The sequence below is a fragment of the Hymenobacter lutimineralis genome (assembly GCF_008271285.1).
Lineage (GTDB): Bacteria > Bacteroidota > Bacteroidia > Cytophagales > Hymenobacteraceae > Hymenobacter > Hymenobacter lutimineralis.
This window is the reverse complement of record NZ_VTHL01000007.1, coordinates 1-188951: the sequence shown is the minus strand read 5'-3', so window position 1 is coordinate 188951 and position 188951 is coordinate 1. Positions and strand designations below refer to the sequence as shown.

Genomic DNA, 188951 nt, shown 5'->3' with positions numbered 1-188951 from the left:
TGTTGCAGAATGGCCACAATCTGGGCCTCGCTGAATCGTCCCTTTTTCATTTATCAGTCGTCAGGTAGTGAAAGTTACGGCTTTCTCTACTCACTACTGGCTCACTTTCTAGGGAAGCGTACAAGCGTACACTTGAATGCGTACTATTCTACTAAGTACATCAGCGAATTTCGAGTTGGTTGTCGTATGCATTGGCCCTAGTAGATGCTTTTTTTATTTGTTCTACGTTGGCATATTCCACCGTATCGGTTTGGGTTATCACCCTCTTTTTGCGGTAAAGCACCGGTTCATCCCTATCACCCCAGCCACTAATAGAAAAGGTTGATCTGGCCGGGATAAAATACCGTTGCATTAAGTTTATCGTGTCGACATACACCAGCCTAGTTGTAGGCCCAGGGTGAGAAAACCCGAAATTATCTGTTAGAAATAACCGAAAATCGTGCTTATTCCAATGGCTCTTGTAGGCCGTTGTGTCAAAGTATAACTCCAGCGTTGCCGTTTGATCAGAGTAGTTGTGTAACTGGACGGATGATTTAGGAGGGTCGTATACGCAGGCAGTCAGCACCAAACTCATGGCCACAACAAGTAACTTGAACATCATAGAAGCTTATAGCACACGCTCAGAGTGTGAAAGGAAACAAAGGAACCTTCTCAAAGAAACGCAAGCAAATGCTGCTCAATGATAAGCCTCTCGGGTAACACGAGGTACGCTGGTGTCAACCAGTGAGCTATACCACTATGATTGCAGGTAAGGCTCTACAAAATGTAGGGCCTTTTCTTTGGCCTAAATAGTAGCGTAATAACCGGCTGGGTTGGGGTAAACGGCTATATTTGTTCTAAACGCCTTTCCTCCGCCTTACCAACTCCTATGGAATATCCTCTGCTGAAACTGGCTGCCATCGATATTGGATCTAATGCGGTGCGCTGCCAGATTTCGGCGGTACTCCACTACGGCGAGCGGTACCGGCTGAAGCGGGTGGAGTACGTGCGCTACCCCCTGCGCCTGGGCGAGGATGTGTTTGCCACCGGCCGGATTTCGGAGAAAAAGCAGGACAAGTTCATCAAGTTCCTGCACGCCCTGCGCCTGCTCATGGAGGTACACGACGTGGCCCCCAACCACTACTTGGTGTGCGCTACCTCGGCCATGCGCACCGCCGAAAACGGCCAGGAGGTAGCGGCCCGCATTCAGCAGGAGCTAGACATGACGGTGCAGGTAATTGACGGGCAGGCCGAAGCGGCCTACATCAACCGCGTAATTGAGCACCTGCTCGAAGACAAAAAACACTACCTCCACATTGATGTGGGCGGGGGCAGCACCGAGTTCAATATCTACCACGACCGGCGCAAAGTGGCCTCGCAGTCGTTTGAGGTGGGCTCCATCCGGCGCATGCAGCAGGAAGAAGCCGGCCTCAGCACCGAAGCCATGCGCGAAACCTGGCAGCGCATGGAAGACTGGGTGACGGAAAATGGCCGCCGTTACCACGTCACCCGCGCCATCGGCACCGGCGGCAACATCAACAAGCTCTACAGCTTGGCCCAGCCCCAGTTGGACAAGCCCGTTACCCGGGCCCGGATTGCCACCATCCTCGACCACCTCACCAGCCTGAGCATGGATGAGCGCGTGAACGTGGCCATGCTCAACCCCGACCGCGCCGACGTCATTGTGCCAGCCGGCCACATCTACCTCTCGGCCATGCAGTGGGCCAACATCCATTCCATGATTGTGCCCGACATTGGCTTGAAGGACGGCATGCTCCAGGCGCTGTTTGAGGACCACTTCGAGGAATTTCGGCCTAAGGACAAACACAAGCCCGGCAGCCCCCAACTCACCGTGCAAAGCCGCCCCACGGACGTAGAGTAAAGCCTTACAGCTCATGGCTGCACGGCCGGCTGCTACCTAACGAAAAAGCCTCAGCTTGTCAGCCGAGGCTTTTTCGTACCAAGCCAATCTGGTTTTAGCAACGGCTTCCTTACCCTTCCTGCACTATCGAAATGGGAACCTCCGTTTCGTCTTCACCGGTATCTACGGGGGTGCAGAAGTCGGAGGGCTGCTCCTCCGCTTCTTCTTCGGCGGCCAGCACCACAGCAGATACTTCTTCCAGCACCGGCTGGGAGGCCGCCAGGGTAGCCAGGTACTCCTGATAGAGCACATTCTCGGCGACGACAGCGTAGTTTTTCTGGTAGAACTCCTTGTGCACATTAAAAGCCGTTTCCTCGGGCCCGGGCTGGCGGCGCACATAGGCGCCATCCTCGCGCATCACGTAGGTATTCTGGTTGTCCTTCAGGTTGAAGTACAAAATGTTGATAGCCTCACGCGTAAGCTGGGGGTTCACGATGCGGAACAGGGCTTCAATGCGCCGGTCGAAGGAGCGCACCATCACGTCGGCGGAGCCGGCGTATACTTCCGGCTGCCCGGCCTGATGGAAGTAGAACAAGCGCGCGTGCTCCAGGTACTCGCCCACAATGCTGCGCACCTCGATATTGTCGCTGAGGCCGGGGCGGCCAGGCCGCAGGCAGCAGATGCCGCGCACAATCAGCCGCACGGGCACGCCGGCCTTCGAGGCTTTGTAAAACTCGTCAATGACCTCCTTGTCTTCCAGGGAGTTCATCTTCATGATGATGCCGCTGGGCAAACCCTTCTTGGCGTTCTTAGCTTCCTCCCGGATGAGGTGAATCAGCTGCTGGCGCATGTCTTTGGGCGCCGTAATCAGGTACTCGTAACCGTCGGGCTGGGAGTGACCGGTGATGACGTTGAAAAACTCCGACACGTCGTGCCCATACACGTCATTGGTAGTGAGCAGGCTCACGTCGGTGTAGAGGCGGGAGGTCTGCTCGTTGTAGTTGCCCGAGCCGATGTGCACGTAGCGCGTCACCTTCTCCCCTTCCTTGCGGATGATCATCAGCATCTTGGTGTGGGTCTTGTACTTGCCCACGCCGTAGATGACAAAGCAGCCCGCCTTTTCCAGCCGCGAACCTTCCCGGATGTTACGCTCCTCGTCGAAGCGGGCCTTCACCTCGAATAGTACCGATACGTGCTTGCCGTTTTCGGCGGCTTTCAGCAGGGCGGCCGTCACGCGGGAGTCATCGGCCAGGCGGTAAATGGTTTGCTTGATGCCCAGCACGTGGGGGTCTTCGGCTGCCTGCTCCAGCAGCCGCACCACCGGCTCGATGGAGTTGTACGGGTGATGCAGGAGCACGTCGTGGTGCTTGAGGTACTCGAAGAGGTGGTCTTCGGCCCCGTCGGGCAACGAAGGCGGGGTAACGGGGGAGGGCATTTTGGAGCCCTTGCCGCGAAAATTGGGATGGCGCAAAATCTGCGTCAGCCCGCGCATATCCAGCAGGGAGTTGATGACGAACACGTTGCCGTTATCAATCTTCCACCGGTCCTTCAGCACGTTCATCAGCACCACGGAGGCGTCCTGCTCTACTTCCAGGCGCACCACGCGGCCTTTTTTGCGCGTTTTCAGCCCCACCTGGATTTCCTTGATGAAGTCCACGTCAATGTCCTCCGATTCTTCCAGCGTGAAGTCGCCGTTGCGGGTGATGCGGAACAGGTTGGCCGAGACAATTTCAATGTTGCGGAAAAGCTTGGGCAGATTAGCCCGCACGATTTCCTCAATCGGAATGAAGATGACCTTATCCTTGCGGGTAAGCTCGAAAAACCGCGACAGGTTCTGCGGAATCTGCACGAAGGTGAGACGCTCCTGCCCTTTTTCCGCCTCGGTATCCACGCCAGTGCGCGTCACTACCCCGAAGATGAGCATCTGGTTCATCATCAGGGGGAAGCCGTGGTAGGAGTCGTAGACCATGGGCGTGAGCAGCGGAAACACCGTGTGCTTGAAGTAGCCCTCCGCTTTTTTCAGCTCCAGCTCCGTGAGTTCCTCCATGCGCAGGATGTTGAAGCCATTGCGCTCAAACAGCGGCTTCAGCTCGTAGTGGTACGTCAGCGACTGATCGTTGATGAAGCGGTGCGCAAAATCGAGGAGCTTGCGCCGAAAAGGCAGCTCCCGCAGGCCCGAGTAATCTACCCGCTCCTTGCCGTAGTCGATGTAGTTATAGAGGGAGCCCACCCGAATCATGAAAAACTCATCGAGGTTGGAGCTGGTGATGCTCAGAAAGCGCAGCCGGTCGAACAAGGATTTGCTGGCGTCCTTGGCCTGGTCGAGCACGCGGTAGTTGAAGCGCAGCCAACTCAGGTCGCGGCTGATGTATTTGCTTTTCCGAATGAGGTCGGCGGATTTGAAAAGTTTCATAGCGGAGGTAAAATCCAGGGTAAGATACGCAGGACGCAGGCCGGGAAGCTAGCCTTTTGCCGAAGATATGATGGCCGTGGCTTCGATTTCGACCAGCAGCCGGTCATCAATCAGGGCCCGCACTTCCACCATGGAGGTAACCGGACGAATGTGGCCAAATACTTCCCCATGGGCTTTTCCCACGGCTTCCCACTGCGAAATATCCGTGACGTAGATGCGGGTACGCACCACATCCGCGAATGTAGCCCCAGCCTGCGCCAGTGCGGCTCCTATTTTTTCCAGAATGCGCACCGTTTGTCGGTAGGCGTCGCCCCCGGCCACGGTGTCACCGTCCTGGGCAGTGGTGCCGGCTACTTCTACAACGTTGCCCACGCGCACAGCCCGCGAATAGCCTACAATGGCTTCCCAGGGGGCCCCGGAAGAAATGTTCTGTCTCATCTGCTTTGCTCTTGTCTGGCTGCCAGGCTGACCGCATCCGTAAGATAATGCCCAGCCAGCGCAGGTAGCTACGCTGAAAAGGCATTCAGGGCAAGTATTCGGCATGCCCAATAAAAAGGCCCGCTTGCGGCGGGCCTTTTTGGGTACAACGCTTACACGTCGACTTTCGCGTATTTGGCGTTTTTCTCGATAAAGTCCCGGCGGGGAGCTACTTCGTCGCCCATGAGCATGGAGAACAGGTGGTCGGCTTCTACGCCCGAGTCCACATCTACGCGCTTGAGCGAGCGGGTGGCCGGCTGCATGGTCGTCGTCCAGAGCTGCTCGGCGTTCATCTCTCCCAGGCCCTTGTAGCGTTGCACCCCTACCGTTTCGGGGCGGCCGCGGCCAAGCTCTTCCTGGGCACGCATCCGGTCGTCCTCGGTCCAGCAGTACCGCTCCTCTTTGCCGCGCTTCACCAAGTACAAAGGCGGCAGCGCAATGTAGATGTAGCCTTTTTCAATCAGCTCCGGCATGTAGCGGAAGAAGAACGTCAGGATCAGGGTGCGGATGTGGGAGCCGTCGATGTCGGCATCGGTCATGATGACGATTTTGTGGTAGCGCAGCTTGTCCAGGTTCAGGGAGCGGGAAGTGCTGCCATCATCCTCGTCGGTCTTCTTCTCGAAGCTCACGCCGAGGGCCGTAATCATATTGCGGATTTCCTCGTTTTCATAGATGCGGTGTTCCTGCGCCTTCTCCACGTTCAGGATTTTACCCCGCAGCGGCAGAATAGCCTGGAACGCACGGTTGCGGCCCTGCTTGGCCGTGCCACCGGCCGAGTCCCCTTCCACCAGGTACAGCTCGCAGATAGCCGGGTCCGATTCCGAGCAGTCGGCCAGCTTGCCGGGCAGGGAATTAGAGCCCAGCACGGTTTTGCGCTGCACCATTTCGCGGGCCTTCTTGGCGGCCACCCGGGCCTTGGCGGCCAGAATCACCTTTTCCACGATAACGCGGGCCTCCTTGGGGTTTTCTTCGAGGTACTGGTTCAGGATTTCTCCTACCACCTGGTTCACGGCCCCGCTTACTTCGGAGTTGCCGAGCTTGCCTTTGGTCTGGCCTTCAAACTTGGGCTCCGCTACTTTCACCGAAATAACCGCTGTGAGGCCTTCGCGGAAGTCGTCGCCCTGAATCTCAATCTTAGCCTTGGCTACCTCCCCCGATTTCTCGGCATAGGCCTTCAGCACCCGGGTAATGGCCGAGCGGAAGCCCGCCACGTGCGTACCACCTTCCTGGGTGTTAATGTTGTTGACGTAGGAGTAAATGTGCTCCTGGTACGAATCGTTGTACTGGAAAGCCACTTCCACCGGAATACCGCGCTCGGTAGCCACGTACACGGGCTTGGTCATGAGCACGGTGCGGCTGTTGTCGAGGTACTGCACGTACTCGGCTACCCCACCCTGGGAATAGAACTCGTCGCGCTGCTCCTCGCCGCCGTCGGCGGGCGTGCGCAGGTCCTGAAGTACGATGCGGATGCCCCGGTTGAGGTAAGCCAGCTCCCGCAGACGGGTAGCAATCCGCTCGTAGGAGTAAACGATGGTTTCGTCGAAGATGGTGGGGTCGGGCTGGAACCACACCAGTGTGCCCCGCTCGGTGGTGTCGCCAATCTCGCGCACGTCGTATTGCGGAACGCCGATGGTATACTCCTGCTCGTACACGTGGCCGTCGCGCTTTACCGTGACGTGGGTGTGGGTACTCAGCGCATTCACGCAGCTCACGCCCACCCCGTGCAGGCCACCGGAAGTCTTGTAGCTGTTTTTATCGAATTTGCCGCCGGCGTGGAGCACGGTCAGGGCTATTTCGAGGGCCGATTTGCCAAACTTTTGGTTGATGCCGACGGGAATTCCGCGGCCGTTATCCTGCACCGAAATGGCGTTGCCGGGGTGAATGGTCACCTCAATCCGGTCGCACTGTCCGGCCAGGGCTTCATCAATGGAGTTATCGACTACCTCCCACACCAGATGGTGTAGACCTTTCACGCCCGTGTCGCCGATGTACATGGAGGGACGCTTGCGCACGGCTTCGAGGCCTTCGAGCACCTGAATGCTATCCGCGGAGTAGTCCGAGGTACCGATTATCTCTTGTGTTTCACTCATGTGACGCAGTTAATTCAGCCTGATTTAGGTATCTACAAAGATACCTATTTTATCTGGTTTTGGCCAGTTTCCGCGCGGTTTTGGCCGCTTTCAGCCAGGTATTTTTTCCTTCCAAAGCCCCACTATTTGCTTGACGCCGTGCGCCTTTTTTTACCAGCTTCCGGCTGGCTATCCAAGCAAATATTCGGGCCTTTTTAGTAGCTTGTCTACCTTGCTGCCCGGAACGCGTAGAATCAGCGCGGATAGCTGCCCGAACCAATTTTGAAAACTTCTGTTTTGTAGTTCTATGCCTGAAGTTGCCAACCTTACGCTAAGCGAGGCTACGCGCACGGAGCCCGTGCTGCACTACGCCTATTGCATCGACGCCTCCAACCGTCCCGCCAACCACCTGGGCGACTGGCCGGAAGAAGGCAAAATTTACCCCGTCCGGCTGGTTCCCAGCAAGGTAGAGGGTTTAGAATTGGTGCATGTACTGGGTTTTGAAGGAAATGCCCCGTATTTCAATGCCTTTAGCCCCCACCGCTTTGAAATTGCGGCGGAAGTGTACCTGAATTAAGCTTTTCACCTTCTTTTCCCGGGCCGCGTGGTGGTTTTCAGCTTTTGGGCTGCGGACTGTCACGCGGTCTGCTTTTCGTTGATGCGCTACTTTTTTCTGCTTGCCCTAATCGGCCCCGCATTCCTGAGCAACTGCCAGCAGCCCACCGCCGACACCCCAACGGCAACTGCTACCGCAACCGTTGCGGCCTCCGCCCAAACCGAGGCCGACGCCCGGGCGGCCGTGGCCCGCTTTGTAACCGGCCAGCCAAACGCCGCTCTTTACCAGCTTGATTCGGCCAGCGTGGTAGATGCAGGCACGCAGTGGCAGGTGCTGGTGCCCCGCACCGACTGGGCTGGCCGAATGCCTGATAAGGCGGCCTTTGAGGTGACGAAGCAAAACGGTCAGGTTAAGAGCCTGATGGTGAAGTAACCTTCTCGAACGCAAGCGGTGCGGTATCTTTGCAGCATGACATACCGTGCGCAAACTGTTGCGAGCTGCTGGCTGGCCGCGTCCCTCCTGCTTACCGGCTGCATTAAGGAACCCTACGACCCAGCCCCCACGCCTCCTGGTGGCACAGCCATTGACGACGACAACCTGCTGACGATGGGCAACCCCAGCGGGGCTACGGCCGACGTCGGCCAGCCCACCAATTACCTGCTGGTAAAGCCCCAGTATGCACTGAGTTACCACCGCGACCGGGGCATTCCCAACTGGGTGAGCTGGCGCATCGCCGCTTCCTGGCTGGGCTCAGCCGACCGCCAGGACGACTTCCGCGCCGATAATACGCTACCGGCCGGCTGGTATCAGGTGCAAGGCTCCAGCTACTCGGGCTCGGGCTTCGACCGGGGCCACAACTGCCCCTCGGCCGACCGTACCAGCTCCGTGGCCGATAACTCGGCCACGTTTCTGATGACCAACATGATTCCGCAGGCGCCCAACAACAACCAGCAAACCTGGGCCGACCTGGAGAACTACTGCCGCACACTGGTGCGCGCCGGGAATGAGCTCTACGTCATCATGGGCAGCTACGGCAAGGGCGGAACCGGGTCGAACGGTTTGGTAACGACCCTGGATAATGGTCGCGTGACGGTGCCCAAGCGCGTATGGAAGGTGATTGTGGTGCTGCCTGTGGGCAACAACGACGCCGCCCGCGTCAGCGCATCTACCCGCCTTATTGCCGTGGATACACCCAACGACAACGGCCTGAGCCGAGCCTGGGGACAGTACCGCACCAGCGTGGATGCCATTGAAGCCGCCACGGGCCTCGATCTGCTTTCGGCTGTACCCCCTGCTGCGCAGGCGGCAGTGGAAGCAAAAGTTGACGCTGGGCCAGTGAATTAGTATTAGCTACATTCTGCAACTGTGGCTTGCAAAGCAACTATCCTTCTGGGAATATTTTCCTGTTCCACGCATTGCTAGAGTACAGCCTTCTGCACGCACAAAGTGCAACGGAATCTGTGGTCGGGGCCTCGTTTGGATCCAAATCAAAGACCGGCCACGGCCAGGTATGGTTGACCCGTTCCAAGTTTTGCCGATAGGTAAATGTGCTGGACTTAACACAGCAGGTACAGGCCGCCATAGAGGGTCGTAGTCCCATCTGGTACCTGAGCTAAATCATCCTGTGAGGAATGAACCCGGCCGGCATACGACAATCCGGGCGGGCTCTATGTGGGCGACAGGGAATTGCGGCGTCTGCGCACGATTTGAATTACCTAAAACCGGCGAAGCACCCTTGAGGATGTACAGCATTTTCCAACGACTCCCCGCCGACAAGGGAAACCTCGTTCACATCACAAAGGCCATAATTCCTTGGGGGTCCCTCAGCTTCAAGTAGTGGAGATATGGCGGAGGATTGACTATAGCCGTTCCCAGACCATCCCACCGCGCTCCTCGAACCGGATCAGCCCATCGGCCTTAGTCAAGTAGAGCATGACCACCACCTGGGACCCAGAAGAGAGGGTACTGGATGTGCCTCCCCACACCGCCGGGTAGGTGTGACCTGCGAAGGTGGCGGGTGAAAGTATCTGGGTTTCGTCTTCAATTTCCTGTAGGGGCACTTCCACCGTCGTCGATCCAATTGCGAAGGTCGCCTGAACCCGGGTGGGACCAGCAGTGGATACCCAGAATTTCAGCTCCTTGTTCTCACTGTTGCCCGTAGAATCACTGCGTTCGAGTAGGTGCCAGCTATACTCCCGGTAGTACTGTGGGCAAACCTGATACCTCGAACTTACCCCATCCATCTTGTTTTCGGCAGTAGTGACGCGGTAGCTGCGCACGTAGCCCGTACTGGCATTGCGGAACCGGAGCACGGCATCTTTGGAATACGGGACAGACCAGGCACGTTGGCCGTCCGTCAAGGGGTACTGGGGTACGGCATCAGTGTCACACCCCTTCTTACAACCCGAAATGACTACAACCAAGCTAACCCACAGCGAAGAACCAAGATGAAAGCGCATACAAACCAACTTTAATGAACGAGAAGAGGCGAAAAACTACTGATTTCGCGCCACGAGCGTACCTCCACTCACCATGCTTGAAACTTGATGGGTTGAATTTGCACCACCTGGAAAATCACCCATCACCAGCAAGTTCACGCCTACGTCCGCAAAAAAACAACCAGTAAATCGTTTCCCTATCAGGGTCAGTCGTTTGACTAGCTTCAGCCACCGGTGCGCTTTCCAACGGTTTGCAGCCGAAACGAAAAACCTATTTCATATCTTTAAACAGCCGACAAAGGATTTTCTTGTGTACCCGCCAACAAAAAAGCCACTCAGCTATTAAGCTAAGTGACTGATAACGAACGTGGCCCCGATTGGATTCGAACCAATGACCGGCTGCTTAGAAGGCATGGTTACAACCATACCAACCACTCACCTTTCTTTTGGTTGCGTAGCTGAAAACGCGGTTTGCAAGCCATAGACTATATGTTTGTTTGTATCCGTTATCTGCCTTTTTGGTATACTTGTTAGCCCCGCTGTTAGCCCCGGCCAGCGGGGCTAACACTTTCGGGCCTCTACCATGAGTAAAACTACTGAGCACAAAGAAGGCCAGGCCACCGTTATCATTCACTACAAGACGGGCAAGACGCTGGCTGACGGTTCCCACCCCTTCGTTATCCGTATTACCAAAAACCGCAAGCACCTTACCCGCTACACTGGCATCAGCCTGCATCCCAAATACTGGAACGCCGAAAAGAAAGAAATTCGGCGCAGCTACCCAGGGGACGCAAAAGCGCTGTGGCGAAAGCTGGAGAAGAAGGCCAAGGACTATGAGGAAGCCGCCGGCGCCCTGGCGGAGGCAGATGAGGAGCACGAGGCCGCCGCGGTACTGGCCAAGGTCAGTGAGCAGCGCAAGGCCACCCGGCGGGTAAAGCTGCTGGCCTACGTTGCCGAGCTGGTAGCAGCCCAGGAAGCCGCTGGACAGCTGGGCAACGCGCGGGTGTACCGGCAGACCGGTACCGACCTGGGCCGCTTCATTCTCGACGAGTACGGCACTGATGATATTTCCTTCAACCAGGTAACCGTGTCCTTCTGCCACGAGTGGGAGCAGACGATGCGCGCCGCCGGCGCCGAGGATACCACGTTATCCGTACGGTTCCGGACCCTACGAGCTGTGCTCAACAAGGCCATAGCCGTAGGCGTGGCCAAGCCTGAGCACTACCCCTTTGCCCGCAACCGCGCCGAGCAGCACAAATACAGCGTTAGCAAATTTGATCTGAGCACCCGCAAGCGGGCCCTTCCGCGCGAAGAGCTGCGCAAGCTGGAGCAGCTGCAGCCTACCATCAGCCGCCAACGCCTGGCCAAGGATGCCTTTCTGTTTTCCTTCTATTGCGGTGGTATCAATTTCGTAGACCTGGCCCAGCTGCGCTGGAGGGACGTAAGCGGGACGGCCGCCGGAACTGGCTACCCAGAGCGGCTGGAGTACGTCCGGCAAAAGACCGGCGGCAAATTCTCGCTGAAGCTATTGGCTCCGGCTGCGGCTATCCTGGCCAGCTACGCGCCCACCACGCGGGCGACGTCGGAAAGCTACGTATTTCCCTTCCTCGACCTGGCGAGGCACACCACGGCCGCTAAGCGCCTGGTGCGCCTGCAGAACGTGCTGGGCTGGGTAAATAAGTCTCTGAAGCTGCTGGGTGAGCAGGCCGGCATCAGCACGCCCCTCACTACCTACGTGGCCCGGCACTCCTTCGCCACTACCCTGAAGCTGGCCGGCACTAACACGGCCGTTATCAGCCAAGCCATGGGGCATAAGTCAGAAGCCGTTACCGGCGTGTACCTCGACAGCTTTGGCTCTGAATTGGTAGATGAAGCGTTTGAAGGACTGTTATAGGCAAGTAGGCAACAATGAGTTGTTGCCTACTTGCCTATAACTATAGCCAAAATGACTATAGCCATTTTGGCTATAGTTAAAACTGAAGGTACCCTTCCTGCAGGTAGAATATTCACCTTTGTAGTGTAAAAGCCTTATTTTCAGAATTTGACCTTTTGGCAGAAATAGTTATTGCCTAAACGCGTTTTCCTTGTAGGCAAGAATTCCCTCCTGCTTTTTGCCAAGTGCTTTTGCGGCAAGGACCAGAAAGCAGCATACCGGCCCCCTTGGCTAGTTTTTGAAGGCAATAGCAGTTGGCAATAATCATTCTTGCCAACTGCTTACAATTGTTGCCAATACCCATTTGGCATTAGGCAATAACTCCCCTTGTAGGGGGGAGTTATTGCCTAATGCCAAATGGTACGGTAGCCACTAGGCCCAACACACCAGCGCCCGCCCCTCACGATGAAGGGCGGGCGCTGGTGTGTTATAGCCACAAAGCGAGTTACTTATTCTTTGGCACGAAAGATTGCCCCTCAGCCCGGCTTTCAGGGATGCCAGTAGGCTTATAGGGGGCATCGGCTTCTATTTCTTGAATGAGAAGCATACGAACCAAACCAGCTAAGCTGATACCTCTTCTGTCCGCTAGGTCGTGAGCTTTTGCCAACAGGTCGGCATCGAGTCTCATGTTTAGAGCTGCTTTATCTGTCTTAGCCATATAGTAAATTTTGCTACGAAGATATATCACATACACTTATGCTACAATTTTTGTAGCATTTCTTTTCAACACTATTGTTTGTGTAGTTTTTGTGTAGCACATTTGTAGCACAAACAAAAAGAGGCCAGCCCCGGCAAGGGCTGACCTCCGATTCAGAAACAGGGCCGGCAAGCCCTATCACTTATCTAACACCCCAAAGGTATGCAACTGCAAACCAATCCCGCAAGCCTGTCAGTAGGACAGCTTGCCGCGCTATCCAGCGCCCCGATTCAGTACGGCCCCGCTGCCGCCGCCCGAAAAGCCCAGCAACAAGCCCTGGCCGATGCCAGCGTCTACGCTGCCTTCCGATTAGAGCAGGCCCGCCGCGCTATCATGTTCCATATGGCAAAAGCGGTGTTCACCGACGCCGAGCGCCAGCGCGCTACTGATAGCGCCTACCAGTGCGAAAGCCTGGGCAAGCTGGCCTTATGGCTCCAGAACGTGCGCCGTGTGGCCTCGGAGCGTACTGCCGCTGCAGCTACTGTGCACTACCGCCTGCTGCGAGGCCGCACCTCGGACTATGCTGGGGGCATGTCCGCCGCCGCCGCCCGCTACAGCTTCACCTCGGAAACCGGCCTCACGGCTTGGGATTTAGCCAACCTCTAATACGCTGCTGTCATGATGAACGAAGCAGAAAAAGAGCTCCGCGAAGCCATTGCGTACCTCGACACGGCCCGGGCCAACTACAACAACATCCGCTCGATTCAACGGGCGCTGGAGCTGGGCCAACCCGTAGAAATTACACTTCGCGCCGCCGGCGCCGAGGTGACCACCCTTTGCCCTGGCAAGGCTAGCGAGAAGCTGATGGAAAAGCTCACCAGCCAGGCGTATCACCGGGTAAGCAAGCTGGAAGAACAGGAAGCGTATTGGTGCCAGGAAGTAACGGCGCTGAACCGTTCGCGCCAAATCAACAACACCCTACGTGACAACCCCGACTTGAGCCGAACGGCGCTGGAGCATGCTGCGCGGGAGAATACCCGGGCCGCGTGGGAAGCCAATGATGAGTGCATGGCTAAACGCAGAGCCACTGAGCAGCCCGCCGGTTGAGTTTGAGCCCCCAGCAAAATAGCCCGGCGGGAATTCGCCCGCTGGGCTATCTTTAGCATTGAACCTAGTAAGCTGGCAAGCTGATGAATAACCCTTATGATGATCCGAGTGGATCACTCCCTCAACTTCCTGATTATATCACTAAGTCACATGCATTTCTTCATGCCCTCATGGAGCAGTGCGCGGCCTTGCCCTTTAGCGCAGATGTTGGCCACTTATTACGAGCGGCTCTAAGTCAAAAGATGGCAGAAGGTTATGCAGAGTCTGATGGGTTTCTCCGCCGTTTACCGGAGTATATTGAGCAATATTTGAAGCCTAAAGTCAGCCAGCATCTCTTAGCTACGGCTGGCCCTGTCTCTAGAATGTGGGCTCTTCAAAGACTCTACTCACTCAAACCTGAGACATGGCCCTACTGGGATGAATTGTGTGGGAAAGATGAACTAATCGAACGTCGCAGAGACGTTGAGGAACGTTTAGGACTGGCCGAACAAGAAAACCGTACACAACATGCCGAGTCCCACCGCGCCAATATTAAGCGCATCGATACCATTCTGGCCACTTATGAGTTGGCCACCGCAGAGGGCCGGACAGTACTTTGGGCAAGCGAAGTACAAGGATTGCCCGAATACGAGACGCCAACGGCAGCGCTTCTCCCTAAGGTTGTGGAGAAGTCGACCACCGAGCTGGTCGATCTTTGGGCGGGGCTACTGCTCAACGGGTTCAGAGTCGATGAGGTTGATGCCTGTTTTATGCGGGCAGGCCTCATAGACGGTCCCGAATCCAAGATGCCAGGCCCCGACTCGGCAAAACAGGCATGGGTAGCCGCTTGGGCTGGCATTGAGTTCTTAGGCATGGTAGCTAGATCATCATCCGCTCGGCTTATAGAAGCAGCGCTCAAAGCCAGGTACCCTGAATGCCGGCACACTATGCCAAAGATTCGAGCGCTACAGAACGGAATGCTAATGCATAACGCTACTGCCCGGACAGCATACTACCGTGTTACTGGCCAATATCCTACCTGAAAACCCCGTGCGCTTATGCGTATTTCGTGCGCCGCGCACAAACGCACACGCTGCCCCAATTAGTAGCATTCTTTTGTGATGCTCAGCTGCTAACCTTCCGGCTGACACGAGCATCATATGGCTACTGTAATTACATCGGGTATCGATTACGCCCGATTTTTTGATGACCTGCGCGCCGTCATTCGGCAAGAGGTAAGCCACGCCCTCGCTAATTCTGATAACCCCACTGTTGCCGAGGTGGGCGGGCTGGAGCTGGCCCAGCAGGTTACCGGCCTGAGCAAAAACACGCTCTACGCCCTGGTTTCCAAGCGCGGCATTCCGCATTCCAAGCGGGGCAACAAATTGTACTTCAACCGGGCCGAGCTGCTGGCCTGGGTGGCCGAGGGCGACCGGGAGGTGGCCCAGGGGGAAGGCGTGCGCCGTGCCTAGTCTACTCCCCCAGCCCGCCTACGCGGTAAGGCCTTTCTACTGGCCCACGATTCAGGCCGGCCAGTGGCTGATTCTAAAAGTACGCGGCTCTCAGGTACCCTACGTGGTGTGTGTCGTCGAGAACTACCTGGGCTGCGCTGGGCGCCCCTACCTCATCGTGCACATGGGCCAGCCGAGCCGCCCCATTACCCTGCAGGGAACGGATATCCAGGTCCTGAAACACTACAGCGGCCTACTTCCGGTCCGCTGCAGCCATTGATCTGATTCCCAACCTGGCCACCATGCTTCCATCTACTGCCGTCCCGGCGGCTCCCACCCCTACGGCCCTGACGCTGCTCAACCTGCAACAGCGCCTGGCCGCCGAGGCGCAGGCCGCCGCCGGCCCCGCGCCACCCAGCTCCCGCCTGGCCGATATCCTGGCCCTTGGCCAGCAGGTGCGCCAGGCGACGGAGCAGCCCGTTACCTTCCGGCCGGCCCTGCTCTGGCAGGATGGAGAACCCGTTTTCTGGCCGAGTACCGTCAATCTGATTCAGGGGCCCACCGGGGCGCACAAAAGCCGCATTGCCGAGCTCATTGGCAGCGCCATTATTGCGCGCGGCGGCCAGCTGCAGGGCGACGCGCTGGGATTGGAGTTCCGCCCCGCGCCAGGAGAGCAGTACCGGCTACTCTACATCGATACCGAGCGCAACCTGTCGGACCAACTGCCCTTCGCTATCCAGAGCCTGAAGGGCCGCGCCGGCTACGGCTTTACCGAGCACCCGCCTGAGCTGGACTACACATCGTTGGTTATGCTCCCCCGAGCGGAGCGTTTCCCTACGCTGGTGGAATACCTGGCTCACCACCGCGCCGGCTTCGAAGGGCATCTAATTGTCGTACTCGACGTGCTGAGCGACTGCGTAGCCGATTTCAACGACGTGGTGGCCTCGCTGGCTCTGATGGACATGCTCAACGTGGCGGTGAATGAGCAGAACGCGACTATCATCGGCGTCATTCACGAGAACCCCGGCACCACCACCAGCAAGGCCCGCGGGCACCTGGGCACCGAGGCCACCAACAAGGCCAGCACGGTCCTGCAGATTGGCTACGTGAAGGAAGGCGGCCGGCCCACACCCCTGATTCAGCTCTCCTACCTGAAGCGCCGCTACGGTGCCCCGGGCCTGGCCTTCTTTGCCACCTACGACGAAGAGACCAAGGGCCTGGTGCGTGCTGACCAAGACCTAGCAGCTGGCTACACTGCGAACCGATCGGCTGGAGCGCCGCGCAAGGTCTCTGTAGCCAACGTGCTATCTGCGCTGCCCGAGCTGTTGGTTTTCGGACCTATGCGAGCCGGCGAATTGGCTGATGCCTTGGTGCAACATCTAGGTATTGGTATCCGGACGGCGAAAGCATATCTGACAGAACTAGTCCAGCCAGGCGCCGGATATGTGCAGGATTCGCAAGGGCGAACGTGCCAATTATCCAAATCTAAGGCAGCCTATGGCCCATCTGTATTATACAGCCTAGAGCCGATTTCCCCTCCAAAACAATGCTTAGTGCAATAATGCAATAACAGGTTTTTGCACACTAAATATTCTTGCACAAACGGGGAATTGTGCAGTGTGCAACCCCCCTACAGGGGTTGTTGCACACTGCACAATTCATACATGCTTCAGCGCCCCCGCCTGCTTACATACCCGCACTTCCAACTACCCCCGATGTCTTCCTACACGCCCTACCGTTACCAGCTCAAACCCTACTCCGGTCCGGCCAGCCGCGGCCAGTGCCCCTCGTGTGGGCCGCATGGCCACCGCCGCACTTTCGTTCCTTACGTCGACACCCGCACCGGCGAACTGCTGCCGGCTGAGTACGGCCGCTGCAATCGGGAAGAGGCCTGCGGTTATCATCAGAGCCCTTACCAGGTTGAAGCCGGCGGGCTCAACTACAAAGACCGGCTGTATCAACAAAGCCGTAGCATTCAGCTAGTAGATATGCCCCGCAAGGTCTACGCCCGGGGCCCAGGCCAGTCACCTCAGCTTGCCTCCAGCTACACCTTGCCCGCCGAGCTGCTGGAGCAGTCAATGCGGGGCTACAAGCGTAATCGGCTGGCCAGTCTGCTGCAGCAGCATTTCGGGGCTAGCGTGGCCACCGACCTGCTGAAGCGCTTTCAGATCGGCACGTCGGACTACTGGCCGGGGGCCTGCGTTTTTTGGCAGGTTGATACCTATCAACGGGTGCGCGGGGGGCAAGTGGTACAGTTTGATGCTGAGGGCCACACGGTGAAGACTACCACAGGCGGCGAAACCAAGCGCCGCACTAGTTGGGTCCACACTGCCCTGATTGCCCATTATACCCGGCGGGGCCAGCAGCCGCCGGCCTGGCTGTCGGAGTATCAGGAAAAGGCCCCGAAAAGCCCGTGCCTATTTGGGCTTTCCCAACTCGTTAACACGCCGGCCACTCACCCGCTGGCCATTGTGGAGTCGCCTAAAACGGCGGTACTGTGCACGCCCTACTTTCCTTCTTTCACATGGTTGGCGGTGGGCTCTTTATCCTACCTGAATGCTGGCCGTCTTGGTCCACTTCTGGGCCGGAGCATCGTGTTGTTTCCCGATGCGTCGGAATCGGGTCGGGCATTTACTGAATGGAGCCGCAGGGCAGAAGAATTACGCAGGCAGGGCTTTCGGGTGGAAGTGTCAGATCTGCTGGAGCAGCACGCCACCGCCGAGCAGAAGCTGGCCGGCATTGACCTAGCCGATTTACTGCTGGAGCAGTGGCCTGGCTACCCGCCAAGTTGGGACGAAGCCCAGGCTACCGCGCTCCTATTCTCCAACGCGTAACGCCTGCCCCTACGATGTGCTCTGCTATCCGACCGCCGCCCGCAACCTAGACACCAACCTAGACACCAACCTAGACAAAATGGCGAGGTTCAGCCCGTCTTACCCAGTTCCCTTTTTCTCATGATGACCTCCAAAAATATTTCTCAGGCGAAAATCAGTTTTCGTTCTTTCATCAACAGTTGCCTGGCCTATAAGGCCCTACTCATCGAGCACGAGCTTCCGTTGTCCATCGACATGGAGGAACTGACTGGAGCGCTCCGTGCGCAGTTGTTTGCCAAGCTGCTGGCGGTGGATGCAGGCCTGAAAATGCGCTTCGATATGCTGCGTACTGAGGACGCTCAGCAGCAACTTATCAATAACACCATTGACCTGGCTGGTTATAGTATCGTGCCTCAGCTAAAGCAATTCATTGCCCAGTTGAATAAGGAGTTCGACCTTCTTGGGTGGTATGAGGGGCCTCACTGGATGAGCATGAAAATGCGCAACTCTACCCTGGGCTGGCTTCTTCACGGCTATGACTTGGATATTGAGCAGTGGCTGGAAACCGAGCGGATTGACTGGACTGGCCGCGTTGCCGTGTTGGCCTATTTCACCGACATGGCTATCAGGCTAACCCAGCTGCGCAAGCTTCACCAAGTCACGCGCAATGACTCAGCTGGTTTACACGAAATAGTGAGGCCTAGCTTGGCTGGCTACTTTATCGAGGAAGGCTGCAGCGGTTCGATAGAACCCAATGAATACACCCTAATGTCGGAATTGATACCCCGGTTGGAAGAAGCCGGGAAGTTGGCGGATTTCCCTAATAGCTTGGCTTAGCCTGTTAACAATTGTTGACATCAATTCTGTTTTAACGGTGCATCAGTCTCCGTCCCTGTCCATCGTAAGCCCGCCGAGCGCACCTGCCATTCGGCGGGCTTATGTGCACCACAAGCAGCAGCATGTTGTCTACCTGCGGGCGCATTATGCCGTGTACACATTGAAGGAGTTGGAGCAACAACTGGGCATTCCTTCCCGCAAGATTCAGCGGTTGTGCCGGCGCCATGGTATCCGCAAGCGGGCACCGAACAAACTTCCTCATCCCCGAAAAAGACAGCCCATGACAGTGGCTGGCTAGGGATATTGTCTCCCTTAGGGTAAGGTAGCTTACCCATCAACCCGACACAACCCGACAGTTCCGCGCGCGTGCGTGTAGCTGGAGACTAAGCCCCAACCTTCATCATGGCCCGATCTATTACCCTCACCGACCCAGACGACGGCACCGTGTACCATGGCCAGCTCCCCACGGGCTGGCACGAGGTGCGGGTGTCCATGTTTCAGGAATTCGCCCGCCTGCAGGCCGGCCGCCGGCCAGAGCTGGCTCGGCTCAGTGCCCTGCAGGCCCTCACCAACCTACCGGCCGACGTGCTGGAGGCCGACGCCAGCCTGGCCCCGGCCCTGGCTGCGCTCTACCTGCCGTGGTTCTTTGCTGAGCTGCCCACTGGTGAGCCGGCGCCCACGCTCCAGCATCGGGGCGTCACGTACGAGTACGTAGGCGACTGGAGCCGGCTCACGGCTGGCCAGTTCGAGGCGCTGCTGACGTTCCTCGACGAAGCCAACGGAAACCCCGGCCTGGCTGCTCCTCACCTGCTGGCCGTGCTGCTCGTGGCCAAGGGCCGCACCCAGGACGCCAAAGCGGTGGAGGAGGCATCGGCGGTCTTTACCCGGCTGAGCATGGAGCAGGCTTGGCCGTACGTGGCAAATTTTCTGAAGCATTCGTCGCCTGCCGCGCTGGCAGAACGATACCCGGCGCTATTCAAGGAAGCAGCGGCCGATACCACGGAGCCCGGTTTCTCCGCCTCCTCCTCTTTCTCCTTCACGCACGCACTGCTTTGGCATAGTAGGCACATACAACAGCCTGTTCGTCTGCTACGCAAATGGCAAGCCGACGAGTTGCTGGAGGATATGGCTTTTGAATATCAGCGAACCAAGAAAGACGCTAAACAACCCTAGTAGCATCATGCGCACACTTACTATAACCGACGAGACCACCGGCCAACCCTACCACGGCCACTTGCCCACCGGCTGGCACGAGGTTCCCCTTTCTGCCTTCCTGTATTTCCACCAGCTCCAGCAACAGGAACCCAGCACCCCAGCCTTCTACCACCTGTTGGCGGCCGTGACCGGCTTGCCCCCGCACGTCCTGGCTGAAGACCTCAGTATTGCCGCCGTACTAGCCCCGCACTTGGCTTTTCTACACGCGGGGTTGCCTACCGACGAGCCGTTACCCCACTTCACCCACGAGGGCCGTACCTACACGCACACCGCTGACTTCGGCCGCCTTTCCGTGGCCGATTACACGGCCCTGCTCACGCAACTCGACACGGTGAAAGACCGGCAACCCGTGCCCGCTGCGGCCCGCTTGCTAGCCGTGCTCTACCAGCCCGAAGGCCAGCCCCGCACCCCCGACACGCTGGCCGCCACGGCCGATGCGTTTCAGCGCCTACCACTCTCTTTGGCCTGGCCCGCCTACCGCCACCTGCTGCTCACCTGGCAGGAGACAGTCCTTCAGAAAAGCCGCCTGCACCTGGCCCATACGCAGGCTGAGGTAGCCCTTGACTTGACGGAACAGGCTCTGCTCACTCCGGTTACCGGCCCTCGTCACCTGGCAGCCCGCGCCGGTCGGGCCCTGCTGCGCGCCTACCTGCGCGCCGTACGCGCCCATCTCACCACCGTAGCCCGCTGACCCGATGGCCTTAACCAAAGCTTACCGCATTACCATTGACGGCAGCGAAGCCCAGGCCACCGTCGGCCAGCTCAAACAGGAAATTGAGCGCTTAGAGGGCCAGCTCGACAACGTGCAGCTCGGCAGCCCCGACGCCGACAAGCTCGTGGCTCAACTGGGCCGCGCCAAAGCCGCGCTTAACGATTTAGACGAGCAGGTGGAGGCGCTCCGCCCCGCTAACATGGCTGGCGCTTTCATGGACGCGGCCACGGGCGTAGCTGGTGCATTTGAGCTTATGACTGTAGCGGCCCAAAACTTTGGTCTGTCGAAAGAATCGGCAGAAGCCTACCAGCAAAAGCTCACGGAAATGATTGCCGTAGTGCAGGGCGTGGAAGCCGTACATAAAGCTTTGTCAGCGGAAGCGCGCAGCGCTTACAGAGCAGGCTTTGAAGGGGCTAAAAACCTGGCTTCCGGCTGGTTCAAAGCAGGACAGGCAGCCGACGCTAGTAGCAAGGTAACGCGGGGCGCAATGGCTGCTACGGGTATTGGTCTGCTGCTCGTGCTGCTGGGGCTGGTGTACGCCAACTGGGACAAAATTACGGGGGCCGTGGAGCGCAACCGGACCAAAATCGTGGAGGCAATGAAGTTCATCAGTCCCCCTATTTATGGCCTCCTGTCTCTGCTTGATAAAGTGAACGAGCGCTTCGGCGGGCTGTCACAGCTGGCTAGTGGGCTGGGGAGTGCCTTGGTAGAGAGTTTCAGCGTGGCCGGTGACGTGTTGGGGAAGCTCTTGCAGGGCGACGTAACGGGGGCCTTAGAGCAGGCGCGTACGCTAGGCCAGCGCACGTCCGCGGCCTTCGATACGGGGGTGCGGGAAAAGAACACGGAGCTAGCGCAGGAGCGCGAAAAAGAGGCTGCCAAGCTGCGGGCCGAGAGCCTGAAACGGCAGATTGCCGAGGCGCAGGCGGCGGGGCGGGATACCTACCTGCTGCAAAAGCAGCTGTTACGGGACGAGCTTTTGCTGCTCGACAAGTCAGCCGCGGACTACCGTACGCTGCTGGCCAACAAGCAATCCGAGATTCGGGTATTAGTCAACGCGCACAACAAGCAGCTAGCTGAGGACAACGAGAAAGCCCGAAAGGAAGAAGCCGAGAAGCGTAAGAAGGACGCCGAGCAGGCCCGCAAGGATGAAGAGGACAAGCAACGGAAGGTGCGGGAGGAACAGGCCAAAGCCCGGCGCAAGCTGGAGGAAGATCAGCAGTTTGAGGTAAATCTGCTTACAGCCCAGGGAAAGGATACGCTGGAGACGCAGATTCGGCAGGTAGAGGAACGCCTGGCCGTCAACAAGGAGGGCTCAGCTGAAGAGCGGGAGCAACTGCAAAAGGACCTGCAGGCCCTCAACATTCTGCAGGAGCAGTACAACACAAGAACCCGGGAGCTCGACCAACTGGCCGCCGATAATCGCCGGGATATTTGGCAGATGGAACAAACTGATCAGGTAGATGCTAAAAACAAGTTCATCAAAGGCATTGAGGAAGGCACAGGAGAGGTCAAGCAGGTAGCAGCCAAACTTTCACTAGGGGATACAATTCTCACCCGCTTGTTTGGCGTAGCGCCCGAGCAGTTGGAGGAGACCAAAAATCAGTTGGCCGCTGCCGGGCAACTGATTATGGACGCGGCCTTTCAGCTCAACGACTTGTTCTTTGCCTCCCAACAGGAGCGGGTAGATGCTCAGCTTGCCAGCTATGAGGAAAGGATTACTGCCATTCAGGACCGGGGGCAGGTATTAGAGCAGCAGCTCAACGACACACGCAGCCGCCGTGAAAAAGCGGAGCAGCAAATCGACCAGGCCACTGGAGCCAGGCGTGAGGCGCTAATAGCCCGACTGGCCAAGGAACGGGCCGAGGAAAACCGCTTGGCCCGCGAAAAAGCCCAGAATGCCAAGGAGGAACTCGCCGCCCTCAAGCAGAAAGAGCAGGCCGAAAAGCGCAAGCAGGAGTTGGAGAATAAGAGCCGCATTTTGCAGGAGGCCACCACGCTCGCCACGCAGGCGGCCACCGCGGCCAGTGCCATTCAGGCGGGTGTGGAAAGCATCAAACAGGGCTCGAAGGTTGCCTTCCCGGCAAATATAGCGGCCGTGATTGCGAGCTTAGCCGCCGTAGCAGCAACCATAGCCAGCGCCAAAAAACTCGGTCAAACGATCAAGGGTGAGCAGGGCGGCTTGCTTCAGGGTCGTTCTCATGCCCTCGGCGGCATTCCCGTAGGCGAAACCGGTGTCGAGTTGGAAGGGTTAGAATTTGTGACCAAGCGCCGGGCCACGCTCAACAACCTAGACACGCTACGCACCATTAACCAGCACGGAGACCGGGTGCGCTTTGCGGCTGTGCCTATTACAACCTCACCCACACTGTCCGCCTTGAACATACCTCGCGTACAGTTTGTGCCCCCTCCCCGGCTGATGCGCGGAGCCAGTGGTGGGCAGCTTACCGCCGCCGGGGGCGTGGAGCCGGGGGCCGCAGGGGCGGGTATGGTGACGGTACCGGCCGCGCAGTTTGACCGCATGGTAGGCTTTCTGGAGAAAATCGCTGGTCACACGGAGGCAATGGAGGGCTTTGGCCCACCAAGTCTGGAGCCAGATAACCAGACAGCCAAACGGTGGGCTGATAAAGCCCAACAGGAAAGGCGGGATACCGAGTCAGGCAAGCTATTCTAAATAAAGAGGCCTAGTCAGTGACTGGGCCTCTTTTTATTCTTCATCAAACACACGAAATTCTTTGCGTAAGGCAGCTCGTATCTTTTCTAGGTGCCGGTGTATACTGCTTTTGGTCATACTCAGCAGAAAGGCTGATTCCTCTATAGTCACTCCCTGAAGGTGGTATTCCCAAATCTGAACATCGTTGGGCGCGAAGTGCCGGTGTAGAAAGGCATGCACTGCATCGGGGTCGGGGCCGGCCGCAATCTGCATAGATTCTATTTGGTCAGGTAACTCACCCGGTAAGTCGGCACTAGGATGCCGGCGGCTTGTGCGTATTTGACATTGAAACTCATGTTTTATTTGCTGAAACATGTACCCCACCATGTCTTCGCTATTGCCTGCAAAGCCACGTTGCTCAATACGGCGGTGACACGTCAAGATTGCATCATGAAGCAGTTCTTCTGCATCGGCGCCTTGCCAGCCAACTACCTGCCGTGCATAGCTGACCAAGCGCCGCATATGAGGTAAAATAGCGGTAAGAAATTCTTGTGCCTGAGCGGCGTAGTGGGCGGGTTGAGTGCCGTGAAGAGGTGTTTCCATACTGGATGAAAACTACCTACTGAAAATGCTACATTCCTGATTATGTCCCTTTCTTAATTAGCTGAAAGCTTAATAATAAAACGGCCCGCCTTCATCGATTGATGAAGGCGGGCCGTTGGCTTTCCTAGACAAGCTGGCAACTCTTCCGGGTTGGCCTGACGAAGATACGAAACCAGTCGATAAGTTGAGCAACCGGTAAGTAGTTAGCCCCGCTGTTAGCCCCGTCAATAAAAAAGCCACTCAGCAATAAAGCTAAGTGACTGATAAAGAGTGTGGCCCCGATTGGATTCGAACCAATGACCGGCTGCTTAGAAGGCAGCTGCTCTATCCAGCTGAGCTACGGGGTCAGAACACAAAAGCCGCCCACCCATATGGAGGGCAAACGGCTTTTACATCGAACGTCGGGGTGGCAGGATTCGAACCTGCGGCCTCCTGCTCCCAAAGCAGGCGCGATACCGGGCTACGCTACACCCCGAAAAACAATGAAGAATGAAGAACTGGGAACTTGAAAGCAACGCTTCTCCCATAATTCTTCATTCCTCATTTTGAAAACAGCGGAGAGAGGGGGATTCGAACCCCCGGTAGCCTTTAGAGCTACGGCAGTTTAGCAAACTACTGGTTTCAGCCACTCACCCATCTCTCCTGATGACGAGTACTCTTCCGGCCGAAGAGTGCGCAAATATACAACCAGCACGCAGAAATCAACGCTTTCCTAAAAAATTCTTTCCTCGCCGCGGTGCGCAGGCGGTGTTATATTTGCCTGCATGGCACACGAACGGCACGCATGAAAATCAGCTGGGCATACCCGTGGAACTGGGCAGAGGTGGTGGCTGTCAGCCTGTTCGTGCTGCTGTACGTGGGCTATATTCTGCGGACTCGGCGGCTGGCTGGCCCCTTCGGACAGCGGGGTTGGCGCCTGGCGTGGAAGCTGCCGCTGCGCCTGATTTATTTTTCGCTGCTGCTTGTTGCTTTCCTGGGTCCGGCCTACGGGGTGCGGCAGCAAGCGGTGCGCACTGCCGGCAAGGACGTGTGGCTGCTGGTAGACGTTTCCCGTTCTATGGATGCCCCCGACGTGGCGCCGACCCGCCTGCAAAAAGTGCGGGGGGAGCTGATTCGCTTGGCCAGCCGCTTTCAGGCCGACCGCATCGGGCTCATCGTCTTTGGAGCAGAAGCCTACGTGCAGTGCCCGCTCACTTACGACCAGGGTGCGCTGCAGCTGTTCCTGAACTCCCTGCAGACCTCACTGGTCCCCCAGGGCACTACCGACCTGGCTCCCCCGCTGGAGCTGGCTCTGAAGCGGCTCACGGCCGTTCCAGCCGGCGACGCTTCGCCCCGGGCGCTGGCCATGGTGCTGATCAGCGACGGGGAAGATTTTGGCGAGAACCTCGAACCCGTTCTGCGCGAAGTCTCCAGAGCCGGCGTTCAACTCTTCACCGTAGGCGTGGGCACGAGCGAAGGTAGCCGCATTCCGCTGGCAACAGGAGGCTACCTGCGCGATGCCAAAGGCCGGGACGCCCTGACCCGGCTGGAACCCAGCGTGCTTCGTCGGCTGGCCAGCCAATCGAGCGGGCAGTATTTTGAGCTGACGGCTCAGCGGAACGAATTTCCGCAGCTTGTGCAGGCCCTTAACCGCGTAGAAGGAAGAACCGAGCAGGTGCGCACCGTAGCCGTAGCAGATAACCGCTACCGTTACCCGTTGCTGGCGGCCCTGGGGCTGCTGCTGCTTGATATCCTGCTCACTGTACGCGTAATCCGACCATGAAAAGCGGACTGTTCATCCTTCTTTTCCTGGTTTCCCTGTGGGGCGGATTAACGGGCATCCACACCCGCAACGAGGCCGTACAGGCTGGCGCCCAGGCCTACCAGAAACGCCAGTATGGAGCAGCCCTGCGCTGGTACCGGGAGGCGTTGGCAACTATGAAACGGCCAGAGGAGCCGGTTTTGCTTAATGCCGCCCACGCCGCCTGGCAGGCCCAGCAGCCCGGGCTGGCCCGTACCTACTACAGCCGACTGCTCACCAGCCGCAACCTACCCATGCGCAGTGTGGCGCAGCAACAGTTGGGCCTGCTCGCCGGCCAACGCCGGGACTACGTCCTGGCGGCCCGTTTTCTGCGTCAGGCCCTGGTGGACAACCCCAAAAATGCGGCGGCACGCTACAACTATGAGGCGGTTCTGCGCTATTTAAACCGGCGCCCCGAGCCCGAAGATGCTTTGCCGGACGAACCCAGGGAACAGACGGGCCCGCAGGAAACCACTCCGCAGCCCAAAACCCAGCAAGGCAATCAGCAAAGTGGTGCGCTGAATGACCCGACCCGGCAAAACCAGCGCCAGCCGCCGCAAGCCCGCCACGATGCGCGGGGCCAGCAAAGCCCCAACCAAACCGGCGGCCCCGGCGGGCAGGACCAGACGGCCTTTACGCCGGGCCAGGGCCAGGAACAGCAGGTAGCTCAGGGCCGCCAGCCCGGCTCGGTGCGCGGCCTGGGTGACCCTACCGCTGACAGTGGATCCGACGCGCCGGCGGGCAGCCGCCAAGCCGGCTCGGAGAATGCCGCTCCCGACGCGGCTGCCTTGCAAACGCAACGCGCCCGACTCCAGCAAATGCAGCTTACCCCAGCCCAGGCCCAGCAGCTGCTAGAGGCCTTGCGGGCGGCGGAGCAGCAGTACCTGCAGCAGCTTCCTCGCAAAGCGCCGCGCCGGTCAGCGTCCTCCAAACCCGCCTGGTAATCTTTTACTCGCGGGCGTTGTTCATCAGGCGCCCGTTGCGGGTACGACGCAGGTGCGTACTTTTATCCCGGAAAGTCAACTGCTTTCCTTCTTTCCCCAACCCCACCCAATCAACATCATGCAAATCAAAGAAGTGGTAATTGTGGCCGCCGTGCGCACGCCCATCGGCTCATTTGGCGGTAGCCTGGCCTCGTTGTCGGCCACCGAATTGGGGGCCATTGCCCTGAAAGGAGCCCTCGAAAAAGCCGGCGTCGACGGTCAGCACGTGCAGCAGGTTATTATGGGCAACGTTATTTCGGCCAACCTGGGTCAGGCCCCGGCGCGGCAGGCTTCCAAGAAAGCCGGTTTGCCCGATACCGTAGAATGCACCACCGTGAATAAAGTGTGTGCCTCCGGTACCAAAGCCATTATGATGGGCGCCCAGGCCATTATGCTGGGCCAGGCCGACGTAGTGTTGGCCGGCGGCATGGAAAGCATGTCGAACGTGCCTTACTACTTGGATAAAGCGCGTTTCGGAGCTAAATACGGGCACGGTCAGATGATTGACGGTCTGGTGCGGGACGGCCTCTGGGACCCGTACCACGATTACGCCATGGGCAACGCAGCTGATGCTACGGCAGCGCACTACGGCATCAGCCGCGAAGAGCAGGACGCTTTTGCCCGCCAGAGCTACGAGCGGAGCGCTGAGGCAGCCAAGGCCGGCAAGAAAAAGGATGAGATTGTGCCCGTGACCATTACGGTGCGCGGCAAGGAAACCATCATCAGCGACGACGAGGAATACACCAAGGTAGACTTTGCCAAGTTTGCGGGCCTGAAGCCAGCCTTCACCAAAGAAGGCACGGTGACGGCCGCCAACGCCTCTACCCTTAATGATGGCGCTGCGGCCGTACTGCTGATGAGCCGCGAAAAGGCCGAAGAGCTGGGCGTAAAGCCCCTGGCACGCATCCGGGGTTTTGCCGATGCGGAGCAGGCGCCCGAATGGTTCACCACTACTCCGTCGCTGGCTATTCCCAAAGCGCTGAAAAACGCGGGGGTAGAGGCTTCAGAAGTTGATTTTTACGAAATCAACGAGGCCTTTTCAGTGGTTTCGCTGGCCAACAACAAGCTGCTGAACCTGGAAGGAACCAAGGTGAACGTGTACGGCGGAGCCGTAAGCCTGGGCCACCCGCTGGGGGCTTCGGGAGCACGCATTGTGACGACCCTCGTGAACGTGCTGCAGAACGAAGGCGGTAAAATCGGCGTGACGGGTATTTGCAACGGTGGCGGCGGCGCCAGCAGCATTGTGGTAGAAAAGCTCTAACAGCAAAACCACGGATTCGGACGGATTTCGCGGATCTTGTGGACGATTTGCTTGGTTAAAGCCCTGCTGCGCATTGCGGCAGGGCTTTTGTTTTATGGCCCGGCAACCCAACTGCCAAAAATACTTTGGTATTTCCCGCGTTCTTGCAGCTATGAAATCCTTTGTCTTTGCCTCTGCCCTGCTCGTGCTTGCTACGGTTACTTCGGCCCAGGGCCAGAAGCTGCGGCGGCTCACCACCTATTTCGATTCAACCAATACCCAGAAACGGGAGGTTTTTTCGGCCCTCGTCGGGCGCGACACCGTGATGGAGGGCCCCTATAAGCGGTTCTACCGCTCCGGCAAGCTGGAAGCCCAGACGCGCTACGCCGCCGGCAAGCGCGACTCGGCCTACGTGGAGTTTCACCCCGACGGCGCACGGCGGCTCGAAGTCACCTACCGGCAAGGCGTGCGCCAAGGCACTTTCAAGACCTATTACCCTAATGGCAAGCCAGCCCAGGAAGGCAGCTACGAAAACGACCAGCCCACGGGGACGCTCCGCTATTTCCACCAGAACGGGGAAGTAAAGCTGGAAACCACGCTTACCAACGGCCAGCCGGCCGGCGCCGTGCGGGAGTTGTACCCTTCCGGTAAAACCAAGGTGGAAATTACCTACCTGAATGGGCAGGCCAATGGCCCCATGAAAACCTATTACGAAAACGGCCAGCTCCAAAGTGAGGCAACGATGAGCAAAGGCCTGCTGGCTGGCCCCTACAAGACTTACTACGACAACGGCCAGCTGGAAACCGCCGTGCAGGCCGACCGCACCGGGCACGGCACGTACCGTAGCTACTACCGCTCGGGCAAGCTGCGCACCGAGGGCAACTACGCCCCCGCCACGCTGGTAGGTCGTGCCATCAAGAACCCGCTGGCCGACGACCTGACCGCCCAGGCCAAAAAGCTGGCCGGCGGCACCAGCAACCTCGATGGGCCGGTGAAAACCTACTACGAAAGCGGCGCCCTCAAAAGCACCCAGCAGTACCGCCAGGGCACACTCCAGGGTACGCAGGAAGATTTCTACGAGTCGGGGAAAGTAGAGCGCAAAACGGAATACAGCAACCAGGCCCGTGACCGGAAAATAACGCTCTTCACCCCGGCCGGCGCCGTGCAGGCCGAGCAGCTCTACAAAAATGGCCAGCCCAACGGCCTTTGGCGCACCTACTTTCCCGATACCAAGCAAGTGCAGCTGCAGGAAACCTACCTGAATGGCCGCCTCGCCGGCGAGCAGCTCACGTACTTTCCCTCGGGCACCGTGCAGCGCAAAAAAGTTTTTGAGAACGGCAAAGCCACCGGCCTGAGCCCCGAGTACTACCCCTCGGGCAAGCTGAAGGCTGAAACGACGTACGTGAAGGGCTTACGCACCGGGGCCTACCGCCAGCTGCGGGAAGATGGTACCTTGGAAGTAACCGGCAGCTTCCGCAACGACCGGGAAACCGGCACCTGGACCACCTTCGCCGCCGACGGCAAAACCATTCAGTCGACGAAAACCTACCGCAATGGGCAGGTGGTACCCGAAGGCAGCCCCGCCCCTACCAAGCCCAAGGCACCCGTAAAACGGCGGTAACCGAGGCCTCTAGAACCGGATGGTAAACGCCGTGCGGCCGGTAGCATTCGTTTGCAACGAAAAGGCAAACCCGTGCTGGAGCAGAATGTCGCGGATAAGGGTGAGGCCAATGCCCTGACCGTCGCGCTTGGTGCTGTAGAAGGGCGTAAACAGGTTGCGCTGCACTTCCGGGGGAATAGCCGGGCCGTCGTTTTCGATGATGACGGTGGGCGGCGAAGCGGTGGTACGCACCCACACGTTGCCATCTTCCCCAATGGCCTCCAGAGCGTTTTTGCCGATATTGAGCAGGGCCTGCTCCAGTTGCTGGGTGTCGAGGGAAACATACAGCGGGCCTTCCGTGAGCTGCCAGTGCCAGCGGATGCGCCGTTTCTCACTCTGCACCTGCAGCAGCCGGCAGGTTGACTTCAGCAGTTCGTGTACATCTACCGTGCGCGGTACCGGGGGCGGCAGGCGCACTAGGTGGGCAAAGTTGGCAATGAAGTTGGCCAGGTGCGTGCTGCGCGTGACGGAAACGTCCAAGGCCTCGGTGAAGTCGGCGCGGTCTTCCTGGGCTAGTTGGGGAGCGTAGTAGTGGAAGCTCTGCAGAATAGAGTTTACGGCCCCGATGGAGTTGTTTACCTCGTGCGACATCATCCGGATCAGCTTTTCGTAGGCCTGCTTTTCCTGGCGGATGATGTCCTGGGTTAGCTCTTCCAGCACGATAAAGTAGCGCGTGAAGCCCCGATCAAGAAAATGGGAGGCATGGGCCCGGTAGCTCTGCATACCCGAGAGCTGCACGGCCTGAGGCTGGTCTGGCTGCAGGCTACCCAGGGCCACGCCCCAGTCGCCAGGCAGGGCAGCCGGCACTTGGCCTACCAGCGTGGCGGCCGGCAGCTGCAGGAGCCGCGCTGCCGCCGGGTTTACCGACTCAATCCGGCCTTCAAAGTCGAGGAGCAGAATACCGGCCGGCGAGGCCTGAATCAGGTGTTCCAGCAGAAAGCTTTTTTCGTGCTGGGTGATGCGTTCCTGACGCAGCGCATCAATCATGTGGTTGTACACGTCAATCAGTTGGTCCATCTCGCGCTGCTGCACGGGCACAAACTTGGTAGAGAAATCCTTGGCCCGAATGGCCTCCGTACCGGCCGCAATCAGCTGAAATGGCCGCACAAAATCCCGGTATAGCTGCACGGTAAGGATGATGGACACCACCAGCAGCACCTCCGCCCCAATAAACCAGACCGTATGCTGGCGCAACACCTGCCAGGTCAGCACCAGCAGCAGGCTATGAATCAGTACCGCAAACAGCAGGAATTTTAGGCGCAGCGTCATTCGGGAATACGTTAGTAGAGGCCATGCCGAGCAGAGTCGGGGCATGACGGGCAAAGTCGCCAGCGTAGGTTACTGCGCCAAATCGAACGGAATGGCGTATTTCTCCAGGCGGCGGTAGAGGGCACCCCGGCTAAGCCCCAGCGCTTTGGCCACTTTTGATACGTTGCCGGCGTAGTGCTCCATCGACTTGCGAATCATCTGCGACTCCAGCTCATCCAGGGTCATGGAGCCCACCGGGGGCAGCTCTCCGGGCTGAGTAGCAACGGGCACCGCCGTAGGCCGGAATTGCGCCTGGAAATCCTCGGGCCCCAGCTCATCCTTGCCGCTGACGAGTACCGCGCGCTCCACCAGGTTTTTCAGCTCCCGGATGTTGCCGGGCAGGGGCTGCTCGCGCAGCCAGTGGAGGGCGCGCGTGTTCACCTTCAGCGAAGGCCGGTTGTAGGTCGCACGCAGGTAATCCACGAAGTGCTGCACCAGCAGTGGAATGCCGGTGGGCCGCTCGCGTAGGGAGGGCAGGCGCACGGTTATCAGGTTGATGCGGTAAAATAAGTCCTCCCGAAAGCGGCCTTCGCGCACTTCTTGGGCCAGGTCGCGGTTGGTAGCGCAGATAACGCGAATATCGAGCCGGCGCGGCTTGCTGTCACCCAGCACCTCGTAGGTGCGGTCCTGGAGGACACGCAGCAGCTTCACCTGCGAGGTCATATCCAATTCCCCTATCTCATCGAGGAAAATGGTACCGCCGTTGGCCAGCTCAAAGCGCCCTACCCGGTCGGTTTTGGCATCGGTGAAGGCCCCGCGCCGGTGCCCAAACATTTCACTTTCAAACAGCGAGGCCGAAATACCACCAAGGTTCACTTTCACGAAGGGTTGACGGCGGCGGTGCGAGTTCTGGTGCACAGCTTCAGCAATCAGTTCCTTGCCCGTCCCCGACTCGCCCTCAATCAGCACCGAGGCATCGGTGGCGGCCACCTGGCCCACGCTGCGCAGCACGTGCAGGAGCCGCGCATCCTGCCCAATGATGTTCTGGAAAGCAAACTGCTTGTCCAGCTGGCGACGGGTAGGTGCCTGGGCATCGTCGGAGGCCGGGGTAGCCTCGGCGCTGGCGGCCAGGTCCAGGCACGTGCGGATGGTTTGCAGCAGGGCGTCGTTATTCCAGGGCTTGGTCACGAACTCGGCGGCCCCGGCCTTCATACCTTCTACGGCCAGCGTGATGGAGCCCCAGCCGGTAATTAGTATCACGGGCAGGTTTGGGCGGATGGCCTTTACCTGGCCGAGCAGGGCCAGCCCATCGTGCCCGCTGGTGTCGAGGGAGTAGTTCATATCCATCAGCACCAGCTGCACGCTGGGGTCGGGCACCACGGCCAGGGCAGCTTCGGGGGTGCCCACCGCCTTGGCTGCGTAGCCGGCCTGCTTGAGCAGCAGGCTCAGGGAGGTGCGCACCGCCACGTCGTCGTCAACAATCAGAATCATGCCTACAAAAGAAAGAGAAGCGAAGGACGGTATTTGGGGGGGAAGCCGCAACCCTGCGGGAGCCGCCCGGTTAAAACCGGCGTGGCTCCGCAAGCCAGAAGGCGGAGTCGGGTATCGGCAAGACAGGTTGCAATGCGGGCCAATCCTATCCTCACCCCTAGCGGGAAAACAAAGCAAAAGTGCCCCGGGAAGGGAGTATCCCATTCCGGGGCACTAAGGTTACTCTTCGCGCAAGGCTACGGCTGGCTGAATGCGGGCCGCCAGGCGGCTGGGCTGCCAGGCACACACGGCCGTGAGCAGAAAGATCAGGCCAGTAGCAATGAGCATGCCCAGCAGGTACACGTTGGTGGGCACGTCGAAGGCCTGGAGCAGCGGGAACTGCGCGGCCAGCAGCAGGCCCAGGGCCACACCCAGGGTGGTGAGCACCAGCATCTCGCTCAGAAACTGGGCGCTGATGCGGGACCCGGTAGCGCCCAGGGCCCGGCGCAGGCCAACTTCGGCGCGGCGCTGGTTGATGTTGTACCAGAGTACCCCAAACAGCCCCAGGGCCACGTTCACAATCAGGAACAAGCCTACCACGGCCAGGGCAGCCAGCGGGGCCACCGTGATTTTCAGCTTGTCGAGGCGGTCGGCTTCCAGGGCGTAGACCTGGGTGCTCCACTTGCGGGTGACGCCGGCCACCGTGTGCACAATTTTCTGCTGCAGCTCGGCACCCTGGCCCGGGGCCACGCGCACCAGCACGGCCGCGCCCTCCCAGCTGGTCGTATCGTGGGGCTGCAGGCGCATCCACATGGAAGGCGCCCGGCCATCGAAGTCGCCGTGGGGGCGCACATCCTCTACCACGCCTACTACCTGAAACGCCTCCTGGGGGCCCTGCTCAAACCGCGGATCCTGGCGGACCAGCTGGCCGATGGCCGGCTGGGTGCCAAACAGCGTTTCGCGCATGTTGCGGGTGATGACGGCGGCGCGGTGGGTGGCGGCATCGTCGCTGGGTTGAAACCAGCGGCCTTCTTTCAGCTGCAGCCCCATGGTGGCGGCGTAGTGGTCGTCGGCATCGTAGCGGTCCACATCCACGGCCTTGTTTTTGCCGGCCACGAAGTCGCTGTTCATGGTGATGAAGCGGAACGGCGTGTTCTGGCTGGTGAGGGTCAGGTCCTGCACCCCGGGCAGGGCGCGCACCTGGCGCAGCACATCATCGAGCTGGGGGCGGGGCATTTTCTCCCCCTGGCCGGCGGCAATGTTCAGGCGCCATACCTGCTCGTGGGCAAAGCCCCGGGGCAGCACGTAGTTGGTACCAATACCGATAAAAATGGTGGCTACCCCAAAGAGCACCACGAAGGAGAAGAAGATTTCGGACAGCAGCAGCACATTCGTGCGCTTGCGGTTCCAGATCAGGCGAAATAAGTGACGAAACATGGCGAAGACGAAGGAAAAGTGAGGAAGAAATCCGGGCGGCAGTTAGCGCGGCCCGGCTCCGCTGCCGCGCAGCGCCGTTACGGGGTTGAGGCGGGCCATCTTCCAGGCTGGGTATACCCCACTCATCAGGCCAAAGACCAGCGTGAGGCCTAGCCCCGCCGCGAAGGCGCTCCAGCTCAGACCAAAGTGCGAATAGGCAATAAACTGCGACTCGTTGAGCAGGTATAGCACCACGGCAGCCAGGCCCAGGCCCAGCAAACCACCCAGCAGAGCCAGCACAATATTCTCAACCAGAAACTGGCCGACCAGCACCCGGCGCGAGGCCCCAAAAGCCTTGCGCACCCCAATTTCGCTGCTCCGCTCCAGAATGCGCGTCACGTTCAGGTTCACCAGGTTGAGGGCGGGCAGCAGCATAAACAGCAGGGCCAGGCCCGCACAAACACTCAGAAACAGCTCCATCCCATCCGAATCCTTTTCCTGGCTGTTCGTCAGCTGGCGCACTATGCTGGCCAGGGCCGGGTCGGCGTGGATGGACAGCTTATCGAAGCGCTTCGGGTCGGGTAAAGGTATACGTTTGGCTACCTGCTCAAACTCCTGGCGCATGGCTGGCACCTGACTGGCCGAGGGTGCCAGCAGAATGGCAATGAAGGCGCCCTCCAGGCGCTGGTCGCCGAACATTTCGTTGCTGAGCGTGTAGGGCACCCACACGTCGGAGCTGGAGTAGAGGCGCATCACGGGCACATCGGGCACCACGCCGGTGATGCGGTAGGTGTAGGGGCCGATTTCCAGGGTGCGGCCAGCCACGCCCTTCTCGGTGCCAAAGTAGGTGCGGGCCGTGTGCTGGTTAATCACGCACACGCGGCTGCGCTGGTTGGTTTCGGCCGCCGAAAAGGGCCGCCCATCCAGAAACTCAAAGTCCATGGCGCGCCAGAAGTTGGCATCGGTGTAGCGCACATCCAGGGTCAGGGTCTGGCCGTTGGCGAAGGAAGTGGCGGCGTTGGTCATGGAGGTCATGGCCACCAGCTCGGGCGTTTTCAGGGTGCGCACGTACTTATCGATAAAGTAGGCACTCACGGGCATGTTGTTGGAGCCCCCATCCTTGAACCGCTCCCGGAGGCTGTTGACGAAGGCCATCTGGTCGATGCGCTTCTCGGGGGCATGGGCGCCGTTAAAGTGGTCGACCACGGCCACCAGCACCAGCAGAATCATGAGGGTGAAGGAAATGCCAAACAAGCTGATGGCGGTGAAGAACTTGCGGCGCAGCAGCACCTTCCAGGCAATTTTCAGATAGCTAAGCAGCATAGCGAGAGTAGGTTTCGGGAGTGGAGGAAAGGGAAAGCGCCGCCACGCGGCGCTGGAGCAGGGTGCGGGCCTTGCTGAGCTGCGACTTGCTGGTGCCTTCCGAAATACCCAGCAGCGCGGCAATTTCGGGGTGGTTGTAGCCTTCCAGGGCAAACAGGTTGAACACGGTGCGGTAGCCGGCGGGCAGGGCCTGCACCAGGGCCAGCAGGTCGGCCGTGTGCAGGTCGGTTTCGGCCGCGGCGGGCAGGGCGGGCGCCAGACCGGGGCAGTCGTCGAAGGCCAGCAGCAGGGGCTCGTGGCGACCCAGCACGTTCAGGCACTCGCGCACCATGATGCGGCGCACCCAGCCTTCAAACGAGCCTTCGTGGCGGAAGCTGCCCAGGCCCCGGAACACCTTCACGAAGCCTGACATCATGGCCTCCTCGGCGTCGTCGGGGTTGCGCAGGTAGCGGCGGCAGGTGGTCAGCATCTTGGGGGCCAGTCGGTCGTAGAGCAGGCGCTGGGCGCGGGCCTCGCCCTGGCGGCAGGCCTCCAGCAGCGCGGTTTCGGAAGTCGTTTTCATAGCTGGGTTGTAGGTTGGAGTCGTTCGGGTGTTTTTAGCCCGCAGAGGGCACGGAAGCTGCCGCAGAAGGCGCAGAGGGCGGGTAAGTCACGGGAGTTGGCAGAACGTCAACCAAGACCCTAAGTCCCTAAGACCCTAAGACCCTTAATTCACCTGGCTGCCGTCGAAGAAGCGGATGATTCGCTCGGTTTTGAGGGCCTGCTGCTCGTCGTGGGTTACCATCACGATGGTGGTGTTGTCGCGGCGGTTCAGGGTGAGCAGCAAATCCATAATCTCCTCCCCCATCACCGAGTCGAGGTTGCCGGTGGGTTCGTCGGCCAGGATGATGTCGGGCTGGCCTACCAGGGCGCGGGCAATGGCTACGCGCTGGCGCTGCCCGCCCGAAAGCTGGCTGGGGAAGTGACTGGTGCGGGCATTGAGGCCTACCTTGTCGAGGGCGGCCAGGGCGCGCTGGCGCCGCTCCTTGCCCGATATGCCCTTGCGGTAGAGCAGCGGCAGCTCCACGTTGTCGAGCACCGAGAGGTCGTTGATGAGGTGGTAGCTCTGGAACACGAAGCCCAGGCGCTGATTGCGCAGGTCGGCCAGCTCCCGGTCGGAGTACGACGTTACGGCCCGCCCCGAGAGCGTCACGGTGCCGTGGGTGGGCTCGTCGAGCAGGCCCATGATGCTGAGCAGCGTGGACTTGCCGCAGCCCGAAGGACCCATGATGCTCACGAACTCGCCCCGGTTGATGGTCAGGTTCACGCGGTTCAAAGCCAGGGTTTCCACGGTGCTGGTCTGGTACACCTTTTCAATGTCGGTAAGCTGGATGATGGGTTGGGCGGTGGCGGGGGCGGCCTGGGCCGTCGTCAGCAGGTCGGGTTGGGCAGTTAGCGTGGGCATGGGGCTGGCAGTTTGTTTGGCGGAGAAAGAAGGTTGCTTGCGGTGGGCAGAAGGAGTGTCCGGTTTTGCGCTACCAGAGCCCTTCCTGCCTGGTAAGTAGCCAAGCCGCGTGCCATTTCGCTAACGCGCTGATTGTAAGATTATTCGTTCCCGAAACACAAAAGCAGGCACTCAAAATATTGTCCGAAACCGGACAGGGTGTTCGGAAACAGCCGGGCTGCTGCCCGGAAATAGCAAAGCCGGCTCCGCGTGGGGCCGGCTTCGGTTGCAACAGGTGGGGCAGGCGGAAGTGGGTGGCCGGTTAAGCCGAGAGGGTAGCGCGGTGGGCCGTTACGGCCGCAATGGCCGCGTCGAGGGTAGAAAGCTGGGCGTCTACCTGGTCGGCATCCACATCGGCCAGGTAGGCTTCAGCCCCGCTCACGGCCTCCATGCTCAGGGCCAGGCTGTCGCGGCGGGCAGTGGCGGCAATCAGGTTGCGGCGGGCCGTGGTCAGCTCCTGCTTGGTCAGGTCGGTGCGGGCTACGTCGGTGGTGTAGCGGGTCACGTCGTCGAGGGCCTTGGCGTGCTGGGCCGCCAGGGTGGTGGCCCGGTCGGAGGCCTGCGTTTCGGCGTACGACTGATTGTAGTCGCGGTGGGCATAGGTGGCTTTTTCCTTGCGCAGACTAGCCAGGGCGGCGTCGCAGTCGGCGTAGGTTTTGAGCACGGTTACATCAGCCATAAGCAATAAAGAAGTTAGAAGTGAAAAAATAAGCTAGACCTAAACATAGAAGTCCCACCATACAATAGCAACAGGCAGCGCCCCCGGCAGCCGCTATTTTTCTCAGCCGGTGGCCCCGGCCAGCAGGCCCCCCAGGGCGGCCGCCTCGGCCTCCAGGGCCAGGGCCCGCTGGTGGCGCAGGTGCCAGTGGGCCAGCACCTCCGGCTCCAGGGCCAGGGGCACCGTTTCCAGCCAGCTGTGCACGTAGCGCAGGCGCACTTCCTCCGGGGTGCGCGGGGCCGCACCCGCGGGCGGCGGGGGCGGCAGAGTGGCCCGCAGCCGGGGCAGGGCCGCCGCCCAGCGGGCGGCCACCGCTGCCTGTTCGGGCAAGTGGCGCAGCTGCCAGCGCATGTTGTGGGCCTCGTAGAGGCAGGTGCGGCGGCGGCGCTCCAGGGGGCCGGGCGCAAAGGGACCGGGCGGCGGGGTAGTGAGGGCGGCCGGCGCTTCGGGGACGGTTTCGGGGTCGGGGGCGGCCGGCGCGGGGGCTGCGGGGGCAGCTTCGGCGGCTTCCAGTATGGCCAGAAAGGGGGCCAGCCGCTCGTACACCTCGCGGGTAAGGGCGCGGGTGCCGCGTTCGAGCTGGTTGGTAGTAGAGGGGGCCAGGCCCAGCAGGGCGGCCAGCTCCTGCTGGCTCAGACCAAAATAGCGGCGGACCCGCGCCAAGCGCGAGTCGGAAAAAGCGGCGGGACGGGCCATAAGCAGCAGGCTTGCGAAGAATTCGGGGAAGGTAACCGGAATTCTTCGCAGGCCGCCGGGGCCGCCTGGCCTAGCGGCCTTCCACCAGGGCTATTTCCTCGGGCGTGAGCTGGTAGAGCTGGTACACCAGCTGGTCCAACTCGCGGTCCAGCGCGTGCAGGTGCTGGCGCTGCTGCGCCTGCTGCCGCTGGTGCGCCTCGAAGTGCCGCAGCCACTCGGCTTTTTCCTTCAGGGCCAGGGGGCGGCCCAGGCTTTTTTGCAGGGCCGTGCTCCAGGCTTTCCACTCTTGGGTGAGGGCCAGCTTGCCGGTGAGCGGGGCCGCGAGGCCCAGCTCGGCCCGCAGCAGGGTGCCGAAGTCGGCATCGGCCGCGTGCAGGGCGCGGTGGCCGCTCAGCAGCTGGTCGGCCAGGGTGATGAAGGGTTGTTGGTCCTCTGCCATTTTGATAGGCAGGGAAGCCAGCTCGTAGATTCTTATTTCCGGAAATGTCTTGTCTTGACGGTTGTACTTCTTGCGGAAGTAGTATGCCATTAGCGACGAGTTGAGGACGGTTAATAGAAACTTAGCATTTGCAGGTACATGAGCCTTAACAATATGCAAAAGCTGGCTGGTTACAAAATCCTCATCCGTATAACCTGATATTAATCGAGAACCAACAATTCTTCTGACTAATACCCGCTCACCTTCAAATAATGAAGCATCTCTCGGAGCAGCAAGGTTAGCACCATACTTCACCCACTTACCATCCCACTCCACTGAGAATTGATTCACATCCTTACCTGCCAAATATTTACGATATGTATCATCTACTTTTACATCAGACTCATAAATAGCATTCTTAGCATCTTCCGCACTCTGAGGTGGCGTACCCTTACCTGTCTCATAAAGCATAACGCCACGCTTAACAAGTGCCAAATCACCGACTAGAATAGCTGAAGACTCTATCTTTCTTCTTATTGACTCATCCCCTTCACGCAAATCAATATTGATAATACCTAACGAGTCAGCTCGCCACAAATCCTGTCGAATCGAATGCAAGAATACAATTTCCGAATTACGCAATCCACTCGGCACATAAATACCCGTCATCTGAGCATCAGCCGGAACACCCTTTTTAAGTGTAGCAATTATTGTTAACACAACCGCATCTTGAAACACATTATGTTTTGAATAATCAGTAATAGCCACCACTGCGGTATTAGCCAAAATATACCGCCGTAACTGAGCTGTCTTCTGATTATTCAGCCACGTATTCGGCGTAATGAAGGAAACATACCCTTCGCTGTTTGCCAGTTTGATTGCCCGCTCCCAGAAGGCCACATACATATCGAACTGGTATTCGATGGTTTCGTAGTTCCGCACGAAGTATTCCCCGTACAGCTTGGTGCCATCTTTCCAGTCACGGCCACCCAGATACGGCGGATTGCCCACCACCACGTCAAAGCCGCCGTCGGCGAAGACTTCGGGGAAGGCGGCGTGCCAGTCGAAGGCCCGGTCGCCGGCCACGGCGGGGTCGTGGATGAGGGAGTTGCCGCAGCGGATGCCGTGGTCGAGGGAGGTGAGGGGGCGGCCGGGGTTGGCGGTTTGCAGCCAGAGGCTGAGGCGGGTAATCTGAACGGACTCGGGGTTGAGGTCCACGCCGTAGAGGTTGTGCTGGAGGATGTGGCGGTCGAGGTCGAACACCTCAAACTGCCCGGCGCGCAGCTCGGCCAGGGCCTGGTTCACGGCCTCGCCCTCGCGCAGCAGGTACGTGAAGGCTTCGTTGAGGAAGGCCCCGGAGCCGCAGGCCGGGTCGAGCACCCGGATGCCGCGCAGGCGCTGCCCGTAGGCTTCCCAGGCATCGATATGTTTTTGGACGCGGGGCTCCGGTTTCAGCAGGCCCTTGCCGCCCTGCCGCACCCGGATGCTGGCCCGGTCGGCCTCGGTCAGGTCGGGCAGCGCCTCCAGGCCGGCCTCCTGGCGCCGCTCGCGCAGCCAGCCGCCCACGGCCTGCTCCACGATGTAGCGGGTGATGTAGTCGGGGGTGTAAAAGATGCCGTCCTGCTTGCGCTTGCCCTCTTTGGCGGCGGGCGGGGCCTGGCCCAGCAGGCGGGCGCGCTCGGCCTCCAGGTCGGCCAGGCTCTGCTCGAAGATGTGGCCCAGGATGTTCACGTTCAGCTCGGAGGCGAAGTCGTACTGCTCCAGGCTGATGACCGGGCCGAGGGTGCGGTCCTTGATGACGAGGGCATCCAGGGCCGCGTCGGGGGCGAAGAGGCCGCCGTTGAAGCGGTTGATGTTGGCCTGGGGGTTGCCCTCGTCGATGCTGCGGAACAGGCCGCGCACGGTGCGGTAAATCTTGTCGTCGGCGGGGTCGAACACGTTGGCCCGCACCGCGTCGAGCAGGCGCCGGAAGGTGAGGCGCGGAATGATGCCCTTGTCCTCGCAGAAGCACACGAAGATGACGCGGTCGAGCAGCTTCTGGGTGTGGCGCAGCAGGTCGAGCGGGTCCACGGCGGGGTTCTGCTCGATGAGGTGGTCGAGCAAATCGCGCCGGGCCTTGCGGTAGTCCTTGTAGAACTCCTTGCTGATGCGGGCCTCCTGCTCCTGGCGCTGGCGCAGGGCCTCATCGAGCGGGGCCTCGGGCTGGCCGGCGGCGGGCAGCAGCTGCGGGGCGCCCAGCAGGGCAAAGAAGCGGCGGAGGGCGGCCGGGTCGTCGGGCAGGGTGCGGAAGTCGAAGAGCTCGGCGCGGGTCTGGTCGTTGGCCGCGTACAGGCGCAGCTCCACGAAATTGCTCACGAGTACCCAGCGGCAGCTCGGCCCCATCTTGGAGGGGTAGCTGAAGGCCTGCTCCACCGGGGTTTCGGCGCGGCCTTTGGCCCCAAGCTTCTGCTTGGCGTCGAGGCGGGTGCGGGCGTCCTTCAGTTCGATGACGGCGCGGGTGGGGCCGCCCAGGGCGCCCTTGCCATCGGCCGCGAAGTGCCCCAGGGAGCCGTCGGGCTTGGTGCCGTCCACGGCGGTTTTCTGTTCGAGCAGCAGCTGACGGAAGTCGGTGCGCTCGTGCTCGTAGCCCAGCGCCTGCCCGAATATCAGGGTCAGGAACTCGGCCTGGAGGGCTTCCTCCTTCTGGCTGGTAACGTAGCCGGAGGCAATGCGCTGCTGCCAGCTGCGCAGCTTTTCGAGGCGGGTGGCAAAGTCGGGCAGCGCCTGGGCAGGCTGGTAGGTGGCGAGTGGGGCGGGCAGCGCGGCCGGCGCCGGGGCAAATAAGGATAGCATAGAGGGTAAATGTAGGGTAAATACCTTACCCCCGGCCCCCTCTCCTGGGGGAGAGGGAAGCCAGCCGCCCAAGGTTTGCTTGTGCAGGGGAAGCTAACTCGTGAAGGCTGTTGGCGAGGGTGAAATTCACGAGGCCAACCCTGCCCCGCCGTGGCTCCCCCTCCCCCTTTGCCCGGCTACCAGAAACCAGTGCCCCTACCCTTCCACCACCAGCGGCTGCTGCCGTTCGAAATCGTACAAGGTGAGGATGCGCAGCTGATAATAGGCCACCCAGCAGGCGCGCAGGGCAGCAATGTAGGCGCGCTTGGCACGGTCTTTCTCGCTCTGGGCAATGTTGAGGTCAGTAAGGGAAATGCGGCCGACCTGGTAGGTAGCCCGGCTGATAGCGTAGCGGCGCTGAGCCAGGGAATCGGCGCGGGAAGCCAGGGCGAGCTGCTGGTTGAGGGCCCCCAGCTGGGCGGCCTGGGCGCGCACCGTCTGCTCGAAGGTGAGCTGCTCCTGCTGCACTTGCTGCTGCACCTGCTGGCGGCTGAGCTCGGCGGTTTTCACGGCCGCGCGCGTCTTGCCCCAATCCACAATTGGCATGGAGAAGCCCAGGCGCACCTGCTGCTGGTCGTTGGGGTTCACGTAGCTGCGGCCCAGCTGATCGGCGCTGCTGGCCAATCCAAACCCGGCCGACAGGCTGGCCTGAAAGCCGGTGGTGCCTTTGGCCTGGGCCACGCCCCGGTCGGCTTCGAGCAGGCGCCGCTGAAACAGCAGGGTTTCGCGGCGGTAGCGGCGGGCCTGGGTGAGGGCGTCATCGGCCGAAACCTGCAGGGCGGGCAGCAGCGCTGGCACGGCCAGCGGCACAGCGGGGTCGAGGGTGAGGCCGGCGTAGCTGGTGAGCTGCACGGCAGCCTGGCGGGCCTCCACCCCGGCCTGAATTTCGGCCTGCTCGGCGCCGAGTAAGTTCAGCTCCAGCAATAGCAGGTCGTTTTCGGAAAGTCGGCCCAGCTTATACCGTTCCCGGCCCATGCGCAGCATGTCGGCGCTGGCCTGGCGGTTCTGGCGGGCCACATCGGCATTCACTTGCTGCAGCAGCACGTCGAAGTAAAGCTCCGTCACGCGCTGGGCAATGGTTTCCCGGTCCTGGGCATACTGGCGGCCCGATTCCTGGTAGCGCAGCGGCTCAATGCGCTTGTTCCAGCTCAGGGCGTTGAAGGCCCCAATGGGCTGCGAAAAGCCCAGGGCCACGGGGCTGCTGTTGTAGAGCCGCTGCTTGCCTTCAAGGTTATCGAAGCGCTGGAGCGTGGAGCCTACCGTGATTTTGCCGCCCGTGAAGCCAATGGCCTGGGTGGCGGTAGTAGCCAGGTACGACGTGTTGATGCGCACAGCCCGAAAATTCGTGGTACCATCGGGCTGGGTTACGGCCAGAATGGAGCGGCTGTAGTCGGGCAGTACGCCTTCCAGGGCCAGCTGGGGCTTGTAGTCGGCGCGGAAGGTACGGTACTGCCAGTAGCTGGTTTCGCGGGCCGTCACCGCCTGCTTGGCCACGGCCGACTGCGCCAGGGTGAGCTCAATGGCCTGGGGTAGTGTGAGGGCCGGGGCCTGGGCTGAGGCGCTGATGGCCGCGCCCAGCATCAAGCCCACAATAGCCAACAGCAGGCCCCAGAGACGTAGTACTTCCAGATAAAAGGCAGAGGTTTTCATAACTCAGAAAGGCAGAAGCAGCTTGGTTAGTTGTCAGTCGTTTGTTGTCCGCGGCCAGTAGTTACTTGACAGACAGCTCGTTTACTTGCTCGTAGTCCTTCATATCGGTCATAATCATTTCCTCGCCGGGGCGCAGGCCCTGCACCACCTGCACGTAGTCGAAGTTGGCGTCGCCGAAGCGCACGGTGCGGCGCACGGCGTTGCCATCCTGCAGCACAAACACCGACTGCTCCCGCCCACCCTGATAGAAGGGCCCGTTTTTCACGCGCGTCACCCGGGGGTGGGCCCGCGTGACCACGTACACCTCGGCACGCTGGTTGGCCCGCAGCACGGGGTGGTGGTTGTCGCGCAGCCGGGCGTAGAACGTCACCACGCCCTTTTCCACGGCCGGGCTGATGGAGGCAATGGAACCGGCCAGGTCGGTGCCGCCGAGGCGCACGCGCACGGCGTCGCCCACGTGCAGGGAGTCGGCGTAGGTATCGGCCACGGTGGCCCGCACCCGGAACGAGCTTAGGTCGGCCACGCGGGCCAGCACCTGGCCTTTGCTCACGGCCCCGCCTACATCCTCGCTCACCCAGGTGAGCACCCCGGCCTGGTCGGCGCTGATGGTGGCCTGCTGCAGCTCGCGGGCCAGCTCGGCAATGCTGCGCGCCTGGATCTGGCGGGTATAGCCCAGGCCCCGCTCATCGGCCTGGTTGGAGCGGCGCTGGTTGGCCATCTGGCGGCGCACTTTCTGCAACTCTAATTGGGCAATTTTCAGGTTGAGCTCGGCCTGGCGCACGTTTTCCTGGGTGCCCGAGCCAATGCCCAGCAGGTGCTGCTCGTCGCGCAGGGCCGACTGCAGGCTGCGGACCTTCTCCTGCTGCACCTGTTCCTGGGCTTCCAGGTCGTTGAGGGTGCGCTCCAGGGAAAGTTGCAGCACAGAGCTCTTGTTCTGGTTTTGCAACTGCTCATCCTGGAGCTTAGCCAGGTTGGAAGACGTCATTTCCTTGTCCAGCTCCACGATGGGCTGGCCGGGCTTCACCTCGTCGCCGGCCGTGAGCAGCACCCGCCGGATGGTCGACTGAATGGGGCTGGTCACCACTGCTTCCCGCGCCGGAATTACCACCCCCGAGGCCGTGATGGTAGCTTCCACGTCGCCGGTTTCGACGGTCGTGGTCAGCAGGTCGGCTTGGCTGATGCTGGGGCGCAGCACGTGGCGGAAAGCCCACAGCCCGCCGGCTACCAGCAGCAGCCCGGCCAGGGCCAGCAGCCAGCGCTGCCGCACGCGGCGGTGTTGGATAGCGGAGGAAATAGCTCTGTCCATTTTCGTTGGGTCGTGTAGTGGTTGTGCCCTACCCTAGCCAAGCGCAGTGCCAGGTTTACAACCCGCAATCCATCAATTATTTACCTCGATTTACTGCCCCGGCGCGGTTGAAAAAACTGTCCGGAACCGGACAGGGTGTTCGGATTTGCGGGGCCCGCCCGGCCCGGCCCGGGTGCCGGCGCGGGCCGGGGGCAAACATTTTTTCGGCCCCGGGCAACGGCTGCGCGGCTTCGGGCATCTGGGCCGGTATACCCTCCCCCACCGGGCCGTCCGGGGCGGGGCGCCGGGGCTGGTTGCGTGGGCCGGGCGCGTGGCAGCGCCGCCCCGGGCCGGCAGTTAGTGGGAGAATGTAAGGGCCCGCAAAAATATTTTCCGCAAGTACCTTGCGTTGCATAGTACCTTCTGTTACCTTTGGCTTATTGATTCGCTTACCACCCGGGGGTGCGGCCTTACCCGCCCCCCCGGCAGCCCCTCCCACCCTGCGCCAACCGGGCCAGGCAGTGCGGCGCCCCTGCCGGCAACCACCTGGTTGCGGCGGCGCCCCCGGGAAGCGGGCTCCCTGGCCCTCCTGCCCTGAGCCGGTAGGGCCCTGCCACCCACGCCTATCTTCCGGGCAACCCCCCTTTCCAACGGAGCCGCGGCCGTTGGGCTGGCCTTGCATTGCCTGTTTCGCTCTTCCAACCTCCCTTTTCCGATGAAAACTCAGCTACCACTCTACCGGACCCTGCGGGGCCTGGGCCTCCTCTTTATGTTCTTTCCCCTGGCCGCCGCCGCCCAGCAGGAGCCCACTGGCTCCGTCGGCGGCACCCTGCTCGACCAGAGCAACAAGCAGCCCGTGCCCTTCGCCAACGTGGTGGTGCTGCGCGCCCAGGATTCTACGTTTGTGGCGGGGGCCGAAACCGGCGAGAACGGCACTTTCCGGCTGGCGTCCCTGGGCCTGGGCAAGTATCTGGTGAAAACCTCGGCTATCGGCTACCAGCCCCTGCGCCGCAGCCTCACGCTCACCACGGCCGCGCCCGATGTGCAGCTGGGTTCTTTCTCGCTGACGCCCATTGCCACCCAGCTAAAAGGCGTGACGGTGACGGGCCAGAAAGAAACCGTGCAGAACGACCTGGGCAAGCGCGTCATCAACGTGGAGAAGGACCTGAGCAGCGTGGGCGGCACGGCCGTGAACGTGCTGCAGAACGTGCCCTCCGTGGCCGTAGACGCCAACGGCACCGTGAGCTTGCGCGGCTCCTCCAACCTCACCATTCTCATTGACGGCAAGCCCGCCGGCACCAGCAACGGGGGCCCGGGCCCCCGCCTCGACCAGCTGCCCGCCTCGCGCATTTCGCAGGTAGAGGTGATGACCAACCCCTCGGCCAAGTACGATGCCTCGGGCGCGGGCGTCATCAACATCATCACCAAAAAAGATAAGAAGGAAGGCACCAACGGCCAGATTGGGCTGGTAGCCGGCAACGGCCGCAAGTACGCGCCCACCCTGAGCCTGAGCCGCCGCCGGGGCAAGGCCACCTGGAACTTTGGCTACAACGGCCGCGACCAGCGCTTCACCGACAAGTCAAAAGGCGCCCAGACAGCTTACCTGGAGAATGGCGACGTTATCCAGACCACTCAGCAGGGCACGGGCATTGAGCGACGCATCAACCACTCCCTCAACCTGGGGATAGACTACGAACTTAGCGAGGAACAAAGCCTGAGCTTCAGCGTGTCGCCGTCGAAAGAGGGCGAGAAGAACTTCAACACCCAGACGCTGACTACCAAGCTTAACGGCGAAGCCAAGCCCGACCAGCTGGGCCAGCAAAAAGTAGACGTGGACGTGCGGGTGTGGAACGCCGATGCTTCTTACCGCCGCACCTGGGCCCAGCAGAAAGGCCGGGAGCTGACATCCAACGCCGGCTACGTAGTTATCGATGCCGACGTGCCCTTCACCCAGCAGCTGAGCAATGCCCCTACGCAACGGCAGCAGTTTGCAGTAGCAGCGCGCATTCTCTACGGCACCCTCGACTACACCCATCCACTGGCCGGTGACAAAGGCAAAATTGAAACCGGCCTGAAGCTGCAGATGACCGACAACGACGGCACCGCCGACTTATCCTCGGCCCCCGTCGACCGGCCTACCGACTTCCAGCCTGACGCGGCCCGGTCCGTGGCCTACGACATCCGGGAAGTGCTGCCGGCGGCCTACGTAACCTACCAGCGCACCCTGGGCCATAACTATAGCCTGCAGAGTGGCCTCCGGGCCGAATACACAAACCTGAGCGGCACCGTAAAAGGCGGCAGCGGCCGCGTGGGCCTCGATTACCTGAGCTTGTTTCCCTCGGCTACCCTGGCCAAGGAGTTGGGCAAGGAGCCGGGCCAGCAGCGCCTGCAGCTGAGCTATGCCCGCCGCATCGACCGGCCCAACTTTATGGAGCAGCTGCCCTTCCAGCTTTACCAGGATGCCCGTACCTACCGCCAAGGCAACCCAGGCCTCCGCGCCGAGTTCAGCCACAACGTGGAGCTGGGTCACCAGCTTAACCTGAGCGGGGGCGCTTCTATCACGGGTACGTTGTTTGGCCGCTTTTCGCAGAATGTGGTGCAGCGGGTACGGGAAATTGATACGGCGGCCACCCGCATCAACCAGGCCGGCATTGTGACGGCCGAAACCTACCGCAACTTCGGCAACACCACCAACCTGGGGGCCGAGGCTACCTGGAACCAGTCCCTCACCAAGTGGTGGCGAGTATCGGCTTCGGGATCCTTATACCGCAGCGAAGTGGCTTCCAACGGGCAGCAGGGCAACAACCGCCGCACTGTGGCGGGCACCATGCGCTTTAGCACCAACTTCACGCCCCGGCCTACCCTCGATGTGCAGCTCACCGGCTCCTGGCGCTCGGCTACGCTCACGGCGCAGGGCCGGCAGCTGGCCTACGGTGGCCTGGAAGTAGCCCTGCGTCAGCGCATGTTCCAGGACCGCGCAGCCCTCACGCTGCGGGTATCCGACATCTTCGATACGCAGGTGAGCCGCTCCGAAATCAACACCGAGGATCTGACGGTGCGCAACCGTTACAAAAATGAGACCCGCGTGGGGTGGCTGGGCTTCACCTGGTACATCGGCGCTACCAAGCCACCCAAGAAAATTGAAAGCCAGCCCCAGGGAGGTGGCGGCGGATTCGGGGGCTAGCACAGCTCCCGCCAGGCACAACGAAAAAGGCGTACTGAGTTGCTGCGTTGCGCTATTTCTTCTTGTGCTGTTATACTGCCGGTTTCCTTTGGAGGCCGGCAGTATTTTTTTCCGGGTTAAGGCAGCCAGCCGCTCGGAGGCCCGACTGGCTGAATGGAACTTCCTCCCCTTCTTGCTCGCAGTGCTTGCCTTCTCCCTGCTAGCTTTCGGAACACTGGAGCTATGCTTCAAGAAGGCTTGCCGGTTTGACGGCAAATGGGGCAGTGAAAAGGTACCCGTGGGCTTCTTTACCGGCTCCGTAGGCGGCTGCCTGGGGCTGCTACAAAGGGCACGCTGCCCGCCTGCTGGCAAAGTCTGTCGTGGGCGTTTCCGGTGCTGTATACCCGGCCCGGATAATGTTAGGCCTGTAGCTCTCTGGCTCACATCATCGTGCGGTTGACGCCGCTGGCACCACCCGGTACCTTTGTGCCACTATTTCAAGCTGAGTGCAACCCCTTCAGGAATCCTGAATTTTATATTGCCTGATGTGTTAGAAAAAAATGATAAGCTCTAGGCAACCCTCGGGTAAGAACGCCCATCTAATGGAGTAACAAAGCACTTCGTAGTAGGCACTTATCCGTATTACCCCGCTTCGTTTCCCTTCCGCTTCTTCTTGATTCCAGCGCTTTTTTGACTGCAACGGGTAGACAACAGAGCGAGAAAAACACAAACAAAAAATATTTTTCAAAGGTACCTTGCAAAGCATAGTAGTAAGTATTACCTTTGTTCTGTTCCTTCTACTCTATCACGCGAAAGTCCTTTTCAAATGGGTAGAGTAACCGGCCTCCGGTTTTCGTTCGGCACCCAGCATCAGCCCTGCCGACTTGCCTTTTACTTTCTCTTCGGGCTCAGGAAGCCACTGCTGCAGAACCGCGGCTGCCCAGTTCCTTCCTCGCCCACTCCGCCTTCTCTTTTGTCTTTCTGAGCTATGAAAACTTTCGCCTTCAACCGCATCCTCCTGGGTTTCACCTTCGTTTTGGCCGGCCTGCAACTCTCCGCCAGCACTTTTTACAACGGCACCGTTACGGGCACCCTGCGCGACGGGGAAACCAATGAGCCCATCCCCAGCGCTACCGTAGCCATTCTGCGCGCCACCGACAATGCCGTTATCCGCACGGTCACCACCCGCGCCGATGGTTCCTTCCAAGTGGGCAAAGTACCTTTCGGTAAGTACAAGCTCGCAACCACGGTGCTGGGCTTCCGCCCTCAGCAGCCCCGTATCACGGTCAATGGCGTCCAGACCCGCATTGCCGTGGGCACCGTCTCGCTGCAGCCTATTAAGGCCGCTAGCATAAAAGCTACTGCGGCGGCTTGCACTGCTCAGCCCCAAGGCTAGTAAACAAATACCGCCGCACAACACCCTGCCTCTTTTCGCTTACGATTCTGGTGGTAGCTATGCACCAGAAAGAAACCGCTCGACGAACTGCTCTCCCCGGAGGCAGCCAGTCGGGCGGTGCGCGTTTTATCCCCAGACTATTATCATACCCCAATACCTGTTATTGAATTATTTCATTATAAACTATTGTCAACCAATAAAATTTTGTTCTAATAATTAAGGAAGTATATTTTTATTTATTATTTGTAAATCACATATTTACACCTAATTACTGCTCAGCTAAGAGCAAATTATTCGATTTAAGCACCTTTTAGCGGGTGTTACTTTTCCTGAGTGCTTGGCGTTAAAGGCTCATGATGGATGTGTACCGTGAGCAATTACCGGATAGTTATCTGCTGATTGTGGCCCCGGAGTTCGACCCCAACGACCAGCACAAGCTTGCCAGGGGCCTGCACCGGGCCAGCCGCAGCGAAAAGCGCCTGATTTGCGTGGACTGCAGCTTGCTGACCGAGCTGCCCGAGGATGCTATTGACTTGCTCCTAGCGTACGATTTCACCCTGCGCTGCCAGCACCGCCAGCTTGTGCTCTGTCACTTACCCCAGTCAGCCACGGCCCGGTTTGCACAATTGCCCGCAGACGAAGCACCTTTAGTACTGCCTTCCTTGCTGGATGCTCACCGCCTGCTGCAGCGGGAAGGCTAGGTCCCAGCAACCACATCCTATTTAGGAGCAAGGCTATCCGAGTGCCGGGAAGTGTGAGTACCTTCGCGCCCATATTTTTGGCATTCGATGAGCGTTCAGAAACCCAGCATCCCGCAAGGTACCCGCGACTTTGGCCCGGCCGTAGTGGCCCGCCGCAACTACATTTTTGGCGTAATTCGCCGCGTGTTCGAGAAGTTTGGCTACGCCCCGCTCGAAACGCCGACCATGGAAAACCTGTCGGTGCTGACCGGCAAATATGGCGAAGAGGGTGACCAGCTCCTGTTCAAAGTCCTGAACTCGGGTGATTTCCTGACCAAGAAGAACGCCGCCGTTACGGCCGAAGACCTGGAGGCCGGCTCCAGAAAAGTGTTGCCTAAGATTGCCGAAAAAGGCCTGCGTTACGACCTCACGGTGCCTTTCGCCCGCTACGTGGTGATGAACCGCGGCACGCTCACGTTCCCCTTCAAGCGCTACCAGATTCAGCCCGTGTGGCGCGCCGACCGCCCGCAGCGGGGCCGCTACCGCGAGTTTTACCAGTGCGACGCCGACGTGGTAGGTACCGATTCCTTGCTCTGCGAAGCCGAAATTGTGCTGATGATGTCGGAAGTACTGAACACGCTGGGACTTACGGAGCACACGATTAAAATCAATCACCGCCGTGTATTGGGCACTTTCTACCAGGCCCTGGGCGGCGAAGGCACGGAAGTAGACCTGTTCACGGCCATCGACAAGCTCGACAAGATTGGGCAGGACGGCGTAACGCGGGAGCTGCTTGAGCGTGGCTTTTCGGAGGCTTCCGTAGCGCGGCTTTTCGAGTTGCTGAGCGTGCAAGGCTCCTTTGCCGAGAAGCTTCAGCAGCTGCAAAGCGCCTTTGCGGCCGCGCAGGTGCCTACCGAAGCCGATGGCAGCTACAAAGGCCTGCAGGAGTTAGGCCAGGTGCAGCAACTGCTCCAGGACTTCGGCTTCACCCACTTCGACCACCTCGAGTTTGACCCCACACTGGCCCGCGGCCTCTCCTACTATACAGGCTGCATTTTCGAAATCAAGATCAACAACGTAAACATGGGCAGCGTGAGCGGGGGCGGCCGCTACGACAACCTCACGGGGGCTTTCGGGCTGCCGGGCGTGTCGGGCGTGGGCTTCTCTTTCGGGGTAGACCGCCTCTACGACTGCCTAGAAGAGCTCAACCTGTTCCCCGAGGCCGTGGCCACCACCACGCGCTGCCTGCTGGCCTCCTTCGACCTGGAAAACAGCCGCCAGCTACTACCCATTCTGCGCCAACTGCGGGAGGCGGGAGTGGCCGCCGAGCTTTACCCCGACGAAGCCAAGCTAGGCAAGCAGTTTAAGTATGCCGACGCCAAAGGTATTCCTTATGTGCTGCTGCAGGGCCCCGAGGAACAAGCAGCCGGCCAATTCAAGCTCAAGGAGCTAAGTACCGGGCAAGAGCAGTTACTGGGGTGGAATGCGGTGTTGGACGCCCTGACGAAATAGCTACACCAGCTACAATTCAACTGAGGCGCTAACGCTCGGGGGCAACACTCTTTCTCCGAGAAACGGCTGCCCTACTTCCTGAACCCGGACTTGCCAGGATGGTGCGAGTCCGGGTTTGTTTTGGCAATTTTGGGCCCTTCCCGCTTTCCCACCCACCCATGTCCGCCAATCACGCTCTTAGCCCCAGCACGCACCTCACCCTTGCGGCGCTGCAGCAGCTGCTCACCGAAAACAACCGTGTCGCCCTGGCTCCTGAGGCCGAGGAGCGCATCCTCGCCTGCCACCGCTACCTCCACGACCGACTGGAGCAGTCCGACGCCCCGATTTACGGCATCAACACGGGCTTCGGAGCCCTCTGCAATACCAGTATTGCGCCGGCCGAGCGGGCCCAACTGCAGGTGAACCTGATGATGTCGCACGCCTGCGGGACCGGCGAGACGGTGCCCGCGGAGCTGGTGAAACTGATGTTGCTGCTGAAAGCGCGCAGCCTTAGCTACGGCCACAGCGGGGTGCAGCTCAGCACGGTCCAGCGCCTGCTCGACTTCTACAACCGCGACATTCTGCCCGTTGTCTACCAGCAAGGCTCTTTGGGAGCCAGCGGCGACCTGGCGCCGCTGGCTCACCTGTGTTTGCCCCTGCTGGGCCTGGGCAACGTGCAGTACCAGGGCTACGACCTGAAGGCCACCGACGTCCTCCACCTGTTCAGCTGGCAGCCCCTACAGCTCGAAGCCAAGGAAGGCCTAGCCTTACTGAATGGCACGCAGTTCATGTTGGCCTACGGCGTGCACTGCACCTTGCGCGCCCAGCGCCTCACGCTGGCCGCCGATGTCATCGGCGCGTTATCGTTGGAAGCCTTTGATGGCCGCCCGGAGCCCTTTGACGAGCGGCTGCACCAGATCCGGCCGCACGCCGGGCAGCTGGCCGTAGCCGCCCACTTGCGGGAGCTGCTGGCCGGGAGCGAGCTGCAGGCCCAGCCCAAAACGGCCGTGCAGGACCCCTACTCCTTCCGCTGCCAGCCCCAGGTACACGGTGCTTCCCGCGATGCGCTGACTTACGTGGCGCAGGTATTGGAAACGGAAGTAAATGCCGTGACCGACAACCCGAATATTTTCCCGGAGGACGACGCCATCTTATCGGGCGGCAATTTCCACGGGCAGCCGCTGGCCCTGGCGCTGGACTTCCTGGCCATTGCGGTGGCCGAGCTAGGATCTATATCGGAGCGCCGCACCTACCAGCTGGTTTCGGGGCAGCGGGGCTTGCCGCCATTCCTGGTAGCCGAGCCCGGGCTCAACTCGGGTTTTATGATTCCGCAGTACACCGCCGCCGGCATCGTGAGCCAGAGCAAGCAGCTCTGCACGCCGGCTTCGGTGGATAGCATTGTGAGCAGCAACGGGCAGGAAGACCACGTGAGCATGGGCGCCAACGCCGCCACTAAGGCGCTGCGGGTGGTGCAGAACACGGAGCAGGTGCTGGGTATTGAGCTGATGAACGCCGTGCAGGCCCTGGATTTCCGCCGCCCGGCCCGCACCTCCGCCCGCCTCGAACAGGTAATAGCGGATTTTCGCCAGCGCGTGGGTTTCGTCAGCCAGGACCGGATGCTTTACCCCGACCTGCACGCCGCCGCCGAGTTCGTGCGTACCTACCACTGGCAATAACTCCCCGCCCCGGTCCCCGCGGAGCGTCCAGTCCGGGAAAGGGCTGGACGTTCTGATTTTCCATCAGCCCGATTATTTTACTTGCGCCAAAAGCTTTTGCCGGCATTTGCCGTTTAGTAAGCATGGTTTTCCTCTTTTAACGGCTTTTCTACTTGCGGCTGCGGGCATTTTTTCTTCTGGTTCTACTGCTTTCCCTGGTAAGCACGCGTGGGGTGGCCCAGTGCCAGAACACGCCCAACTCCGGGGCTTGCTTTAAAGTATATGATGCCGCAACCCGCCAGGAAGTGACGGCACTCTGCGCGGGCCAGCGTTTCCGGCTGCGCGATTGTAGCGGCCGCCCCCTCGACCCCGAGAAAGTTTATTACCAGCTCGGCACGGCCACGCTCTGCACGGGGTTTCAGCCGGGGGATACGCTTACCACCCGCACGGCCCCCGCTACGGCAGGGCAGCTCGTCATTACCCAGAACACCAACTCCAGTGCCGGCACCGGCATCATCTTTTCCCGCACATTTACCGTCTACGCCACGCCGGCCCCAACCTTCACGGTACAAGCCTGCGCCCCGGGTACCGTGCAGGTTGCGCTGACTGACCGCACCTACGACCGATTTACGGTGCAAATAGGCGCTGACCCGGCCCAGAACGTTGCGGCCGGCACTACGGCCAACTACCCCGTGCCGGCCGGGTCCAGCAGCGTAACGGTGCGGGGCAGCTACGCCGTGACGGGGCTTTGCATGGGCACCGCTACCCAGCCTCTGCCCACATTACCGGCACCGGTAGCTCCTCAACTCACCAGTCTCACGGGATTGAACGCGGGCGTGCAGTTCACTTTTGCCGGCCTGCAAAACCAGTATCAGTACGTTTTGGAAGTGGCCGATGCTGCACAGCCGGGAGGTTTTCGGCAGGTGGCCAAAGTACCGGCCAGTACCACCACGTACGTGGCACCATCGGCCCCGGCCAGCGGCTGTTTCCGGCTTCGGCTGACGGATGCCTGTGCGTCGGTAGGCGCGAAATACGTATCGGCCACGGGTTGTGCCGTGCAGCTGGCAGCCAGTGCAGCAGCCGGCCGCAACGAGCTGCGCTGGACTACTGGCGGCGCCCCTGCCAGCTTCCAGATCAGCCGAAACGGCCAACTCATTACCCAACTCAACGGCTCGGCCACTAATTATGTCGATGCTGACGTCTTGTGCGGTTCCGACTACACGTACCGGGTGGTAGCCATTACGGGGGCTGTCACTGCCACTTCTAATGAAGTGAGCGTGCGGGCCGTAACTGGGTCGCCACCGCCCAAACCCACGCTTACGGCCAGCTTCGATCTGCGCAACCGGGTTGTGCTCACGGCCTCACCTTCACCCGCTGGAAGCCAGGCCACCTTCCGCCGGGAGCAGAATACGACCACCGTAGAGCTGGGAACTGCCCCGGCCACGCTCCGCGACTCCACACTTGCTCTCTCCACGGAGCAGCCTGCGTGCTACACCGCGCTGCTACGCGACGCCTGCGGGCAGACCTCGGCCCCCAGTGCCGCTGCCTGTCCCGTTATCCTAACTGCTCTGGAGCAGGAAGCAGCCGGCCAGTATGCCGTGGCGCTGCGCTGGACCGCCTTGGACGGTGGCCGCACGGGTGCCCGCTATCAGCTGCTGCTGCTGGCTTCTGATGGACAAGTATTGCGTAGTCAGCCCGTCAATGGGCTGGAAGTGCTGGACCTAGCACCCCCGGCCGACCGGCAGGTGTTGCGTTACCGCGTGGAAGCTACCACCAGCGCGGGCGTGGTCAGCTACTCCAACGTGGTGCAGATAGTGCGGCGCGTGCGCGTGACCGTGCCCACTGCCTTCACCCCGAACGGGGACGGCCTGAACGACGTGCTGGAAGTGAAAGGGCAGTTCCTGACCAAGTACCTGTTCATTCTGCGGGACCGAAACGGCCAGGAAGTATTTCGGGGCACCAGCCGCCAGGATAAGTGGGACGGCCGCATCCGGGGGGCTGCTCCGGTGCCGGGCGTGTACGTGTACCGGTTTGAGACTACCGATGAAACCGGCCAGCCAGTTGTGCAGAACGGCTCCGTGACGCTGTTGCGTTAAAAAAGTCCCGCCTATGCCGCGTTGCGTACCTTTGCCCGCCCTCTAACGGCAAGCCCTAGTTTACTTGCTTCAAGCAACTCTGGGCAGCCTGCAGGCATCTACCTTTTTACCACTTACTTAACCAGACGAGACTATGTTTGACATGATGGGCATGATGGGCAAGGTGAAAGAGCTTCAGGAAAAAATGAAGCAAGCCCAGGACGAACTACAATACCTGACCGCCACGGCCGAAGCCGGCGGGGGCTTGGTGAAAGCCACGGCCAACGGGCAGCGCCGTCTGCTCAAGCTGGATATTGACGAAAGCCTGCTCACGGGCCAGGACCGCGAAATGCTGGCCGACCTGGTAGTAGCGGCAGTAAACAAAGTGTTGCAGGACGTGGGCGAGCAGGCAAAGGAAGAACTCAAGCGCAAGACCTCCGGCCTACTGCCCAACGTGCCGGGCCTCGATTTCGGTAGCCTTGGCATCTAGTCCGTTGCCGCCCGGCGGCTCCTGCGCCGATGTGGCCGTGGTAATTCTGAACTGGAATGGCCAGCATTGGCTGGAACAGTTCTTACCTGACGTGCTAGCCCACGCCGACGGGGCCCGCATCGTAGTGGCCGACAACGCCTCCTCCGATACCTCGGTGGCGTGGCTGCACCAGCATTTTCCATCGGTGCAGGTGCTGGTGCATGCCCAAAACCTCGGGTTTTGCGAGGGGTACAACCACGCCCTGCGTCAGCTGGATTTCCGCTATTACGTGCTACTCAACTCCGACGTGCAGGTAACGCCCGGCTGGTTGCGCCCCCTCCGGGAGTTACTGGAAAGCAACGCTACCATAGCGGCCTGCCAGCCCAAAATCCGCTCGTATCACCAGCCAGCGGAGTTTGAGTATGCCGGAGCCGGGGGCGGCTACCTCGACAAGTTTGGATACCCGTTTTGCCGGGGCCGCCTCTTCGATACCCTGGAAACCGACCACGGGCAGTACGATGACAGTCGGCCCGTGGCTTGGGCCACCGGGGCGTGCTTATTGGTGCGGGCCAATGCCTGGCAGGCGCTGGGCGGGCTGGAACCGGAGTTCTTTGCCCACATGGAGGAAATTGACTTGTGCTGGCGTCTCCAGAACGCGGGGCACAGCATCTGGTACTGCGGGCAAAGCACCGTGTATCATGTGGGGGGCGGCACACTGGCAAAGTCGAACCCGCGCAAAACCTACCTCAACTTCCGAAATGGCCTAGCCCTGGTGTACAAAAACTCGGCGCCGCGCGACGTTTTTAGTGTTGTGGCCACCCGCTTGGTGCTGGACTGGGTGGCCGCGCTGCGCTTTCTGCTGCAGGGCGCTACCCCCGATGCCAAGGCCATTATGCGCGCCCACCGCCACGTGTGGCAGCAACGAGCTTACTGGAAACAGCAACGCAAGCTAAGCCGCCCGCACCTGACGGTAGCGCAGCGCGCCGGCACATATGCGGGAAGCTTGGTTTGGGCCTATTTTGCCCGTGGGCGCCGCACGTTTCCGGAACTACAAATCCCAGACGGTGCTGCGCTGCCGGCGCATGGCCCGGCGCACGTTCAGCCAGAAGGCCAGCGCAAAGTATAGCACGATGGGCGACCCAAAGGTGAAGAAGGAAGCATACACGAACGACAGGCGCACGCTGCTCGTTGAGAAGCCCAGCCGTTGCCCCAGCGTGTTGCACACCCCAAAGCTCTGTTTCTCAATAAAGTCGGTTAGTCGTTTCATAGCTCTTTTCTGTTCCTACCGCCACTGCCGGCCCACCTTGTGTAAATTATGTTACTTCCCCCTAACACACAAGACTTTCTTCACTTATTCGGCTCAAGTTACGTCTCTCTACGGCAGTTTTTCGTTTGAGGTCCGAAATTCTGCCCGCCGATCCGCCCTGTTGCATATGCCCAAAGTTGCGCGTTTAGTCTCTGTTGTGCTGTTAGTCAGCTTTTTGCTTTCTGGTTGTACGCTTTCCCGTATGCTGAAGGTTGCGGGCGAAGGCCAGCAAGTAGCCGTGCAGCCGGCCGTGCTGGAAACCAACGGCGAGAATGTACTCTTCGAGGTGAAGGCGCGGGTGCCTGCCAAGCACCTGAAAAAAGGCTACGCCTATGGCCTCAACCTGCGTTACCACTACGACAACGGCCTGCGCGAAGACACCGTGGGCCGCATCGGCTTTGCCTCCGGCGACTATGTGTACGATGAGGACCGCAAAGACCAGCTCGTCGCCACTAAGCAGTTCAACATCACATTTGTGCCGCGTAAAAACCCGGGGCAGCTCATGGCCACGCCCGAAGCACGCCAGCTCAAGCCGAATGGCAAGCGCCGGCAAGGCAAGCCCTTCCTCATTGCGCGGGGCATCGTGACGACCAGCCGCCTAGTGGTGCGCCAGGATTCGCTGATTCCCTATTTGCCCGAGCCGCCCGCTAACCTGGCCGGTGGGGGCATCCGGGTATTGCCTTTTTTCTTTGATACTGGAGAAAGCAAGATCCGCAACTACCTGGGCACCAACGTGGCCGCGCTGGAAGAATTTATTGAGGCCAATCAGAAGACCGAACTGGTAATGGTCGTGGCTGCCAACTCGCCCGAGCCCCAGGAAACCAAAAACCCGCGCCTGGCCGAGCAGCGGACCCAGGCCCTGGTGAAGTACTTCAAGAACCGCCTCGACGTCAGCTCCTACCTGAACTCGGTGAGTGCCGTGCGCTTCGAGACCAAGGCCTACCGCAACCGCTGGGACCTGTTCATGCAGAAAGTCCAGGAATCGGCGCTGCAGCCCGCCCAGGTCGATTCCATCATCACCATCCTGAATGAGTCGAAGGGCACCTTTGCGGAGCGAGAACAGCAACTGCACCGCCTTTCCTACTTCGATTACCTGGAGCAGTACATTTACCCGGTGATGCGCTTTGGCACGGTGGCCGTGAAATACTCGGCGCCCCAGCGCTACGAGTCGGAAATCTATCTGCTGTCCAAGAAGATTGTGGAAAAGCAGATGGAAGCCGATGCCCTCACCCCCGAGGAGTTGCGCTACTCCGCCACGCTCACGCCTTTGCTGGCCGAAAAGCAGCGCATCTACGAAACGGCCATTGCCACCACCGGCCGCTGGGAGGCCTACCACAACCTAGGCGTGGTGCTGGCCGCCCGCGCCGAAAAGGAAGTAAACCTGCGCGTGAAACGTGCTTACCAGCGCCGGGCCGCCACCAACTTCACGCTGGCCGCACACCGCAACCCCACCGCGCTTACTTTCTACCGGGCTGCCACGGCCTACCACCGCGCCGGCGACAAGCTGGAAGCGCTGCAGAGCTACGACTACGCCATTAAGCTTGGCGGCCCGCGGGCTATTCTCAACCAGGTATTTGCCGATAAGGCCGCGCTGGAAATTGAAATCGGCCAGCCCGAGGATGCCCTGCGCAGCATCAGCTTCAGCGACAGATCCTACCAGAATACCATGAACCGGGCGCTGGTGTACCTGCTCAAAAACAACCCCGACGGAGCCGCTGCCATCTACCAGGAGGCCCTCACCCTCAAGCCCAACGACGCGCTGGCGTACTACTGCCTGGCTATTATTGCCGCCCGCCAGCAGGACCCCGCCACCGTGGGGCTGCACCTGCGCCGCGCCGTGCAGCTCGACCGCAGTTTTGCCCAGCGCGCCGTAGAGGACCTGGAGTTCCGGGATTTGGCTGCGAACAAGGCGTTTGTGGAGGCATTGAAGTAGCAGGTTAACTGCTACTAGATGTAAAGAGGCCAAATACACAAGCCGTTTAACCCTTGCAAAAGCCAGCTTTGGAATTCCTGAATTTCTCTCTCGACGACCAGTACATCGGGTTGGAATGGCCAAAAAACGGCTATGCTGATTTGCACAACAATTTCAACTTCACTCAGCTTCAGTATGTGCCTAGTGAAGCAAAACTGATTCTTTGCTGGACTAAATCTTCTGGTGACTGGGCAAAAAAAGTGCCATGGCAGAAGCTAGAGTTGCTGTTCTCCGGAGTCAGTTATTTCCACGTTAAAGAGCGTGATGCAGAATATCCCATCAGTGAGGACGACTGCCTGCGCGACATTTGCCGCGCACCAATGGAAGCGCGTGGAGACTTCGATAACATTTGGTTAGACCGCAATCCACCGCTGGATTATGACTTGCAGTTAGTATTTCAAAGTGAGTGGGGCATCAAAGTCAATGCGGCTACGGTGATGCTCAAACTTGAACAATAATCGAGTTTGCCCGGCCGCCTTCCTCGTTGTAGCTTTACGGGCCGGAAGTTTTCCGGCCTTTTCTTTTTGATTTTCGACTTTCTGTCACTGACCGACTGACTATGCGGACCATCCAATTCCGGGAAGCCCTGCGTGAAGCCATGTCCGAGGAAATGCGCCGCGACCCGCGCGTGTTTCTGATGGGCGAAGAAGTAGCCGAGTACAACGGCGCCTACAAAGTAAGCCAGGGGATGCTCGACGAGTTTGGGCCGGAGCGCGTGATTGACACGCCCATTGCCGAGCTGGGCTTTGCCGGTATTGGCGTGGGTGCGGCGGCCAACGGCCTGCTGCCCATCATCGAGTTCATGACCTTCAACTTCTCCCTGGTAGCCATTGACCAGGTGATTAACTCGGCCGCTAAGATCTACTCGATGTCGGGCGGGCAGTACTCCTGCCCCATTGTGTTCCGCGGCCCTACCGGCAACGCGGGTATGCTCTCCTCGCAGCACTCCCAGAACTTCGAGAACTGGTTTGCCAACACGCCCGGCCTGAAGGTGGTAGTTCCTTCGAACCCCTATGACGCCAAGGGCCTGCTGAAATCAGCCATCCGCGACCCAGACCCCGTGATTTTCATGGAATCGGAGCTGATGTACGGCGATAAAGGAGAAGTGCCCGAGGAAGAGTACCTGCTGCCCATCGGCAAAGCCAACGTCGTGCGCCCCGGCGACAGCGTGACGCTGGTGAGCTTCGGCAAAATGATGAAAATTGTCCTGGCTGCCGCCGACGAGTTGGCTAAGGAAGGCATCAATGCTGAGGTAATCGACCTGCGCTCCGTGCGCCCCATCGACTACGACACCCTCATCGAATCGGTAAAGAAAACCAACCGGATGGTGGTGGTAGAAGAAGCCTGGCCGCTGGCCAGCATCAGCTCGGAGCTAGCCTACATTGTGCAGCGCCGCGCCTTCGACTACCTCGATGCCCCCGTTATCCGCATCACCTGCGGCGACGTACCTCTGCCCTACGCGCCTACGCTTATTGAGGCTTCTTTGCCCAACGTAGCCCGCACGGTGAAAGCCGTGAAGGACGTGCTGTACGTAAGCAAGTAACTCGGTTTCATCCCAGCAAAAACGGCCCGCTACCTTTCGGTGGCGGGCCGTTTTTGGTTTCGAGCCGAGCTTTGTCCGATGCGGTTGATTCCCCGTATAGGCAGGCGAAATATCCGTACCTTTTGCCCTTACCACCCCACCCTTTCCCCATGAACCACCGTCTTCACCTTCGCCTCGAGCAGCTTGAACGCGCTACTGAGCAACTGCTAAAAGCCACCGCCGCCTTGGGCGAAACCCGAAGTCATCAGGCGCCGGGGCCCAATCAGTGGTCGGCAGCCCAGGTGGTGCAGCACTTGCTGGTAGCCGAGCAGGGCATCGGGCAGTACATCGAGAAGAAGGTGCAACAGGAAGACGGCCTGGCAAAATCCGGCATGGGCGCGCGGCTCCGGTCGGGGCTGCTGCGGGTGCTGCTGCGGGTGCCGTTTCTGAAGTTTAAGGCCCCGGCCCGCCTCACGGCGCTTATGCCAGAGGGAGCCAGCGCACCACCCATTGCCGAGCTGACGGAACAGTGGACTGCTTCCCGCCGCCATTTGGAACGCCTGCTCAACGAATTTCCGGCAAAGCTGCTCGACAAGGCCATTTTCAAGCATCCCCGCTCGGGCATGCTCAACATCTACCAAACGCTGGATTTCATGGTTGACCACGTACTGCATCACCAACGGCAGGTACAGCGCATCAGCAAGCAGCTGGCCTGATAACGCCACCCCGGCTATAGCAGCCCGAGCTTCAGCGTGACACCCGCCGACATCCCGTTCAACGCTTTCGACGACGTATCCGGCAGGTTCAGGCCGGTCGTCATGCGGTACGAAGCCCCGGCGCCGAGGGCCACGTACTTGAGCAGGTTTACCTCCAGCTGCACCCCGGGCTCCACAATCAGAAACTCATCGGCCTGGTAGCGGTAGTAAGGACCATTCAGGTCTCTTTCCTTGGTAGCAGCACCGGCCCCCAGCAGCACAGGAAACGTTAGGTGAATGGCTTTCCCGGCCGGAAACATGGGTTCCAGGTAGATGCCGCCGTAGGCTGCCGCTAAGTAATCGGGGGAGGATGTATCGATGGGGTCATCCCAACGGTTGGGAATGCGCCCATTGGTGAGGGCAGTGCCGCCCAGCCCTAAAGCGAAGGAGCGGTTGAAGCTGACTCCGATGCGGCCCGTAGCCGCCAGCGCATCCTGCCCATCCAGGCGGGCGTACTGCGCGGAGGCGGCCACGAAAAAGCCGCAGTGGGTTCCGGGCCGGAGCAGGGTTTGAAGAGGGGGCTGTTCTGCTTGCTGAGCAAAGACTGTGGTGCTGGCCAACAGGCCCAGGCTAGTAAGGAGCGTTTTCATAGGTGTCTGAGCAGTTTGTGTTAGTAAGAGCCACTACCAGCTGTTTACCCCTACGCCCCTACCTATTTTTTTTCTCTACCTCCCACTGCGCCTATTTCCAGGTTGCACTGGAAACAGTGTCCAATGCCTTAACGCACGCAGAGTAGCCTTCCGGCGTGCCTACTCAGTACACACGCTTGTATCTACTCCCAGATCAGCTCTAGCAACTGGGTTTGCTTACCCTGCTGCACGCGCACACGGCATACGCCCATTGCTAGATCTTTGACCGGCAGTACGTCAGCGAGCTGGTGCCTACAGGTAGCGCCGCAGATTTAGACCTGTGCTTTCCTTATCGACAACTACCTCCGCCTACGCTTCGCGGGGCGTCCGCACAATATCCTGGTAGGAAGCGTGCCGGCTAATGCTGTTCATGACGGCGGAAATTTCAGCTGGTGGCACCGCCAGCTTGCGGGCGCGCAGGTCCAGCCAGGCCCCTTCCACCGTGACGGTAGCTGCCAAGCGACCATCTTCCTTGTAAATGGCATGCACAATATTCCAGCGGGAGCCATCCTCATTCAACCCCGATAGCTCCGCCGTCACGCGAATGGTTTCGCCCAGGCCTACCTCCTTTAAAAAGCGGGTGTCTTCGCGAAACAGAATGGGACCGATGCCCAGCTGGGCAAACCGGGCCATGGTGAAACCCTGCTCAGCCAGGAATTGCACGCGAGTATGCGCCGCATAATCGGTATAGGCCGAGTGGCGCATGTGGATGTTAGGGTCGAGGTCAGCCCAGCGGACGGTATAGGTTTTAGCGTATTCCATTTTTGAGGATTTAGGAGAGGAAGCCGGAAGGAGAAGGCAGATATACAGACTAATAATCCAACTCCTATCTCCTAATTTCTGACCGTGAGGCGCACCAAGTACTGCTGCTGCTCATCTTCGGCCAGGAATTCTACGTCGTACCCAGCGGCTTCGGCATAGTCCTGCAGAATGCTGGCATCGGCAAATAGCCAGGAGAAGGCGGCCCCGGTTTCCTGCTCGTAACTCATCGTGTATTCTACTTCCCCATAATAGGGTCCGTTCAGGTCGAATACCAAGGCACCTTCTTCGTCCTCGTAGAGGTAGGATATATCCGACGAGGTAGCCAGAATCTGGCCACCGGGCGCCAGCAGGGTGTGGGCGTATTTCAGAAACCGCTCCAGCCCGTCGAGGGTGCCTACCAGGCCCAGGCCATTCATGAGCATGAGCAGCGTATCGTAGCCTCCGGCCTCGGCGGGCACCGCAAACAACTCGTGGCGGGCTACTTCCTGCACGCCGCGCGCCTGCATCACATGCACCGCCCCCTCCGATACATCCACGGCTTTCACGGCAAACCCGCGCTGCTGCAGCTCCAGGGTGTGGCAGCCAGCCCCGGCGCCCAGGTCGAGCACGCGGCCGCGGCACTCCTCCAGCGCCAAGCGCTCCAACTCGGGCATCTCCCAGAGCGAGCGAAAAAAGTAGCTGGCCGGCAGCGGCTCGTCCTCGGCCACGTTGGAATGCACAGTAAGCGTAGCAGCAGAATCGGTACCCCGGTGGAAAGCCAGCAGCGCATGGCCCAGCGGATCGGGCGAAGAAACAGAGTGAGGCATGCGGCAAAGATAGGCAAGCCCTGAGTTGCCGGGTGCAATCAAGTCCACTAAGCATTGCCTGCATCCTTTCGGCTGAGGTTGCGTTAAGAAAACCGGTTTAATTTCTACCCCAATGTCCAGCAACCTCGATTACCTTGACCCTGCCCTGCTCCCACTTGAAGATAAAGTGCAGGCGTATCTGAAAACTGAAAAGCTGCTGCGGCAAGCTGAAATTGCCCGCACCGCACACGAGCACCAACCTGAAGCGGCGGCCGATGGCTTCGACCAACGGCCACCCACGGGCAGCTACGATCAGCAGGCCGAAGAAAACCAGCTTGAAACCAGCCAGCTGCAGGAAGACCTACAGCTGCTGCAGAACGAAATTCTGGCTATGCTGCCCGTGCGCGACGAGTGGGTGAAGGTGAACCTGGGCTACGGCCCTAGCCGGGTGGGTGCCTTCCGCAATGAGCGGTTTGGCAGTAGCCCCACCGAGCCAGAGTACCTGCTCCGGGTAGTGCAATAAAGTTGCTTGCTGTTGCGGGCCAGGAAAACAAAAAAAGGCGACTCAATGAGCCGCCCCTTTTCCACAACCAAAACACCTAAAAACTATTCTTTCAAATCTGATTAAATCAATCATCATGCCATTGCGCTCCGAACCCGTTTCATTATTCGGATATTTTTCATGGTTTGAGGAATAAGTTGCGCTGAGGCTGCGCTATTCCCACGGGGAGCGTAACTTGCACGCCCTTTTTACATGATCTATATGCAGGACCCTAACCCTGAGTTTATGCGGGAAGCCATTCGGCTTTCCATTGAAAAGATGCAGGCCGGCCACGGCGGGCCCTTCGGCGCGGTAATCGTAAAGGACGGGCAGGTTATTGCGCGCGGCTTCAACCAGGTTACGAGCACCAACGACCCCACCTGCCATGCCGAGGTAGACGCCATCCGCAAAGCCTGCGCCGTGCTCGGCACGTTTCAGCTCGACGGTTGCGACTTGTACACCAGCTGCGAGCCGTGCCCAATGTGCCTAGGAGCCATTTACTGGGCCCGCCCGCGCCGCGTGTTTTACGGCAATACCAAGCAGGATGCCGCCGCCATTGGCTTCGACGACCAGTTCATCTACGAAGAGTTGGACAAGCCCCTTGACCAGCGCCGCCTGCCCATGACCGAGTTTTTGCGCTCCGAAGCCCAAGCGGGTTTCCAAGCCTGGCAACAGCACGAAGGCAAAACGGAATACTAAACCACGGACTCAACCACGGATTCGCGCGGATTTATCGGATTGCACGGATTTTGTGGACGGCGCACTTGACGCTTTTCAATTATTGACCAACAAAAAAGCCTCGCACACTGCGAGGCTTTTTTGTTTTTGAAAGTGGGCATTGCTAAAGACCGCACCGACTACAAAATCCGTGCAATCCGATAAATCCGCGCGAATCCGTGGTTTATCTTAATGGGCCTTTCATGCCCATCATGCGGGCCATTTGCTGCATACCGCCTTTGGTGGTGCTCATTTTGTTCATGGTGCGCATCACCTTGCGCATGTCCTCAAACTGCTTCATCAGGTTGTTTACCTGCTGAATATCGGTACCGGAGCCTTTGGCTAGGCGGCGGCGGCGGGAACCGTTCAGCAGCTCGGGCTGAGCGCGCTCCTGCTTGGTCATGCTCTTGATGATGGCCTCAATAGGTTTGAAGGCGTCATCGTCGATGTCTACGTCCTTGATGGCCTTGCTCATGCCGGGAATCATGCCCACCAGGTCCTTCAGGTTGCCCATCTTCTTGATCTGCTCCAGCTGGGAGAGGAAGTCGTCGAAGTTGAACTGGTTTTTGCGGATCTTCTGGTTGATGCGCTTGGCCTCTTCCTCATCGAACTGCTGCTGGGCCCGCTCTACCAGCGAAATCACGTCGCCCATGCCCAGGATGCGCTGGGCCATGCGGTCGGGGTAGAACATGTCCAGGGCCTCCATCTTCTCACCGGTGGAGATGAACTTGATGGGTTTCTCCACCACGGCCCGAATAGACAGAGCCGCACCACCGCGGGAGTCGCCGTCGAGCTTGGTGAGTACCACGCCGTCGAAGTTCAGCCGGTCGTTGAAGGTTTTGGCCGTGTTCACCGCGTCTTGGCCCGTCATGGAGTCCACCACGAACAAGGTTTCGCTCGGGTTGATGGCCTTTTTCACGGCCTCAATCTCGCGCATCATCTGCTCGTCCACAGCCAGGCGGCCAGCGGTGTCGATGATGACTACCTTCTTGTTGTTTTTGCGGGCATACTCAATGGCATGCTGTGAAATCTCCACCGGATTCTTGTTTTCCGGCTCCGAGAATACTTCCACGCCAATCTGCTCGCCCAGCACTTTCAGCTGGTCGATAGCGGCTGGGCGGTACACGTCGCAGGCTACCAGCAGCACCGTGCGGTTTTGCTTTTTGATGAAGGACGCCAGCTTGCCCGCAAACGTGGTTTTGCCCGAGCCCTGCAGGCCCGAGAGCAGCACCACGGCCGGCTCGCCCTTGATAACGATGTCCTGCTTTTCGCCGCCCATGAGCTGGGTGAGCTCATCGTAGACGATTTTGGTGAGCAGCTGGCCCGGCGACACGCTAATGAGCACGTCGCGGCCCATGGCCTCTTCTTTGATTTTGTCGGTGACTTCCTTGGCCACCTTGTAGTTCACGTCGGCATCTACCAGCGCGCGGCGAATTTCCTTTACCGTGGTGGCTACGTTGATTTCGGTGATGCTGCCTTGGCCTTTCAGCGTTTTGAAGGCCTTATCGAGCTTGGTACTAAGGTTATCGAACATGGAGTCGCAGCGTTTGCGCTTTATTTAACGGGATATGCTGGGCCGAGGCTACCGGCCGCACTGCGCCCGGTTCTCAAGAATTCAGCCTCCAAAAGTAACCAGAAAACCCCGAAAGGTCACGGCTGTGTACCTTCGCTGCTTTCTTGCTACTCCCCTTCGTGCCCGTGCCTGCTGCCCGCTCCCTTCGTTTGCTCGTAATTACGTACTACTGGCCCCCTTCCGGCGGGGCCGGCGTGCAGCGCAGCCTTAAGTTTGTGAAGCACCTGCCCCAATTTGGCGTGGAGCCTACTGTCATTACCGTAGACCCCGCCCAGGCCGCGTATCCGGTTCTGGATGATTCGCTGGCGGCCGACATTCCGGCTGGGGTGCGCGTCATCCGCACCAGCACCTTCGAGCCCTTCGACAGCTACAAGAAGCTGACGGGCCGCAAACAGGTACCCTACGGCGGCTTCGTGGGCGAAAGCAAGACCAGTCTCACCCAGCGCCTGTTCAAGTTCGTGCGCGGCAACGTGTTCATCCCCGATGCCCGTCGGGGCTGGAACCGCTATGTCCTGCAGGCCGTGGAACAGCTGCTGGCCGCGGGCGAGCAGTTCGATGCCGTGCTGACTTCCTCGCCCCCCCACTCTACCCAGCTCATTGGCCTGGAGCTGAAGCGGCGCTACGGGCTGCGCTGGCTGGCCGACATGCGCGACCCATGGACGGACATCTATTATTATAAAGAGCTCAACCACCTGCCGCCAGCCCGCTGGCTGGATGCGCGCTACGAGCGGCAGGTGCTGGAAGAGGCCGACGCCGTGCTGGTAACCAGTCCCAATACCAAGCGCCTGTTTCTGAGCAAGTCGCCGGGGCTGCGGGCCGAGAAGTTTCGGGTGCTGCCCAATGGCTACGATGAAGACGACTTCCAGCTGCCCAGCTCCCCCCCCTCAGATGCGCTGCTGATTACGCACACGGGCACCATCTCCGAAACCTACCACATCGAGCAGCTGCTGGCGGCCTGCGCGGCCTGCAGCCGCCAGTACCCTCAGGTGCCCCTGCGGCTACGCTTTGTGGGAAAAGTATCGCCCAGGCTGCAGCAGCAAGTAGCCGAAGCTGGCCTGCAGGAGCAAACCGAGTTTGTGCCCTTCGTGCCGCACGATGAGTCGGTAGGCTACCTGCTGCGCAGCACGGTGCTGCTGATGGCCATTCCGGACGTGGCCAACAACCTGGCTATTTTGCCGGGCAAAGTGTTTGAGTATCTGGCGGCCAAAAAGCCCATCCTGTGCGTGGGGCCGCTGGGCTCGGACGCGGACACGCTGCTGACGGAATGTGGAGCCGGCCGCGCCCTACCCTACGACGACTATGCGGGCATGCTGACCCGGCTCGAGGAGTTGGCCACCCAGTGGCAGGAGCACCCCAACCTGGACTTGCCGACGCAGCAGTACGCTAACTACTCGCGCCGCGCCCTCACCGCCCAGTTAGCCGCATTGCTCTCGGCTTAGCCCTTGCTGAGCTTTTGCCAAACGCCGCGCAGCTTGCTGGGTACGAGGCTACTTGCCCGCGCCTTCAAATCCGTCCAGGAAGAATGCGCCAGTTGCTGCCCTTGCCACTGGCCAATAGCGGCAGCCAGGCGCTGGGCCAGGGTACGGTACTGCTGGCGCTGGTAATGCCGCAGGTTGTTGGTTACGTGGTCGGAGCTGTGCACAAACTCCCGTACGTCGATGATAAAGCAGTTCGGGGCAGAATCCACAAATGCAGCTAATGCTTGGTTCATCACGGCATGACGCTGGGCGGCTCCGGCTTCTCCAGAGCCCGGTACTTCTACTTCGGCCCCGTTCAAAAAGAAAATGGGAATGTGCCCCGGTACCTGACTGCGGAGCCAGCGCAGGTTTTCGGTAAACTGCTCCGGGCTGCTTTGCCCCTGCCAGGTAAACTCCCGCTGAAACCAGCGCAGAAACGCCTCGTCCATGCCCAGAAACCGGCGTTGGGCGAACTTGGCAGCCTGAGCAGCGGGGTCAACCTGCTGTAGGTTTTGGTAGCCGCCAAAAGGCACCAGCCGGCTTGTAGCATTTTCCTGGTAGAGCTCCTGGGTGTAGTCCATCAGCGGGCTGTACACCAGTACGTCGTAGTCGCAGGTCCAGAGCTGGGTACTGAATGCTTCCTGGCCCAGGAAAGGCAGCGCCGTGGCGAGGCGCTGCTGCTCCGTGGCGGGCCACTCCCGGCTAGCGCGCAGCAGGGCCGTATGCTCTAGATGGACGGGAATCTGATGCTCGTTGTTGTAGTTGAACTCCTCCCGCACTTCCAAGGAAAAGGCTTGCAGGAACGGCGTGAGCTGGCCTAGGTCGCAGCCCCCTTTCAGCAAAACGCGCAGGCGGCTGCCGGACGTAGGCGCCGCGGGTGACGCCGTCGGGCCAGTATCTACGGTAATCCAATCGGGCCTGTCCTGCTGGTTCAGCGCCGTGGCTACCTCGCCCCGAACGTCCAGCGCCGGGAAGCCCAGGTAAGCTAACGTGAACTGTTCGATGCCCAGGTGCAGAATGCGGCAGGAAAAAACGAACTGCTCCAGGCGGTTATCGGCCACGTTCAGGCAGTACACGCCCACCAGGCCGTAGTCGCCAAACCGGTCCTGCACCCGCACGCTGCCCCACCGCCGGGCGGGGTCCCGCAGGCTGACTTGAAGCTCCTCGGCGGTTACGCGCTGCTTGGTGAAGTTGAGCTGGTTGGAGCGGTTGATGAGTTCTTCTATCCGGTCGAAGTCGGGCAGCACCTGCTCTCCTTCCGCAAATCGAATCCGCACCTCGGCATCGCGCAGAAAGGCCAGGTTGTCGTTGTACTGGGTGCGGGCCTGCTGCTGCCGCTCCAGCAGCTTGTATTGCTCTAGGCGGGAAAACGTGGGGTCGGCCTTGCCGCTGGCCCGCAGCAAAGGAGCCAGGGCGCGGAGGTCGGCAGGGTCGGCCACCTGCAGCTCGGGGTTGTAGTACTGCGCCTCCGCCCGGTTTATGGGGTTATCGTCGAGGAACAGGGCATTGGGCGCCCGCAGCTGCATTTGCTCCAGCAATTGCCGGATGATGGGGCCTTTCGGCTGCCAGCTGATCTGCGGAAACACGAACAGGTCGCGGATGCCCAGTTCCTGGAGTTTGGCCTCGGCTGGCGCGAAATCGTTCTTGGAAACGATGGTATGCACCAGGCCGCGAGCCGCCGTTTCCCGGACGAGCCGCAGGTTTTCTTCCAGTCCTTCTACGGCTCCTTCGGAGAGTGTGCCCCGCCAGAAGGTGTCATCCAAATCCCAGATAATGAGTTTGATGGGCTGGGGGAAAACGAAAGCAGAAGTGGAAATATCGGGCGTCATGCGGAGCGAAGTCGAAGCATCTTTACCGCTTCGTTGGAGTAAGGCTGCCACGAAGCGGCAGAGATGCTTCGGCTTCGCTCAGCATGACAGGAAGCGGGCTTTCTGTCCTTGGTACAAAACTACGCAAGCTCGCGGCGGAATGCCTACTTTTGCAACCCTTCCTCCCGCCAGCACGCTGCCTGGCCTTGTTTTCTAAGTATGTCCCTCGACCTCAATCATAAATCTATTCTGGTAACCGGCGGCACCGGCTCGTTCGGCAAGCAGTTTGTGCAAACGGTATTCGAGAAGTATCCGCAGGTAAAGCGCCTGGTGGTGTACTCACGCGACGAGCTCAAGCAGTTCGAAATGTCGCAGACTTTCCCAAACAGTAAGTACCCCGCCATCCGGTATTTCATTGGCGACGTGCGCGACCCGGAGCGGATGAAGCGTGCCTGCGAAGGCATCGATATTATCGTACACGCCGCCGCCCTCAAGCAAGTGCCCGCGGCCGAGTACAACCCGATGGAATGCATCAAAACCAACATCTTCGGGGCCGAAAACGTGATAAACGCGGCCCTGGACTGCGGCGTGCAGGAAGTGGTGGCCTTGAGCACCGACAAGGCCGCCGCGCCCATCAACCTCTACGGCGCTACCAAGCTGTGCTCCGACAAGCTGTTTGTGGCCGCCAACAACATGAAAGGCTCCCGCAACCTGCGCTTTTCGGTGGTGCGCTACGGCAACGTTATCGGCTCCCGGGGGTCCGTAGTGCCCTTTTTCCTGCAGCGGCGGGCCTCCGGGGTGTTGCCCATCACCCACCCCGACATGACGCGCTTCAACATTTCCCTGGAAGAGGGTGTGGACCTAGTGCTGTATGCCCTGGAACACGCCTGGGGCGGTGAAATCTTCGTCCCAAAGATTCCGAGCTACAAAATCACGGAGGTAGCCAAAGCCATTGGCCCCAACTGCCACCAGGAAATTGTAGGCATCCGGCCCGGTGAGAAGCTGCACGAGGAGATGATAACGGAAACGGATGCCCTGAGCACCGTGGAGTTGGATAAGTACTACGTTATCCTGCCCTTCACGCCGCGCTGGGACGTGGAGGAGTTTATTCAGCGCTTCAACGGCCGCCGCGTGGAGCCCGGCTTTCACTACGATTCCAGCAACAACACCGAATGGCTGACCGTGGATCAGATCCGCGAGGAAATCCGCCTGCACGTGGACCCCGATTTTGAGGCTTAGGCCTGATTTGTATCGTTTACTGCTGGCCGCCAAAAAGCCCCGCTACCGACTCAGCTGAGTTGGCAGCGGGGCTTTTTAACGGCCTTTTGCCATTGATAACATTCCCGTAATATTCCGGACACAGTGAAGTAATATCTAATGCCGCACTTTACGGCCAGATTATTATTTCATGAACAAATCATTACTCCTGGTCTTGTTGCTGCTCAGCAACGCGGCATTCTGCCAGGCGCCCGACTCCGCCAAATCAGTGCCTCCGCCGCCGAAACAGTGGTTTCAGGCGGTATCCATTCGGGGCTACGTACAGGTGCGCTACAACCGCCTGCTGGAAACCAACCCCGACCTGCAGTGCGAGCAGTGCGACCGGTCGTGGGGCCGCAACGGGGGCTTTTCGCTGCGGCGGATGCGCATCATCTTTTTCGGGCAGCTCCACGAGCGGGTCTACTTCTACCTCCAGCCCGACTTTGCCAGCACCGTCAGTGGCAGCTCTACGCTGAATACGGCCCTGCTGCGGGATGCCTACCTGGACCTGGGCCTCGATAAGGCCAACCGCTTCCGGGTACGCCTGGGCCAAAGCAAGATTCCCTACGGCTTCGAGAATATGCAGTCCAGCCAGAACCGCCTGCCCCTGGACCGCAGTGACGGAATCAACAGTGCGTTTTCCAACGAGCGGGATTTGGGCGCTTTCGTGTACTGGGCCCCCAAAGCCACGCGCCGGCTTTTCAGTCAGCTGGTAAAAGACGGGTTGAAGGGCTCGGGCGACTATGGCGTGGTGGGCGTGGGCGTTTTCAACGGGCAGACGGCCAACCGCCCCGAGCTCAACAACCAGCGCCACGTGGTCGCCCGGGCTTCTTACCCACTGCAGCTGGGCCGGCAGCTGGTAGAGCCGGGGCTGCAGGCTTACTCCGGGGAATACGTGGTAAACCGGGACCAGCTATCCAGCGGCGTGAAGCACCGCCCCGACCTGCGCTACCCCGACCAGCGCGTGGCTGGCACGCTGGTGCTGTATCCGCAGCCGTTCGGCTTCCAGGCCGAATACAACGTGGGCCGTGGCCCCGAGTTTAATTCCCGCACCGACAGCATCGAAACCCAGCGCCTGCACGGGGGCTACTTGCTGCTCAACTACCGCCTGCGCTACCAGCAGCAGCAGTTTTACCCCTTTCTGCGCGTGCAGTACTACGATGGGGGCAAGAAGCACGAGCGAGATGCCCGCAGCTACACCGTGCGCGAAGCCGAGCTGGGCGTGGAGTGGCAGCCCGTACCCAGCTTCGAGCTGGTGACGATGTACACGCTGTCGGCGCGCCGCTTTGAGGATCATCAGAAACCCGACAACCGCCAACGGGGCGGTCTGCTACGCCTCCAGGCCCAACTCAACTTCTAGGCCGCCGAGGACCGGCCAATTATTGCCTGCCTGCGGGCCATCCGGCGCCGAAGCGTACATTTGGGGCTGTATGTCCGACTCTGCTTTTCAGCCTACCCGCCCCATCGCCTACGGCCGCCAGCACATCACCCCCGCCGACGTGCAGGCCGTGACGGAAACCCTGTACTCCGACTACCTGACCCAGGGCCCGAAGGTAGCCGAGTTTGAGGAACGCTTTGCCGCCTACGTAGGAGCCAGCTACGCCGTAGCGGTGGCCAACGGTACGGCGGCTTTGCACCTGTGCGCCCTGGCCCTGGGCGTGCAGCCGGGGCAGCGCGTCATTACCACGCCCATCACCTTCTCGGCCTCGGCCAACTGCGTGCGCTACTGCGGCGGCGAGGTCCATTTTGCCGACATCGACCCCGCAACCGCGCTGATTGACCTAAAAGCCGTGCGCCGGTTGCTGGAAAGTCACCCCCAAGGCTATTTCCACGGTCTGATTCCGGTGGACTTTGCGGGGCTGCCCGTGGATCTGGAAGAGGCCCGGAAACTTTGCACGGAGTTTAACCTGTGGATGATAGAGGACAGCTGCCATGCCCCCGGCGGCTTCTTCACGGACTCCGAGGGCCAGGAGCAGTGGTGCGGCAACGGGCAGTTTGCCGATCTGGCCATTTTCAGCTTTCACCCCGTCAAGCACATTGCTACGGGAGAAGGTGGCATGATTACCACCAACCGCCGCGACCTGTACGAGCACCTGTTGCGCCTGCGCACCCACGGCATCACCAAAGACCCCGCGCACATGAGCCGCAACGACGGGGGCTGGTACATGGAAATGCAGGAGCTGGGCTACAACTACCGTATGCCCGATATGCTCTGCGCCCTGGGCATCAGTCAGCTGGAGCGGGCCGCGGCGGGGCTGGCCCGACGGCGGCAACTGGCGGCGTACTATGATGCCGCCTTTGCCGCTACGCCGGGCGTCCGCCCGCTGGCGGGAGCCGCGGGCCATGCCTATCACCTGTACGTGATTCAGGTTGCCGACCGCAAAGGGCTGTACGACTTCCTGCGTACCCGGCAGATCTATGCGCAGGTGCACTACATCCCGGTGCATACCATGCCCTACTACCAAAGCTTAGGCTGGCAGCCCGGCGACTTTCCCCGCGCGGAAGCCTACTACGCGCACTGCCTGAGCATTCCGCTGTTCCCCAGCCTCACGGACGAGGAACAGCAGTACGTGGTGGCGTGCATCCGGGAGTTTGTGGGGCAGTGATGCAGGACTTTGCCAAGCGAATAGCGCTGGGGACGGCTCAGTTAGGGTTATCCTACGGCATCAACAACACAGCCGGCCAGCCGAGCCTGGAGCAGGCGGCTGACTTGCTGCGCACGGCCCAGGCGCTGGGCATTACCTTGCTTGATACGGCCGCTGCCTACGGCGACAGTGAAGCCCGCCTCGGGAAACTCCTGCCCGCTATTCCCCCCCCACGTTTTGCCATTGTCACCAAAATTGGGGCGGGCCCGGCTGCCGAGGTAGCCACCGCGCTGGCAGCCTCCCTGGCAAGGTTGGAACAGGACAAGGTATATGGCATTCTTTTTCACGACTTTGCCGGTCAGCAACAATGGCCCGAGGCGTGGCAGGTACTGCAGGAGGCCCAAATGCTCGGCCGGGTGCAGCGCATTGGAGTTTCCCTGTACCATCCGTGGCAGGCCGAGTGGCTGCTGGATAAGCAACTGCCCGTCAGTTTAGTACAGTTACCGCTGAATGTGCTGGACCAACGCTTCGTGCCCCTGCTGCCAAGGCTGGTAGCAGCCGGAATTGAGGTGCACGCCCGCTCCGCCTTTCTGCAGGGACTCTTGCTGCGTGACCCGCAACAGCTACCTACCTTCTTCTCTCCGCTGCGGGGCAAGCTTCTGCGCCTGCGCGCGGTGGCTGCGCAACACCAGCTTCCGGTAGAGGTCCTGCTGCTGCTGTTTGCGGCTTCTTTCCCGCAGGTAAGCCGGGTGGTTATTGGGGTTGACTCGGTGGAGAACCTGCAGCAGAACGTGCGGGCAGGCCAGTTTCATTCGCAGTTTCTGCAAGCCCAGCCAGTCTTGTCTACTTTCGCAGAACCCCACGACACATTTATCCTTCCGTATACATGGCCCCGTTAGACCCGGTTTCGCTGTTTTCCTTGCGCCACCAAGTGGTACTTATCACCGGGGGCTATGGGCACCTGGGCCGGGCCGTGGTGTTGGGGCTGCTGGCCCATGAGGCTACGGTGGTAGTGATAGGCCGACGGGAAGAGCAGTTTGCAGCCGCTTTCCAGGGAGCAGACACCAGCAACCTGTACTTCCAACCAGGTGACGTAGCCGATACGGTCTCTGTGCAAACGGCTTTTGCGGCCTGCCAGGCCCGGTTTGGCGCCATTGATGTGCTCATCAACAATGCTTTCTACAGCAAGGGTAACCAGCCGGATCAGCTGACGGATGAGGAGTTTGCCTTTGGCCTAGATGGCTCGGTGGGCTCGGCCTACCGTTGCCTGCGTGAAGTGCTGCCCTATATGCGCCAGCAGGGCCGGGGTAAAGTCATCAACGTGGCTTCTATGTACGGGGTAGTAGCCCCTGATTTCGGGGCTTATCACGCTACGCCGCAGTTCATCAACCCGCCGCACTATGGCGCGGCCAAGGCAGGCGTTATTCAGCTTACCAAATATTTCGCTTCTTACCTGGGGCCGGAAAACATTCAAGTGAACTGCGTGACGCCGGGAGCTTTCCCCGGCAGCGGTGCCCAGGCTCACCCGGCGTTTATCCGCGAGTTGGAGCAGCGGATTCCGCTGGGGCGCATCGGCCAGCCCGAGGATCTGGCGGGAGCCTTTGTGTTTCTGAGCTCCCGGGCCGCCGACTTTGTGACGGGTCACAACTTAGTGGTAGATGGGGGATGGACCATTCGCTAACTCAACGCCAAGCGCCGCGGGTCGGCGCCATTATTCAGGCTCGGATGGGTTCTTCACGCCTGCCCGGCAAAGCCTTGCTGCCTCTGCCCCTAGCCAGTGAAGTAAGCTTGCTGGCCCGGGTAATTGAGCGGGCGCTGCGCGCCGATATAACCACCGTAATTGTGGCTACAACTACTCTGGGAACCGATGACGAAGTAGCCGCGGTAGCCGCTGCCGCCGGAGCCAAGGTATTCCGCGGAAGTGAGCAAGACGTACTGGCCCGTTTCTACGAAGCCGCTACGGCGTCCCAGCTTGATACCGTTGTCCGGCTTACGGCCGACAACCCGGCCATAGATCCTTGCTACATCAACCTTGCGCTGGCGCATCACCACCAGGCGGCGGCCGACTATACCATGTCAACTGGCTTGCCCCTGGGCACCAATCTTGAAATTATTCGCTACGAAGCCTTACAGCAAGCGCATAACCAAGCTCTTTTGACAGAAGAAAGGGAGCATGTGACCCCATATATCCGGCGGCACCAGGAACGGTTTAATGTCCAGGAAATTGACCTGGCACCCGAGAACAAAGCCTGGGCCAGCTACCGGCTCACAGTTGATTACCCCAGTGACTACGCCCTGCTACAACTGCTTTATTCCTCGTTGCCGCCTGACTTTTCGCTGGCCGATGTAGACGCCCTTTACTTACGCTACCCGTGGCTTCCCCAAATCAACGCAGCCAATCAACAAATCAGGGTAGTATGACGGGAAATGTATCTTCAACTCCCCGTCTGATCCTCCGGGCCGATGGCAACGCCCGCATTGGGCTGGGCCACGTGATGCGGCTGCTGGCCCTGGCCGAAATTCTGCGGCCCGATTTCCCGGAAATTAGGTTTCTGCTTCGGGAGCCTGATCCCGCGTTACAGGAATTGCTGGAATCTGCAGGGCTAGCTGTGGTTTCCCTCCCGCTGCAGCCCTTAGTGGAAGAAGCTACCTACTTGGTGCGCCAGGAACTGCGGCCCACCGATGTAGTCGTGCTGGATGGGTACGAGTTTCGCTACGACTACCAGAATACGCTCCGGGGTGCCATCAACCGGCTGGTCTGCCTGGACGATCTGCACGCCTACCCTTCCGCCGCCGACATAGTATTGAACCCGGCGGGCGGCCTTACCAGACAACAATACGAATTGCGTCAGCCGGGAGCCCGCCTCCTCAGTGGCCCCGCGTATGCCCCCCTCCGCGCCCCTTTTCGGGCCCCGGCTACCGAAGAAGCCGCTGCTCCGCAAACGGTGCTCGTGTGCCTGGGCGGAGCCGACCCTACCCACCAAACCCAACGGGTGGCTGCGGCTTTGCTGTTGCTACCCACCGTTCAGCAAGTGCATGCAGTCGTGGGCAGCGCCTACCAAGGCTGGGAAAGCCTACTTGGCTGGGCGCAGGAGCAGCCGCGGCTTACCCTGCACCGCAGCCTTTCAGGGGCCGACCTAGCCAATCTGATGCAGCAGTGTGGGGCGGCCGTCTGCTCCGCCAGCACGGTGAGCTACGAGTATGCCAGCCGAGGCGGGTTGCTTTTTTTGCTGCCTACCGCCGATAATCAGTACGATATTGACCACTATCTGCGCGAAGCCGGCCTCGCTCTGCCGTATACCGCGGCTGCTAACGTGCTGACATCCCCGGAGGCGCATCGGGTAGCGGCGCGCTTACGCACTGCTCAGCAACGGGTCTTCGATGGCCTGGCTCCTACCCGCCTGCGGCAGGAGTTCAAGGCCCTGCTGTTGCCCCCACCTCCTTTTTATCTTCGTCCGGTAACAACTGCCGACGCAGCGCTACTGCTTGCCTGGGCCAATGACCCACTGGTAAGGCAGTTCTCCTTTAACCCCACGCCCATTACGCCCGCTCAGCACGCGCAATGGCTGGCGGCCAAGCTGCAGGATAGGCATTCCCTGCTTTTGCTGGCTCAGGAAGCGGCTACCGACCAGCCCGTAGGCCTTATCCGGTTTGCCATCGAAGGCGACGAAGCCACGCTGAGCTATCAGCTGGATGCCGGGTTTCGGGGACGGGGACTAGCGCCGTTGCTGCTGCTGGCCGGGGTGCGCCGTCTGGCCGAGCATTTTCCGGCGGTTCGGCGGGTGCTGGGCCACGTGCAGGCCGCTAACGTTGCCTCGGTGAAGGCCTTTGAGCGGGCTGGGTTTATGCTAGCACAGGATGCACCCGCTCATATGGCTTCCCTGACTTTTGAATGGTTACATTCTTGATTTTCAGTCTATATCTCGCGGATGAATACCCTTCCTGAAGTACGTGATAACTCCCAACGGGCCCAATTAACTATTGCCTTATTCTGGTCGATTATTCTCACCAATATTGTCTCGATACTGCTGACTAAGCAAGCAGCAGCATTTCCTAACGCTTTTTCAGAAACTGCAACCGGATTTGGCACGGAGGAAATATGGGGAATCGTAGCAACCCTTCTTGGGCTTAGTCAAGTGGCTGCTACTTTTCTGGGCTCGGTGTTTTTCCTGCAGTGGTTTCGGCGGGCATACTTCAACATCCGGGAGGCTGGAATCCGGACCCAGCACACTGATGGTTGGGCAGTAGGAGCTTGGTTTATACCTTTTCTAAATTTTGTGCGCCCATACACCATTATGAAAGAAGTGTGGTATGGCACCCTGCAGATGGCTGGCCGTTACCGCGGCCACACCTTACTACGGTGGTGGTGGATAGCGTATCTAGTGCACAGTGTTACCATTAACTATGAGTCAAGCAGTGCAGCGAATGCCACGGACGACAACTCGGCCTGGGCACTAATCTCAACGTTTTTTGATATAGCCTCCGCTATTCTTACGCTAATAGTGGTCCGCTACGTGCATGAAGCAGAACAAGAAGCTTCCTACCGCCTCCAAGTTGGAACGTTAGGTCAGGAGGAGGCCAAGGCACAAGAACTACTGCCCACGCAGGAAGAATACTGAGCCTAGCTGCTGGCTTCGTATTTTTGTCTTATGACTTTCTCCATTGGCTCCCGCCTGGTTGGCCCCGACCAGCCGCCCTTTATCATTGCCGAGCTGAGCGGCAACCATAATCAGGATTTGCAGCGTGGGCTGGCCATTGTGGATGCCATGGCCGCTGCGGGGGCTCATGCCATTAAGCTTCAGACCTATACGGCCGATACGATGACGCTGCCGGGGGCCTACCGCATCGACGACCCCACGTCTTTGTGGTATGGTCGCGAGCTGCATGAGCTCTACCAGGAAGCCCACACGCCCTGGGAATGGCACCGGCCCCTTTTCGACCGGGCCCGGGAACATGGCATGCTGGCCTTCAGTTCCCCTTTTGATGAAACGGCGGTTGATTTCCTGGAAACCCTGGAGGTGCCGGCTTACAAAATAGCTTCCTTCGAAAACACCGACTGGCCTTTGCTGCGCCGCGTAGCCGCCACGGGCAAGCCCATCATTATGAGCACCGGGGCCAGCACGCTCGCCGAAGTAGCCGAAGCCGTGCAGGTGCTGCGGGACGCAGGCTGCCAGGAGCTGATCCTGTTGAAGTGTACCAGCACATATCCGGCCACGCCCCAAAACACGAATCTGCGCACCCTACCCCACTTTCAGCAGCTTTTCCCCAATACACTGGTGGGCCTTTCCGACCATACCATGGGCGTGGGAGCGGCCGTGGCCGCCGTGGCCCTGGGGGCCTGCGTAGTGGAAAAGCACGTAACCCTGCGCCGGGCCGACGGCGGCGTAGACTCCGCCTTTTCTCTGGAGCCCGAAGAAGTGGCGCAGCTAGTTACGGAAACGGAACGGGCCTGGCAGGCACTTGGGCAGGTGCAATACGGCATTCAGCGGGCCGAGGAAAAAAGCCGCCTCTACAAACGCTCTTTGTATGTGGCCCAGGACATTGCAGCGGGTGAGGTATTCACCAAAGAAAACCTGCGCGTAGTTCGGCCCGGTGACGGTCTGCCTCCCCGGTATTTCGACCAAGTACTCGGCAAGCCCGCCCGCCAGTCCCTGCGGGCCGGTACCGCCCTTACCTGGGACGCACTGTAAATGGCGACGGTCCTAGCCGCTGCTACGGCCCGCCTGCGCAACATCCTGCAGCTTCGCTTCACGGACTTATTTGCCCAGCTGCCTACACATACCCTGGAAGGAATTTCCCCAGCCAACCCGCTGCGCCGCCTCGTCAAAATGGCTGGCTACGCGGGGCTGCGGCTGGTGGGCAACGTATTCAAGCCCATTCATAACCCCGAGCAGCTGCGCGGGGCCTTGTGGCTCTACGTGGTCAGCCAGAACAACTACGACGCCCTGCATTTCATCCGGGAGGCCCGGCCCGATAGTGTACTGGTAGCTGGCCAAAGCAAACAGATCGGGCGCTACAACCAGAAAGTCAACCGACTATCCTTGCGGCAAAAGCTGCTGTACTACTGGCAGTTCCCGCTGGTTTTGCTGGGCCTTCTGCGGACAGTTGGTGGGCGAGCCTGGCGGTTTTGCGACCTGATATTCAGCGCCATCGGCTATTACGAGGTGTATCGACGGGCCTTACGTCACTATCGGCCCAAAGCCGTGGTTTTTGCCAACGACCATAACGACGATGCCCGGGCCCTGCTGCTGGCTTGCCGCGTCGAAGGCATTCCGACCGTTTACCTGCAGCACGCCAGCGTGAGCACCAACTTCCCGTCCCTGGAGTTTGATTTAAGCTTGCTCGAAGGCCAGGATGCCTTAGATAAATACCGGCAGTGTGGACCAGTCCGTGGAGCCGTGGAGCTGGTGGGCATGCCCAAAGCCGATGCCTTTCTGGCCCACCGTAACAGAAAATCCAACATCCAGCAGGTGGGCTTAGCCTGCAACTTGCTCGATGATCTGGCTGCCATAGCGCAGGTAGTAGCCTACTTGCAGCAGGAGCTACCCGACCTGTCCGTCACCTTACGCCCCCACCCGAGCGACAATCGTGACTTTACTCAGCTCAAACGCCAGCACCCGCAACTCCGCATTTCCGATGCGCGCGGGCAAACCGTTTTTGAGTTCTTAGCCCAGCACGACGCGCTGATTGCGGCCGACACTAGCACCCACCTGGAAGCTACTTTGCTGAATCTGGCCAGCATTTACTTCCGCATGGGTAGCCCAGCCTCCTTCGATGATTACTATGGGTATGTAGCGCATGGCCTCATTGACCGCGCCGATACCTTACCCGAATTGGGGAACACCTTGCGAGCTTATCAAAAGCATAAACCAGCTGATTTGTACTTGCGGGCTACTTACTACAACGCTACCCTGGGTACCCCCGATGAAGGCCGTAGCAAAGTGAAAGCCTTGCGGATTTTGGCAAACTGGCTTAAACACTGTTAATTGCATAATTTTTACTTTCACCCCCTATTTAATGCCCCAATATTTACTGCATATCACTCATTTACGACTTCCACGTTTTATTGCCTTTACCTGGTTAATCTTTAGCTTGCTAAGTGCTTCTTCTAGTCAAGCGCAAGCACTTCCAGGCCCTGGCAACACATTGGATTTCAACGGTTACTCTACCAGCATCCATACGGAGACCAGTAACAGGGGTATTCTAGATAAGGTTACCGTGGAGGCTTGGATCCGGACTAACAGCAGTTCCTATCAGTGGATTCTTGGCAAGTATTCTAATTCGCTGGTTGAAGAAAAAGGCTACCATCTAATTACCCAAAATGGTACTGCTTCTTTTAATGGACGCGCTAACGTCGGGGTTTATATGTCGTCTGGCCCTTCAACAACGCGAATTGATGATGGGCGCTGGCACCACGTCGTAGGAGTATGTGATATCGACGTGTGGAAGATCTACGTGGATGGCGTTCTGGAAAACAGTCGTGCTTACGGTTACTCAAAAGCTGACCTGACTACTTCCTCCACCTTGGCCATTGGTAAGTATTTCGTTCAATCGGAAAATTTCTTCTCCGGCGAAATCGACGAGATAAAGCTGTGGCGGACGGCCCTTACGGCCGAGCAGATTCAGGCCAACATGTGCCGCAAGCTGACGACGGCTCCAGCGGAGCTGGTTGGTTACTACACGTTTGACCAAAGCAGCGGCACCACCGTTATCGATAAAGGAAGTGTGCCGGTGAATGGCACCCTGCAGAATTTTGGCAATGCCCCCTGGAAGCTCTCCGGTGCGCCTATCGGCGACTTGTCAGCATCGATTTACGGCAGTAACCTTAGCAAAGCCAAGCTGGGTTTAAAAGCGGCTAATGGAGACTCGGCCATTGTCAGCAGCCTAGCACTTACGGATGGGGTGCAGTTGTATGCCGTGAATCAGGCCCCGTCAATAAAGCCCGTCGGCAGCGCTACGGATACTTACTTTGGTGTGTTTAGCCGGGGCAGCACGGGCACTTACCAGCTGCGCCTACACCCTGAAGCAGGTGCCAGCAGCTGCACGGACCTTTACACCCGCTCGACCAACACCAACACCTGGACGGAAGCGGCGCCCGTGTTAAGCAATGAGAGCCTGGTACTAGCGGCTCAGTCGTACCGGAGCGAGTACATTCCGGTATCCTCCGCCGGGGATGGAGGAAAAGTTGACATAACGGGTGGAACGCTGCTTTGCCCGGGCAGCGCGCTGCAGCTGGGTGTTTCCGTGCCCGGCGCGTCGGCGTACAAGTGGAGCACCGGGGCCACTACCTCCACAATTTCCGTTACCCAGGCAGGTACTTACTCCGTTACGGTGACGCTGGCCGGGGGCTGTACCATCACGGGTAGTCAAACCGTGGTAGCCCCCACATTGGCCCTGGAAGGCGAAACCCTGCTGTGCAGCGGGAGCAGTGTACAGCTGCGGGCCGTGACGCCAACCGCCGGGGTTTCCTTTAAATGGAACACCGGCGCGACTACCGCCACCTTGGCGGTAACCAAAGCCGGTACCTATACCGTAACGGCCACCTTCCCCAACGGCTGCACGCTGACCAGCAGCCGCACCATCAGTATTCCCACATTACAGCTTACTGGTCCCTCGCTTGTATGCCCTGGCACCACCGTGCAGCTGAAAGCGCAGGCCGCGCCTACGGCTACCTACAAATGGAGCACCGGGGCCACCACCGCTACGCTACCCGTAACGCAGGCAGGAACCTATACCGTGACGGCCACTTTTGCCAATGGCTGCACGCTCACCTCATCTACTACCCTCAGCGCGCCGACGGTACGCGTTACGGGGGCAACCCTGTTGTGCGCCAACAGCACTACTACCCTACAGGCCACGGCTACTCCAGCTACGGGTGCTACCTTCCAGTGGAGCACCGGCGCCACTACGGCGGCCATTCAGGTAACCAAGCCGGGCACCTACCGCGTCACCACTCAGTTCCCCAGCGGCTGTACCGTCACCAGCCAGCACACGGTGGTACAACCCGCCTTGAAGCTAAGTGCTGATACGCTCCTGTGCCCCAATGGCACGTTGCAGCTCCGCGTTCAGTCTATTACGGCGGGGGCTACGGGAGTGCGCTGGAATACCGGGGCCACCACCGAAGCCCTCATCGTAGCTCAGCCTGGCACGTACACCCTGGTAGCCACGTATCCGAATGGCTGCCAGGTAGAGGCGCGCCGCACCGTAGTTCAGCCCAAGCTCACGCTGTCGGCGGATACGGTGTTATGCGCTGGCAGGGCGCTTTCTCTCACCCCAACGCTAACCGTGGCAGGAGCTACTTACCGCTGGAGCACCGGGGCCACCACGGCCAGCATCAGTCCAGCGCAAGCCGGTACGTATACCCTCACCGTCACCTACCCCAATGGCTGTACCCTGACGGCGAAGCGCACGGTTATTCAGCCAGCCGTGGCTATTGCCGGAGCTACCCAGATTTGTGCGGGCGGCTCGGTACAGCTCCAGGCGACGGAGGGCAAGGGCGTTGTTTACAAATGGAATACCGGGGCCACCACGGCCGCTATTTCGGTAACCAAACCCGGCACGTACTCCGTCTCGGCTACTTACCCGGGCGGGTGCACGGTCACGGATGAGCACACCGTCATGCTGTTCCAACCCACGCTCACGATTACCGGCGACTCGCTACTATGCCCGGGCGCGGCCGAGCCCTTCAGGCCGTTGGGCAGGGTGCTACCTCCTACCGTTGGAGCAATGGCACCGCCACCGCCAATGTTTCCCTTGCAGCCACTGGCACGTACACCGTCACGGCTACCTATCCATCGGGTTGCTCCATCAGCAAGCGCGTAACGGTTCGGGCGGCGGCAGCTATTCCCAACTTCAGCCTCGGGGCCGACACAACCGCCTGCGAGGGAGAAGCCATTACGCTCCGGGCACCGCAGGGCGAATTTCTGACCTACCGCTGGAACGATGGTACTGCGGGCCGCACCCTCACGGTGCGGCAGCCGGGCACCTACTCGGTGCAGGTCAGCAATGCTTGTGGTACCCAAACGGCCTCCCGGTCTATCCAGCTTGAGCTGTGTGTACCCAACATCATCACGCCCAACGGCGACCGTAAAAACGACACCTTCCAGCTGCTGGCCACGGCTACTGGTACCTGGTCTTTAACGGTCTTCAACCGTTGGGGCAAGCAGGTGTATACCACCAGCCGGTATGCCAATGACTGGGGCGCTACGGCCGCCGCGGGAGCTTACTACTTTGTGCTGCAGCGGGCCGATACGCGGAGCACCTACAAAGGCTGGCTGGAAGTGGTGCGGTAAGGCGCTGTATTCCCGTATTTTCGGCGCATGGAAATCGACACCCTGTACGGCCGTGCCATTCCGGAAGCGGCGGCTTCCGGTGTTTCGCGTGCCAGCCAAACGCGGTACGTGCTACAGCACTTCTGGCAGTGCTACCCAGGCCCCGAAGCCTTGCGCACTTCCGTGGAAGGGCAAATGGGCAAGCAACTGCAGATAGAGGATCATGCCCAAGGCTTTTTCGATGACGTAGCGCCTTTTCCACCCGAGCCCACCTGGCACGAGTGGCTCGGTCAGCGGATACCGTTCTTCTTCACGTCGGAAGGTCCGCTACTGGAACTGCTGCCGGAACAAAAGGTCCTCGTTCGGGCCGACCTCATTTCGGCGGCTTTCTATCTGCTCAGCGGCTGGCAGGAGTATTTCTCCGCGGAGCGTGATCAGCACGGGCGGTTTCCATACATGGCCAGCGTGCAGCAGCGCTATGGCTTTGTAGCCGTGCCCGTCGTCAACTACTATTTCGACGTGCTCAGAAAGGCCATAGAGCACGTGACCGGCCAGCTACTGCACCCGCGCTGCTGGGCTGGCAATGCCCAATGGGCCGCCTTCATCACCCACGACATCGACAGCCTGCACAGTGCCTGGAAGGCTCCGGCCAAAGCAGCCCTGCGCCAGGGGCGGCTACTCAGCTTTGGCCGGCAGTTCTGGCGGCACTTTAAGGAGAAAGACACCTGGGATAATCTGGCGGAGGTGCAGCAAACCGTGGCAGGCTACGGAGCTAAAAGCACTTTTTTCATTCTGCCTGAAAATGAAAAAGCCGCTAACGGCACTCCCAATGCAGATTATCAGCTGACTACTATCCAGGCCCAGTGGCCTGCGCTGCAGGCAGCCGGTGCCGAGGCGGCGGTGCACGCCAGCATCGGCACTGCTCGCAACCTGAGCCAGCTACAAACCGAGGCCGCCGCGGTAGGCAAAGCTACGGTGCCGCCTCTGGGCTTGCGGTTTCATTACCTGTGCTGGGAACCGCGCTCCACCCCGCAGCTGGTGCAGCAGGCGGGGTTTTCCTATGACTCCACCTTGGGGTTTGCCGAGCATTTTGGCTTTCGGAATTCCTTTTGCCAGCCATTCTACCCGTTCAACTTTCAGACCGGCGCTGCCTGTGACTTCCTGGAAATTCCGCTGAACGTGATGGACGCCACACTCTACCACCCGCGCTACCTGCAGCTGAAACCAGCGGAAGTGCTGCCGGCCCTGCTGCCCATGCTGACGGAAATAGTGCGGTTCGGGGGCGTGTGCACGGTACTTTGGCACAACGAGAACTTCGACCCGGTCAACCACCACAACGGCCCCCGCGAGTTCCACGCCCTCATGAAGTACCTTCGCAGCCGCAACGCGTCCTTTGTCAACGGCCGGGATATTTGTGAGTGGATGTGACAGGACCCATACATCGAATGGCTCCTTACTTATTCACTTATTCACTCATTCACTCATTCACTTTTGGGCATCGTTCAGCGGCAGGGGCTGCGCAATACCATTATTTCCTACCTCGGGCTGGCGCTGGGTTTTCTCAACACGGCCTTCATCGTGCCGCGCTTTCTGGCCGCCAACCAGTTGGGCCTCACGAGCACCTTGCTGTCTATTGCCACCATTTACGCCCAGCTCTCCGCCCTGGGCTTTGCCAGCGTGGGCATCCGGTTTTTCCCGTATTTCCGCAATCGGGAGGCCGGGCACCAAGGCTTCTTGCCCTTGCTGCTGGGTATTCCGTTGCTGGGGTTTGGCTTGGTCACGCTGCTCTACCTGAGCGGAAAGCCGCTGGTACTGGGCTTCTACGAGCACGCCCAGGACCGCGCCCTTATTAGTTCTTACTATGGCTGGGCCGCGGGGCTGGCGCTGTTTGTGATGCTCTATTCCCTGCAGGATGCCTACCTGAAAGGGTTGTACCACACGGCGTTTTCGTCGTTTGTGCAGGAAATCCTGCTGCGGGTGCTACAGGCCGGCGCGGCAGTACTCTACGGGCTGGGCTACTTGTCATTTCACGGCTACGTGCTGGCGTACATCGGCACTATGAGCGGCATTGCGCTGCTACTCACGGTTTATCTGGCGTACATCGGTGAGCTGCACGTGCGGCCAACCACGGCGGCTCTGCGGGTGCAACCGATAAGGGGTATTCTGAGCTTCGGGGCGTTTGCGCTGCTGGCTAATATCTCGGGCACCATCATCATGAATATTGACACGCTGATGGTGAGTTCCCAGCTGAACCTGGCGGCGGCGGGTGTGTACAGCATTGCCTTTTTCATCAGCACGGCCCTCACGCTGCCGGCCCGCTCGCTCAACAAAATTGCCTTTCCGCTGCTGGCCGACTACTGGAAGGAAAATGCCCTGCCGCGCATGGCTGCCTTCTACCGCGACACTACCCGCCTGAACGCCGTGCTGGGCTGCTACCTGGCCCTGGGCATCGGCCTGAACCTGGATTTCATTTACGGCCTGATGAACAACCCGGCCCTGCAGGCCGGCACCACGGCCGTGCTGGTGCTGCTGGCCGCCCGCCTCTTTGATGGCATCACGGGGCTCAACGGGCTCATCCTCGTCACGTCCCCGCGCTACCGCTACGACCTGCTCTTCAACGTGTCCTTGGCCCTGGTTACCGTTGGGCTGAATGCGGTGCTGATTCCGCGCCTGGGGCTCACGGGCGCGGCCGTGGCGTTTCTGCTGGCTATTGTCAGCATCAACCTGGCACGCACCTGGTTTGTATGGCACAGCTACCGCATGCAGCCCTTCACGGTCCGTATACCGCTGATTTTGCTCAGCGCGGCCGTTGCCGGCGGCGCGGCTTGGCTAATGCCGGCTTTCAATTCGGCGCTGGCCACCATGCTCTTGCGCTCTACAGTACTGACAATAGTGTACGCCGCGCTGATATTGCTCACCAAATCAGCCCCGGAAGCCACGGCGCTGCTGCAAAAATTTCGCCGCCAAAACCCGCCAGCCTGATTGCACTCTCGCCGGTTAGTGCAGGCCCGCAGTCAAGGGCCTCTCCGCTGAACTTCGGGAAGCCCAAGCTAGTTGATGACGCTCATTGGAAATCATTAGGGTGAAATGGCATAACCAGTCAATAAAGTTTTTTTAGGATGGTAGATGGGCCCTATCTATTGGCTGGCCCCAAGCAAAGCAGCAGTCGTAGAAATTGTATTCTTACCACACTACCCAGCTGGCAGCCAGATTGAAAAACACTATTTCCTAAGTAGTCGATTAGAGCCCCCTGAGTTAGATATTTCCGATAAATCAGCGGCTCCCTTCCCTGGTAGGCAGCGGCTCGCGAGAAAAGAAAATTTGGAACTATAAAATTTCGGCTCGTACATTTGTCTTACCAATTCTTTACCCCCCAAAGGATTGTTTTTATACAGAGGCGTGGAGAGACAGGCTCTAGGAAACGCCGGCAACCAGCGGACCATCCGAAACGGTGCCAAGTCCTGAACATATAAAAACAACAAGCCGTGAACTACTTGTCCAACCTCGCCACTGCCTCCGCCACCTCCATTGCTGTACAGCATGGGTGTTGTGCTATGATGGGCATGGCGTGTTGTTGCTAGTTCACACCCCTCCCTTTCCCGGCGCCTAGGCTAAGCTCAGCCTTGTAAGGAGCTGCCATGCGTGGCAGCTCCTATCCCTGCCCACGCCCATTCACGCCCTGCCGTACTTGCCCAGCTGCCTTTGCTGCAAGCTGGCCTCTACTTCGGGGCTCCATCTGGCCGAACCCCTGCCCTCTTACGGCGGGTTCTTCTCCCCACTTCCTGTTCGTATGCCCGCAGCCTCAGCCGCGTTGGCCGTTCCGCAGCTGGACGACCTACGCCTTCAGCTCACGCAAGCAACTGCCCTGGAGCGGTTACGCCTGGTAGCTTCCCTGCACCTTACTTCGGCGGTTTTCTCTACCTCGTTTGGCTTGGAAGACCAGATTATCACCCACTTGATTTTTGAGTTTGACTTGCCCATCCGGGTGTTCACCCTCGATACTGGCCGCAACTTCCAGGAAACCTACGCGACGTGGAACAAGACCCTACTCCGGTACCAGAAGCCGATTGAAGTGTTTGCCCCGCGTCAGGACAGCGTGCAGACCCTGCTCCTGGAGAAAGGCCCTAATTCCTTCTACGAAAGCGTGGAAAACCGCAAGGAGTGCTGCTACATCCGCAAAGTGGAGCCCCTGAACCGGGCGCTGGCCGGACAGCACGCCTGGGTAACGGGCATCCGGGCCGAGCAGTCCCAGAACCGCCAAACCATGGAGCCCGTGGAGTGGGATGCAGCGCATAACCTGATTAAAGTACACCCGCTCTTCGACTGGACCTGGGACGAGGCCGTGGCCTTCACCCAGGAGCACGGCATCCCGGTGAACACGCTCCACAAACAAGGCTTCGTGAGCATCGGGTGCGCGCCCTGCACCCGCGCCATCAAACCGGGCGAGGACTTCCGTGCCGGCCGCTGGTGGTGGGAAGACCTTTCGGCCAAGGAGTGCGGCCTGCACGCCACCGCCGTGCACAACGGCCCCGACCCGGTGGTAGAGCCGGTGCCCACCCACTAAGTAACAAGCAATACCCGTTTCGTATGAGTACCCCTTCCTTCGATTACCTCGACCGGCTGGAAGCCGAAGCCATCCACATCCTGCGGGAAGTAGCCGGCCAGTTTGAGCGGCCCGCCCTGCTGTTCTCGGGTGGCAAAGACTCCATTGTGCTCACGCGCCTGGCCGAGAAGGCGTTCCGCCCGGGCCGCTTTCCGTTTCCTTTGGTGCACGTGGACACCGGCCACAACTTTCCCGAGGTACTGGCCTACCGCGACGCCCTGGCCGAGCAGCTGGGCGAGAAGCTGATTGTGCGCAGCGTGGAAGACACCATCCGGCGCCAGCGCCTGCGCGAGCCGGTGGGCAAGTACCCCAGCCGCAACCCCTTGCAAACCTACACCCTGCTGGAAACCATCGAGGAGTTTGAGTTTGATGCCTGCATTGGGGGAGCCCGCCGCGACGAGGAAAAGGCCCGCGCCAAGGAACGCATCTTCTCGGTGCGCGACGAGTTTGGCCAGTGGGACCCCAAGCGCCAGCGCCCCGAGCTGTGGAACATCTACAACGGCCGCATTCAGAAGGGGGAAAATGTGCGCGTGTTCCCGATTTCCAACTGGACAGAGCTGGACGTGTGGCGCTACATCCAGCGCGAAAACATTGCCTTGCCCGACATCTACTTCGGCCACGAGCGCACCTGCGTGGTGCTGCCCTCGGGCCAGCTGCTAGGACTTACCGAGCACATTCGCCTGGAAAAAGACGATGAGATTGTCACCCGGCAGGTGCGCTTCCGCACGGTGGGCGACTCCACCTGCACGGCCGCCGTGGAAAGCGACGCGGCCACGGTGGAAGACATCATCCAGGACCTGCTCCTGGCCAAGGTAAGCGAACGGGGCGCTACCCGCCTCGACGACAATATCTCCGAAGCCGGCATGGAAGACCGCAAGCGCAACGGGTATTTCTGATTAATAGAGGTGAGAAGTTAGAGCGTAGAACATAGATAGTTCCGTCTCCCTCTTCTCAGTTCTAAGCTCTAACTTCTAAGATCTAACGACTTTGGACCTTCTCCGATTTATTACTTGCGGCAGCGTAGACGACGGCAAAAGCACCCTGATTGGGCGCCTGCTCTACGATTCCGAATCCGTGTCGCTGGATGTGCTGGCGGCCCTGGAAAAGCGCCAGGCCTCGGGCGGCGTGGTGGACCTGGCTTTGCTCACCGACGGCCTGCGCGCCGAGCGGGAACAGGGCATCACCATTGATGTAGCCTATAAATATTTTACCACGCCCCGCCGCAAGTTCATCATCACGGATGCCCCCGGCCACGTGCAGTACACCCGCAACATGGTGACCGGCGCCTCCAACGCCGACCTGGCCATTGTGCTGGTAGATGCGCGCCAGGGCGTGATTGAGCAGACGCGCCGCCATACCCTCATTGCTGCCCTGCTGGGCATCCGCCACTTCGTGCTGGCCGTGAACAAGATGGATTTGGTGAACTTCGATGAAACCGTTTTCGACCAGATTGCGGCCGATTACGCCGCCCTCACCGACCACTTCCAGCTTCCCACGGCCACGGCCATTCCCCTCAGCGCCCTGAATGGCGACAACGTGGTAAGCCGCTCCAAGCACCTGCCCTGGTATACGGGCCCCAGCCTGTTGGAGCACCTGGAAAGCGTGCCTGGCGCCGTAGAAACCGCAGCTGCTCCTCGCTTTCAGGTGCAATATGTCATCCGCCCTCAAACGCCTGAGCTACCCGACTACCGCGGCTACGCGGGCCAGGTGCTGAGCGGACAGTACCGTCGCGGCGACCGGGTACGCGTGCTGCCCTCCGGCTCGGAGACGACCATTGAAGCTATTGAAGTTAATCAGCAGGAGGTGGAAGCGGCCTCGGCCCCGCAGGCAGTGGTCATCCGGCTGCGCGATGATGTGGACGTAAGCCGCGGTGACTCCATTGTGCCGGCCAGCGACGAGCCCACCCTTACCCGGGAGTTGGAAGCTACCTTGTGCTGGATGAGCGAGCAGCCCCTGTGGCCGGGTCGAAAGTTGCTGCTTCAGCATCACTCAGCGCTGGTAAAGGCGGCTATACCCACCATTCTGCACAAAGTAAACGTGCACACCTTCGGCCGTGCTGCCGCCGACTCGGCTCAGCTCAACGACATTGTGCGGGTACGCCTGAAAACGGCCGTGCCAGTCGCCGTGGATAACTACCACCAGAACCGCGCTACCGGCTCCTTTATTCTGGTAGACGAGCTCAGCGGCGACACATTGGCCGCCGGCCTCATTGGCGCCGCCAACGCTAACTACTTCACCGCCCCCGAGCCTTCGCCGGTAGCCTTTTCCATCTAGCCCTCCGGCCCTCATGCCTTGGCTGCGCTCAGCATAACGGGTTACTTCTCTCACCTACGCATTCCTCTTTCAATACATGAAAACGCCCCGTCTGACTGTCCTTGGAGCCGGCCCCGGCGACCCGGAGCTGCTCACGCTCAAAGGGGCGCGGGTGCTGGGTGAAGCCGACGTCATCCTCTACGATGCCCTGGCAAACCGGGAGCTACTGCAACACGCTAGGCCGGACGCCGTGCTGGTATCGGTGGGCAAGCGGCGCGGCATGCGCAGCTTTTCCCAGGACGAAATCAATGCCCTGATCGTAGAGCACGCCCACCGCTCCGGCCACGTGGTGCGCCTGAAAGGTGGGGACCCATTCGTGTTTGGGCGGGGCCGGGAGGAAATGCTGTATGCCGAAGCCCATGGCTTGCGCACCGACTACGTGCCCGGCATCAGCAGCGCGGTAGCGGCGGCGGGCAGCGTGGGCATTCCGGTCACGCACCGGGGCGCCAGTGAAGGTTTCCGGGTGATTACGGCCACCACGGCTACCGGCGAGCTGGCTTCCAGCGTGGCCGAAGCCGCCCGCTCCCGCGCTACCACCGTGATACTGATGGGCTTGGGTGAGCTGCCCAATATCGTGCAACTCTACTGCGCGCAGGGCCAAGCCGAGACGCCCGCCGCCATTATTCAGAACGGCACCCTGCCCACCGCCCGGCTGGTAACTGGCACCGTAGCCGAACTACCGGCCCGGGCGCTGGAAGCCGGCATCGGGGCCCCGGCCATCATCATCATTGGGGAAGTGACGCGGCTGGCCACGCCCGAAGTGCTGACGCAGGCCCTACCCACCGTTTTTGCCGACGCCTCTTACGCCGAGGTGGCCTGATTTACCTACTCGGACGGGTTTCCGGCCGTTTTCTACTGACTTCCCTCTACGCCGTCATCCTGTTTTTGCCATGTCCATCACCTCAACTTTCACGCTGCCCCTGGGTCTGGATGACGCCAGCCTTCAGCAGTTCGCGGGCGGCCTCACCGAGCAGCAGCTGCTGTGGCTGAGTGGGTACTTCTACGGCCGCTCGGCCGGTGCCGCGGCAGGCGCTGTGGCCCTGCCCGCTACTGCGGTGGCCGCCGCGCCCGCCGCTGATACGGCCCGCCTGACCATCCTGTTTGGCTCCCAGACCGGCAATAGCAAGAAGGCGGCGGGCTTAGTAGCCGAAGCGGCCCGGCAGCGCGGCCTAGCCGTAGCCGTGCGCGACATGAACGACTACCCGACCAAGGAGCTGAAAAACGAGCAGCAGCTGTTGGTGGTGGTAAGCACCCAGGGCGAGGGCGACCCGCCCATTGCCGCCGAGGAGCTGCATCAGTTCTTACTGAGCAACCGCGCCCCCAAGCTGCCCAACCTGCGCTACGCCGTGCTGGCCCTCGGCGACAAAAGCTACCTGCAGTTTTGCCAGACGGGCTTCGAGTTCGACCAGCGCCTGGCCGAGCTGGGTGGCAAGCGCCTGCTGGAGCGGGTAGACTGCGACGTGGAGTTTGAGGCCGAAACCCGCCGCTGGGCCGGGCAGGTGCTGGCCCTGGTAGCCCAGCCGGCCCCGGCTACCGCCCCAGTTGCCACTGCGCAGCCATTCGTGCAGGTAAACCAGCTGGTGGCCGCGGGTGAGGCTGAAGTGGAAGAAAAGGTGGAATACACCAGCCACAACCCTTTCGCCGCGGAGCTGCTGGAGAAAATCCAGCTGAACGGCCGCGGCTCTACCAAGGAAACCTACCACCTGGAATTCTCCCTGGCGGGCTCCGGCATTGCCTACGAAGCCGGCGACGCGCTGATGGTGCAGCCCGTGAACCAGGAGGCCTTGGTGCAGGAGGTAATCCAAGCCGCGCGCCTGAACGCCACGGCCCCGGTAAAGCTCAACGACACGGAATTTGACTTGCACACGGCCCTGGCCGAGAAGCTGGAGCTGTCGGTGCTTACGCGTGACGTGCTGGAACGCTACGCCGCCGTGGCCCCGCAGCACCCCAAGCTGCGCGACATTCTCACCAACAAAGCCCAGCTGCCCGACTACCTCTACGGCCGCGACGTGGCTGACCTGCTCACGGAGTTTCCGGTAGAACTATCGGGCCAGCAGCTGGCGGCGGTGCTGCGGCCTCTGCCGGCCCGGGCCTACTCCATTGCCAGCTCTCTGCTGGCTCACCCCGAGGAAGTACACCTCACCGTAGGCGCCGTGCGCTACGAAACCAATGGCCGCCGCAAGCACGGCGCCTGCTCGGCCTACCAGGCCGATGCGCTGACCATCGGCGACACGGCCCGCGTGTGGATTGACCGCAACGAGTACTTCAAGCTGCCTCAGGATGCGGCTACCGACATTATCCTGGTGGGCGCGGGCACCGGCGTGGCCCCGTTCCGGGCCTTCGTGGAGGAGCGGGCCGAAACCGGCGCGGCCGGCCGAAACTGGCTGGTGTTTGGCAACCCCCACTTCACCACCGACTTCCTGTACCAGACCGAGTGGCAGCAGCACCTGAAAAAAGGCACGCTGGACCGCCTCGACGTGGCCTTCTCCCGCGACCAGCAGCAGAAAGTGTACATCCAGCACCGTCTGCTTGAGCAAAGCGCCCGCCTCTACCACCAGCTCGAAAACGGGGCCTACTTCTACGTGTGCGGCGATAAAAACCGCATGGCCGCCGACGTGCGCCAGGCGCTGCTCACCATCATTCAGCAGGAAAGCGGGAAAGACGCCGACTACGCCGCCGACTACATCAAACAGCTGCGCAAACAGCGCCGCTACCTGGAAGACGTGTACTAGTCAGCCCAGCAACCAATCAAGCTCCCTTAGCCCAAACACTACTTACTCAGTCCAACCAGATGCGCGTTTCGCAAAGACGATGTTGTAGTAGCCGGTAAAAGCCGCCGTGTGCCTGACCCGAGCCGCTTACCGCTACGCCCCTAAGGCACCCTGGAAGCCCAGGCTTCCCTCCTTTTCTGCTGGCTCCCCCAGCCCAGTCTACTCCCTTCTCTTTCTCCTCCAAACGCCTTTTCTGTGATGAAGAAGTACTACGCTTCTTTCTGGATTCTCCTGATCTTACTGTTTGCCAGTCTGATGGCCGCCCAGGCCCAGGACCAATTGATTTCCATCAGCGGCACCGTCCGCGAAAAAGACACCCAACAGCCCCTGCCCGGCGTGAGCGTGAACGTGAAGGGCGGCCTGATGAGCGCCCAGAGCGACGCCAGCGGCAAGTTTGTGCTCCAGGCCCGCCTGCGGTTTCCGTTCACCATCGTCTTCAACATCATTGGCTACGAGCCCCGGGAGCTGGAAATTGCCAGCGGCAGCCAGCCCATTGCCGTGCAGCTGGAATCCAAGCCCGTACTGGTGAATGAGGTGGTGGTGTCGGCCTCCCGGGTGGAGGAAAGCCGGCTTCGCTCCCCGGTGGCCATTGAGAAGCTCGACATCCGCGCCATCAAGGAAACGCCCGCGCCCAGCTTCTACGACGCCCTGGAAAACGTGAAGGGCGTGCAGATGACGACTAGCTCGCTCACCTTCAAAGTGCCCAACACCCGCGGCTTCAACATCCCCAATAACTTCCGCTTTATGCAGCTGGTGGACGGCGTGGACATGCAGGCGGCCACCCTGGGCGTGCCCCTAGGCAACGCCATCGGGCCCACGGAGCTGGACATTGCCTCCGTGGAAATTACGCCCGGCGCGGCCTCGGCCCTCTACGGTATGAACGCCATCAACGGCATGGCCAACCTCACCACCAAAAGCGCCTTCACCTACCAGGGCCTGAGCGTGTACCAGAAAGTGGGCGTCAACCACGTGGATGGCCGCGACCGGGACCCCAGCGCCCTCACCGAAACGGCCGTGCGCTACGCCCGGGCCATTGGCAGCCGCTTTGCCTTCAAGCTGAATGGCTCCTACCTGCGCGGCACCGACTGGCTGGCCGACACCCAGATTGACCAGAACCCCCAGAGCCTGAACTCGGCCAACCCGCGCTTCCCGGAGCTGAGTGGGGCCAACAACCCCGCCGCCGACCTCTGGAACCGCTACGGCGACGACCGCAGCGGCAACGTGGCCATTCCCATCACCTACCAGGGCAAGACGGAAACCTTCAACGTACGCCGCACGGGCTACTACGAGAAGGACCTGATTTCGCCCACCGTGCGCAACCTCAAGTTCGACGGCGGCCTGTTTTACAAGTTCACCGACAAGCTGGAGCTGAGCTACGGCTACCGCTACGGCCTGATGGACGGCATTTTCCAGCGCGGCAACAAGATTCAGCTCAAGGACGTGGCGGTGCAGAACCACAAGCTGGAGCTGCGCGGGGCCGACTACTACGTACGCAGCTACGTGCTGGTAGAAAATACGGGGGACTCCTATAACCTGAACCCGCTGGCTTTGAACCTGGATTTGCAGAACGGCGCCACGGCCCTCACTACCGGCTCCGGCCCCAAAACCAGCTGGGCCGATAAGTTTCAGGCCGAGCTGCAGAAGCAGGTAGACGCCGGCACCGACCTGGCCGCTGCCATGCAGGCGGCCCGCGCCGCCGCCGATGCTGGTCGGGCCCAGCCCGGCACGGCCGCCTTCGAGCAGCTGAAAAACACCATCACCGGCATCAACAACTGGGACAGCGGCGTGAACGTGCCGGGCGCCCCGGCCACCGGCGGGGCCGCCCTCTGGCAGCGCAGCCGCACCTACCACAACGAGGCGCAGTGGAATCTGGGCCAGCGCATCAGGTTTGCCGATGTGGTGATGGGCGCCGACGCCCGCATCTACGAGGTGGTGCCCGACGGCAACAACTTCGTGGACTTCTCCAAGCCCCTGGCCGACCGCAACACGCCCGGCGGCCAGAACCTGTACTACAAGAAGTACGGCGCATTCGCCCAGGCCACCAAGCTGCTGTTCCAGGACCGCCTCAAGCTGAATGCCTCCCTGCGCGTGGACTACAACCCCGAGTTCAACCCCAAGCTGAACCCGCGGGTGGCGGCCGTGTACACCATTGCCCAGCGCCACAACCTGCGCGCTTCCTTCCAGAACGGCTGGCGCTTCCCGGCCTTGTTTGAGGCCCTGTCGTTTGTGAACAACGGCAACGTGCGCCGTGTGGGCGGCCTGGCCCGCGTAAACGAAGGCCTGGGCTTCCTCGAAAACTCCTACACGCTGACTTCGCTCGACAACTTCACGGCCGCCGTGAACAAGGATGTGGCCGCCGGCCTGCCCCGCAACGAGGCCGCCCTCAAAAACCGGGACGTGCTGCGGGTAGCCAACCTGCCCACCGAGCAGCCCGAGCACATCAACGCCTTTGAGGTAGGCTACAAGAGCGTGCTGCTCGACAACAGCCTGGCCCTGGACGTGGACGCCTACTACAACGAGTACTCCGGCTTCCTGGGGCAGGTGGAAGTGGCCGTGCCGAAAACCGGACCAGTGCTGACGGACGCCTCCGTGCTGGACATGCTTTCCCGCGCCAAGCAGGACCGCTACCGCGTGTACACCAACGCCCGCAACACCTACCGCAGCTACGGCTCGGCCCTAGGAATCACCTACAACTTCTACCAGAAGTACACGGTGGCCGGCAACGTGAACTACAACAACCTGGCCGCCAACGAGGAAAAGGACGTGTTCATCACCGGCTTCAACACGCCGAAGTGGACCACGAACCTGAGCTTCGGCAACCGGGAGATTGTGCGCAACGTGGGCTTTAATGTGGTGTGGCGCTTCCAGAATGCCTTCTACTGGGAAAGCCAGCTGGCCAACGGCCAGATTCCGGCCTACTCTACCGTAGACGCCCAGGTAAACGTGCGCCTGCCGGCCCTGAAGTCGACCATTAAGCTGGGGGGCACCAACCTGCTCAACAACCGCTACATCCAGTACGCGGCCGGTCCCACCATCGGCGGCCTCTACTACGTGGCCCTCACCTTCGACAACAACGTCATCCGCTAGCCCCGGCCCCTATGTCACGCGCCTTCTTTTCTCTGCTCTTTCTCTTGCTGGCCGCCGCCCCGCTGCGGGCCCAGAAGCAGTACGTGCGGGAGCAGCAGACCTGGGTGGGAGTGTTCAACCAAACGCGGTACTCGCCGCGCTGGGGCTCCTGGACCGACCTGCAGCTGCGCCTGCACGACCACTTCGTGCAAAAGAAATTTCAGGCCCTGGCCCGCGTGGGCCTTACCTACTACCTCACCGACGACGTGCGCCTGACCGCCGGCTACGCCTACGTGCACCACTACCCCGACGGGGCCCGCACCGTGGCCCAGCCCGAGCACCGGCCCTGGCAGCAGGTGCAGTGGTTCACCAAGTTCCCCAAGGCCCGCCTGATGCAGTGGGTGCGGCTGGAAGAGCGGTTCCGGCGCACCATTGCCGAGAATGAGCCCACCGACGACTTCGACTTCAACTACCGCACCCGCTACAACGCGGCCCTGTTTGTGCCCCTCACCAAGCGCGGCTTCGAGCCGGGCGGGGTGCAGCTGCTGATCAACAACGAGGTGATGATGAACTTCGGCCGGGAAATCCGCTACAACTACTTCGACCAGAACCGGCTGTTTGCGGGCCTGGTGTACCAGGTAAACAAGCACGGGCAGCTGCAGGGCGGCTACATGCATTTGTTTCAGCAGCTGCCGGCGGGCAGCACCTACCGCAATCAGCACACCATCCGGCTGTTCTACTTCCACAATTTCGACCTGCGGCCTACGCCCCCGCCCGTCCCCACGCCTAGCCCTTCCCAACCCTAATGGCCGACACCCTTAAGCTCTCCGAAGTTGAACACGTGAAGGATGCCAGCAACTTTTTGCGCGGCACCCTGGCCGGAAGCATGCAGAACCCGATTACCGGCGCCCTCTACCCCGACGATACCCACCTCATCAAGTTCCACGGCTCCTACCAGCAAACGGACCGCGACCTGGACTCGGAGCGCAAGCGCCAGAAGCTGGAGCCGCTCTACTCCTTCATGATTCGGGTGCGGGTGCCGGGCGGGGTGGCTACGGCCGACCAGTGGCTGCGCATGGACGAGCTGGCCGACGCCTACGGCAACCACACGCTCAAGCTCACCACCCGCCAGGCCTTCCAACTGCACGGCGTGCTCAAGCGCGACCTGAAAGCCACCATTCAGGGCTTCAACGATGTGCTGCTGGACAGTATTGCCGGCTGCGGCGACGTGAACCGCAACGTGATGTTCAACCCCAACCCCCACCTCTCGCGGGTGCACGAGCAGGTGTACGAAGTCACCAAGGCCATCAGCGCCCACCTCACCCCGCGCACCTCGGCCTACTGGGAGCTGTGGCTCGATGGGGAATCGAAGTACAGCAGCGTGCTGAACGACGCGGAGGGTGACGTTGAGCCCATTTACGGCAAAACCTACCTGCCCCGCAAGTTCAAGATTGCGCTGGCCGTGCCGCCCTACAACGATACCGACATCTTCGCCAACGACCTGGGGCTGATTGCCATTGAGGAAAACGGGGAGCTGCTGGGCTTCAACGTGGCCGTGGGCGGGGGCATGGGCATGACGTTTGGCATGCCCGACACCTACCCGCGCCTGGCCGACATCATCGGCTTCGTGCCCGCCGACAAGGCAGTGGACGCCTGCGAGCAGGTAGTCACCATTCAGCGCGACTGGGGCAACCGCGAAAACCGCAAGTTCTCCCGCCTCAAGTACACCCTGGACCGCGTGGGCCTCGACGTGTTCCGGGACGAGCTGAACCGCCGCCTGGGCTTTGAGCTGGAGCCCGCCCGCCCCTACACCTTCCGCTCCTCCGGCGACGCCTTCGGGTGGAGCACCGGCCCCGCTGGCGCCCGCCACCTCACGCTCTTCGTGGAAGGCGGCCGCGTGCTGGACACCGAATCCAGCCAGCTGAAAACCGCCCTGCGCGAAATTGCCCGCTTCCACACCGGCGACTTCCGCCTCACCGGCAACCAGAACCTGATCCTAGCCAACGTGGCGCCCGAGCACGAGCTGGCGGTGCAGGCCATACTGACGGAGCACGGCGTAGCGGTGGAAGCCAACGACGTGCACACCGGCCTGCGGCGCGGGGCCTTGGCCTGCGTAGCCCTGAACACCTGCACGTTGGCTTTTGCCGAGGCGGAGCGCTATCTTCCCCAACTTTTAGCTAGATTGGAAGAAGTAATCCGCGCCCTGGGCCTGGCACAGGACGATATTCTGCTGCGGATGACGGGGTGCCCCAACGGCTGCGCCCGCCCCTACCTGGGCGAAATCGGGTTGGTGGGCCGGGCCGTGGGGCGCTACAACCTGTACCTCGGGGCCGCTTTCAACGGGGAGCGGATGAACAAGCTGTACCGGGAAATGGTGGACGAAGACGGCATTGTGCGGGAGCTTACGCCCCTGCTCACTGACTACGCCCAAAACCGCCAGCCCCAGGAGCGGTTCGGGGATTTTGTGGTCCGCCAGGGCTACGTAAAGCCCACCCTCAGCGGCCTCACCTTCCACGATTAACTTTTACCCCGTTGTCATCCTGAGCCTGCGAAGGACCTTATCACGTCAGCACGATGAGCCTAACGTGACGAGGTACTTCGCCAGCTCAGGATGACAGCCGTTTTTCGATTTTGACCACAACCGCCATGCCTCTAACTTCTAACAACGTCCTGCCGCAGCCCGAGCCGCCGCCCCAGCCGGATGTAAACCGGCTGTTTCCGGTGTTTCTGAAGCTGGAGCAGCTGCACGTGCTGCTGGTGGGCGGCGGGGCCGTGGGCTTCGAGAAGCTGTCGGCCATGCTGGCCAACAGCCCCGCCGCGGCCATTACGGTGGTGGCTACCTGGTTTTCGGCGGAGCTGCAACTGCTGGCCGAGCGCCACCCCGCCGTGCAGCTGCGCGAGCAGCCCTACCACCCCACCGACCTGGTGGGCCACGACCTGGTGATTGTGGCCACCAACGACAAGGAGCTGAACCTGCGCATCAAGGCCGACGCCACGCGCCAGCGCCTGCTCTGCAACGTGGCCGACACGCCCGCCGCCTGCGACTTTTACCTGGGCTCCATCGTGCAGAAGGGCGACCTGAAAATTGCCATCAGCACCAACGGCAAGTCGCCCACCATTGCCAAGCGCCTGCGCGAAATGCTCACCCACACCCTGCCCGACGAGCTCCACGACGTGCTCCAGCGCATGGCCCAGATTCGGGAGAAAGTAGGCGGCGACTTTGCCCACAAGGTGAAGTCCCTGAACGCCGTGACGGCCGAGCTGACGGGCGGGCCGGCGTACGAGTCGCCGGCGGCGGCGCGGTGGCGCAAGATTGCCACGGCCTCCCTGCTGGCGTTTGCGGCCATGCTGGTGTTCAATATTCTGTCCTACTACTTCACCTGGCAGCAGGTGTGGGCCGTGGCCAGCTCTTCCCAGACGTTCTACCTCTTCGTGGCCATCGGCTTCGGGGCCCAGCTCATTGACGGGCTGCTGGGCATGGGCTACGGCGTGGTCACGGCCATTAGTTTGATGACGCTGAACATTTCGCCGGCGGCCGTCAGCTCCAGCATTCACACCGCCGAAATGTTTGCCAGCGGGGCCTCGGGCTACCACCACTACCGCTTCGGCAACGTGAACAAGAAGCTGTTCAAAGTGCTGCTGATTCCGGGGGTATTGGGCGCTATTCTGGGCGCATTTCTGCTGTCTAAATTCGGAGAAACCTACGGCAGCTACGTACGGCCCTTCCTGGCCGTGTACTTATTGCTGCTGGGAATTCGCATTATTTCAAAAGCCTTTTCCAAACCCGGGCCGCGCAAAAAGCACAAGAAGCTGGGCTTTCTGGCGGCCGCCGGGGGCTTCCTGGATTCGTTTGGCGGCGGTGGCTGGGGCCCGTTGGTCACCAGCACCCTCATTGCCGGGGGCCGTACGCCGCAGTACGTTATCGGCTCGGTGAGCGTCACGGAGTTCTTCGTCACGTTTGCCAGCGCCCTCACGTTTTTCGCCACCATTGGCATTTCACACTGGCAGATTATCCTCGGGCTGATTGTGGGTGGCATTGCCGCCGCGCCCTTTGCTGCCCGTCTCGCCGGCCGTATTCCCACGCGCTGGATGTTCGTGGGCGTGGGCTTGATGGTCATTGTGTGGAGCCTGTGGTCGTTGCGCAAGCTGTTTCTATAAAAGCAGAGCGCATCGTGACGTACCTAACACGCAGCAGAAAGCCTCACCAAATTCTTGGTGAGGCTTTTTAACTATAATCGGGTATCGTATCAACCAGCTTCCGGCAATGTGACTTCACCCGCAGATTCTCCTGGATTGGAAGCCGAATTCGCAGGCACTGTGGTACGCTGAATCCGCCGCAGCAACCAGTACAGCACCAACGCACTTAGTGCTACCGCTCCGAGGTATGCTCCCCAGGAGCTAAAGGCTTCCACGGCCGACTTTTCCTCCAGCTCCTTGCCACTCATCATGCCCGCGAAAGCCAGCAGATTATTCAGGGCATGCCCGGCCATACACAGCCACAGGGACTGCGTGCGGTAGTAGAGCCACCCCAGCACGAGGCCGATTAATGCTGTAGCCACTACCTGCGCCGGGTTGATGTGGATAAGGCCGAAAACCACTGCTGATAAGCCAATAGCCAGCCACGGCCGCCCGGGGTAGTTGCGCAGGAGCCCCCGCAGCAGAACCCCTCTTAGCAGCAGCTCTTCCAGGATGGGCGCCATCAGACACAGGCTCACAAAAGCCAAGATCGGGCTTTTCGCCAGGTCTTTAAACGTTTTATCTGCCCTGTTAGGCAGGTGCAGCAAATCCACGAGAGAAATCACCAGAAGCATGGCCAGCACCAGCACAGGCAGCGCCACGTACAGCCACATTTGCTCCTGCCCGCGCAGCCTGATGGGCAGCCAGCGCCGGCCGGCCTGCCAGCGCATAATACCCAGCAAGGCCAGATTACCAACTACCGTCATGATAACCAGACCGGAGGCCAGGGAAAGGTGCAGGACTTTTTCGCAGAGCAGTAATAGGGGAATACCGCCCCCCAGCATCACGAGCAGATACCACCCCAGAAACGCCCAGCTTTCTTTGATGGTGGGGTAAGCTGGTGGCCTACGGGCTTTGGTCGGCGACTCAAGTACAGTTGTTGCCATTCAATAAACTGATAAGTGAAACTAAATCGGGAGTAAAGCTAAGTAGCGCCCCGGCATAAAACAGAACGGGCCGAGGTTTTCACCCCAGCCCGTAGCTGTCAATTCACTTCAGCTGCTTGCTTAGCCCGCTCGTTGCGCCGCTTGCTGCCCCAGCTTGCTGTGCTTGCGGCCGTAGCCGAAGTAGATAGCCAGTCCGATGGCCAGCCACACAGCCAGGCGCAGCCACGTTTCCCAGGGTAAGGATAACATCATAACCAAGCAGGTGACGATGCCGAGAATGGGCACTAGTGGCACCAGCGGGGTGCGGAAGCCGCGGGGCGCGTCGGGCTCTTTTTTGCGCATGATGAGCACGCCCGCGCACACCATCACGAAAGCCAGCAGCGTGCCGATGCTCGTCATCTCACCTACCACCGAAATGGGCACAAAGCCCGCGAACAAAGCAATGAACAGCCCGAGCAGCAGGTTCGACTGCAGGGGCGTGCGGAACCGCTCGTGAATGCGGGCGAAAACCGGGGGCAGCAGCCCGTCCTTGGCCATGGAGAAAAACACCCGGCTCTGACCTAGTAAGTCCACCAGAATGACGGAGGTGTAGCCGATGATGATGGCCAGAATAACCGCCGAGGAAAGCCAGGCGTAGGGCGTTTTCTCGATGGCAATGGCCACGGGCGCGGCGCTGTTCTTGAACTCGGTGTAGTTGGCCAGGCCCGTCATCACGTGGCCAAAGAGCACGAACAGCACGGTGCAAATGAGCAAAGAACCGATGATGCCGATGGGCATATTGCGCTGGGGGTTCTTGGTTTCCTGGGCCATGGTGGCCACAATATCAAAGCCGATGAACACGAAGAACACCACGCCCGCCCCGCGCAGAATGCCGCTCCAGCCAAACTCCCCAAATACACCGGTATTCTGCGGGATGTAGGGTTGGTAGTTGGCCGGATCGATGTACTGCCAGCCCAGGGCAATGAACACCAGCACCACAGCCACCTTCAGCGTCACCACCAGCGCGTTGAACCAGGCCGAGCCCGAGGTACCGCGGATGATGATGAGCGTAATGGCCAGCACGATGAGCATAGCGGGCACGTTCACGAAGCCGTGCACGGTGCTGCCATCGGCCAGCGCGGCCGTTTCAAACGGCGACATCACCAGCTGCGGGGGCAGATGAATGCCATACTTGCTCAGAAACTTGAGTAGGTACTGCGACCAGCTGATGGCCACCGTAGCAGCACCCACCGAGTATTCCAGGACCAAATCCCAGCCGATAATCCAGGCGAACAACTCGCCCATAGTGGCGTAAGCGTAGGTATAGGCCGAGCCAGCTACCGGCACCATGGCGGCAAACTCGGCGTAGCACAGGGCGGAAAAGGCGCAGCCCACGGCCGCTACCACGAAGGAAAGCGTAACGGCCGGACCAGCGTTGTTGGCCGCCGCAATACCCGTTAGCGAAAACAAACCCGCACCGATGATAACCCCGATGCCGATGGCAATCAGGTTGAAGCCGTTGAGGGTACGTTTGAGCGTGCCCGCGCCGGTTTCGGCGGCTTCCAGCCGCAGGAGTTCCAGGGACTTTTTAAGCATAAACAGGGGTGGCGAGAAGCCTGAGCTTCCCGGGTAAGTGAAGAAAATGGCGCAACCTGGTTTCTGGCAGCTGCAAAACAGACCAGCCCAGCCAGTCTAATCCGACCGGGGCATTTGCGCAACAGGAAAAACAGAGAAAGGAGCCGGCAACGGCTAGCTCAGGCCCGCAGGCAGGTTAGCTCAGCAACAACACCGCGCGCTACAACAAGCCTCAGCAGCACCAGTCAGGCACACGAAGGCAGCAGAAACGATAGGCAGAGCAGTACGGCGAGGCAAAAAGTCCACGGCAACTTGTTTTTATATGGTCAGGAGTTGGCACCGTTCCGCGGAGTGCGGGTGGTTGCCGGCGCGTCGTCGAGCCTGTCTCTCGGCGCCTCTGTATAAAAACAATCCTTCGGGCTAGAAAGAATTGATACCGCAAAGGTAGCCCCGGAATTTCCGGCCTGCAAACCGCCACCTCAGTCGCAATTTCAAGCCTTGGCCGGACGTAATGCCCTGCTAAACAAGATCCTGCTCTACCCGATGATAATTCAGGGTGAAAGTTTAACCCGAAAATTTAAATTTTTTCAGAAGGAGTTTTAGCCTGATTTCGCCGAAACTGGCACCGGAGTTGCAAACCACCCCATCGAAGCCGGTTTTGCTGTTTCAGCTGGACGCGGGCTTCTTCTCCTCAGTTGTACAATTCACTTCTTCTCTCGTCATGAAAAAAAAGCTTCTTGTCCTCCTTCTTGCCTTCTCGTTTTCCGCTGGCGTAGCGTCGGCCCAAACCACCTCGGCTCCAACTGGACCGGCTAAAATGCACCGCGGCCATAAAGGCCAGAAAGCCAACCTCACGCCCGAGCAGCGCGCCGACAAAGCCGCCAAGAAAATGGCCGAGAAGCTGAACCTTTCGGCCGCTCAAACTACGCAGGTTCGCCAGCTGCACCTGGCCCGTTTCCAGGAAATGCAGGCCCACAAGGCCCAGGCCGGCACCACCCCCGCTCCTGCCGACAAAAAGCAGCACCACGCGGCCATGAAAGCCAGCAAGCAGCGCTACGAAGCGCAGCTTAAGCAAATCCTGAGTGCCGAGCAGTATGCCAAATACACCCAGCTGCAGGCCGAGCGGATGCAGAAGCGCAAAGCTCACCGCCAGCACATGGCGGCTCCTCAGCAAGGCAAAAGCTAAGCTGCTGGTTCACGCATAAAAAAGGCCCCGACGGAAACACCGGGGCCTTTTTATGACCTAATAGACCGTCATGCTGAGCTTGGCGAAGCATCTCTACCTCTTACTAATCAATTGCCATTGCAACGAAGCGGTCGAGATGCTTCGGCTACGCTCAGCATGACGCGTATTTATGGTAGTCGTTCTTGTTCCTTCTCGGCCGCAAACCAGCGCAGGCGGTAGCAATTGATGGCAGTTTCGCCGAGCTGCTCGACCAGCTTGTAGTTGGCCACCGCTCCCACGGCCGCCCCGATGACGGGAATGAGCTGGGCCAGCTTGGCTAGGTCGATGTAGTCGCGGTACTCCTGCTGGAAGGTGCGCCAGTCGAACTCGTTGACATCGGTGGGCAGGGTGTGGCGGTAGGTTTCCCAGGTAGCTACGCGCTGGTAGATTTCGTTGCGGGTGTGCTGGGAGCTAAAGGCCAGCTGAAAGATGTGCAGCAGGAACAGCCGCTCGGAAAAGTCGCGTACATCGTGCCCGTAGAGGGCGGCTACGTCGAAAAGGAGCTTGAGCTTGAGACCGAGCAGCAGCGGAAAATCGGCGAGGCCGAGCAGGAAGCCGCCCGCGCCGGTGGCGGCACCTTCGGCGGCGGCTGTGTTGCGGTAGTAGCGGATGCGGGTGCGCACCAGGGCTTCGCGCTCGGCCAGAGCGGTATCGGGCAGGGGCTTGCGGGTGGTGTGCATAGAACCGAACAGCACGCCCTGCACCATTTTCTGGATGGCGACGGTGAGGGCCTTGTGCAGCTTTTCGGGCAGCAGGGCGTTGAGTCGCGCTTGCACCCGGCGGGTAAGGCGGCCCAGCAGCGTGGGCTTCCGCTGCATCCGTTGCTGCCAAGCTTCAAAGTCAGGTAGGGCTTGATGGTCGTAGGGGCTAGGCATTCTATCGTATCGTAAGTTGCAGGTACTTGTATTTGCTTGCCGGCAACCTTGCTAACTGCCCCGCTTCCTTTTCGGCAACTGCTGCCGGGACTACTTTTAAAAGCACTACTTGGCTACCGCTCCAACATAAATCTATTGGTATCCAATCCTGCTGATCAATGGTTATTAATGGCTTTACCCTTCCATTTACCATCTTATATATCTGCACTCCGTTAATTTCCTCCATACCCCAACCAGCGTATAAGGAAGCCATTCTGGTAAGATCAGACGAAAGCGCAGGAGTGCCCCATAAGGTATCGACCCGACCACTCTGCTGATCGACAATGTATGTTCTGGAAGATTCCCAGTATTGGCAGCGGACCAGGCACTTATGAATAGCGGCTATGCTGCCTGCATAACTGAACTCTTCCTGATCAACCTCATATTTCTCCGCCGGCTTTCCTACAAAGCTTACGGCTTTACCATTACTTAATTTTATTCTTACTGATTTCTTGGAAACTGTGACGTTGTGCCAATTCATCACAATGCTGGGTTTTGCCAGATAATGTGCTTTATCAAATGCAGCTTTCGTACTGATTTGTAAAGTATATCCTGGCTTCGCACGCAACGTAGATGGTTGCAGTACTGTAGTACTGGGATTATAGCCTGCCAAGAAACCCAGCCATAAGCTCAAAATGACCTGCATTGAATAAGTGTTTCTGGATAAGAGTTATTTCAAGCTATACACCCGCTCAATCATTTCTACCACCTTCAGGCCTTCCAGCGCATTCGTGGTAGCCAAACCGCCTTTTTGCAGGGTTTCCAGCACGTTTTCGATGACGTGGACGTGGTTGGCAGCGGAGCCCTGGTAGGCGCCGTAGTGGTTGGCGGGGTTGGTGGGGGGCAGCGCGGGTAACTGGTAGTCGCGGAGGTGGCAGTGCTCTACTTTGTCCATGTACTGGCCGCCGAGGCGCAGGCTGCCATGCTCGGCTACCACCGTGAGGGAGCTTTCAAGATTCTGGTCCCACACGGCGGTGCTGTACTGCAGCGTGCCACTGCCCCCGCGCACGAGGTCGAAGGTGACGAGGCCGGAGTCTTCGAACTCGGTGAGGTGCTGGTGGTTGAAGTCACGGAAGCGGGCCGAGATGTTGGTGATGTCGCCGAACACCCAGTAGAGCAAGTCTACAAAGTGGCTGAACTGGGTGAACAGCGTGCCCCCGTCGTGCTGGCGGGAGCCGTGCCAGGAGTCGGGCGTGTAGTACCGCTCGTCGCGGTTCCAGAAGCAGGTGAGCTGCACGAGGTAAATCTGCCCAAGGCGACCTTCGTCGTAGATGCGCTTAAGCCAGGCGGCGGGCGGGGAATAGCGGTTTTGCATCACCCCAAACACGCGGCGGCCGGTGGCCTGGGCGGTGTCCACAATAGCCTGAGCATCCTGCGTGCGTAGGGCCATCGGCTTCTCGACTACCACGTGCAGGCCGGCCCGCAAGCCCTGAATTGCCTGGGGCGCGTGCAGGTAGTTGGGCGTGGCTACCGTGAGTACGTCGGCTGCGGGGCCAGCCTGCAGGTACCCCTCCAGCGACGAGAAGAAGGGTACGCCGGGAAACTCGGCGGCCAGGGCAGCCTGCAGCTCCATGCGGATATCAATAAGGGCGACGAGCTGGGCACCGGGCTGGCGGGCCACCAGGGAGGCATGACGGCGGCCAATGTGGCCCACGCCGCAGATAGCGAATCGAATGTCAGGTAAAGAATCGGCCACGGACTCGGTTGGCAGGGTACATAAACAGCCCGCAAGCTGCGAAAAAACCGGCGGTTGTGGGCGTATGTTCTGTAAGGAGTTTTATAGACCATCATTCCGAATAGAACGTCAGGCTGAGCGGAGTCGAAGCATCTCTACCGCTTCGTTGCACTGCTATCATAACAAAGCGGTAGAGATGCTTCGACTCCGCTCAGCCTGACGGATTATTTGGCAACATCAGCACGCAAGATTCCTCGGACACTGGCTTGATACGCCACATGCTCGGAATGACGTTCTGATTTATTTGGAACGGCGGGGACGAGGCTCACCCCTACCTTTGCCAAAACATCATCTTGTATGGCCCTGACGCAGCTGGCTGGTATTGAAGTGGACTTGGTGCGCAAGCGAATGCGCAGTCTGCGGCTGACGGTGTACGCCGCCGGGCGCGTGCGCGTGTCGGCGCCGCTGCACACGCCCCTGGCGGCGGTGGAGGAGTTTGTGCGGACGCGCCGGGCCTGGATTGAAAAACATCAGCAGCAGTTTGCGGCCCGCACCCCTGCCCCGCAGCTACAGTTTGAAGCGGGCGAAACGCATTTCTACCAGGGCCAAGCCTACACGCTGGCTGTACACCCCGCCGACCGTCCCCGGGTGGAGCTACACCCCGAAACCCGGGAGCTGCACCTCTACGTGCCGACCGAGGCCACCCCTGATCAGCGCGCGGCCTTACTCACGGCTTGGTACCGCCAGCAGCTGCGGGCGCTAATGCCGCAGCTGCTGGCCAAGTGGGAACCGGTGGTGGGGCGGCAGGCGGCTAGTTGGGGCATCCGGCAGATGCGCACCCGCTGGGGTACCTGCAACATTGGCGCCCGGCGCATCTGGCTGAACCTGGAGCTGATGAAGCGGCCGCTGCTCTGCCTGGAGTACGTGGTGGTGCATGAGCTGAACCACTTGCACGAGCGGCTGCACAATGCCCGTTTCTGGGGGCTGATGGATCAGTTTATGCCCGATTGGCGGACGCACAAGGCCGAGCTGAACCGCATCCACCTCACGCCCGGTGCCCCGCCCGACGCAGACTGAGCGCTGCCTGAAAAGACGTTTCCCTCAGCCTGACCTTTTAAAGTATTCGGCATAGCCTGGTTTGCGTTGAAATCTGGCTGGCTAGACAATGCGCGAAAAACTATTCTTCTGCGCGAAACCCGTGACTGAACCCGCAACGACCGCGGCGAGGCCCGCGACGATTGAATCCAAGGCCGCATCGAGTGAATCTTGGCCCGCAACGACTGCGTCCGGACCCGCGACGAGTGAATCTATACCCGCATCGATTGAATCTTGACCCGCGACGATTGGGACCAGGCCCGCGACGACTGCGCCCACACATTGGACTTTTGCTATCCGGTCGGCGGATTTTTGGAATCCTCAGGTCGGACTTTTTGCGAAAAACAGTACAAGTTGACTGGCTGCTTTTTGGCTGCCAACTGTCACACTCGCTAGGGAGTGAGGCTTGCCTTCGCCCCCTAGCGCGTTTTCGCACGTTGCTGCGGTGGCAATACGACCGGGCAGCGCCACCTAGAATGCCTGCAGCACCGCGCTGATATACACCTGCTCCTGCTCCGAGAGTGTGGGATGGATGGGCAACGACAGTACCGTGCGGCACAACTGCTCGGCCACGGGGAATTGCCCGGCTCGGTAACCTAGGTATTGGTAAGCGGGCTGCTCGTGCACGGGCAGTGGATAGTAGACGGCGCTGGGTACGCCGTGCCGGTGCAGGTGCTGCTGCAGGGCGTCGCGGCGGCCGGGCTCGTCGGCCACGCAGATGGTGTATTGATGAAACACGTGGGTGCTGCGCGGGTCGCGGCCCGGGATAGTGAGGCCGGCTATTGGGCTAAGTAGGGCGTCGTAGCGGGCGGCCACGCGCTGGCGGGCGGCGGTCCAGGCCGGCAGGTGGGGCAGCTTCACGCGCAGCAGGGCCGCCTGCAGGGTATCGAGGCGGGAGTTGAGGCCCACGTGCTGGTGGTGGTACTTGCGCGTCTGGCCGTGGTTGGCAAGCTGGCGCAAGTAGGCGGCTCGGGCTTCATCCCGGGTAAACAGGGCGCCCCCATCGCCGAAGCCCCCGAGGTTTTTGCTGGGGAAGAACGAGGTGGTGCCCACCTCGCCTACCGTGCCGGCCATCCAGGTTTTGCCGGAATCAGGCTGAAACGTGGCCCCAATGGCCTGGGCGTTGTCTTCAATGAGGGCCACGCCGTGCGCGTCGGCTAGCGCCCGTAAGGCCTGCAAATCGGCACACTGGCCGAACAAATGCACCGCCACAATGGCGCCAGTGCGGGGCGTGAGAGCGGCCTGCACGGCAGCGGGGTCGAGGTTGAACGTATCAGGGAGTACATCGGCGAGGACGGGACGCAAACCCAGCACGGCGGCAGCTTCCAGGGTGGCTACATAGGTGAAGGCGGGCACAATGACTTCGGCCCCGGCGGGCAGGTTCAGGCTCATCAGGGCCAGCTGCAGGGCATCGGTGCCGTTGGCGCAGGGAATGACGTGGGCACCGCCGAGGTAGTGGCTTAGTTCCTGCGCAAACAGCCCCACGGCCGGCCCCTGGATGAAAGCAGCTTCGGCCAAAGTCTGGCGCACCGCCGCTTCCAGCTCGGCCTGAATGGGCGCGTGCTGGGCCGGCAAATCGAGCAACTGAATGGGCGAGGAAGGACGAATAAGCGCAGGCAAGGAAGGCAGGGCATCGAGGGTGGACGCCAAAGATAGAAGTCCGGGGCTATCCGCCGCGTGCGTAACCCCGGGCGGCATGGCGTCGTTATGGCAGCAGTTCAGCTCCAGAATGAGCCGACTATTTCCCGTTCAACTTTCTCCTCCCTACTGCCATGTTGAAAAAATTCATCACCCTACCCGCGCTGGCTGCATTGCTGCTGACCGGCGCCATGACGCAAACAAGCTGCTCCCGAACCGAAAAAGCCGAAGTTGCTCAGGATAGCGAACAGGCTTATTCCGATTTCCGCACCTTTGTAACCAACGCCGAAACCAACGCCGAAATGGTGGGCGACAAAACCGAAGAGCAGTGGAACCAGGAAACTACCCAGCTGAAGGCCGATTATGATGCCCGCGTAGCCGCTGCCGAAGCCGGTATGTCGAGCTGGGATGAGGCCCGCCGCACCGAGTACGACCAGTTGAAAACCCGCTACACTACGGCGTACGACAAGCGCGCCGCCGCCTGGAGCAGCCGCGCCGGGGCTTCGGCGTCTTCGGGCACGCCTACCAAGCTGGGCAAATACTACAAGCCCTCCTCCCCTGCTGCCCAGATTACGGCCGCCAATGCCCGCGCTACCTATGAGGCCTTCGTGAACAACATCAAAGCCAACGAAAACCAGTACGACATCGACGACTGGCGCAACATCAATGCTGAGTGGCGTGCCCTGGATGAGGCCTACGATAAAATCAAAGGCGACATTTCAGCCAAAGATTTGGCCGAAATTCAGAAGGAAAAGCTGAAGTACGCGGCCTTCAAGTCGTACGACAAAGCTGAGGCCCGCACGGCCCAGGGCGCCGACGCCGTGAGTGGTGAGGCGAAGGAATTAAGCGCTGAAACGGCCGATGAGCGCAGCAAAGTAGGCCAAGCCGCCAGCAACACCGCTTCTGACGTGAAAGATGCCGGTAAAACTGTAGGCCAGAAAATCGGTAATGCCGCCAAAAAAGTAGGCGAGAAAACCAAGGAAGGCTACAAGGAAGTGAAGTCGGAAGTGAAGAATACCGACAACGACTAGCTTTCTGTTAGCCCCTAGCCAATGGCGCTTCGCCGTTCGCCTATTGTATATCGTGTTTCAACCGCCAGCCTCTACGGGGCTGGCGGTTTGTTTTTAGGCGTAGGCTGTCGTGGCTAACAGGAAAGCGCCATCAGCTAACTACTTTCCTGGTGCGGCCGAGGGCCAGGAGCAGCCAGTAGAGCTTCAGCGCGTCGAACTGCCGTAAGCTTCCCGGTACGCCTTGCAGCAGCTGTCGGCGCACCCGGCGCTGCACCAGCGCAAACCCCCGGCAGAACGCCTGGTCGAGGCCCATCTTACGAAGGCGCAAAGCCGAGCGCAGGAGCTTAGTATCGGTGCCCAGTCCTTCGGCCCGATACAGTTGCGCGAGGTTGAGCACCGCCTGCCGCGACTTGCGCAGGAACTCCGCCGCTGGCTCCAGGGCATCGTGGAGGACGGGGTTATCGAGGTGGTGTACGTGTACCTGCTGTTCCTGCAGCGCCCAGCCCAGCTTGGTGTCCTCGTGGCCATAGCGCGTGAGGTGCTCATCCAGCCCGATGCCGCGAAACACATCGGCGCGCATCAGCACATTTTTCAGGTTGAACTGCGCATAGGGCTGCCGTTGGCGGCTCTTCGCGGCGCGGGCTTCGCGCAGGCGGCCGTAATGCCAGCGCAACAGTTGGGGCCCGGTTGGGGCTTCGGCAGCATAGGTTGTGCCGCCTACCAGCACCGGTGCCGTGGCGAGGGCCGTGGCGTAGCGGGCCAGAAACTGGTCGTCCGGCAGGGAAATATTATTATCCAGCAGCAACAGCCAGGGGTGCTGAGCCGCCGCCGCCAGCCGGTTCCGGATAGCTGAGCGGCCAATATTTGCCGGTAGTTCGTGGTAGACAACCCCCGCCCACGCGACCATGGGTCGGTTCAGAGCCCGCACCGCGTCCTCAGAACCGTCGTCGAAGCACAGAATTTCCACGGGGCCGGGCCACTGACGAGCTTGTTGTGCCAGCATCTCTACCAGCCGGGTCACATCCCGGTTATAGATAGGTAGCAGAACCGACAGGCCAGACATGAACGAAAAGCTAGGGTAACTGATACAACCTGGAGCTTAACGGCCGCTCAGCTCCAGGTTGGCCGTAGCGGAGTCCAGCAGGTGGCCGTCTTTGCATTGCAGAATGCGTTGCGGGTATTGGCGGAGCAGCGGGTAGTTGTGCGTAGCCATTAGTACGGCCGTGCCCGCGTGGTTGATTTCCACAAACAGCCGCATGATGCTGTCGGCTACATCAGGGTCGAGGTTGCCAGTGGGCTCATCGGCCAGCAGCAGCAGGGGCTCGTTGAGCAGAGCGCGGGCAATTACCACCCGCTGCTGCTCGCCGCCGGAAAGCTGGTGGGGCATTTTGCCGGCTACGTTGGCCAGGCCCACGCGCATCAGCACTTCCGAAATGCGTTGTTTTTTGCGGGCCTTCCCGGTCCAGCCGGTAGCGTTCAGCACAAACAGCAGGTTGTCGGCAACGGAGCGGTCAAAGAGTAGTTGGAAGTCCTGAAAGATGATACCCAGCTTGCGCCGTAGCTGCGGCACTTGGCTGCGGCTGAGCCGTTGCAGGGGCACGTCCGCTACGGTGCCGGTGCCTCCGCCCAGGGGCAGATCGGCGTAGAGTGTTTTCAGCAAGGAGCTTTTGCCGGAACCCGTACGGCCCACCAGGTACGCAAACTCGCCCTTTTCCAGCCGAAACGACACCTTTTGCAGCACGGTATTCACCTCCTGCATGATATACGCGTCGTGGAGCTCTATTACGGCCATGCGGTTACGGCTGAGGGACTTAGGAATTAGGAACGAGAGTCTTGGTAGTTCGGATCCTGGATAAGGTTCAAAGGTGCAGCAAGCCGGTGGCTAACAGAACGCCATTCAGGCCCTTGCCACCTAAGCCCTAAGACCCTAAGGTCAGTTTCTGCAGCTTGCCAAACTCAAGTTGCTCGATGACGGAGGCCAGGGGTACTTCCTTGCCTTCCAGCCCGTACCGATGCAGATCTTTCAGGGGACGGTCGGCGCGGAAGTACGCAATGAGCACGAAGTTTTCGTCGCGCAGCTGGATGTAGTCCGGAATCTTGGCCTTGCCTTTTACTTTGATGATGTACATCTAGGTCAATGTGCTAATGTGCTGATGTGATTGAATGTGCTAATGCTCTCGATTGTAAATTAACACCTTAGCACATTCAACCACATCAGCACATTAAGAATTTACTTTCTTATGATCGGCCAGGAAGGTAGCCAGTCCTTTGTCCGTGAGGGGGTGGTTGAGCAGCCCGGTAATGACGTTGAGCGGGCAGGTTACCACGTCGGCACCCAACTCAGCGCACTGAATGAGGTGGGGTACGTGGCGCACCGAGGCCGCCAGCACCTGCGTGGGGTAGCCGTAATTGGAGAAGATGTCTACAATCTGCTGCACCAGCTGCAGGCCGTCGTGGCCGATGTCATCGAGCCGGCCCACAAAGGGCGAAACGTAGGTGGCTCCGGCTTTGGCGGCCAGCAGCGCCTGCCCGGCCGAGAAGATGAGCGTGCAGTTGGTTTTAATGCCTTTATCGGAGAAGTAGCGGATGGCCTTCACGCCGTCCCGAATCATGGGCACCTTCACCACAATGTTGGGGTGCAGCTCAGCCAGCGCCTCTCCTTCCCGGATGATGCCTTCAAAATCCGTCGCAATTACCTCGGCCGATACGTCGCCTTCCACCAGCTCGCAGATCTGGCGGTAGTGGCTCATCACGGCATCCGTGCCTTTGATGCCTTCCTTAGCCATTAAGGACGGGTTGGTCGTTACGCCGTCGAGGACGCCTAGCTCTACTGCTTCCTGGATTTCGCGCAGGTTGGCCGTATCAATGAAAAACTTCATGCGAACAGTTTGAAAAAAACAATGCCCCAAAGCTAACCGATTGCGGGCAAACGCCGCGCGCGGTTTCGTTGGGGCATGGACAAAAAAAAGCGAACCAATATCGCACCGCTCAACCGCCTACCCTTGCTACCTTCCGGTCCTGGGGGAGTTCAGCAGGAGCTGGTCGTACTGATTCGCCGTTGCAAATATACGCACGGATTCCGGGCCGGTGCAAGGTTTTTTCTGTTTTAACTCCAAACCCAGGCCATGTAGCTGAGGCAGAAGCCAAAAAAGGAGCACCTGCGTGCTCCTTTTGGTTTGTTTTCGTAGCATCAGATTGAAGGCCGGCCCGAAAAAGGCCAGGCCGGTTATTTCTTTTTATCAGCCTGCGGCGCCAGACTCACATTTACGGGCAGGTAGTTGCTGGCATCAATTTCCTTGTCGACGTAGCCCCCGTAGCTGAAGAGGAGCTTGTTTACGCCGGCCGGCACCTGCAGGGTGTAGAAGCCTTTGGCATCGGTGCTGGCAGCCACACCGGCCCCCCGCACGTACACAGTAGCGCCAATCAGGGGCTGGCTATCCTCGTCCATCACCCGCCCGGTGAGGGTAACTTTTTCGGGGGCTGGGGCAGCCAGCACCGCATCCGCCGTAATTTCTTCTTCACTGCTCAGTACCGGGTCCCGGATTTCATCGGGCGGCGTAGTGGGCTTCAGTACCGCCGCCATGGTGGCCGTAGTGGGCTCCGGAGCTGGCGTGGCAGTCTGGGCCTGGGCTGCTCCGATTGGCAGCGCAAACCCTAGTAAACCGAGAACGAGAGTAGCGTAACGCATGGCGGACAAAAGGGTTAGTGAGACAGGGAACGGAACAAAGGTGCACGTACCGGATGCCTGCATCAAGGCAGATTGTGACCTTCCCGTGACAAGTACCCTGGATGCAAAAAATTGCACATTTCCTATAACCATCGTGCAAAAGCCATGCACTGGGGCTGGGCAGCAGGAAAATCCCGGTATTTGTCGGTACGTTGTGACAACTCCACTGTAACGGTAGCATCAGCCGGCGGCTAAATATTCTTCCCGCGGAATGCCCGCAGGCAGTGTCAGGTCTGCAATCTGCGTTTTACCTTTGCCCATGCCTCAACAGATTCTCATTCTCGATTTTGGGTCGCAGTACACCCAGCTCATTGCCCGACGCATCCGGGAACTGAACGTTTACTGCGAAATCCATCCGTATAATCACGCCCCGAACCTCACTGAGGATATTCGGGGCGTGGTGCTTTCGGGCTCTCCCTGTTCCGTGCGCGACGCCGACTCGCCCAACCCCGACCTGAGCCGCTACCTGGGCCAGGTGCCGGTGCTGGGCGTGTGCTACGGGGCTCAGCTGCTGGCCCACCAGCAGGGCGGCGAAGTGCTGCCCGCGACCATTCGCGAGTACGGCCGCGCCCGCCTGGCCCGCGTAAACCACGAGTCGCCGCTACTCCACGGCGTGCCCACCGAGTCGCAGGTCTGGATGTCGCACGGCGACACCATTAAGAGCCTGCCTGCCGGGTTCGACATCATTGCCAGCACCCCAGAAGTGGCCGTGGCTGCCTTCAAAATTGCGGAGCAGGAAACTTATGGCATCCAGTTCCACCCCGAAGTAACGCACTCTACCGACGGCAAAACGCTCCTGCAGAACTTCGTAGTTAACATCTGCGGGCTCGACCAGAGCTGGACGCCGGAGCACTTCGTGGACTCGATGGTGGCTACCCTGCAGCGCACTATTGGGGAGGAAGACCAGGTGATTCTGGGCCTTTCCGGCGGCGTCGATTCTTCGGTGGCCGCGCTGCTGCTGCACAAGGCCATTGGCAAGCGGCTGCACGGTATTTTCGTAAACAACGGCCTGTTGCGCAAGGACGAGTACGAAGATGTGCTCCACTCCTACAAAGACCTCGGGCTGAACGTACGCGGCGTGGATGCCTCCCAGGAGTTCTACGCGGCCCTTACCGGCCTCACCGACCCCGAGCTGAAGCGCAAAGCCATTGGCCGCACCTTTATTGAGGTGTTCGACCGCGAAGCCCAGAAGGTGGACGGCGCCCGCTGGCTGGCCCAGGGCACCATCTACCCCGATGTAATTGAGTCGGTGTCGGTGAAGGGCCCAGCCGTGACCATCAAAAGCCACCACAACGTGGGCGGGCTGCCCGAGAAGATGAACCTGCGCATTGTGGAGCCGCTGCGGGCCTTGTTCAAGGACGAGGTGCGCGAAGTAGGCCATACCCTGGAGCTGCCGGTAAATATTCTGCACCGCCACCCCTTCCCCGGCCCCGGCCTGGGCATCCGCATCCTTGGCGATATTACGCCCGAGAAAGTAGACCTGCTCCAGCGCGCCGACGCCATCTTCATCAACGGCCTGAAAGAGCACGGCCTCTACGAGAAAGTATGGCAGGCCGGCGTGATGCTGCTGCCGGTGCAAAGCGTGGGCGTGATGGGCGACGAGCGAACCTACGAGCGGGTGGTAGCCCTACGCGCCGTAACCAGCGTAGACGGCATGACGGCCGACTGGGCCCACCTCCCCTACGAGTTCCTGGCCGAAGTGAGCAACAAAATCATCAACCAGGTGCGCGGCATCAACCGCGTGGTGTACGACATCAGCTCCAAGCCCCCAGCGACGATTGAGTGGGAATAGAAACCACGGATTTGGGCGGATTTCGCGGATTTTGGGGACGGTTCGCGGGCAGTAGCGGGGCGCCGCCCCGCGCCATTCGGCTGGCTTTACTGGCCTAATGCGCGAGTTGCGCTGCCTAGCCAACCTGAAGCATACTTGTAGACATTACCAACCGCTCGGCCATTGGTCGGGCGGTTGACGTTTTAGGGCTGAGCTATTTCCAGCAAGGCTTGGCCTTCGAAGTCATACCCTACGGTGTTCTGCTGCTGATGGCGGGTGAGTTCCCTCATAAACAGCTGGAAGCGGATGTTACCGGCCGTGGCTCGTAGCGTGAGGTTCGTAGCTGGCAGTTGCAAGTATGTGCGCTGATTATGGCTATGCTGGCGAGCCAGCGAGTCGGCTACGCGGCCGGGAAACACCGAGAGGCGCGGTTGCCAGCGCTGATTGGCTCCCAGCTGCTCCAGCAGCAATGTACGGCCACGTTCCTGGGTGCGTAGCCGGAACGAGCCTTCCCGCACGGAAGCCGTGGCCACAACCTTGTCGGTTGAATCATGAGGATACTGGGTAAAGCGCACGTTGGCCCACCAATAGCGTCCGTCTCCCAGCTTTAAGTATTCCGTCGCATCGGCGGCAAAGGAGGCTGAAATTTCCTGGGCTTGGTCAGTAGCCTCTGGGTCGGCCCGGACTAACAGGCTAACAGCAAATAACTGATTGGACTGCCATTGTACTTGCTCCCATTTCGTGCCGGCCAGCAAGGCATCCGGGAGCTGCAGCGAAGCGGTAAATAAAGGCTGTAATTGCTCGGCAGCATTACGCTCAGCGAAGAAGTGGAAAATGGAGGAAATGCGCTGGCGCACCGCCAAAGGCAGATACGGTACCCGCTTCCCCGCCCCATCCAGCTTGCCATCTTTTAGCAGCTTGTACCGGAGGCTGATTTCGCGCAGCTGCCCACGCTGACTGCGCTGGGCAACGGCAAAGGCACTAAGAGGGCCTACGGCCGCCAGAAAGGCCACCAGCGCCAACGAGGCCGGAATCCAGATGATGCCCTGCCCCCGGCGCACCAGAAAGTAGATGGCCATGCAGAAAAGCCAGGCGGCCAGCACCAGCACAATGTACCGCTCTTCCGTCACGCCATATTCCCCAACGCGGGTGCCAATAGCCACGGCTAGTAGTCCCAGAAGCGGAAACAGCGCCAGGTAAAACCAGCGGGCAAAGGTCCGGATCCAGGTATTTTCGGCAGCTTGCCGAATGGGGTGAATCAGCAGCAGCGCGAAAATGCCCGCTACGGCCAGTGCCAGGATAAGCGTGGAAACCCAGCCTTTGGGCAGCGTCCAGAGCCCCACGATGCGCGCCAGATAGGCATACAGAATCACCAGGTACAGCACCACCAGGGGCAGTAGCACAAACTGCGTGAACAGCTTGAGGCCCTTGGGATAAACGGCCTCCTGTTCCAGCTCGTCAAAATTCCGGGGAACACCGGCCAGGAAAAACCACGTGTTGAATACCGTTGCCAGCACCACGAACAGGTAAGCGTAAAGCCGCTCGTTCACCTTTACATCGAACAGGTTATCAATGGCCACCAGAGCCAGGGAACAACCCACAAACAGGACGCCGGAATACAAGCCGGCCGTGAGAATGCGCAGAAACAGGGTTTCGTTGTAGCGCCAGAAGCCCGGTGTATCGGCCCGCCCGCGCAACTCCGAGACGTAGGGTCCGGCCGCTACGGCCAAGTGTAACGCCAGCAGCAGCAGCGCCAGCCGTATTCCCCAAGTGGTATCCAGCTGAGCGGGCGCCAAGCCATACCACAAGCCCAACAGCCCCAATGCCCCAGCTAGGCTGCCCCAGCGCAGCCCTGGTCGCCAGTGGTACCGCTCGGCCGTGAGAGCCAGGGCCAGCGTGAGCGAAAGACCCAGCCCGGCAGCCGACAGGGCCGGAAAAAGCCATTGCACGTTTTGCTCGGCCTCATTGTCGAGGTCAATGACGTAGAAGCCAACTCCGCACAGCACGAAGGCACACAGCAGCGTGAGGGGAAAGCGCCGCGCCACCCGGGCTGCTTCGGCAGTGAGGCGCTGGAGGGAGGGTAGTTTGATAGCCATAGCAGAGAATATGCCCGGCAAGAACGACCCTTTTATTGAGTTCCTTCACGGGCAGGCGCTCCTCACACTAGCGGAGTAGCTCCTCTACTTCCAACAGCAGCGCCGTATTTTCGAGGATTTCCTGGAGCTGGGTAAGTTCAACCAGCGAAAAGACCAGCGCCATGCGGCAAACCGGGGTACGCAGGGCAATACAGCGCACTTCGGGGTCTTGGGTGTGCAGGCAGTGGTGCTGCCAGGTACGCGCTACGTATGCCCGAAACTCCGCAAACTCTGCGGCGGTGGTAGCCAGGGCAACATTGCCAAAACACACGTGCAGGTGCTGCGTCCGTGGGCACCGCGCACAGTAGCCAAATTCGTTGTGGTGAAAGAACTGCGCCATAAACGCGAGGAATTGAGGAATGATCCGACAAGTATAACTATTTAGAATTTTTCTAAATAATAAAGCCCAATTGTTTTCTACCCCGCAGGCTTTTTGCTGAAAGTAGCCTCACAACTTCTACCTTGAACGCCCTACGCCGCGCCCCGGCCGCTTGTCTTTGGCTTAGCTGTCCGATTCACTTGCTGCGTAAGAAGCTTCTCCCAGGTGCGGCCTTTTTCTTTACGCTTTACATGAAACGCTCTACTATTCCGCGGTTGCTGGCTGTGCTTGTGCTGGTCGTGCTGCTGGTGGTAGTGGGCACCGCCTGGCTGCTGGGCACCCGCTGGGGGCAGCGCCGGGTAGAAGCACTGGTGCGCGAGCGGGTAAGCCAGCACTCGGAACTGGTACTGGCGCCGTTTGACGTGCGCTTTTCCCTGTTGCGCGAGTTCCCGCACCTTACAGCCTCCCTGCACCACCTCAGCCTCACCGACACCTCCTACGGGCGCCGGGTGGAAGTACTGCGCGTGCGCCGGGCCGATGCCCGCCTGGAAGTCAGCAAGCTGTGGCGCGGGGAGTTCCGGGTGAGTCGGCTAACGGTGCGCGACGCGGCCTTCCGCCAGTACACCGATTCGGTAGGGCACGACTGGGGCCTGCGCGGCAAGGGCCCCCGCAAAGCCACCCCCGCCACCCCGCCCAGCTTCCAACTCGACTCCCTGATCCTGGTTAACGCGCATTTCCAGGACCGCAATGAGCTTCACCGCAGTGGCTTTGCCGCCTTGGTGCGCCGGGGCAGCCTTGCCGCTACGGTCTGGCACGGTGTGGCTCATACCAAAGGACGCTTGCAGGGGGAACTGCAATACTTGCGCAGTGGGCGCGGCAACCTGTTTGCGCAGGAGCCCATGGTAGCGTTAGTGCACTACAAGTATGCCTTCCGACAGCGCACCGGAACTTTTTTGAGCACCCGCGCCACGCTCAACGGCGACACCATCCGCTTGAGCGGCACCCACCAGGGGGCAGCCCCCGGCCAGCCCCGGGGCACCCAGCTAAACCTGCGCTTTGCCGGGCGCCAGCCCCTGCTGGAAGTGCTGCGCGTGGCCTTCCCTCCCGGCCTCGACCGGTTTCTGGAAAAAGCCCGCAGCCCCAGCCACGCCCAGATCTGGTACTCCATTCGGGGCCTGAGCGGCCCCACGGCCCGGCCGCGCACGGTTCTACGGTTCGCCCTCCACAACGCGCAAGTGCAGTGGGCCGACTCGGCGCGGCGCATCCGGCGCTGGGATGCCCGCGGAGTATTCGACAATGGTGTCAGTCACTCGCCCCGCACTACGTCCCTCACCTTCGAGAAATGCCGCTTGTATTCGCACGCCGGGGAGCTGTCGGCCCGCCTGACGGTGTACGACTTCACTCAGCCTCACTTGTACGGGCGGGTGCAGGGGCGCACAGAGTTGCAGACCCTGGCCAGCGTTTTGGTGCCCAGCCTATGGCGGGCCCGCCGGGGCGAGGCGGCACTGGATCTGTACCTGAACGGCACTTTCCCGACAATTCCTAGCCGCGCTGCCCGCCAGGTCCGGCAGGTCGACGAAGAGCTGGCACCTATTGCCGCGCGTGGTACGGTGCGCCTGGAAGATGCTTCGTTTCTCATTCCGGGTCGGGGGGCCGATATCCGGCGCTTGAATGTACTGGTCCGGCTCCAGGACAGCCTCTGGCGCCTGGAAAACCTGACGGGCCAACTCAATGGCATGCAGGTGCAGGCCAATGCCACCACCCAGTATTTACTGGCGTATTTCAGCGGGCAGCACCCCACCACCAATATAACCGGCACGTTTCGGGTCGATGAATTGCGCTTGGCGGAGCTACGCCGCTTAGTGGCGCCCCCGGCTGCACGGCAGGGCATCCGGCCCCAAACGCGGGCCTTACGGCGTAAGCATCCGCAAGGGGTGGTTACGCGTGCCCTCAACTTTCTACCGCCGGGCTTGCGCCTGAACATCCAGCTCCAGTGTGGACGTCTGGTCCTGGCCACCGATACCCTGCAAGACCTGGCCGCCACCGTACGCCACAATGGCTACCGCGTGCAACTGGCCGATTTACGGGCCAAGGCCTGGGGCGGTGACTTGCAGGGCGCCGTGAGCTGGCCCACGGATATTACGCGCCCCCAGCCGGTGGCAGCACGGCTCACGGTACACTTCCGCCAGATGCAGTACACGCGGCTGTTGAGCCGTATCACGCAGCCGCCCCGGCGGGCAGTTAAAGCGCCCACCGACCCAACCCTCCGCGAGCTGCTTCTGGCTGCCAACGGTCAGGCCACGGCTACCATTGGGGCGCTGCTGCTGCCGGGTGGTGACCAGCTCACCAATTTGCAGCTACGTATCGACAAGAACGGGCCGGTATTTAGGGTACCCCGGCTAACGTTTCAGACGTCGACCGGGGGCACTGGCTTGCTGGCGGGTACGGCGCAGCTTCAGGGCAGCCGCCTGCTCTCGGCCAACGCCGACCTGGAGCTCCGCTACGCCACGCTTGATGTGCAGCACCTGCTGCAACTGCTGGCTGCCCTAAGCACGGTGCCCGAGCCCGCCCCCGATTCCCTGCGCCGCCGGGGGCCGCGCCCGGCTTCCCGGCCTAAGCCATTCCTCGATGGTACGGTCACGGGTACGGTACGCGTGCTGGCCGACGATATCCGCTACGGGGCGCTGCGTGGCCGACAACTTTCCTTGCGCAGCAGCCTGGAAGCAGGGCGGGTAGTTGTACACGAGTGTGGCCTGCAAGCCCTGGGCGGCGCCCTGCATTTGCGGGGCCAGCTGCAAACCCTGGTAACTGAACAAGGCCAGCTCCCGCTGCACACCCAGGTAAGGCTGCAGGACATTCAGCTGCCCGAGCTGTTTGGCCTGGCTTCTGAATTGGGACTTGATGTACTAAAGCCGGCCAACATCCGGGGCACCATGCGCAGCGAGGCTGATGTCCACACCCTGCTGGACGCGACGTTTCTGCCGCGCCTGGCTTCTACCCAGGCCTTTCTGCGCACGGACTTGCAGGGCCTGGAGCTGCTGAATGTGGAAGCCCTGATGCAAACCCTGAAAATGCTCCGCAAGCGCCGCACCAGTCACGTGTACTTTGAGCCCGTCCGCTCCCGTTTTATCCTGGATGGCAACCGCTTGCTCATTCCAAGCCTTAGCCTGAGCAGCAACCTCACAGATATGGCCGTGACTGGGGAATACACCCTCGACGGCCGGGCAGACTTGTTTGTGGGTTTGAGCCCGATGCAGACCCTGTTCGGCGACAACCGCCAGCGCGTCAGCCGGGTGCAAACCGGGGAAGCCGCTAAACGTCCCAGCCGCGGCCTCATCTACGTGCACCTCCGCCGCGCGCCCGGCAGCCGCTACCAGGTGCAGCCATTTCAGAAAAAAGCCCAGCGTCGCCAGCAGGCCGCCATCCTGGAGCAGTACCAGCAGCTGCTTCGGCAGCAACCTTTGGATACCACGCTGCAGCTCCTGCAGTAAGAAATAAACCCAAAAACAGGCCTCAGTACATCTTGGGCAGGTCGATGCCGCGAATCGTGCGGAACAGGCTGAGGGCGTTTTGATCGGTGAGGCCACCGATGTAGTCCGTCAGCAGGACAATTTGCTCGTAGGCCGTAGCGGACTGCTGAGGACCCACGGCGCGAAACTGCTCGGGCAGCAGCTGCAACAGCTTGCGCGACCGGGCACTGCTCTGCGGATCGAAGGTGGCATGCAAAAAGGCGTCGAGCAGCCCGGCCAGCACCTCAAAGCCGGCTGCCTCAATTTCCAGCACCGGCCGGCTCTGGTACAGATGCTCAACGGTGAGCCGGTGCATGAGCTGCAGCTGCTCCCAGCAGTCGAGCTCCTGAACCAGGGGCTCATCGGCGCGGCCGCGCAGCAGCTCCGGGGCCTGATCGGCGAAGCGCCGGGCTGTTTGCAGCACGAGGTGGTTGATGAGCCGGGCCCGCAGGTAGCCCAGTTCCTCCCGCCAGTCGCGCCACTCCAGGGAGCCCCGCCGGTCGGGCGCGTCGCCGAGCATTTCGCGCAGGAGGCGCAGGCCCGCTTTTCGCGGAATAAGACCCAGCTTCAGGCCGTCTTCAAAGTCGATGATGCGGTAGCAAAGATCATCGGCGGCTTCTACCAGGAAGGCCAGCGGATGTCGGTGAAAGAACCCCTCGGCGCCCTCAGCCGACTTGGCGAGCAACCCCAGCTCCCCGGCCATTTCCCGGAAGCGAGGAGCCTCGGTTTGAAAATAGCCGTGCTTTTTCTCGCTGGTGCCTTGGGGCCGGTTGGTCTCAGGTACCAGCGAGGGACGCGGGTATTTGGTGAAGGCGCCAAGCGTAGCGTAGGTAAGCCCCAGCCCGGAGGAGCCGCTGCTGTGGGCTGGATACGTGTGCGTCAGCACCCGAAATCCGGCGGCATTGCCCTCAAACTGCTGTAAGTCGGCGCGCTGGGCAGCGTTGAGCACCCGCACAAAGGGCTCCGCCGCCCCGCTCCGGAAGTAAGCCGAAATGGCCGCCTCGCCACTGTGCCCAAAGGGCGGATTGCCGATGTCGTGGGCCAGGCAGGCGGCGGCCACAATGTCCCCAAAGTCACTGTCCAGATACGGCAGGCTTTGCCGGAGGCTTTCCGACTCTTCCAGCAGCAGGCGCCCACCCAGCCGCCCCAGGGAGCGGCCCACGCAGGCCGTTTCGAGCGAGTGGGTAAGGCGCGTGTGCACGAAGTCGGTTTCGGGCAAAGGCATTACCTGGGTTTTGCGCTGCAGCCGCCGAAAGGACGAGCTGAACACCACCCGGTCGTAGTCGGCCACGAAGGCCCCGCGCACGGGCAGAGCATCCGTTACGACGTGCAGCTGCGGCTGCTCGGGGTAGCGGCGGCGGCTCAGCAGCTTCTCCCACGACATGGCGGGGGCAGCAGAGGAATCGGTCTGGAGGTGCATCATAACCCGCTCAAGGTACACTGCAACGAACAATTTGCCTTCCTGCGGCAGTTGGCGGCGAACCGGCTACGCGGCGCGCATCGGCTCATCATTTACCCGGCCCAGCAGGCGCACGGTGATGTAGCCCAACAGCAGGAAGGCCCCAAACAGCAGCGTAACGCCCCAGGTGCTGGGGTGCTGCCAGGGGTGCAGCAAGCGGTTCAGAATGTCGAAAAACAGGGTGAGCGGGTTGGTGATGATGTCCCAGCTATTAAAACGCAGGTAGCGCCCCAGGTACACGCCGAATGCGCTGAGCAGCAAGGCCACCGCCGCAAAGCTCCACCCGGCCCACCAGCCGAGGCGGCGCGTGACCAGCATTTGCATGTCCGTCAGGGAGGCATACGCCAGCATGAGCCCATTCCAGGCGCAGGTCAGAATCAGCGCCAGATCATACCAGTAAGGCACGCCGGCGCGGGGCTCCAGGTGAAAAAGGTCGGTGAGAATATAGGGCGCATTGGGAAAAAACAGCAGCCATACCGCTCCTACCGGCAGCAGCACCCGCGCTTTAAGCCGGCCATGCGTGAGACGTAGCAGCGTGCTCAGCCCAAAGGGAATCAGGGCTAGAAACAGGTTCCAGAGGAGAAAGACGAACGTGATTTTTTGGGTAATGAACACCCGAAACGTAATGAGTACCACGCTCAGCGCCAGGGAGGCGCCCAGCACTAGCAGCAGGTTAAGGCGCTGCCGCAGCTGGGGCTGAGCCATGGACAGGAAAGTAAGGGAGGCCGTCATGCCCCTAAGTAGCGTAATCTTTTGGAGCTACGCCAACGGCTGCCAGCTTTCTACCCGGGCAGCCCGGCAAAATACCCGGTGGCGGCAGCGTTTACCGGGTAGCTCAATGGTTCTGCCGACGTAGCCCTTCCCCGTCACAACTACGTACCTTTGCGCGAGGAGGCGCGCTGGTTGCGGCTCCGTGGTACTCCCGCCTAATCTTCTGGCTCCTCGATTTTATGAGGTCTTCCTATGCTTTACTGATTGCGCTGCTGTGCGCGGCCTTGGGACCAACACCCCGTGCCCAAGCTCAGCAGACGCCCGTGAAAAAGCCGGCACCCGCAGGCAGCACGTCGCCGGCAAAACCGGTTACGACGGCTCCTACACCCGTCGCGAAACCCACCCCGGCCCCAACGTCGCCCAAGCCCAGTGGCCCGCCCCTGCCCGCTAACCTGGGCTCGGTAGACTTTGGCACGCGCTACAAGAATGGCAAGCTGCTCATCGACCAGACGCGCTATGAGCTGGCTATGCAGGAGCTGCAGCCCCTTACCGTGCCCACTACCAGGTTCGACCGCGCCCCCGAAGCCGCCTACCTCTACGCGGTAGCCGCCAGCCGGCTGAAAAAGTGGGCGGAAGCCGAACAGATGCTGAACCTGCTGCGCAACCGGTTTTCGCAGTGGCCGTCCCTAGCCGACGCCCTTTTCCTGCAAGGGCAGCTTTCCTTCGAGCAGGGGGATTTTGACAATGCCCTGCGCGTACTGGCCCAGCTTCCTCCGGACCGCCTCGTGGCCGAGCGGGAATACATGAAAGCCCAGTACCTGCCCCGCGTCAAGGACAAGGCCACCTTTCAGAAGCTAATTCAGGATTTTCCGCAGGATGCCGCCCTGGCCCGCGCCTACGCCGACAAGCTGGCCAACGGCGGCTGGTACACCGATGCCGACCGCGCTCAGCTCGACCAGCTCATCACCCAGTTTTCGCTCGACCGCACCCGCTACACGCCTCGCCGGGCAATCAAGAAAAGCTCCTACAACATTGCCATACTGCTGCCCTTCGAGCTGAATGACACCAGCTGGGAAACCCGCCGCAAAAACCAGTTTGTCACCGATTTATACGCGGGCCTGCGCCTGGCCCAGGACTCCCTGCAGCGCGAAGGCCGGCCCGTGCAGCTGTTTGCCTACGATACCGGCGCCGATACGCTTCAGCTCAAGCAGGTGCTGGCCCAGCCGGAACTGGCCGGCATGGATATGATTATTGGGCCGGTGTATAAATCGGGCAGTAAAATCCTGGCCCGCTACGCCCAGCAAAAGCAGATTGTCACGGTAAATCCGCTTTCCCAGGATGGGGACCTGGTTCTGGACAACGCCTGGCACTACCTGTACGAGCCCAGCACGGCCACCCAGGCTCGCCAAGCCGCCCAGTTTGCCTACAACCGCCTGGGCGGGCCCCGCACGGCCGTGGTGCTCTACGAAGACACTAAAGACGAGGCGACCTTTGGGCTGGCCTACAAACAGGCCTACGAAGCCCTGGGCGGCAAAGTGCTGCAACTGCGGCGCATCAACTCCGACTTGGAAGAGTCGCTGGCTGCAGGCTTTGCGGGCGTTGACCTCAAAACGCTGGGCCACCTGGTTGTGGCCTCCGATGGCAAGCAGGCGGGCGCCTATACTTTCACCGCCATGAAAGCCCAGGATGCCCGCACGCCGCTGCTCACTTACGCATCCTGGATAGAAAACAACCGCGTAGCGCTAAGTCAGCTCGATGCGCGCGACGTGTACTTTGTGCAGCCCAAGTACCTGGACAAAGCCAACCCGGGCGTGCGACGCTTCCGCCAGCTGTATACGCAGCGCCAGAATTTACCGCCTTCGGTTTTCGCCTTTTCCGGCTTTGAGCTGTTGTATTACTTCGGTACCCAACTGCACCAATATGGGCCTGCTTTCCAGCAGCAGCTGGCCAACGGCGGGCCGGTTTCGGGCACGTTGTTCCAAGGCATCGGCTACCCCGGCGGCGCCCACGATAATCAGTACGTTCCCATCACCAAGCTTGAGCGACTGGAAGTGGAAGTGCTGAACCCCGTTGATGGCCGCTAGCGGCTGTAAATCCGTGCCCGTTGCCTGCACTTGTTGCAGGGTTTCTTGTTAGTTGATTGGCTTATTCCCATCCGTGGGTAGCCGTTCGTCGTTTTGCCCAACCTTTTTGTATGTCACAGTCTCTGCCTTCTGCTCCCACCCTCACGCTTTCTACCAGCGACGCCCTTTTCACCCGCGCTAAAAATCACATACCTGGCGGTGTAAACTCTCCGGTGCGGGCCTTCCGGGCCGTGGGCGGGCACCCCGTGTTCATGCAATCGGCTAAAGGGGCCTGGCTGACGGATGTTGATGGCAACCAGTACCTCGACTTCATCAACTCCTGGGGGCCTATGATTCTGGGCCACGCGCCCGCGTTGGTGCTGGACGCGGTGCAAGCCGCTGTGCACGGCTCCTTGTCGTTTGGCGCGCCTACCCGCCGCGAGGTCGAAATGGCCGAGTTGATCAAGCAGATGGTGCCCAGCATTGAGAAAGTACGGCTCGTAAACTCGGGTACGGAAGCCACGATGTCCGCCATCCGGGTGGCCCGCGGCTATACCGGCCGGGACAAGATCATCAAGTTTGAAGGCTGCTACCACGGCCACGGCGACTCCTTCCTGATTGCCGCCGGCTCCGGGGCCCTCACCCTGGGTGCCCCCGATTCGCCGGGCGTCACCCAGGGTGTGGCCCAGGACACACTCACCGTGCCTTACAACGATGTGGCGGCCGTAGAGCAAATTATTGCCGCTAATCCCGGCCAGATAGCCGCCCTTATTCTGGAGCCCGTAGTGGGCAACATGGGCCTGGTGGCGCCCCAGGAAGGCTACTTACAGGCACTGCGCGCGCTGTGCACCCAGCACGGCATTGTGCTTATTTTCGATGAGGTAATGACGGGCTTCCGCTTGGCTCGCGGCGGTGCCCAGGAGTTGTATGGCATCACCCCGGACATGACGACGCTCGGCAAAATCATTGGGGGCGGCATGCCCGTGGGTGCCTACGGGGGTCGGCAGGACATTATGGATAATGTGGCCCCGGCCGGTAAAGTGTATCAGGCCGGAACCCTGTCTGGTAATCCCATTGCCACGGCCGCCGGCATTGCCCAGCTTACGTACCTCAACGAACACCCCGAACTCTACACCGAGCTCAACCGCATTACCACGCGCATTGCCGACGGGACCCGCCAGATTTGCGCTGACCTGGGCCTGAACTACACCGTAAACCAAGTGGGCTCCATGTTCAGCGTGTTCTTTACCAGCCAGCCCGTCACCGACCTGGAGTCGGCGAAAACTTCCGATACGGAAGCCTTTGGCCGGTATTTCCGGGCCATGCTGCACCGGGGCATCTACCTGGCACCCGCCCAATACGAGGCGCTGTTTGTGAGCACGGCCATCACCGACGAGTACGTAGACCTTTACCTGACGGCCTGCCGCGAATCCATGCGCGAGGCCCACGGGCTTTAATGCGCGAATGTGGTGGAATGAACAGAGGTACTCATCGAGGAATTCCAGTACGGCAAGCAAGCGGCCCATCAGGTTGACGTCGTAGCAAGTTTTCAGATTTAAGAATACCTCTGCTTTTCAACAGGCCCCTGCCGTACACTACGGCAGGGGCCTGTCATTTTCATAGGATTGGCTCATTGCCTTATCCTCCTTGCCATGCTGCATCCTCCTACCAACTCATTTCTTCATATTTATAGCATCGGCGAAGCAGAGCACATTCAACCCACATTAGCACATCAGCACATTATAACCGACCTTTGCGGCGAAACTCCTTTGCCACTATGCCCCGACTTCGCCAGCTGCTCCTGCTTTTTGTGCTGCTGTGGCTCGCCGGGCCGGCCACCCTGCTGGCCCAAACCGAGACACCGGCCGCCGCCAACAAGCGCCTGTTCGACCGCACCGTGGACGAGCTGAATTTCCGTACCATGGAAACGGTGTACGACCGGTCGTTTACGCGGCGTAAGTTTCCGGTTACGCTGCGCACGGCCAAAGCGCGGCGCGAATTCGACGATTTTGCCGACCGCAGTGACCTAAAAACCCTGTTTCAGAACTACAACGGCGTATCGGAACGCTACAAAGGCCGCTTTGGCAAAGGCCGCACAGATTTGGTGGAGTTCGAAAAGCAGCTGAACTCTATTCTCATCGACCGCAACTTTGAGTTTTTCATCCGCGTGCTGCCGCGCGATGAGCGGGTAGCCCTGATTCGTGCCTTGCAGCGCGCTATCAAGCAGGGTACCGCCCAGTTCAATGCCTCCGAAGACCCCGAGCCCGCGGCCCTGGCCGCCGATGGAGCTGCTGTACCCCCAGCCGACGTGGATGCAGAGGCTCCGCTGGCTTCGCCGGTAGAAGATCCGGCCCCCGAGCCAGAAACCGTAGCCCCCACCACGGCGAGCCGGTCCGGGGCCCTCACCAGCAATGCAGACCCCGAAGCCAGTGTACTCTCGCGCTACGGCCTCCTCGATTATCTTTCCTTCCTGATGGCGGCCGCCGCCTTAGGCCTGACGCTGCGCCTGACGCTGGTGACGGTGCCCGAACTGCAGCGCCGCCTCGATGGAGCGTACGAGCCGCAAGCAGATGATGATTTGGAGGATGAAGCCCCCGAAACCGCCGCTTTTACGCCGGTAAAACGCCGGGCGGGCCTGCCCGAAGACCGTTACGAAGACGGGGACGACTCCTAGACTGCACTTTCCGACTAAACCGCATGATTCTTACCGACCAGCAAATCCTCGCTGAAATTGAGCAGGGCAACATCGTCATTGAGCCCTACGACCGAGCTTGCCTCGGCACCAATTCCTACGACGTGCACCTGGGCCGCTACCTGGCTACCTACCGCGACGCCGTGCTGGACGCGCGTAAGCACAACGAAATCGACGTATTCGAAATTCCGGCTGAAGGCTTCGTGCTCCAGCCGGGCACGCTTTACCTGGGCGTGACGGAGGAATACACCGAAAGCCATGCCCACGTGCCCTTCCTGGAAGGCAAGAGCAGCGTCGGGCGCCTGGGTATCGACATTCATGCCACCGCCGGCAAGGGAGATATCGGCTTCTGCAATACCTGGACGCTGGAAATCAGCGTGTCGATGCCAGTACGGGTGTACCACCTGATGCCCGTAGGCCAGCTGATTTACTTTACCGTGCAGGGCAACGTGGAGAACTTCTACAACCGTAAGCCCAACGCCAAGTACAACGAGCGGACGGTAAAGCCGGTGGAATCGATGATGTGGAAAAACCAGTTTTAACTTTTTGTCTGCTTCCCCCTCACAAGTGCTGCCTGACTACTAAGGGCAGCACTTTTTGCTTTCGGATAAACTCCCTGGCATAGTTTTTCGTTAGGGAGTGGTATAGCCTGCGGGCAGAGGCGGTGTCTCTCATGCTCGTAGCCGCTGTTTATTTACCCGTTAACGAATCCAGACCATGCGACATACACTTGCTTTTACGGCCCTGTTGCTGGCTTCGGTAGCTACCGCAGCGCAGGCTCAACAAACCAACCAGCTTGCCGTTAGCCGGGACAAAACCCAGGCTTCGCCCCGCCTGAACCCGGTAGTAGCCCAACGGGCCGACCGCCTTTCCGACCAAATGGTGCGGCAGCTCCGGCTTAATGGTTACCAGGCTTCGCGCCTGCGGGCCATCAACGAAGATAAAGTAGCCAAGATGGCGGCCATTGAGCAAAAGCACGCCGGCAACTCCCAACTGATTGATCAGCAGTGCCAGGGCGTGTGCAAAGAGCGGGACAAGGAACTGCAGACCATCCTCAGCACCGATCAGTACAGCTCGTACTACGGTTCCCGCGCCTCGTTCTACAAGTACGACAAGGACTACGCCGCTACCGCAGCCAATACGCGCTTCGTGAACTCCGTGCAGAATCCAGCTCCGGCTGGCAGCAAAGGAGCCGTGTTGGCTCCGGCGAGCGAAGCGCCCCGTACTACGCCAGCCAGCACCCGCGCCCGTGGCCGGTAGGCTTCACATAGCTTTCGTATAAACCAAAAAGCCCCTCCTGACTACGTCGGAGGGGCTTTTTGTATGCTGACTTTATTTCTGCTTTTTCTGTTCTTCTTCCAGATGGTTCATTAGCTCGCGGCATAAGTCGCGCATTTTGGTAGCCATAACCGAATCGTTGGTAGCCGTTACGATGCTTTCAGCCATGGCTCCGATGGTGTCCACGTAGAAATGCTTCATTTCGTCAACGGGCATTTCTTTAGTCCACAGATCAATTTTCATGGTGCCCCGCTCGTCCCGGTCCCACAAGGCAATATTGATGGCCTTGGCAAAGTGAATATCGGGGCCGGCGTCGGTAGCCTGCCAGCTGATGGCCTCGGGCACTTTCTGGTCGTCGAGGGCAATGCTGAAGCGAATTTCAGACTTCTTCATTCGAATGTGCTATTGTGGGAAATGTGCTGATGTGCTAAACGAAAAAATGTACTAACGCGCTAATGAAGCCAGTTGGTCATTAGCACATCAGCACATTTCTCCCATTAGCACATTAGTATTACACGTAATTGTTCAACATCACCGGCATCACCAGCATCAGAATGCTTTCGTTGTCGTCGGCAATGGTGGGCATCAGCAGGCCGGCCCGGTTGGGGGTGCTCAGCTCCAGGGTAATTTCTTCGGAGTCGATGTTCGACAGCATCTCAATCAGGAACTTGGCGTTAAAACCAATCTCCATGTCTTCGCCGTCGTACTGGCAAGCCAGCTTCTCGTTGGCTTCGTTGGAGAAATCCAGATCTTCCGCCGAAACCGTCAGCTCGGAGCCCGCCAGGCGGAACCGCACTTGGTGCGTGGTTTTGTTGGAGTAGATGGCAATCCGCTTAACCGAGTTCAGCAGCGCCGCGCGGTCGATGATGAGCTTGTTGGGGTTGCTCACCGGAATTACGTTTTCGTAGTCGGGGTACCGCTCATCAATCAGGCGGCACACCAGGCGCATCTGGTTGAAGGAGAAGAAGGCGTTGGAGTGGTTGAACTCTACGCGCACCGTGGTAGCCTCGGAGGGCAAGGCGTTTTTGAGTAGGTTAAAGGCTTTGCGCGGCACAATGAGGTTAGCCGTTTGGCCAGCACCCACATCCTGGCGGCGGTAGCGCAGCAGGCGGTGTCCGTCCGTCGCTACAAAGGTCACCTGACTGTCGGCCAACTGAATAAGCACCCCGGTCATGGCCGGGCGCAGCTCGTCGGTGCTAACAGCAAAGATGGTTTTGTTGATAGCGCGCGACAGCGAAGAGGACGGAATTTCGATGGGGGCCGAGCCTTTCACTACGGGTACCCGGGGAAAGTCGGCAGCATTTTCGCCAGCCAGCTTGTAGCGTCCGTTGGCCGAGCTGATTTCGATGGTATACGTTTCCTCGTCCAGCGTGAAGGTCACGGGCTGGTCAGGCAGATTTTTGAGCGTATCGAGCAGGATGCGGGCGGGGGCTGCAATCCGTCCGCTTTCGCGCGCTTCTACGGGCAGCTCGGTTATCATACTGGTTTCCAGATCCGAGGCCGTAATGGTCAGCTTGCTGTCTTCAATCTCGAAGAGGAAGTTCTCCAGAATGGGTACTACGGGGTTGTTCGTAACCACGCCATTGATGCTCTGTAGCTGCTTGAGCAAGGCGGAAGACGAGACGATGAACTTCATATGGCGGGTAATAAGTAGGATGAGAGAAATGAAACGTATCTGGACTGATATTTACGAATATGTCACGATGTAAAGTCATAAAATATCAATCAATTTGCGTATCAAAATTATCATAAAAAAGCGAGAATTATTTAACACTATTTTGCGCTATGGTGCACAGCAATACTCTTTTCCTGTTCAAGCCTTGCAATGAGCTTTTTTCCTATATCTTGACCAGGCTTCTCAATTAAATGATAGGTAATTGTTGCTACAATTACGGTCAACAAAAAAATCACCGAGACAAAAAAAGCATAATTCAATACTCCGTATCCAAATATATGAGCTGGAATAATTTTATCAATTGCAAAAATCAAAGCCGCATGGGTTAAGTAAAGACTATAGCTAATCTTTCCAAGATACAAAGTCATACGATTCACAAGGATTTTTGGTGAAGTTAAATACATTGCAAAAATAAATGGAATATAAAGAATAGCATAATCTGTCACAAATTTAGGCACAAGTCCGTCCGTTGTAAAAGTCTGCAAAGCGCTGTTTACAAGAAGAATAACGAAGAGCACTAGAATAGGCCTTGCTAAGGCTAATCTTTCACCTTCACCAAAACTTTTATCTTGTCCAATACTTTCATATGATTTAAAAAGAAAATATATCAATATACCAAGTGCAAATATTGGAAGTTGATTAAAAACCGATTGATAGTAAAAAGCACTCCATAACTTAGTGGCAATTGGACCTGGCGAAGTAGCAGGTGCAATTACGTGGGCCAATATATACGTAAATATTTTTGCTATAAAAAGTGCCACAATAAAAAACCACAATGATTTTTTAAGTGTAGTTATGGTTTTAAATAGTAGTGGAACGCACATGTAAAATAGCATTTCAGTTCCAATAGACCAGCCACTATGTACTATAGAATTAATCCAATAGGGATTTAATCCAAAAACAAAAGTAATGTTAGCCAAGACTGTCCAAAAATCAATAGAAATTTCTAATTCATTTGGTGATTTCAAAATAGAATTATCATACCACAAAAAATACAAAACCAAGACATAAAATAACGGAGCTATACGAAAAAAACGGCGAATAAAAAAATTAAGCACGGGTCTTTTTTCGTTATCTACCTGCCTATTCCTAAATGAAATGAACAATGTTAACGCACTCAGCATAAAGAATATAGGCACTCCTCCTGCACCTAATGTAAGAAACGCGTTAATAGGCTTACTTAAATAGTAACGAGGAACATGATGAAAGATAATACCAGAGGCTGCTATACCGCGTAAAGCATCTATATATGCAAATTTCTTTGGTTTATTATATGTTTCTGACATTGTCTGAATGCGGCAAAAATTTAACTACACAAACTTATTAAAAAAAAATCACCACTCAAAGCAATAAAATTTGCACTATTCAGATAGTGGTATAATAGCAAGTGATGTGTATCTTAGTGAATGCTTCCGCCGACTGTCACCTATAAGAAGTGCGGCAGTGCGGCTCTATGCAAGAACGGCAGCCTTAAATGCCAGCTCAAGTACCAGTGCACAGCTTGCCACTACCAAGCTGTTTTCACGCACGCCGTGGCGCGCAAAGCCGCCCAACACGCGCAATTGGGCAAGCTGCTGGTCGAGCGCGCCTCGCAACGGGCAATTGTGCGCTTGACCGGCGTCGCGCGCCCAACCATTGTCAAACTGGCAAAAAAAACGCCGATTACCCCGCACCCGCTGCCCAAACCCAGCCGGCCCCAGGAGTTGGAACTGGACGAGATGTGAACGTTTGTGGGGCGTAAACAGCGCAAAGCTTGGCTCTGGCTGGCCGCAGAGCGCTACACCTAGCACATCGTCACCTAGGTGCTAGGCACGCGGGGCACAGCCACGGCCAGCCGCCTATGGCTGGGCTTGCCAACTGATTATCGCACCGGCACCTGGTACTACACCGACGAGTGGGAAGCGTATTGAAATGTTTTACCACCCGCTGCCTATCTGCCGAGCCCCAAAGGCAGTGGCCGCACGAGCATCGTGGAAGCAGTGAACTGTTCGCTGCGGCAGCACTATGCTGTGCTCGTACGCAAAATCTGTTCCTTCAGTCGCTCACTTCTATGCACTGGGTCCGCATTCTAACTCGTCATCGACGAACATAATCGGCGATTAGAAGCACTACGGAAATCACCTACTATTGTACCACCTTTACTATTCATATAAAAATGTCAACTTTTAAGTATTTTCATTCCGTAAACGACGCGTAACGCCGTTTGCGCAGCCAAGCTCGCACAAGCCCGAACAACGCCAGCATGAGCAGCGGAATGCCAAGATTCAGTAACTGCCAGCGGCGTTTTTCCTCGTTTACTTTTACCTTATCCAGGGGCCGCAGGGTTATTTCCTTGCTACGTACTCCTATAAGGCCCGTTTCATCCAATAGAAAATCGGCCGCATTTTGCACCAGTTCCCGGTTGGCAAACTCGGTGGTGGCGAGCCGGTCGTAGCCTAGGCGCAGGGGGCGGTTGGTCTTCATATCCACTTCATTGCGCACAAAGTCCCCATCGGATACGACCAGCACCTTGCCCGGCTTTGCCTGCCCTGACTGCGGGGGCTGAAACTGTGCGGTGCCGGGCTTGGCGCGGTTGGCGTATAGCGAGCTGAACTGCCCTTCCAGCAGGTAGCCCATTGGCTTCGCCCCCGCCGTGTACAATTTCGGGTCGGGGGGCAGGCGGGCGTCGTTGAGGTTGATGGGCACCGGCGCCGGCAGCACCCGGGAGTAGCGCGAAGTGAAAAACAGCGGCGTCTTACGAATCCCGCGGGCTTTTACGGTATCAATGGTACCCGCAAACTTAAGGTACACCGCGTCGAGGTTGCGGGTGATGGGGTGCGGGCTAAAGGCGTTGACGATGGGGTAAAACTGCCAGGGCATGGGCTCTACCTGGGGCTTGTTGCCCGTCATGCCCGTCACCAGCGGGATAAGGCCGGAGTTCAGGTCAAGCACCAGGTCCCCGTTCAGCCGCACGCCGTACTTGAAGAGCAGGTCCGTGAGGTTGAGCTCCTGGGGGAAAGACAGCATACCGCCCCGGTTGGCACTGTCGAGGTTCACCCGCATCTGATCCACGAAAAACATGGCCCTACCACCTTGGGTGATGTACTCATCGAGTTTGAACTTCTCCGCCTCCGTGTACGGCCGCTGGGGCTTGGCCACAATAACGGCCGCCAGAGGCTTTAGGCTGGGCACCTTGCTCAGGTCCACCCGGTACACGTTATAGTCGCGCTGCAAGGAGCCAATCAGGTCGGCCATCTGCAGGTTATCCAGTTCCCCGTGGCCTTCTACTATGCCGATGATGCGGCGCTTGTTGGGCTGCAACCGCCTAATGGCGCTGGCCAGCTCGTACTCCAACCCTTCAATGCTCTGGTTCAGGCGCACATCGGGGGCGGCCGCTTGGTTGCCGCGTAGCAGCAGCACGTTCTGCTCACGGCTGCCTACCGTGACGGTAGCCCAGGGGAAGATAATCTTCTCTACCCGCTTTCCGTTTTCATTGGCCCCCAAGTTGGTGGGCTGCAGACCTTTCTGCATCAGGCGCTGAAACTCCTTGTTGCGCGCTTCCTCGGAGGACGCGGCTGAGGGGTCCACAAACACGTAGCGCAGCTTGGAGCCCGACTGCAGCTGCATTTCGTCCAGGGTTTCGCGGGTAGCTTGGGCCAGCCGGCGGAAGGCAGGCGGAAAGTCACCGGCTAGGTACACGGTCACCGTCACAGGCTCGGGCATCTGGCCCAGCAGCTGCTTGGTCGCCGCCGACATGCTGTAGCGCTTGTCCTCCGTCAGATCGAGGCGGAAGAAAAATTGCTGAGCCAGAAAGTTGAGGACGAGCAGTGCTAGGGCAAACAAGCCGAAGCGCAAAAGGTCGCGCTGTTTGCGAGGAGTAGGCGTAATCGGAGCGGGTTGTTCCATGCGGGGTTGTCAGTTGACGGTAGCCAGTTGACAGAAGAATTAAGACTACCAGGTGCGGCTGCGGAGCACGAGGCGCGTGGCAGCCAGCATCAGGGCAACGATGGAAAAGAAATACAGCAGGTCGCGGGAGTCCACCAAGCCCTTGCTCATGTCGCGGTAGTGGGCCGCAATGCCAAACTGCCCGATGTAGTAAGCCGGGGCTCCATCAAACAGCGAAGCCAATGAATCGAACCCCGAATACACCAGGAAGCATCCTACCACGGCCACCAAAAAGGCAATAATCTGGTCCCGGGTGAGGGCCGAAGCCAGCACCCCAATGGCCGCGAAAACGGCCGCCAGCAGTGCCAGCCCCAAAAAGGAACCAGCAAAGGCGGCGGAGTCAATGTTGCCGACGGGGTTGCCGAGCTGGTAGACCGAGTAGTAGTACAGCAGCGTAGGCACCAGCGCCAGCAGCGCCAGCAGCAGGCAAGCCAAGTACTTCCCTCCTACCAGCTGCCCATCGGTGAGCGGCCGGGTGAGCAGCAACTCAATGGTGCCGGCCTTCTTTTCCTCGGCAAACGTGCGCATGCAGATGGCCGGAATCAGGAACAGGAAAATCCACGGAGCCAGGTTGAACAGCGTCTGCAGGTCGGCAAAGCCATAGTCGAGGACAGAGGAGTCGGGGAACACCCAAACGAACAGGCCCGTAGCCACCAGAAACACCCCAATCACTACGTAGGCCACGGGGGAATTGAGGAAGGCGTTAAATTCTTTGCGAAGAATGGCGAACATCGAAGTTGATGTGCTGATGAGAGAAAAAAGGCCACTTGTCATCCTGAGCGGAGCGAAGAACCTTATCATACTGCACGCATTGCTGCTAGCTTGATAAGGTTCTTCGCTCCGTTCAGGATGACACGGTCGTTTGTGTTGTTAGTTGCTGGAAAACTTGTTCCAATGACTGTTCTTCCTGCCGCAGACCCAGGAGAATCCAGCCTTGCTCGGCGGCCAGGCGGGAAATAGCGCCCCGCTGGTCGGCTGTGCCCGCCACGCGGATGCGCCAGGTGTTGCCCGGGCCTGGCTCTACGGATTTCACTCCCGACAGTAATTGCAGCTTGGCCGCATCAATCGGTCCTTCAAACTCGGCCCGAATAATGGTTTCCCCCTGAGCCAAAGCGCCCAGCTCGCGCACGGGCGAGTCGGCCACCAACTGACCCCGGCTGATGATAACTACCCGGTCGCAGAGGGCCTGCACTTCGGGCAGAATATGGGTGCTGAAGATGACCGTCTTGTCCTGACCCAGCTCCCGAATCAGCTGGCGGATTTCCCCAATCTGATTGGGGTCAAGGCCCGTAGTGGGTTCATCCAGAATCAGGACCTGCGGGTCGTGCACCAAGGACTGCGCCAAGCCGACCCGCTGCCGATACCCTTTGGAAAGGGCCCCAATCTGCTTGTTCTGCTCGCGCGTGAGGCCTACTCGACTAATCAGTTCTTTTACCCGCTCCCGCAGGCTTTTCCCCGAAAGCCCATGCACCCGGCCAATAAATTCCAGGTACTCGTGCACGTACATGTCCAGATATAGCGGGTTGTGCTCGGGCAGGTAGCCCACGCGCCGCCGCACTTCCAGCGGGCTTTCTACCACGTCGAACCCGGCTACGCGCACCGAGCCGCTGCTGGGTGGCAGGTAGCCGGTGGCAATTTTCATGGTGGTGCTTTTGCCGGCCCCGTTTGGCCCCAGAAAGCCCAGAATTTCGCCTTTACCCGCCGTAAAGCTGATATTATCGACGGCGGCCTGCGTACCAAAAAGCTTGGTCAGCTGTTGTATTTCTACCATGTCTGTTCAGAGCAGCTCGGAGTCTGTTCGGGGCAGCTTTGTCCAGCTGGATTCCGCTGCTTCTTTAAAAGTCTGGAAAAGAGGACCCATATCAGTTATCAAATCCTGCTAGGATATTCCACGCGCTTAATCGGTAAACGAAAAGCCCGCCTGTGCTGTCATCCTTATTTCCCTGGCTGTAGGGGGCGCAGGTCTATTTCTGAGACCAGAACGCGCAACGGCGTCTCCAGCGTATGCACAATGGCCCCGGCTACGTCCTCGGCCTGCACCTTATAAGGGTTGAAGCCCGGTCCTTCCACCGTCTTGCCGCCGAAGCTGGTTTCCACGGAGCCAGGATTCAGGCAGGTGACTTTGATACCGAACTGGCGTACCTCCTTGAACAAAGCCTCCGAAAAGCCACGCACCGCAAACTTGGAAGCGCAGTAACCGGCCATATTTTCGCTGCCCACCGTGCCGGCCAACGAGGCTACGTTGATGATGTGCCCCAGCTGCTGGCGCTTCATGGCGGGCAGTACGGCTTTGGTGCAGTAGAAGGTGCCGTGCACGTTGGTATCGAACATAGCCAGCCAGTCTTCGGAGGAAAACCCATCCGTGGCTCCCATGACGCCTAAACCGGCATTGTTTATCAGCACGTGGCAGTCCTCCCCCACGGCCAGCTTGGTAGCTGCGGCCGCCAGGGCTACTGATTCCTCCCGGCGCACATCACAGCTAATAAAATGGAACCGCTCGTGCTGCAGACTCTTGGGGGCGCTACGGCTCCAGCCTACCACAATGGCTCCGCGGGCCAGCAGCAACTCGGCCGTGGCCTGCCCAATGCCTTTGCTGACGCCCGTAACAATGGCTACCTTGCCGTTCAGGTCCATAGAAATAGCTTGTTTGGATGGCGTTTGATGTTCATTTGGGGCCGCAAGATAGAGCCTTACAACTGCTTTGGCGGTGGTGGCTCCTGCTGGTCGCGGCGGGCACCCTCACTACCTGCGGCCCCGACCACGAGCTGGACTGCCTGAAAAGCACTGGCCCCGTAGAAACTACGCACCGGGAGCTACCGGCGTTCCACACCTTCACGGTGTATGACAACGTGGACGTAATCATTGTCCCCGACACCCGCTTTTTCGCCGAAGTGCGCACGGGCCGCAACCTGCAGGAAGACCTGGAACTGCGCGTACAAGACAGCGCCCTGGTGATTGAGAATACCAGCCGCTGCAACTGGGTGCGCCGCTACGACGTGCCCCGGGAAGTACGGCTGCACCTGCCTTCCGTGGTTAATATTTACCAGCGCGGGGAAAACAGCATCCGCACGGCAAGCCCGCTGCGCACCGATGCCCTGTTTTGCCACCTGATAGGCGCCGGCGACGTGGACCTAGAAGTAGACTGCCGCTATCTGGCGCTCAGCCAGTACGAGCTGGGCGACATCCGCCTGCGCGGGCGCACCGATGAGCTGCATTTCACCTTGGGCGGCCTGGGCCGGCTTTTCGCGCAGGAGCTAACTACTACCGACTGCTATTTTCAAACCAACCACGACAGCGGCGGCGACGCCCATGTGCGGGCGTCGCGCCTGATTGGTGGCCGGCACGCGGGCGCGGGCACGCTATTTTATGCCGGTCAGCCCGCCGCCGTTGACATTTCCGTTACGGGTAAAGGAAAGGCTATACCCGAGTAGAAACCTGACGCTTCTTAAATGTCGCCTAGCTGCGGGCGCATCAGCAGCTCTTCGACTACCGCCTGGGGCGAAAGGGAATAAGCAGCAAATATCGACTCGGCTACGTCCTGGGGGCGCATAAACCGCTCAGCGGGCAGGTCGGCGCCTTCCCAGCTGGCCGTGAGGGTGGCCCCGGGCAATATGGCCGTTACCCGGATGTTGTGCTCCTGCAGCTCAGCACGTAGCACCTTCGTCATGCCGTAGAGCGCAAACTTCGCCACGCAGTAGGAGCCGCCATTGGTGTAGGCCGTGATGCTGGCCGTAGAGCAAAGCATAAAAATATGGCCGTGGCGCCGCGCTATCATCTCCGGGAGCAACCCCTGCGTCACGTCGTAGGCGCTGTATAGGTTTACGTCAATCATGCGGCGGAGCTGGGAGCCGTCGGCGGGCTCGTCCTGCAGGCGGCCGGGCTCGAAACCACCCGTATTGTTTACCAACACCTCTACCTCCCCTTCCAGCTCACGCACAAACTCCACGAAGCGCCGGGCATCGTCGGCCTGGCTCAGGTCGGCGGCCAGAGTATACACCGGCGTTTCGGGGTAGCGCTGCCCCAGCTCACTGCTGAGGGCCAGCAGGTCGGTAGCCGACCGGGCACAGGTGACGACCCGCATCCCGGCTTGCAGAAAACGCTCCACTACGGCGCGGCCAATTCCTTTGGTGCCACCGGTCACCACGATTAATTTTTGCATTCCTTTGCTTGTTGAATCTGGTTTTACGTATGCCTGCCCAAACCGCCTTACTCCTGTTGGGGTTGCGCCCGGGCGGGCTCCGCAAGTTTTCGTATTTCTGCTACACTTTCGCTCTGTATGGTCAAAACCTTTGGCGAATTCATTCTCTTCCTGCAAAGCATGCTCACGCGCACCGAGCGCCTGAAAGTGCTGTGGCAGCGCACCCTCGATGAGGCCATCCTCATCGGTATCGACTCCATCTTCATCGTGATGATTGTGTCGGCGTTTATCGGGGCTGTTACCTGCGTGCAGATTGCCTATAACCTGACCAACCCGCTTATTCCGAAAAGCACCATTGGCTACATGGTACGGGAAATGACCATTCTGGAGCTGGCGCCCACCATCACCAGCATCGTGCTGGCCGGCAAAGTAGGCTCCAGCATTGCGGGCGGGCTGGGCACCATGCGCATCACGGAGCAAGTGGATGCCCTGGAGGTAATGGGCATTAACTCGGCTTCCTACCTGGTGCTGCCCAAGATTATTGCCGCCCTGCTAATGTTTCCGCTGCTGGTTATTCTGGCTATGGGCTTGTCTATCCTGGGCGGCTATTTGGCCGGTACACTTTCCGGCGCCATGTCGGCCCCGGAGTACGTAGAAGGCATCCGCACCGACTTTATTCCCTACAACATTGCCTTCGCCCTGATCAAATCGGTGGTATTCGCGTTTCTGGTATCCGCTATTTCGGCGTATAAGGGCTACTTTACCAAAGGCGGTGCCTTGGAAGTTGGGGCTGCCAGCACGGGGGCTGTTACCAACTCCATCATTGCCATCCTGCTGGCCGACTACGTGCTGGCTGCTGTCCTGCTCTAATTAAGCGTAATGATTGAGGTTCATAACATTCAGAAAGCTTTTGACGGCAACCAGGTGCTCAAGGGCATCACGTGCACTTTTGCCAGTGGCCAGTGTAACTTGGTGTTGGGCGGCTCGGGTACTGGCAAAAGCGTGTTGCTGCAGTGTATTGTGGGATTGATGAAGCCCGATATTGGCAGCATCACCTTTGATGGCACCACCTTCACCAACAACAAGGTTCAGATCCGGCAGGAAATCCGCCGCAAGATCGGGATGCTCTTTCAGGGCTCGGCCTTGTTTGACTCCATGACGGTGTTCGAAAACACGGAATTCCCCCTGAAGATGCTCACGCCTAGCATGAGCCGGGAAGAACGGCGCGACCGGGTGGAGTTTTGCCTGAAGCGCGTAGGCCTCGAAAACGCCGGCAGCAAAATGCCTTCCGAAATATCCGGGGGCATGAAAAAGCGTGTGGGCATTGCCCGCGCCATTGCGCCCAACTGTACTTACCTGTTCTGCGACGAGCCCAACTCCGGCCTGGACCCGGCCACCAGCATCAAGATTGACGAGCTGATTTACGAAATCACTCACGAATACAACATCACCACCGTCGTCATTACCCACGACATGAACTCGGTGGTAGAAATTGGCGACCATATCATCTTTATGCACAAGGGCCTCAAGCTTTGGGATGGCACCAAAGATGAGATCTTGGGGGCTAAGGTTCCTGAGCTGCGGGAGTTCATCTTCAGCAGCAGCTTGGTGCGGGCCGCCAAGAAAGTAGATGATGCCACCGAGGGAGGATTAGAAGCCTTGGCTAGTGAGCCGTTATCGGAGGTATGATAAGTAATAGGCTAATGAATAAGGTGCTGAGGTGCTAATAACCTTTTCCTATTAGCACCTCAGCACCTTATTCATTAGCCCATCCTCCTACTACCAGTTCTGCCGCTGCCGCAGGCTGGTGATGTGGGCCAGGTGGTGCCGCCCATGCCAGGCATAAGTTGCCAATGCCTGATCCAGGGAAATCTCCTGCTTGGATCCGGGGTGATAAAACCGACGGGACCACTGCTCATGGGAAAGCTGCCGCATCAGGTTCACCCACCGAATGTGAAGCGCCTCCAACAAAGCCAAAGATACCGCCACGGGTGTTGCTGCTACATCGGGCAGTTCGGCCCAGGCCGCCTCGTCGTAGGGCCGGACGGTGGGCAATTCTTCGGTAAGCGCCAGCCGCATCCGGGTGTAGGCATTCATATGCGAATCGGGCAGATGGTGTAGTACCTGGCGTACCGTCCAGCCCCCGGGGCGGTAAGGCGTGTCTAGGTGTTCAGCCTGCAGGCCCGCTACGGCCGCGCGCACTTGGTCGGGCAGTACGGCAATCTGGGCCAGCAGGGCCAGGCGGCGCCCTTCCGTGAGTGGTTCCGGGGAGATTTCAGCGTGCCCAATGGGATAACGCAAATCGGCTTCGGGTATGGTAAGCATAAAGGGCGGAATGTGAAGGGGAGGTTGGGAGAGCAAGCAAAGCCTAAACGGCTGGCATTTACCGTTCAGCTTTACCCGGGTAAAAGTAGAAAACGGTTTCTTCGCAGGAAGAAACCGTTTTCTGGGTACTTATGGATTTCGCTTGTTGAGCTCGTCTCTGATTTTAGCGGCCTTTTCGTAGTCTTCACGCTCCAGAGCCTGGGAAAGCATTTTGGTGAGCTCTTCTAAGGGCACCTGCCCGCTGGGCTCCCGGGGCGCAGTGGGCTCCGGACGAGCCGGCCCGCCGGTGTCTTCATCGTCCTCGTCCTCGTCTTCATCGTCCGTATCCTCGGCATTTTCATCCAGATCCGACAAGATGATACCGGCCTCGCTCAGCACGCTTTCGACTGTGTAGATGGGCACGCCAAACCGCAGGCCAATGGCAATAGCGTCGGAAGGACGGGCATCCAGCTCAAACGTGGTTGCGCCGTCCGAGCACACGATTTTAGAGTAGAATACGCCTTCCTTCAGATCGGAAATCATGACTTCCAGGATGGCGACGTGTACCTGCTCGGCAAACGACTTGAATAGGTCGTGGGTAAGGGGCCGGTTAGGGTTGATTTTCTCAATCTGGATGGCGATGCTCTGGGCCTCAAACATGCCAATGATGATGGGCAGGCGCCGGTTACCGGTTTTCTCTCCCAGAATCAGGGCAAACGAGCCAGATTGCGACTGGCTGGAGGAAAGGCCCAGAATTTCGAGCTGGATTTTTTTCAAGGGAATAAGGACTTGGAGCTTGGAGGCTTACGAATTCAAGGCTTGCCGCCGCAAAGAAACGAAGACTTTGCACACCTGATGTACGGAGCAAAAAACGGTTAGGGTCTTGGGGACACGGCTTTTCCAAACCCTGTTCCCAAGACCCTACGCTTTTCCTTTTGCTTAGTTCAGCTCTTTTACGGCTTGCGTCAGCTTCGGCAGTACGTCGAATACGTCGCCTACAATGCCGTAGTCGGCTGCTTTGAAGAACGGAGCCTCCGGATCTTTGTTGATGACCACGATGACCTTGCTGGAGTTTACCCCGGCCAGGTGCTGGATAGCGCCGGAAATACCGCAGGCAATGTACAGGTTCGGCGACACGGTGATGCCCGTCTGACCCACGTGCTCGTGGTGAGGGCGCCAGTCTACGTCCGATACGGGCTTGGAGCAGGCCGTAGCCGCCCCCAGCGCCTTGGCCAGATCCTCAATGAGGTTCCAGTTTTCGGGGCCCTTCATGCCACGGCCACCCGATACCACGCGGTCGGCCTCCGGCAGCAGAATGCCGCCGGCCTGGTCCTGCATAACCACCTGCTTGGGCGCATCAGCAAAGTCGGTATCGGCAAGCTGAGCCGAGAAAGCCTCCACCGTGGCTGTTTTGCCGGCTTCATGCTGGGCCTCAATCGAGTTTTTCTTGACGGCAATGATTTTCCGGTCACCGCCGAGCACCACTTCTGCAAAGGCTTTGCCCGAGAAAGCACCGCGCTTCACGGTGAACTGGCCACCGTCGTTTTTGGGAAGCTCCACCACGTTGGTGGCCAGGCTGGCCTGCAGGCGCACCGCCAGGCGCGAGCCTACCGCGGCGCCGATGTTGGAGTTAGCCAGCACAATAACGGTCGACTCCTCTTTCTGAGCAGCCGTAGCGATGAGCTTGGTGTAAGCACCGTTCACGAAATCCTTCAGGCGGGGCTCGGCGTCGTACAGCACCTTGCTGATACCTTGCTCGCCGAGCTGGGCCAGGCTGGCCTCCGAAGCTTCGCCTACGGCTACGGCCGTAGCGGTGGTGCCCAATAGCTGCGCTACCTGGCTACCATACGAAGCCACTTCCAGCGAAGACTTTTTCACTTCGCCTTTATCACATTCAACGACTACTAGAACTGACATGTCTTTGATTTTTTGTTTTGGGTTCTTGGTTTTGGGTATTGCTCAGAGCAAGCTTCCCGCTCCTAGTATTAACCGGTAGCGCGAAGTCAGTTACCAAAAACCAATTAAATCACCTTGGCCTCGTTGCGCAGCAGCTTGATCAGGTCACCAGCACTTTCGGCCGGAATCAGCTTCACTCCCTGCTTTTTTGGCGGCAGCTGGTATTCCGTTACCTGGGTACGGGGAGCATCTCCCGTTGGCTCTACTACTTTCAGCGGCTTGGTACGGGCCGTCATGATGCCCCGCATGTTAGGAATGCGCGGCTCGCACATGGGCTGCTGGCACGAGGCCACAAAGGGCGTGGCTACTTCCACAATTTCTTTACCGCCCTCAATTTCGCGCTCCAGCGTAGCGGTGTTGCCGCTCATGTCGAGCTTCATAGCGGGGGCTACCGTAGGAATGCCCAACAGTTCCCCTACCATGCCGTGCACCTGGAACCCGTTATAATCGATGCTTTCTTTGCCCATCAGGATAACATCGTAGCCGCCGTCTTTGGCTATGCTGGCAATCTGCTGCGCCACGAAGAAGGCATCCTTGGGGTGCGCATTAACGCGAATGGCGTCATCGGCGCCAATAGCCAGAGCCTTACGGATGTTGGGCTCCGTGTCGGCTTCCCCTACGTTCAGGACCGTTACCGTGCCCCCACCCTGCGCTTCCTTCAGCTCAATGGCGCGGGTGAGTGCGTACTCATCCCAGGGGTTGATAACGAATTGTACCCCCGCCTTATTGAATTCCTTGTTATCGGGCGTGAAGGTAATCTTAGTGGTCGTGTCGGGCACGTTGCTGATGCAAACGAGAAACTTCATCTATGACGACTTGAGTGAACGATATACTACGGGAAAGCCCCAAATTTGCGGGCAAAGATACTGAAAACTCCTGCCCTATGGAAACCCCTCCGACCCGCTTGCAGCAACTTCTGGCCTTCTACCAGGATGACCCCAATGATGCCTTCACCATTTACGCGCTGGCAACCGAATATCGGTCCACTGACCCTCCCAAAGCCTGGGAATTTTATCATAAACTTTTAACCGAGCACCCGGAGTATGTGGGTACTTACTATCACGCCGGCAAGCTCCTGGAACAGCTCGGGCAGCCAGCCGAAGCGGAGCAGGTTTACCGCACCGGCCTGACCGTAGCCCGCCGGGCGGGGCAACTGCACGCGGCCAGCGAAATTCAGGGTGTATTGAACAGCCTACTTGGCCTCGATTACGAAGATGACTAGCCCACTAACCTGACGGAAACCGAAGCGAAAGCTGCTTGCGTAATGCGGGCGGCAACTCATCACCGTATCAAACTAGCTGAGTGAACGGCCTAAGCTCCGCCGCACATAGCAGTATAGGTATGAACAAATAACTTATTCGTGTAACTATTCGAACAAAATGGCGTAAAGCCAAAGTTTTGCTAACCCTTTGCTGAACTATCACGTAGCGCGGGGTGTCCAGCCCACATGCAAAAGACCATTCTGCTGGGCATGGCCGCGTTGCTAAGCGCTGCTTCCCACTCCTTGGCCCAAACAAGCTCGGGCAATGAACTAACCGATTCGCCATTCGTGCGTAACATTCGCCCCGATCGACCGGGTGTTACCATCACCACCAACATGCTGTACCCAGGTCAGGTGCAAGTAGACGCGGGCATTCAGCAACTGCCGGAATCTGCGGCCCTGGGCCGCCACCGTACCCTTTCTGCCGCCACGCTCCGCATTGGCTTTTTTAATCATATCGAGCTACGGGCTACTCAGGGCTATTTGCACCAATTGCCCCGACCGGCAACGGGCGAGACATCCGGCCTCCGTTCACCTAGCGGCTTTGCTCCGCTCACCGTGGGGGCTAAGTTTTTGGCTTCTACCGTTCAGAACGCCCGTTCCCAGGTAGTTGTGCTGGCTGAGATGACGCTACCCAACGGAGACGCGTCCTACCTCAACAAAACGTATGAGCCCAGCGCCCGACTGCTGATATCGCAGCTACTCGGGCAGCGGTACGGGTTAGAAGGTAACTTTGGGTTTAAGCAGCGCGGCTTTCGGGCAGCTGATACCAAAGTGGGAGAATACACGGCCAGTGTTGCCCTGAATGGCCCTTTGGGCGGCAACTTTGGCTTTTTCACCGAAGCTTACGCGCTGGGCCGCTTTACCTGGCGGAAGGGAGTAACCACCGGCGTGTATTGGCGCCCAAGCCCGGGCATCCGCTTCGATGTCACGGCTGGTCATCAGCTCAATAACCCAGGTCTGCTGGTGGGTACTGGCTTAAGCATGCGCCTGCCCAAGTAGATTTTTTCATCAGCAGTCGAAAGCCGTGACAGGCTTCCTGGAGGTGCTTTTACAGCAAAGCACCTCCAGGAAGCTTGTCACGGCTTTCGGCTTTTCCGGCTGCCAGTCAGCCTAGCTCCTGCACCGAGCAATAGCGCGCCGGCTCTACGAACCTTCGTGCTTACGTAGTCATCACATCATTGTGTGATTGATGAATATATAGATATTAGATAATTTTGTTGCACTCTTCCTTTACACCCTACGTCTATGAAAACACTTTACCGCTTCCTTCTGCTACTGGCCCTTTTGCTTATCAGCCACTTCTCTACCCGCGCCCAGGGTTTACAAGCGGCTACACACGTAACCATAACCGGGTTCGGCGACCCAGAGCCCGATTCACCCTCGGAACGGGCCATGGCTCGTTTGCACGAAGAGCCAGTAGCGCCAGCCAGCCAAGTGCCCGCCACACCTGACTCCGTAGTGCTACTGCCACCCAAAACCGAAAAAACCCGTCCCTAACGTTAGAAAACAAAAGCCCCGGTATTCTTAACATACCGGGGCTTTTTGTTTTCTAACGAGACCAAGCGGTTAGCGCGCGGCTTGGCTGGGCTCCGCTACGAGGCGAGTAGGTGTATCCTGGCCACTGATAATGCTCTTGGCACTGCGGGCAATAGCGCTGATTACCGCCGTCATGTTCGTCAGATTGAGGGTCTCTACTTCGTCGTCTACGGTATGATAGAACTTATCGGTCGGAATCTGGTCGGTGCTGATGCTATGGGCTGGTACACCTAGTCGCGCCAGCGAGGCATTATCGGAGCGGTAGAACAGGTTCTGCTCAGGGTATGGGTCAGGCTCGAAACGAAATGCCGAGCCCTGCAGGTTACGCTGCAGAATGGAGCCGAAGTCCGATTTATCGAAGCCGGTGATGAAAGCGGTGTTCGGGCCGAATTTTGCCACTTTGCCAATCATCTCAATGTTGAACATGGCAACTACCTGCTGCGGGTTCAGCTTGCTGGCAAAGTAACGGGAGCCCAGCCCACCGATTTCCTCCGCCGTGAAGGCCGAGAAAATCAGGGTGCGGGCATTATCGTTGCGCTTTTTAAAGTGCTCAGCCAATGCCACCACGGCCGTGGTGCCGCTGGCATCATCATCAGCTCCATTAGCAATAGAGTCGCCGGCTACTTTGGTCACCAAGCCCAGGTGGTCGTAGTGGGCCGAAAATATTACTTGCTCGTTTGCGCGGGCTGGTTCGCGCCCCGGTAGCGTTCCAACAATGTTGCGTAGCTCCACTGGGCGTACGGATGTATTCGCAGCTACTCTGAATTTTACGGCGCCGTTGCCCACAGATGCCAGCGCCATTACCACCGAATACGGGCCGGGTTTTTCGGCGTGCACGTTGCTGTGCGCCACGTAGTCGGCCACCTTCTGGAAAGCAGCGGCATGCGCCGGGTCGATGAAAACCACGACGTTTTCGGTGGGCTGCAGCAAGGGGCGTATCACCTTCATCAGGTTGGCTTCCGCCCCAATCACCATTACCCGCGCACTCTGGTCGTCGTCGGCCCAGTTCAAGTGAGGCTCACCCGAAATCAGCAGCGTTTTGTCCCGCGCAATCGGTTGGTTGTTTAATTGCACAAACAACGCCGTGGTCCGGGTTTCAAAAGCAGTAAACTTCTGCTCGAAGGAAGCCTGCCCCGGCAAGGGCTGCAGCCCGATACGCTCAAACTCGGCTATCAGCAGCTGGGCAGCTTTGTTCGCGCCGCCCTGCACGCCGCGCCCCTGCATTTCATCGGCAGCCAGGGCGCGTTCCAGCCGCTCAACCGTGGCCGCAGGAATGCCTTCTGATATAGCGGGCGGGCTGGCCTTTTTTTGCCCGTAACCCAGCAACACAGCGTGTAAAAACAGGGCAGTTACAAAAACCGATTTCATGGAGAGAGGGGGTGGTGCGTAGGCGCGAGGGCAGAACGAGTGCTGGCACGAAGCAACAACAGTGCCGCTTCGCTATCAGTTGGGGAGGAAAAGAAACCTACAGACGCTTTTCGGCGAGGTTTGTTGCTTGCAGCCGGCCGGAATGCCGCCTTGATCAAGACACGTCGTCCGAAAAGTGCTGTCGCATGAGCAAGTTACGCTATTTCAACACGTAGGCCAGGCTTTAGTTGTCGGGCACGCCCGCCCGCCTTCGCCCCTGCCCACCTCACACGTAGTGAGCAGGAAGCCAGGACCACCGACACAAAATCGAGCAAGGCTGAAAGCCGGGATAGGCACGGCAGGCATAACGAAAAAACGCCCCGGCAACAGACGTTGCCGGGGCGTAAACTGGCCGCACGGACGGCTTTACTTTTTGGCACTGGCCAGTAGGTTCAACTCCGAGACGGCGTTAAACAAGTCCGACTCAGTGCGTAATGGTGCCTTCTTCAGCTTGGCTCGAAGCGGTTCCTGAAACTCGCCCGGCACGGCTGACAGTAAAGCTTTTGCAGCGGGCTTAACCGGGGAAAGCGTACCCTGCGGGCTTAGCAGGTAATAGTCCGTATTGTCTACCAGTTCATCATAGGGCTTATCGGCACTGTACGCCTGCTGATAGTTGGCTTTTACCAGCTGCTTGCCCGGGCGTTTAAGTAGTTGATACGGGCCCGAATCGTGCAGGACTTCCAGAAAATCGGTGCGGGGAGGCAGGCCCGGTGCTCCGCTGAAGCGGCGGAAGTGGCGCTGGTTGGCCTGCCCGGGCAGCGCCCGCGGGTCGGTCAGCGTGAATTCCCGAATGTTGCGCAGTTCCACCCACAGCGAGTCGCCGGCCGGGCGTTTGGCCATTAGCTGCTGGTTATAGACATCGTACTTGAGGGGTACACCCGCTACTTGCTTTTGCGAGGCAAGCAACAGATTACCGGAAGCCCATACAGGCAGTAAAAATGGCGTGCCCCGTACGCCCTCGTACCGTTTATCAACGGTAATAATGGCGGCATTGACATCTCCCCCCGACAGCAGCCGCAGGTTTTCCTGGTCGCCCAGGGCGCTGCCCGTGGCTTGCTGAGCCGCTGCTGGCAGCGCCAACGCCAGGGCCGCCAAGGCGGCCAGTGTACAACGAACAAAAAATACGTTTGATTTCTTCATGCTGACTAAGCGTAAATGCGTTGCCCAATTTACGCACTTCGGCGCTTAGGCAAGCGTGAGTACCAGATCATCGGCGTTAACCAGCGCACCTTCCGTTAGGTTCACGGCTTGCACGGTGCTATCCTGGGTGGCCGTAATAGTAGTTTCCATCTTCATGGCCTCGATGATGAAGAGCGGGGTGTTTTTGCGCACCGCCTGCCCTTTCTCCACCAGCACCCTCGACAGCATGCCCTGCAGCGGAGCGCCCACCTGGCGGGGATTGGCTTTGTCGGCTTTCGGGTTTTGAATGCGCTTTACCTCTACGCTGGTATCCCGGATTTCGAGGTTGCGGGTCTGGCCGTTGAGGGTAAAGAAAATCGTGCGGCAGCCGTCTTCGTTGACCGGGCCAATGCTTTGCAGGCCCACAATAATGCTTTTGCCCCGGGCAATGTCGATAATGGTTTCATCGCCGGGCTGCAGGCCATAGTAAAACACCGGTGTAGGCACGACCGACACCTCACCGTACTGCTGCACGTGGGCCCAGTATTGCTCAAATACCTTTGGGTACAGCAGCCAGGACAATACATCCGTAAACTTACCGCGCTGCCCAAACTTCTTCTCGAAACGCTGCCACTCAGCGTCAAAGTCGATGGGCGCCAGGTGCTCATTGGGACGGTCGGTAAAGGGTGTTTCCTCCTTGAGAATCACCTGCTGCACATCCCGTGGCCACCCGCCTTCGGGTTGGCCAATGTCGCCGCGGAACAGCTCCCGCACCGACTCCGGGAAGTTGAGCGTAGCGCCTTTCTCCAGTACATCCTGGGTAGTGAGGTTGTTCGACACCAGGAACAGGGCCATATCCCCCACTACTTTCGACGAGGGCGTTACCTTCACGATGTCGCCGAAAAGCTGGTTTACGTCGGCAAAGGTGGTTTTCACCGTTTCAAACTTATCCAGCAAGCCTAGGGCCGAAGCCTGGGGTCGAAGGTTGGAGTACTGCCCGCCCGGAATTTCGTGCTGGAATACCTCCGAGGTGCCGGCCTTCAGACCCGACTCAAACGGGTAATAGTACTCGCGCACAGTTTCCCAGTAGTTGGAGAATTCGTTGAGCGACTGTTGGTCGAACTCCCGGTGGCGCTCCTGCCCGCGCAGCATTTCCACCACGGAGTTGAAGTTGGGTTGCGAGGTCAGCCCCGAGAGGGAGCCCATAGCCACATCGATTACATCTACCCCGGCTTCTACGGCCTTTAAGTAAGTGGCCGGCTGCAGGGAGGACGTATCGTGGGTGTGCAGGTGAATAGGCAGCTGTACGGTGTCGCGCAGAGCTGTAATCAGCTCGGTAGCCGCATACGGCTTCAGCAGACCGGCCATGTCCTTGATGCACAGAATGTGCGCGCCGGCGTCCTCAATCTGCCGGGCCAGGCGCAGGTAGTATTCCAGGTTGTACTTCTTGTTGCGCCGCGGGTCGAGAATGTCGCCGGTGTAGCAGATGCTGGCCTCAGCCAACCGGTCGGTTTTGTTGCGCACAAACCCGATGCAGGCTTCCATGCCCGGCATCCAGTTCAGGGAGTCGAAGATGCGGAAGACGTCGATGCCGGTTTCGGCGGCCTGCTGCACAAACCGCTCCGTAAGGTTGTCCGGATACGCCTTGTAACCTACGCCGTTGGCGCCACGGATCAGCATCTGCAGCAGGATATTGGGCACGGCTTTGCGCAGCTTGGCCAGCCGCTCCCAGGGGTCCTCGTGCAAAAAGCGCAGGGCTACGTCGAAAGTAGCGCCGCCCCAGCACTCCAGGGAGAAGGTTTGGGGGTGCTGAATGGCGTAACGCTCCGCCACTTTCAGCATATCGTAGGTGCGCATGCGCGTGGCCAGCAGGCTCTGGTGGGCGTCGCGCAGGGTCGTATCGGTGTAGTGAATCTGCTTTTCGGCCCGCAGCCACTGGGCAAATTTCTCAGGGCCCAGCTCCGTGAGCTTGTCTTTAGTGCCCGGCTGCGCGGGGCCCGGGCCACACTCGGGCAGGTGCGGCTTGCGTAGCTCCCGTTTGGGGTCCACCAGGCCCTTCACATCGGGGTTGCCGTTCACAATCACGTTGCCGAGAAAGCTCAGCACCTTGGTAGCGCGGTCCTGCCGGGTCTTGAACTTGAACAGCTCCTGGTGGTCTTTGATGAAGTCCACGTTGGCCTCGCCGGCCATGAACACCGGGTGGGCAATGATATTTTGCAGAAACTGGATGTTGGTACTCACCCCGCGTACCCGGAACTCATCCAGGGTACGCGCCATTTTCTGGGCCGCGCTGGCCAGCGTGGGCGCGTGGGCTGACACCTTCACCAGCAGCGAATCGAAGAAGGGTGACACCTTCACGCCGGTGTACACGGAACCCTGATCGAGGCGGATGCCGAAGCCCCCGGCCGAGCGGTAAGCGGTAATGGTGCCGTAGTCGGGCTTGAAATCCTGCTCAGGGTCCTCAGTAGTGATGCGGCACTGGATGGCGTAGCCCGTTTTCAGGGGCTTGGCATCCGTTCCCAGGCCAATTTCGGGGTCCGAAAGTCGGTAGCCGGCCGCAATGTAGAGCTGGGTTTTGATCAGGTCGACGCCCGTAATCATCTCCGTGACGGTGTGCTCCACCTGAATGCGCGGGTTCACCTCGATAAAGTAAATCCGGTCCTGCTCGGGGTTTACCAGGAATTCCACCGTGCCCACGTTGTTGTAGTTCACGGCCCGGCCCAGGCGCAGCGCGTACTCATACAGCAGGTGACGCATGTGGTCGGGCAGGTTCAGGGAAGGCGCTACCTCTACCACCTTCTGGTACCGCCGCTGCACCGAGCAGTCGCGCTCGTAGAGGTGCATCAGCCCGCCGTAGTTGTCGGCTACCAGCTGCACCTCAATGTGCTTGGGCTGTTCCACAAACTTTTCAAGGAACACCGTATCGTCGCCGAAGGCTTTGAGGGCCTCGTTGCGGGCCTCAAAAAACCCTTTTTCCAGCTGGTCGTCGTCGCGGATGACACGCATCCCCCGGCCGCCGCCGCCGGAAGCAGCCTTCAGCATCACGGGGTAGCCAATGCGGTGCGCCTCTTCCAGGGCCACGTCGAAGCTGGTGAGGTCCTGCTGGCTGCTTTCGATAATAGGCACCTGGCACTCAACGGCCACGCGCTTGGCGGCTACTTTGTCGCCGAGGGCTTCCATTACTTCGGGGCGGGGCCCGATAAAGATGATTCCTTCCTCGCGGCAGCGCCGGGCCAAAGTGGCATTTTCGCTTAGAAAGCCGTAGCCCGGGTGAATGGCATTAACACCATTTTCCTTGGCCGTGCGGATAAGACCCTCGATGTCCAGATACGGTTTCAACGGCTCATCATCGCGCCCGACTTGGTACGCCTCATCGGCTTTGTAGCGGTGCAGGGAGTACCGGTCCTCGTAGGTGTAGATGGCGACCGTAGGAATGCCAAGCTCCGTTGCTGCACGTAGGACCCGAATGGCAATTTCGCCCCGATTGGCGACCAGCAGTTTGCGGATATTCATCTTGGAAAGCGGTGTTTAGGTAAGGGTGAAAGCGGACTGCAAGCTACTGAATGAAGCGGTAAGCAGCAGCGAATTTTTGCTAAAGAGCAGAATTTCGCAATCAACTGCTTCCTGTTTGATCTTGAATAAGTAAAATCTGCGAAACCAAACGTACCTGTTCAGGTTAGCAAAACACGCTTTCCTGCTTCCTACAATTTCTACCATGCAATTCACTGACAAGAACATTCTCATCGTGGGCGCTTCCTCAGGCATCGGGTTGGCTACGGCCCGGCTGCTGCACGGCCTGGGTGCCAGCCTGTACACCGCCTCCCGCCACCAGTCGGCCGAGCTGGCCGAGCTTAATACTACCTTCTTTTCTCTCGACGTGACCCAGCCCCTGGGTTCGGCCCTCGATGCCTTGCCTGAGGCCCTGCACGGCGTGGTGTACTGCCCCGGCAACATCAAGCTCCGGCCCTTCGAGCGGATTCCGCTGGATGATTTCCGCGGTGATTTTGAGCTGAACGTGTTGGGCGCCGTGCAAGTGCTGCAGGCCAGCATGAAGCGGCTGAAGAAGGCGGGCGGCGCGTCGGTGGTGCTGTTTAGCACGGTAGCCGCCGATACAGGCATGGCTTTCCACGCCAGCATTGCTACTTCCAAAGCCGCCGTGGAGGGCCTCACCCGTGCTCTGGCCGCCGAGTATGCCGCCAGCGGCGTGCGGGTGAATGCCGTGGCCCCGTCGCTCACCAATACTCCCCTAGCCGCTGCCCTGCTCAACACGCCCGAAAAAGCCGAAGCCAGCGCCAAGCGCCACCCCCTGCAGCGCATTGGGGAGCCCGAAGACCTGGCCTACATGGCCTCCTTCCTGCTCTCTGACCACGGCTCCTTCATCACCGGCCAGGTACTGCCGGTGGACGGTGGTATGGGCCGGTTGAAGTAGCTTTTTTAGACCTGAGAGGATGAGAACTGAGAAGCGAGACAATGGTTAACCTCGACAAAGAGGAATTGAACATCGTCTCACTTCTCAGTTCTTACTATCTCACTTTTCCATCATATGAAAGTATTCCTGTTCTGGCACCGGCGCGACCTTCGCTTTGAGGATAACGCCGGCCTGGCAGCTGCGCTGCAGGGCGGGCAGCCGGTAGTGCCGCTGTTCATCTTCGACCCCGAAATCCTGGAGAAACTGGAAAACCGTCAGGATGCCCGCGTTGGGTTCATATACGATGAGGTACAACGGCTTACCGAAGAAGCGCAGGCCGCTAGCGGCACGCTGCTGGTGCGATATGGTAGGCCGGAAGAGGTGTTTACTGAGTTGCTCAGGGAGCTGGACGTAGCCGCCGTGTATACCAACCACGACTACGAGCCCTACGCCGCTACCCGCGACCAGGCCGTGACCAAGCTGCTGGCCCAACACAATGTGCCGCTGCACACCTATAAGGACCAGGTAATCTTCGAGAAAGATGAGGTGCAGACCAAAACCGGCCAACCCTACAAGATTTACGGTCCTTATAAGCGCGCGTGGCTGGCCCGCCTCACTGAAGCCGACTACCGCCCCCACCCTTCCGCCGATTACCTGCGCAAGCTCGCCTGCGTACCAGCCGGCTCCCGACCTACTCTGGCCGACATGGGCTTTGAGCAAAGTAAGGAGCCCATTCCGGGCCGGCAGCTGGCCTTCCGCACCCTGGAGCAGTACGCCGATACCCGCGACCTGCCCGCCCGCGACTCCACCAGCCGCCTGGGTTTGCACCTGCGCTTCGGCACCATCAGCATCCGCCAGCTGGTACAGCGGGCACTTGAAGCCAAGGCCGAAATCTGGCTGAGTGAGTTGATCTGGCGCGACTTCTTCATGCAGCTGCTCTGGCACTTCCCCTACACCGCCCACGAAAGCTACGACCCCAAGCTGCGTAACATTCAGTGGCGCAACAACGAAGCCGAGTTTCAGGCATGGTGCGAAGGGCGCACCGGCTACCCGCTCATCGATGCGGGCATGCGCCAGCTGAATGCCACCGGCTTTATGCACAACCGCGTGCGCATGGCCACGGCTAGCTTTCTGGTCAAAAACCTGCTCATCGATTGGAAATGGGGCGAGGCCTACTTCGCCGCCAAGCTGCTCGACTACGAAATGGCGTCCAACGTGGGCAACTGGCAGTGGGTGGCCGGCACCGGCGCCGACTCGCAGCCTTGGTTTCGCATCTTCAGCCCTGATTCGCAGCTAACCAAGTTCGATAAGCAGCATGCCTACGTGCAGCAGTGGGTACCTGAGTTTGGCACCTCGCGCTACCCCAGGCCCATTGTAGAGCACCCCAGCACCCGCGACCGGGCCCTGGCGGCTTTTCGCGCCTCCCGCGACGGGCATCAATAGCACAACTTTACGGCCCTTGCCGTGGTTATCAACCTATGGAACAGCAACCCACTCCGGCCGCCGCAACGGCCGCTTTGCCCAAAGCCCGCATCAAGCAGGCTTACCTCGACTACGTGCTGCGCAAAGGCCAGCCGCCGCTTTCCGTGTTTAAACTGACGCAGAAACTAGGCCTGCCCGAGCAGGAATTCTACGCCAGCTACGCCAACTTCGACGCCATCGACCGGGAAATCTGGGCTGACTTCGGCCGCGAGGCCCGCGCCACGGCTGCCCACGAGCCCGTGTGGGAACAGTACGGGGCCCGCGAAAAGCTCCTGGCTTTCTACTATACTCTGATTGAGATTCTCAAGCGCAACCGCAGCTATGCTCTGCAAAGCCTGCGCCGCTCCCTCTCCAAAATGCCCGGCATCACGCCCCGCGTGCTGGACGATTTCCGACAGGATTTTGAGGCCTTTGTAGAGGATCTGCTGCGCGAAGGCCGCCGCAATGAAGAAGTAGCCAACCGCCAACTAGTGCAGCAAAGTTACCCGCGCTTCTTCTGGCAGCAGCAGTTGTTTGTGCTCGGCTTCTTTGCCAAAGACGACACCGTGAACTTTGAGCGCACCGATGCAGCCATCGAAAAAGCCGTGACGCTGAGCTTCGACCTAGTAGGCCGCAACACCCTGGATTCGGCCGCCGACTTCGTGCGGTTCCTGGTGCGTCGGTAAGGTTCTTAATTTCTTTAAACGGTCATGCTGAGCGGAGCCGAAGCATCTCTACCGCTTCGTTGTTGTAGTAAATCAACAGTGCGGTAGGAATGCTTCGGCTCCGCTCAGCATGACCGTTTTCGATTTCTTAGCTATTCCCATGGACGATACCCCCAAGCCACTTACTTCTCTGCCCACCACCAAAGTGGCCCGGGCGGCGCGCTTCGCCAAAACCGGCCTCAACGTAGGTGCCAACTACGTGAAGCATTACGCCAAGCGGGCCGTAGGAGCCGAGAGTCCTACCGCCGACCTGCACGCCGCCAACGCGGCCGAGCTCTACGGCACGCTCAGCGAAATGAAGGGCTCCGTACTGAAAGTGGCCCAGATGCTGGCCATGGAAAAGAACCTGCTGCCCACTGCTTACGCCGACCAGTTTGCCCAAGCCCAATACCAAACCCCGCCCCTTTCCGGGCCGCTGGTAGTGAAAACCTTCCGGGAGGCGTTTGGCAAGTCGCCGTTTGAGGTATTCGACGAGTTCGACATTGAAGCCCGGCAAGCCGCCAGCATCGGGCAGGTGCATTTCGCCCGTAAAGACGGCCGCGAGCTAGCCGTGAAAGTGCAGTACCCCGGCGTAGCCGACAGCATCCGCTCCGATATCCGGCTGGTAAAGCCTATTGCTTTGCGCGTGCTGGGCCTCGACGAAGCCACCGTGCGGCCGTATATGCAGGAGGTCGAAACCCGCCTGCTCGAAGAAACCGACTACGCCCTGGAATTGCGGCGCGGCCAGTACATTGCCCAGGCCTGCGCCGGCCTCGCCCACCTGCAGTTTGCCCACTACTACCCCGAGCTGTCGGCGGCCCGTATCCTGACGATGGATTGGCTGCCGGGTCAGCACCTCAAGGAGTTTCTGGCTACCAATCCCAGCCAGGATGTACGTAACCAGTTGGGGCAAGCCTTGTGGGACTTCTACATGTTCCAGCTCAATGAGCTGCGTCAGGTACACGCCGACCCGCACCCGGGCAACTTCCTGCTCACTGCTACCAACGGCGGTACGGTGGGGGTGCTGGATTTTGGCTGCGTCAAGGAAATTCCAGCCGAAGTGCACCGCCTGTTCACCGCCCTGCTGACGCCCCAAACGCTGGCCAACCCTACCCAACTGGCGGCGTTGTTGGAAGAAGCCGGCGTGCTGCGCGTCGAAGATGCCCCTGCCCGCCGGGAGTTTTACGTGCGCACCATGCAGGCCTCGCTGGCACTCGTGGGCCGCCCGTTTCGCCAGCCCGCCTTCGACTTTGGCGACCCGGCCTACATGCAAAGCCTCTACGCCCTCGGCGACGACCTCATGCAGCAGCCCGAGTTGCGCCAGCAGCGTGAGCCCCGCGGCTCCGAGCATTTTATCTACCTTAACCGTACCTACGTGGGGCTCTATGCCCTGCTCACGGAGCTGCGCGCTTCTATCCAGACAGGTGCGCCAAGCAAGGCCGCATTCTAGCCGGAGGAGGGTTGATTCGCGGCTTTTTCGTTTGTTTGCCTCCTCAACGCTCTATAACCCTCCCTACCGTCATGAAAAAGCTTGTTATCCTGTGCGTGGCGCTGTTTGCCACTTTCTCCCTGGCCCGTGCCCAGAGCCCGGCCAGTTGCTGTGCCAAGCCGGGCAAGGCTACGGAAGTATTTGCAATGCTGGCTACCAACGAAGAATTTGTACGGGGCCACGAAGACCCCACCCCCTACCAGTATGAAGGGCCGGGTGAGATGATTGAATTCAGTACGGCCGATGGCAAAAGCGCCCGTGGTTTTGAAATCAAGAGCAACGTACGCTCCGACAAGTACCTGTTTGTGCTGCACGAGTGGTGGGGCCTGAACGATTACATCAAAAAGGAGTCGTTCCGCTACGCCAATGAGTTGAAAGGCGTGAACGTTATTGCCCTGGACTTATACGATGGGCAGGTGGCCACTTCCGCCGAAGAAGCAGCCAAGCTCATGCAGGGCGTAACTACTGAGCGTGCCGAAGCAATTATTAAGGGGGCTATGCTGCATGTAGGCAACAATGCGCAGATTGCCACTTTGGGTTGGTGCTTTGGTGGCGGCTGGAGTCTGCAGACGGCGCTGTTGGCCGGGCCCAAAGCTGTGGGTACCATTATGTATTATGGCATGCCGGAGAAAGACGTTGCCCGCCTGAAGACCCTCAACACCGACGTACTCGGCATTTTTGCCCAGCAGGATAAATCCATTACGCCAGAGGTGGTTGCCCAATTCACCAAGGATATGGCCGCTGCCAAGAAGAAGCTTACGGTGAAGTTTTACGATGCCGAGCACGCGTTTGCCAATCCATCGAACCCGAAGTACAACCGTCAGTTTGCGGAAGATGCCCATGCGCTTTCCCTGGCCTACCTGCGCAAGGCCTTAAAGCTGAAAGGGTAAAGCCCCATTCGCTTCTGCGCCCACAAAAAAGCCCTCCCTTAAGCAGGAAGGGCTTTTTTGTGGGCTTTATCATTTGGATACAGCCAGCAAACCCCGTAGCTTTCTTCTCTCCCACTCCTACGCTCTGCTTATGTCTGCCTTACCTGCCCTTCTTGCCGAATACGGCGAAAGTCACCAAAACCCCACCAACAAGCTGGTGCACTGGGTGTGCGTTCCACTCATTATGTTTTCCATTCTTGGCCTGCTGTGGTCGGTGCCAGTGCCGGAGGGGGTGCGCGCCATTAGCCCCTGGCTGAACTGGGCTACGGTAGTAATGGTGCTGGCTGTGGGTTACTACCTGCGCCTATCGGTGCCTCTGGCAGTAGGCATGGTGCTGGTGTGGGTGGTTATGGCGCTAATCCTGCGAGTGGTAGAAGCCGGTGTACCTCTCCCCCTTTGGGCCGTGTGCCTGCTTATCTTCGTGTTGGCCTGGGTAGGCCAATTTTGGGGGCACAAGGTGGAAGGTAAGAAACCCAGCTTTCTGAAAGACCTGCAGTTTCTGCTTATCGGTCCGCTGTGGCTACTACATTTCGTGTACCGCCGCCTGGGCTGGTCGTATTAGCCAGAACAGCCCATAACCAAATTAGTAGCTTCTGCCAGGCAGCTAATCTTTCAACTTTCCCAGCCTACTACTCCACCGGCTGCAGTTCCCAGCCACTCGAGAGCAAGGCAGCCAATTCGGCTACGCTTTCGGTGAGTTGGTCCCAGCTATTGAGCACGAAGTACTGGTCTTGGAGGTGCGCTTCGCTGTAGGGCGTGTGCAGCACGGTGGCCAGATCGAAGGGGAAGCGGCGCGTTACGTCGCCGAGGCAATGGTGAATTTCGCCCGAGGAAGACAGCAGACCCGCCCCGTACATACGGGTCTGGCCGTATTCCTCCACCAGCCCAAACTGCACCGTGAAGCCATAGAGCCGCTCCAGGCGCGCCAGGGCCACGGCATCGTTCAGGTGCTGGGCAGCCACCTGGCCCAGGAAGTGCAGGAAATCGGCAAAGGCCTGATCCATAAGCAGGGGCACGTGCCCGAACACGCCGTGGAACAGATCGGGCTCCTCAATGAAGTCGAACTGCTGCATGCTGCGGATCCAGACGGTGGCCGGAAACTTACGCTGGGCCAGCAACCCAAAAAAGTCCGCATCGTTGAGCATGCCCTTTGCCGGCTCCAGCTGCCAGCCAGTGGCTTTGTACAGCCGCTGGCTTACTTCCTCGAACCTTGGAATAGCATTTCGGTGAAAGCCTACGCCTGCCAAACCCTGGCCAAACGCCGAGCAGGCCCGCTTGTGCAACAATGCGGTCTGACGGTCAAACAACACTTTCCATACCAGCTGATCTTGCGTGGTGTACTGGTCGTAACGCTGCTCAAGCATAACACGTGGCATTAAAAAAGCCCGGCTCCTTGCGGGAGGCGGGCTCTTAAGTGGATTTCAGAGTAGAAGAAGCATGCTGTGTTCTACCATTCATACCCGCAAAAGCGCCCGACCTCGCCCTGGACAGGACGATTAATGGCCACATTGCATTTCGCGGTTAGGATTAGCATGATGATGCAAATATAGAAGACTTCCGGAATAAACTATTCAGCACCCTAGTTTATTTTTCATGGCCAAAATCCTAGTCCGTACCATCATTACCCAAATCCCCCCTCTAGCCCAAGGTAAAACACAAAGAAAAGACAATAATTTTCTCAACACCCCCCCTTTATTTTCATAGCCTATTTACAAAATTGCCTCCACTTATATTGACGATTCGGTGCAAGGAATGCGTAAGCATAGCTTATTGCTTACCATTGGCCTCATAGGTCATGCTCAATCGAGTGTCGCCTGTGATTTTAAGGTCGAGACGAGCCTGCTGAGCAGATGGATTTAGCAGCAGCGCTGTGGAGCCGGCCATAAACCGCAGTGTGCCCCGGGCCCCAGGAGCCAAAGTAGTTTTACCGAAGTTACCACCGCCCCGGGGGCGCTCCTTGATTTCAACCGGCACCTTCCCCACATTATGAGCTACTACTCTGAAGGCACCCAACTGCCCGCCGCCCAGCGCAAACTGCTTACCCGGCTCAATAAGCAGATTGGAGGTAATCCCCGCCCAGCAAGCCGTAACGAGGAGAAACACGGCTGCGCAAGTGGCAATGACGACCGGACGGAAAGGCAGGAAAATACGCATGGCAGTTAGTTGGAGGTTGAAGTGAAACGATGCTCCAAAGGAAACGCCCAGTCAGCGCCCATACGCTCCATTTTACAGTCTGGGACACCTCAACTTATAGATTGGCACCAGGCCGCTGCAGAGAGGAAACCCATCGGGCCGCATCGTTGCTGCGGTTGCTTGCCATGCATGATGCCGAATCGTTCAATGCAGAGCCCGGTAGCTGTTCAGGATGACAAAGAAATTTCGTTAGGCCTACTTCTTGAACAGCTTCGCGAAATGCCGCGTCTCTACATCGTTCCTGTTGATGCAGGCCCAGTCGTTCAACGACGAGACGCAAGGATGCCTTTCTACAGCTGCCGGGCGGCTTCGCTGGGCGTCTGGCCGCGGAGCTTTTTGAAGACGCGGTTGAACGTGGACTTGGAGTTGAAACCGGCCGCCAACGCCAGAGCCAGCAAGGTATACTGCCGGAACTGCGGGTCGCGGAGGCGGCGCTCGGCTTCCCGCACCCGGTACTCGTTCACGAAGTCGTTGAAGTTCTGGCCGCAACCGGTGTTGATGACCCGAGAAAGCCAGGATGTGTTGGTGCGCAGCTGGGTGGCCAGCTCACCCAGCGTCAGCTCAGGCTCCAGATAGGGCCGGGCTGTCTGCATATGGTTCAGCAGCCGGGTAGTCCAGCGGGCCAGCTCCGCATCGGGTGCGGTGGCGGCTGTTGTTTGGGTTTTCAATGGCGCAGTGGCCACCACCGCTGCATTGGCCGGATCGGTAGTTTCAGCCAGACCTGATACCGGACCCAAGGCGCCCGTGGCAGCAGATCCGGCAGCGTAAGCTACTTCCGTTGTAGTAATTGATAGCAACTCAGCCGGCCCCGGAGTATCAGTGGCCGTTGGCAGCTGGAAGCGCAGGGCACCCAGGCGGTAGCCTGTCAGGAGCCCCGAGATGCTGAGGTAATAGATCAGCAGGCCGGTGAACAGGTAGTCGTACCAGCTTTGCACGTAATTGAGGGGCGTAATGAAAAGGTTAACTAGGCCGAAGACCAGCGTGACGCCGGTACCCACTACCACGGCTACCAACACGTTGCGCAGCCACCGAAACCGAAGCTGCTCGGTATCGGAGAAGTTGTCGTTGAGGTAGTGGGCGTAGGCGCGGTAGGCCCGCAGGGTGTGCACCGCGTAAGTCAGCACCGAGAGGTAGCCCAACGCATCCAGCACATAGTACAGCGGTTGCCAGTCAGCCCAAGCAGCCAAAGGGCCTTTGGTGCCAAAGTGCTCCGGCAGCAGTTCTCCCCGCAGACTATGCCACCAGCCGATATCGTAGCCGAACACCAGTAGCCGCCACGCCAGCACCGCCAGCGCGGGCGCGAAGTGCCACCAGTGCCGCCGCTGCAGCCGGAACTCCTGGTTGGTGAGGTTGCGGAAGTAGAAGTACAGCGCCGGCCCCACCGCCAGCCAGTTGCTGAACGGCCAGTAGAACATAAACGTCGTGCGTCCGTCGTGCGAGTCGTACCAGCCGGCAAAGCCCAGCATCCACTGGGCCAGCCGCAGGGCAAACAGCAGCAGCAGCAAAGCCAGCCAGCCGTCGGCCGCCATATCCTCGCGCCGGCGCCGGGCCCATAGCACCACCGCCACAATGATGCCTTGCAGGAAAAACGGCAGCAGCAAGCCGCTGTACAGGTTGAAGCCGAAGAACATACCGGCAAGGTAACAGTAGATCGGACTTCCGCTATATAAAAACCCGCCCTGGCTTCCATGGGCCGGGGCGGGTTGTGTGATGCAGAGACACAATAGTTGGAGTCTCGTCGTTGCTGATGTTGTTTTGATTGGAGTGGTGCCGGGTCGTTCAACGACGAGACGCGAAGTGTCGCGTCTCTACATCGTTCTGAATTGCATCCGAAACCGAATAGAACGTCACGCTCCTACTCCAGCTCCTGGCGCAGGGCGTACACTTTGCGCAGGTTGCGGATCAGGCGCTCCGACTCGGCAAAATTCAGGGTCTGGGCACCATCGGAGGCGGCTTCTTCGGGTTTCTCGTGGGCTTCGTAGATGATGCCGTCGGCACCGGCCATGACGCCGGCCAGGGCCATGGTGGGCACGTACTCGCGGATGCCGATGCCGTGCGAGGGGTCCACGATAACGGGCAGGTGGGTTTTCTCCTTCAGGATGGGCACCGCGTTCAAATCCAGCGTATTGCGCGAGGCGGTTTCGAAGGTGCGGATGCCTCGCTCGCAGAGAATCAGCTTCTCGTTGCCGCCCGAAAACACGTACTCGGCCGACGACAGCAGCTCCTCGATGGTGCCGGAAATGCCGCGCTTAATCATCACGGGCTTATCCACACCGCCCAGGGCGTCGAGCAGGTTGAAGTTCTGGGTGTTGCGGGCGCCTACCTGGAACACGTCCACGTAGTCGTGCATCTCCTCTACCTGCGACACCTGCATGACCTCCGTCACAATCTTGATGCCCCGCTCCCGGGCCATGCGGTGGAAATCCTTCAGGCCTTCCATGCCCAGCCCGCGGAACGCGTACGGCGACGAGCGGGGCTTGAATACGCCCCCGCGCATGATGCGCACGTCGTTGTCCACGAGGTGCTGCATGATCAGCTCCATCTGCTTCTCGCTCTCGATGCTGCACGGGCCGGCGGCCAGCGTGAGCGAGCCTTCCCCGATGCGCACCCCGTCGCCGAGGTCGAGCACCGTGGGGCGCACGCGCCACTTGCGGCTCACCAGCTTGTAATCGTCCGACACGCGGTGGATGTCCAAGATGCCGGGCAATTGACCAATGGTGCGCAAATCCACATCGGCCTTGCCGATGGCCACCAGGTAGTGGGCGCGCTGGGTTTTCACCTCCGTGGCCTTGTATTTCAGCTCCTGAATGCGGGCTTCAATGGCAGCTTTATCGGCGGCGGTGATATGGGGGTCGAGTTGGATGATCATGTTCTGGTAGGGGGAGAATCCTCTGTCATCCTGAGCGGAGCGAAGAACCTTATCACGTTTGGCTTTCTACCGAACTATGTCGTTCACGCGTGATAAGGTCCTTCGCTCCGCTCAGGATGACAATTTTTCGGAAGCTACTTAGTTGATTACAGAAGAAACAAACCGCTTGGCCGCAGCCGGGGCGTCGTCCACGCCATCCAGGGCGCGAATCAGCGCGGAGCCGATGATGGCGCCCTCGGCGTACTGGCAGGCATTCTGGAACGAGGCTTTGTCGCCGATGCCGAAGCCGATGAGGCGGGGGTTGTGCAGGTTCATGGCCTCGATGCGCTGGAAATAGGCTTCCTGCACGCCCTCGGCCTGGGTGTTGGCCCCGCCCGTGGTGCCGGGGCCCGATACGAGGTACAGGAACGAATCGGTTAGTTCGTCGATGCGGCGGATGCGCTCCGGGGCGGTTTGTGGGGTGATGAGGAACACTGGCCGCAGGTTGTGGCGGCGGAAGATGTCCTGATACTCAGCCACGTAATCGTCGAGGGGCAGGTCGGGCAGGATGATGCCATCGGCCCCGGCGGCTGCGGCTTCGCGGCAGAAGTTGTCCACTCCGAACTGCATCACCGGGTTGAGGTAGCCCATGAGCAGAATCGGCGTTTCGGGCACGCTCTCCCGGATGCCTTGCAGCTGCTCGAACAGCACCCGCAGGTTCATGCCGTTGGCCAGAGCCACCGTGCTGCTGGCCTGAATTACCGGCCCATCGGCCAGCGGATCCGAAAACGGCATTCCGATTTCGATGAGGTCGGCCCCGGCCTCACTCAGGGCTTTAATCAGCGGTACGGTGTCGTGCAGGCGCGGGTAGCCGGCCGTGAAGTACATGTTCAGCAGGTTTTTCTGCTTTTTGGCGAAGGCGTCTTTGATTCGGTTCATATCAGCGGCCCTGTCATCCTGAGCATGTCGCGCATCAAGCGAGGACGAAGGACCTTATCACGCCTAGATTACTTGTAAACGACTTGTTCACGCGTGGTAAGGTCCTTCGCTTCGCTCAGGATGACAGATGGTTTGGCATTACATAATAGCGTCAGCGTACTTGATGTAGGTTTCCAGGTCCTTGTCGCCGCGGCCGGAGAGGTTGATGACCACCACATCGTCGGGGCCGGCGCCGAGCTGGCCGAGGGCGGCAATGGCGTGGGCGGTTTCCAGGGCGGGGATGATGCCTTCGAGGCGGCTGCATTCGGCCACGGCTTTCAGGGCGTCTTCATCCTCGATGCTGATGAAGCGGGCGCGCTTAGAATCGGCCAGGAAGGCGTGCAGCGGCCCGATACCGGGGTAATCGAGGCCCGCCGAAATGGAGTACGGCTCGGTAATCTGGCCGTCCTCGTCCTGCATCAGCAGCGTACGACTGCCGTGGATGATGCCTGGCGTACCCAGCACCGAGGTGGCGGCCGAGTGGCCCGAGTGCACGCCGTGCCCGGCGGCTTCCACGGCCACCAGCTGTACCGAGGGCTCTTCTAGGAAGTGGTAGAATGCGCCGGCCGCGTTGGAGCCGCCGCCCACGCAGGCTACCACGTACTGGGGCAGCTCGGAGCCGGTTTTCTCCAGCAGCTGCTTGCGCATTTCCTCGCTGATAACGGCCTGCAAGCGCGCCACCAAGTCGGGGTACGGGTGCGGACCCACCACCGAGCCGATGATGTAATGCGTATCCACGGGGTTGCTGATCCAGTCGCGGATGGCCTCGTTGGTGGCATCTTTGAGGGTGCGGCTGCCACTCATGGCCGCCCGCACCTCGGCCCCCAGCAGGCGCATGCGGTACACGTTGGGCTTCTGCCGCTCCATGTCCACTTCGCCCATATACACAATGCACTCCATACCCATTAGGGCGCACACCGTAGCCGTAGCCACGCCGTGCTGACCGGCGCCGGTTTCGGCAATGATGCGCGTTTTGCCCAAGCGCTTAGCCAGCAGAATCTGCCCCACGGTGTTGTTCACCTTGTGGGCGCCGGTGTGGCAGAGGTCCTCGCGCTTGAGGTAGATGCGGGTGTTGTACTTGGCCGACAGCCGCTTGGCCTCGAACAGCGGCGTGGGCCGACCCACATAGTCGCGCAGGAGCTGCTGGTATTCCTGCTGGAACTCCGGCTCGGCCATGATGCTCAGGTATTGTTGGCGCAGCTCCTCCACGTTGGGGTAGAGCATTTCGGGAATGAACGCGCCCCCAAACTGGCCGTAGTAGCCGCGCTCCGTGGGTTGTTGGTAGGTTGGTTTCATGATGGTTTTTCGCAGGGTCTCGGGGTGGATGGCGCAGGGTCTCGCAGTGGATTATCCCGCGAAATCAGACGCAAAAAAGGGTTCTTATAACAGGTCGTTGGTCATGACTTCCGGCAGCGGCAGCTTCTGGGTTTCCAGGCCATGCTCGGCCAGCCAGTCCAGGTAGCGCTGCACCTTGGCGGGGCTCATGTGGCCCCAGCTGGAGCCGCTGCCGTAGTATTCGGCCGTATACTGCTGGCTTTCGAGCAGGAAACCGGGGTTGCGGTCGGCGGCGGGCACTACCTTTTCCAGCAGCGCCACCGCCTCCTCCGGGTGGTCTTTGGCATGCAGGAAGCCCTGCCCAGATACCCGCAGAAACGTCCGGTAGGCCTCCCCGTTTTCCTGCACTCGCTTTTCCGACGCCATGATGACGGGGGAGTAACCGTACGGAATGCCATAATCGGCCAGGCGGAAGCTGGTCAGCTCCACGCCCTGCTGCCGGGCCTGCACGCCTTCCCAGTTATCGAAAATCCAAGTGGCATCGGCCTGCTGCTGCAGCAACGTGTTCCAGATGCCCAGCTTCTCGGGGTAGGTGATGGTCAGCGGGCCGGTAGCACCGTCGTTTTCCAGCAGCTTCGCCACTATCTGATCCTCGTAGCGAGCCTGATACGAGGCGTAGATCTTGCCGGCCAAGTCTTTGGGCGACTGAATATCTGGTCGCTTCAGCGTCACGATGCTGCTCAGGTCTTCCGTCAGCAGGGCGGCCACGGCTATGGCATCGAACGGCCGGCCCTTGGTGCGGTAGCTGATGATGCTTTCCAGCGGGCAAAGCGCAAAGTCGGCCTGACCCAGCTCTACCTTCTTGGCCGGAGTCAGGGCGTAGTTGTCGGCCTCCGGGGTCAGCAGTTCCACCTGCAGCCCGTGCTGCGCGTACCAGCCCAACTCCTGGGCCACCACAAAGCCCGTGTGGTTGGTATTCACCGTCCAGTCCAGCGCAATTTTTATTTCGCTCATAGCTTTCTTGTATCCGTCGTTAGCGGAATCTGCCTGTGTATGATGCTGGCTTGTTATGCTTTCAGCTCCTGAAAAAAGGCGTCCAGCCGGTCGGCATCCTTGGTGCCCGGTGTGGTTTCGAAGCGGCTGTTCAGGTCCAGAGCAAACAGGCCGGGCAGCCGAAGGTTGCGCAGCGCCACTGCATGCTCCGGCCCGATGCCGCCGGCCAGGAAATAGAGCACCGGCAGGTTGTAGTCTTGCAGCAGCGTCCAGTCGAAGGCAGTGCCGTTGCCGCCGGGCTGGGGACCGGCCGTGTCGAAGAGGAAATAGTCCACGCAGCCCATGTAGGGCTGGAGCTTCGCAAAGTCGAACCCCTCACCCACTGCAAAGGCCTTCACCACCGGTACGCCGCCAGTCCGCACCGCGGCGCAGGTTTCGGGCGTTTCGTGGCCGTGGAGCTGGGCCAGTTGCAAATCAAACTCCCGCACCCGCGCCAGCATCGTGGCCGCGTCGTCGTCCACGAACACGCCTACCTTGCGGATGGCGGCCGGCAACGCCCGCACCGCTGCCGCCGGCAGCCGCTCCCCCACGTACCGCTTCGACGCAGGGTAGAAGATGAACCCCAGAAAATCGGGCTGCAGCGCCGCTACCGCCCGCAGGCTGTCGGCATCGGCCATCCCGCAGACTTTAAGGTGAGGCATGTGGTGGGGGTTGGTGGGCATGAGGGAGTGTAATTCGTTACGCTGAATGAAACGTCATGCTGAATGAAACGTCATGCTGAGCGAAGGCGCAGCCGCAGTCGAAGCATCTCGCGTGCTGATGTTGTAGTACTATTGATTACCCTCTGGCGAGATTCCTCGGCTTCGGCTGCGCCTTCGCTCGGAATGACGTTCTATTTCTTCGTTCTGGCCTTACAGCAACGTTACCGCCTCGGTGACGCGGAGCTGCTGCACTAGGGCGGCGCAGGCTTTTTCGGGGCGGGAGTGGCGCATGAAGGTTTCGCCCATCAGGAAGCCGCGGTAGCCCACGGCGCGCAGGGCTTCAATGTCGGCGGCGGTACTCAGGCCGCTTTCCGTCACCTTCACGTACTCATCGGGGATGCGCTGGGCCAGTTCACCGGACGTGTCGAGGCTCACGGAGAAGTCGTGCAGGTTGCGGTTGTTCACGCCTACCAGACTCACGGCGTCGGGGTGCAGGGTTTTGTCCAACTCCTCGGCGTTGTGGATTTCGAGCAGCACTTCCATACCCAGGCTTTTGGCCAGCCGGCCCAGGCGCAGCACTTCCTCGCCGCTGAGCACGGCCGCAATCAGCAGCACGGCGTCGGCCCCGAGGCTCTTGGCTTCGATGATCTGGTACTCATCCACCACGAAATCCTTGCGCAGGATGGGGCAGAAATTAAAGCGCCGGGCCGTAGTCAGGTCCTCGTTCTTGCCGCCGAAAAACTCCGTATCCGTCAGCACCGAAAGTGCCGAGGCCCCGGCCTGCATGTAGCCCAGCGTGGTGCGCTCCACCGGAGCGTGGGCGTTGATGATGCCCTTACTGGGCGATTTGCGCTTGAACTCGGCAATGATGCCGCTCAAATCGTCGCGCAGCAGGTAGCGGCGCAAACTAAGCGGCTGGGCCGGCATGTAGAAGCTTTGCTCCAACAGTTTCACCGGCACCAAGCTCTGGCGGGTGGCAACTTCCTGGCGCTTATGGGCAATGATGGTATCGAGAATGGTCATGGTGTTGGGTACTCTTGGTTACGTGTGTCATCCTGAGCGGAGCGAAGGACCTTATACAGTCAGCACGAAGCATAACAACAAGGGTCGTTCTGGTTTGATAAGGTCCTTCGCTCCGCTCAGGATGACAGGACCTGTTTACTGGGGTCAGATAGCCGCCACCAGCTCCCGCAGCGCCTGGCGGGCGCGGCCGGAGTCCAGCGACTCGCGGGCGGCGGCCAAGCTGTCGGAGAAGCTGAAGGTAGGTTCCAGGCAGCCGATGGCCAGGGCCGCATTGGCCGTTACCACGTCGCGCTGGGCGCGGGTGGCGCGGCCTTCCAACACATCAACAAAGATGGCGGCCGATTCGGCGGCGGTGCGGCCGCCGGCCAGCTCCTCGGGCTGGTTCAGGGTCAGGCCCAGGTCGGCGGCCGATACTACCCGCTCGCCCTCGGGCGTGGCCAGCTTGGCGGCGGCCGTCAGCGAGAGTTCGTCGTAGCCATCCAGGGCGTGCACCACGGCGTAGCGGGTGTCGGTTTGCTGGAGCAGGTAGTGGTAGAGGCGCAGCAGCTCCAGGCTGAAGGTGCCCGCCACCTGAAATTTCGGCCGCGCGGGGTTCACCAGGGGGCCCAGAATGTTGAAGAACGTGCGCACGCCCAGCTCCCGGCGCACCGGCCCGGCGTGGCGCATGGCCGGGTGGAAGGCCGGGGCGTGCAGGAAGCAGATGCCAGCCCGCTCCAGCTGCCGCTGCAGCACGTCATTGCCGACGCCAAACTCCACGCCCAGCTGCTGCAGCACATCCGACGATCCGCACACCGACGACACGCCAATGTTGCCGTGCTTGGTAACCTTGTAACCGGCCCCGGCCACCACAAAGCAGGCCAGCGTACTGATGTTGAGCGTGTCTTTGCCGTCGCCGCCGGTGCCCACAATGTCCACCGTGTCGCGGGTGCCCAGCTCCGGGTCGCGACTGAGGCTCAGCAGGGCCTCGCGGAAGCCCGCCAGCTCCGGCACCGAAATGGGGCGCATCCGGTACACGCTCATGAAGGCCGCCATTTCCGCCGCGTTGGCCTCGCCCTGCCCAATGCGCAGCATGGCTTCCAGCGCCTCGGGGTGAGTCAGCAGCTGCTGGTCGAATAGTTTATTCAGAATCTGTTTCACAATTGAATCGCAGAGTATGCGGATTAAAAGGATTTCGCTGATGGATGTTTGCCCGTCATGCTGAGCGGAGCCGGAGGCGGAGTCGAAGCATCTCTACCGCTTCGTTATAATGCCAGTTTATTAGTCAGAGGTAGAGATGCTTCGACTCCGCTCAGCATGACGTTCTACTTTAACTCAGCCAGTTGCGCAGCATCTGGTGGCCGTGCTCGGTGAGGATGGACTCGGGGTGGAACTGCACGCCGCGCACATCATACTGTCGGTGGCGGAAGGCCAGCACCTGACCGTCGGCGTCGAGGGCGGTGACTTCCAGCTCGGCGGGTACGCTCTCGGGGCGCACGCTCCAGCTGTGGTAGCGGCCTACTTTAAAGGTATCGGGCAGGCCCTCGAACAGCTTGTCGGGGGCAGTGAGGTGGGCGTCGGTAGCCAGGCCGTGCAGCACCTGGGGCAAGTTGTATAGCTCCCCACCAAAACTCTCGGCCAAGCCCTGGTGGCCCAGGCACACGCCCAGGATGCGCTTGGAAGGTGCGTAGCGGCGGATGATTTCGGGCATCAGGCCCGCTTCCGACGGCACGCCGGGACCGGGCGACAGCAGCACCGCGTCGTAGGCGGCCACGTCGTCCACGGCCAGCTTGTCGTTGCGAATCACGGTTACGTTGCTGGTATGCCCCAGCTCCCGCAGCACCTGCACGAGGTTGTAGGTAAAGGAGTCGTAGTTGTCGAGAACGAGAATGTTCATGGTTTAGTAGAGAGTACTAGGTAGTGAGTAGATAGATTAGTAAGAGTGTAGTGAGGGAGGCCGAGCAGAGCACTGGCGAGCAAGCCAGATTCTGCGCATCTGTATCACTACTTAAATAGCTTCCGCGGCCTGCAGCGCCTTGCGCAGGGCGGCTAGCTTGTGATGCACTTCGTTGAGTTCGGAGTTGATGTCGGAAGCCGCTACCACCCCGGCCCCGGCCTGGAAGTAGAGCTGGTCGGCGGTGCTCAGAAACGAGCGAATCATGATGGCATGGTTGAAGTCGCCGTTGAAGCCCAAGTGGCCGATGGCACCGCCGTAGTAGCCGCGGGCGGTTGGTTCCAGGCCATCAATGAGCTGCATGGCGCGGTGCTTGGGGGCGCCCGAGAGCGTGCCGGCCGGGAAAGTATCGGCCACCACCTGCAGGGAGTTGGTGCCGGCGGCCAGGGTAGCATTCACCTCGCTCACCAAGTGAATCACGTGCGAGTAAAACTGGATTTCGCGGAAGGTTTTCACCCGCACGTTGTCGCCGTGGCGGGCCAGGTCGTTGCGGGCCAGGTCCACCAGCATCACGTGCTCGGCGTTTTCCTTGGGGTCGTCGGCCAGCTTCTGGGCCAGGGCGGCATCCTCGGCATCGTGGCCGGTGCGGCGGAAGGTGCCCGCAATCGGGAACAGGCTGGCCTCGCGGCCCTGGATGCGCACCTGCGCCTCCGGCGACGACCCGAAAATCTTGAAGGAACCGTAATCGAAGTAGAACAGGTAAGGCGAGGGATTGATGGAACGCAGCGCCCGGTACACGTTAAACTCGTCGCCCGAAAAGCCCTGCTGAAACCGGCGCGACAGCACAATCTGAAACACGTCGCCCCGCAGGCAGTGCTGCTGGCCCTGGGCCAGCACCTTGAGGAACTCCTCGTCGGTCTGGTTGGTGCGCTCCTCCCCTTCCGTCCGGAACTTGAAATCGGGCAACGAAGGGTTGCGGATCAGGTTCACCAGCTTGGTCAGCCCGTCCTCGTCCACCTCCTGGCCCTGCAGCGTGTGCTCGAACACGTACAGCTCGTTGCGGAAGTGGTTGATGGCAATGACGTAGCGGTAGGTGCCGTACAGGATGTCCGGAATCTGGCCGGCAGGCTGCTTGTCGGGGTTGAGCGTGAGGTCCTCGAAGGCCTGCACTGCCTCGTAGCCCAGGTACCCGAATAGCCCGCCCGTGATGAAGTCGTGGCCGGTATCCTCGGTCTGGAAGCTGGCCGCAAAGGCCTGCAGGCGGGCCAGAGCCGCGCGGGGCGAGTCGAGCAGCTCGGTTTCGGTGGTATCGTCGGGCAGCGTGAGGGTTAGCTCCCGGCCGCGCAGCTCAAAGCGGGCCAGCGGGTCGAAGGCCAGGTAGCTGAACGCGTTCTGCTGGCCGTGGTAGTCGGAGCTTTCCAGCAGCAGGCAATTGTCGTACCGGTCACGCAGGCGCAGGTAGAGGCCCACGGGCGTTACGGTATCGGCCAGCACCCGGAGGTAGCGCGTGTGAAGCTGAAAAGTGTGCATACAGGAACGAGGTGATGGAAGAGGGAGAAGGGAGGCGGCAGGGCACAAAAAAAGCCCGGCGGACGGCCGGGCTTTCTGTTGAGTCGATACGTTGAAGGTTGCTCTAACGCACGCACAGGGAGTCCCGTCCGGAATTTCCGTAGGGCCACCACCAAGCTTGCTGCGCTGAGAAAGAAGTCATTGTTGAGAAACGATGTGCTGCAAAGGTAATAAGCGGATTGAATTGTGCAAGGCAATTTAGAGCCGGGGCAAAAAACAGTTTAAGTAGTATTGCTGACCCTACTCTTTGAAAAAGGCTTGGCGGCCACTGGTATTTCCGGCCTTAACCCGCAAGATATAATATCCTCGCGCTATGCTACTTACATCAAGCGGTGTACTTCCGCGCACTTTCGCTTTCAGTACCGAACGGCCCGCAGTATCGATAATTTCTATTTTGGCTTCCTTCACCTCTGCGGGTAATTGCAGGCTAAGCCGTTCGCGGGCCGGGCTGGGATAAGCACTAAACGCCAGGGCCACGTGGGACTTGCGGGTACTAGTTACAGCAGACGAAAACAGCCATTGAAAGGCCGATGGAAACTCCCGCTGCCAGAACCACTCGGCGTGCTGGCCATCTTCCATTGCGTGGTAGCTCATATCGGCAGCCGGAAAGCCCTGCGCTTGCAGAGCATCCCGCATTTCCGCCATGTATGGCACCATGGTTTCACTCTCTTTGGTGCCGGCTACAAAGTAAAACCGAATGGGCTGGTGATGACCGGCCGTTTTTACGTAGTCAAACAGCGGTTCTTTGGCAAACCAGAAAGCCGGAGAAAACACGCCTACCTTGCTGAACACCTCCTGGTACTTTAAGGCCGCGTACACGGAAATCAGCCCACCCATGCTGCTGCCGGCAATACCCGTATACTCCCGCCCCGTCAGCGTCCGGTACTGGCCATCGATATAGGGCTTCAGGGTTTGTACGAGAAAGTCCACGTACTTTTCCCCCTCTCCGCCGCCATACTGCTGGTTACGCCAAGGCGAGTACTCATCCAGGCGGGAACTGCCGCCATTATCCACGGCCACCACAATGGTACCGATCGGGTCCTGGCCGCTTTGCTGCAGCTGGCGCAGGGCCTCATCTACGCCCCACTCGCCCGAAAAGCTGGTGCATTTATCGAACACGTTCTGACCATCGTGCAAGTACAGCACCGGGTAGCGACGCGCGGAAGTGGCGTAATCTGTGGGCAGGTAAATCCAGACGCGGCGGGAACGGCCTAACTGGGGGATGGCAAAACTGGCACTCATCACCTGCACGTTGGGCTTAAGGGCCGTGCTCACACAGCCGCTGGACCCGCCACCTAAGTCTTTCCAGTTGGCTACGGTTAGTGCCACCGTTACCGGGCTACCTGTGACCGTGTAGGTTCGGTTGCTAATATCTCCATTTTGGGCATTGGTTTCGGTTTTATCCCAGGAGCCACGCGTAAACTTGAACGCCAGCGCCCCGGTTACGGTGGCGGGCAGGGTCAGTTCATACGTTCCATCTAAGTTTTTAGCTAGCTGGTACACTGCATCGCCAGGGTTCCAGTTGTTGAAGGTACCAGCCACGTAAATAGCATCGGTAGCGGGCGTAGATGCAGGTACGCTGGTGATTTTAAGCGTAGTCTGCGCCTGTGCAGTCAGCACCATCAACCAAGCTGCTGTGGAAAGGAATAGTCGCATTGAAGGAAAAGGCTGTGCGCTCAAGACATTAGCGGATGGCCGCACCCTGCTGGGATGGGGGCACGGCGCGCAATACGTACAACGCCCGTACTGAGTCTACCGCGGGCAGCACATCGGCCTGAAAATCAACTTTGGTGGTGAAACCCATACCGGCCGTCAGGGTCCGAAACTGGTTGGCATTGTCCCAGCACACGTAGAATTTGCGCTGCTTAGGTTGCCGCAACGGCACGTAGCGGCTCCGGCCGTCGGGGGCCAGTAAAGGCTTTCCCGTGGCCAGCGCATACGTTCCCACTAACCGCAGTCGGGTTGCCTCCTTATTTTTACCGGGCAGTTCCCGGTTACCGATACCATCGAAGTAGATATTGGGACGCTGTACCAGTTCCAGGAAGGAAAGTTTTGCCAGCAGTGGCAGCTCAGAGCTGTTCATGATCAACTGCTGCGCAGCGGTGCCCGGCGGCTTTTCCCGGTAAAATACCAGCACTGGGTCGGGTATTTCAATGGCTTTTAACCGGGGTGCGGGTCGGCCGCCGGCCCGCACCGCCCCCAGCAACAATTCCATTACGATAACAGAAGCAAGCAATAGGCGTTTCATAGAAGGTAAAGCTAGATAAAGTAAAGCGGAACACATAGTATAGGCGGGCTCACACTATCATTCCAGCAATATTTGCCTCTTGAAGCTTCCAGGCGCGGAAAAAAATATCGGTGCTTAACCAGGTGTTATGTAAGCGTATCGGCCATTTGAGGCTGCAAATGGAAAACCTTTCGCTGGGCCGCCTAACCGGATAAAGTGGCCGTGGGTAAGTAGTTACTAACTATAATGACCGGAGTGAACGAATTCTGCTACCGCTGCTCGAAAAAGAGCGAAAATTCGCGCTCGAAATAGACTTATTACAATACTAGATTCTGGGCTTGAATTCATTGTTTTTCTTGTTTTCAAACGTTTATCTTGCGGAGAATATCTGCAATCTGCCTTTCATCCGGGCTGTTATTTTCTACCGCGGAGGAGCAGACTTGCACTCGAACTGTACTTTTCTTATGGTCTAACTCTGCTGCCTTGGCTTAATGCAACTTTCACAATTTTTTCCCCTTACCTTCAACCAACCTACTTAATGAAACACCCTTATTTGCCGAAACTGCTGTTTCTGCTTCTGTTTGTGTGTGCTGGGTTCACTAGCGCTCTGGCCCAAACTGGCTCGGTAAGCGGCCGGATTGTGGACGAAAAGAATCAGGGACTCCCCGGTGTGACCGTGCTGATTTCCGGCACGACGCTGGGCACCTCAACCAACTCCGATGGCCAGTACTCTATCCAGAATGTGCCGGCCGGGCCGCAAACGATTGTTGCATCGTTTGTGGGTTTTACGACCATGCGCCGCCCTGTTACAGTAGCGGCCGGTCAGAATTCTACGGTGGACGTGAACCTCGTGGAAAACACTACGCTTCTGAATGAAGCCGTGGTTGTGGCCTACGGTACCCAGCGTCGGCAAGACGTAACTGGTGCCGTATCCCAGATTTCGGAAAAGGAATTTGTAAAAGGCCAAGTAACCAACCCCGAGCAGCTTGTTCAGGGCAAAGTAGCTGGTTTACAAGTTACTACCGGCGGCGCCCCTGGTGCCGGCTCGGAAATCCGGATCCGGGGCGGTTCGTCACTGAACGCTTCCAATGATCCGCTCATCGTAATCGATGGCGTGCCTGTCGACAACATTGGCGTGAAAGGCGCCAGCAACCCGCTGGCCCTGATCAACCCCAACGACATCGAAAGCATTTCCGTCCTGAAGGATGCCTCCTCCACGGCTATCTACGGTTCGCGCGGCTCCAACGGCGTTATCATCGTAACCACCAAGCGCGGCTTGCAAGGCGAGAAACTGCGGGTTTCGGCCAGCACTAACTACTCTATCTCGGAAGCTGCCGACTACGTCGATGTGCTCAATGGCCCCGAGTTCCGGGCACTGGTAAATGCTCGCGGTACGGCTTCGCAGAAAGCCGCCCTGGGCACCAGCAACACCGACTGGCAGAAAGCCATCTACCGCACGGCTAACACCTCGGATAACAACGTGAGCCTGATGGGCTCCATTGCCAATGTACCCGTGCGCGTATCGGGTGGCTACCTGTACCAGGAAGGCTTGCTGAAGCGCAACGACCTGAAGCGTTACTCCGGCTCGGTAGGCGTTTCGCCCCGCCTGTTGAACGACAACCTCAAAGTAGATCTGAACCTGCGCGCCAGCCAGATTGAAAACAACTTCAGCAACCAGGGTGCGGTGAACTCGGCCGTGTTCTTCGACCCGACCCAGCCCATCACCAGCACCAGCTCTGAGTATGCTCCGTTCGGTGGCTACTTCGAAGTTTTGGATGCCAGCGGCAACCTGAACACCATTGCCCCCCGCAACCCGGTAAGCGCCATCAACCAGCGCAACGACCGCAGCACCGTAAACCGCAGCATTGGCAACGCCCAGCTCGATTATAAGCTGCCCTTCCTCTCGGGCCTGAGCGCCAACCTGAACCTGGGTTTTGACGTGCAGCGCGGCAAAGGCACGATTGACGTGCCCAAAACGGCTGGTACCGACTTCAACCGCGGCGGCGTGAAGCAGCAGTACCGTCAGGACCTGAACAACAAGCTGCTGGAAACCCTGCTCAAGTACAACCGCGAGATTGGCGGCGCTAAGTTTGACGTACTGGGCGGTTACTCCTGGCAGGAATTCCAGAACAAGAACTACAACTTCGACGACCTGCGCGCCGACGGTAGCCTGTTCCAGCCCGCCAACAAGACCTACGACAACAAAACTGAATTCCAGGACCAGTATAACCTGGTTTCGTTCTTCGGCCGTGCCAACGTAAACATCAAAGACCGTTACCTGTTCACCGGTACTTTCCGGGCCGACGGCACCTCGCGCTTTGCCAACAACAAGTGGGGTTACTTCCCCTCGGCTTCGGTGGCCTGGCGCTTGAAAGGCGAAGACTTCCTGAAAGACTCCAAGCTGATTTCCGACTTCAAGCTGCGCTTGGGCTACGGCCAGACCGGTCAGCAGGACATCGGTATCAACTACTACCCTTCGCTGCCCTTCTACACCCAGGGTGTACGCGCTTCTTCCTACGTGATTGGCGGCAAGCCCGTAACCACTCTGCGGCCTGACTTCTACAGCGCTGACCTGAAGTGGGAAACCACCACTACCTACAACGCAGGTCTGGACTACGGTTTCTTTGATGGCCGCGTGTACGGCTCGGTTGACGTGTACAAGCGCGACACCGATGACCTCATCAACGAGGTATTCGTAGCGGCTGGCTCTTACCCCAGCAACGGTGGTCTGCTCAACGTAGGTTCGCTCACCAACAAAGGCGTGGAAGTAATCACCACGGTTGACGCCATCAAAGGCGACAAGTTCAACCTGTCGGTAAGCGGTAACGCGACGTTCAACCGCAACAAACTCACCAAGCTGACGACCAGCGACGAGATTGAGCGCATCGACTTCCTGACCGGTGGCATCAACAACTTCGACGGTGTGGGCAACGGCGACATCCAGGTGAACTCGGTTGATTATCAGGCACAGTCTTTCTTCCCTTACCAGCAGGTGTACGGCACCGATGGCAAGCCCCTGGAAGGTGTATTTGTAGACCGCGACGGGGATGGCGCCATCACGGTAGCTGACCGTTACCGCTATAAGTCGCCCCGCCCGACGGCCATCCTGGGCTTCAGCTCCAACATGAGCTACGGCAAAGCCAGCCTGGCCTTCACGCTGCGCTCCAACATCGGCAACTACGTGTACAACAACATCCGTTCCCGTTCGCTGTACGTGCCCACCAGCGGCTACAACCGCAACTCTACCCCGGAAGTACTGAAGACGGGCTTCACCACGACTTCGCCCGAGCAGATTCAGTCCGATTACTACATCGAGAATGGCTCGTTCCTGCGCATGCAGAACATCACGCTGGGCTACGATTTCGGCAGCCTCGTGAAAGAAAATTCGAACTTAAGCCTCTCATTTGCTGTTCAGAACGCGTTCCTGATTACGAAATATTCCGGGCTTGATCCGGAAATTGCCAACGGCATCGATAACACGGTTTATCCCCGCCCCCGCACGTACACGCTCGGCCTGAACTTCGGCTTCTAACCCTTACTTCCTTCTCTTAGTATGCATAGTTCTTTTACCCGTGGTCTGGGCCTGCTGGCCCTCACCGCAACGCTGATGACCGTAAGCTCATCCTGCGTTAAAGATTTGGATCAACAGCCCACGTACCGGGCCAGCGCGGAAGTGATTTACAGCGACCCAGCCCAGATTGAGCAGGTAGTAGCCCGTCTCTATGGCGGCTTGGCCATAACGGGTCAGGGACAGGCTGGTAGCGCCGCCGAAATCAACGATCTGGTAAAGATCAACGGCGACTTTTCCAACTACGTGCGGAACTACTTCAACCTGCAGGAAGTAACCACCGACGAGGCCACGCTGGCGTGGGGTGACCCAGGTATTCCTGACTTCAACCGGGTGCAGTGGACGGCGGATAACCAGTTCATCCGCGGTATGTACGAGCGTTTCTACTTCCAGATTTCGGCCTGTAACGAGTTCCTGCGTCAGACCACCGACGGCAAACTGTCGGAGCGCGGCATCTCCGGGGCGAATGCGGAAAAAGTTCGTCAGTACCGGGCCGAAGCCCGTTTCCTGCGGGCTCTTACTTACACTCACCTGCTGGACTTGTTCGGCCGCGTACCCTTCGTAACGGAAGAGGACAAAGTGGGCACGCTGCCCAAGCAGAAGTCCAGCGCCGAAATCTTCGCTTACATCGACTCGGAGCTGAAAGCCATTGAAGGCTCTTTGCTGGAACCTGGCAGCGTATACGGCCGCGCCGACAAAGGTGCCTGCTGGGCCCTGCAAACGATGCTGTACCTGAACGCCGAGGTATTCGCTAAAACGAACCGGTACACCGACGCCATTACCTACGCTAAGAAGGTTATCGACTCGGGTTACTCCTTGGCTCCTGAGTACCGTTCGCTCTTCCTGGCTGACAACGGCTCGACGGCCGCCAAAAACGAAATCGTCTTCCCGGTTGTTTTCGACGGCGTTTACACCCAGAACTTCGGTGGCACCACGTTCCTGACCCACGCTTCGGTAGGTGGTTCCATGAATGCTGCCGAGTTTGGCATCAACACTGGCTGGGCTGGCCTGCGCACTAAAAAGAACTTGGTGGATCTGTTCGCAGAAGGCGACAACCGGGCCATGTTCTACACCAGCGGCCAGAGCAAGGAAATTTCCAACTTCGGTAACTTCAACGACGGCTACGCGGTGACCAAGTGGCGCAACGTGAACCTGGATGGAACGCCCGGCTCCTGGTATCCGAAGCCTGATGGCACGGGTGGCAACGGCGACTTTGTCGACACCGATTTCCCCGTGTTCCGTCTGGCCGATGTGATGCTGATGTACGCCGAAGCCGTGTTGCGCGGTGGACAAGGCGGTAGCGAGGCGCAGGCCCTGACGTACGTCAACCAAATCAGAAGCCGGGCTGGTGCCAGCGCGCTGGGTTCCCTTTCGCTGGATGAGATTCTCAACGAGCGGGGCCGGGAGCTGTACTGGGAAGGTCACCGCCGTACCGACCTGATCCGCTTCGGCAAATACACCACCGGCGCCTATGTGTGGCCTTTCAAAGGTGGCGTACCCGAAGGAACGGCAGTAGAAGACTCGCGGGTGGTATTCCCCATCCCCTCTTCCGACCTGATTGCTAACCCCAACGTGAAGCAGAATAACGGTCGTCAGTAACCGGTCAGGAAATTTTACAGAGGCTGAACAATTCGTAGTCTTCTACCTGTTCAGCTTCTGTAATTCCTCACACTCATTTTTTCGTCTTAACAGCCCCAAGTTTATGAAAAACTGGATTACCCAACTCGTTGGGCTTTGCGCTGCCATCCTCGTTTTCTCCTCCTGCGAGAAAGACGAAATTAAGGCAACGCTACAGCCTGGCAACGCTCCTGCTCTCACGGTTTCCCAAAAAACGCTGACCCTGTCTGCCGACAAGGGTGCCGATGAAGCCACTACGTTCAAATGGACGCCGGGCGAGTTCGGCTACCAAGCTGCCCAGCAATACACGCTGCAGTTTGACAAGCGCGGAGGCAACTTCTCGGCTCCCAAAACTATCAACCTGCCCACGGGGGCTACCTCGTACACGGCCACGGTTAAAGACCTGAACAACATCTTCAACGGTCTGGGCCTGCCCGCCGGCTCGGAGTCTTCTATCGATGTGCGCCTCGTTTCTGTGGTGAATGCCAAGGTTAAAACGCTGGCTTCTACCGTTACCACGCTGACGGGTACGCCTTATGCCGCAATCGTTGTATATCCTACGGTATGGGTTCCGGGCTCCCACCAGGGTTGGTCGCCGGCTACGGCTCCCACGCTGGCCGCTTTCACCAGCGCTGCGCAGAAGTACGAAGGCTACATCTACTTCCCCGACGCTACGACGATGTTCAAAATCACGGGTGCGCCGGAGTGGAGCGATGCTAAAGGCATCTACGGTGATGCCGGCGACGGCACGACCGGTAAGGTTACTTCCCCTGGCGAGAACTTTAAGGTTACGGGTGCTGGCTACTACCAGCTGCGCATCGACCTGAAGGAGCAGACCTTCCTGGCTACCAAAACCACCTGGGGCGTAATTGGCTCGGCCACGGCTGGCGCCTGGACTAAGGATACGCCGATGACCTACGACCCTGCTACCAACCTGTGGTCGGTAACAACCACACTGGGTGTTGGCGAAATCAAATTCCGCGCGAACAACGACTGGCCCATCAACTTTGGTGATGGCAAGAAAGACGACGGCATTGCCCCCGATGGTTTGCTCGACTACAGTGGAGACAACATTGCTATTGCAGAGCCGGGCAACTACACCATCACCATGGACCTGTCGAATGCTGGTAATTTCCAGTACAAGCTGACCAAAAACTAAATTGCCGTAAGAAGAGCTAACCCTCTGGTGTTGGCATTCTCTACTCAGATTGCAAAAAGCGCTGGCCCATTGGTCAGCGCTTTTTTTTGCGCTGACTAGCCTTCACGTCTGGCTAATGGCCCATACGCCTGACAGATGCGCAACGTGTTCTTCACGCAGCGCTATCATGCAGAGAATGTAAACCTGGCATCGGGTGTGTAGCCTATCCAAAACATGCAGCTCAACGCTACGGGCATTGGTGCGCGCATGCACATCCCCTCCACTGGCAAGCTGCCGATCCAAAGGGCGCACAGGTACGTGGCTTTTGCGGTGCAGCGGCTCCCCTACCCCGGCCAGTATCTGCAGCCTTGCGGCCGTGGTGTCAACCCCACTTTTCAGTTGGGGCCAATAAACAAAAAGGGAGGACCAATTGGTCCTCCCTTTTTAAGGGTAGTTGTTTGAGCGGTAGGCTACAGAATCACCACTTTCTGGCTGGTCATCTGGTCTCCTACGCGCAGCTTAACGAGGTAGGTGCCGGCTTTCAGTTCGGACAGGGGAACAGACTGGCTACCCGACTGCTTACCCGCTACCAGCGTCCGAACCCGCTGGCCCATGAGGTTGAATACTTCCAGCGCCACGTCCTTCTGGCCAGCCACAACATAGTTAACCTTGGTCTGGCGAGCGGGGTTGGGATACACTTGGAAGCCCAGGGTTTTGGAGGCGGCAGAGCGCGAAGCGAGAATACCGGTGCCGATTACGTAAGCAAACGACTGTTTTCCATCAATGGCGGTAAAATCAGGATCAGCCCCGATGGCCGTGGTCTGCCCAGCAATCTGCGGCAGCAAATCCGAAGTATACACGCCGTCGCCGTTGGTGTAACCAACGACCATATCCACCCGCTCACCTGCATTGAGACCAAGGGCAGCCATATCTAATTCGATTTCTACACCGGTATTCGTCAGGTTGGTAGACAGCGTAGCGGAGCTGGTATACGCCAAACGTGCGCCAGCCAAGGGCGAAGGAGCCGCCGCATTAGCCGTAATAGCTACACCTGCTTTCGTAGAGTTGCCCTGGTACGCATCGGGAACGGCGGCGGTGTTGCCATTGGTATAATCGGTGTAGCTGTAGTACACGTTGTTGTCGGCCAGCGGGGCTGTGGTAGCCCGGATGCCATAGTCTACTTCCATATCGAATGTAGGCTTGTGCTTGAGGGGGCTGTCGCCAGCGGCACCGCCGATGAGCTTTGTGCCCGCTGCCACCCCGGCTTTATCCGGCACGTTCAGGTACAGCACCAAGGCATCGTAGCCAGTAGTTTCGGGGGAGGCAACTGTCATGATATACAGCTTGGTTGCCGAACTGCCCACGTAAAGCGCCTTCAGGCCCTTATCGGCCGAGGAGTGCGTACCCGTGTATTCGCCCACCAGCTGGTACTTGCCTTCGCCGGTCCCTACTTCGGCGGCGTCCAGTTTGCCATCAACTGTAATCTGAGCAAAGGCCGGGCTGGCGGCCAAAGAAAGTAAACCAAGCGTTGCGAGGGTAAGAATTTTTTTCATGTGAAATGGTAAGGGGTTGAGAAAAGAAATGATATAGTGAAAATTCGCTTTGAAAAGGTCAGAATGGCCTGTTTCGTGGTTTTAATATACGCCTTACGTAGGTTTTTCAAACCTGTTTATCGGAAAGAACTAAATAATATTCGCCCGTAGGTGGTGGCTTACTTACTACCACGAAGTAATGCGCGCCATTTTAGATTAGGCTACTATCTTTACCCCCCCTGACTATCTGACCATTTACCAACTCTTCTCCTATGATCATCATTGCCGACGGCGGCTCGACGAAAACCAACTGGTGCCTGCTGGACAACGAGGGTAACAAAATCTACTTCAACACGGAAGGCTACAACCCGTATTTCATCGATACGCCCGGCATTGTCGCGTCGTTGGAAAAAAGCCTGCCCGATAACCTGGCGCGGCAGGAAGTAAGCGAGCTGTACTACTACGGCGCTGGCTGCTCGGTACCGGAGAAGGTAGAAACCGTGGCCAAAGCCATGCGTCAGGTGTTTACGGGGGCCCGCGTGTACGTTGGCCACGACTTGCTGGCGGCCGCCCGCGCCCTGCTGGGCCGCGACATCGGGTTTGCTGCCATCCTGGGAACCGGCACCAACTCCTGCATCTACAACGGGCAGGATGTAGAAATGAACATCGACTCGCTGGGCTACTTCCTTGGCGACGAAGGCAGCGGCTCCTACATTGGCAAGCGCCTGTTGCGCGACTTTATGCGCGGCTACCTGCCCGATGGCCTGCAGGAAGCCTTCCGTGACCAGTATGAGCTAACCAATGAGGAAATCTTCGACCGCCTCTATAACCAGCCCCTGCCCAACCGCTTTCTGGCCTCGTTCAGCAAGTTTGCCTACGACCACAACAACATCAGCTACTGCCGCGAGATTGTGCTGGACGGCTTTGAAGCCTTCTTCCGCAACCTGGTAGCGCATTACCCCAGCTACCAGAACTACTCGTTCAACTGCGTGGGCTCCGTAGGCTACAACTTCCGCGATGCGCTGGAGCAGGTGGCCAAAAGCTACGGTATGGAAGTTGGGAAGATCATCCGATCCCCTATCGACGACCTGGTGCACTACCACACCGTGCTCACGAAATAGTCTGCCAATGCTACGCGGGATACGTCCTGGTGCTGGCTGCTAGCCTAACTAAAAAGGCCTCTTCACGCGAGTGAAGAGGCCTTTTTAGTTAGGTGAAGACTGCTGCTTAGTGTTGCACCAGCAGACGCGTGGTGGCTACTTTGCCAGCGGCCTGGAGCCGCACAATATAGATACCGTTGGCCAAGTCCTGTACCGGCACCAACAACTCGTGCGTACCAGTAGCCTGCTTGGCAGCTACGGGAATGGTACGTACCGTAGCACCTAGCGCATTTACCACGCTCACCGAGACCTGCGTGGTTTGCGGCAGCGTGTACTGCAGGCGTACGGCCGAGGCGGCGGGGTTGGGAACGGCGGTGAAGCTCAACGCCAGGGCGGCGCGTTCAGCCTTGGTAGGCAGTACGGTATTGGCGGGCACGGCTACTTTCTTGGACAGGTACACGCGGTACTCGCCGGGCTGCAGCGTGATTTGCTTATTGACGTCGGCGGCGGCTACGGTAAGGGTGGTGCCATCGAGGTAGTTGTACCAGGTACCGGCGGCCTGAAACTCGGGGCTCACGGCTTTGGCTACTACGTCGAAGTTGCCCAGCACCGTCATGCTCAGGCTGGCGTCGCTCAAGTGCAGGGTTTTCACGGCCCCGGTTACATTCTGGGCAAACGTTGCGCTGGTATTTTCGAACACGGGCTGCGAGGTTTTCAGCGCAATCAGGCTGCGGTACACATCGTAGAGGTGGCGGCGGTTTGGAGTATCGTAGTAGTCATCGAGAACGGGCTTGTTGCTGAGCTTGCAGCCGTCATCTTTGCCGTACTTGGTATTGTCCGTGCCGTTGTCGCCGGGGTACGTGCCATCTGGGCACATGAAGATGCCTTTATCGTAACCTACTTCGCCAAACTGCCAGATCATGCGCGGGCCGGGCACGAGGAAGAAGAACGCGCCGGCGGTTTCCATGCGGCTCAGGGCCGTGTTCAGGTTTTTGGTGGAGTAGCTACCCGAGGCGTTACCGAAGCGCAGGTTCTTGTACATCAGCCGGTCCTCGTCGTGGCTTTCCATATACGTTACGAGGTTGGGCTCGGTGAAGCCGCGCTGCTTGTAGTAGCCCCAGCTCAGGTCCGACTTATTGCCGTCGTTGTACCCCATGGTGGCCTCGTTGTAGTTGTTCGTCATCTTGCCCCACAGCATCAGGCCGGCGGCCGACAGTGCTTTAGCTTCCTCGTTGGCCACGAAGGTTTCCAGGATGGCGTAGGAACCCGGGCTGGCAGCCTGCTGGGCCGCGTAGTAGTCCTTCCAGATGTTCACGCGCGACTGGTCGAATACTGACTCATAGGTGGCTTCCGTTTTCTGAACCTGGCTGAAACCACCGGCCAGATCGTAGCGGTAGCCATCCACGTGGTACTCATCCAGCCAATGCTTGATGACCTGCTTGCTGAAGTAGCGGGTATAGTCGCTTTCGTGGTTGAAGTCGGTGCCTACGTTGTAGGGGTGCGTAGCTACGGCGTTGAACCAGGGGCTGTTGCTGCTGTACATCTGCACCATAGGGCTCTGGCCGAAGGAGTGGTTCAGCACCATATCCAACACCACGGCAATGCCGCGCTTGTGAGCTTCGTCGATGAGCTTCTTCAGGTCGTTTTTTGTGCCGTAGTACTTGTCGGGGGCGAAGTAGAACGAGGGGTTATAGCCCCAGCTTTCGTTGCCTTCAAACTCATTCACGGGCATCAGCTCCAGCACGTTAATGCCGAGGCGCTTGAGGTAGTCCAGGGAGTCGGTTACCGTTTTGTAGTCGTGCTTCACCACGAAGTCGCGGACCAGTAGTTCGTATACTACCATATCCAGCTTGCTCGGGCGCTGGAAGTTGGTAACCTGCCAGGTATAGGCCGGCTCATTCGATTGCAGTACCGATACGATGCCGGTGGCTTTACCGGTAGGATACGCCTTCAGGTTGGGGTAGGTAGCCGCCGTGATAAACCGGTCGTTGTTGGGGTCGAGTACTTTTTCGGTGTAGGGGTCAGCAATGCGCAGGCCGTCTACCTGGAACTGGTAGGCATACTCCTGGCCGGGCGTGAGACCATCAATCTGCACCCACCAGCGGGTATTCACGTCGTCGGTGGCGCTGGTTTTCTTGAGTTGGTACTGCAGGCCGGGCTGCCAGTCGTTGAACTCGCCAATGGCGTAAACCGCCGTTTTGCCGGGAGCCGTGAGGGCCAGAATGGCCGACTTTCCATCGTTCAGGTAGGTTACGCCATCCTTCTTGGCCCCGGCGGGCAGGGCCGCTACCGTGGCGGCCGGACTGGCGAAGATGTTGATTTCATCGGTGGCCGTGGTGGAGCCGCTAGTCGCCGTGAGCTTGAGCACGTTGTTGCCGCTCTGCGTCAGGGTTACTTCCTTGCTGAGCGACGTAGCATTCGTTTGCTGGTCTACCTGCGTACCATTGAGCGTGAGCGTAAGCGTGGCGGCGGCCGAAGCCGTGCCCGTCACCGTCACCTTAGCATTCTGGTTGACGAACTGCGTGTTGCCGGCCGTGGTGGGCCCGGTGATGCGCACTGACAGCGCCGACGTTTGCGCTACGTCTACCAAAATATCCTTACCGCCCGTGTCGCGGCCCGATTTAGAGCCGTCGGCGCTGCGGAACAGCATGGCCAGCTTGAGGATTTTGTCACCGGCGGGCAGCTTATCGTAGTACGTGCGCGGGGTGAAGGAAATGGTGTAGAGGTTAGGGTTAGAGGCGCTGCGCGTCATCTTCTCCTTGGCAATCGGGGGCGTCCAGGCGGTGCCTACCACGGCCTTCCAGTCGGTGTTGCTGGTGCTCTTGTCGGAAATAACGCCGGTCCAGATGTACACGTCGCCGGCAAAGTCTTTCAGACCGGCGTCGCCCTTGGTGGCATCGAAGGTGAGGGTTACGGGCGTGGTTTCGGTAAAAAATACCGGGTCGGCGGTTACTACTTGCGCGTAGGCAGCCGGCAAACCGGTCAGCGCTACCGCCCAGAGCAGTAGAAGTCGAAGTGCTTTCATGGGATTCAGTAAGGGTGAACAAATAACTTCGTGAGAAAACCGCGCAAAAGCCAAAAACAGCGAAAATTCGTTGATTCTGCGGGGTAAATTCTCTTAAAGTTACACCCGTACGGCTAGCATAACCAAGCCGCGGGATGGTTTTATCGTAGTTTTGTTGAGGCATTCCGCTATGTTTCCGGCTGCCTGTCTGCTATGGCCTGGGTTGTCCGCGTTTTCTGGTTGGGGGTGTTGCTGGCAGGGGCGCAGGCCGCGGGGGCGCAGGTGCTCCGGACCCAGCCCGACAGTCTTGCCAGCAGCACGGCCAACGTTGTTCCAATGGCCGATTCCAGCCGCCTCAGCCGCCGCTTACCCGTGCTGGCGGGCGGACTGGCAGCTTCCTACACCGGCACGCTCTATCTGCTAAGCAAAAGCTGGTACACCGGCGAGCGGGTGCCGCTGCACTGGTTTGATGACGCGCGGGAGTGGAAGCAGATGGATAAAGCCGGCCACTTCTGGGGAGCTTTCCACGAAAGCCGGGGCGCGGTGGACATGCTGCGCTGGGCTGGCGTGCCCGAGCGGCGGGCGTTGTGGTACGGGGGTTTCGTGGGGTTTCTGCTGCAAAGCCCCATTGAGCTCCTCGACGGGCGCGACCCGGCCTACGGTGCCTCGGCTACGGACTTGGCAGCTAACTTCCTGGGCTCGGCGGGCCTTATCGGGCAGCAGCTGGCCTGGGGCGAGGTGCGCATCATGCCCAAGTATTCGTTTCATACTACCCGCTACGCGGCACTGCGCCCCAACGTGCTGGGCAAAAGCCTGGGCGAGCAGCATCTGAAGGACTACAATGGCCAGACCTACTGGTTGTGCGTGGATGTGGGGGCCTGGCTGCCGGCTACCTCCCGTTGGCCCCGCTGGCTCCAGCCCGCCCTGGGCTACGGGGCTCAGCAAATGGTGTATAACGATGCAAAGGCCAACGCCGCCATCGGCCTGCACCCCTACCGGCAGTACTACCTCAGCCTCGACGTGGACTTACGGCGCATTCCTACGCGCAGCAAGCTGCTCAAACGCGTGTTTTACGTGGCCAGCATTTTCCACCTGCCGGCTCCGGCTCTGGAGTTCAACCGTCAGCGCGGGCTGGTCATGCGGGGGCTGTATTATTAAGTTGTTAGGTGTAAGTCTGATGCTCCTTCTACCAACTAATAACTAACACCTAAAACCTTTACGAGCACACCAGCACTATTTCGTGGGGCTTGAAGCCGAAACGGTTGTCGGTGGCTTCTCGAAACTCCCGAACCTGCACTTGAAAGCCGCTGGCTTGCAGCCGCTCGGTTAGGCCCGCCACCGAGTATACCCGCACGTGGTCGGCCTGGCCGAAGTGCGCCAAGCGTTCCGCAGCTGTTTGCACGGCTTCGTTTTCGTAGATGCTGCCTTCCCGAAAGGGCGTTTGTATAAGGCACGTTCCGCCGGGTTTCAGCACCCGGCGCAGCTCGCGCATAGCCTGCCGGTCATCAGGAATGTGCTCCAGGATGTGGTAGCACAGAATCAGGTCATAAGTAGCAGACGAGGCATCTATGCGGGTGATATCGTACTGCTGATCGGCCATGAAGTCGCCGGAGAGGTCGGTGCTTTCGTAGTGGATTCGCGCATCCTGTTTCAGGGCCCGGTACAAGCTGCGCGAGGGTGAGAAGTCGAGCACGGTGAGGCCGGGCCGGTAGAACTCCTCATGCAATAGTTGCCACAGGCGGCGCCCTCTGCCCAGGCTGCCGCAGGCCGGGCACAGCTTTTCGCCCATGGGTAGGTCAATAAACGCCCGCATGTGCCGACTACAAACCGTACACGCATAGCGGTTGCCACGGTACAGTTGGTACACGGCCAGCCGCAGCACCGGCTCACCGGCAAACAGCACGCGCCGAGGCAGTAAGGATTTCACGAAGCGTTTCAGAACACTGTACATAGCGGGATAAGCCGAAAAAGAATACGTTTAGGCGCTGCAGGTCGCCGCGTGGCCCGACCCGGCTGCCGTTTTTCCCGTTTCATTGGCGACCTTTGCAGCCTGTGCCTGGGATACTGAACGCCAAAACTACGTAATCAGGAAAAACCAGCGCTAATCCCCCAGTTATGAACGTAGGAGACCGAGTACGCCTGCTCACCGGGCGCGAGGAAGGCATCATCACCCGCCTGCTCGACAACGACCTGGTAGAAGTAGCCATTGATAACGACTTCACCATCCCGGTGCTGCGCCGCGAAGTGGTGGTAGTAGCCGCCGAAGAAACCAAAGCCTTCGGGCAAAGTGCCGCCTCCGTAGCGGCTGAGAAGAAAGCTGCCAGCAGCGGTGCCGCCAAAGCCGCCAAAGCGGCCGGTGTACCAGCCGCCCCGGCCTCTGCTCACAAAGACAACAGCCCTGCCCCGCTGCCCGCTGCCAAAAACGCCGCGCCGGTGGTGCAGAAGGGCGTGTACCTGGCCCTCACCCACCAGTCGCCGGAGCTTTTGGCCGTGCAGCTTATAAACCACACCGACCAGGAAGTGCTCTACACATTCGGGGAAGAGCGCAAGGAGCAGTACCGCGCCCTGGGTGCCGATAAGCTGGCGGCCAAGGCGGCCAGCGCACCGCTGGGGCACTGGCACCTCAAGGATTTCGACCAGTGGCCGGCCCTGGTGGTGCAGCTGCTGCCCTATAAGCTCAACAGCAACACGGCCTACGAGCTGCTCACCAAGCGCCTGCAGTTCAAGGCCGCCAGCTTCTACACCAGCCGCCAGCCCAACGTACCGGTGCTCCAGCGCGAGGCTTACCTGTTTCAGCTGGATGAAAAGCCCGCGCCGCCCGCCGTTATTGCCCCCGAGAAGCTGGCCGAAACCCTGAAGGCCCAGCTCACGGGCAACGGCCCGGCCAAACCGGCCGCGTTGGCGCCCGAGCCGGCCAAGCCCATTGTGGCCCCTCACCACGAAGTAGACCTGCACCTGGAAGCCCTGCGCCCGGAAGGCGCGGAAGGAATGAGCAACACGGCTATTCTTAAGCTGCAGCTCGATGCCTTTGAGGATGCCCTGAGCCGGGCCCTGGCCACCAACATGCACGAAATCGTGTTCATCCACGGCTCCGGCAACGGCACCTTGCGCAAAGAGCTGCACAAGCTCCTAAGCCGCAACCGCGACATCAAGTTCTTCGAGGACTCCAAGAAGGAAAAGTTCGGCTACGGCGCCACGCTTGTACGGCTTAAGTAACCCGTCCCAATCTTTTGTCATCCTGAGCAAAGCGAAGGACCTTATTACGTTTGACTGATGTCGTTATTACGATTTCGGCTAGATGTGATAAGGTCCTTCACTGCGTTCAGGATGACAGGTATTTAGTCAATAGCTATGGCAGTGTTGAAAAGAAAAACGGTCGTATCTGTTCTAGGGAGTGTGGACAGTGGTCGTAGCTTAGCGGCATGCTACGCCGCCATGAATTAAGCGAACGGGAATGGAAATTGGTCGAACCGCACACTTTGGGTCGTCCGGGTACGGGTGGGGGCACCG

Annotated in this window: 157 protein-coding genes, 3 tRNA genes, 1 other RNA gene, 1 pseudogene and 2 riboswitches; of the genes and pseudogenes, 87 read left to right on the top strand and 75 right to left on the bottom strand. The window is 59.4% G+C overall.

The window, feature by feature from the left end:
- Positions 1-160: 160 nt before the first annotated feature.
- Positions 161-601, bottom strand: a complete 441-nt coding sequence (locus FY528_RS09090; RefSeq protein ID WP_149070680.1) for a hypothetical protein — start codon at positions 599-601, stop codon at positions 161-163.
- Positions 602-868: 267 nt separating this feature from the next.
- On the opposite strand from FY528_RS09090, the gene FY528_RS09085 reads away from it, so the two are divergent.
- Positions 869-1861, top strand: coding sequence for a Ppx/GppA phosphatase family protein (locus FY528_RS09085; protein ID WP_262383954.1), 993 nt, complete (start codon positions 869-871; stop codon positions 1859-1861).
- Positions 1862-1970: 109 nt separating this feature from the next.
- Here FY528_RS09085 and ppk1 read toward each other — a convergent pair whose 3' ends face one another.
- The 3 genes from ppk1 to gyrB form a co-directional block, all read right to left on the bottom strand.
- Positions 1971-4253, bottom strand: a complete 2283-nt coding sequence (gene ppk1 / locus FY528_RS09080; RefSeq protein ID WP_149070679.1) for a polyphosphate kinase 1 — start codon at positions 4251-4253, stop codon at positions 1971-1973.
- A gap of 48 nt (positions 4254-4301) precedes the next feature.
- A complete protein-coding gene (locus tag FY528_RS09075) occupies positions 4302-4691 on the bottom strand; it encodes a RidA family protein (protein ID WP_149070678.1) in 390 nt (129 codons plus the stop codon).
- Between the two features lie 152 nt (positions 4692-4843).
- Positions 4844-6820 carry a DNA topoisomerase (ATP-hydrolyzing) subunit B gene (gene gyrB / locus FY528_RS09070; protein ID WP_149070677.1) on the bottom strand — a complete coding sequence of 659 codons (1977 nt, stop codon included), beginning with the start codon at positions 6818-6820 and terminating at the stop codon, positions 4844-4846.
- Between the two features lie 286 nt (positions 6821-7106).
- Between gyrB and FY528_RS09065 the strand changes: the two genes are divergently transcribed.
- From FY528_RS09065 to FY528_RS09055, 3 genes are all read left to right on the top strand, one after another.
- The gene (locus FY528_RS09065) at positions 7107-7376 is read left to right on the top strand and encodes a hypothetical protein (RefSeq protein WP_149070676.1); all 270 of its coding nucleotides are present in this window, start codon (positions 7107-7109) and stop codon (positions 7374-7376) included.
- Positions 7377-7457: 81 nt separating this feature from the next.
- Positions 7458-7787, top strand: a complete 330-nt coding sequence (locus FY528_RS09060; RefSeq protein WP_149070675.1) for a hypothetical protein — start codon at positions 7458-7460, stop codon at positions 7785-7787.
- A 36-nt stretch (positions 7788-7823) separates the two neighbouring features.
- Complete coding sequence (locus FY528_RS09055; protein WP_149070674.1) at positions 7824-8699, top strand: DNA/RNA non-specific endonuclease; 876 nt, start codon at positions 7824-7826, stop codon at positions 8697-8699.
- A gap of 515 nt (positions 8700-9214) precedes the next feature.
- Here FY528_RS09055 and FY528_RS09050 read toward each other — a convergent pair.
- Entirely contained in the window at positions 9215-9715 is a 501-nt protein-coding gene (locus FY528_RS09050) for a hypothetical protein (RefSeq protein WP_149070673.1), read from the bottom strand.
- 661 nt (positions 9716-10376) lie between these two features.
- Between FY528_RS09050 and FY528_RS09045 the strand changes: the two genes are divergently transcribed.
- On the top strand, positions 10377-11687 hold the full coding sequence (locus FY528_RS09045) for a site-specific integrase (protein ID WP_149070672.1): 1311 nt from the start codon (positions 10377-10379) through the stop codon (positions 11685-11687).
- A gap of 484 nt (positions 11688-12171) precedes the next feature.
- On the opposite strand, the gene FY528_RS09040 is transcribed toward FY528_RS09045, so the two are convergent.
- Positions 12172-12384 carry a hypothetical protein gene (locus FY528_RS09040; protein WP_149070671.1) on the bottom strand — a complete coding sequence of 71 codons (213 nt, stop codon included), beginning with the start codon at positions 12382-12384 and terminating at the stop codon, positions 12172-12174.
- Positions 12385-12585: 201 nt separating this feature from the next.
- Here FY528_RS09040 and FY528_RS09035 point away from each other — a divergent pair, with 201 nt between their 5' ends.
- From FY528_RS09035 to FY528_RS08985, 11 genes are all read left to right on the top strand, one after another.
- Positions 12586-13029, top strand: a complete 444-nt coding sequence (locus tag FY528_RS09035; RefSeq protein WP_149070670.1) for a hypothetical protein — start codon at positions 12586-12588, stop codon at positions 13027-13029.
- Positions 13030-13041: 12 nt separating this feature from the next.
- Positions 13042-13470 (top strand): hypothetical protein, encoded by a 429-nt coding sequence (locus FY528_RS09030; protein ID WP_149070669.1) that lies wholly within the window; start codon positions 13042-13044, stop codon positions 13468-13470.
- An 83-nt stretch (positions 13471-13553) separates the two neighbouring features.
- Positions 13554-14492, top strand: a complete 939-nt coding sequence (locus FY528_RS09025; protein WP_149070668.1) for a hypothetical protein — start codon at positions 13554-13556, stop codon at positions 14490-14492.
- Positions 14493-14609: 117 nt separating this feature from the next.
- Positions 14610-14921 carry a helix-turn-helix domain-containing protein gene (locus tag FY528_RS09020; RefSeq protein WP_149070667.1) on the top strand — a complete coding sequence of 104 codons (312 nt, stop codon included), beginning with the start codon at positions 14610-14612 and terminating at the stop codon, positions 14919-14921.
- Complete coding sequence (locus tag FY528_RS09015) at positions 14914-15180, top strand: hypothetical protein (protein WP_149070666.1); 267 nt, start codon at positions 14914-14916, stop codon at positions 15178-15180. The genes FY528_RS09020 and FY528_RS09015 overlap by 8 nt, the downstream gene beginning before the upstream one ends.
- A 22-nt stretch (positions 15181-15202) precedes the next feature.
- The gene (locus FY528_RS09010) at positions 15203-16462 is read left to right on the top strand and encodes a hypothetical protein (RefSeq protein WP_149070665.1); all 1260 of its coding nucleotides are present in this window, start codon (positions 15203-15205) and stop codon (positions 16460-16462) included.
- A 153-nt stretch (positions 16463-16615) separates the two neighbouring features.
- Positions 16616-17734: a DUF6371 domain-containing protein gene (locus FY528_RS09005; RefSeq protein ID WP_149070664.1), complete on the top strand. Its 1119-nt coding sequence runs from the start codon at positions 16616-16618 to the stop codon at positions 17732-17734.
- A gap of 120 nt (positions 17735-17854) precedes the next feature.
- The gene (locus FY528_RS09000; protein WP_149070663.1) at positions 17855-18550 is read left to right on the top strand and encodes a hypothetical protein; all 696 of its coding nucleotides are present in this window, start codon (positions 17855-17857) and stop codon (positions 18548-18550) included.
- A 402-nt stretch (positions 18551-18952) separates the two neighbouring features.
- On the top strand, positions 18953-19723 hold the full coding sequence (locus FY528_RS08995; RefSeq protein ID WP_149070662.1) for a hypothetical protein: 771 nt from the start codon (positions 18953-18955) through the stop codon (positions 19721-19723).
- 7 nt (positions 19724-19730) lie between these two features.
- A complete protein-coding gene (locus FY528_RS08990) occupies positions 19731-20456 on the top strand; it encodes a hypothetical protein (protein WP_149070661.1) in 726 nt (241 codons plus the stop codon).
- Between the two features lie 4 nt (positions 20457-20460).
- Positions 20461-23148 (top strand): hypothetical protein, encoded by a 2688-nt coding sequence (locus FY528_RS08985; RefSeq protein ID WP_149070660.1) that lies wholly within the window; start codon positions 20461-20463, stop codon positions 23146-23148.
- Between the two features lie 33 nt (positions 23149-23181).
- Here the strand turns inward: FY528_RS08985 and FY528_RS08980 are convergent, their stop codons facing one another.
- The 4 genes from FY528_RS08980 to FY528_RS08965 form a co-directional block, all read right to left on the bottom strand.
- Complete coding sequence (locus FY528_RS08980) at positions 23182-23730, bottom strand: RNA polymerase sigma factor (RefSeq protein WP_149070659.1); 549 nt, start codon at positions 23728-23730, stop codon at positions 23182-23184.
- A 273-nt stretch (positions 23731-24003) separates the two neighbouring features.
- A tRNA-Arg gene (locus FY528_RS08975) sits at positions 24004-24077 on the bottom strand.
- A gap of 54 nt (positions 24078-24131) precedes the next feature.
- Positions 24132-24205, bottom strand: a tRNA-Pro gene (locus FY528_RS08970).
- Positions 24206-24285: 80 nt separating this feature from the next.
- A tRNA-Ser gene (locus tag FY528_RS08965) sits at positions 24286-24373 on the bottom strand.
- A 141-nt stretch (positions 24374-24514) separates the two neighbouring features.
- Here FY528_RS08965 and FY528_RS08960 point away from each other — a divergent pair.
- The 4 genes from FY528_RS08960 (at position 24515) to FY528_RS08945 (ending at position 29354) form a co-directional block, all read left to right on the top strand.
- A complete protein-coding gene (locus tag FY528_RS08960) occupies positions 24515-25492 on the top strand; it encodes a VWA domain-containing protein (RefSeq protein WP_149070658.1) in 978 nt (325 codons plus the stop codon).
- Positions 25489-26454, top strand: coding sequence for a tetratricopeptide repeat protein (locus tag FY528_RS08955; RefSeq protein ID WP_149070657.1), 966 nt, complete (start codon positions 25489-25491; stop codon positions 26452-26454). Before FY528_RS08960 ends, FY528_RS08955 begins: the two co-directional genes overlap by 4 nt.
- A 118-nt stretch (positions 26455-26572) precedes the next feature.
- A complete protein-coding gene (locus FY528_RS08950) occupies positions 26573-27754 on the top strand; it encodes an acetyl-CoA C-acyltransferase (protein ID WP_149070656.1) in 1182 nt (393 codons plus the stop codon).
- A gap of 151 nt (positions 27755-27905) precedes the next feature.
- Positions 27906-29354: a toxin-antitoxin system YwqK family antitoxin gene (locus FY528_RS08945; RefSeq protein WP_187632059.1), complete on the top strand. Its 1449-nt coding sequence runs from the start codon at positions 27906-27908 to the stop codon at positions 29352-29354.
- Positions 29355-29363: 9 nt separating this feature from the next.
- Here FY528_RS08945 and FY528_RS08940 read toward each other — a convergent pair whose 3' ends face one another.
- The 11 genes from FY528_RS08940 to FY528_RS08890 all read right to left on the bottom strand — a co-directional run bounded on the left by FY528_RS08940 (position 29364) and on the right by FY528_RS08890 (position 43992).
- Positions 29364-30662 carry a sensor histidine kinase gene (locus FY528_RS08940; RefSeq protein WP_149070654.1) on the bottom strand — a complete coding sequence of 433 codons (1299 nt, stop codon included), beginning with the start codon at positions 30660-30662 and terminating at the stop codon, positions 29364-29366.
- 69 nt (positions 30663-30731) lie between these two features.
- A complete protein-coding gene (locus tag FY528_RS08935; protein ID WP_149070653.1) occupies positions 30732-32132 on the bottom strand; it encodes a sigma-54-dependent transcriptional regulator in 1401 nt (466 codons plus the stop codon).
- A 219-nt stretch (positions 32133-32351) separates the two neighbouring features.
- Positions 32352-33548: an ABC transporter permease gene (locus FY528_RS08930; protein ID WP_149070652.1), complete on the bottom strand. Its 1197-nt coding sequence runs from the start codon at positions 33546-33548 to the stop codon at positions 32352-32354.
- A gap of 42 nt (positions 33549-33590) precedes the next feature.
- Complete coding sequence (locus FY528_RS08925) at positions 33591-34850, bottom strand: ABC transporter permease (RefSeq protein ID WP_149070651.1); 1260 nt, start codon at positions 34848-34850, stop codon at positions 33591-33593.
- The gene (locus tag FY528_RS08920; RefSeq protein ID WP_149070650.1) at positions 34840-35412 is read right to left on the bottom strand and encodes an RNA polymerase sigma factor; all 573 of its coding nucleotides are present in this window, start codon (positions 35410-35412) and stop codon (positions 34840-34842) included. Before FY528_RS08920 ends, FY528_RS08925 begins: the two co-directional genes overlap by 11 nt.
- A gap of 144 nt (positions 35413-35556) precedes the next feature.
- A complete protein-coding gene (locus FY528_RS08915; protein ID WP_149070686.1) occupies positions 35557-36225 on the bottom strand; it encodes an ABC transporter ATP-binding protein in 669 nt (222 codons plus the stop codon).
- 370 nt (positions 36226-36595) lie between these two features.
- A complete protein-coding gene (locus tag FY528_RS08910; RefSeq protein ID WP_149070649.1) occupies positions 36596-37012 on the bottom strand; it encodes a hypothetical protein in 417 nt (138 codons plus the stop codon).
- Positions 37013-37114: 102 nt separating this feature from the next.
- Entirely contained in the window at positions 37115-37747 is a 633-nt protein-coding gene (locus tag FY528_RS08905) for a helix-turn-helix domain-containing protein (protein WP_149070648.1), read from the bottom strand.
- Between the two features lie 70 nt (positions 37748-37817).
- Entirely contained in the window at positions 37818-40997 is a 3180-nt protein-coding gene (locus tag FY528_RS08900) for an Eco57I restriction-modification methylase domain-containing protein (RefSeq protein ID WP_149070647.1), read from the bottom strand.
- 195 nt (positions 40998-41192) lie between these two features.
- Entirely contained in the window at positions 41193-42686 is a 1494-nt protein-coding gene (locus FY528_RS08895) for a TolC family protein (RefSeq protein ID WP_149070646.1), read from the bottom strand.
- Positions 42687-42747: 61 nt separating this feature from the next.
- Positions 42748-43992: an efflux RND transporter periplasmic adaptor subunit gene (locus FY528_RS08890; protein ID WP_149070645.1), complete on the bottom strand. Its 1245-nt coding sequence runs from the start codon at positions 43990-43992 to the stop codon at positions 42748-42750.
- A gap of 694 nt (positions 43993-44686) precedes the next feature.
- Here FY528_RS08890 and FY528_RS08885 point away from each other — a divergent pair.
- The 8 genes from FY528_RS08885 (at position 44687) to FY528_RS08850 (ending at position 56026) form a co-directional block, all read left to right on the top strand.
- Entirely contained in the window at positions 44687-47155 is a 2469-nt protein-coding gene (locus FY528_RS08885; protein ID WP_149070644.1) for a TonB-dependent receptor, read from the top strand.
- A 967-nt stretch (positions 47156-48122) separates the two neighbouring features.
- On the top strand, positions 48123-48530 hold the full coding sequence (locus FY528_RS08880; RefSeq protein WP_149070643.1) for a carboxypeptidase regulatory-like domain-containing protein: 408 nt from the start codon (positions 48123-48125) through the stop codon (positions 48528-48530).
- Between the two features lie 353 nt (positions 48531-48883).
- A complete protein-coding gene (locus FY528_RS08875; RefSeq protein WP_149070642.1) occupies positions 48884-49231 on the top strand; it encodes a hypothetical protein in 348 nt (115 codons plus the stop codon).
- Positions 49232-49318: 87 nt separating this feature from the next.
- On the top strand, positions 49319-50722 hold the full coding sequence (hisS, locus tag FY528_RS08870; protein ID WP_149070641.1) for a histidine--tRNA ligase: 1404 nt from the start codon (positions 49319-49321) through the stop codon (positions 50720-50722).
- A gap of 158 nt (positions 50723-50880) precedes the next feature.
- Positions 50881-52377, top strand: coding sequence for a histidine ammonia-lyase (hutH, locus tag FY528_RS08865; RefSeq protein ID WP_149070640.1), 1497 nt, complete (start codon positions 50881-50883; stop codon positions 52375-52377).
- Positions 52378-52529: 152 nt separating this feature from the next.
- The gene (locus FY528_RS08860) at positions 52530-54452 is read left to right on the top strand and encodes a T9SS type B sorting domain-containing protein (protein ID WP_149070639.1); all 1923 of its coding nucleotides are present in this window, start codon (positions 52530-52532) and stop codon (positions 54450-54452) included.
- 133 nt (positions 54453-54585) lie between these two features.
- Positions 54586-54921, top strand: coding sequence for a YbaB/EbfC family nucleoid-associated protein (locus FY528_RS08855; RefSeq protein ID WP_149070638.1), 336 nt, complete (start codon positions 54586-54588; stop codon positions 54919-54921).
- Positions 54911-56026, top strand: a complete 1116-nt coding sequence (locus tag FY528_RS08850) for a glycosyltransferase family 2 protein (protein WP_262383953.1) — start codon at positions 54911-54913, stop codon at positions 56024-56026. The genes FY528_RS08855 and FY528_RS08850 overlap by 11 nt, the downstream gene beginning before the upstream one ends.
- Here the strand turns inward: FY528_RS08850 and FY528_RS08845 are convergent.
- Complete coding sequence (locus FY528_RS08845) at positions 55949-56167, bottom strand: PspC domain-containing protein (protein ID WP_149070637.1); 219 nt, start codon at positions 56165-56167, stop codon at positions 55949-55951. The two genes, FY528_RS08850 and FY528_RS08845, sit on opposite strands and share 78 nt — an antisense overlap.
- A 241-nt stretch (positions 56168-56408) precedes the next feature.
- On the opposite strand from FY528_RS08845, the gene FY528_RS08840 reads away from it, so the two are divergent.
- The 4 genes from FY528_RS08840 (at position 56409) to FY528_RS08825 (ending at position 60416) form a co-directional block, all read left to right on the top strand.
- Entirely contained in the window at positions 56409-58139 is a 1731-nt protein-coding gene (locus FY528_RS08840) for a tetratricopeptide repeat protein (RefSeq protein ID WP_149070636.1), read from the top strand.
- A 53-nt stretch (positions 58140-58192) separates the two neighbouring features.
- A complete protein-coding gene (locus FY528_RS08835) occupies positions 58193-58636 on the top strand; it encodes a hypothetical protein (protein ID WP_149070635.1) in 444 nt (147 codons plus the stop codon).
- 101 nt (positions 58637-58737) lie between these two features.
- Positions 58738-59721: a pyruvate dehydrogenase complex E1 component subunit beta gene (locus FY528_RS08830; protein WP_149070634.1), complete on the top strand. Its 984-nt coding sequence runs from the start codon at positions 58738-58740 to the stop codon at positions 59719-59721.
- A gap of 149 nt (positions 59722-59870) precedes the next feature.
- A complete protein-coding gene (locus tag FY528_RS08825; RefSeq protein ID WP_149070633.1) occupies positions 59871-60416 on the top strand; it encodes a DinB family protein in 546 nt (181 codons plus the stop codon).
- 14 nt (positions 60417-60430) lie between these two features.
- Here FY528_RS08825 and FY528_RS08820 read toward each other — a convergent pair whose 3' ends face one another.
- The 3 genes from FY528_RS08820 to FY528_RS08810 form a co-directional block, all read right to left on the bottom strand.
- A complete protein-coding gene (locus FY528_RS08820; RefSeq protein ID WP_149070632.1) occupies positions 60431-61045 on the bottom strand; it encodes a hypothetical protein in 615 nt (204 codons plus the stop codon).
- Positions 61046-61393: 348 nt separating this feature from the next.
- Positions 61394-61846 (bottom strand): acyl-CoA thioesterase, encoded by a 453-nt coding sequence (locus tag FY528_RS08815; RefSeq protein ID WP_149070631.1) that lies wholly within the window; start codon positions 61844-61846, stop codon positions 61394-61396.
- A 71-nt stretch (positions 61847-61917) separates the two neighbouring features.
- Complete coding sequence (locus FY528_RS08810) at positions 61918-62652, bottom strand: class I SAM-dependent methyltransferase (RefSeq protein WP_149070630.1); 735 nt, start codon at positions 62650-62652, stop codon at positions 61918-61920.
- Between the two features lie 112 nt (positions 62653-62764).
- On the opposite strand from FY528_RS08810, the gene FY528_RS08805 reads away from it, so the two are divergent.
- Together FY528_RS08805 and FY528_RS08800 are read left to right on the top strand one after the other, a co-directional pair.
- On the top strand, positions 62765-63154 hold the full coding sequence (locus FY528_RS08805) for a hypothetical protein (protein ID WP_149070629.1): 390 nt from the start codon (positions 62765-62767) through the stop codon (positions 63152-63154).
- 240 nt (positions 63155-63394) lie between these two features.
- Positions 63395-63871 carry a nucleoside deaminase gene (locus tag FY528_RS08800; RefSeq protein ID WP_149070628.1) on the top strand — a complete coding sequence of 159 codons (477 nt, stop codon included), beginning with the start codon at positions 63395-63397 and terminating at the stop codon, positions 63869-63871.
- Between the two features lie 202 nt (positions 63872-64073).
- Here the strand turns inward: FY528_RS08800 and ffh are convergent, their stop codons facing one another.
- Positions 64074-65423: a signal recognition particle protein gene (gene ffh / locus FY528_RS08795; protein WP_149070627.1), complete on the bottom strand. Its 1350-nt coding sequence runs from the start codon at positions 65421-65423 to the stop codon at positions 64074-64076.
- Between the two features lie 143 nt (positions 65424-65566).
- Between ffh and FY528_RS08790 the strand changes: the two genes are divergently transcribed.
- Positions 65567-66901, top strand: a complete 1335-nt coding sequence (locus tag FY528_RS08790; protein WP_262383952.1) for a glycosyltransferase family 4 protein — start codon at positions 65567-65569, stop codon at positions 66899-66901.
- Here the strand turns inward: FY528_RS08790 and FY528_RS08785 are convergent.
- On the bottom strand, positions 66898-68799 hold the full coding sequence (locus tag FY528_RS08785; protein ID WP_222931800.1) for a hypothetical protein: 1902 nt from the start codon (positions 68797-68799) through the stop codon (positions 66898-66900). The two genes, FY528_RS08790 and FY528_RS08785, sit on opposite strands and share 4 nt — an antisense overlap.
- A 147-nt stretch (positions 68800-68946) precedes the next feature.
- Between FY528_RS08785 and pseB the strand changes: the two genes are divergently transcribed.
- The 23 genes and pseudogenes from pseB (at position 68947) to FY528_RS21740 (ending at position 99751) form a co-directional block, all read left to right on the top strand.
- Entirely contained in the window at positions 68947-69966 is a 1020-nt protein-coding gene (pseB, locus tag FY528_RS08780; protein WP_149070625.1) for a UDP-N-acetylglucosamine 4,6-dehydratase (inverting), read from the top strand.
- A gap of 169 nt (positions 69967-70135) precedes the next feature.
- Positions 70136-71344, top strand: coding sequence for a porin (locus FY528_RS08775; RefSeq protein ID WP_149070624.1), 1209 nt, complete (start codon positions 70136-70138; stop codon positions 71342-71344).
- 70 nt (positions 71345-71414) lie between these two features.
- Positions 71415-72590, top strand: a complete 1176-nt coding sequence (gene pseC, locus FY528_RS08770; protein WP_149070623.1) for a UDP-4-amino-4,6-dideoxy-N-acetyl-beta-L-altrosamine transaminase — start codon at positions 71415-71417, stop codon at positions 72588-72590.
- Positions 72590-73468, top strand: coding sequence for an aldo/keto reductase (locus FY528_RS08765; protein WP_149070622.1), 879 nt, complete (start codon positions 72590-72592; stop codon positions 73466-73468). Before pseC ends, FY528_RS08765 begins: the two co-directional genes overlap by 1 nt.
- A complete protein-coding gene (locus FY528_RS08760; protein WP_222931799.1) occupies positions 73456-74250 on the top strand; it encodes an SDR family NAD(P)-dependent oxidoreductase in 795 nt (264 codons plus the stop codon). The genes FY528_RS08765 and FY528_RS08760 overlap by 13 nt, the downstream gene beginning before the upstream one ends.
- Complete coding sequence (locus FY528_RS08755) at positions 74235-74990, top strand: cytidylyltransferase domain-containing protein (RefSeq protein WP_149070621.1); 756 nt, start codon at positions 74235-74237, stop codon at positions 74988-74990. The genes FY528_RS08760 and FY528_RS08755 overlap by 16 nt, the downstream gene beginning before the upstream one ends.
- Positions 74987-76477 carry a UDP-2,4-diacetamido-2,4,6-trideoxy-beta-L-altropyranose hydrolase gene (gene pseG, locus FY528_RS08750; protein ID WP_149070620.1) on the top strand — a complete coding sequence of 497 codons (1491 nt, stop codon included), beginning with the start codon at positions 74987-74989 and terminating at the stop codon, positions 76475-76477. Before FY528_RS08755 ends, pseG begins: the two co-directional genes overlap by 4 nt.
- 21 nt (positions 76478-76498) lie before the next feature.
- The gene (locus FY528_RS08745) at positions 76499-77188 is read left to right on the top strand and encodes a DUF4328 domain-containing protein (protein ID WP_149070619.1); all 690 of its coding nucleotides are present in this window, start codon (positions 76499-76501) and stop codon (positions 77186-77188) included.
- A 30-nt stretch (positions 77189-77218) separates the two neighbouring features.
- Entirely contained in the window at positions 77219-78259 is a 1041-nt protein-coding gene (gene pseI, locus FY528_RS08740; RefSeq protein ID WP_149070618.1) for a pseudaminic acid synthase, read from the top strand.
- Positions 78260-79555 (top strand): glycosyltransferase family protein, encoded by a 1296-nt coding sequence (locus tag FY528_RS08735; protein WP_149070617.1) that lies wholly within the window; start codon positions 78260-78262, stop codon positions 79553-79555.
- Between the two features lie 31 nt (positions 79556-79586).
- Positions 79587-80183, top strand: a pseudogene (locus FY528_RS21555) (LamG domain-containing protein); the annotation flags it as partial.
- Between the two features lie 2048 nt (positions 80184-82231).
- Positions 82232-82861, top strand: coding sequence for a T9SS type B sorting domain-containing protein (locus FY528_RS21550; protein WP_149070615.1), 630 nt, complete (start codon positions 82232-82234; stop codon positions 82859-82861).
- Positions 82862-82888: 27 nt separating this feature from the next.
- Positions 82889-84268: a DUF7033 domain-containing protein gene (locus tag FY528_RS08720; RefSeq protein WP_149070614.1), complete on the top strand. Its 1380-nt coding sequence runs from the start codon at positions 82889-82891 to the stop codon at positions 84266-84268.
- Positions 84269-84331: 63 nt separating this feature from the next.
- Complete coding sequence (locus tag FY528_RS08715; protein WP_149070613.1) at positions 84332-85822, top strand: lipopolysaccharide biosynthesis protein; 1491 nt, start codon at positions 84332-84334, stop codon at positions 85820-85822.
- A gap of 402 nt (positions 85823-86224) precedes the next feature.
- Positions 86225-86316, top strand: a riboswitch (SAM riboswitch).
- A 314-nt stretch (positions 86317-86630) separates the two neighbouring features.
- Positions 86631-87404, top strand: a complete 774-nt coding sequence (locus FY528_RS08710; RefSeq protein WP_149070612.1) for a phosphoadenylyl-sulfate reductase — start codon at positions 86631-86633, stop codon at positions 87402-87404.
- A 23-nt stretch (positions 87405-87427) separates the two neighbouring features.
- Complete coding sequence (cysD, locus tag FY528_RS08705) at positions 87428-88339, top strand: sulfate adenylyltransferase subunit CysD (RefSeq protein ID WP_149070611.1); 912 nt, start codon at positions 87428-87430, stop codon at positions 88337-88339.
- 91 nt (positions 88340-88430) lie between these two features.
- Positions 88431-89717: a sulfate adenylyltransferase subunit 1 gene (locus FY528_RS08700; RefSeq protein WP_149070610.1), complete on the top strand. Its 1287-nt coding sequence runs from the start codon at positions 88431-88433 to the stop codon at positions 89715-89717.
- Between the two features lie 76 nt (positions 89718-89793).
- A complete protein-coding gene (gene cobA, locus FY528_RS08695) occupies positions 89794-90576 on the top strand; it encodes a uroporphyrinogen-III C-methyltransferase (RefSeq protein WP_149070609.1) in 783 nt (260 codons plus the stop codon).
- Between the two features lie 70 nt (positions 90577-90646).
- Positions 90647-92488, top strand: coding sequence for an assimilatory sulfite reductase (NADPH) flavoprotein subunit (locus FY528_RS08690; RefSeq protein ID WP_149070608.1), 1842 nt, complete (start codon positions 90647-90649; stop codon positions 92486-92488).
- 237 nt (positions 92489-92725) lie between these two features.
- Entirely contained in the window at positions 92726-95614 is a 2889-nt protein-coding gene (locus tag FY528_RS08685; RefSeq protein ID WP_149070607.1) for a TonB-dependent receptor, read from the top strand.
- An 11-nt stretch (positions 95615-95625) separates the two neighbouring features.
- Positions 95626-96399 (top strand): DUF2490 domain-containing protein, encoded by a 774-nt coding sequence (locus FY528_RS08680; RefSeq protein WP_149070606.1) that lies wholly within the window; start codon positions 95626-95628, stop codon positions 96397-96399.
- Positions 96399-98114, top strand: coding sequence for an NADPH-dependent assimilatory sulfite reductase hemoprotein subunit (locus FY528_RS08675; RefSeq protein WP_149070605.1), 1716 nt, complete (start codon positions 96399-96401; stop codon positions 98112-98114). The genes FY528_RS08680 and FY528_RS08675 overlap by 1 nt, the downstream gene beginning before the upstream one ends.
- 125 nt (positions 98115-98239) lie before the next feature.
- On the top strand, positions 98240-99751 hold the full coding sequence (locus tag FY528_RS21740) for a TSUP family transporter (protein WP_149070604.1): 1512 nt from the start codon (positions 98240-98242) through the stop codon (positions 99749-99751).
- A gap of 89 nt (positions 99752-99840) precedes the next feature.
- Here the strand turns inward: FY528_RS21740 and FY528_RS08665 are convergent, their stop codons facing one another.
- Together FY528_RS08665 and FY528_RS08660 are read right to left on the bottom strand one after the other, a co-directional pair.
- A complete protein-coding gene (locus FY528_RS08665; protein ID WP_149070603.1) occupies positions 99841-100716 on the bottom strand; it encodes a CPBP family intramembrane glutamic endopeptidase in 876 nt (291 codons plus the stop codon).
- A gap of 120 nt (positions 100717-100836) precedes the next feature.
- Entirely contained in the window at positions 100837-102291 is a 1455-nt protein-coding gene (locus tag FY528_RS08660) for an amino acid permease (protein WP_149070602.1), read from the bottom strand.
- A gap of 294 nt (positions 102292-102585) precedes the next feature.
- Positions 102586-102678, bottom strand: a riboswitch (SAM riboswitch).
- A 313-nt stretch (positions 102679-102991) separates the two neighbouring features.
- Between FY528_RS08660 and FY528_RS08655 the strand changes: the two genes are divergently transcribed.
- Positions 102992-103456, top strand: coding sequence for a DUF4890 domain-containing protein (locus tag FY528_RS08655; RefSeq protein ID WP_262383951.1), 465 nt, complete (start codon positions 102992-102994; stop codon positions 103454-103456).
- Positions 103457-103623: 167 nt separating this feature from the next.
- On the opposite strand, the gene FY528_RS08650 is transcribed toward FY528_RS08655, so the two are convergent.
- The 3 genes from FY528_RS08650 to FY528_RS08640 are packed head-to-tail and all read right to left on the bottom strand — an operon-like array spanning position 103624 to position 106105.
- The gene (locus FY528_RS08650) at positions 103624-104370 is read right to left on the bottom strand and encodes an EcsC family protein (RefSeq protein WP_149070601.1); all 747 of its coding nucleotides are present in this window, start codon (positions 104368-104370) and stop codon (positions 103624-103626) included.
- A 1-nt stretch (position 104371) separates the two neighbouring features.
- Positions 104372-105055, bottom strand: coding sequence for a hypothetical protein (locus FY528_RS08645; protein ID WP_149070600.1), 684 nt, complete (start codon positions 105053-105055; stop codon positions 104372-104374).
- Between the two features lie 24 nt (positions 105056-105079).
- Positions 105080-106105 (bottom strand): Gfo/Idh/MocA family protein, encoded by a 1026-nt coding sequence (locus FY528_RS08640; protein ID WP_262383950.1) that lies wholly within the window; start codon positions 106103-106105, stop codon positions 105080-105082.
- A 336-nt stretch (positions 106106-106441) separates the two neighbouring features.
- Here FY528_RS08640 and FY528_RS08635 point away from each other — a divergent pair, with 336 nt between their 5' ends.
- The gene (locus FY528_RS08635) at positions 106442-107161 is read left to right on the top strand and encodes a M48 family metallopeptidase (protein WP_149070599.1); all 720 of its coding nucleotides are present in this window, start codon (positions 106442-106444) and stop codon (positions 107159-107161) included.
- 489 nt (positions 107162-107650) lie between these two features.
- Here the strand turns inward: FY528_RS08635 and FY528_RS08630 are convergent, their stop codons facing one another.
- Positions 107651-108829, bottom strand: coding sequence for a DegT/DnrJ/EryC1/StrS family aminotransferase (locus tag FY528_RS08630; protein WP_262383949.1), 1179 nt, complete (start codon positions 108827-108829; stop codon positions 107651-107653).
- A 122-nt stretch (positions 108830-108951) separates the two neighbouring features.
- Between FY528_RS08630 and FY528_RS08625 the strand changes: the two genes are divergently transcribed.
- On the top strand, positions 108952-109848 hold the full coding sequence (locus tag FY528_RS08625; protein ID WP_149070597.1) for a DUF6565 domain-containing protein: 897 nt from the start codon (positions 108952-108954) through the stop codon (positions 109846-109848).
- Between the two features lie 130 nt (positions 109849-109978).
- Here FY528_RS08625 and FY528_RS08620 read toward each other — a convergent pair whose 3' ends face one another.
- The 6 genes from FY528_RS08620 to FY528_RS08595 form a co-directional block, all read right to left on the bottom strand.
- Positions 109979-110890: a glycosyltransferase family 2 protein gene (locus FY528_RS08620; protein WP_149070596.1), complete on the bottom strand. Its 912-nt coding sequence runs from the start codon at positions 110888-110890 to the stop codon at positions 109979-109981.
- Between the two features lie 36 nt (positions 110891-110926).
- Positions 110927-111619 (bottom strand): cell division ATP-binding protein FtsE, encoded by a 693-nt coding sequence (locus FY528_RS08615; protein WP_149070595.1) that lies wholly within the window; start codon positions 111617-111619, stop codon positions 110927-110929.
- A gap of 127 nt (positions 111620-111746) precedes the next feature.
- A complete protein-coding gene (locus FY528_RS08610) occupies positions 111747-111956 on the bottom strand; it encodes a fructose-6-phosphate aldolase (protein ID WP_149070594.1) in 210 nt (69 codons plus the stop codon).
- A gap of 93 nt (positions 111957-112049) precedes the next feature.
- Entirely contained in the window at positions 112050-112706 is a 657-nt protein-coding gene (fsa, locus tag FY528_RS08605; RefSeq protein WP_149070593.1) for a fructose-6-phosphate aldolase, read from the bottom strand.
- An 83-nt stretch (positions 112707-112789) separates the two neighbouring features.
- Positions 112790-112886: signal recognition particle sRNA small type (gene ffs, locus FY528_RS08600), an RNA gene on the bottom strand.
- 167 nt (positions 112887-113053) lie between these two features.
- Positions 113054-113515, bottom strand: a complete 462-nt coding sequence (locus tag FY528_RS08595; protein ID WP_168682931.1) for a carboxypeptidase-like regulatory domain-containing protein — start codon at positions 113513-113515, stop codon at positions 113054-113056.
- Positions 113516-113813: 298 nt separating this feature from the next.
- Here FY528_RS08595 and guaA point away from each other — a divergent pair, with 298 nt between their 5' ends.
- Entirely contained in the window at positions 113814-115346 is a 1533-nt protein-coding gene (gene guaA / locus FY528_RS08590; RefSeq protein ID WP_149070591.1) for a glutamine-hydrolyzing GMP synthase, read from the top strand.
- Between the two features lie 182 nt (positions 115347-115528).
- Here the strand turns inward: guaA and FY528_RS08585 are convergent, their stop codons facing one another.
- Both FY528_RS08585 and FY528_RS08580 read right to left on the bottom strand, forming a co-directional pair.
- The gene (locus FY528_RS08585) at positions 115529-117421 is read right to left on the bottom strand and encodes a DUF4153 domain-containing protein (protein ID WP_149070590.1); all 1893 of its coding nucleotides are present in this window, start codon (positions 117419-117421) and stop codon (positions 115529-115531) included.
- Positions 117422-117488: 67 nt separating this feature from the next.
- A complete protein-coding gene (locus tag FY528_RS08580) occupies positions 117489-117800 on the bottom strand; it encodes a DUF6686 family protein (protein WP_149070589.1) in 312 nt (103 codons plus the stop codon).
- Positions 117801-118030: 230 nt separating this feature from the next.
- Here FY528_RS08580 and FY528_RS08575 point away from each other — a divergent pair, with 230 nt between their 5' ends.
- Entirely contained in the window at positions 118031-121270 is a 3240-nt protein-coding gene (locus tag FY528_RS08575) for an AsmA family protein (protein WP_149070588.1), read from the top strand.
- Positions 121271-121292: 22 nt separating this feature from the next.
- Here the strand turns inward: FY528_RS08575 and dgt are convergent, their stop codons facing one another.
- Together dgt and FY528_RS08565 are read right to left on the bottom strand one after the other, a co-directional pair.
- Positions 121293-122711 carry a dGTP triphosphohydrolase gene (gene dgt, locus FY528_RS08570; RefSeq protein WP_149070587.1) on the bottom strand — a complete coding sequence of 473 codons (1419 nt, stop codon included), beginning with the start codon at positions 122709-122711 and terminating at the stop codon, positions 121293-121295.
- Positions 122712-122774: 63 nt separating this feature from the next.
- Positions 122775-123479, bottom strand: a complete 705-nt coding sequence (locus tag FY528_RS08565) for a DUF1361 domain-containing protein (protein WP_149070586.1) — start codon at positions 123477-123479, stop codon at positions 122775-122777.
- 218 nt (positions 123480-123697) lie between these two features.
- Between FY528_RS08565 and FY528_RS08560 the strand changes: the two genes are divergently transcribed.
- The 5 genes from FY528_RS08560 to FY528_RS08540 all read left to right on the top strand — a co-directional run bounded on the left by FY528_RS08560 (position 123698) and on the right by FY528_RS08540 (position 129473).
- Positions 123698-125542, top strand: coding sequence for an ABC transporter substrate-binding protein (locus FY528_RS08560; RefSeq protein ID WP_149070585.1), 1845 nt, complete (start codon positions 123698-123700; stop codon positions 125540-125542).
- Positions 125543-125652: 110 nt separating this feature from the next.
- Positions 125653-126978: a glutamate-1-semialdehyde 2,1-aminomutase gene (hemL, locus tag FY528_RS08555; protein WP_149070584.1), complete on the top strand. Its 1326-nt coding sequence runs from the start codon at positions 125653-125655 to the stop codon at positions 126976-126978.
- A 320-nt stretch (positions 126979-127298) separates the two neighbouring features.
- Positions 127299-128195 carry a hypothetical protein gene (locus FY528_RS08550; protein WP_149070583.1) on the top strand — a complete coding sequence of 299 codons (897 nt, stop codon included), beginning with the start codon at positions 127299-127301 and terminating at the stop codon, positions 128193-128195.
- Positions 128196-128218: 23 nt separating this feature from the next.
- Positions 128219-128755 carry a dCTP deaminase gene (gene dcd, locus FY528_RS08545; protein WP_149070582.1) on the top strand — a complete coding sequence of 179 codons (537 nt, stop codon included), beginning with the start codon at positions 128219-128221 and terminating at the stop codon, positions 128753-128755.
- A 175-nt stretch (positions 128756-128930) separates the two neighbouring features.
- Positions 128931-129473, top strand: coding sequence for a DUF4890 domain-containing protein (locus tag FY528_RS08540; protein ID WP_149070581.1), 543 nt, complete (start codon positions 128931-128933; stop codon positions 129471-129473).
- A gap of 72 nt (positions 129474-129545) precedes the next feature.
- On the opposite strand, the gene gldC is transcribed toward FY528_RS08540, so the two are convergent.
- The 3 genes from gldC to FY528_RS08525 form a co-directional block, all read right to left on the bottom strand.
- Positions 129546-129884: a gliding motility protein GldC gene (gene gldC / locus FY528_RS08535; RefSeq protein ID WP_149070580.1), complete on the bottom strand. Its 339-nt coding sequence runs from the start codon at positions 129882-129884 to the stop codon at positions 129546-129548.
- Between the two features lie 118 nt (positions 129885-130002).
- Positions 130003-131127, bottom strand: a complete 1125-nt coding sequence (gene dnaN / locus FY528_RS08530; RefSeq protein ID WP_149070579.1) for a DNA polymerase III subunit beta — start codon at positions 131125-131127, stop codon at positions 130003-130005.
- Positions 131128-131264: 137 nt separating this feature from the next.
- On the bottom strand, positions 131265-132452 hold the full coding sequence (locus tag FY528_RS08525) for an acyltransferase family protein (RefSeq protein WP_149070578.1): 1188 nt from the start codon (positions 132450-132452) through the stop codon (positions 131265-131267).
- Between the two features lie 120 nt (positions 132453-132572).
- Between FY528_RS08525 and FY528_RS08520 the strand changes: the two genes are divergently transcribed.
- Positions 132573-132890 (top strand): hypothetical protein, encoded by a 318-nt coding sequence (locus tag FY528_RS08520; RefSeq protein WP_149070577.1) that lies wholly within the window; start codon positions 132573-132575, stop codon positions 132888-132890.
- 451 nt (positions 132891-133341) lie between these two features.
- On the opposite strand, the gene gldG is transcribed toward FY528_RS08520, so the two are convergent.
- From gldG to FY528_RS08500, 4 genes are all read right to left on the bottom strand, one after another.
- A complete protein-coding gene (gldG, locus tag FY528_RS08515) occupies positions 133342-135051 on the bottom strand; it encodes a gliding motility-associated ABC transporter substrate-binding protein GldG (RefSeq protein ID WP_149070576.1) in 1710 nt (569 codons plus the stop codon).
- A 45-nt stretch (positions 135052-135096) separates the two neighbouring features.
- Entirely contained in the window at positions 135097-135822 is a 726-nt protein-coding gene (gldF, locus tag FY528_RS08510) for a gliding motility-associated ABC transporter permease subunit GldF (protein ID WP_149070575.1), read from the bottom strand.
- Positions 135823-135934: 112 nt separating this feature from the next.
- Positions 135935-136861: a gliding motility-associated ABC transporter ATP-binding subunit GldA gene (gene gldA / locus FY528_RS08505; RefSeq protein ID WP_149070574.1), complete on the bottom strand. Its 927-nt coding sequence runs from the start codon at positions 136859-136861 to the stop codon at positions 135935-135937.
- A gap of 164 nt (positions 136862-137025) precedes the next feature.
- Positions 137026-137724, bottom strand: coding sequence for an SDR family oxidoreductase (locus FY528_RS08500; protein WP_149070573.1), 699 nt, complete (start codon positions 137722-137724; stop codon positions 137026-137028).
- 17 nt (positions 137725-137741) lie between these two features.
- On the opposite strand from FY528_RS08500, the gene FY528_RS08495 reads away from it, so the two are divergent.
- Positions 137742-138521 (top strand): GIN domain-containing protein, encoded by a 780-nt coding sequence (locus FY528_RS08495; protein WP_149070572.1) that lies wholly within the window; start codon positions 137742-137744, stop codon positions 138519-138521.
- A gap of 14 nt (positions 138522-138535) precedes the next feature.
- On the opposite strand, the gene FY528_RS08490 is transcribed toward FY528_RS08495, so the two are convergent.
- Entirely contained in the window at positions 138536-139249 is a 714-nt protein-coding gene (locus tag FY528_RS08490; protein WP_149070571.1) for an SDR family oxidoreductase, read from the bottom strand.
- A gap of 117 nt (positions 139250-139366) precedes the next feature.
- Here FY528_RS08490 and FY528_RS08485 point away from each other — a divergent pair, with 117 nt between their 5' ends.
- Together FY528_RS08485 and FY528_RS08480 are read left to right on the top strand one after the other, a co-directional pair.
- Positions 139367-140098, top strand: coding sequence for an MlaE family ABC transporter permease (locus tag FY528_RS08485; RefSeq protein ID WP_149070570.1), 732 nt, complete (start codon positions 139367-139369; stop codon positions 140096-140098).
- Between the two features lie 9 nt (positions 140099-140107).
- The gene (locus tag FY528_RS08480; protein WP_149070569.1) at positions 140108-140917 is read left to right on the top strand and encodes an ABC transporter ATP-binding protein; all 810 of its coding nucleotides are present in this window, start codon (positions 140108-140110) and stop codon (positions 140915-140917) included.
- A 90-nt stretch (positions 140918-141007) separates the two neighbouring features.
- On the opposite strand, the gene FY528_RS08475 is transcribed toward FY528_RS08480, so the two are convergent.
- The 4 genes from FY528_RS08475 to FY528_RS08460 form a co-directional block, all read right to left on the bottom strand.
- On the bottom strand, positions 141008-141553 hold the full coding sequence (locus FY528_RS08475; protein WP_149070568.1) for a YfiT family bacillithiol transferase: 546 nt from the start codon (positions 141551-141553) through the stop codon (positions 141008-141010).
- Positions 141554-141682: 129 nt separating this feature from the next.
- Entirely contained in the window at positions 141683-142309 is a 627-nt protein-coding gene (locus FY528_RS08470; RefSeq protein WP_149070567.1) for a bifunctional nuclease family protein, read from the bottom strand.
- Between the two features lie 162 nt (positions 142310-142471).
- Positions 142472-143449 carry an electron transfer flavoprotein subunit alpha/FixB family protein gene (locus FY528_RS08465; RefSeq protein WP_149070566.1) on the bottom strand — a complete coding sequence of 326 codons (978 nt, stop codon included), beginning with the start codon at positions 143447-143449 and terminating at the stop codon, positions 142472-142474.
- Between the two features lie 104 nt (positions 143450-143553).
- A complete protein-coding gene (locus FY528_RS08460) occupies positions 143554-144294 on the bottom strand; it encodes an electron transfer flavoprotein subunit beta/FixA family protein (RefSeq protein WP_149070565.1) in 741 nt (246 codons plus the stop codon).
- A 77-nt stretch (positions 144295-144371) separates the two neighbouring features.
- Between FY528_RS08460 and FY528_RS08455 the strand changes: the two genes are divergently transcribed.
- The 3 genes from FY528_RS08455 to FY528_RS08445 all read left to right on the top strand — a co-directional run bounded on the left by FY528_RS08455 (position 144372) and on the right by FY528_RS08445 (position 146249).
- Complete coding sequence (locus FY528_RS08455) at positions 144372-144710, top strand: tetratricopeptide repeat protein (protein ID WP_149070564.1); 339 nt, start codon at positions 144372-144374, stop codon at positions 144708-144710.
- A gap of 225 nt (positions 144711-144935) precedes the next feature.
- The gene (locus FY528_RS08450) at positions 144936-145751 is read left to right on the top strand and encodes a transporter (RefSeq protein WP_149070563.1); all 816 of its coding nucleotides are present in this window, start codon (positions 144936-144938) and stop codon (positions 145749-145751) included.
- Between the two features lie 246 nt (positions 145752-145997).
- Positions 145998-146249, top strand: a complete 252-nt coding sequence (locus FY528_RS08445) for a hypothetical protein (RefSeq protein ID WP_149070562.1) — start codon at positions 145998-146000, stop codon at positions 146247-146249.
- Between the two features lie 69 nt (positions 146250-146318).
- Here FY528_RS08445 and FY528_RS08440 read toward each other — a convergent pair whose 3' ends face one another.
- From FY528_RS08440 to FY528_RS08430, 3 genes are all read right to left on the bottom strand, one after another.
- Entirely contained in the window at positions 146319-147656 is a 1338-nt protein-coding gene (locus tag FY528_RS08440; RefSeq protein ID WP_149070561.1) for a M20/M25/M40 family metallo-hydrolase, read from the bottom strand.
- A gap of 405 nt (positions 147657-148061) precedes the next feature.
- Positions 148062-148835, bottom strand: coding sequence for a hypothetical protein (locus tag FY528_RS08435; protein ID WP_149070560.1), 774 nt, complete (start codon positions 148833-148835; stop codon positions 148062-148064).
- A gap of 45 nt (positions 148836-148880) precedes the next feature.
- A complete protein-coding gene (locus FY528_RS08430; protein ID WP_149070559.1) occupies positions 148881-152327 on the bottom strand; it encodes a pyruvate carboxylase in 3447 nt (1148 codons plus the stop codon).
- Between the two features lie 202 nt (positions 152328-152529).
- On the opposite strand from FY528_RS08430, the gene FY528_RS08425 reads away from it, so the two are divergent.
- From FY528_RS08425 to FY528_RS08400, 6 genes are all read left to right on the top strand, one after another.
- Complete coding sequence (locus FY528_RS08425; protein ID WP_149070558.1) at positions 152530-153243, top strand: SDR family NAD(P)-dependent oxidoreductase; 714 nt, start codon at positions 152530-152532, stop codon at positions 153241-153243.
- 114 nt (positions 153244-153357) lie between these two features.
- Complete coding sequence (locus FY528_RS08420; RefSeq protein WP_149070557.1) at positions 153358-154665, top strand: cryptochrome/photolyase family protein; 1308 nt, start codon at positions 153358-153360, stop codon at positions 154663-154665.
- Between the two features lie 35 nt (positions 154666-154700).
- Positions 154701-155369, top strand: a complete 669-nt coding sequence (locus tag FY528_RS08415; protein WP_149070556.1) for a TetR/AcrR family transcriptional regulator — start codon at positions 154701-154703, stop codon at positions 155367-155369.
- A gap of 139 nt (positions 155370-155508) precedes the next feature.
- The gene (locus tag FY528_RS08410) at positions 155509-156837 is read left to right on the top strand and encodes an ABC1 kinase family protein (protein ID WP_149070555.1); all 1329 of its coding nucleotides are present in this window, start codon (positions 155509-155511) and stop codon (positions 156835-156837) included.
- A 71-nt stretch (positions 156838-156908) separates the two neighbouring features.
- A complete protein-coding gene (locus FY528_RS08405; RefSeq protein WP_149070554.1) occupies positions 156909-157766 on the top strand; it encodes a dienelactone hydrolase family protein in 858 nt (285 codons plus the stop codon).
- A gap of 130 nt (positions 157767-157896) precedes the next feature.
- Entirely contained in the window at positions 157897-158367 is a 471-nt protein-coding gene (locus FY528_RS08400; protein WP_149070553.1) for an Mpo1 family 2-hydroxy fatty acid dioxygenase, read from the top strand.
- A 67-nt stretch (positions 158368-158434) separates the two neighbouring features.
- Here FY528_RS08400 and FY528_RS08395 read toward each other — a convergent pair whose 3' ends face one another.
- The 14 genes from FY528_RS08395 to FY528_RS08330 form a co-directional block, all read right to left on the bottom strand.
- A complete protein-coding gene (locus tag FY528_RS08395; protein WP_232066302.1) occupies positions 158435-159169 on the bottom strand; it encodes a phenylalanine 4-monooxygenase in 735 nt (244 codons plus the stop codon).
- 403 nt (positions 159170-159572) lie between these two features.
- A complete protein-coding gene (locus tag FY528_RS08390; protein WP_149070551.1) occupies positions 159573-159959 on the bottom strand; it encodes a hypothetical protein in 387 nt (128 codons plus the stop codon).
- Between the two features lie 329 nt (positions 159960-160288).
- Positions 160289-161629, bottom strand: a complete 1341-nt coding sequence (locus tag FY528_RS08385) for a helix-turn-helix domain-containing protein (protein ID WP_149070550.1) — start codon at positions 161627-161629, stop codon at positions 160289-160291.
- A gap of 224 nt (positions 161630-161853) precedes the next feature.
- Positions 161854-162867 (bottom strand): 3-deoxy-7-phosphoheptulonate synthase, encoded by a 1014-nt coding sequence (aroF, locus tag FY528_RS08380; protein ID WP_149070549.1) that lies wholly within the window; start codon positions 162865-162867, stop codon positions 161854-161856.
- Between the two features lie 138 nt (positions 162868-163005).
- Positions 163006-163785 (bottom strand): tryptophan synthase subunit alpha, encoded by a 780-nt coding sequence (trpA, locus tag FY528_RS08375; RefSeq protein WP_149070548.1) that lies wholly within the window; start codon positions 163783-163785, stop codon positions 163006-163008.
- A gap of 138 nt (positions 163786-163923) precedes the next feature.
- On the bottom strand, positions 163924-165120 hold the full coding sequence (trpB, locus tag FY528_RS08370; RefSeq protein ID WP_149070547.1) for a tryptophan synthase subunit beta: 1197 nt from the start codon (positions 165118-165120) through the stop codon (positions 163924-163926).
- A gap of 84 nt (positions 165121-165204) precedes the next feature.
- On the bottom strand, positions 165205-166113 hold the full coding sequence (locus FY528_RS08365; protein ID WP_149070546.1) for an ABC transporter substrate-binding protein: 909 nt from the start codon (positions 166111-166113) through the stop codon (positions 165205-165207).
- A gap of 53 nt (positions 166114-166166) precedes the next feature.
- Entirely contained in the window at positions 166167-166793 is a 627-nt protein-coding gene (locus FY528_RS08360) for a phosphoribosylanthranilate isomerase (protein WP_187632056.1), read from the bottom strand.
- A 210-nt stretch (positions 166794-167003) separates the two neighbouring features.
- A complete protein-coding gene (gene trpC, locus FY528_RS08355) occupies positions 167004-167816 on the bottom strand; it encodes an indole-3-glycerol phosphate synthase TrpC (protein ID WP_149070544.1) in 813 nt (270 codons plus the stop codon).
- Positions 167817-167960: 144 nt separating this feature from the next.
- Positions 167961-168953 (bottom strand): anthranilate phosphoribosyltransferase, encoded by a 993-nt coding sequence (gene trpD / locus FY528_RS08350; protein WP_149070543.1) that lies wholly within the window; start codon positions 168951-168953, stop codon positions 167961-167963.
- 169 nt (positions 168954-169122) lie between these two features.
- Positions 169123-169689, bottom strand: coding sequence for an anthranilate synthase component II (locus tag FY528_RS08345; RefSeq protein WP_149070542.1), 567 nt, complete (start codon positions 169687-169689; stop codon positions 169123-169125).
- A 111-nt stretch (positions 169690-169800) separates the two neighbouring features.
- Positions 169801-171216, bottom strand: a complete 1416-nt coding sequence (locus FY528_RS08340; RefSeq protein WP_149070541.1) for an anthranilate synthase component I family protein — start codon at positions 171214-171216, stop codon at positions 169801-169803.
- A gap of 279 nt (positions 171217-171495) precedes the next feature.
- Positions 171496-172911 carry an alpha/beta hydrolase-fold protein gene (locus tag FY528_RS08335; protein ID WP_149070540.1) on the bottom strand — a complete coding sequence of 472 codons (1416 nt, stop codon included), beginning with the start codon at positions 172909-172911 and terminating at the stop codon, positions 171496-171498.
- A gap of 28 nt (positions 172912-172939) precedes the next feature.
- Positions 172940-173503, bottom strand: a complete 564-nt coding sequence (locus tag FY528_RS08330) for a hypothetical protein (protein ID WP_149070539.1) — start codon at positions 173501-173503, stop codon at positions 172940-172942.
- A gap of 517 nt (positions 173504-174020) precedes the next feature.
- Between FY528_RS08330 and FY528_RS08325 the strand changes: the two genes are divergently transcribed.
- From FY528_RS08325 to FY528_RS08315, 3 genes are all read left to right on the top strand, one after another.
- The gene (locus FY528_RS08325; RefSeq protein WP_149070538.1) at positions 174021-177014 is read left to right on the top strand and encodes a SusC/RagA family TonB-linked outer membrane protein; all 2994 of its coding nucleotides are present in this window, start codon (positions 174021-174023) and stop codon (positions 177012-177014) included.
- 21 nt (positions 177015-177035) lie between these two features.
- Entirely contained in the window at positions 177036-178649 is a 1614-nt protein-coding gene (locus FY528_RS08320; protein ID WP_149070537.1) for a RagB/SusD family nutrient uptake outer membrane protein, read from the top strand.
- Between the two features lie 103 nt (positions 178650-178752).
- Positions 178753-179826 (top strand): SusE domain-containing protein, encoded by a 1074-nt coding sequence (locus tag FY528_RS08315; RefSeq protein ID WP_149070536.1) that lies wholly within the window; start codon positions 178753-178755, stop codon positions 179824-179826.
- A 449-nt stretch (positions 179827-180275) separates the two neighbouring features.
- Here FY528_RS08315 and FY528_RS08310 read toward each other — a convergent pair whose 3' ends face one another.
- The gene (locus tag FY528_RS08310; protein ID WP_149070535.1) at positions 180276-181358 is read right to left on the bottom strand and encodes a T9SS type A sorting domain-containing protein; all 1083 of its coding nucleotides are present in this window, start codon (positions 181356-181358) and stop codon (positions 180276-180278) included.
- Between the two features lie 251 nt (positions 181359-181609).
- Between FY528_RS08310 and FY528_RS08305 the strand changes: the two genes are divergently transcribed.
- A complete protein-coding gene (locus FY528_RS08305) occupies positions 181610-182458 on the top strand; it encodes an N-acetylglucosamine kinase (protein ID WP_149070534.1) in 849 nt (282 codons plus the stop codon).
- A 106-nt stretch (positions 182459-182564) separates the two neighbouring features.
- On the opposite strand, the gene FY528_RS08300 is transcribed toward FY528_RS08305, so the two are convergent.
- A complete protein-coding gene (locus FY528_RS08300; RefSeq protein ID WP_149070533.1) occupies positions 182565-185462 on the bottom strand; it encodes an alpha-amylase family glycosyl hydrolase in 2898 nt (965 codons plus the stop codon).
- Positions 185463-185654: 192 nt separating this feature from the next.
- Between FY528_RS08300 and FY528_RS08295 the strand changes: the two genes are divergently transcribed.
- A complete protein-coding gene (locus FY528_RS08295) occupies positions 185655-186599 on the top strand; it encodes a DUF2279 domain-containing protein (protein ID WP_149070532.1) in 945 nt (314 codons plus the stop codon).
- A gap of 58 nt (positions 186600-186657) precedes the next feature.
- Here the strand turns inward: FY528_RS08295 and FY528_RS08290 are convergent, their stop codons facing one another.
- Positions 186658-187392 carry a class I SAM-dependent methyltransferase gene (locus FY528_RS08290; protein WP_149070531.1) on the bottom strand — a complete coding sequence of 245 codons (735 nt, stop codon included), beginning with the start codon at positions 187390-187392 and terminating at the stop codon, positions 186658-186660.
- A 164-nt stretch (positions 187393-187556) separates the two neighbouring features.
- On the opposite strand from FY528_RS08290, the gene FY528_RS08285 reads away from it, so the two are divergent.
- The gene (locus FY528_RS08285; RefSeq protein ID WP_149070530.1) at positions 187557-188657 is read left to right on the top strand and encodes a Smr/MutS family protein; all 1101 of its coding nucleotides are present in this window, start codon (positions 187557-187559) and stop codon (positions 188655-188657) included.
- Positions 188658-188951 lie beyond the last annotated feature (294 nt).

Coding starts and splice junctions, on each gene's coding strand:
- FY528_RS09000 (WP_149070663.1), top strand. CDS start 17,855: ATGATGACCTCCAAAAATATTTCTCAGGCGAAAATCAGTTTTCGTTCT.
- FY528_RS08450 (WP_149070563.1), top strand. CDS start 144,936: ATGCAAAAGACCATTCTGCTGGGCATGGCCGCGTTGCTAAGCGCTGCT.
- FY528_RS08550 (WP_149070583.1), top strand. CDS start 127,299: ATGCCCCGACTTCGCCAGCTGCTCCTGCTTTTTGTGCTGCTGTGGCTC.
- FY528_RS08300 (WP_149070533.1), bottom strand. CDS start 185,462: ATGAAAGCACTTCGACTTCTACTGCTCTGGGCGGTAGCGCTGACCGGT.
- FY528_RS08845 (WP_149070637.1), bottom strand. CDS start 56,167: ATGAAACGACTAACCGACTTTATTGAGAAACAGAGCTTTGGGGTGTGC.
- FY528_RS08910 (WP_149070649.1), bottom strand. CDS start 37,012: ATGGCTGATGTAACCGTGCTCAAAACCTACGCCGACTGCGACGCCGCC.
- FY528_RS08890 (WP_149070645.1), bottom strand. CDS start 43,992: ATGGACAGAGCTATTTCCTCCGCTATCCAACACCGCCGCGTGCGGCAG.
- FY528_RS08425 (WP_149070558.1), top strand. CDS start 152,530: ATGCAATTCACTGACAAGAACATTCTCATCGTGGGCGCTTCCTCAGGC.
- FY528_RS08285 (WP_149070530.1), top strand. CDS start 187,557: ATGAACGTAGGAGACCGAGTACGCCTGCTCACCGGGCGCGAGGAAGGC.
- FY528_RS09020 (WP_149070667.1), top strand. CDS start 14,610: ATGGCTACTGTAATTACATCGGGTATCGATTACGCCCGATTTTTTGAT.
- FY528_RS08760 (WP_222931799.1), top strand. CDS start 73,456: ATGGCCCCGTTAGACCCGGTTTCGCTGTTTTCCTTGCGCCACCAAGTG.
- FY528_RS08655 (WP_262383951.1), top strand. CDS start 102,992: ATGAAAAAAAAGCTTCTTGTCCTCCTTCTTGCCTTCTCGTTTTCCGCT.
- FY528_RS08980 (WP_149070659.1), bottom strand. CDS start 23,730: ATGGAAACACCTCTTCACGGCACTCAACCCGCCCACTACGCCGCTCAG.
- trpA (WP_149070548.1), bottom strand. CDS start 163,785: ATGAACCGAATCAAAGACGCCTTCGCCAAAAAGCAGAAAAACCTGCTG.
- FY528_RS08595 (WP_168682931.1), bottom strand. CDS start 113,515: ATGCGTTACGCTACTCTCGTTCTCGGTTTACTAGGGTTTGCGCTGCCA.
- FY528_RS08305 (WP_149070534.1), top strand. CDS start 181,610: ATGATCATCATTGCCGACGGCGGCTCGACGAAAACCAACTGGTGCCTG.
- FY528_RS08310 (WP_149070535.1), bottom strand. CDS start 181,358: ATGAAAAAAATTCTTACCCTCGCAACGCTTGGTTTACTTTCTTTGGCC.
- FY528_RS08775 (WP_149070624.1), top strand. CDS start 70,136: ATGAACAAATCATTACTCCTGGTCTTGTTGCTGCTCAGCAACGCGGCA.
- ppk1 (WP_149070679.1), bottom strand. CDS start 4,253: ATGAAACTTTTCAAATCCGCCGACCTCATTCGGAAAAGCAAATACATC.
- FY528_RS08345 (WP_149070542.1), bottom strand. CDS start 169,689: ATGAACATTCTCGTTCTCGACAACTACGACTCCTTTACCTACAACCTC.
- FY528_RS08805 (WP_149070629.1), top strand. CDS start 62,765: ATGTCCAGCAACCTCGATTACCTTGACCCTGCCCTGCTCCCACTTGAA.
- ffh (WP_149070627.1), bottom strand. CDS start 65,423: ATGTTCGATAACCTTAGTACCAAGCTCGATAAGGCCTTCAAAACGCTG.
- FY528_RS08315 (WP_149070536.1), top strand. CDS start 178,753: ATGAAAAACTGGATTACCCAACTCGTTGGGCTTTGCGCTGCCATCCTC.
- FY528_RS08440 (WP_149070561.1), bottom strand. CDS start 147,656: ATGAAATCGGTTTTTGTAACTGCCCTGTTTTTACACGCTGTGTTGCTG.
- FY528_RS09030 (WP_149070669.1), top strand. CDS start 13,042: ATGATGAACGAAGCAGAAAAAGAGCTCCGCGAAGCCATTGCGTACCTC.
- hemL (WP_149070584.1), top strand. CDS start 125,653: ATGTCACAGTCTCTGCCTTCTGCTCCCACCCTCACGCTTTCTACCAGC.
- FY528_RS08320 (WP_149070537.1), top strand. CDS start 177,036: ATGCATAGTTCTTTTACCCGTGGTCTGGGCCTGCTGGCCCTCACCGCA.
- FY528_RS08665 (WP_149070603.1), bottom strand. CDS start 100,716: ATGGCAACAACTGTACTTGAGTCGCCGACCAAAGCCCGTAGGCCACCA.
- FY528_RS08400 (WP_149070553.1), top strand. CDS start 157,897: ATGTCTGCCTTACCTGCCCTTCTTGCCGAATACGGCGAAAGTCACCAA.
- FY528_RS08295 (WP_149070532.1), top strand. CDS start 185,655: ATGGCCTGGGTTGTCCGCGTTTTCTGGTTGGGGGTGTTGCTGGCAGGG.
- FY528_RS08365 (WP_149070546.1), bottom strand. CDS start 166,113: ATGAGCGAAATAAAAATTGCGCTGGACTGGACGGTGAATACCAACCAC.
- FY528_RS08490 (WP_149070571.1), bottom strand. CDS start 139,249: ATGCAAAAATTAATCGTGGTGACCGGTGGCACCAAAGGAATTGGCCGC.
- FY528_RS08385 (WP_149070550.1), bottom strand. CDS start 161,629: ATGTTCTTCGGCTTCAACCTGTACAGCGGCTTGCTGCTGCCGTTTTTC.
- cysD (WP_149070611.1), top strand. CDS start 87,428: ATGAGTACCCCTTCCTTCGATTACCTCGACCGGCTGGAAGCCGAAGCC.
- FY528_RS08645 (WP_149070600.1), bottom strand. CDS start 105,055: ATGCAGGTCATTTTGAGCTTATGGCTGGGTTTCTTGGCAGGCTATAAT.
- FY528_RS08560 (WP_149070585.1), top strand. CDS start 123,698: ATGAGGTCTTCCTATGCTTTACTGATTGCGCTGCTGTGCGCGGCCTTG.
- FY528_RS08690 (WP_149070608.1), top strand. CDS start 90,647: ATGTCCATCACCTCAACTTTCACGCTGCCCCTGGGTCTGGATGACGCC.
- FY528_RS08360 (WP_187632056.1), bottom strand. CDS start 166,793: ATGCCTCACCTTAAAGTCTGCGGGATGGCCGATGCCGACAGCCTGCGG.
- FY528_RS08685 (WP_149070607.1), top strand. CDS start 92,726: ATGAAGAAGTACTACGCTTCTTTCTGGATTCTCCTGATCTTACTGTTT.
- FY528_RS08520 (WP_149070577.1), top strand. CDS start 132,573: ATGCTTCCGCCGACTGTCACCTATAAGAAGTGCGGCAGTGCGGCTCTA.
- FY528_RS08330 (WP_149070539.1), bottom strand. CDS start 173,503: ATGAAACGCCTATTGCTTGCTTCTGTTATCGTAATGGAATTGTTGCTG.
- gldF (WP_149070575.1), bottom strand. CDS start 135,822: ATGTTCGCCATTCTTCGCAAAGAATTTAACGCCTTCCTCAATTCCCCC.
- FY528_RS09055 (WP_149070674.1), top strand. CDS start 7,824: ATGACATACCGTGCGCAAACTGTTGCGAGCTGCTGGCTGGCCGCGTCC.
- FY528_RS08755 (WP_149070621.1), top strand. CDS start 74,235: ATGGACCATTCGCTAACTCAACGCCAAGCGCCGCGGGTCGGCGCCATT.
- FY528_RS08620 (WP_149070596.1), bottom strand. CDS start 110,890: ATGTCTGGCCTGTCGGTTCTGCTACCTATCTATAACCGGGATGTGACC.
- guaA (WP_149070591.1), top strand. CDS start 113,814: ATGCCTCAACAGATTCTCATTCTCGATTTTGGGTCGCAGTACACCCAG.
- FY528_RS08905 (WP_149070648.1), bottom strand. CDS start 37,747: ATGGCCCGTCCCGCCGCTTTTTCCGACTCGCGCTTGGCGCGGGTCCGC.
- FY528_RS08995 (WP_149070662.1), top strand. CDS start 18,953: ATGGCCCGATCTATTACCCTCACCGACCCAGACGACGGCACCGTGTAC.
- FY528_RS08765 (WP_149070622.1), top strand. CDS start 72,590: ATGCAGGACTTTGCCAAGCGAATAGCGCTGGGGACGGCTCAGTTAGGG.
- FY528_RS08955 (WP_149070657.1), top strand. CDS start 25,489: ATGAAAAGCGGACTGTTCATCCTTCTTTTCCTGGTTTCCCTGTGGGGC.
- FY528_RS08580 (WP_149070589.1), bottom strand. CDS start 117,800: ATGGCGCAGTTCTTTCACCACAACGAATTTGGCTACTGTGCGCGGTGC.
- FY528_RS08420 (WP_149070557.1), top strand. CDS start 153,358: ATGAAAGTATTCCTGTTCTGGCACCGGCGCGACCTTCGCTTTGAGGAT.
- FY528_RS08585 (WP_149070590.1), bottom strand. CDS start 117,421: ATGGCTATCAAACTACCCTCCCTCCAGCGCCTCACTGCCGAAGCAGCC.
- FY528_RS08480 (WP_149070569.1), top strand. CDS start 140,108: ATGATTGAGGTTCATAACATTCAGAAAGCTTTTGACGGCAACCAGGTG.
- FY528_RS08840 (WP_149070636.1), top strand. CDS start 56,409: ATGCTGAAGGTTGCGGGCGAAGGCCAGCAAGTAGCCGTGCAGCCGGCC.
- FY528_RS08625 (WP_149070597.1), top strand. CDS start 108,952: ATGTTGAAAAAATTCATCACCCTACCCGCGCTGGCTGCATTGCTGCTG.
- FY528_RS08465 (WP_149070566.1), bottom strand. CDS start 143,449: ATGTCAGTTCTAGTAGTCGTTGAATGTGATAAAGGCGAAGTGAAAAAG.
- trpC (WP_149070544.1), bottom strand. CDS start 167,816: ATGACCATTCTCGATACCATCATTGCCCATAAGCGCCAGGAAGTTGCC.
- FY528_RS08710 (WP_149070612.1), top strand. CDS start 86,631: ATGCCCGCAGCCTCAGCCGCGTTGGCCGTTCCGCAGCTGGACGACCTA.
- FY528_RS08900 (WP_149070647.1), bottom strand. CDS start 40,997: ATGCTATCCTTATTTGCCCCGGCGCCGGCCGCGCTGCCCGCCCCACTC.
- FY528_RS09085 (WP_262383954.1), top strand. CDS start 869: ATGGAATATCCTCTGCTGAAACTGGCTGCCATCGATATTGGATCTAAT.
- FY528_RS08395 (WP_232066302.1), bottom strand. CDS start 159,169: ATGCTTGAGCAGCGTTACGACCAGTACACCACGCAAGATCAGCTGGTA.
- aroF (WP_149070549.1), bottom strand. CDS start 162,867: ATGATCATCCAACTCGACCCCCATATCACCGCCGCCGATAAAGCTGCC.
- FY528_RS08875 (WP_149070642.1), top strand. CDS start 48,884: ATGATGGATGTGTACCGTGAGCAATTACCGGATAGTTATCTGCTGATT.
- FY528_RS08825 (WP_149070633.1), top strand. CDS start 59,871: ATGAACCACCGTCTTCACCTTCGCCTCGAGCAGCTTGAACGCGCTACT.
- FY528_RS09065 (WP_149070676.1), top strand. CDS start 7,107: ATGCCTGAAGTTGCCAACCTTACGCTAAGCGAGGCTACGCGCACGGAG.
- cobA (WP_149070609.1), top strand. CDS start 89,794: ATGAAAACGCCCCGTCTGACTGTCCTTGGAGCCGGCCCCGGCGACCCG.
- dnaN (WP_149070579.1), bottom strand. CDS start 131,127: ATGAAGTTCATCGTCTCGTCTTCCGCCTTGCTCAAGCAGCTACAGAGC.
- fsa (WP_149070593.1), bottom strand. CDS start 112,706: ATGAAGTTTTTCATTGATACGGCCAACCTGCGCGAAATCCAGGAAGCA.
- FY528_RS09035 (WP_149070670.1), top strand. CDS start 12,586: ATGCAACTGCAAACCAATCCCGCAAGCCTGTCAGTAGGACAGCTTGCC.
- FY528_RS08525 (WP_149070578.1), bottom strand. CDS start 132,452: ATGTCAGAAACATATAATAAACCAAAGAAATTTGCATATATAGATGCT.
- FY528_RS08675 (WP_149070605.1), top strand. CDS start 96,399: ATGGCCGACACCCTTAAGCTCTCCGAAGTTGAACACGTGAAGGATGCC.
- FY528_RS08615 (WP_149070595.1), bottom strand. CDS start 111,619: ATGGCCGTAATAGAGCTCCACGACGCGTATATCATGCAGGAGGTGAAT.
- FY528_RS09090 (WP_149070680.1), bottom strand. CDS start 601: ATGATGTTCAAGTTACTTGTTGTGGCCATGAGTTTGGTGCTGACTGCC.
- hutH (WP_149070640.1), top strand. CDS start 50,881: ATGTCCGCCAATCACGCTCTTAGCCCCAGCACGCACCTCACCCTTGCG.
- pseC (WP_149070623.1), top strand. CDS start 71,415: ATGTCCGACTCTGCTTTTCAGCCTACCCGCCCCATCGCCTACGGCCGC.
- FY528_RS08960 (WP_149070658.1), top strand. CDS start 24,515: ATGAAAATCAGCTGGGCATACCCGTGGAACTGGGCAGAGGTGGTGGCT.
- FY528_RS08990 (WP_149070661.1), top strand. CDS start 19,731: ATGCGCACACTTACTATAACCGACGAGACCACCGGCCAACCCTACCAC.
- FY528_RS21550 (WP_149070615.1), top strand. CDS start 82,232: ATGCCCGGGCGCGGCCGAGCCCTTCAGGCCGTTGGGCAGGGTGCTACC.
- FY528_RS08575 (WP_149070588.1), top strand. CDS start 118,031: ATGAAACGCTCTACTATTCCGCGGTTGCTGGCTGTGCTTGTGCTGGTC.
- FY528_RS09075 (WP_149070678.1), bottom strand. CDS start 4,691: ATGAGACAGAACATTTCTTCCGGGGCCCCCTGGGAAGCCATTGTAGGC.
- FY528_RS08610 (WP_149070594.1), bottom strand. CDS start 111,956: ATGTACATCATCAAAGTAAAAGGCAAGGCCAAGATTCCGGACTACATC.
- FY528_RS09045 (WP_149070672.1), top strand. CDS start 10,377: ATGAGTAAAACTACTGAGCACAAAGAAGGCCAGGCCACCGTTATCATT.
- FY528_RS08485 (WP_149070570.1), top strand. CDS start 139,367: ATGGTCAAAACCTTTGGCGAATTCATTCTCTTCCTGCAAAGCATGCTC.
- FY528_RS08410 (WP_149070555.1), top strand. CDS start 155,509: ATGGACGATACCCCCAAGCCACTTACTTCTCTGCCCACCACCAAAGTG.
- FY528_RS08390 (WP_149070551.1), bottom strand. CDS start 159,959: ATGCGTATTTTCCTGCCTTTCCGTCCGGTCGTCATTGCCACTTGCGCA.
- FY528_RS08745 (WP_149070619.1), top strand. CDS start 76,499: ATGAATACCCTTCCTGAAGTACGTGATAACTCCCAACGGGCCCAATTA.
- FY528_RS08435 (WP_149070560.1), bottom strand. CDS start 148,835: ATGAAGAAATCAAACGTATTTTTTGTTCGTTGTACACTGGCCGCCTTG.
- FY528_RS08935 (WP_149070653.1), bottom strand. CDS start 32,132: ATGATTCTGATTGTTGACGACGACGTGGCGGTGCGCACCTCCCTGAGC.
- FY528_RS08460 (WP_149070565.1), bottom strand. CDS start 144,294: ATGAAGTTTCTCGTTTGCATCAGCAACGTGCCCGACACGACCACTAAG.
- FY528_RS08635 (WP_149070599.1), top strand. CDS start 106,442: ATGGCCCTGACGCAGCTGGCTGGTATTGAAGTGGACTTGGTGCGCAAG.
- FY528_RS08650 (WP_149070601.1), bottom strand. CDS start 104,370: ATGCCTAGCCCCTACGACCATCAAGCCCTACCTGACTTTGAAGCTTGG.
- FY528_RS08415 (WP_149070556.1), top strand. CDS start 154,701: ATGGAACAGCAACCCACTCCGGCCGCCGCAACGGCCGCTTTGCCCAAA.
- FY528_RS08930 (WP_149070652.1), bottom strand. CDS start 33,548: ATGTTTCGTCACTTATTTCGCCTGATCTGGAACCGCAAGCGCACGAAT.
- FY528_RS09040 (WP_149070671.1), bottom strand. CDS start 12,384: ATGGCTAAGACAGATAAAGCAGCTCTAAACATGAGACTCGATGCCGAC.
- FY528_RS08445 (WP_149070562.1), top strand. CDS start 145,998: ATGAAAACACTTTACCGCTTCCTTCTGCTACTGGCCCTTTTGCTTATC.
- FY528_RS08290 (WP_149070531.1), bottom strand. CDS start 187,392: ATGTACAGTGTTCTGAAACGCTTCGTGAAATCCTTACTGCCTCGGCGC.
- FY528_RS08985 (WP_149070660.1), top strand. CDS start 20,461: ATGGCCTTAACCAAAGCTTACCGCATTACCATTGACGGCAGCGAAGCC.
- FY528_RS08885 (WP_149070644.1), top strand. CDS start 44,687: ATGAAAACTCAGCTACCACTCTACCGGACCCTGCGGGGCCTGGGCCTC.
- FY528_RS08920 (WP_149070650.1), bottom strand. CDS start 35,412: ATGAAAACGACTTCCGAAACCGCGCTGCTGGAGGCCTGCCGCCAGGGC.
- FY528_RS09010 (WP_149070665.1), top strand. CDS start 15,203: ATGCTTCCATCTACTGCCGTCCCGGCGGCTCCCACCCCTACGGCCCTG.
- FY528_RS08855 (WP_149070638.1), top strand. CDS start 54,586: ATGTTTGACATGATGGGCATGATGGGCAAGGTGAAAGAGCTTCAGGAA.
- FY528_RS08495 (WP_149070572.1), top strand. CDS start 137,742: ATGGCGTTTGATGTTCATTTGGGGCCGCAAGATAGAGCCTTACAACTG.
- pseB (WP_149070625.1), top strand. CDS start 68,947: ATGTCCCTCGACCTCAATCATAAATCTATTCTGGTAACCGGCGGCACC.
- FY528_RS09025 (WP_149070668.1), top strand. CDS start 13,554: ATGAATAACCCTTATGATGATCCGAGTGGATCACTCCCTCAACTTCCT.
- FY528_RS08660 (WP_149070602.1), bottom strand. CDS start 102,291: ATGCTTAAAAAGTCCCTGGAACTCCTGCGGCTGGAAGCCGCCGAAACC.
- FY528_RS08830 (WP_149070634.1), top strand. CDS start 58,738: ATGCGGACCATCCAATTCCGGGAAGCCCTGCGTGAAGCCATGTCCGAG.
- FY528_RS08325 (WP_149070538.1), top strand. CDS start 174,021: ATGAAACACCCTTATTTGCCGAAACTGCTGTTTCTGCTTCTGTTTGTG.
- FY528_RS08815 (WP_149070631.1), bottom strand. CDS start 61,846: ATGGAATACGCTAAAACCTATACCGTCCGCTGGGCTGACCTCGACCCT.
- FY528_RS09060 (WP_149070675.1), top strand. CDS start 7,458: ATGCGCTACTTTTTTCTGCTTGCCCTAATCGGCCCCGCATTCCTGAGC.
- FY528_RS08950 (WP_149070656.1), top strand. CDS start 26,573: ATGCAAATCAAAGAAGTGGTAATTGTGGCCGCCGTGCGCACGCCCATC.
- dgt (WP_149070587.1), bottom strand. CDS start 122,711: ATGATGCACCTCCAGACCGATTCCTCTGCTGCCCCCGCCATGTCGTGG.
- FY528_RS08455 (WP_149070564.1), top strand. CDS start 144,372: ATGGAAACCCCTCCGACCCGCTTGCAGCAACTTCTGGCCTTCTACCAG.
- trpB (WP_149070547.1), bottom strand. CDS start 165,120: ATGAAACCAACCTACCAACAACCCACGGAGCGCGGCTACTACGGCCAG.
- FY528_RS08735 (WP_149070617.1), top strand. CDS start 78,260: ATGGCGACGGTCCTAGCCGCTGCTACGGCCCGCCTGCGCAACATCCTG.
- gldA (WP_149070574.1), bottom strand. CDS start 136,861: ATGGTAGAAATACAACAGCTGACCAAGCTTTTTGGTACGCAGGCCGCC.
- FY528_RS08405 (WP_149070554.1), top strand. CDS start 156,909: ATGAAAAAGCTTGTTATCCTGTGCGTGGCGCTGTTTGCCACTTTCTCC.
- pseI (WP_149070618.1), top strand. CDS start 77,219: ATGACTTTCTCCATTGGCTCCCGCCTGGTTGGCCCCGACCAGCCGCCC.
- dcd (WP_149070582.1), top strand. CDS start 128,219: ATGATTCTTACCGACCAGCAAATCCTCGCTGAAATTGAGCAGGGCAAC.
- gldG (WP_149070576.1), bottom strand. CDS start 135,051: ATGGAACAACCCGCTCCGATTACGCCTACTCCTCGCAAACAGCGCGAC.
- FY528_RS08565 (WP_149070586.1), bottom strand. CDS start 123,479: ATGACGGCCTCCCTTACTTTCCTGTCCATGGCTCAGCCCCAGCTGCGG.
- FY528_RS21740 (WP_149070604.1), top strand. CDS start 98,240: ATGCCTCTAACTTCTAACAACGTCCTGCCGCAGCCCGAGCCGCCGCCC.
- FY528_RS08940 (WP_149070654.1), bottom strand. CDS start 30,662: ATGACGCTGCGCCTAAAATTCCTGCTGTTTGCGGTACTGATTCATAGC.
- FY528_RS08335 (WP_149070540.1), bottom strand. CDS start 172,911: ATGCGACTATTCCTTTCCACAGCAGCTTGGTTGATGGTGCTGACTGCA.
- FY528_RS09005 (WP_149070664.1), top strand. CDS start 16,616: ATGTCTTCCTACACGCCCTACCGTTACCAGCTCAAACCCTACTCCGGT.
- FY528_RS08540 (WP_149070581.1), top strand. CDS start 128,931: ATGCGACATACACTTGCTTTTACGGCCCTGTTGCTGGCTTCGGTAGCT.
- gyrB (WP_149070677.1), bottom strand. CDS start 6,820: ATGAGTGAAACACAAGAGATAATCGGTACCTCGGACTACTCCGCGGAT.
- FY528_RS08945 (WP_187632059.1), top strand. CDS start 27,906: ATGAAATCCTTTGTCTTTGCCTCTGCCCTGCTCGTGCTTGCTACGGTT.
- FY528_RS08925 (WP_149070651.1), bottom strand. CDS start 34,850: ATGCTGCTTAGCTATCTGAAAATTGCCTGGAAGGTGCTGCTGCGCCGC.
- FY528_RS08430 (WP_149070559.1), bottom strand. CDS start 152,327: ATGAATATCCGCAAACTGCTGGTCGCCAATCGGGGCGAAATTGCCATT.
- FY528_RS08340 (WP_149070541.1), bottom strand. CDS start 171,216: ATGCACACTTTTCAGCTTCACACGCGCTACCTCCGGGTGCTGGCCGAT.
- FY528_RS08880 (WP_149070643.1), top strand. CDS start 48,123: ATGAAAACTTTCGCCTTCAACCGCATCCTCCTGGGTTTCACCTTCGTT.
- hisS (WP_149070641.1), top strand. CDS start 49,319: ATGAGCGTTCAGAAACCCAGCATCCCGCAAGGTACCCGCGACTTTGGC.
- gldC (WP_149070580.1), bottom strand. CDS start 129,884: ATGAAGAAGTCTGAAATTCGCTTCAGCATTGCCCTCGACGACCAGAAA.
- FY528_RS08895 (WP_149070646.1), bottom strand. CDS start 42,686: ATGAAAACCTCTGCCTTTTATCTGGAAGTACTACGTCTCTGGGGCCTG.
- FY528_RS08810 (WP_149070630.1), bottom strand. CDS start 62,652: ATGCCTCACTCTGTTTCTTCGCCCGATCCGCTGGGCCATGCGCTGCTG.
- FY528_RS08820 (WP_149070632.1), bottom strand. CDS start 61,045: ATGAAAACGCTCCTTACTAGCCTGGGCCTGTTGGCCAGCACCACAGTC.
- pseG (WP_149070620.1), top strand. CDS start 74,987: ATGACGGGAAATGTATCTTCAACTCCCCGTCTGATCCTCCGGGCCGAT.
- FY528_RS08800 (WP_149070628.1), top strand. CDS start 63,395: ATGCAGGACCCTAACCCTGAGTTTATGCGGGAAGCCATTCGGCTTTCC.
- FY528_RS08475 (WP_149070568.1), bottom strand. CDS start 141,553: ATGCTTACCATACCCGAAGCCGATTTGCGTTATCCCATTGGGCACGCT.
- FY528_RS08680 (WP_149070606.1), top strand. CDS start 95,626: ATGTCACGCGCCTTCTTTTCTCTGCTCTTTCTCTTGCTGGCCGCCGCC.
- FY528_RS08500 (WP_149070573.1), bottom strand. CDS start 137,724: ATGGACCTGAACGGCAAGGTAGCCATTGTTACGGGCGTCAGCAAAGGC.
- FY528_RS08720 (WP_149070614.1), top strand. CDS start 82,889: ATGGAAATCGACACCCTGTACGGCCGTGCCATTCCGGAAGCGGCGGCT.